At 68.9% G+C, this 228,485-nt stretch carries 215 protein-coding genes and 1 pseudogene (1 of these 216 running past the window's edge); 92 read left to right on the top strand and 124 right to left on the bottom strand.

Going from position 1 to position 228,485, the window contains the following annotated elements:
* Nucleotides 1-300: 300 nt before the first annotated feature.
* Nucleotides 301-1,062, top strand: coding sequence for a FadR/GntR family transcriptional regulator (locus ACIBL3_RS18140; protein ID WP_396354549.1), 762 nt, complete (start codon nt 301-303; stop codon nt 1,060-1,062).
* On the opposite strand, the gene ACIBL3_RS18145 is transcribed toward ACIBL3_RS18140, so the two are convergent.
* Nucleotides 985-1,419, bottom strand: coding sequence for a DUF6069 family protein (locus ACIBL3_RS18145; protein WP_396354550.1), 435 nt, complete (start codon nt 1,417-1,419; stop codon nt 985-987). The genes ACIBL3_RS18140 and ACIBL3_RS18145 overlap by 78 nt on opposite strands.
* 155 nt (nt 1,420-1,574) lie before the next feature.
* Between ACIBL3_RS18145 and ACIBL3_RS18150 the strand changes: the two genes are divergently transcribed.
* Nucleotides 1,575-2,717 carry a sensor histidine kinase gene (locus ACIBL3_RS18150; RefSeq protein WP_396354551.1) on the top strand — a complete coding sequence of 381 codons (1,143 nt, stop codon included), beginning with the start codon at nt 1,575-1,577 and terminating at the stop codon, nt 2,715-2,717.
* Nucleotides 2,718-2,751: 34 nt separating this feature from the next.
* Here ACIBL3_RS18150 and ACIBL3_RS18155 read toward each other — a convergent pair whose 3' ends face one another.
* On the bottom strand, nt 2,752-3,957 hold the full coding sequence (locus ACIBL3_RS18155) for an RNA-guided endonuclease InsQ/TnpB family protein (protein WP_396354552.1): 1,206 nt from the start codon (nt 3,955-3,957) through the stop codon (nt 2,752-2,754).
* 95 nt (nt 3,958-4,052) lie between these two features.
* Between ACIBL3_RS18155 and ACIBL3_RS18160 the strand changes: the two genes are divergently transcribed.
* A complete protein-coding gene (locus ACIBL3_RS18160) occupies nt 4,053-4,712 on the top strand; it encodes a response regulator (protein ID WP_396354553.1) in 660 nt (219 codons plus the stop codon).
* A gap of 175 nt (nt 4,713-4,887) precedes the next feature.
* Here ACIBL3_RS18160 and ACIBL3_RS18165 read toward each other — a convergent pair whose 3' ends face one another.
* Nucleotides 4,888-5,904, bottom strand: a complete 1,017-nt coding sequence (locus tag ACIBL3_RS18165; RefSeq protein WP_396354554.1) for a LacI family DNA-binding transcriptional regulator — start codon at nt 5,902-5,904, stop codon at nt 4,888-4,890.
* Between the two features lie 173 nt (nt 5,905-6,077).
* Between ACIBL3_RS18165 and ACIBL3_RS18170 the strand changes: the two genes are divergently transcribed.
* The 9 genes from ACIBL3_RS18170 (at nt 6,078) to ACIBL3_RS18210 (ending at nt 15,660) form a co-directional block, all read left to right on the top strand.
* On the top strand, nt 6,078-7,643 hold the full coding sequence (locus tag ACIBL3_RS18170; protein WP_396354555.1) for a hypothetical protein: 1,566 nt from the start codon (nt 6,078-6,080) through the stop codon (nt 7,641-7,643).
* Nucleotides 7,644-7,681: 38 nt separating this feature from the next.
* The gene (locus ACIBL3_RS18175; RefSeq protein WP_396354556.1) at nt 7,682-9,052 is read left to right on the top strand and encodes an ABC transporter substrate-binding protein; all 1,371 of its coding nucleotides are present in this window, start codon (nt 7,682-7,684) and stop codon (nt 9,050-9,052) included.
* An 83-nt stretch (nt 9,053-9,135) separates the two neighbouring features.
* Nucleotides 9,136-10,017: a carbohydrate ABC transporter permease gene (locus ACIBL3_RS18180; protein WP_396354557.1), complete on the top strand. Its 882-nt coding sequence runs from the start codon at nt 9,136-9,138 to the stop codon at nt 10,015-10,017.
* Complete coding sequence (locus ACIBL3_RS18185; protein ID WP_396354558.1) at nt 10,014-10,904, top strand: carbohydrate ABC transporter permease; 891 nt, start codon at nt 10,014-10,016, stop codon at nt 10,902-10,904. The genes ACIBL3_RS18180 and ACIBL3_RS18185 overlap by 4 nt, the downstream gene beginning before the upstream one ends.
* 45 nt (nt 10,905-10,949) lie before the next feature.
* Complete coding sequence (locus tag ACIBL3_RS18190; RefSeq protein ID WP_396354559.1) at nt 10,950-12,683, top strand: hypothetical protein; 1,734 nt, start codon at nt 10,950-10,952, stop codon at nt 12,681-12,683.
* Nucleotides 12,684-12,721: 38 nt separating this feature from the next.
* The gene (locus tag ACIBL3_RS18195; protein WP_396354560.1) at nt 12,722-13,387 is read left to right on the top strand and encodes a response regulator; all 666 of its coding nucleotides are present in this window, start codon (nt 12,722-12,724) and stop codon (nt 13,385-13,387) included.
* Nucleotides 13,388-13,420: 33 nt separating this feature from the next.
* On the top strand, nt 13,421-13,852 hold the full coding sequence (locus tag ACIBL3_RS18200) for a hypothetical protein (RefSeq protein ID WP_396354561.1): 432 nt from the start codon (nt 13,421-13,423) through the stop codon (nt 13,850-13,852).
* Nucleotides 13,853-13,928: 76 nt separating this feature from the next.
* Nucleotides 13,929-14,825, top strand: coding sequence for an ABC transporter ATP-binding protein (locus ACIBL3_RS18205; protein ID WP_396354562.1), 897 nt, complete (start codon nt 13,929-13,931; stop codon nt 14,823-14,825).
* The gene (locus ACIBL3_RS18210) at nt 14,815-15,660 is read left to right on the top strand and encodes an ABC transporter permease subunit (RefSeq protein WP_396354563.1); all 846 of its coding nucleotides are present in this window, start codon (nt 14,815-14,817) and stop codon (nt 15,658-15,660) included. The genes ACIBL3_RS18205 and ACIBL3_RS18210 overlap by 11 nt, the downstream gene beginning before the upstream one ends.
* On the opposite strand, the gene ACIBL3_RS18215 is transcribed toward ACIBL3_RS18210, so the two are convergent.
* From ACIBL3_RS18215 to ACIBL3_RS18230, 4 genes are read right to left on the bottom strand one after another with little or no spacing between them, the layout of a single operon-like run.
* Nucleotides 15,653-16,921, bottom strand: coding sequence for a glycoside hydrolase family 125 protein (locus tag ACIBL3_RS18215; protein ID WP_396354564.1), 1,269 nt, complete (start codon nt 16,919-16,921; stop codon nt 15,653-15,655). The genes ACIBL3_RS18210 and ACIBL3_RS18215 overlap by 8 nt on opposite strands.
* A gap of 9 nt (nt 16,922-16,930) precedes the next feature.
* Nucleotides 16,931-18,187, bottom strand: a complete 1,257-nt coding sequence (locus ACIBL3_RS18220) for an ROK family protein (RefSeq protein ID WP_396354565.1) — start codon at nt 18,185-18,187, stop codon at nt 16,931-16,933.
* Entirely contained in the window at nt 18,184-19,716 is a 1,533-nt protein-coding gene (locus ACIBL3_RS18225) for a hypothetical protein (protein WP_396354566.1), read from the bottom strand. Before ACIBL3_RS18225 ends, ACIBL3_RS18220 begins: the two co-directional genes overlap by 4 nt.
* Before the next feature lie 39 nt (nt 19,717-19,755).
* On the bottom strand, nt 19,756-20,958 hold the full coding sequence (locus ACIBL3_RS18230) for a cysteine desulfurase-like protein (protein ID WP_396354567.1): 1,203 nt from the start codon (nt 20,956-20,958) through the stop codon (nt 19,756-19,758).
* Between the two features lie 120 nt (nt 20,959-21,078).
* Here ACIBL3_RS18230 and ACIBL3_RS18235 point away from each other — a divergent pair, with 120 nt between their 5' ends.
* Nucleotides 21,079-22,050: a DMT family transporter gene (locus ACIBL3_RS18235; protein ID WP_396354568.1), complete on the top strand. Its 972-nt coding sequence runs from the start codon at nt 21,079-21,081 to the stop codon at nt 22,048-22,050.
* Here ACIBL3_RS18235 and ACIBL3_RS18240 read toward each other — a convergent pair.
* Genes ACIBL3_RS18240 through def form a run of 4 tightly spaced genes read right to left on the bottom strand, consistent with a single transcriptional unit; the run spans nt 22,039 to nt 25,925 of the window.
* Complete coding sequence (locus tag ACIBL3_RS18240) at nt 22,039-23,028, bottom strand: DMT family transporter (RefSeq protein ID WP_396354569.1); 990 nt, start codon at nt 23,026-23,028, stop codon at nt 22,039-22,041. The two genes, ACIBL3_RS18235 and ACIBL3_RS18240, sit on opposite strands and share 12 nt — an antisense overlap.
* A gap of 46 nt (nt 23,029-23,074) precedes the next feature.
* Nucleotides 23,075-24,454, bottom strand: a complete 1,380-nt coding sequence (locus tag ACIBL3_RS18245; protein ID WP_396354570.1) for an RsmB/NOP family class I SAM-dependent RNA methyltransferase — start codon at nt 24,452-24,454, stop codon at nt 23,075-23,077.
* Nucleotides 24,451-25,380, bottom strand: coding sequence for a methionyl-tRNA formyltransferase (gene fmt, locus ACIBL3_RS18250; protein WP_396354571.1), 930 nt, complete (start codon nt 25,378-25,380; stop codon nt 24,451-24,453). The genes ACIBL3_RS18245 and fmt overlap by 4 nt, the downstream gene beginning before the upstream one ends.
* A complete protein-coding gene (gene def / locus ACIBL3_RS18255; protein WP_396354572.1) occupies nt 25,377-25,925 on the bottom strand; it encodes a peptide deformylase in 549 nt (182 codons plus the stop codon). The genes fmt and def overlap by 4 nt, the downstream gene beginning before the upstream one ends.
* A gap of 302 nt (nt 25,926-26,227) precedes the next feature.
* Here def and ACIBL3_RS18260 point away from each other — a divergent pair, with 302 nt between their 5' ends.
* Together ACIBL3_RS18260 and ACIBL3_RS18265 are read left to right on the top strand one after the other, a co-directional pair.
* Nucleotides 26,228-27,190 (top strand): C39 family peptidase, encoded by a 963-nt coding sequence (locus tag ACIBL3_RS18260; protein WP_396354573.1) that lies wholly within the window; start codon nt 26,228-26,230, stop codon nt 27,188-27,190.
* Nucleotides 27,191-27,194: 4 nt separating this feature from the next.
* Complete coding sequence (locus tag ACIBL3_RS18265; protein WP_396354574.1) at nt 27,195-28,307, top strand: hypothetical protein; 1,113 nt, start codon at nt 27,195-27,197, stop codon at nt 28,305-28,307.
* Here the strand turns inward: ACIBL3_RS18265 and ACIBL3_RS18270 are convergent.
* Nucleotides 28,300-28,920, bottom strand: a complete 621-nt coding sequence (locus ACIBL3_RS18270; RefSeq protein WP_396354575.1) for an HAD family hydrolase — start codon at nt 28,918-28,920, stop codon at nt 28,300-28,302. The two genes, ACIBL3_RS18265 and ACIBL3_RS18270, sit on opposite strands and share 8 nt — an antisense overlap.
* 36 nt (nt 28,921-28,956) lie before the next feature.
* Nucleotides 28,957-30,168 (bottom strand): MDR family MFS transporter, encoded by a 1,212-nt coding sequence (locus ACIBL3_RS18275; protein ID WP_396354576.1) that lies wholly within the window; start codon nt 30,166-30,168, stop codon nt 28,957-28,959.
* A 72-nt stretch (nt 30,169-30,240) separates the two neighbouring features.
* Here ACIBL3_RS18275 and ACIBL3_RS18280 point away from each other — a divergent pair, with 72 nt between their 5' ends.
* Nucleotides 30,241-31,230, top strand: coding sequence for a helix-turn-helix domain-containing protein (locus ACIBL3_RS18280; protein WP_396354577.1), 990 nt, complete (start codon nt 30,241-30,243; stop codon nt 31,228-31,230).
* Nucleotides 31,231-31,255: 25 nt separating this feature from the next.
* Here the strand turns inward: ACIBL3_RS18280 and ACIBL3_RS18285 are convergent, their stop codons facing one another.
* From ACIBL3_RS18285 to ACIBL3_RS18335, 11 genes are all read right to left on the bottom strand, one after another.
* Complete coding sequence (locus ACIBL3_RS18285) at nt 31,256-33,280, bottom strand: primosomal protein N' (protein WP_396354578.1); 2,025 nt, start codon at nt 33,278-33,280, stop codon at nt 31,256-31,258.
* 94 nt (nt 33,281-33,374) lie between these two features.
* Nucleotides 33,375-34,568: a methionine adenosyltransferase gene (metK, locus tag ACIBL3_RS18290; RefSeq protein WP_360530479.1), complete on the bottom strand. Its 1,194-nt coding sequence runs from the start codon at nt 34,566-34,568 to the stop codon at nt 33,375-33,377.
* 198 nt (nt 34,569-34,766) lie between these two features.
* Nucleotides 34,767-35,882, bottom strand: coding sequence for a winged helix DNA-binding domain-containing protein (locus ACIBL3_RS18295; protein ID WP_396354579.1), 1,116 nt, complete (start codon nt 35,880-35,882; stop codon nt 34,767-34,769).
* Nucleotides 35,883-36,075: 193 nt separating this feature from the next.
* On the bottom strand, nt 36,076-37,023 hold the full coding sequence (locus ACIBL3_RS18300) for a type IV toxin-antitoxin system AbiEi family antitoxin domain-containing protein (RefSeq protein WP_396354580.1): 948 nt from the start codon (nt 37,021-37,023) through the stop codon (nt 36,076-36,078).
* A 196-nt stretch (nt 37,024-37,219) separates the two neighbouring features.
* Entirely contained in the window at nt 37,220-38,437 is a 1,218-nt protein-coding gene (gene coaBC, locus ACIBL3_RS18305; protein WP_396354865.1) for a bifunctional phosphopantothenoylcysteine decarboxylase/phosphopantothenate--cysteine ligase CoaBC, read from the bottom strand.
* A 120-nt stretch (nt 38,438-38,557) separates the two neighbouring features.
* Nucleotides 38,558-38,860: a DNA-directed RNA polymerase subunit omega gene (gene rpoZ, locus ACIBL3_RS18310; RefSeq protein WP_360530471.1), complete on the bottom strand. Its 303-nt coding sequence runs from the start codon at nt 38,858-38,860 to the stop codon at nt 38,558-38,560.
* Between the two features lie 3 nt (nt 38,861-38,863).
* Nucleotides 38,864-39,475: a guanylate kinase gene (gmk, locus tag ACIBL3_RS18315; RefSeq protein WP_396354866.1), complete on the bottom strand. Its 612-nt coding sequence runs from the start codon at nt 39,473-39,475 to the stop codon at nt 38,864-38,866.
* A gap of 71 nt (nt 39,476-39,546) precedes the next feature.
* The gene (gene mihF, locus ACIBL3_RS18320; RefSeq protein ID WP_132320042.1) at nt 39,547-39,861 is read right to left on the bottom strand and encodes an integration host factor, actinobacterial type; all 315 of its coding nucleotides are present in this window, start codon (nt 39,859-39,861) and stop codon (nt 39,547-39,549) included.
* Nucleotides 39,862-39,988: 127 nt separating this feature from the next.
* Nucleotides 39,989-40,363 (bottom strand): hypothetical protein, encoded by a 375-nt coding sequence (locus tag ACIBL3_RS18325; RefSeq protein WP_396354581.1) that lies wholly within the window; start codon nt 40,361-40,363, stop codon nt 39,989-39,991.
* 170 nt (nt 40,364-40,533) lie between these two features.
* Nucleotides 40,534-40,902 (bottom strand): hypothetical protein, encoded by a 369-nt coding sequence (locus tag ACIBL3_RS18330; protein ID WP_396354582.1) that lies wholly within the window; start codon nt 40,900-40,902, stop codon nt 40,534-40,536.
* 8 nt (nt 40,903-40,910) lie between these two features.
* Nucleotides 40,911-41,873: an EamA family transporter gene (locus tag ACIBL3_RS18335; RefSeq protein ID WP_396354583.1), complete on the bottom strand. Its 963-nt coding sequence runs from the start codon at nt 41,871-41,873 to the stop codon at nt 40,911-40,913.
* Between the two features lie 68 nt (nt 41,874-41,941).
* Here ACIBL3_RS18335 and ACIBL3_RS18340 point away from each other — a divergent pair, with 68 nt between their 5' ends.
* A complete protein-coding gene (locus tag ACIBL3_RS18340) occupies nt 41,942-42,796 on the top strand; it encodes a LysR family transcriptional regulator (RefSeq protein WP_396354584.1) in 855 nt (284 codons plus the stop codon).
* Here the strand turns inward: ACIBL3_RS18340 and ACIBL3_RS18345 are convergent.
* From ACIBL3_RS18345 to pyrR, 9 genes are read right to left on the bottom strand one after another with little or no spacing between them, the layout of a single operon-like run.
* On the bottom strand, nt 42,793-43,803 hold the full coding sequence (locus ACIBL3_RS18345) for a DUF4037 domain-containing protein (protein WP_396354585.1): 1,011 nt from the start codon (nt 43,801-43,803) through the stop codon (nt 42,793-42,795). The genes ACIBL3_RS18340 and ACIBL3_RS18345 overlap by 4 nt on opposite strands.
* 19 nt (nt 43,804-43,822) lie before the next feature.
* Nucleotides 43,823-44,659: an orotidine-5'-phosphate decarboxylase gene (pyrF, locus tag ACIBL3_RS18350; protein WP_396354586.1), complete on the bottom strand. Its 837-nt coding sequence runs from the start codon at nt 44,657-44,659 to the stop codon at nt 43,823-43,825.
* Complete coding sequence (locus tag ACIBL3_RS18355) at nt 44,656-45,672, bottom strand: quinone-dependent dihydroorotate dehydrogenase (protein ID WP_396354587.1); 1,017 nt, start codon at nt 45,670-45,672, stop codon at nt 44,656-44,658. Before ACIBL3_RS18355 ends, pyrF begins: the two co-directional genes overlap by 4 nt.
* Nucleotides 45,665-48,970, bottom strand: coding sequence for a carbamoyl-phosphate synthase large subunit (gene carB, locus ACIBL3_RS18360; protein ID WP_396354588.1), 3,306 nt, complete (start codon nt 48,968-48,970; stop codon nt 45,665-45,667). The genes ACIBL3_RS18355 and carB overlap by 8 nt, the downstream gene beginning before the upstream one ends.
* Nucleotides 48,970-50,103, bottom strand: a complete 1,134-nt coding sequence (gene carA / locus ACIBL3_RS18365; protein WP_396354589.1) for a glutamine-hydrolyzing carbamoyl-phosphate synthase small subunit — start codon at nt 50,101-50,103, stop codon at nt 48,970-48,972. Before carA ends, carB begins: the two co-directional genes overlap by 1 nt.
* Entirely contained in the window at nt 50,100-50,594 is a 495-nt protein-coding gene (locus ACIBL3_RS18370) for a hypothetical protein (protein WP_396354590.1), read from the bottom strand. Before ACIBL3_RS18370 ends, carA begins: the two co-directional genes overlap by 4 nt.
* Nucleotides 50,591-51,883 (bottom strand): dihydroorotase, encoded by a 1,293-nt coding sequence (locus tag ACIBL3_RS18375; RefSeq protein WP_396354591.1) that lies wholly within the window; start codon nt 51,881-51,883, stop codon nt 50,591-50,593. The genes ACIBL3_RS18370 and ACIBL3_RS18375 overlap by 4 nt, the downstream gene beginning before the upstream one ends.
* On the bottom strand, nt 51,880-52,815 hold the full coding sequence (locus tag ACIBL3_RS18380) for an aspartate carbamoyltransferase catalytic subunit (protein ID WP_396354592.1): 936 nt from the start codon (nt 52,813-52,815) through the stop codon (nt 51,880-51,882). Before ACIBL3_RS18380 ends, ACIBL3_RS18375 begins: the two co-directional genes overlap by 4 nt.
* Nucleotides 52,815-53,405: a bifunctional pyr operon transcriptional regulator/uracil phosphoribosyltransferase PyrR gene (gene pyrR, locus ACIBL3_RS18385; protein ID WP_360530432.1), complete on the bottom strand. Its 591-nt coding sequence runs from the start codon at nt 53,403-53,405 to the stop codon at nt 52,815-52,817. Before pyrR ends, ACIBL3_RS18380 begins: the two co-directional genes overlap by 1 nt.
* Before the next feature lie 205 nt (nt 53,406-53,610).
* Between pyrR and ACIBL3_RS18390 the strand changes: the two genes are divergently transcribed.
* Nucleotides 53,611-54,123 carry a transcriptional regulator gene (locus ACIBL3_RS18390; protein ID WP_396354593.1) on the top strand — a complete coding sequence of 171 codons (513 nt, stop codon included), beginning with the start codon at nt 53,611-53,613 and terminating at the stop codon, nt 54,121-54,123.
* Nucleotides 54,124-54,418: 295 nt separating this feature from the next.
* Here the strand turns inward: ACIBL3_RS18390 and nusB are convergent, their stop codons facing one another.
* Both nusB and efp read right to left on the bottom strand, forming a co-directional pair.
* Nucleotides 54,419-54,829 (bottom strand): transcription antitermination factor NusB, encoded by a 411-nt coding sequence (gene nusB, locus ACIBL3_RS18395; protein ID WP_360530426.1) that lies wholly within the window; start codon nt 54,827-54,829, stop codon nt 54,419-54,421.
* A gap of 26 nt (nt 54,830-54,855) precedes the next feature.
* Nucleotides 54,856-55,419 carry an elongation factor P gene (gene efp, locus ACIBL3_RS18400; protein ID WP_396354594.1) on the bottom strand — a complete coding sequence of 188 codons (564 nt, stop codon included), beginning with the start codon at nt 55,417-55,419 and terminating at the stop codon, nt 54,856-54,858.
* Between the two features lie 154 nt (nt 55,420-55,573).
* Between efp and ACIBL3_RS18405 the strand changes: the two genes are divergently transcribed.
* Nucleotides 55,574-56,260 (top strand): hypothetical protein, encoded by a 687-nt coding sequence (locus ACIBL3_RS18405; protein ID WP_396354595.1) that lies wholly within the window; start codon nt 55,574-55,576, stop codon nt 56,258-56,260.
* On the opposite strand, the gene ACIBL3_RS18410 is transcribed toward ACIBL3_RS18405, so the two are convergent.
* The gene (locus tag ACIBL3_RS18410; protein WP_396354596.1) at nt 56,244-57,131 is read right to left on the bottom strand and encodes a LysR family transcriptional regulator; all 888 of its coding nucleotides are present in this window, start codon (nt 57,129-57,131) and stop codon (nt 56,244-56,246) included. The two genes, ACIBL3_RS18405 and ACIBL3_RS18410, sit on opposite strands and share 17 nt — an antisense overlap.
* Nucleotides 57,132-57,219: 88 nt before the next feature.
* Here ACIBL3_RS18410 and ACIBL3_RS18415 point away from each other — a divergent pair, with 88 nt between their 5' ends.
* A complete protein-coding gene (locus tag ACIBL3_RS18415; protein ID WP_396354597.1) occupies nt 57,220-57,924 on the top strand; it encodes an alpha/beta hydrolase in 705 nt (234 codons plus the stop codon).
* Between the two features lie 42 nt (nt 57,925-57,966).
* Nucleotides 57,967-58,287, top strand: coding sequence for an alpha/beta fold hydrolase (locus ACIBL3_RS18420; RefSeq protein WP_396354598.1), 321 nt, complete (start codon nt 57,967-57,969; stop codon nt 58,285-58,287).
* Here the strand turns inward: ACIBL3_RS18420 and fxlM are convergent, their stop codons facing one another.
* The gene (gene fxlM / locus ACIBL3_RS18425) at nt 58,288-59,487 is read right to left on the bottom strand and encodes a methyltransferase, FxLD system (RefSeq protein WP_396354599.1); all 1,200 of its coding nucleotides are present in this window, start codon (nt 59,485-59,487) and stop codon (nt 58,288-58,290) included.
* A gap of 4 nt (nt 59,488-59,491) precedes the next feature.
* Nucleotides 59,492-59,989 carry a MarR family winged helix-turn-helix transcriptional regulator gene (locus ACIBL3_RS18430; protein ID WP_396354600.1) on the bottom strand — a complete coding sequence of 166 codons (498 nt, stop codon included), beginning with the start codon at nt 59,987-59,989 and terminating at the stop codon, nt 59,492-59,494.
* 73 nt (nt 59,990-60,062) lie between these two features.
* On the opposite strand from ACIBL3_RS18430, the gene ACIBL3_RS18435 reads away from it, so the two are divergent.
* Together ACIBL3_RS18435 and ACIBL3_RS18440 are read left to right on the top strand one after the other, a co-directional pair.
* Nucleotides 60,063-61,001 (top strand): EamA family transporter, encoded by a 939-nt coding sequence (locus tag ACIBL3_RS18435; RefSeq protein WP_396354601.1) that lies wholly within the window; start codon nt 60,063-60,065, stop codon nt 60,999-61,001.
* The gene (locus tag ACIBL3_RS18440; protein WP_396354602.1) at nt 60,920-61,534 is read left to right on the top strand and encodes an NAD(P)-dependent oxidoreductase; all 615 of its coding nucleotides are present in this window, start codon (nt 60,920-60,922) and stop codon (nt 61,532-61,534) included. Before ACIBL3_RS18435 ends, ACIBL3_RS18440 begins: the two co-directional genes overlap by 82 nt.
* Nucleotides 61,535-61,538: 4 nt before the next feature.
* Here ACIBL3_RS18440 and ACIBL3_RS18445 read toward each other — a convergent pair whose 3' ends face one another.
* The 10 genes from ACIBL3_RS18445 to ACIBL3_RS18490 form a co-directional block, all read right to left on the bottom strand.
* Entirely contained in the window at nt 61,539-62,207 is a 669-nt protein-coding gene (locus ACIBL3_RS18445; protein ID WP_396354603.1) for a LuxR C-terminal-related transcriptional regulator, read from the bottom strand.
* Between the two features lie 173 nt (nt 62,208-62,380).
* Complete coding sequence (gene aroQ / locus ACIBL3_RS18450; RefSeq protein WP_396354604.1) at nt 62,381-62,824, bottom strand: type II 3-dehydroquinate dehydratase; 444 nt, start codon at nt 62,822-62,824, stop codon at nt 62,381-62,383.
* 154 nt (nt 62,825-62,978) lie between these two features.
* Complete coding sequence (locus ACIBL3_RS18455) at nt 62,979-64,064, bottom strand: Gfo/Idh/MocA family protein (protein WP_396354605.1); 1,086 nt, start codon at nt 64,062-64,064, stop codon at nt 62,979-62,981.
* Nucleotides 64,065-64,093: 29 nt separating this feature from the next.
* Nucleotides 64,094-66,865 (bottom strand): carboxypeptidase regulatory-like domain-containing protein, encoded by a 2,772-nt coding sequence (locus ACIBL3_RS18460; RefSeq protein WP_396354606.1) that lies wholly within the window; start codon nt 66,863-66,865, stop codon nt 64,094-64,096.
* Between the two features lie 88 nt (nt 66,866-66,953).
* Nucleotides 66,954-68,042, bottom strand: coding sequence for a 3-dehydroquinate synthase (aroB, locus tag ACIBL3_RS18465; protein WP_396354607.1), 1,089 nt, complete (start codon nt 68,040-68,042; stop codon nt 66,954-66,956).
* Nucleotides 68,039-68,536, bottom strand: a complete 498-nt coding sequence (locus ACIBL3_RS18470; RefSeq protein ID WP_396354608.1) for a shikimate kinase — start codon at nt 68,534-68,536, stop codon at nt 68,039-68,041. Before ACIBL3_RS18470 ends, aroB begins: the two co-directional genes overlap by 4 nt.
* The gene (aroC, locus tag ACIBL3_RS18475) at nt 68,533-69,738 is read right to left on the bottom strand and encodes a chorismate synthase (protein ID WP_396354609.1); all 1,206 of its coding nucleotides are present in this window, start codon (nt 69,736-69,738) and stop codon (nt 68,533-68,535) included. Before aroC ends, ACIBL3_RS18470 begins: the two co-directional genes overlap by 4 nt.
* A 43-nt stretch (nt 69,739-69,781) precedes the next feature.
* Complete coding sequence (locus ACIBL3_RS18480) at nt 69,782-70,201, bottom strand: type II toxin-antitoxin system VapC family toxin (RefSeq protein ID WP_396354610.1); 420 nt, start codon at nt 70,199-70,201, stop codon at nt 69,782-69,784.
* Nucleotides 70,198-70,464 (bottom strand): type II toxin-antitoxin system Phd/YefM family antitoxin, encoded by a 267-nt coding sequence (locus ACIBL3_RS18485; protein ID WP_396354611.1) that lies wholly within the window; start codon nt 70,462-70,464, stop codon nt 70,198-70,200. The genes ACIBL3_RS18480 and ACIBL3_RS18485 overlap by 4 nt, the downstream gene beginning before the upstream one ends.
* Nucleotides 70,465-70,521: 57 nt before the next feature.
* Complete coding sequence (locus tag ACIBL3_RS18490) at nt 70,522-70,734, bottom strand: hypothetical protein (RefSeq protein ID WP_396354612.1); 213 nt, start codon at nt 70,732-70,734, stop codon at nt 70,522-70,524.
* A gap of 112 nt (nt 70,735-70,846) precedes the next feature.
* On the opposite strand from ACIBL3_RS18490, the gene ACIBL3_RS18495 reads away from it, so the two are divergent.
* Entirely contained in the window at nt 70,847-71,968 is a 1,122-nt protein-coding gene (locus ACIBL3_RS18495; RefSeq protein ID WP_396354613.1) for an ADP-ribosylglycohydrolase family protein, read from the top strand.
* A 93-nt stretch (nt 71,969-72,061) separates the two neighbouring features.
* Here ACIBL3_RS18495 and ACIBL3_RS18500 read toward each other — a convergent pair whose 3' ends face one another.
* The 14 genes from ACIBL3_RS18500 to ACIBL3_RS18565 all read right to left on the bottom strand — a co-directional run bounded on the left by ACIBL3_RS18500 (nt 72,062) and on the right by ACIBL3_RS18565 (nt 86,975).
* Nucleotides 72,062-72,769, bottom strand: a complete 708-nt coding sequence (locus ACIBL3_RS18500) for a prepilin peptidase (RefSeq protein WP_396354614.1) — start codon at nt 72,767-72,769, stop codon at nt 72,062-72,064.
* A 32-nt stretch (nt 72,770-72,801) separates the two neighbouring features.
* Nucleotides 72,802-73,845 carry a DUF2330 domain-containing protein gene (locus tag ACIBL3_RS18505; RefSeq protein WP_396354615.1) on the bottom strand — a complete coding sequence of 348 codons (1,044 nt, stop codon included), beginning with the start codon at nt 73,843-73,845 and terminating at the stop codon, nt 72,802-72,804.
* Nucleotides 73,846-73,858: 13 nt separating this feature from the next.
* Nucleotides 73,859-74,548 (bottom strand): BBE domain-containing protein, encoded by a 690-nt coding sequence (locus tag ACIBL3_RS18510; protein WP_396354616.1) that lies wholly within the window; start codon nt 74,546-74,548, stop codon nt 73,859-73,861.
* 288 nt (nt 74,549-74,836) lie between these two features.
* Nucleotides 74,837-75,661: a shikimate dehydrogenase gene (locus ACIBL3_RS18515; protein WP_396354617.1), complete on the bottom strand. Its 825-nt coding sequence runs from the start codon at nt 75,659-75,661 to the stop codon at nt 74,837-74,839.
* Complete coding sequence (mltG, locus tag ACIBL3_RS18520) at nt 75,661-76,857, bottom strand: endolytic transglycosylase MltG (RefSeq protein WP_396354618.1); 1,197 nt, start codon at nt 76,855-76,857, stop codon at nt 75,661-75,663. Before mltG ends, ACIBL3_RS18515 begins: the two co-directional genes overlap by 1 nt.
* A complete protein-coding gene (gene ruvX / locus ACIBL3_RS18525; RefSeq protein ID WP_396354619.1) occupies nt 76,854-77,312 on the bottom strand; it encodes a Holliday junction resolvase RuvX in 459 nt (152 codons plus the stop codon). Before ruvX ends, mltG begins: the two co-directional genes overlap by 4 nt.
* A 10-nt stretch (nt 77,313-77,322) precedes the next feature.
* On the bottom strand, nt 77,323-79,992 hold the full coding sequence (gene alaS, locus ACIBL3_RS18530; RefSeq protein WP_396354620.1) for an alanine--tRNA ligase: 2,670 nt from the start codon (nt 79,990-79,992) through the stop codon (nt 77,323-77,325).
* Nucleotides 79,993-79,997: 5 nt separating this feature from the next.
* Nucleotides 79,998-80,270 carry a DUF6167 family protein gene (locus ACIBL3_RS18535; RefSeq protein WP_396354621.1) on the bottom strand — a complete coding sequence of 91 codons (273 nt, stop codon included), beginning with the start codon at nt 80,268-80,270 and terminating at the stop codon, nt 79,998-80,000.
* Complete coding sequence (locus ACIBL3_RS18540; protein ID WP_396354622.1) at nt 80,267-80,689, bottom strand: DUF948 domain-containing protein; 423 nt, start codon at nt 80,687-80,689, stop codon at nt 80,267-80,269. Before ACIBL3_RS18540 ends, ACIBL3_RS18535 begins: the two co-directional genes overlap by 4 nt.
* Before the next feature lie 248 nt (nt 80,690-80,937).
* Nucleotides 80,938-81,702, bottom strand: a complete 765-nt coding sequence (locus tag ACIBL3_RS18545; RefSeq protein WP_396354623.1) for a hypothetical protein — start codon at nt 81,700-81,702, stop codon at nt 80,938-80,940.
* Nucleotides 81,703-81,914: 212 nt separating this feature from the next.
* Nucleotides 81,915-82,214, bottom strand: coding sequence for a YybH family protein (locus ACIBL3_RS18550; RefSeq protein ID WP_396354624.1), 300 nt, complete (start codon nt 82,212-82,214; stop codon nt 81,915-81,917).
* Nucleotides 82,211-83,578: a replication-associated recombination protein A gene (locus tag ACIBL3_RS18555; RefSeq protein ID WP_396354625.1), complete on the bottom strand. Its 1,368-nt coding sequence runs from the start codon at nt 83,576-83,578 to the stop codon at nt 82,211-82,213. The genes ACIBL3_RS18550 and ACIBL3_RS18555 overlap by 4 nt, the downstream gene beginning before the upstream one ends.
* 30 nt (nt 83,579-83,608) lie before the next feature.
* Nucleotides 83,609-86,125 carry an accessory Sec system translocase SecA2 gene (gene secA2 / locus ACIBL3_RS18560; protein ID WP_396354626.1) on the bottom strand — a complete coding sequence of 839 codons (2,517 nt, stop codon included), beginning with the start codon at nt 86,123-86,125 and terminating at the stop codon, nt 83,609-83,611.
* A 52-nt stretch (nt 86,126-86,177) separates the two neighbouring features.
* Complete coding sequence (locus ACIBL3_RS18565; protein ID WP_396354627.1) at nt 86,178-86,975, bottom strand: GNAT family N-acetyltransferase; 798 nt, start codon at nt 86,973-86,975, stop codon at nt 86,178-86,180.
* 63 nt (nt 86,976-87,038) lie between these two features.
* Between ACIBL3_RS18565 and ACIBL3_RS18570 the strand changes: the two genes are divergently transcribed.
* Both ACIBL3_RS18570 and ACIBL3_RS18575 read left to right on the top strand, forming a co-directional pair.
* Nucleotides 87,039-87,632: a hypothetical protein gene (locus ACIBL3_RS18570; RefSeq protein WP_396354628.1), complete on the top strand. Its 594-nt coding sequence runs from the start codon at nt 87,039-87,041 to the stop codon at nt 87,630-87,632.
* 114 nt (nt 87,633-87,746) lie between these two features.
* Nucleotides 87,747-88,967: a vanadium-dependent haloperoxidase gene (locus ACIBL3_RS18575; protein WP_396354629.1), complete on the top strand. Its 1,221-nt coding sequence runs from the start codon at nt 87,747-87,749 to the stop codon at nt 88,965-88,967.
* A gap of 49 nt (nt 88,968-89,016) precedes the next feature.
* Here ACIBL3_RS18575 and ACIBL3_RS18580 read toward each other — a convergent pair whose 3' ends face one another.
* The 4 genes from ACIBL3_RS18580 to ACIBL3_RS18595 form a co-directional block, all read right to left on the bottom strand.
* On the bottom strand, nt 89,017-91,041 hold the full coding sequence (locus ACIBL3_RS18580) for a GxGYxYP domain-containing protein (protein WP_396354630.1): 2,025 nt from the start codon (nt 91,039-91,041) through the stop codon (nt 89,017-89,019).
* 962 nt (nt 91,042-92,003) lie between these two features.
* Entirely contained in the window at nt 92,004-92,357 is a 354-nt protein-coding gene (locus ACIBL3_RS18585; protein WP_396354631.1) for a GntR family transcriptional regulator, read from the bottom strand.
* 54 nt (nt 92,358-92,411) lie between these two features.
* Nucleotides 92,412-92,837, bottom strand: coding sequence for a VOC family protein (locus ACIBL3_RS18590; RefSeq protein WP_396354632.1), 426 nt, complete (start codon nt 92,835-92,837; stop codon nt 92,412-92,414).
* Nucleotides 92,834-93,298, bottom strand: a complete 465-nt coding sequence (locus ACIBL3_RS18595; protein WP_396354633.1) for a helix-turn-helix transcriptional regulator — start codon at nt 93,296-93,298, stop codon at nt 92,834-92,836. Before ACIBL3_RS18595 ends, ACIBL3_RS18590 begins: the two co-directional genes overlap by 4 nt.
* Nucleotides 93,299-93,367: 69 nt before the next feature.
* On the opposite strand from ACIBL3_RS18595, the gene ACIBL3_RS18600 reads away from it, so the two are divergent.
* The gene (locus ACIBL3_RS18600; RefSeq protein WP_396354634.1) at nt 93,368-94,690 is read left to right on the top strand and encodes a DUF2254 domain-containing protein; all 1,323 of its coding nucleotides are present in this window, start codon (nt 93,368-93,370) and stop codon (nt 94,688-94,690) included.
* Between the two features lie 169 nt (nt 94,691-94,859).
* On the opposite strand, the gene aspS is transcribed toward ACIBL3_RS18600, so the two are convergent.
* From aspS to ACIBL3_RS18615, 3 genes are read right to left on the bottom strand one after another with little or no spacing between them, the layout of a single operon-like run.
* Entirely contained in the window at nt 94,860-96,644 is a 1,785-nt protein-coding gene (aspS, locus tag ACIBL3_RS18605) for an aspartate--tRNA ligase (RefSeq protein ID WP_396354635.1), read from the bottom strand.
* Nucleotides 96,641-97,972 carry a histidine--tRNA ligase gene (hisS, locus tag ACIBL3_RS18610; protein ID WP_396354636.1) on the bottom strand — a complete coding sequence of 444 codons (1,332 nt, stop codon included), beginning with the start codon at nt 97,970-97,972 and terminating at the stop codon, nt 96,641-96,643. The genes aspS and hisS overlap by 4 nt, the downstream gene beginning before the upstream one ends.
* 19 nt (nt 97,973-97,991) lie before the next feature.
* Nucleotides 97,992-98,675, bottom strand: a complete 684-nt coding sequence (locus ACIBL3_RS18615) for an MBL fold metallo-hydrolase (protein WP_396354637.1) — start codon at nt 98,673-98,675, stop codon at nt 97,992-97,994.
* 235 nt (nt 98,676-98,910) lie between these two features.
* Between ACIBL3_RS18615 and ACIBL3_RS18620 the strand changes: the two genes are divergently transcribed.
* The 3 genes from ACIBL3_RS18620 to ACIBL3_RS18630 all read left to right on the top strand — a co-directional run bounded on the left by ACIBL3_RS18620 (nt 98,911) and on the right by ACIBL3_RS18630 (nt 101,617).
* Complete coding sequence (locus tag ACIBL3_RS18620) at nt 98,911-100,137, top strand: DUF349 domain-containing protein (RefSeq protein WP_396354638.1); 1,227 nt, start codon at nt 98,911-98,913, stop codon at nt 100,135-100,137.
* Between the two features lie 89 nt (nt 100,138-100,226).
* On the top strand, nt 100,227-101,090 hold the full coding sequence (locus ACIBL3_RS18625) for a hypothetical protein (protein WP_396354639.1): 864 nt from the start codon (nt 100,227-100,229) through the stop codon (nt 101,088-101,090).
* 14 nt (nt 101,091-101,104) lie between these two features.
* Nucleotides 101,105-101,617, top strand: coding sequence for a hypothetical protein (locus ACIBL3_RS18630; protein ID WP_396354640.1), 513 nt, complete (start codon nt 101,105-101,107; stop codon nt 101,615-101,617).
* A gap of 52 nt (nt 101,618-101,669) precedes the next feature.
* Here ACIBL3_RS18630 and ACIBL3_RS18635 read toward each other — a convergent pair whose 3' ends face one another.
* The 11 genes from ACIBL3_RS18635 to ACIBL3_RS18685 form a co-directional block, all read right to left on the bottom strand.
* The gene (locus tag ACIBL3_RS18635; RefSeq protein ID WP_396354641.1) at nt 101,670-104,033 is read right to left on the bottom strand and encodes a RelA/SpoT family protein; all 2,364 of its coding nucleotides are present in this window, start codon (nt 104,031-104,033) and stop codon (nt 101,670-101,672) included.
* Nucleotides 104,034-104,200: 167 nt separating this feature from the next.
* A complete protein-coding gene (locus ACIBL3_RS18640) occupies nt 104,201-104,740 on the bottom strand; it encodes an adenine phosphoribosyltransferase (protein WP_396354642.1) in 540 nt (179 codons plus the stop codon).
* On the bottom strand, nt 104,740-105,933 hold the full coding sequence (secF, locus tag ACIBL3_RS18645; protein WP_396354643.1) for a protein translocase subunit SecF: 1,194 nt from the start codon (nt 105,931-105,933) through the stop codon (nt 104,740-104,742). The genes ACIBL3_RS18640 and secF overlap by 1 nt, the downstream gene beginning before the upstream one ends.
* Nucleotides 105,933-107,681: a protein translocase subunit SecD gene (gene secD / locus ACIBL3_RS18650; RefSeq protein ID WP_396354644.1), complete on the bottom strand. Its 1,749-nt coding sequence runs from the start codon at nt 107,679-107,681 to the stop codon at nt 105,933-105,935. The genes secF and secD overlap by 1 nt, the downstream gene beginning before the upstream one ends.
* 88 nt (nt 107,682-107,769) lie before the next feature.
* The gene (gene yajC, locus ACIBL3_RS18655) at nt 107,770-108,276 is read right to left on the bottom strand and encodes a preprotein translocase subunit YajC (protein WP_396354645.1); all 507 of its coding nucleotides are present in this window, start codon (nt 108,274-108,276) and stop codon (nt 107,770-107,772) included.
* A gap of 232 nt (nt 108,277-108,508) precedes the next feature.
* Complete coding sequence (ruvB, locus tag ACIBL3_RS18660) at nt 108,509-109,561, bottom strand: Holliday junction branch migration DNA helicase RuvB (protein WP_396354646.1); 1,053 nt, start codon at nt 109,559-109,561, stop codon at nt 108,509-108,511.
* Nucleotides 109,562-109,563: 2 nt separating this feature from the next.
* Nucleotides 109,564-110,166, bottom strand: coding sequence for a Holliday junction branch migration protein RuvA (gene ruvA / locus ACIBL3_RS18665; protein ID WP_396354647.1), 603 nt, complete (start codon nt 110,164-110,166; stop codon nt 109,564-109,566).
* Between the two features lie 25 nt (nt 110,167-110,191).
* Nucleotides 110,192-110,788 carry a crossover junction endodeoxyribonuclease RuvC gene (gene ruvC / locus ACIBL3_RS18670; protein ID WP_396354648.1) on the bottom strand — a complete coding sequence of 199 codons (597 nt, stop codon included), beginning with the start codon at nt 110,786-110,788 and terminating at the stop codon, nt 110,192-110,194.
* A 45-nt stretch (nt 110,789-110,833) separates the two neighbouring features.
* Nucleotides 110,834-111,994, bottom strand: a complete 1,161-nt coding sequence (gene eis / locus ACIBL3_RS18675) for an enhanced intracellular survival protein Eis (protein ID WP_396354649.1) — start codon at nt 111,992-111,994, stop codon at nt 110,834-110,836.
* Nucleotides 111,995-112,116: 122 nt separating this feature from the next.
* Complete coding sequence (locus ACIBL3_RS18680; protein WP_396354650.1) at nt 112,117-112,575, bottom strand: hotdog fold domain-containing protein; 459 nt, start codon at nt 112,573-112,575, stop codon at nt 112,117-112,119.
* Between the two features lie 273 nt (nt 112,576-112,848).
* Nucleotides 112,849-113,487 carry a hypothetical protein gene (locus ACIBL3_RS18685; RefSeq protein WP_396354651.1) on the bottom strand — a complete coding sequence of 213 codons (639 nt, stop codon included), beginning with the start codon at nt 113,485-113,487 and terminating at the stop codon, nt 112,849-112,851.
* 511 nt (nt 113,488-113,998) lie between these two features.
* Between ACIBL3_RS18685 and ACIBL3_RS18690 the strand changes: the two genes are divergently transcribed.
* From ACIBL3_RS18690 to ACIBL3_RS18725, 8 genes are all read left to right on the top strand, one after another.
* A complete protein-coding gene (locus ACIBL3_RS18690) occupies nt 113,999-115,012 on the top strand; it encodes a LacI family DNA-binding transcriptional regulator (protein ID WP_396354652.1) in 1,014 nt (337 codons plus the stop codon).
* Nucleotides 114,993-115,643, top strand: a complete 651-nt coding sequence (locus tag ACIBL3_RS18695; protein ID WP_396354653.1) for a DUF1961 family protein — start codon at nt 114,993-114,995, stop codon at nt 115,641-115,643. The genes ACIBL3_RS18690 and ACIBL3_RS18695 overlap by 20 nt, the downstream gene beginning before the upstream one ends.
* A 189-nt stretch (nt 115,644-115,832) precedes the next feature.
* Entirely contained in the window at nt 115,833-116,462 is a 630-nt protein-coding gene (locus ACIBL3_RS18700; protein WP_396354654.1) for a YesL family protein, read from the top strand.
* Nucleotides 116,459-118,006: an extracellular solute-binding protein gene (locus ACIBL3_RS18705; RefSeq protein ID WP_396354655.1), complete on the top strand. Its 1,548-nt coding sequence runs from the start codon at nt 116,459-116,461 to the stop codon at nt 118,004-118,006. The genes ACIBL3_RS18700 and ACIBL3_RS18705 overlap by 4 nt, the downstream gene beginning before the upstream one ends.
* A gap of 3 nt (nt 118,007-118,009) precedes the next feature.
* Nucleotides 118,010-119,008 (top strand): ABC transporter permease, encoded by a 999-nt coding sequence (locus tag ACIBL3_RS18710; protein ID WP_396354656.1) that lies wholly within the window; start codon nt 118,010-118,012, stop codon nt 119,006-119,008.
* A 12-nt stretch (nt 119,009-119,020) separates the two neighbouring features.
* Nucleotides 119,021-119,932 (top strand): carbohydrate ABC transporter permease, encoded by a 912-nt coding sequence (locus ACIBL3_RS18715; RefSeq protein WP_396354657.1) that lies wholly within the window; start codon nt 119,021-119,023, stop codon nt 119,930-119,932.
* Complete coding sequence (locus ACIBL3_RS18720) at nt 119,929-122,511, top strand: Tat pathway signal sequence domain protein (protein WP_396354658.1); 2,583 nt, start codon at nt 119,929-119,931, stop codon at nt 122,509-122,511. Before ACIBL3_RS18715 ends, ACIBL3_RS18720 begins: the two co-directional genes overlap by 4 nt.
* Complete coding sequence (locus ACIBL3_RS18725; RefSeq protein ID WP_396354659.1) at nt 122,484-125,183, top strand: Tat pathway signal sequence domain protein; 2,700 nt, start codon at nt 122,484-122,486, stop codon at nt 125,181-125,183. Before ACIBL3_RS18720 ends, ACIBL3_RS18725 begins: the two co-directional genes overlap by 28 nt.
* A gap of 38 nt (nt 125,184-125,221) precedes the next feature.
* On the opposite strand, the gene ACIBL3_RS18730 is transcribed toward ACIBL3_RS18725, so the two are convergent.
* Nucleotides 125,222-125,674 (bottom strand): cupin domain-containing protein, encoded by a 453-nt coding sequence (locus ACIBL3_RS18730; RefSeq protein ID WP_396354660.1) that lies wholly within the window; start codon nt 125,672-125,674, stop codon nt 125,222-125,224.
* Nucleotides 125,675-125,803: 129 nt separating this feature from the next.
* Here ACIBL3_RS18730 and ACIBL3_RS18735 point away from each other — a divergent pair, with 129 nt between their 5' ends.
* From ACIBL3_RS18735 to ACIBL3_RS18745, 3 genes are all read left to right on the top strand, one after another.
* Nucleotides 125,804-126,463 carry a winged helix-turn-helix transcriptional regulator gene (locus ACIBL3_RS18735; RefSeq protein WP_396354661.1) on the top strand — a complete coding sequence of 220 codons (660 nt, stop codon included), beginning with the start codon at nt 125,804-125,806 and terminating at the stop codon, nt 126,461-126,463.
* A gap of 101 nt (nt 126,464-126,564) precedes the next feature.
* Complete coding sequence (locus tag ACIBL3_RS18740; RefSeq protein WP_360530222.1) at nt 126,565-126,702, top strand: hypothetical protein; 138 nt, start codon at nt 126,565-126,567, stop codon at nt 126,700-126,702.
* Nucleotides 126,699-127,493: a hypothetical protein gene (locus tag ACIBL3_RS18745; RefSeq protein WP_396354662.1), complete on the top strand. Its 795-nt coding sequence runs from the start codon at nt 126,699-126,701 to the stop codon at nt 127,491-127,493. Before ACIBL3_RS18740 ends, ACIBL3_RS18745 begins: the two co-directional genes overlap by 4 nt.
* Nucleotides 127,494-127,550: 57 nt before the next feature.
* Here ACIBL3_RS18745 and ACIBL3_RS18750 read toward each other — a convergent pair whose 3' ends face one another.
* Nucleotides 127,551-128,390, bottom strand: coding sequence for an alpha/beta fold hydrolase (locus ACIBL3_RS18750; RefSeq protein ID WP_396354663.1), 840 nt, complete (start codon nt 128,388-128,390; stop codon nt 127,551-127,553).
* Between the two features lie 127 nt (nt 128,391-128,517).
* Here ACIBL3_RS18750 and ACIBL3_RS18755 point away from each other — a divergent pair, with 127 nt between their 5' ends.
* The 8 genes from ACIBL3_RS18755 (at nt 128,518) to ACIBL3_RS18790 (ending at nt 140,880) form a co-directional block, all read left to right on the top strand.
* Nucleotides 128,518-131,247 carry an AAA family ATPase gene (locus tag ACIBL3_RS18755; protein WP_396354664.1) on the top strand — a complete coding sequence of 910 codons (2,730 nt, stop codon included), beginning with the start codon at nt 128,518-128,520 and terminating at the stop codon, nt 131,245-131,247.
* Between the two features lie 91 nt (nt 131,248-131,338).
* Nucleotides 131,339-132,163 (top strand): alpha/beta fold hydrolase, encoded by an 825-nt coding sequence (locus tag ACIBL3_RS18760; RefSeq protein ID WP_396354665.1) that lies wholly within the window; start codon nt 131,339-131,341, stop codon nt 132,161-132,163.
* Nucleotides 132,164-132,179: 16 nt separating this feature from the next.
* Nucleotides 132,180-133,013, top strand: a complete 834-nt coding sequence (locus ACIBL3_RS18765) for an alpha/beta hydrolase (RefSeq protein ID WP_396354666.1) — start codon at nt 132,180-132,182, stop codon at nt 133,011-133,013.
* Between the two features lie 33 nt (nt 133,014-133,046).
* Nucleotides 133,047-133,826 carry an MBL fold metallo-hydrolase gene (locus ACIBL3_RS18770; protein ID WP_396354667.1) on the top strand — a complete coding sequence of 260 codons (780 nt, stop codon included), beginning with the start codon at nt 133,047-133,049 and terminating at the stop codon, nt 133,824-133,826.
* A gap of 86 nt (nt 133,827-133,912) precedes the next feature.
* Complete coding sequence (locus tag ACIBL3_RS18775; RefSeq protein ID WP_396354668.1) at nt 133,913-135,490, top strand: amino acid adenylation domain-containing protein; 1,578 nt, start codon at nt 133,913-133,915, stop codon at nt 135,488-135,490.
* On the top strand, nt 135,483-138,902 hold the full coding sequence (locus tag ACIBL3_RS18780; RefSeq protein WP_396354669.1) for an amino acid adenylation domain-containing protein: 3,420 nt from the start codon (nt 135,483-135,485) through the stop codon (nt 138,900-138,902). Before ACIBL3_RS18775 ends, ACIBL3_RS18780 begins: the two co-directional genes overlap by 8 nt.
* Nucleotides 138,899-140,137 (top strand): cytochrome P450, encoded by a 1,239-nt coding sequence (locus ACIBL3_RS18785; protein ID WP_396354670.1) that lies wholly within the window; start codon nt 138,899-138,901, stop codon nt 140,135-140,137. Before ACIBL3_RS18780 ends, ACIBL3_RS18785 begins: the two co-directional genes overlap by 4 nt.
* Entirely contained in the window at nt 140,134-140,880 is a 747-nt protein-coding gene (locus tag ACIBL3_RS18790) for a thioesterase II family protein (protein WP_396354671.1), read from the top strand. Before ACIBL3_RS18785 ends, ACIBL3_RS18790 begins: the two co-directional genes overlap by 4 nt.
* Here ACIBL3_RS18790 and ACIBL3_RS18795 read toward each other — a convergent pair.
* Nucleotides 140,858-141,646 carry a BTAD domain-containing putative transcriptional regulator gene (locus ACIBL3_RS18795; RefSeq protein WP_396354672.1) on the bottom strand — a complete coding sequence of 263 codons (789 nt, stop codon included), beginning with the start codon at nt 141,644-141,646 and terminating at the stop codon, nt 140,858-140,860. The genes ACIBL3_RS18790 and ACIBL3_RS18795 overlap by 23 nt on opposite strands.
* A 197-nt stretch (nt 141,647-141,843) precedes the next feature.
* Nucleotides 141,844-142,053 carry a hypothetical protein gene (locus ACIBL3_RS18800; protein ID WP_396354673.1) on the bottom strand — a complete coding sequence of 70 codons (210 nt, stop codon included), beginning with the start codon at nt 142,051-142,053 and terminating at the stop codon, nt 141,844-141,846.
* A 224-nt stretch (nt 142,054-142,277) separates the two neighbouring features.
* Here ACIBL3_RS18800 and ACIBL3_RS18805 point away from each other — a divergent pair, with 224 nt between their 5' ends.
* The 5 genes from ACIBL3_RS18805 to ACIBL3_RS18825 all read left to right on the top strand — a co-directional run bounded on the left by ACIBL3_RS18805 (nt 142,278) and on the right by ACIBL3_RS18825 (nt 146,209).
* Entirely contained in the window at nt 142,278-142,469 is a 192-nt protein-coding gene (locus ACIBL3_RS18805) for a hypothetical protein (RefSeq protein WP_396354674.1), read from the top strand.
* Between the two features lie 67 nt (nt 142,470-142,536).
* Nucleotides 142,537-142,731, top strand: coding sequence for a hypothetical protein (locus tag ACIBL3_RS18810; RefSeq protein WP_396354675.1), 195 nt, complete (start codon nt 142,537-142,539; stop codon nt 142,729-142,731).
* A 58-nt stretch (nt 142,732-142,789) separates the two neighbouring features.
* Entirely contained in the window at nt 142,790-145,081 is a 2,292-nt protein-coding gene (locus ACIBL3_RS18815) for an AAA family ATPase (RefSeq protein WP_396354676.1), read from the top strand.
* A gap of 15 nt (nt 145,082-145,096) precedes the next feature.
* Nucleotides 145,097-145,789: a hypothetical protein gene (locus ACIBL3_RS18820; protein WP_396354677.1), complete on the top strand. Its 693-nt coding sequence runs from the start codon at nt 145,097-145,099 to the stop codon at nt 145,787-145,789.
* 12 nt (nt 145,790-145,801) lie between these two features.
* Nucleotides 145,802-146,209, top strand: a complete 408-nt coding sequence (locus ACIBL3_RS18825; protein ID WP_396354678.1) for a hypothetical protein — start codon at nt 145,802-145,804, stop codon at nt 146,207-146,209.
* Here the strand turns inward: ACIBL3_RS18825 and ACIBL3_RS18830 are convergent, their stop codons facing one another.
* From ACIBL3_RS18830 to ACIBL3_RS18855, 6 genes are all read right to left on the bottom strand, one after another.
* Nucleotides 146,210-146,926, bottom strand: a complete 717-nt coding sequence (locus ACIBL3_RS18830) for an alpha/beta fold hydrolase (protein WP_396354679.1) — start codon at nt 146,924-146,926, stop codon at nt 146,210-146,212.
* 188 nt (nt 146,927-147,114) lie between these two features.
* The gene (locus tag ACIBL3_RS18835) at nt 147,115-147,876 is read right to left on the bottom strand and encodes a YebC/PmpR family DNA-binding transcriptional regulator (RefSeq protein WP_396354680.1); all 762 of its coding nucleotides are present in this window, start codon (nt 147,874-147,876) and stop codon (nt 147,115-147,117) included.
* A gap of 34 nt (nt 147,877-147,910) precedes the next feature.
* Nucleotides 147,911-148,537, bottom strand: a complete 627-nt coding sequence (gene pdxT, locus ACIBL3_RS18840) for a pyridoxal 5'-phosphate synthase glutaminase subunit PdxT (protein WP_396354681.1) — start codon at nt 148,535-148,537, stop codon at nt 147,911-147,913.
* Nucleotides 148,534-149,079, bottom strand: a complete 546-nt coding sequence (locus tag ACIBL3_RS18845) for a DUF6891 domain-containing protein (RefSeq protein WP_396354682.1) — start codon at nt 149,077-149,079, stop codon at nt 148,534-148,536. Before ACIBL3_RS18845 ends, pdxT begins: the two co-directional genes overlap by 4 nt.
* A 17-nt stretch (nt 149,080-149,096) precedes the next feature.
* The gene (gene pdxS, locus ACIBL3_RS18850) at nt 149,097-149,996 is read right to left on the bottom strand and encodes a pyridoxal 5'-phosphate synthase lyase subunit PdxS (protein WP_396354683.1); all 900 of its coding nucleotides are present in this window, start codon (nt 149,994-149,996) and stop codon (nt 149,097-149,099) included.
* 72 nt (nt 149,997-150,068) lie between these two features.
* The gene (locus tag ACIBL3_RS18855) at nt 150,069-151,421 is read right to left on the bottom strand and encodes a PLP-dependent aminotransferase family protein (protein WP_396354684.1); all 1,353 of its coding nucleotides are present in this window, start codon (nt 151,419-151,421) and stop codon (nt 150,069-150,071) included.
* A gap of 218 nt (nt 151,422-151,639) precedes the next feature.
* Between ACIBL3_RS18855 and ACIBL3_RS18860 the strand changes: the two genes are divergently transcribed.
* On the top strand, nt 151,640-153,295 hold the full coding sequence (locus ACIBL3_RS18860; protein ID WP_396354685.1) for a bifunctional 3'-5' exonuclease/DNA polymerase: 1,656 nt from the start codon (nt 151,640-151,642) through the stop codon (nt 153,293-153,295).
* A 7-nt stretch (nt 153,296-153,302) separates the two neighbouring features.
* Here the strand turns inward: ACIBL3_RS18860 and ACIBL3_RS18865 are convergent, their stop codons facing one another.
* Nucleotides 153,303-154,247, bottom strand: a complete 945-nt coding sequence (locus ACIBL3_RS18865; RefSeq protein ID WP_396354686.1) for an RNA polymerase subunit sigma-70 — start codon at nt 154,245-154,247, stop codon at nt 153,303-153,305.
* Nucleotides 154,244-154,747: a hypothetical protein gene (locus ACIBL3_RS18870; protein ID WP_396354687.1), complete on the bottom strand. Its 504-nt coding sequence runs from the start codon at nt 154,745-154,747 to the stop codon at nt 154,244-154,246. Before ACIBL3_RS18870 ends, ACIBL3_RS18865 begins: the two co-directional genes overlap by 4 nt.
* 78 nt (nt 154,748-154,825) lie before the next feature.
* Here ACIBL3_RS18870 and ACIBL3_RS18875 point away from each other — a divergent pair, with 78 nt between their 5' ends.
* Complete coding sequence (locus tag ACIBL3_RS18875) at nt 154,826-155,599, top strand: S-methyl-5'-thioadenosine phosphorylase (protein ID WP_396354688.1); 774 nt, start codon at nt 154,826-154,828, stop codon at nt 155,597-155,599.
* A complete protein-coding gene (locus tag ACIBL3_RS18880) occupies nt 155,596-156,621 on the top strand; it encodes an NAD-dependent epimerase/dehydratase family protein (protein WP_396354689.1) in 1,026 nt (341 codons plus the stop codon). The genes ACIBL3_RS18875 and ACIBL3_RS18880 overlap by 4 nt, the downstream gene beginning before the upstream one ends.
* On the opposite strand, the gene ACIBL3_RS18885 is transcribed toward ACIBL3_RS18880, so the two are convergent.
* Together ACIBL3_RS18885 and ACIBL3_RS18890 are read right to left on the bottom strand one after the other, a co-directional pair.
* A complete protein-coding gene (locus ACIBL3_RS18885) occupies nt 156,611-157,732 on the bottom strand; it encodes a sensor histidine kinase (RefSeq protein WP_396354690.1) in 1,122 nt (373 codons plus the stop codon). The genes ACIBL3_RS18880 and ACIBL3_RS18885 overlap by 11 nt on opposite strands.
* Nucleotides 157,733-157,740: 8 nt before the next feature.
* Complete coding sequence (locus tag ACIBL3_RS18890) at nt 157,741-158,439, bottom strand: response regulator transcription factor (protein WP_396354691.1); 699 nt, start codon at nt 158,437-158,439, stop codon at nt 157,741-157,743.
* A 122-nt stretch (nt 158,440-158,561) separates the two neighbouring features.
* Between ACIBL3_RS18890 and ACIBL3_RS18895 the strand changes: the two genes are divergently transcribed.
* From ACIBL3_RS18895 to ACIBL3_RS18915, 5 genes are all read left to right on the top strand, one after another.
* Nucleotides 158,562-159,212 carry a glycosyltransferase family 2 protein gene (locus ACIBL3_RS18895; protein ID WP_396354692.1) on the top strand — a complete coding sequence of 217 codons (651 nt, stop codon included), beginning with the start codon at nt 158,562-158,564 and terminating at the stop codon, nt 159,210-159,212.
* Complete coding sequence (locus ACIBL3_RS18900) at nt 159,209-160,462, top strand: DUF2064 domain-containing protein (RefSeq protein WP_396354693.1); 1,254 nt, start codon at nt 159,209-159,211, stop codon at nt 160,460-160,462. Before ACIBL3_RS18895 ends, ACIBL3_RS18900 begins: the two co-directional genes overlap by 4 nt.
* Nucleotides 160,463-160,626: 164 nt before the next feature.
* The gene (locus tag ACIBL3_RS18905; protein ID WP_396354694.1) at nt 160,627-161,847 is read left to right on the top strand and encodes a glycosyltransferase 87 family protein; all 1,221 of its coding nucleotides are present in this window, start codon (nt 160,627-160,629) and stop codon (nt 161,845-161,847) included.
* 5 nt (nt 161,848-161,852) lie between these two features.
* A complete protein-coding gene (locus tag ACIBL3_RS18910; RefSeq protein WP_396354695.1) occupies nt 161,853-162,698 on the top strand; it encodes a RimK family alpha-L-glutamate ligase in 846 nt (281 codons plus the stop codon).
* An 89-nt stretch (nt 162,699-162,787) separates the two neighbouring features.
* Nucleotides 162,788-163,717, top strand: coding sequence for a threonine/serine dehydratase (locus ACIBL3_RS18915; RefSeq protein WP_396354696.1), 930 nt, complete (start codon nt 162,788-162,790; stop codon nt 163,715-163,717).
* Here the strand turns inward: ACIBL3_RS18915 and ACIBL3_RS18920 are convergent.
* The 3 genes from ACIBL3_RS18920 to ACIBL3_RS18930 all read right to left on the bottom strand — a co-directional run bounded on the left by ACIBL3_RS18920 (nt 163,707) and on the right by ACIBL3_RS18930 (nt 166,892).
* Entirely contained in the window at nt 163,707-165,158 is a 1,452-nt protein-coding gene (locus tag ACIBL3_RS18920) for a glycosyltransferase family 87 protein (protein ID WP_396354867.1), read from the bottom strand. The genes ACIBL3_RS18915 and ACIBL3_RS18920 overlap by 11 nt on opposite strands.
* Nucleotides 165,159-165,322: 164 nt before the next feature.
* The gene (locus ACIBL3_RS18925) at nt 165,323-166,339 is read right to left on the bottom strand and encodes a LacI family DNA-binding transcriptional regulator (protein ID WP_396354697.1); all 1,017 of its coding nucleotides are present in this window, start codon (nt 166,337-166,339) and stop codon (nt 165,323-165,325) included.
* A 31-nt stretch (nt 166,340-166,370) separates the two neighbouring features.
* Complete coding sequence (locus ACIBL3_RS18930) at nt 166,371-166,892, bottom strand: MarR family winged helix-turn-helix transcriptional regulator (RefSeq protein WP_396354698.1); 522 nt, start codon at nt 166,890-166,892, stop codon at nt 166,371-166,373.
* Between the two features lie 40 nt (nt 166,893-166,932).
* Between ACIBL3_RS18930 and ACIBL3_RS18935 the strand changes: the two genes are divergently transcribed.
* The 5 genes from ACIBL3_RS18935 to ACIBL3_RS18955 all read left to right on the top strand — a co-directional run bounded on the left by ACIBL3_RS18935 (nt 166,933) and on the right by ACIBL3_RS18955 (nt 171,646).
* A complete protein-coding gene (locus ACIBL3_RS18935) occupies nt 166,933-167,826 on the top strand; it encodes an EamA family transporter (protein ID WP_396354699.1) in 894 nt (297 codons plus the stop codon).
* Nucleotides 167,823-169,832 (top strand): glycoside hydrolase family 36 protein, encoded by a 2,010-nt coding sequence (locus ACIBL3_RS18940; protein WP_396354700.1) that lies wholly within the window; start codon nt 167,823-167,825, stop codon nt 169,830-169,832. The genes ACIBL3_RS18935 and ACIBL3_RS18940 overlap by 4 nt, the downstream gene beginning before the upstream one ends.
* A 79-nt stretch (nt 169,833-169,911) precedes the next feature.
* Entirely contained in the window at nt 169,912-170,091 is a 180-nt protein-coding gene (locus ACIBL3_RS18945; RefSeq protein ID WP_396354701.1) for a hypothetical protein, read from the top strand.
* The gene (locus tag ACIBL3_RS18950; RefSeq protein ID WP_396354702.1) at nt 170,088-170,510 is read left to right on the top strand and encodes a PIN domain-containing protein; all 423 of its coding nucleotides are present in this window, start codon (nt 170,088-170,090) and stop codon (nt 170,508-170,510) included. The genes ACIBL3_RS18945 and ACIBL3_RS18950 overlap by 4 nt, the downstream gene beginning before the upstream one ends.
* Before the next feature lie 110 nt (nt 170,511-170,620).
* Entirely contained in the window at nt 170,621-171,646 is a 1,026-nt protein-coding gene (locus ACIBL3_RS18955; RefSeq protein WP_396354703.1) for a LacI family DNA-binding transcriptional regulator, read from the top strand.
* On the opposite strand, the gene ACIBL3_RS18960 is transcribed toward ACIBL3_RS18955, so the two are convergent.
* From ACIBL3_RS18960 to ACIBL3_RS18975, 4 genes are all read right to left on the bottom strand, one after another.
* Nucleotides 171,622-173,544: a beta-galactosidase gene (locus ACIBL3_RS18960; protein ID WP_396354704.1), complete on the bottom strand. Its 1,923-nt coding sequence runs from the start codon at nt 173,542-173,544 to the stop codon at nt 171,622-171,624. The genes ACIBL3_RS18955 and ACIBL3_RS18960 overlap by 25 nt on opposite strands.
* 4 nt (nt 173,545-173,548) lie before the next feature.
* On the bottom strand, nt 173,549-174,454 hold the full coding sequence (locus ACIBL3_RS18965) for a carbohydrate ABC transporter permease (protein ID WP_396354705.1): 906 nt from the start codon (nt 174,452-174,454) through the stop codon (nt 173,549-173,551).
* Nucleotides 174,451-175,302 (bottom strand): ABC transporter permease, encoded by an 852-nt coding sequence (locus ACIBL3_RS18970; RefSeq protein ID WP_396354706.1) that lies wholly within the window; start codon nt 175,300-175,302, stop codon nt 174,451-174,453. The genes ACIBL3_RS18965 and ACIBL3_RS18970 overlap by 4 nt, the downstream gene beginning before the upstream one ends.
* Nucleotides 175,303-175,426: 124 nt before the next feature.
* Complete coding sequence (locus ACIBL3_RS18975; protein WP_396354707.1) at nt 175,427-177,091, bottom strand: ABC transporter substrate-binding protein; 1,665 nt, start codon at nt 177,089-177,091, stop codon at nt 175,427-175,429.
* A gap of 122 nt (nt 177,092-177,213) precedes the next feature.
* Here ACIBL3_RS18975 and ACIBL3_RS18980 point away from each other — a divergent pair, with 122 nt between their 5' ends.
* Nucleotides 177,214-178,410, top strand: coding sequence for an ROK family protein (locus ACIBL3_RS18980; protein ID WP_396354708.1), 1,197 nt, complete (start codon nt 177,214-177,216; stop codon nt 178,408-178,410).
* 191 nt (nt 178,411-178,601) lie between these two features.
* A complete protein-coding gene (locus ACIBL3_RS18985) occupies nt 178,602-181,400 on the top strand; it encodes a glycoside hydrolase family 3 C-terminal domain-containing protein (protein ID WP_396354709.1) in 2,799 nt (932 codons plus the stop codon).
* On the opposite strand, the gene ACIBL3_RS18990 is transcribed toward ACIBL3_RS18985, so the two are convergent.
* The gene (locus ACIBL3_RS18990) at nt 181,343-182,098 is read right to left on the bottom strand and encodes a MerR family DNA-binding transcriptional regulator (protein WP_396354710.1); all 756 of its coding nucleotides are present in this window, start codon (nt 182,096-182,098) and stop codon (nt 181,343-181,345) included. The genes ACIBL3_RS18985 and ACIBL3_RS18990 overlap by 58 nt on opposite strands.
* A gap of 106 nt (nt 182,099-182,204) precedes the next feature.
* Here ACIBL3_RS18990 and ACIBL3_RS18995 point away from each other — a divergent pair, with 106 nt between their 5' ends.
* From ACIBL3_RS18995 to ACIBL3_RS19005, 3 genes are read left to right on the top strand one after another with little or no spacing between them, the layout of a single operon-like run.
* The gene (locus ACIBL3_RS18995) at nt 182,205-183,200 is read left to right on the top strand and encodes an ATP-binding cassette domain-containing protein (protein ID WP_396354711.1); all 996 of its coding nucleotides are present in this window, start codon (nt 182,205-182,207) and stop codon (nt 183,198-183,200) included.
* Nucleotides 183,197-183,967, top strand: a complete 771-nt coding sequence (locus ACIBL3_RS19000) for an ABC-2 family transporter protein (protein WP_396354712.1) — start codon at nt 183,197-183,199, stop codon at nt 183,965-183,967. Before ACIBL3_RS18995 ends, ACIBL3_RS19000 begins: the two co-directional genes overlap by 4 nt.
* A complete protein-coding gene (locus ACIBL3_RS19005; protein WP_396354713.1) occupies nt 183,967-184,749 on the top strand; it encodes an ABC transporter permease in 783 nt (260 codons plus the stop codon). The genes ACIBL3_RS19000 and ACIBL3_RS19005 overlap by 1 nt, the downstream gene beginning before the upstream one ends.
* Nucleotides 184,750-184,752: 3 nt before the next feature.
* Here the strand turns inward: ACIBL3_RS19005 and yicI are convergent, their stop codons facing one another.
* Together yicI and ACIBL3_RS19015 are read right to left on the bottom strand one after the other, a co-directional pair.
* On the bottom strand, nt 184,753-186,933 hold the full coding sequence (yicI, locus tag ACIBL3_RS19010) for an alpha-xylosidase (protein ID WP_396354714.1): 2,181 nt from the start codon (nt 186,931-186,933) through the stop codon (nt 184,753-184,755).
* A 76-nt stretch (nt 186,934-187,009) separates the two neighbouring features.
* The gene (locus tag ACIBL3_RS19015) at nt 187,010-187,486 is read right to left on the bottom strand and encodes an SRPBCC family protein (RefSeq protein WP_396354715.1); all 477 of its coding nucleotides are present in this window, start codon (nt 187,484-187,486) and stop codon (nt 187,010-187,012) included.
* Between the two features lie 75 nt (nt 187,487-187,561).
* Between ACIBL3_RS19015 and ACIBL3_RS19020 the strand changes: the two genes are divergently transcribed.
* Nucleotides 187,562-188,206: a LysE family translocator gene (locus tag ACIBL3_RS19020; RefSeq protein ID WP_396354716.1), complete on the top strand. Its 645-nt coding sequence runs from the start codon at nt 187,562-187,564 to the stop codon at nt 188,204-188,206.
* A gap of 65 nt (nt 188,207-188,271) precedes the next feature.
* Nucleotides 188,272-188,460 carry a DUF1918 domain-containing protein gene (locus tag ACIBL3_RS19025; protein ID WP_396354717.1) on the top strand — a complete coding sequence of 63 codons (189 nt, stop codon included), beginning with the start codon at nt 188,272-188,274 and terminating at the stop codon, nt 188,458-188,460.
* Here ACIBL3_RS19025 and ACIBL3_RS19030 read toward each other — a convergent pair.
* The 4 genes and pseudogenes from ACIBL3_RS19030 to ACIBL3_RS19045 form a co-directional block, all read right to left on the bottom strand.
* A complete protein-coding gene (locus ACIBL3_RS19030) occupies nt 188,444-189,223 on the bottom strand; it encodes a polyphosphate polymerase domain-containing protein (RefSeq protein ID WP_396354718.1) in 780 nt (259 codons plus the stop codon). The genes ACIBL3_RS19025 and ACIBL3_RS19030 overlap by 17 nt on opposite strands.
* Nucleotides 189,220-189,723 carry a DUF4956 domain-containing protein gene (locus ACIBL3_RS19035; protein ID WP_396354719.1) on the bottom strand — a complete coding sequence of 168 codons (504 nt, stop codon included), beginning with the start codon at nt 189,721-189,723 and terminating at the stop codon, nt 189,220-189,222. Before ACIBL3_RS19035 ends, ACIBL3_RS19030 begins: the two co-directional genes overlap by 4 nt.
* A gap of 144 nt (nt 189,724-189,867) precedes the next feature.
* Nucleotides 189,868-190,065: pseudogene (locus ACIBL3_RS19040) on the bottom strand (winged helix-turn-helix domain-containing protein); the annotation flags it as partial.
* 106 nt (nt 190,066-190,171) lie between these two features.
* Nucleotides 190,172-191,452 (bottom strand): ROK family transcriptional regulator, encoded by a 1,281-nt coding sequence (locus ACIBL3_RS19045; RefSeq protein ID WP_396354720.1) that lies wholly within the window; start codon nt 191,450-191,452, stop codon nt 190,172-190,174.
* 83 nt (nt 191,453-191,535) lie between these two features.
* On the opposite strand from ACIBL3_RS19045, the gene ACIBL3_RS19050 reads away from it, so the two are divergent.
* From ACIBL3_RS19050 to ACIBL3_RS19075, 6 genes are read left to right on the top strand one after another with little or no spacing between them, the layout of a single operon-like run.
* Complete coding sequence (locus ACIBL3_RS19050; RefSeq protein WP_396354721.1) at nt 191,536-192,822, top strand: extracellular solute-binding protein; 1,287 nt, start codon at nt 191,536-191,538, stop codon at nt 192,820-192,822.
* 1 nt (nt 192,823) lies between these two features.
* Nucleotides 192,824-193,780, top strand: coding sequence for a carbohydrate ABC transporter permease (locus ACIBL3_RS19055; RefSeq protein ID WP_396354722.1), 957 nt, complete (start codon nt 192,824-192,826; stop codon nt 193,778-193,780).
* The gene (locus tag ACIBL3_RS19060; protein WP_396354723.1) at nt 193,777-194,616 is read left to right on the top strand and encodes a carbohydrate ABC transporter permease; all 840 of its coding nucleotides are present in this window, start codon (nt 193,777-193,779) and stop codon (nt 194,614-194,616) included. Before ACIBL3_RS19055 ends, ACIBL3_RS19060 begins: the two co-directional genes overlap by 4 nt.
* 13 nt (nt 194,617-194,629) lie before the next feature.
* The gene (locus tag ACIBL3_RS19065; protein WP_396354724.1) at nt 194,630-195,655 is read left to right on the top strand and encodes a Gfo/Idh/MocA family protein; all 1,026 of its coding nucleotides are present in this window, start codon (nt 194,630-194,632) and stop codon (nt 195,653-195,655) included.
* Entirely contained in the window at nt 195,652-197,235 is a 1,584-nt protein-coding gene (locus ACIBL3_RS19070) for a glycoside hydrolase family 66 protein (RefSeq protein ID WP_396354725.1), read from the top strand. The genes ACIBL3_RS19065 and ACIBL3_RS19070 overlap by 4 nt, the downstream gene beginning before the upstream one ends.
* Nucleotides 197,232-198,944 (top strand): alpha-glucosidase, encoded by a 1,713-nt coding sequence (locus tag ACIBL3_RS19075; RefSeq protein WP_396354726.1) that lies wholly within the window; start codon nt 197,232-197,234, stop codon nt 198,942-198,944. The genes ACIBL3_RS19070 and ACIBL3_RS19075 overlap by 4 nt, the downstream gene beginning before the upstream one ends.
* Here ACIBL3_RS19075 and ACIBL3_RS19080 read toward each other — a convergent pair.
* Nucleotides 198,929-199,837 (bottom strand): LysR family transcriptional regulator, encoded by a 909-nt coding sequence (locus tag ACIBL3_RS19080; protein WP_396354727.1) that lies wholly within the window; start codon nt 199,835-199,837, stop codon nt 198,929-198,931. The two genes, ACIBL3_RS19075 and ACIBL3_RS19080, sit on opposite strands and share 16 nt — an antisense overlap.
* A gap of 80 nt (nt 199,838-199,917) precedes the next feature.
* Between ACIBL3_RS19080 and ACIBL3_RS19085 the strand changes: the two genes are divergently transcribed.
* A complete protein-coding gene (locus ACIBL3_RS19085; protein ID WP_396354728.1) occupies nt 199,918-200,862 on the top strand; it encodes a DMT family transporter in 945 nt (314 codons plus the stop codon).
* A gap of 230 nt (nt 200,863-201,092) precedes the next feature.
* On the opposite strand, the gene ACIBL3_RS19090 is transcribed toward ACIBL3_RS19085, so the two are convergent.
* The 8 genes from ACIBL3_RS19090 to ACIBL3_RS19125 all read right to left on the bottom strand — a co-directional run bounded on the left by ACIBL3_RS19090 (nt 201,093) and on the right by ACIBL3_RS19125 (nt 208,206).
* Nucleotides 201,093-202,541, bottom strand: coding sequence for a ricin-type beta-trefoil lectin domain protein (locus tag ACIBL3_RS19090; protein ID WP_396354729.1), 1,449 nt, complete (start codon nt 202,539-202,541; stop codon nt 201,093-201,095).
* Between the two features lie 152 nt (nt 202,542-202,693).
* Complete coding sequence (locus ACIBL3_RS19095; protein ID WP_396354730.1) at nt 202,694-203,563, bottom strand: hypothetical protein; 870 nt, start codon at nt 203,561-203,563, stop codon at nt 202,694-202,696.
* Nucleotides 203,564-203,597: 34 nt separating this feature from the next.
* Nucleotides 203,598-204,701, bottom strand: coding sequence for a DNA glycosylase AlkZ-like family protein (locus ACIBL3_RS19100; RefSeq protein WP_396354731.1), 1,104 nt, complete (start codon nt 204,699-204,701; stop codon nt 203,598-203,600).
* Between the two features lie 28 nt (nt 204,702-204,729).
* Entirely contained in the window at nt 204,730-205,311 is a 582-nt protein-coding gene (locus ACIBL3_RS19105; RefSeq protein WP_396354732.1) for a vitamin K epoxide reductase family protein, read from the bottom strand.
* Nucleotides 205,295-205,951, bottom strand: coding sequence for a DsbA family protein (locus ACIBL3_RS19110; RefSeq protein ID WP_396354733.1), 657 nt, complete (start codon nt 205,949-205,951; stop codon nt 205,295-205,297). Before ACIBL3_RS19110 ends, ACIBL3_RS19105 begins: the two co-directional genes overlap by 17 nt.
* Nucleotides 205,952-205,969: 18 nt before the next feature.
* Complete coding sequence (locus ACIBL3_RS19115) at nt 205,970-207,280, bottom strand: hypothetical protein (RefSeq protein ID WP_396354734.1); 1,311 nt, start codon at nt 207,278-207,280, stop codon at nt 205,970-205,972.
* Nucleotides 207,277-207,720 carry a hypothetical protein gene (locus ACIBL3_RS19120; protein ID WP_396354735.1) on the bottom strand — a complete coding sequence of 148 codons (444 nt, stop codon included), beginning with the start codon at nt 207,718-207,720 and terminating at the stop codon, nt 207,277-207,279. The genes ACIBL3_RS19115 and ACIBL3_RS19120 overlap by 4 nt, the downstream gene beginning before the upstream one ends.
* A 72-nt stretch (nt 207,721-207,792) precedes the next feature.
* Nucleotides 207,793-208,206, bottom strand: a complete 414-nt coding sequence (locus ACIBL3_RS19125; RefSeq protein ID WP_396354736.1) for a hypothetical protein — start codon at nt 208,204-208,206, stop codon at nt 207,793-207,795.
* 54 nt (nt 208,207-208,260) lie between these two features.
* On the opposite strand from ACIBL3_RS19125, the gene ACIBL3_RS19130 reads away from it, so the two are divergent.
* Together ACIBL3_RS19130 and ACIBL3_RS19135 are read left to right on the top strand one after the other, a co-directional pair.
* On the top strand, nt 208,261-209,562 hold the full coding sequence (locus tag ACIBL3_RS19130; RefSeq protein ID WP_396354737.1) for an NTP transferase domain-containing protein: 1,302 nt from the start codon (nt 208,261-208,263) through the stop codon (nt 209,560-209,562).
* 67 nt (nt 209,563-209,629) lie between these two features.
* Nucleotides 209,630-210,463: a hypothetical protein gene (locus ACIBL3_RS19135; RefSeq protein ID WP_396354738.1), complete on the top strand. Its 834-nt coding sequence runs from the start codon at nt 209,630-209,632 to the stop codon at nt 210,461-210,463.
* Between the two features lie 9 nt (nt 210,464-210,472).
* Here ACIBL3_RS19135 and ACIBL3_RS19140 read toward each other — a convergent pair whose 3' ends face one another.
* The 5 genes from ACIBL3_RS19140 to ACIBL3_RS19160 form a co-directional block, all read right to left on the bottom strand.
* The gene (locus ACIBL3_RS19140; protein ID WP_396354739.1) at nt 210,473-212,845 is read right to left on the bottom strand and encodes a glycoside hydrolase family 65 protein; all 2,373 of its coding nucleotides are present in this window, start codon (nt 212,843-212,845) and stop codon (nt 210,473-210,475) included.
* Nucleotides 212,842-213,585 (bottom strand): beta-phosphoglucomutase family hydrolase, encoded by a 744-nt coding sequence (locus tag ACIBL3_RS19145; RefSeq protein ID WP_396354740.1) that lies wholly within the window; start codon nt 213,583-213,585, stop codon nt 212,842-212,844. The genes ACIBL3_RS19140 and ACIBL3_RS19145 overlap by 4 nt, the downstream gene beginning before the upstream one ends.
* Before the next feature lie 9 nt (nt 213,586-213,594).
* Nucleotides 213,595-214,563, bottom strand: coding sequence for an RNA polymerase subunit sigma-70 (locus ACIBL3_RS19150; protein WP_396354741.1), 969 nt, complete (start codon nt 214,561-214,563; stop codon nt 213,595-213,597).
* Entirely contained in the window at nt 214,560-214,985 is a 426-nt protein-coding gene (locus ACIBL3_RS19155) for a VOC family protein (protein WP_396354742.1), read from the bottom strand. Before ACIBL3_RS19155 ends, ACIBL3_RS19150 begins: the two co-directional genes overlap by 4 nt.
* 76 nt (nt 214,986-215,061) lie before the next feature.
* A complete protein-coding gene (locus tag ACIBL3_RS19160) occupies nt 215,062-216,087 on the bottom strand; it encodes an acetylxylan esterase (protein ID WP_396354743.1) in 1,026 nt (341 codons plus the stop codon).
* 149 nt (nt 216,088-216,236) lie between these two features.
* Here ACIBL3_RS19160 and ACIBL3_RS19165 point away from each other — a divergent pair, with 149 nt between their 5' ends.
* The 9 genes from ACIBL3_RS19165 (at nt 216,237) to ACIBL3_RS19205 (ending at nt 227,104) form a co-directional block, all read left to right on the top strand.
* Complete coding sequence (locus tag ACIBL3_RS19165) at nt 216,237-216,824, top strand: PadR family transcriptional regulator (RefSeq protein ID WP_396354744.1); 588 nt, start codon at nt 216,237-216,239, stop codon at nt 216,822-216,824.
* Between the two features lie 39 nt (nt 216,825-216,863).
* A complete protein-coding gene (locus ACIBL3_RS19170) occupies nt 216,864-218,438 on the top strand; it encodes a sulfatase (protein WP_396354745.1) in 1,575 nt (524 codons plus the stop codon).
* A 10-nt stretch (nt 218,439-218,448) separates the two neighbouring features.
* Nucleotides 218,449-219,966, top strand: a complete 1,518-nt coding sequence (locus ACIBL3_RS19175; protein WP_396354746.1) for an ABC transporter substrate-binding protein — start codon at nt 218,449-218,451, stop codon at nt 219,964-219,966.
* Nucleotides 219,967-219,970: 4 nt separating this feature from the next.
* Nucleotides 219,971-220,912 (top strand): ABC transporter permease, encoded by a 942-nt coding sequence (locus ACIBL3_RS19180; RefSeq protein WP_396354747.1) that lies wholly within the window; start codon nt 219,971-219,973, stop codon nt 220,910-220,912.
* On the top strand, nt 220,909-222,606 hold the full coding sequence (locus tag ACIBL3_RS19185) for an ATP-binding cassette domain-containing protein (protein WP_396354748.1): 1,698 nt from the start codon (nt 220,909-220,911) through the stop codon (nt 222,604-222,606). Before ACIBL3_RS19180 ends, ACIBL3_RS19185 begins: the two co-directional genes overlap by 4 nt.
* Complete coding sequence (locus ACIBL3_RS19190) at nt 222,599-223,429, top strand: ATP-binding cassette domain-containing protein (protein ID WP_396354749.1); 831 nt, start codon at nt 222,599-222,601, stop codon at nt 223,427-223,429. The genes ACIBL3_RS19185 and ACIBL3_RS19190 overlap by 8 nt, the downstream gene beginning before the upstream one ends.
* On the top strand, nt 223,426-225,186 hold the full coding sequence (locus ACIBL3_RS19195; RefSeq protein WP_396354750.1) for a sulfatase: 1,761 nt from the start codon (nt 223,426-223,428) through the stop codon (nt 225,184-225,186). Before ACIBL3_RS19190 ends, ACIBL3_RS19195 begins: the two co-directional genes overlap by 4 nt.
* 4 nt (nt 225,187-225,190) lie before the next feature.
* A complete protein-coding gene (locus tag ACIBL3_RS19200) occupies nt 225,191-226,699 on the top strand; it encodes a sulfatase (protein WP_396354751.1) in 1,509 nt (502 codons plus the stop codon).
* Nucleotides 226,700-226,867: 168 nt separating this feature from the next.
* Nucleotides 226,868-227,104, top strand: a complete 237-nt coding sequence (locus tag ACIBL3_RS19205) for a hypothetical protein (RefSeq protein ID WP_396354752.1) — start codon at nt 226,868-226,870, stop codon at nt 227,102-227,104.
* Here the strand turns inward: ACIBL3_RS19205 and ACIBL3_RS19210 are convergent.
* Both ACIBL3_RS19210 and ACIBL3_RS19215 read right to left on the bottom strand, forming a co-directional pair.
* Complete coding sequence (locus ACIBL3_RS19210; RefSeq protein ID WP_396354753.1) at nt 227,061-227,915, bottom strand: NAD-dependent epimerase/dehydratase family protein; 855 nt, start codon at nt 227,913-227,915, stop codon at nt 227,061-227,063. The two genes, ACIBL3_RS19205 and ACIBL3_RS19210, sit on opposite strands and share 44 nt — an antisense overlap.
* On the bottom strand, nt 227,912-228,485 hold the 3' end of the coding sequence (locus ACIBL3_RS19215; RefSeq protein WP_396354754.1) for a hypothetical protein. 1,739 nt of this gene lie beyond the right edge of the window; the window shows 574 of its 2,313 coding nt (coding positions 1,740-2,313); the start codon falls outside the window, past its right edge; the stop codon is at nt 227,912-227,914. The genes ACIBL3_RS19210 and ACIBL3_RS19215 overlap by 4 nt, the downstream gene beginning before the upstream one ends.

Raw genomic sequence — 228,485 nt, forward strand, 5'->3', positions numbered from 1 at the left:
CGGCCCCCGCGGGCGCGCCCACCGGCCCGGCCGGCGGCCACCCCGCGGGGGGGGGGGGGCCCCCGCCCCCCCCCCCCCCCCCCCCCCCCCCGCCCCCCCCCCCCCCCCCCCCCCCCCCCCCCCCCCCCCCCCCCACACAGGTAGAGTCGTCCACATGCCCCACCCCCACCCCGCCACCCTCCCCGCCGCCGGCGCTCTTGGGGAGCGCAGCAGACCGAAAACGGCGGGTGAAACTCCCCAGCTCGGGCCGGAAGGGGTGCTGGGAAGGGGGCTGGTGGGTGGGATGGAGGGGAGCCGCGGGTGAAGAACTACGAGCTGGTGCTGCATCGGGTCGAGGCCGAGCTGGCGGCTGGGCGGTTGCGGATCGGCGAGCGGCTGCCCGGTGAGCGGGTGCTGGCGGAGCAGTTGGGGATCAGCCGACCGTCGGTCCGTGAGGCGGTCCGGGTACTGGAGGCGATGGGGGTCGTCCGGACAGCGACCGGGTCCGGGCCGGAGGCCGGTGCGGTGATCGTGGCGGAGCCGGTGTCGCCGCTGACCGCCGTACTGCGGTTGCACCTGGCAACCAATCACCTACCGATGGCCGACGTGGTCCAGACGCGCATCCTGCTGGAGTCGTGGGCCGCGCGGGAGGCCGCCGGGCGGCAGGCCGCGGCCGGAGAGCTCAAGCTGGCGGAGGACCTGCTAGACCAGATGGACACCGAGGGCTTGTCGCCTGAGGAGTTCCATCTCCTCGACGCCGAGTTCCACGTGGCGTTGTCCGGGCTCGCAGGGAACGTGCTGATCGCGGCGGTGATGGCCTCGCTGCGGTCGGCGATCCACGGGTATGTGCTGGCCGCCGTACCCAATCTGCCGGACTGGGAGGCGACAGCGGTCGGGCTGCGGGCCGAGCACCGGGCGATCCTCAAGGCGATCCGCGCCGGCGAGCAAGGCGCCGCCGCCGACCTGGTCACGGCTCACATCCAGAACTTCTACGAGGCAGCCGCGTTAGCACCGTTCGGACGCGGACAGGGCCGTACGGCGGAGGCCGACGATGACCGCGGCGCCGACGACGAGGTGCAGTGAGGCGAGCCCGAGCTTCGCGCCGACGCCGATGCCGCTGGAGAGCGGGCTGCCGAGCGAGGTGAGGCACGCGATCACCGCGACGACGGTCCAGGCCTTGCGGGCGTTGAGCGTACGGCGTTCCATGACCGCCAGCAGACCCCAGCCCGCGAAGGCCATCGCGGCCGAGGCGAAGAATACCGAGCCGACGCCGACCTGGATCCGCGAGCCCTGCTGAGCATCGAGGTGGATCCCGGCGATCGGCGCCAGCAGCGCCCACACAGCGAGCGCGGCGACGACGGTGACGCCGACGACGGCCAGCCGGCTGCGGCCTTCGACCCGGATGGGGCGGATCGGGGTGAGTGTCGAGGTGATCGACATGGTGGTTACCTCCCAGGTTGTTGTAGGCACCAAGGTCGCCGAGCAGCGCATACGCCGGCATCGGTTGCGAGGCTGGAGCGTCTCCACCTGAAGTGATCGAGGCATCGACTTTGGTCGGTGGTTGCGGAAAGCGACCGCCGCCTACTCTCGGCGGCATGGAGGAAACCTGTGCGCCACCTCGGCGCAGCGTCTGGGCAGATGTCAGTGCGCTGACCGCCATCGGGATCCTGGTGGGGATGACGATCGTCGGGCGGATGTCCGACCCGGCCGAGCGCAAGTGGCTCGTGCTCGACGTCGCCGTCGGGATCGTCGCCACCGGGCTGATCCTCACCTTGAAACGCCACCCGGTCGGGGGTGCGTACGTGCTGGCCGCGCTCGCCGCCCTCTCCCCCGCGGCGACCCCACCGTCGACCGTCGGGACGCTGACCGTGGCCCAGCGGCGTCCGCTGCGCACCGCGGTCCTGGTCGCCGTCGCAGGCATCGTGGGCCACCTGATTCAAGGACTCTGGCGGCCGATCGGGAACCTCCCGTTCGGCTGGTTCGCGGTCCTCGACGTCGCCGTACACGCCGCGCTGCTCGGCTGGGGGCAATGGAATCAGGCCCGGCACCAGGTGCTCGAGTCGCTCCGGGAGCGGGCCCGGAAGGCCGAGGCCGAGCAGGGCCGCCGGGTCGCCGAGGCGCGCACCCTCGAACGGACCAGGATGGCTCGCGAGATGCACGACGTACTCGCGCATCGGCTCTCACTGCTCGCGACGTACGCCGGCGCACTCGAATACCGACCGGATTCGTCACCGGAGAAGCTCGCGAAGGCGGCTGGGGTGATCCGGACCGGGGTGCACCAGGCGCTCGACGAGTTGCGCGAGGTGATCAACGTGCTCCGGGACGAGGACGTGTACGAAGGCCGGCCGCAGCCGACGTTCCAGGACCTCACGGCACTCGTTGCGGAGTCTCGTGAGGCCGGTACGACGATCGCGTACGACGAGCACGTTGCAGACGCCACGACGTTGCCACCGGCAACTGGACGGACGGCGTACCGGATCGTGCAGGAAGGGCTCACGAATGCCCGCAAGCACGCCGCCGGGCACCCGGTGACGCTGACTGTGACCGGAGAACCGGGTGACGGATTGTGGATCGCGCTGACCAATCCGGGATCGAACGGCGCCTCGCTCACGCCTGGTAGTGGTACCGGATTGGTCGGCCTGACCGAGCGGGTCCAGCTCGCCGGCGGCACGCTCGACCACGGCCGGCTCCCCGATGGCGGCTTCCGGCTGGAGGCCTCGCTACCGTGGCCGTCTTGACGTCCTCCCCGCTGGAAGGCTGGGATTCCAACTACTACGCGGAGGTAGCGAGTTGAGGTTCACGCCTCCGCGAGACCCGGACTGGCGTCTCTCCGCGTGCACTGACGGCCCGTCCGGCCGCGATGTTGATTGCCGCGTTCACGTCCGCATGCACTTGATGCCCACAGGCCGTGCACAGGAAACTCGCTTGGCTCTCGCGATTCTCCGGTGCGCAATGCCCGCAGACGCTGCAGGTCTGCGACGTGTACGCGGGATTCACCCTCTCGACCCGCCCCGCGGCTTTGTGTTCCAGACGCAGGACGAGCAATCCCCAGCCATTGGCCAGGATGCCGCGGTTCAGACCGGCTTTCGCGCGGCGACGGTTCGGCAGGAAGGTCCCAGGTCGTTCGGGGTCAGATTTGGGCTTGGGACATCTTGTCATCTTCGCGATCCGCAGGTCCTCGACCCGTACAACATCGAAGCGTCGAGCGAGATCGGTGCTGATCTTCTCCACCCAGTCCTTGTGGCGGTCGCCAGCCCTCGCAAGGATTTTGGCGATCGCAGTCTTCACTCGCTGGCGGCGGTTGGAGCCGCGGCTGCAGCGGGCAAGGCGCCGCTGCAGGAGCTTCAGCCGAGCCTGTTCGGTCTCGGACAGCGAGGGGCAGCTCAGGAGTTGCCCGGAGGACAAGGCCGCCGAGATGGTGACCCCGCGGTCCACGCCGACGACCTGGCCCGTGCCGGGTGCCGGAATCGGCTCCGGAACGACAGCGAACGCGATGTGCCAGCGACCTGCCCTGTCGCGGGTGATGCGGTAGGACTTCGCATAGGGAACTGCGCGCGACAGCCGGAGTCGAACCCAGCCGACCTTAGGCACGTTCACCTTGGCCCACTTGCGGTTCAACTTCACGATCCGGCTTGCCTGGAGCCCGACGATGCGGAAACCCACGTGCCGCCCGGCCTTGCGCCAGTTTGGCCGCCGGTGGGTCCCTGCGTGGAAGTTCTTGACGGCTTGGTGGAAGTCACGGAGCGCCTGCTGCTGCACGGTTTGCGACCCGGTCCGCAGCCAGCCGAACGCGGCCCGCGCCTCGGTCAGTTGCCGCGCCTGCTCGAGGTACCCAGGGGGAGCGGCTCCGCCACGGCGGCACATCGACCACTGTTCAAGCGCGAGGTTCCACACGTACCGGGCATGCCGAGCTTGCTCGAGCAGCGCAATCTGCTGCGAGGGCATCGGGTACATCCGGAACCGGGACATGTCGCTCATACAATCAGCCGGGACCGACAGTCTTCGACCCCCGGAGGGAGGCAGTCGCGGTTTCTCCCCAGCCTGCTCGACCGGGAGTCCGCGGGACCGATCCTATGAATGAGGACAAGGCGATCCGGGTGCTGGTCGTCGACGACGACGCGCTGGTGCGGGCGAGCCTGGAGATGATGCTCGACGGGGCGAACGGGATCGCGGTCGTCGCCCAGGCAGCGGACGGTGACGAGGTCCCGGCGGCGGTGGACGCGCACTTCCCGGACGTCGTACTGATGGATCTGCGGATGCCGCGGGTCGACGGGATCGTCGCGACCCGGCGGGTGCGGGCGCGGACGAATCCGCCCGAGGTCGTCGTGCTGACCACATTCGACACCGACGAGAACGTGCTGCACGCGCTGCGCGCCGGGGCGAGCGGGTTCCTGCTGAAGGACACGCCACCGGCACAGATCGTCGACGCCGTACGCCGGGTGGCCGCCGGGGACCCGATCTTGTCGCCCGGGATCACCCGTCGGCTGATGGACCGGGCCGCCACCCAGGCCGACGCGCACACGATCGCGCAGGAGGCGCTCACCCGCCTGTCACCGCGCGAGTACGACGTCGTGCTCGCGGTGGCCCAAGGCAAGTCGAACGCCCAGATCGGGTCCGAACTCTTCATGAGCGTCGCGACGGTCAAGGCGCACATCTCGCACATCCTCACCAAGCTCGAACTCGGCAATCGCACTCAGATTGCCTTGCTCGCCCACGACGTCGGTCTCGCATAGGCTCCAGCGCATCATTCGGGTGTTGCTGGCGGATGACCCTGGCGTTGACGCTCTTGAATCGTTCCTCCAGCGAGTTACCACCGATACGGCGAACTGAGCCCTACCGCCACTCTGGTAAGCAGGTGTTCCGGCGAGGTCCCGTCGATGCCGGGCCCCGAGCGGAAGGCAAGATCGCTCAGCCGTGCAAGGGGCCCGTGCTAGCTCGCTGGACGAGGGTCCAGGTGCCGAAGTGGGTACTCGAGACGGGCTCGCCCTCGATCGCGTCACGCAGTACGCGTACGGCCGCCGCCCCCAGACCATCGATGTCGAGGCGCATCGCGGTGAGGGGCGGATGCGGAAGCTCGCAGAGGGGTGAGTCGTCCCAAGCAATGATCGACAGATCTTCTGGGATCCGGATGCCGAGGTCATGAGCCACGCCGATGGCACTGACGGCCATGACGTCGTTGTCGAAGATGATCGCGCTCGGTGGTGCGGGTGAATCGAGGAGCGCTCGAGTCGCCTTGGCGCCCTGCTCGCCGCTGTAGTCCGCATCGAAGGTCACGGCGCCTTCCATCCCGAACTCTTTCGCCGCGGCCCGGTAGGAGACATCACGTTCACGTGTGTGGATGAACGTGCGCATACCACGAACCCTGGCGATCCGGCGATGCCCGAGGTCGGCCAGATGCCCGACAGCCGCGCGCATGGCCGCAGCATTGTCGACCCACACCGAGGGTAGGGCCGACCCGGGCAGCCGGCCGAGCAGCACTGCCGGGAGGCCGAGGTCCGCGATGACTTCAGCCCGGCGATCGTTCACCCGCAGATCCAGGAGCACCACGCCGTCGACCTGGCGCTGGCTCCACCAGTGGCGGTATATCTCCAGTTCGCGCTGCGGCTCGTCGCCCACCATCTTGAGCAGGAGACCGGTCTGATCGGTGCCCAGTTCGGACTCCATGCCGGCGATCAGCCGGACGAAGTACGGCTCGGCCGCGAGCAGCGAAGGCTTCCGTGCGAGCACGAGCCCGACGACTCCTGCGCGCGCGCCTGACAGGGCGCGTGCGGCACTGCTCGGCCGCCAGCCCATCGCCTCCGCCGTCGCCAGGATGCGTGCCCGCGTCTCCGGCGAGACGCCCGGCTTGCCGTTCAGCGCGAACGACACCGCCGTTTTCGACACACCTGCGCGCCGGGCGATGTCGTAGATGTTGCGACGTTGCACGATCGCCTCCTGCAAGGTAAACCGCTTTCGTCACATCCTAGCGCGCCGTCCCAGATGCTGCAGATAGCGAGCCACTCGTCGAAAATCGAGCCGCAATGAACCGTTGACACTAAACCGCTACATCCGTAATGTTCCCGGCACATTGCGAGCGACGAGAAGGAGCCGGATCTCCCATGATCTCGCGACGAAACGTTCTTCTTGGCGCGTCATCCCTCGCGGCCGCAGCTGTGGCCGCGCCGAAGGCTTTCGCCCAGCCGGGTATGGCGTCGCAGACAGACACACCGCAGGTGGATCGGTACGGGCAGTACCTGTTCGAGGAGTGGCCGGGCAAAGTCACGTCCGACGAGCAACTGCGGCGCGAATACTTGGACGAAGCGGCACGGCTAGCCGGCGTACGGCGCGACAACGCCACCTACGACAGGTTCGGTGGCCGGAGATGCCTGGGCAGGCGTGCGGCCACCGGGTACTTCCGGCTGGAAAAGGTCGACGGCCGCTGGTGGTTCGTGACACCGGACGGCCACCTGTTCTTCCTCAAGGCTGTCGATGCCTTCTCCTACCAGGAATGGGGGTACGGCACTGTCTACAAGAACTCCGACGGCGGCATGCGCCAGGTCTTCGAAGAGCTGCCCGACCCGGCGGAGTTCGGACCGGCGTACGCCGTCGTCGAGAACGGCCTGCACACGGTCAGCTTCGTCACCGCCAACATCATGCGGAAGTACGGCAACGACTACGCGGCCAAGTGGCGCGACATCAGCCGTCGACGGATGATCGACTGGGGATTCAACGCGCAGGGCAAGTGGCATCGCGACCCCGCAGTCGTCATGCCCTACATCGAGCGCGCACCGACGCCGTCCGACGTCATCCGGGTGCTGTGGGGCATCGATGCGTTCGACCGCGAGTTCTCGGCCAAGCTCGACCGTGCGTTCAGGTCGTTCGGTCTTCGGGACTTCCGTCACGATCCCTGGCTGATCGGCTACTTCTTCGAGAACGAACGCGGCTGGAACCGCGACGTGGTCGGTGCCGTGCTCAAGTCGCCGTCCAGCCTCCCCGCGAAGCGGGCGTTCATTCGCTATCTGGCCGACACGTACGACGACGACCTGGCGCGCGTCAACGCCATGCTCGGCACGGACGCGCGCTCGTTCCGCGACCTGGAGGACGTCGTCATCGACGTCAACCGGGTGCCGGGCAACGACGTGAAGGCGTTCATCACACTGGCCGCCAAGACGTACTTCCGGAAGGTCCGCAACGCCATCCGGCGGCACGATCCGAACCACTTGTTCCTCGGTTCGTCGCTGGTGCCCACGTGGCGAACGAGCTTCGAGTGGAACGTCGGCGGCGTCGAGTACCTGGATGCGATCTCGTTCGACTGGTACTCGTCGGATGCCGGCTACTTGCGCCAGTACGAGAGCTACGACAAGCCGGTCATCAACATCGAGTTCTCCTTCTGCTATCCGGGTCGCGGCCTCACGTCACACAATCCGGGGATCACCGCGACGAGCATCGCGGAGCGGGGCGAGATGTTCCGCGCTTTCGTGGAGGCGCAGGCGAAGAGCCCGGTATTCGCGGGATATGCGTGGTTCGTCTATTACGACCAAGCGGTGACCAGGAAACCCGGGGCGACCGAGGCATTCAACATGGGCCTGGTCAATCAACAGGACCAGCCCTATTACGAAATGACCGACATCATGCGCGAGACGAATCAGGATCTGGAATTCGTCCACCTGCAGGTCGACGGCTGACCCCCAGGGTCAGGGAACGGAGATACATTCCGATGGCAATGAAGTCCACCAAGGCCGCGGCGGTCGTGCTGGCGAGTGTGGTGGTCGCCGCGCTCGGAGCCTGCTCGTCCGGCAGCACCACCGACGGCGGCTCGGACGGAACCGTGCAGATCACGGTCGCCAACATGCCGCCCAGTACCGAACAGGCGGCTCGGAAGCAGTTCCTCGACAAGGTCGCGGCCTTCGAGCAGGAGAACCCGACGATCAAGCTGACGCCGACAGAGGCGAAATGGGAGGCGAACACCTTCGCGGCCCGGCTCGCGTCCGGCCAACTGGAGACCGTGTTCCGCGTGCCGCTGACCGAGCCACAGGCACTGATCGCCCGCCGACAGGTCGCCGACATCACCGACGAGGCCGGCAAGCTGCCACTCTTCGACAGCGTCGACGACCGGGCGCTGGCGCCGGTTCGCGACGCGTCCGGTCGGTTGTTCGGTATCCCCACCGACGAGTACGCGATGGGGCTGCTCTACAACCGCAAACTGTTCACCGAGGCAGGCCTAAACCCGGACGACCCACCGGAAACCTGGGACGAGGTACGCGCGGCCGCGCGGCAGATCACCCAGAAGACGGGCGTCCCGGGATTCGGCTTCCCGAGCACGAACAACACCGGCGGGTGGGTGTTCACGTCGATGGCGTACACGTTCGGCGGCCGCGTGCAGACCGAGGACGGCGAGCAGGCGACGTCCAACCTCACCGGCGAACCGGTCGTCCGGGCGCTCGAGCTGCTGAAGGAGATGCGCTGGGAGGACAAGGCGATGGGGACCCAGCACCTGCGCGACTTGCTCGAGTTGGTCAAGGCGTTCGCCGCGGGCCAGGTCGGGATGGTGATCGGGTTGCCTAGCAACTACAAGGACCACGTCGTGCAGTACGGCGGCCAACCCGAGGTCTTCGGCGTGACCGCGTTGCCGATGGCAACTGAGCGGAGCACGCTGCTCAGTGGCGCTGTCATGGTCGTCAGCCCGAAGGCCACCGCAGAGCAGATTGCCGCCGCGGTGAAATGGATCGACTTCAACTACCTGCGCAGCAAGTACGACGCCAAGATCGCCGGGGAACGGGCCGCCGCCCAGGCCGCCGACGACCTCCCCGTCGGCATCCCCCGGGTGCCGTTCTACCGCGAAGACGCCGTCGCCGACGCGTTGGCTGCCGAACGCAAGCACGTGAACGTGCCGCTGAAGAACTTCGAGCCCTACCAGACCAGGCTGGCAGGCCAGAAGTTCGTGCCGGAACCGCGCGTTGCCGCCCAGGAGGTATACGGCGCGCTCGACGCGGCCCTGCAGGCGGTGCTCACGAAGTCCGGCTCCGATCCTGCGGCTGAGCTGGCGAAGGCGGACGACAAGGCGAAGGCTGCGATCCAGCGAGCGCAGCGGTGACCATCGTCACGACAGACCGTTCCCGCCGGCCGGGCGGTGCTCCCGGTCGGCCGGCGGGTCCGCCCCGGACAAGCCGCACGGAGGTGATCCCACGCCGGCTGCGGTCGCGGCACGGCCTGGCCGCCCTGGCCTTCCTACTGCCCACGCTGATCGTCTTCTCCTACTTCGGCTGGTGGCCGATCCTTCGCGGCGTCGTACTCAGCGTGCAGGAAACGAACCTCGTCGGCGATCCCACCTGGGTCGGTCTGGACAACTTCCGCACCTTGTTCGCCGACCCACTGCTGTGGACGGCAGTCCGCAACAGCGCGTGGTTCGCCGTGCTGGCGTTCTTGTTCGGGTTCCCGGTACCGGTCGTCCTGGCCGTGGTCATGTCGGAACTGCGCCGGCTCGGCGGCCTGTTCCGCGTAGTCGTCTACCTGCCCGTAGTGGTGCCACCGGTGGTCGCCGTACTGCTGTGGAAGTGGTTCTACGACCCGGACTTCGGACTGTTCAACCAGGCACTGGGTGTCGTCGGTCTGGGGCCGTTCCCGTGGCTGCAGTCCACGGCGTCGGCCATGCCCAGCCTGGTACTCGAAGCGACCTGGGCACACGCCGGCGGCACTGTGCTGATCTATCTCGCTGCGCTGACCGGCGTGTCGTCGGAACTCTACGAGGCGGCTGAGACCGATGGAGCCTCTGTGATGCGTCGCGTCTGGCACGTCACACTGCCACAACTTCGCGGTGTGCTGCTGATCATGCTGCTGCTGCAGATCATCGGAACGCTACAGGTGTTCACCGAGCCGTTCGTGCTCACCGACGGCGGCCCGGCAGATTCGACCGTCACGATCCTGCTGCTCGTCTACCGCTACGCCTTCATCTATGGGGACTACGGCCTGGCCACCGCGCTCAGCGTGCTCCTGGCGATCTCCCTCGGCCTGCTCTCGGCTCTCTACCTCCGCCTGACCCGTTCCTGGAGCACGACATGACAGCCTCCGACACCAACCGGAACCTGCTCTCGGGCCACGACTGGCGGACGCGCCGCATCCGGTGGATCTTCGCTCCGGTCCAGATCGCGCTGCTGACAGCCGTCGCCCTCGCCGGAGTGATCCCGCTGCTGTGGATCACCAAAGGCGCGATCTCGACCACCCAAGAACTGCTGCGCGAGCCGCTCAGGCTGTGGCCGGCGGATCCGCAATGGTCCGTGCTGGCCGACGCGTGGGTCAGGCTGCGAATCGGGCATTACCTCCAGAACACCGTGGTGCTGGTGGCTGGTTCGTGGTTCGTGCAGTTGGTCGTCGGGGCCACCGGAGCGTTCGCGCTCTCCGTGTTGCGACCGGTTTACGGTCGATACATCTACGCCGCGGTCCTGGCCACCCTCTTCGTGCCGGGCACCGTCTCGCTCATCTCGCTGTACCTCATCATCCTCGACCTGCCGATCACCGGTGGATCGATCGCGAACACGCCACTGGCCGTGTGGCTGCCGGCCGGCGCCAACGCGTTCACCTTCCTGATCATGAAGAAGTTCTTCGATGCCATCCCGCGTGAGCTGTTCGAAGCCGCCGAGGTGGATGGCGCCGGGCCGTGGCGGCTGTTCGTGCAGATCATGCTGCCGATGTCCCGGCCGATCGTCGCCGTCGTCTCGTTGCTGGCCGTGATGGGCGCGTGGAAGGAGTTCCTGTGGCCCCTGGTCGCCATCCCGGACACCGAGAAACAGCCGCTGGCAGTCGCGCTTCCTCGCCTCGCCGAGACATCTGAGCTGAACCAGCTGATCGCCGGCATGCTCATCGCAACCGTGCCACCGCTACTGCTGTTCCTGGTTTTCCAGCGCCACATCATCCGCGGCGTCGGCGGCTTCGCCGGCGTCAAGGGCTGACATCGATTCCCAGCTACCCACGGAGTTCTTGTGTCGCAACGAGTGATGGAGCTAGCAGAAGCCCTGCGGTCGCAAGACGAGTGGTACGACCCCGAGTGGCAGGCGCTTCGGGTGCGGCTGTCGTCCCAGGCCTACCACACCAGACTGCGCGGTGACATCTTCGTTCATCCCACCAAGGCTTCCGCGGAGTACACGCTGGCGTTGCTCGACAGCGGTGAGCAGTGGCGGGCCGAACGAGCGGTGCCGATGCTGCGCCGCCTTGTCGACAGTCAGGACACGGATCCGAGTCATGCGACCTACGGCATCTGGCCGTGGTTCTACGACGAACCGCTGGCGGAGATGGCCGCGCCTGACTGGAACTGGGCAGACTTCATCGGAGTTCAGCTTGTCGAGGTCCTGACCCGGCACGCGAAGACTCTGACGGAGCTCGACATCGACCTCGCAGAGGCACTGCACGCGTCGCTGGAGCACGCATGCCAGGCGATCATCCGCCGGGACGTCACGCCTGCGTACACCAACATCGCCATCATGGGCACGTATGTCACGATTGCCGGTGGACGCCTGCTCGATGACGCCGGGATCCTCGGCTACGGCCGTGACCGATTGCGGCGGTTGGTCCGCTTCACCGAGAAGTGGGAAGGCTTCGCGGAGTACAACAGCCCGGCCTACACAGCTATCGCGATCGTCGAGCTGACCCGCATGCTGCGGGATTTCGACGGTGAAGACCTCCGGTTGGCCCAGGGCCTGCACGATCGGGCCTGGCGCGATATCGCCGTACACTGGCATCGGCCGTCCGGACAATGGGCAGGCCCGCACAGCCGCTCGTACTCGACATTCCTGGGTGATGGACACACCGAGCACGTCGACGTTCTCGAACGCGGCGTCGGGGAGTTCATTCACATCCACCGGCAGCCGTCCGCCCCGACGTCGACGCACCACGCCCTGCCGCTGCGTTGCCCCGGCGAGTTGCTCGGCTTCTTCACCGATGAGGCGCCGATGCACGACGTTGTCGCGGAGCTTCCGCACGCCACGGTGCCGACGACTGCGCTGACCAGGATACGTCCCGGTTATGCCCTCGGAGTCGCGAGCCATGGGATTTTCTGGGAACAGGCACGTCCACTCATCGCCTATGCGCCAGGCGAGTCGGGAGCAGTCGCTTTTCGCGTCCGCTGGCTCTACGACGGGCGCGATCTGGCGTCGGGTCGCTTGTTCTCCCGGATGTCCGGGGACACCGTTCTCGCCGGTGCATGCTGCGCGAGTGACGTCGGGGCGGCGCATGCCGATCTCGACCGCGAGTCCGTCGGCCGGCTGCGCGCGAGCGATGTGCGGCTGCGGTTCGAGTACGCCGGCGCCCCTCGTGGCGGCCTACCACCTGAGGCCGGTCTCGGCGAGTGCGTCAACATCCCCTTCGGCACCTCGGCCCACATCTCTCTGCGCGTCGTCGACGCCGCATTCGGTGCCTATGTCCCGCTTGTCGTCAGCAGCACGACGGAGAGCCGGTCGGCGCTCGACGTCGTCCTCTATGCAGGCGCCGAGCGGACATTCGACCTGACCGACGCGTTCCCCGCTTACGCGCTGTTCGCCCTTGCGCTGGCAGAACACCCGAGCGGCCAGGCGGATCTCTCAACTGTTACTCACGACCGCCACACCGGTTTCGCGGAGATCGCGCTGGCGAGGGTGGCGCTGCGGGTCCCGACGACCGCTCGACCCGCGGCCCTGCTGTCCGAGCTCGCACCCGGGCCGGACGAATTCGTGACCCGCGCCCTGGATCGTCCATGAGGGCACCGCGCGACCTGGGGATGGCTTAGCGTTGGGGCATGATTCGGGTGTTGCTGGCGGATGACCAGGCGTTGGTGCGGGCCGGGTTCCGGTCGCTGCTGAACGCCGAGGACGACATCACCGTGATCGGCGAGGTGTCGGACGGGGCCGAGGCGGTCGCGGTCGCGCGGGCGGAGAAGCCGGATGTGGTGCTGATGGACATCCGGATGCCCGGCACCGACGGTCTCGAGGCGACCCGGCAGATCGGCGCCGACGAGTCGCTGGCCGACGTCCATGTGGTGATCCTGACGACGTTCGACCTGGACGAGTACGTGTTCGAGGCGCTGCGCGTCGGGGCGAGCGGGTTCCTGGTCAAGGACACCGAGCCGGTCGAGTTGCTGCAGGCGGTGCGGGTCGTCGCGCGCGGTGATGCGCTGCTCTCCCCCGGCGTGACCCGGCGGCTGGTCGCGGAGTTCGCGAGCCGGAGCCGGCAGCCGCACGCCAGCAAGGAGCTCGACGTCCTGACCGACCGGGAGAAGGAGATCGTCGCCCTGGTCGGCGAGGGTCTCTCGAACGACGAGATCGCCGAACGCCTCGTCCTCAGCCCGGCCACGGCCAAGACCCACGTCAGCCGCGCGATGATCAAACTCGGCGTCCGCGACCGCGCCCAACTCGTCGTCGTCGCCTACCAAACCGGCCTGGTCCGCCCCGGCTGGCTCGGTTGACCTTCAACCCACCTGAACCCCGACGCTCTGGGCATGAAGCACCTGGAGCAGATCACCGCAGCCGTCGAGGCCGGACGTGCCGGCGACCGCGAAAGCGCCCGCAACCAGCTGGCCCGGCTGTGGGACACCGCCGACGACCGCCGAACCCGCTGCGCGATCGCGCACTACCTGGCCGACGTGCAGGACGACACCGAGGACGAGCTCGTCTGGGACCTCCGCGCGTTGGAGGAGGTCGACCCAGCCGACGCGGGCATGCTGCCGTCGCTCTACCTGAATCTGGCGGACGACTACCGGCGGCTGGGCGACGCAGCCAGAGCTGAAGAGCACTTGAGTGCATCCCGGGCGAGGCTGGATCTCCTCGCGGACGATGCATACGGCGACGTCATCCGCGGCGGGGTGGACCACGTCGCGGCAGCGCTCGCCGCGGGAAGCACACGCCGGTTGGAGACCAATCCGAGCACCTGAGTACTCCACCGGGGGTAGCTGCGGTCACTCCCGTCAGCCGACGCGGTCAACCACCTCGGACCGGCACTCTCGGGGTATGGATGCACTAGTTGAGGTCAGCGGGCTGACGAAACGGTACGGCGACACGCTCGCGGTCGATGGTGTCGATCTGACCGTCCTTCCTGGCGAGGTCTACGGGTTCCTCGGGCCGAACGGCGCCGGGAAGACGACTACGCTGCGGATCCTCACCGGGCTGATCTCGCCGACGAGTGGCGACGTCCGTGTGCTCGGCGGTGCACCCGGCCAACCCGACGTACTCGGGCGGACCGGGTCGATGATCGAGTCGCCCGCGTTCTACCCGTATCTGTCCGGCCTCGACAACCTACGGCTGCTGGCCGAGTACGCCGCGGTGCCGCGCCGGAAGATCGACGAGGTGCTGGAGCTGGTCGACCTGACCGACCGGGCCCGGGACCGCTTCTCGACGTACTCCCTGGGGATGAAGCAACGGCTCGGGGTCGCCGCGGCGCTGCTGAAGGATCCCGAGCTGGTGATCCTGGACGAGCCGACCAACGGGCTCGACCCGGCCGGGATGCGCGACATGCGCCGGCTGATCCGCGAGCTCGGGTCGGGCGGCCGGACGGTGCTGCTGTCCAGCCACCTGCTCGGCGAGGTGCAGCAGATCTGCGACCGGGTCGGGATCATCAACTCCGGCCGGATGGTTGCCGAGCACAACGTGGAGGAACTGCGCGGCGAGCAGGAGCTGGTCATCCGCGCCACCCCACGCGACCAGGCGCAGGCGGTCCTGGCCGGCTTCGGGACGGTGCACCAGTACGACGACACGCTCCGGCTGCAGGTGGACCCGCAGCGCGCGGCCGAGGTGAACCGGGTCCTCGTCGAGGCCGGCATCGAGGTGTCCGAGCTGCGCAGCACCGAACGCGCTCTCGAGGACGTGTTCTTCGAGCTCACGACAGAGGAGAAGGCCGATGTTCGGTAGCTACCGGGCGGAGATGCTGAAGCTCCGCAAGCGTTCGGCGGTCTGGGTGCTGTTCGGCGCCGGACTCGTGCTGAGCCTGATCTTCGGCTACCTGCTCCCCTACCTGGGCTACGTCACCGGTGACGAGAACCCGCAGACCGACGGTGTCCCGCGCAGCGAGATCCTGCGCGGGATGCTGCCGGAACGGATCATGGACAACACGATCGGCGGTTACCCGATCTTCGCCGGCGCGCTCGCGCTGGTACTCGGCGCGATCGTGGTCGGCGGCGAGTACGCGTGGGGCACGCTGAAGACGATCCTCACCCAGCGCCCGGGCCGCGGCGCCGTACTGGTCTCGCAGTTCCTCGCACTGGCGACCATGATCGCGATCTGGGTGCTCGGCATCTTCGCCGCCTGCGCACTGTCCAGCATCGGCATCGCAGCCGCCGAGAACGGGTCGACGGACTGGCCCGGGGTGACCGCGATCCTCGAAGGACTCGCCGGCGGCTGGCTGGTGCTGATGATGTGGTGCCTGGCGGGCGCCGTCCTGGCCGTTGCCTTCCGCAACGTTGCGTTGCCGATCGGGCTCGGCGTGGTGTGGATCCTCGGGATCGAGACGTTGCTGGCCGGTGTCGTGAGCAGCCTGCTGCCGAGCCTGGACTGGCTCGCCAACGCACTGCCCGGCAGCAACGCCGGATCGCTGGTGTTCAGCGTGACGGGGATGGCTGCCGCCGACGCACCGCCTGGTGTACGCGATGCGGTCGGCGGCGGACGTGCCCTGCTGACGTTGCTGGCCTATTGCGCGATCTTCGCCGTACTGGCCGCCTGGACGACTCGCCGCCGCGATGTCACCTGATCCCGGCGTGGACCATCGCTAGCTCGCAGAACATCGCGTTCGCCCAGGAGAACCACTCGCGGGTGTACTGCGACGGGTCGTCGACGTCGAACCCCTCGTGCATCTGACCGGTGCCGCCGGTCGTGTCCCGGAGGAGCTCCAGCAGCCGCTGGCGCTCCTCCACCGACGTGCTGGAGATTCCCTGCACGGCAAGGGCGATGTGCCAGACGTAGTTCGGCGGGGTGTGCGGGCTGCCGATGCCGGCCGCGTGCGTACCGCTGTAGTAGTACGGGTTCTCCGGGCTGAGCAGGAGTTTGCGAGTGGCGAGGTACGTCGGGTCGTCGGCGGCGGCGTACCCGGTCAGTGGGATCGAGAGCAGGCTCGGCATGTTGGCGTCGTCCATCAGCAGCGAATCGCCCAGCCCGTCCACCTCGTAGGCGTAGACGCGTCCATGCTCCGGGTGGTCGACCGTACCGTGCTGCGCGATCCCGTCGTCGATGTCGGCCTTCAGCGCCTTGGCCCGATCGGCCAGCGCGTCGTCGCGCAGCACCTCGGTCGCGATCTCTTCCAGGTAGCCGAGCACCACCGACGCGAACATGTTGCCGGGCACGTTGAACCCGAGCTCGGTCGCGTCGTCACTCGGCCGGAACGCGCTCCACGACATCCCGGTCGGCCGGGTCAGCCGGCCGCGACCCTCCCGGACCAGCGTGTCCGACGGCCGGTCGTCGAGCCGCTGGAACCGGTACGGCGACCTGTTCTCGTGGTCCTGCTCAACCGTCCACAGTTCGAGGATCGCGGTCGCCGCGGCGGTGAACCGCTGGTCGATCACGTCGGCCCGTCCGGTCACCCGCCAGAGCCGGTAGGCCAGCTCGAGCGGGAAGCAGAGCGAGTCGATCTCGTACTTGCGTTCCCACACCCACGGCGACATCTCGGTCTCGTCGGAGGTGTGCCCGGCGCCGTTCGCCTCCTTGTTGAAGGCGTTCGCGTACGGGTCCAGGACGACGTACTCGAGCTGCCGGTGCAGGACGCCGATCAGCACGTCCTGCAGCCCCGGGTCGTCCTTGCACAGCAGCAGGTACGGCCGGAGCTGGGCGGCCGAGTCCCGCAACCACATCGCCGGGATGTCACCGGTCAGCACGAACGTCGTCCCGTCCGGCAGCCGCTCCGCCACCGCCGGCAGGTTCTCCGCCATCGACCGCCGGAACATCTCCGCGATCACCGCATCCCCACTCACCCGCCGAACCTCAGCGGTGGCGCGCTCCAGCACCTCGGCATCGATCATCAACACATTTCACCTTTCCGCGACGAGTTCGCCGGGTTGGAGGGAGGGGTTCGGGGAGAAGGTTTGGTCGAGGACGAGGCTGGCTGCGCCGATGGCGCCGACGTCGGCGCCGAGGGCTGTGCCGGCGACCTCGAAGGGGTGCACGGAGCGGACCAGGAAGCGTTCCTTCAGGGCGTCCTGGACGGCGTCGCCGAAGAACGGAGCGAGCTGCTCCCAGTGCGGGCCCCCGAAGACGACCCGGTCCAGGTCGAGCAGGTTCGCAATGTCCTCGACCACTTTCGCGACCCGGTCGGCGAGTGCGGCAACGATCTCACGAGCCACGCCGGGGCTCGCCTCGGCCGCCGCGCAGAGCCGGGCGAACGCGGCGTCGACCGCCTGCCGGTCGTCGAGATCGATGCCTTGGGCAAGTACACCGGCCTGGACCGCCTGCTGCACCAGGTACCGCGGCTGGCTGGTCTCGCCGACGCAGCCGCGCCGACCGCAGTAGCACAGCGGTCCGTCCGGATCGACGATCACGTGGCCGATCTCCCCCACGTTGCTGGACGAGCCGCGGACCACCTCGTCGCCGATCACCAGCCCGGCGCCGATCCCGGTGCCGAGGTAGAAGAACACGAAGCTGCCGGAGCCGCCGGCCCACTTCTCCGCCGATGCCGCGGCCGTCACGTCCTTGTCCAGCAGCACCGGCAGACCGGTCCGCTCGCGCAGCTCGTCCCGCAACGGCACCAGATGCCACGCGGCCAGATTCGGCGGCTCGACGACCACCCCACGCTCGACGTCGATCGGACCAGGTGCCGCGATCCCGACACCGACCACGCGATCCCGCGGCGCCCCGGCGGAATCGATCACGTCCTCGATCGTCGCCGCGATCCGGTCGATCAGTACGGCGGGATCGTCGGCGTACGGCGTTCCGGCACTGCGTCGCGCGATCACGTCACCGGTCAGGTCGAGCACGACGACGGTCACGACGGCCGGATCCAGGTGCACGCCGACGGCGTACTGACCGGACGGCTCGAGCTCGAGCAGCGTCCGCGGTTTGCCGAGCCCCGCGCTCTTCTGCCGACCCGCCTCACGGACCAGACCGGCGTCCAGCAACCGGCGGATGATGTTGGAGATCGCTTGCCCGGACAGACCGGTGACCTCGGCCAGCTCGACCCGGCTGAGCTGCTCGGTACGGCGGATCGCGTCCAGCACCACGGCGTCGTTGAACCCGCCGACCCGATCCAGATTGGTCCCCCGGCGTACGGCCACCAAACCCCCAGATGTCACGGTGAAACCGGATCCGCGCCCCACGGACGAACCCAGTCGTAGTGGATCGTCTCCGCGCCACTTCGCCACGAACCCGGCGTCGTGCTCACCAGCCAGTCGGCCGGCTCGATCCCGGACGCGTCACCACCACTGAGCGCCAACCGTATACCTTCGCTCAGCGCCCGGTCCGACTGCTCCGTCCGCGCGGCCGGATCGACCGAGACGAACAGCGCCGTACCCGATCGGGCGACCAGGTCGAGGAACCGCTGGATCAGCTCCCACGGAGTCTGCGGCGTGCACGGCACACAGTCGGCGTCGACGGTGAAGAACCGGTTGTGCTGCGGCAGCCGGAACGCGAGCGTGTTCACGCCCATCTTCCGCGTCCGCTCCCAGTCGCGTCCGGACGTGTCGTCCCCGGTCCGCTGTACGTCGACCAGCCCGGCGGCGAGGTGTCCGACGGTGTTGCACCCGATCAGTACGACGTCGTCCGCGGCCGACCGGATCTCGCGGTAGAACGCCAGCACGATCTCGGCCGACGTCCGTGTGGTGTCGTGGAACGGACGGCTGTCGGTGAGTCCAGCGGTCATCGACGGACCCCAGCGACCGAAGATGTCGAACGTGCTGAAGTCGTGCTTCACCAGTTCGAAGCCCCAGCCCTTGAACCGCTGCAGATCCGTGCGGACGAGGTCGAGCACTGCGGGGTCGGACGGGTCCAGTGCGCGCGAGGGCTCGCGGACCCGTAGCGGACGGAACCACAGGCCGGGCCGGGCCCCGATCGCCTTGATGGCCGCCGCGGTGCCGGCCATGTCGTCGAAGACTCCGGGAGTGCCGGCATCCCACGGTCCGCCAGAGGCGATCCCACCTGGGTACCAGCCGTCGTCGACGACGCTGAAGGGCTTGACCGGGTGACCGTCTGCGAGCTCGACGATCGTGCTGGCGTCTTGCAGGACCGCCTTCTCGTCGAAGTTCTCGCCGTACGCGTAGTACCAGTTGTTCGCCCCGACCACCGGCGCGGGCTCAGGTCGCGCCGGTAGTCGGGAGCTCATGGTGGCGACCGCTGCATGCAGGGTCAGCCAAGGGGTGCCGGCGTCCTCGAACCGACGGACGGTCGCGGCTGTGAGAGTCCGGCCGTTGAGGTCGGTCGGGCCACTGCCGTTGCGGAGGTCGAGCCAGAGCGTGAAGCCTGCGGCGTCGACGGTCCACGAGCAGAACGCGTTCGGCTGCACGTCCACACCGGCGCCGGTCGTTCGGCCGGTGGCCGGGTCGTGGCTCAGGAAGTACCAAGGCAGTTGGCGCTCTGGTTGCTGGTGCCGCCATTGCAGGTCACCGTACGAGCGTTCCCACGCGTCGCCGAGGATCAGGGCGTTGGCGGGCAACGCTTCGGACCAGCGGATCGCGACGCGCGCGATTGTTTGCGCGCTGACCTCGACGGCGCCGTCGGACCAGGTCACCTCGACGCCTGCGACCGACCACGTGGCGCCGTGGCGCACGGCTGTGGTCAGGGTGTCCGAGGGGCCGACCTGGACGTAGACCGCACTCGGTTCGTTCACCTGACTCCCTTGCGGACGGAATTTCCCCACGGACTTTAGTTAGTGCTCAGAAGAACCGTCAAGACTCTCCACGGCAGCGACGAGACGGTCCACATCGGACTGGTCCGTGTACGGCGCGAGGCCGGCGCGGACGGCTCCGGCGGCACCGAGACCGAGGTGGCGGGCGGGCTCGTAGGCGTAGAACGAGCCGGCCGGCGCGTTCACCTTCGCCGCCGCCAGACGCTCGGCCACGGCCGCGGGTGTCCAGCCGTCCACGGTAAACAGCAGGGTCGGCGTACGGCGAGCCGCATGGCCGTACAGCCTCACGCCAGGGATCGCCGCCAGCCGGGCTTCCAGGTCGTCGCGAAGGTTGTCTTCGTACTCCTCGACGAGCTCGAGCGAGCTCTGCAGACGCTCCCGCCGGGTCGCACCGGTGCCGCCGAGCCCGGCCAGGAAGTCGATGGCCGCGGTGGTCCCGGCGAGCAGCTCGTACGGCAGCGTGCCGAGCTCGAAGCGTTCCGGTACGACGTCCGTCGACGGCGCCAGCTTGTCCGGCCGAAGCGTCTCGAGCAGCTCCGGCGACGCGGTCAGCGCACCGAGATGCGGCCCGAAGAACTTGTACGGCGAGCAGACGTAGAAGTCGGCGTACGACGCGTCGATCGGAACGTGCGCGGTCAGGTGGACGCCGTCGACGTACAGCAGCGCCCCGGCTTCGTGGACGAGGTCGGCGATCCGGACGGTGTCGGGGCGGGTGCCGAGCAGGTTGGACGCGCCGGTGACCGCGACCAGCCGGGTGCGGTCGTTGAGCAGCGGGGTGAGGTCGTCGAGCTCGGAGGTCTCGGTGTCGAAGCCGAGCCACCGGACCGTCGCGCCGACCGCCTCCGCCGCCTGCACCCACGGGCGGACGTTCGCGTCGTGGTCGAGCTTCGTGACGACGACCTCGTCACCGGGCTGCCAGGTCTTGGCGAGCGTCCGGGAGAAGTCGTAGGTCAGCTGGGTCATGCTTCGGCCGAACACGATGCCGCGCGGATCGGTGCCGAGCAGGTCAGCGACTGCCACCCGCGCGCCGACGACGATCTCGTCGGACCGGCGCTCGGCGGCGGTCAGCGTGCCTCGGTTGGCGACCGCCGACGTCATCGTGCTTGCGACGGCGTCCGCGACCACCTGCGGGGTCTGCGAGCCGCCGGGACCGTCGAAGTGCGCGGCCCCTTCGTCGAGGGCGGGGAACTGCTTCCGGACAGCAACGACATCGAAGACACCCATGACGGTCATCCTCTCCCCCGCGCCACCGCGACGGCCAGCGGTTGTCCATTTCCGACAACGCTTGCCCGCCAGCGGGCAAATGTGTACGAGTTGTCCCCTCAGTAGTGCAGGATGTCAGGAGTGAGCACCGTTTCGACTACTGACCGGGCCGATTCCGGAGTCCCCCTGCAGGCCTGGCTCCCGACGATGTTGGCCCTGGCGGCCATCTGGGGTTGCAGCTTCCTGTTCATCTCCGTCGGCGTCCGGGAACTGCATCCGCTCTACCTGGCACTCGGGCGGGTCATCGCCGGGTCGCTGGTGCTGCTGACCATCCTGGCCGTCAAGCGCGAGTCGCTGCCGCGTGAGCCGCGGCTGTGGCTGCACTCGTTCGTGGTCGGCGCGATCGGGTCGGCGATCCCGTGGACCCTGTTCGGGTACGGCGAGCAGCGGATTCCGTCCCTCCTGGCGGGGATCTGGAACGGCATCACCCCGCTGGTCGTGCTGCCGATCGCCGTCCTGGTCTTCCGGACCGAGAGGTTCTCGCTGCAGCGGGTGCTCGGGCTGATCATCGGGTTCGGCGGCATGCTCGTCGTACTGGGCGCCTGGAACGTCCAGGGTGGCGCGGACCTGACCGGCCAGGCGCTGTGCATGCTCGCGGCGGTCTTCTACGGGATCGCCGTGCCCTACCAGAAGCGCTTCATCGCCGGCACCACGCTGTCCGGTACGGCGCTGTCCGCCAGCCTGCTGATCTGCGCAACAGTCCAGCTCGCGATCGTCGCGCCGATCGTGACCGGGGAGGCGCCGCCGATGCCGTGGTCGCTGTCGTTCGAGGTGGTGGCGAGTGTGATCGCGCTCGGTGCACTCGGCAGCGGGCTCGCGTTCGTGCTCAGCCTGCGCAACATCCGGCTGATCGGCGCGAGCCGGTCGTCGATGGTGACCTACCTGATGCCGGTGTTCTCGATCCTGGTCGGCGTGATCGTGCTGAAGGAGCACATCACCTGGTACCAGCCCGTCGGCGCGCTGATCGTGTTGCTCGGCGTCGCGGTCTCGCAGGGCTTGCTGCGTAACCTCCGCCGGAAACCGAGGCTCGCCGCGGAGGCGTCAGCGGCGTAGGTTCGGGACCGCCGCGACAATGACGGCGACGAGGGCGAGCATCGTCCCGGCGACGACCGGGAACGTGACCGCTTTGTCGGCAGCCGGGACGAACAGGTCGATGAACAGGCTGGCGATCAGCTGACCCGCGATCGTCCCCAGTCCGAGCACGAACACGCCCACCACGCGCACCACGGCCGCGGCGGCGCTGATGAAGATCACGCCGCACGCGCCGCCGAGGTACAGCCACGGCTCGCTCGGCAGGTGGTGCGGTGCGCCGCGCAGCGCGAGGTCGGCGAGGAAGACTGCCAGCAGCGCGACGAAGCCGACCAGGAAGTTGACCACGCCGGCTGCGACTGCGCCGTACGCATTCGGTGCGGCCGTGCGTGCGACTCGACCGTTGATCGCTTGCTGGACCGCCGTACCGACGCCGCCGAGGGCGGGCAATACGGCGAGCAGCAGGCCGTCGGGGTGACTCAGCTGGGAGGACACCGCGAGTACGACGGCGCCCAGCGCGAGGACCGCGCCGACGACGCGGAGCGTGGTGTAGGGCTGCGGACCGGCTGGGCCGAAGCCGAGGCGGTCGACGACCAGGCTGCTGACCGCTTGGCCGGCGACGACCGCGACCGTGAAGACGGCGACGCCGATCACCGAGACGGTGATGGACTGCGTCGCGACCAGGTAGGCACCGGCCAGTCCGCCGAGGCATTGCCACCAGCGCAGGCCGCCGTACCCGCGCATGGGTGTGCGGATCTGGCGCCAGACGGTGCCGAGGGCACGGCGGATCGGCGGGACGAGTGCTGTACCGATCAACAGGATCAGCAGGCCGGAGCCGAACGAGATCAGCGCGGCCGCGACACCGTCGGCGAGCACGTGGCCGAGCTCGCCGTTGAGGCGGGACTGGACCGCGACCAGCATCCCGATGCCGAACGCCGCGCTCAGACCGACGAACTGGTGCTGCTTGGTCGAGCGGGCAGGACGGGTGGCGGTCGTTGTCACCCCTCTATCATGACCGTTCGACGTCTTGCTACTGACATCGGGTCCGTCAGGTGGTCCGCCTGATCAGTGCGAGATACATCGCATCCGTCCCGTGCAGGTGCGGCCACAGCTGCACGTCCGGCCCGTCGCCGAGGTCGGGCACGCCGGGGAACAGGTCACGAGCGTCCTCGAGGGTGGCGTCGTCGCGTCGCTTGAGTACGGCGTCGACGACGGCGCGGGTCTCGTCGGGGTGCGGTGAACAGGTGACGTAGGCCACCACGCCGCCCGGGCGGACCGAGGTGATCGCCGAGTCCAGGAGGTCCTCCTGGAGTGGCCGGAGCTCGATGACGTCTTCCGGCGTACGGCGCCAGCGGGCTTCCGGGCGACGGCGGAGCGCACCGAGACCGCTGCACGGCACGTCGGCCAGCACCCGGTCGTACGACGCCGCCGGCCAGGTCGGCTTGGTCCCGTCGCCGACCAGAACCTTGTGCTCACCGGGGATCGCCCGGAGGTTGGCGCGCACCAGCTCAGCCCGATGCTTGAGCGGCTCAACCGCCGTCAGCCGACCGTCCCGCTGATTGACCAGCGCCGCAAGCAACGCCGACTTCCCGCCAGGACCAGCGCAGAGGTCGAGCCATTTGCTGTCCGAGCCGTCGACCGCCGCCGTCGCCAACGCGGTCGCCACCAGCTGCGACCCCTCATCCTGAACACCGGCCCGCCCGGTAGCCACAGCCTCAATCCGCCCCGGATCCCCGCCGCTGTGCAGCACAGCCGCATACGGCGACCACCGAGCCCGGCCGGCCCCCGCCTCAACCAACTCATCCACCTCAGCAACCCCCGGCCGAGCCACCAGCGTCACCCGAGGCGGCTCGTTATCAGCGTCGAGAAGCGCTTCCAGATCCCGGTCCAGCACCTCGGCGAACGCCTCGATCACCCAGCGCGGGTGGGCCTTGGCGATTGCCAGATGGCCGAAGCGGTCTTCTTCTGCGGGTGGGGCTACGGCGTCCACCCATTGGTTCAGGGTGCGTTGGCTGATTTTGCGGAGGACGGCGTTGACCAGGCCGCTGCGTTTTTGGCCGATTTCGGTGCGGGTGAGGGTGACCATCTCGCTGACGGCGGCGTAGGAGTCGACGCGCATCCGGAGCAGCTGGTGGGTGCCCAGGCGGAGGAGGTCGAGGAGTTCGGGGTCGAGGTCGGCGAGGGGGCGCGACACGCTGCGGGCGAGGAAGGCGTCGTACGTGCCTTGCCAGCGGAGGGTGCCGTGCACGAGCTCGGTGCAGAACGCCGCGTCGCGACCGCCGAGGCGTTGTTCCCGGAGCGCCTTGTTGAGCGCGAGATTCGCGTAGCCGCCCTCGGCGGTGACCTGCCGGATCACCTGGTACGCGACCCGGCGTACCCGATCCGGACGTCGCTGCGGTGCCCGATTACGAGGTGACCGATCACTCACGCGGACGGTCCCAACCGGTCCTCGTCGGTGAGGCGGACACCCCGGGCCCAGTCGGCCGCGGCCATCGGCTTCTTGCCCTGCGGCTGAACCGTCACCAGCTCGACCGCCTTGCTCCCGGTACCGGCCTTCACGCTCGACTTGGTCGCCTGCAGCTCACCGGGCTTCAGCTCCTCGTCGGTCAGCCGTACGGCGAGCACCTTCAGCCGCTCGCCTCGGAACGTCGTCCACGCCCCCGGCGCCGGGTTGCAGCCGCGCACCAGCCGATCGACCCGCTGCGCCGGCGCGCTCAGATCCAGCGCGGCATCGTCGACCGTGATCTTCGGCGCCAGCGTGACACCATCCACCGGCTGCGCCCGAGCCTCGAGTACGCCGGCCTCGATCCCGTCCAGCGTGTCGACCAGCAGCTTCGCCCCGGACACCGCCAGCCGGGTGAGCAGATCGCCGGACGTGTCCTCGGGACCGATCGGCTCGGTCAGTACGCCGTACACCGGGCCAGCGTCCAGCGCCTTCACGATCCGGAACGTGCTGGCCCCGGTCACGTCGTCCCCGGAGATGATCGAGTGCTGCACCGGCGCGGCACCCCGCCAGGCCGGCAGCACCGAGAAGTGCAGGTTGATCCAGCCGTGCTCGGGGATGTCCAGGGCCGCCTGCGGCAACAGGCCGCCGTACGCGACGACCGGGCAGCAGTCCGGGGCGATCTCGGTCAGGCGGGCCAGGAACTCCGGGGCGCTCGGCTTGACCGGCTTGAGCACCTCGATGCCGAGCTCCTCGGCGAGCTGGGCGACCGGCGAGGCAACCAACTTCCGGCCGCGGCCGGCGGGCGCGTCCGGACGGGTGACGACGGCAACCACTTCGTGGCGGCTGGCAACGATCGCCCGCAGCGCGGTGACGGCGGGCTCCGGGGTCCCGGCGAAGACGACTCTCACAGGCCGAACCCCGTTGCTCCGTGCGGTGAGACCTTGACCGTCGGCATCCCGCCGAGGCCGGACCAGTCCGCTTCGCGGATCGCCTTCATCGCCTGCTTGCGGGTGTCGGTGTCGAGCCGGTCGATGAACAGCACGCCGTCCAGGTGGTCGGTCTCGTGCTGGATGCAGCGGGCGAGCAGCTCCGACCCCTCGATCACCACCGGGTCGCCGTACATGTTGAAGCCCTTGGCGATCACCGACAGCGCGCGGCGGCAGTCGAAGGTGAGGCCGGGGATGGACAGGCAGCCCTCCGGGCCGAACTGCTCCTCCTCGGACAGTGTCAGCTGCGGGTTGACCAGGTGCCCGAGCTCACCGTCGATGTTCCAGGTGAACACGCGCAGCCCGACACCGAGCTGCGGGGCAGCCAGACCCGAGCCGGGGGCTGCCACCATCGTGTCGGTCAGGTCCTGGACCAGACGGCGCAGCTCGGCGTCGAAGTCGACCACCGGCTCCGCCTTGGTGGTCAGGACAGGGTCGCCGAACAGGCGGATGGGTGTGACCGACAACAGACTCTCCACAGCGTTCCACGGACCGGGACCCGGCAATTCTAGTGCGCTCGGCCGGTGGGTCTGGACGGGAGGCCCTCTCCCCATTGTTGCCACAAGCACGTACTGTGGTCTCAGGCGTACCTACAGTCACAATCGTCACACGCCCAACGGGAGACCCAATGCCCACAGCAGCACGGGGGGCAACTCTGATCATCCTGGGTGCACTGCTGACCCAGGCACCCCTCACAGCCTTCGCCTCTGCGCCGAGTGAACCTTCCACGCCGGCGTCAAACCCCGCCGCGCGCTCCTGGAGCGACCTGGTGGAGCAGGTCACCGAGACCTCGCCCGACGACCTCGAGCTGCGGTCCGCCGACAGCTCGGCGCAGGCGTCGTCGATCCTGCGGTGCTTCAAGCTCGAGGAGGAGAACTACTGCCTGGGGCTCGGCTTCGTGGACCAGGTGCCGAGCGGGGCTCAGGTGCAGGAGATGCTGGCGCCGCCAAGCGTTCGCGCCGACGGGGAGGTCGGGGTCGAGGAGGACATCCCCACGGGTGATCTCACGCCCCAGGCGTTCGTGGCCGATCGGGCGGCGATGACGAAGAGCGTCCGGGTGAACGCCGAGCTCGACGAGATGCGGGCCGCCTGGGACGGACGCGACAAGGCTCGCGCCTTGCGGCTGCTCGACGCGACAGGTGCGACCGCTGACACCAGGACCCGCGCGGAGGCGGTGAAGCTGCCGGGTTCGTCGTACGTCATGAAGGGCTTCCAGACCTCGCAGGAGAAGGGGTACTGGTGCGGTCCGGCGACGTTCCAGTCGATCGACTGGGCCGACGACCAGCAGCGCGACACCCAGGCGTCCTGGGCCAAAGACCTCGGCACCACGTCCTCCGGTACGGCGATCACCGCGATGGTCAAGCAGACCAACCTGAAGACGAACTGGGACCTCGCGGCCGGCACCTACATCGTGCAGAGCGTCGGCCACTGGAACGCGCAGAAGTTCTTCACCGTGCACCAGAACCACCTCGGCGACGGGCAGCCGGCGCCGATCATCGAGCACACCCAACTGCTGAAGCGCTACTTCCCGTACCTGGCGTTCAACCACAGCGGCCACTACCAAGTGGGCCGCGGCTACGACAAGGCGAAGGGCACGATCGCGATCTTCGAGGTGTTCAACGAGCGCCGGTTCAACAGCCGGGGCAACGTGACCGACGGCCCGAAGAACATCCCGGCGACCGCGCTGTTCAACGCGACCCTGGCCAACTCCTTCCAGAACATCGGCCTCTGACTCGATGCGCCGTACGCCACTGGTACTCCTCGCCGTCGTCCTGCTCGCCGCGGGCTGCTCGTCCAAGCCGGAGAGCACGAGCAGCCCATCGAGCACGCCGGCCAGTCCCAGCGAGACCCCAACTCGGTCGATGGACAACAGTCCGCCGAAGTGGACGAAGGTGCTGCGCCAACCGGTGAACGGGCTGCACCTGGTCACCCAGCAGCGCAAGTACGTCGTCACCCGCGGAAGCGACGAGGCCGGCATCACGACCGTGACAGACCGGACCACCAAGAAGGTCGTCGTCCGGCACGTCCCGGCGTCCGGGTTCGTCGCCCAGTCGCCGGTCGTGATCGACGACCGCTGGGCGCTGATCGAGGACATCCGCTCGGACGGCCCGAACCCCGAGATCAAGATCTTCCGCTACGACCTGACCACCGGACGCCCGGCCGGCCTCGGCCGCCTCCCCCAGGTCTCCGAACCGGAGATCGGCGCGTACGGCGGCACCTTCGCCTACAGCTCGACCGACGCAAAGAACCGGTCCTGCCTGATCGTCGCCGACCTCGCGACCCTGGAGTCACGCATCGTCGGCTGCGTTGCGGCTCCCGGGTACGTCGCGGATCCGGTGGTCTCGGCCGACACGGTGACGTTCAGCGAGGTCGCCGCGCCGGAGACCAGTCGCCGCTGCAAGCGCATCCTGGTCGCGTCGCTGTCCGGCGGCGCCGCCCGTCCGGTGCCTGCGGCAACCAACTGCCTGCAGTGGAGCGGCGCCTCGTTGAGTGGTGCGACGGTCTGGTCCGAGGTGGCGGCCTCCGACCCGGATCAGTACCAGAGCAAGGCGTACGTCCGTGAGTCCGCCGACTCCCCCGCTCGGGCGCTCGGCGTGATCGTCACCGACACGATCATCGCCTGCGGCCACTGGATCTTCTGGGAGACCAGAACCGTAGCCGACGGCAACGAGGCCTACCAGATCAACCGCTGGCGCCCCGGACTCCCGCAACCACAGCGCAGCTACACCGGCAAACCCGGCACCGCGCTGACTCCGCTGACCTGCCAGGACGACACCGTGTACGTCGAGGCCGCCCAACTGGCGACGACCCCGTCGTACACCGAAACCTTCTCCGCGCCGGCTACCTGAGCGGCAGCCCCCGCGCGAACAACTGCTCCCGAAGCGTTGCGGCGCCGGTGAACAGTTCGGCGTCGAGGCCGACTGCGCGGGCGCCGTCCACGTTGTATTGCACGTCGTCGGTGTAGAAGGTGCGCGTGGCGTCCAGGCCGAACCGCTCCAGCAGGATCCGGTAGATCTTCTCGTCCGGCTTCACGGTCTGCTCGACGCCGGACACCACCTCGCCGTCGAAGCCGGTCAGGACCGGGAACGTCTCCTTGGCGATCTCCCACTTCTCGGCGGAGAAGTTGGTCAGCGCGTAGTTCGGGATGCCCAGCTCGCGGAGTTCGGTGACGAGCTCGACGGTGTCCTCGAACAGACCCTTGACCATCTGCAGCCAGCCGGTGTCGTACGCCTCGATCCACTCGGTGTGCTGGGGGTGCAGCGCGGTCAGCTCGGCGACCGCCTCCTCCCACGGCCGGCCGGCGTCCTGCTTCTGGTTCCACTCCCGCGTCGTCACCTCGGTCAAGAACCAGTTCCGCTGCTGCTCGTCCGGGATCAGGTCGGCGTACAGGTAGTCCGGGTTCCAGTCCAGCAGCACCCCACCGATGTCGAACACCACCACGTCGATCGTCCGCTCCGTCATACCCGCAACCCTATGCGAACGCCGCGGCCGGTCACCTTACGCGGAGGCTGCGTTCGCGGCGGCTCGGGTGTGCAGGGCCGGGGCCAGGGTGAACTGACCGATGAAGATCAGCACGCCCAGCAGCGCACAGCCGAGCCAGGTGGCGGTTGGGCCGAAGGATTCCAGTGCGTTGGCGCCGGCCAGGGGCCCGACCACCGCGCCGACACCGAACGCCATCCCGGACATGCCCATATACCCACCGCGCAGGTCGACCGGAGCGAGGTCGGCGAACACCGCGCCGATCACCGCGGCGAACCCGATCTCGCCAATCGTCCACACCACGACCGACAGCCCGTAGCCCCACCAGTCGTGCACGACCGCGCCGAGCCCGAAGCCGAGACCGACGACCAGCATCGACGCGGCGAGCAGCTTGGGCCGATCGAACTTCGCGAGCCACTTGCCGAGGAATGGCTGCACCAGCACGATCACCACGCCGTTGAGCGCGATCACCAGCCCGTACGTCGAGGACGGCAGACCGTCGTCCGCCATCGCCAGCGGCAGGGTCGAGTACCCCTGGAAGTAGATGGTGGCGTAGCCGATCTGGAGCAGCACCATCAGCAGGAACACGGTGTCCCGGAGTGCCACCGGCAGCAGCGGGCGGCGGGACGTGCCCTCATCCAGGGCTGGGCGCGTCTCCGGGACCATCATCCAGATCACGAGGCCGGCGATCACCGACGTACCGGCGTTCAGCCAGAAGAGCAGGCCGTAGCCGATCGAAGCCAGCACGCCCGCGCTCACCGTCGAGACGGAGAAGCCGAGGTTGATCGCCCAGAACAGCAGCCCGTACGCGCGAACCCGCTCGCCCGGCTGGAGCAGGTCGGCCACCGTCGCCTGGACGGCCGGGCGGAACAGGTCACCGAGCAGGCCGACCACGAACGCGGCCGCCCAGATCATCGCCATCGACCGGGCCGACCCCAGCAGGATGAGCGCGGCCGCAGTCCCGAAGAAGCACGCCAGCATGGTGACCCGGCGGCCGACCCGGTCGGCCAGCCAGCCGCCGACGAGCTGCGACAACACCGAGCCGGCGCCGACCGCGGCTGCCACGGCGCCCGCCGTACCGGCCGAGAGATGACGGTCCTGGGTCAGGTAGAGGACGAGGAACGGTTGGACGAAGCTGCCGAGCCGGTTGACCAACTGGCAGACCCAGAGCGCCCAGAACGCCCGCGGCAGCGCGCGAGCAGGCGTGTCGACAGCGGCGATTGCACTCATGACGACAACTCTGAAGGCTGTCCGGTGAACTGTCGACGATTAGTCCCAGGACTAATCGGCTAGGCTGGTGAGGTGATCACGATCAGGTTGAACGCCGAGGACGTGGGTCGGATCCGGTTCGCGCTGTCGCCGGTCTGGGAGGCCGTCACCAGCGTGCGGGCGCTGAGCAACCATCCGGCGCGCAGCGTGCACGGCCCGTGGATGCAGAAGGTCTGCCCGATCATCGAGGGACCGGACCTGACGTTGCTGAAGGCCCTCATTCCACCGGTCGGCTACATCCCGGACTTCATCACGCCGGCGCCGCCGCGCCGAACCACCAGCCTGGAGTCCGGCCTGGCCGCGATCGCCGCCACCCCGCACCACCTGGTCACCGACGAGATCGCCAAGCTGCACCATGAGACTCCGCACCCGCTGCTGCCCGACCTGATCGCCCACCCGGCCAAGGCCATCGACCTGATCACGTCGTCGCTGGAGAGCTACTGGCGGCGGGCGATCGAGCCGGACTGGCGGCGGATGCGGTCGCTGCTGCAGGAGGACCTGGCGTTCCGGCTGGACGAGTTGGCGGCCGGCGGGATCGAGCGGCTGTTCCGCAACCTGCATCCGTCGATCTGTTTCCGTGTCAGCCGGATCGAGATCGACCGGCCGTTCGCCTGTGACGGCGAGCCGATGGCCGGGCAGGGCGTGCTGCTGGTGCCGAGCGTGTTCAGCTGGCCGGCCGGCCTGTCGGTGACCGCGGCGCCGTACGTGCCGACGATCACCTACCCGCCTCGCGGCCTCGGACGGCTCTGGGAGGACCGGCAGGACACCACCGACTCACCGCTCGCGGACCTGGTCGGCCGGACGCGCGCGGCGATCGTCAGCCACCTCGACCTGCCGATGTCGACCACGCACCTGGCCCACCAACTCGGGGTGTCGGCCCCGACGCTCAGCGTGCACCTGAGCATCCTGCGCAGCGCCGGCCTGGTCGACTCCCGCCGCGACGGCCGCACCGTCCTCTACCACCGCACCTCACTCGGCACTCAACTGCTGACCGCAGCCACGCCTCTGGCGTCTACCGCTTAGTCCCTCAGCCGGGGCTCGACCCGACCTAGCCGAAGCTTGGTGGATCGACCTGGACCCGCACCGAACCCGGGTTCTTCTTCGTCGTGCGCGCAGACTGAGCTTCCTTCAAGGCACGAGCGAGCGCCGACCCCGCCGCCCGCGGCGTGCGAACAACCGCCCGGACCGTCTCGTCGTCAACATCCACCGGCCCGAGCACCTCGAGACCAGCAGTTGCCGGAAGCAACTCTCGAAGCCGCCCGATGAGATCGTTCACCGCCTCGGACGGGCCGGTGAGCTCCGCCAGCTTCGCCGCCGGCGCCAGCCGGGCAGCCCGCCGCTCCTCCACTTCCCGAGCCGCAAACCCCTCCGGACTCCACCGCACCACCGCCTGCAACGGCAACGCAGACGGCTCACCCACCAAGATGACCGTCCCGCTGTGCCGCACCAACGCCGCCGCGTTGAACCACCGCCGCACGGCCTCCTCCGGCGCCCGCAGATCCGGTCGAGCCAGCATCAGCCAGGTGTCCAGCAGCAACGCCGCGCTGTACCCGCCTTCCGCGACTGGCTCGGCTCCCGGTGTGCTCACGATCAAGGCCGGCTTGTCCGGTACGACATCGAGCACGTTGTCGCCACCCGACGTACGCACGACCAATCCGGGAAACGCCCGGCCCAACTCCTCCGCCGTACGACGAGCGCCGACAACAGCAGCGCGCATCCGGGTGTCACCGCACTCCGGGCACCGGTGATCGGTCGCCGGCCGGCCGCACACGCTGCAACTCGCCGGACCCGATCCGCCAGTACGGCGCAAGGTCCCGCCACACGTCGTACACCGCGAAGGAGCCCGGCAGGTCTGGCACACCAGGCTCGGCAGATACCCCGCCCGCGGCACCTGGACCAGCACCGGCCCGGACCGCAGCCCCTCCCGCGCGATCTCGAACGCCCGGTGCGGCAACCGCGCCGCGCGAGCCCCCGGATCACGGGCGAGATCGGTGTCGGACTCCCCCGCGATGTGCACCGCGGGAGCGGCAGCCCGGATCGTCTGCCGGTCAGCGATCAGCTCCGCCGCGAACCCGGACTCCAGCAGCGCCGCCGCCTCGGCCGACCGCGCGAACCCACCGAGCAACGCGGCACACTGCTGCCGATAAGCCCGCAGCAGCAGCACTTCCCGGGCATGCGGGTACGGCGCGCGCGGCTCGGCGTACGAGTCGTCGCCGTCGTCCCACAGCGCGACCAGCCCGAGATTCGCCACCGGCGCGAACGCGGCCGCCCGTGTCCCGATCACCACCCGCGCGCATCCCCGCAAAGTCGCGAGGAACGCCCGGTACCGAGCCGTCGGCCCGAGATCCGCCGACAAAGTGACGAATCCGGTCTCGCCGAGCACCGCCGTACAGGCCGTGGCCAACCGCTCAAGATCCCGCGCATCCGGCACCAGCAGCAACGCACCCCGCCCCGACGCCGCACACACTGCCGCCGCCTGCGCAAACGCGAGCGCCCAGTCAGCCCCCGGTACGGCGGTCCAGATCGCCCGCGGCGCCTCCGACCGGGCCACCGCATCAAGAAAACCAGGGGGGTACGGCGACCACTCGGAGCGCGACGTGGACACCGGCGGCCGTGCGGGCTGGTTGCAGCGCAGCGGCTCGCCCTCGACCTTCGCATGCCGCGGCGGGACGGCCAGGCGGGTCACATCCGCGAAGACCCCGGCGTACCGATCCGCGACGGCGCGGCAGAGGTCGGCGATCTCCGGCGTCAGCACCTGCTCCGGCGAGACCACCTTGCGGATCCGGGCCAGCTTGCCGTCGTGGTCGGAGGACTCGAGCCGCTCCAGCACGAACCCGTCCAGGTCCTTGCCGGCGAAGCGAACCTTCACCCGGGCCCCCGGCTGCGCGGCCTCGGCCAGGTCGTCGGGCACGAGGTAGTCGAACGGCCGGTCCAGGTGCGGCAGCGAGACGTCGACCGCGATCCGGGCCACCGGCAACGACGAGGTGATCTCGGCCGGCTCCTTGGTCCGGGACTTGCGAACGGTGTCCCGCAGCAGCGTCAGCTGCTCCGGGGAGTCTCCGTTCGATGTCACCGGAAAACTCTAGACGGCCGGAGCGACAGTCCGTGCGAATGCCGCGACCCGGCTGTGGACAACCGCCACAACCGGGTCGCCGGACAGACGTGCGCTACTTGTTGATCGCGGCCTTGAGCTCCTCGACCCGGTCGGTGCGCTCCCAGGTGAAGTCCTCGCCGGTGCGGCCGAAGTGGCCGTTGCGCGCGGTCTGGGCGTAGATCGGCCGGAGCAGGTCCAGATCCCGGATGATCGCGGCCGGCCGCAGGTCGAACACCTCGCGGACCGCGTCGCTGATCTGGGCCACCGGCACCTTCTCGGTGCCGAAGGTGTCGACGTAGAAACCGACCGGAGCGGCCTTGCCGATCGCGTACGCGACCTGGCACTCGACCCGGTCCGCCAGCCCGGCGGCGACGATGTTCTTCGCCACCCAGCGCATCGCGTACGCCGCCGACCGGTCCACCTTGGACGGGTCCTTGCCGGAGAACGCGCCACCACCGTGCCGGGCCATCCCGCCGTAGGTGTCGATGATGATCTTCCGGCCGGTCAGACCCGCGTCGCCCATCGGGCCGCCGATCTCGAACCGCCCGGTCGGGTTCACCAGCAGCTTGTAGCCGGTCGAGTCGATGTCGAACTGCTCGAGCACCGGGTCGACCACGTGCTTCTTGATGTCCGGGGTCAGCATCGAGTCCAGGCTGATGTCGGCCGCGTGCTGGCTGGACACCACGACGGTGTCGATCCGGACCGCCTTGTCACCGTCGTACTCCACCGTGACCTGGGTCTTGCCGTCCGGGCGCAGGTAGGCCATGGTGCCGTCCTTGCGGACCTCGGACAGCCGCGCCGACAGCCGGTGCGCGATCGTGATCGGCAGCGGCATCAGCTCCGGCGTCTCGTTCGACGCGTAGCCGAACATCAGGCCCTGGTCCCCCGCCCCCTGCAGGTCCAGAGCGTCCTGGGACGCGTCCGCGCGCGTCTCGTACGCCGTGTCGACTCCCTGCGCGATGTCCGCGGACTGACTGCCGATCGCCACGGTGACACCACAGGACGCGCCGTCGAACCCCTTGAGCGAGGAGTCGTAGCCGATCTCGAGGATGCGCGCCCGCACGATCCCCGGGATGTCGACGTACGCCGACGTGGTGACCTCACCGGCGACCACGACCAGACCCGTGGTGACCAGGGTCTCGACCGCGACGCGGCTCTTCGGGTCCTCGGCCAGCAGCGCGTCGAGGATGGAGTCGCTGATCTGGTCAGCGATCTTGTCCGGGTGACCCTCGGTCACCGACTCGGACGTGAACAGGCGGCTCGCCACAATTCTCCCTCGGATTCCTCTTGTGCCGCGCGACTGTGACCACGAACCGCAGCTACAACCGCACGATCCCCCCATGCACCGGCGGATGGCGATGCATCTTGGGAAGTATGCCAGCAGTTTCCTCCGGAGTCCCGGTGACGCTCCGAATCCATCCAGGATTCGAGATTGCTGATCATATTTTGGACACGAGGCACGGTTTCAGGCGTGCGGGCCGACCGTCACGTCGCCCAGGGTGAGTGCAGGTGTGCACTCCAGCATCGCAGCCAGCCGGTCCACCTCGGTGTCGAGCAGCCGGCGCCGGGTGCGGCTGAGGGAGATCAGCGACTCGACCGTGACGTGCACCTTCCGGCCGGACTTCTTGTGGTGCCAGACACCGGCGACGATGCCGTCGACCAGGAGCAGCGGGTAGTTGCCGGCCTGACCACGGGCGAGTGCGCGGGTGAACGCCGTACCCGGGAAGAGCAGCTCTCGCGGGAAGCTGCCGACGCCGTACGCGTCGAAGTACGGCAGCAGCCGGACACCGCGCACTGGGTCGTCCGTGAAGTCGCCGTCGCCCGGCGCGTGCCAGGCGGGTTCGCCGGCGAGCTCCACCTGCGGCAGGTCGGCGAAGTACGGCTTCACGAACGCCGGGCTGGTGTTGAGCCAGCGGGCGAACTGCTGCGGCGTCGCGGGACCGTAGGAGTACAGGTACCGATGCAGCAGCTCGGTGAACGCCTTGTCACCGGGCAGCGGCTCGAACGGCTTGAAGCGATGCGGGTTCGAGTACGTCGTCAGCCGCCCACGATTCGGTCCGTAGCAGAGGGCACCGGCGTTGGCGGCGTCCGGGATCACCTGACGCCAGCGCGGCCAGTAGGTCTGGAACGCGGGCATCACGAGATCACCGGCCCAGGCTCCGGTCCGCCGTACGACTTCCACTGTCAGCTCGTCGACGGTCAGGTCGTCGTCGGCCAGCGCGTCTCCGATCGCGACGATGATCTCCGCGCGCTGCTCGGGAGTCAGCCGCATGTACTCCGGCACCGGCGTCCCAGGCGGCAGCGCGGACAGTGCACCCGTCCACAACCGCAGATCGTCCAGCGGCAGCAAGTGCACGGTCCCCCGCGGCCCGAACGTCTTCACCAGCCCGTCCGCCTGCTGCACCGTCTCCCGGGTCGCCCCGTCGAGCCGGACCGCCACCGACAACTCCCCAGCCGACAGCACCTGCGCATGCGCCCCACACATAGCCCGTACGGCGTCCGCCGCCGAGCCGGCCGGATCACCGGCCAGATGATGCCGCCGCACCCGCCGAGCAACCACCGACCGCCAGCTGATCTCCATCCCCCGAAGCTAACCCCCATACCGGCCACCCCCTGACCGCCTCCCTCCCGAACCATTTCAGGGGAGATCCCCTCACTTTGCCCGTTCTCCCTCAGAATTCCGGCAGAGAACGGGCCATTTGCGGGGAGAACCGCGCAAATGCCGGGTGGGGGGCGAGGTGACCGGCCGGGGTGATGCGGTGGACGGCGGGGAGCTACGCGGCGCGCTGCGCGCGGTCGAACGCTTGCCTGATCCCGGCCACGAGGCGATGGGGTCGGTCGAAGTCAGACCAGACGGATCGGACGACTTGGAGCCCGAGTGCGCGTAGCCGGTCCTCGCGAATCTTCTCCTGCACAAGCACCTCGGGGGACCCTCCGCCGTACTTGATCCGGCCGTCGAACTCGACCACGGTTCGGTACTGCGGGAAGTAGAAGTCGACTCGGCCTATCAAGCCGTCGGAGTCGCGGAACTCGACCTGCAGGACGGGCACCGGTAGTCCGTGGTTGTGCATGAGGACGCGCAGGCGCGATTCCCCGACGGACTCCGACCGGGCGTCGCCGAAGCTCACCGCGGCGCGAGCAGTGGCACTGCCCGGCCAGAACTCGATCAGGCCAAGCAAACGGCGTACGTCGTTCTCGTCCATCGCGTGATCACGCAGCGCCGCGTCGACGCTGACGACAGTCGCCTCGAAGGACGCCGTACAGGCCGATTCGACGATGGCGCGAGCGACCGTGGTCGTCATCAGGCCGTCGACCTCGGTGAGATCGATCTCCGCCAGCCTGCCGACATGGTGGCGAACGCCAGCCAGCAGACCTCCGGCCAGCTCGTCCAGTCGTGTGACATGGACCTGCCCGAGCTCGCGCCCCCAGAGCGGCGCACCGTGCAACGCAAGCGCGGACTGATGGCTCACGGCGATCGCTCCGGACCGCCAGGAGTTCATCACGGCATGGACGAGGCGGCGGTGAACGTGCGTTTGCTGCTCCCACGGCGGAAGGGCGCTGAGGTCAAGGCTCTCGCAGTACTGCCCATGCCGAATCCGCACCCACCGACCGTCGGCGAGTCGACGGCGGATCTGCCCCGGCGTGTAACCGCTGGAGATGGCCTGGCGGCGCGCGAACACTCCACCTTGCCGCTCGGCGACAACCTTCAGCTGTGGGTTCACCCGTCGAGCATCGCTGCTAGGCGCCGCCCGCAACGCCGACTTCCGCAATCTGTGGACAACCCGCTTGAGGGGATCTCCCCCGAAGTTGCTCCTTCTCCTGTGAGCTTTCGTGGGGCGAAGGGGCAACTTGCGAGGTTCTCCCCTCAAATGGTCGTGGGCGGGGCGGGCACGGGTGGTGGGGCGCGGGTGGGTGGGGTTAGGGCCAGTGGGTGGCTACGAGGTTCCAGATGACGCCGGCCAGGGCGTCCTTCGAGCCTGAGGGGACGGGCAGGGCGTTGCCGTCGGTGTCGAGGATGACTGCCTCGTTGACGTCGCTGCCGAAGACCTTGCCGCCGGAGACGTCGTTCACCACCAGCAGGTCGCAGCCCTTGCGCTCCAGCTTGGCCCGGCCCAGCTCGAGCACGCCGTGCTCGGCGTCGCCGGTCTCGGCCGCGAACCCGACGATCACCTGGCCGGTGCGGCGGCGGTCGTGCGAGATGGTCTGCAGGATGTCCGGGTTCTGCACCAGGCTGACCGCCGGGACCGCGCCGTCGGCGGTCTTCTTGATCTTGTGCTCGGCGACGTCGGCCGGCCGGAAGTCCGCGGGGGCTGCCGCCATCACGATCGCGTCCGCGTCACCCGCGCGGCCGGTGATCTCGTCGTACAGGTCCCGGGCGCTCGTCACCGGGACGACCTGGACGCCGGCCGGGTCGGGCAGCTCGGAGTTGGCCGCGACCAGGGTCACCTTCGCGCCGCGGGCGGCCGCGATCCGGGCCAGCGCGTAGCCCTGCTTGCCGGACGAGGAGTTGCCGAGGTAGCGGACCGGGTCGAGGTACTCGCGGGTGCCGCCGGCGCTGATCAGGACGTGCTTGCCGGTCAGGTCGGCGACCGCCTGCCCGGCGGCCCGGGCAGCCTCGTCCGCGAGCATCAGCTGGCTGATCGCGAAGATCTCGGACGGCTCCGGCAGCCGGCCGCGACCGGTGTCGGCGCCGGTCAGGCGGCCGACCGCGGGCTCGAGCACAGTGATGCCGCGGGCCCGCAGGGTGGCGACGTTCGCCTGGGTGGCCGGGTGCTCCCACATCTCGGTGTGCATCGCGGCCGCGAACAGGATCGGGCAGCGAGCCGTCAGCAGCGTGTTCGTGAGCAGGTCGTCAGCCAGGCCGTGCGCGGCCTTGGCGATCAGGTTGGCCGTGGCCGGGGCGACCACGACGAGTTCGGCGGCCTTGCCGATCCGGACGTGCGGAACCTCCTGCGCGTCGTCGAACGGGTCCGCGGTCACCGGCTGGCCGGACAGCGCCGCCCAGGTCGCCGCGCCGACGAACTCCAGTGCGGCAGCGGTCGGCACCACCCGCACGCTGTGCCCGGACTCGGTCAGCCGCCGGAGCAGATCACAGACCTTGTACGCCGCGATGCCGCCACCGACCCCGAGCACCACGTTCGGCCGGTGCTTCACGGGAACGACAGAGTCCCCTGGGGCCGCGGGGGTCCCAGGGGTCTGATCTTCACCGGTTCCGGACATCAGCAGACCCCGTTCCCGGTCGTCATCGGGTGTCGGTTACGCGGACTTCTCCGCGGCGGCGGCTTCCGCCTCGGCCTCGGGGTCGATGTCGGTGCAGGTCAGCACGCCCTCGTTGATCTCGCGCATCGCGATCGACAGCGGCTTCTCCTGGACGTGGGTCTCGACCAGCGGACCGACGTACTCCAGCAGGCCCTCGCCGAGCTGGGAGTAGTAGGCGTTGATCTGCCGCGCCCGCTTGGCCGAATACAGCACCAGCTTGTACTTGGAGTCGGTGCGGGTGAGCAGGTCGTCGATCGGCGGGGAGGTGATGCCGATCGCGACGGGCTGGTTGCCAGACAAAGTTCAGCTCTTTCCAGGAACGGAGGGTGATCGGATCAACTTTACCAACTGATCGGCCGCCTCCCGAACCGAGGCGTTCACGATCGTCACGTCGAACTCCTTCTCGGCGGCCAGTTCCAGGGTCGCGGTCTCCAGCCGGCGCTCCCGCTCCTCGGCCGTCTCGGTGCCGCGGCCGACCAGCCGCCGGACCAGTTCGTCCCAGCTCGGCGGCGCCAGGAAGACGAACTGCGCCTCCGGCATCGTCTCGCGGACCTGGCGGGCCCCCTGCAGGTCGATCTCGAGCAGCGCCGGGCGGCCTTCGGCGAGCTTGTCCAGCACCGGCTGCTTCGGCGTCCCGTACCGGGCCGCCTTGTGCACCACGGCCCACTCCAGCAGCTCACCGTCGGCGATCATCCGGTCGAACTCGGCGTCGGAGACGAACAGGTAGTGCACCCCGTGCACCTCGGCCGGCCGCGGCTTGCGGGTCGTCGCCGACACCGAGATCCAGATGTCGGGGAACCGCTCCCGGATGTCCGCGGCCACCGTGCCCTTGCCGACCGCGGTCGGACCCGCCAGCACGGTCAGCCGGGCGCTCCCGCCGCCGGCGCTGCGGGGCGGGTCCTGCCGCGGAGCCATCGTCTCGTCCGTCCTGTGCGTGGTCATGTTCACACCAGTGTCCAACGAGCTAGCTAGCGTTTCGGTCTGGCTCACTCGGCGAATTCGCGTTCGAGGGCGGCGATCTGGTTGGAGCCGAGGCCGCGCACCCGCCGCGTCTCCGAGATCCCCGCGCGTTCCATGATCTGCTGGGCGCGGACCTTGCCCACGCCGGGGATGCACTGCAGCAGCGCACTGACCCGCATCTTGCCGATCACGTCGTTGGTCTGTCCCTCGTGGAGCACCTCCGTCGGAGACGCTCCCGAATGCCGGATCCGGTTCTTGATCTCGGCTCGTTCACGCCGCGCCGCCGCGGCCTTGTCCAGAGCCGCCGCTCGCTGCTCCGGGGTCAAAGAAGGAAGTGGCACCGTTTCACCTGTCCCGTTGTGTGGCTTCGCAAGGGAACCTAACACGGGTTCGGGCAGGTCACGGCGCAGGAGCGGCCGTCAGCCGGGCCACTCGGGCGAATCGATCGTTCCACTCACAGAGCGCGGCTCAGCTCAGCTGCGGCAGGTCCACCTTGCAGGAGTCCTTGGCGTGCGTGCTGATCGTCTTGTACGCCGTCATCACCGAGCTGGTCTGCTGACTCAGCCGAGCCAGCTCGACACGGTCCGTGCCCGCGGCCTTGGCCTTCTCGGCGAACGCCACCACGACGCCCCAGTCGTCCTTCACGTCGGCCGGCGCTGAGGCCTGCACCTTCTTGGCGTCCTCGAGGATCTTGGTGTAGTCGGCCGGGTTCTGCGGGTCCACGTTCACCGCGTTCGCGGCGTACCCGGCGAGGTCGACGCAGTAGGCCTGCTCCTCGGTGCACGCGGTCAGGGTGGCGGTGCCGGCGATCAGCGTCGCGGCGACGGCGAGTGTGCGCTTCACAGCTCTCATCATCCTCGGGGGTCGGGAGGTCGGTCCTCGGGGGTGCTGGCCCCGACGCTACAACTGGTGATCAAACCATCCGAAACGGATACTTTCCGCACTCATCCGGTCCCTGAACGTGCGGCGGGCCGGGTGCCGCCTGCGCACCCGGCCCGTCATGACGCCGTCGATCAGGAGTCGATGGTGACCTTGCAGGTGTCCTTGGCCTGCTTGCTGATCGCCTCGAACGCCGGGGCGATCTTCTCGCCGTCGCTCTTGGCCAGCTCGGTGAGCTTGCCGGTGTCGCCGTCCGCGTCCTTCGCCTTCTCGGCGTAGTCGATGACGATCTTCCAGTCGTCCTTCAGGTCGTCCGGCGCCGACTTCGAGACCTTCTTGGCCTCAGAGAGCATCTTGTCGACCGCATCGGCGTTCTTGATGTCGAGATCCTTCGTCGACTCGGCGAAGGTCTTCAACTCGCCGCAGTAGTCGCCGCCCGAGCACGCCGTCAACGTCCCGACGCTCAATGTCACTACCGCCGCGAGGGCCGCAACCTTACGCATTCCGTTCCTTACTGTTCCGCGGGGAGAACGGCTCTCCCTCTCGCTCCGCAACCCTCCCGAACGCCAGGGTCACCGGCGCGCAGGGCACGCCGTGAAGAACGTCGCACCCGTGGACTGGAACCGCGCTGTGATGTCCCGCGTCGTCCGGCCGACAACGCCACCGCGTTGGCGCCCACGATCACGCCGATGGCCAGCCAGTCGAGCGAGCCGAGGCGCTGGTCGAGCACCACCAGGCCGACCAGCGCGGCGAGCACCGGGTTCACGCTCATGAAGACCCCGAAGAACTGCGCCGGCACCCGCCGCAGCGTGAGCAGATCGACGAGGAAGGGTACGGCGGACGACAGCACGCCGGCGGCGACGGCGTACGCGAGCGTGGTCGGCGTCGGTCGGTGGTGCCAGAGCGCCCAGATGCCGACCGGCACGTACGCCAGCCCGGACACCGCAGCGGCAGCCCCAACGCCCTCTACGCCGGTGAACTCCCGGCCCATGCGGCGGTTCAGCAGGATGTACGACGCCCAGCAGACAGCCGCCAGCAGTCCGAACCCGATGCCCAGGTAGTCCGTGGTCGCCTGCGGACGGGTCAGCAGTACGACGGCAGGCGCAACAGCCAATGCACACAGCAAGTCGAGCACCCGCCGGGAGCCGAGCAACGCGACCGCCAACGGACCCAGGAACTCCAGCGTCACCGCCAGCCCGAGCCCGACCCGGTCGATCGCGGTGTACAGCGACAGGTTCATCACCGCGAACACCAAGGCCAACCCGATCACCAGCCGCCACTGCCGGGCCGAGATCGCGCGCAGCTGCGGCCGCCCGACCGCGAGCAGCACGACAGCGGCGATCCACTGCCGGACCGCCACCACCCCGACCGGCCCGATCACCGGGAACGCCAACGCACCCACGGACGCACCCACCTGCGTCGACAGCCCGCTGCCGAGCATCATCACCACACCGCTCATCCGATCCTTGCGCATGCTTCGAGAGTCGGTCCGCCGGCCGTCGCGGCAAAATGCACCAGCGGCCGCATCTATACGCTGGAGTCATGGATGTGGAGCTCCGGCAGTTGCGCTGCCTGGTCGCGATCGTGGACGCGGGGACGTTCACGGATGCGGCGATCGAGTTGAAGGTGTCGCAGGCCGCGGTCTCGCGGAACCTGCTCGGCCTCGAGCAGGCACTCGGCGTGCGGCTGCTGCATCGGACCAGCCGGACGATCACCCCGACGACTGCCGGTGTCCAGGTGCTCGCCCGGGCCCGGCAGGTGCTGGCCGAGGTGGACGAGTTGGTGCGGGAGGCAACGACGGGGCACACCCGGTTGCGGGTCGGTCATGCCTGGTCGGCGGTCGGGCGGCACACGGCCGAGTTCCAGAAGCGCTGGGCGAGCGAGCACCCCGACGTCGAGCTGCAGCTCGTCCGGACCAACACGGCGACCGGCGGACTGGCCGAAGGGCTGTGCGATCTGGCCATCGTCCGGTCCCACGTCGACCTAAGGCGCTTCGCTCACACGACAGTCGCGACTGAACCGAGGTACTGCGCTCTGGCCACCGACGACCCGTTGGCGAAGAAGCGCACCCTCACCCTGGACCAACTCCGCGATCGGCGGCTGGCGATCGACCGCCGTACCGGAAGCACGACCGCGGACCTGTGGCCGGAAGGCGCCCGGCCGGAGTTCGAGTACACCAACGACGTCGACGACTGGCTCGCCGCGATCGCCGCCGGACGGTACGTCGGCCTGACCCCGCAGGCGACCGTCACGCAGTACCGCCGCGACGGGGTTGTCTACCGCCCGGTCCGCGACGCGCCGCCGGTCGACGTCCACCTCATCTGGCACCGCGAGGACCCACACCCGGCGACCCCTGCCGCAGTCGACCTGATCACGAGCCTGTACCGGAACCGCTAGTCGAACAGCGCCACCACGCGGCGGCGGTCCCGGGCCGCCCACAGGACGTTCCGGACCTGGTCGATCCCGCCGACCGGCCAGCGTTCCGCGATCCGCCGTACCTCTGGGTCCTTGATCTCGGCCAGCAGCGCCCCCGGGAAGTCTCCCCAGACCACCTTGAACGGCCGGTTCCACAGCTGCTCGGTCCCGGTCGTCACGGGCGCGGTGATCTCCCGCCGGTTGTGCAGCTCGGCCACACCCGAGTACGCCGCCATCAACGCTTCCTCACGCTGCTGCCACGACTCGGTCCGCAGCACCTTGCCGAACAGCGGCGCCAGCTCGTCCGCGCACGGTAGGCGGGCGAACGCCGTACCGAACCACTTCGAGTACGGCGCGTACTGCCGCTCGATCAGGAAGCACAGCCGCATCAGGTCCTGCACGAGCTGCGCGCCGATCAGCGCCGACCCGAGCTCGTCCCCGACGGACCCGGTTCGGCCAGCCAGGTTGGTCTCCGGATGGACCCGCCACCAGGCCGCGATCTGGAGGTAGAGCCAGACGTCGCGCGGGTAGTACGCGAACCGGTCGCGGACCGCCTGCAGGCCCACCTGGTCGTGGAAGACCGCGCCGGCGGTAAGCATCCGCAGGTGCTGCTCCGGGAAAGTGAACCAATCCCGCGGTGCGATCTCGCTCTCCACGTCGAAGTCCAACTGCTCCAGGAAGTAGCCCCGGACGGTGTGCACCGCGAACTGCGTCGCGCGGTCCGCGAACTCGGCGGGGACGTCCCGGCGCAGCACCTCGTCGAGCGCGGCGCCGTGCCGGGTCCGGTCCTCCTTGCGCAGGAACAGCTCGACCCGTGGCTCCCAGTTGTGGTCGCCCGACATCTCGTCGTCGAACCCCAGCACCTCCGAGCCCCGGCCCAGTACGGCGGCGGCGTACGGCAGACCGGAGCACGACGCCGCGATCGCGGGCGCGACCGCCTCGGTATAGAACCGCCGGCTCAGCTCAAGGCCGGGCACGAAAGCACTCATACCGAGAACGGTACGGCGCTCAGTAGCCCAGGACCGCCCGGTAGGCGTCGACGGCCCGATCGGCCGCGTCCCGCAGGGCAGCCGCCGACGGGCCGGCGCCGAGAATCTCCCGCGAGCTGGCCGGTACGACGTTCCGCACCGCCGACCCGAAGACCGCGACCAGCCCCTCGGCCGTGCCGCCCTGGGCGCCCAGCCCAGGTGCCAGGAGCGGACCGTTGATGTCGAGGTTCTCGTCGGTCGAGTCGATGGTCGCTCCGACCACGGCGCCGAACGAGCCCAAGCCAGTGCTGTCGGCATTGAGCGAGCGCAGGCCGTCGAGTACGGCGCCCGCCACGGTCGGACCCGCGACGGTCCGCGCGGACTGGAACTGCGGGCCCTCCGGGTTCGACGTCAGCGCGAGCACGAACAGCCCCGCACCGGCGGCCCGCGCCTCGTCGATGGCCGGCTGCAACGACCCGAACCCGAGGTACGGGCTGACCGTCAGCGCGTCACACGCCAGCGGCCCCTTCTCCGCCAGGTACGCCGACGCGTACCCGGCCATCGTCGACCCGATGTCACCGCGCTTCGCGTCGATGATCACCAGCGCCCCCGCGTCCCGCAGCCGGCTCGTCGCCTGCTCCAGGACCGCGATCCCCGCGGACCCGAACCGCTCGAAGAACGCCGACTGCGGCTTGAACACCGCGACCCGGTCGGCCAGCGCGTCCACCACGCCGTACGTGAACGAGGCCAGGCCTTCCGGGGTGTCCGGCAGGTCCCAGGCGTCCAGCAGGTGCGCGTGCGGGTCGATCCCGACGCACAGCGGCCCGCGCGTGTCCATCGCGGACCGCAGCCGGGCACCGAAAGGTTGATTGCTCATGGCAAGCTCCTGTTGATGCGGCGGACCAGCCCGGGCCCGCGGTAGATGAGACCGGTGTAGAGCTGGACCAGGCTGGCGCCGGCGTCGATCAGCCGCACCGCGTCGGTCGGCTCGAGGATGCCGCCGACCCCGATGATCGGCAGCGCTCCCCCGGTCTCCGCGTGGATGTGCGCGACGGTCTTGGCCGCGATCTCGGTCAGCGGCCGCCCGGACAGCCCGCCCGTCTCGCCCGCCAGCGGATGGTCCGAGACGCCAGGCCGGCCGATGGTCGTGTTGGTGGCGATGATCCCGGCGATCCCGACCTCGGTGCAGACGCCGAGCAGCTCGTCGATCGCCGACGCGGTCAGGTCCGGCGCGATCTTCACCAGAATCGGCTTGCCGGCCATGCCGCCGACACTCAGCGCGGCAGCTTCGTCATGAAGCGCGGTCAGCAGCTCCCGGAGGTGGCCGGCGTCCTGGAGCGACCGCAGCCCGGGCGTGTTCGGCGACGACACGTTGACTGCGAAGTAGTCGCCGTACCGGTAGAGCCGGCGCAGCGAGGTCACGTAGTCCTCGACCGCGTCCTCGATCGGCGTGATCTTCGACTTGCCGATCGAGATTCCCAGCGGGTACCCGAGCGGTCCGTACGCCGCGAGCCGGGCGGCCAGCGCCTCCGAGCCGAGGTTGTTGAACCCCATCCGGTTGATGACCGCCTCGTGCTCGACCAACCGGAAGAGCCGGGGCTTCTCGTTCCCGGGTTGCGCGTGGGCGGTGACCGTGCCCACTTCCACGAACCCGAAGCCGAGTGCTCGCCAGGACCGCAGCGCGATCCCGTTCTTGTCCATGCCCGCGGCAAGTCCGACCGGCGACGGGAAGCGGACGCCGAAGACCGTCCGCTCCGGGCCCAGCGGCAACCGGGACAGCCCGGGGGCGCGGCTGAGCAGTCGCAGACCCTGCAAGGTCCGCTCGTGCGCTACCTCCGCGTCCCCTCGCCCCAGCCGGAAGAGCACCGGCCGGACGACCCGCCTATACACCCCGGATCCTCGACACCCAGTCCTGCAGCGACCGGACGCCGATGTCCCCGGCCTGCTGAGCCTCGATACCCTGTACGGCGGCCGCCAGCCCCTGCACCGTGGTGATGCACGGGATGTTGCGCGCGACCGCCGCAGTCCGGATCTCGTACCCGTCCAGTCGCGGCGAACCGCCCTGGGTGATGCCGATCGGGGTGTTGACGATCAGTTGGAGCTCACCGTCCTGGACCATCTGCACGATCGTCGGCTCGCCGTTCGGGCCTGGTCCCTGGCTGCTCTTGCGGACCGTGACCGCCTCGACACCGTTGCGCCGCAGCACGTCCGCCGTACCTTCGGTCGCGTAGATCTGGAAGCCCAGGTCGGCCAGCCGCTTCACCGGGAAGATCATGTGCCGCTTGTCCCGGTTCGCCACCGACACGAACACCTTGCCGGAGCCGGGCAGCGGCTGTGAGGCCGCCGCCTGCGACTTGGCGAACGCCGTGCCGAAGGTGTCGTCGCAGCCCATCACCTCGCCGGTCGAGCGCATCTCCGGTCCGAGCACGGTGTCCACCGACCGGCCGTCGACGGTCCGGAACCGGTTGAACGGCATCACGGCTTCCTTCACCGCGATCGGCGTCGAGGTCGGCAGCGTGCCACCGTCGCCCTCGGCCGGAAGCATGCCCTCGGCCCGCAGTTCGGCGACCGTCGACCCGAGCATCACCCGGGCCGCCGCCTTCGCCAGCGGGGTCGCGGTCGCCTTGGACACGAACGGCACGGTCCGGGACGCCCGCGGGTTCGCCTCCAGTACGTAGAGCACGTCACCGGCGAGCGCGTACTGCACGTTCAGCAGACCGCGTACGCCGACACCGCGAGCGATCGCCTCGGTCGACTGGCGGATCTTCTCGATGTCCGCATTCCCGAGCGTGATCGGCGGCAGCGCGCAGGACGAGTCACCGGAGTGCACACCGGCTTCCTCGATGTGCTCCATCACGCCGCCGAGGAAGAGCTCCTCGCCGTCGAACAGCCCGTCCACGTCGATCTCGACCGCGTCGTCCAGGAACCGGTCGATCAGCACCGGGTGCTCCCAGGACCCGAACCCGCCGCTCAGCCGCTCCAGCGCAGCGGTGAGCTCGGCCGAGCTGTACACGATCTCCATGCCCCGTCCGCCGAGCACGTACGACGGCCGCACCAGCACCGGGAAGCCGATCTCCAGGGCCACCCCGTGCGCCTCGTCGGCCGACATCGCCGTACCGTGCTTCGGCGCCGGCAGCGACGCGTCCGCGAGCACCTTCCCGAACGCGCCCCGCTCCTCGGCCAGGTGGATCGCCTCGGGCGACGTGCCGACGATCGGCACACCGGCGTCCGCGAGCCGCTGTGCCAGGCCCAGCGGCGTCTGGCCGCCGAGTTGCACGATCACTCCGGCGACCGGGCCGGCCTGCAGCTCGGCGTACACGATCTCGAGCACGTCCTCACAGGTGAGCGGCTCGAAGTACAGCCGGTCGGAGGTGTCGTAGTCGGTCGAGACCGTCTCCGGGTTGCAGTTCACCATCACCGTGCAGTAGCCGGCCTCGCGCAGCGCCATCGACGCGTGCACGCAGGAGTAGTCGAACTCGATCCCCTGCCCGATCCGGTTCGGCCCGGACCCGAGGATCAGCACGGCCGGAGTCTCCCGCGGTGCGACCTCGGTCTCCTCGTCGTACGACGAGTAGTGGTACGGCGTCTCGGCCTTGAACTCGGCCGCACACGTGTCGACCGTCTTGTAGACCGGCCGGATCCCGAGCGCCTGCCGGACACCCCGGACGACGTCCTCGGTCAGCCCGCGGATCTCGGCCAGCTGCAGGTCGGAGAAGCCGTGCCGCTTGGCCAGCCTCAGCACCTCCGGAGTGAGCCGGGGCGCGGCCGCGACCTGCAGCGCGGTCTCGTGGATCAGGTAGAGCTGGTCCACGAACCAGGGGTCGATCTTGGTGTTGTCGAAGATCTGCTCCGGCGTCGCACCCGCCCGGATCGCGTCCATGATCGTCCGCAGCCGGCCGTCGTGCGGCGTCTTGATCTGCTCGAGCAACGGCTCCAGCTCGGTCGCGGGCGAGCCGGCCCAGGAGAACCGGGCCTCCGGCTTCTCCAGCGAGCGCAGCGCCTTCTGCAGCGCCTCGGTGTAGTTCCGGCCGATCGCCATCGCCTCGCCGACGCTCTTCATGTGCGTGGTCAGGGTGGCGTCCGCGGCCGGGAACTTCTCGAACGCGAACCGCGGCACCTTCACCACCACGTAGTCCAGCGTCGGCTCGAAGCTGGCCGGCGTCTGCCGGGTGATGTCGTTCGGGATCTCGTCCAGGGTGTAGCCGATCGCGACCTTGGCGGCGATCTTGGCGATCGGGAAGCCGGTCGCCTTCGACGCCAGCGCCGACGACCGGGACACCCGCGGGTTCATCTCGATCACGATCAGCCGGCCGTCGGCCGGGTTCACCGCGAACTGGATGTTGCAGCCGCCGGTGTCGACGCCGACCTCGCGGATGATGCCGATGGCCAGGTCCCGCATCACCTGGTACTCGCGGTCGGTCAGGGTCATCGCCGGGGCGACCGTGACCGAGTCGCCGGTGTGCACGCCCATCGGGTCGACGTTCTCGATCGAGCAGATGATCACGACGTTGTCGGCCTTGTCGCGCATCACCTCCAGCTCGTACTCCTTCCAGCCGAGGATCGACTCCTCGATCAGCACCTCGGTGGTCGGGCTGGCGTGCAGGCCGGCGCCGGCGATCCGGCGCAGATCCGCCTCGTCGTACGCCATCCCGGAACCGACGCCGCCCATCGTGAACGACGGCCGCACCACCAGCGGGTAGCCGAGCTCGGCAGCCGCGCCGAGCACGTCGTCGATGGTGTGGCAGATCCGCGACCGGGCCACGTCGGCCCCGAGCTTCTCGACGATCTGCTTGAACGACTCCCGGTTCTCACCGCGCTGGATCGCGTCGACCGACGCGCCGATCAGCTCCACGCCGTACTTCTCCAGTACGCCGTTGTCGTGCAGGGCGATCGCCGCGTTCAGCGCGGTCTGGCCGCCGAGGGTGGCCAGCAGCGCGTTCGGCCGCTCCTTCTCGATCACCTTCTCGACGTACTCCGGGGTGATCGGCTCGACGTAGGTGGCGTCGGCGAACTCCGGGTCGGTCATGATCGTGGCCGGGTTGGAGTTCACCAGGACGACCCGGAACCCCTCCTCCTTGAGCACCCGGCAGGCCTGGGTCCCGGAGTAGTCGAACTCGCAGGCCTGGCCGATCACGATCGGGCCGGACCCGATCACCAGCACGGACTCGATGTCATTGCGACGTGGCATCAGGCCCGTCCTTCCATCAGTTCGACGAACCGGTCGAACAGGTACGCGGAGTCGTGCGGACCCGCGGCTGCCTCCGGGTGGTACTGGACCGAGAAGGCCAGCACGCGGCCGTCCTTGCCGGTCAGGCGGAGTCCCTCGACCACGTTGTCGTTCAGGGAGACGTGGCTGACCTCGGCCACGCCGTACGGGGTCTCGACCGTCTCCTCGAGCGGAGCGTCCACCGCGAACCCGTGGTTCTGCGCGGTGATCTCGACCTTGCCGGTGGCCCGGTCGAGCACCGGCTGGTTGATGCCGCGGTGCCCGTACTTGAGCTTGAAGGTGCCGAGCCCGAGGGCCCGGCCGAACACCTGGTTGCCGAAGCAGATCCCGAAGTACGGCTTGTTGCGCTCCAGCAGCCGCTTGAGCAGCTCGGTCGGGTGCTCGGTGGTCTCCGGGTCGCCGGGACCGTTGCTCATGAAGACGCCGTCGGGGTTGCGGGCGAGGATCTCGTCCAGCGTGGCGGTGGCCGGCAGCACGTGCACCTCGATACCGCGCTCGGCCATCCGCTTCGGCGTCATCGACTTGATCCCCAGGTCGAGCGCGACGACGGTGAACCGCTTCGTGCCTTCGGCGGGGACGACGTACGGCTCGAAGGTGGTCACCTCGGTGGCGAGGTCGGCGCCGACCATCGGCGGCTGCTGCAGCACCTTGGCCAGCAGGGCCTCCGGGTCGAGGATCTCGGTGGAGATCCCGGCCCGCATCGCGCCGCGCTCGCGCAGGTGCCGGGTGAGCGCCCGGGTGTCGATGCCGGAGATCCCGACGATGCCCTGGGACTTCAGCTGGTCGTCCAGCGAGCGCGTGGCCCGCCAGTTCGACGGCACCCGGGCCGGGTCGCGGACGACGTACCCCGCGACCCAGATCTTCTGCGACTCGTCGTCCTCGTCGTTGATGCCGGTGTTGCCGATGTGCGGCGCGGTCTGGGTGACGATCTGCCGGTGGTACGACGGGTCGGTCAGCGTCTCCTGGTAGCCGGTCATCCCGGTGGAGAACACCGCCTCGCCGAACGTCTCGCCGGTCGCCCCGTACGACGTCCCCGCGAAGCTGCGGCCGTCCTCCAGGACCAGCAAAGCTGGATGATGGGCAGGCTGGCTCATGTCTGCTCGGCTCCGATCAGGGTCGAGATGGAATCGGTCAAGGGGGCGGTGTCCGCCTTCCGGCGGGGCCGGAACCCGGTGTCGAGCTCGCGGCCGTCGTGGTTCCAGGTGACCACCACCAGGCCGGACTTCTCCGCGGTCACCTTGCCGGCGATCCCGCGGTCGGTCCGGACACCGGTCAAGTGGTCAGCGGGGATGAAGACATCCGCCGCGCCCTGCCGATGGAAGATCAGGCCGGCCTCACTGACGGCCAGGTCCGCAGTGCTGCGGACGCCCAGTTCGTGCACGGCGATCCGGTCCATCCAGTCGCCGGCCGAGGTGGTGGCGACGTAGATGCCCTCCACGCCTCTGGTCTTGTCGTCGACCGGCACCGCTGGGAGCGGTGCGAGGTCGACCTGACGGGCCTGGCGGTTCCGCCAGCCCCGGTACATCGCAAAGTAGCCCGCCGCGATCACCAGCAGCGTGCCGAGAATGCCCAGGAAGGCCTTCACCGGGCGAGCTTCCCGTCCAGCACAGTCGGTGTGCCGCGCAGGAAGGTCGCCACCACCTGGCCCGGCAGCGTCATCCCGTCGAACGGCGTGTTCCGCGACAGCGACGCGGACTCGCCCGGTACGACGGTCCGCTCGGCCGACGGGTCGACCAGGACCAGGTTGGCGGCAGCGCCGGCTTCCAGTGGGCCGCCGTGATCGGTCACCTGGCCGATCTCGGCCGGGCGGTGGCTCATCCGGTCGGCCACGTCGGACCAGGTCATCAGGTTGGTGTCGATCATCGCGTGCTGAACCACGCTCAGCGCCGTCTCCAGGCCGAGCATGCCGAACGCCGCGGCGCTCCACTCGCAGTCCTTGTCCTCGACCGGGTGCGGCGCGTGGTCGGTGGCGACGATGTCGATGGTGCCGTCGGCGAGGCCCTCGCGGACCGCCTCGACGTCCTCCTTGGTCCGCAGCGGCGGGTTCACCTTGAAGACCGGGTTGTAGGAGGCGGCCAGGTCCTCGGTCAGCAGCAGGTGGTGCGGGGTGACCTCGGCGGTCACCTCGAACCCGCGCTTCTTCGCCGCCCGGACGATCTCCACCGAGCCCTTGGTGGACAGGTGGCAGATGTGCAGCTTCGAGCCGACGTGCGCGTTCAGCAGGATGTCGCGGGCGATGATCGCCTCCTCGGCGACACTCGGCCAGCCGGTCAGACCGAGGACGCCGGACAGCGCGCCCTCGTTCATCTGCGCGCCCTGGGTGAGCCGCGGCTCCTGCGCGTGCTGCGCGATCACGCCGCCGAAGGCCTTCACGTACTCCAGCGCCCGGCGCATCAGCGCGGCGTCCCAGACACAGTCGCCGTCGTCGGAGAACACCCGGACCCGGGCCGCCGAGTCCGCCATCGCGCCGAGCTCGGCGAGCTGCGTGCCCTTCCGGCCGACCGTGACCGCGCCGATCGGGAAGACGTCGGCGTACCCGGCGTCGCGACCGAGGCGCCAGACCTGCTCGACGACACCGGCGGTGTCGGCGACCGGATCGGTGTTGGCCATCGCGAAGACGGCGGTGAACCCGCCCAAAGCGGCGGCCCGGGTGCCGGTGAGCACGGTCTCGGCGTCCTCACGACCGGGCTCGCGCAGGTGCGTGTGCAGGTCGACCAGACCCGGCAGCGCGATCAGGCCCTTGGCGTCGATCGTCTCGGCGTCGGCCGGCGCTTCGAGATTGGCGCCGACAGCAACGATCTCGCCGTTGTCGATCAGCAGATCCGCCGCCTCACCGCCCAGGACCTTGGCTCCGGTGATCAGGAAGGCGGTCATGCGTTCGACTCCTCGTCGTTGGTTCCGGACAGCAAGAGGTAGAGGACCGCCATCCGGATGGCGACCCCGTTGGTGACCTGCTCGACGATGACCGAGCGGGTCGAGTCGGCGACCTCGGCGCTGATCTCCATGCCGCGGTTCATCGGGCCGGGGTGCAGCACGATCGCCTCGTCCGGCAGCTGCGCCATCCGGTGCACGTCGAGGCCGTAGCGGCGGGTGTACTCGCGGGCGCTCGGGAAGTACGCGTCGTTCATCCGCTCCCGCTGGACCCGCAGCATCATCACCGCGTCGCTCTTCGCCAGGTTCGCGTCCAGGTCGTACGACGTGACGCACGGCCAGTTGCGCATGTCGACCGGGAGCAGCGTCGGCGGCGCGACCACGGTCACCTCGGCGCCCAGCGTGGACAGCAGCAGTACGTTCGACCGGGCCACCCGGGAGTGCAGGACGTCGCCGACGATCGTGATCCGGCGGCCTTCGAGCGAGCCGAGGTGGCGGCGCATCGTGAACGCGTCCAGCAGCGCCTGGGTCGGGTGCTCGTGGGTGCCGTCACCGGCGTTGACCACCGAGCCGGTCATCCAGCCCGACGTGGCCAGCAGGTGCGGCGCGCCGGACGAGCCGTGCCGGCAGACGACGCCGTCGGCACCCATCGCCTGCAGGGTGAGCGCGGTGTCCTTCAGGCTCTCACCCTTGCTGACGCTCGAGCCCTTGGCGGAGAAGTTGATCACGTCGGCCGACAGCCGCTTGGCGGCCGCCTCGAACGAGATCCGGGTCCGGGTGGAGTCCTCGAAGAACAGGTTCACCACGGTCCGGCCGCGCAGCGCCGGCAGCTTCTTGATCGGCCGGTCGGCCAGCGACCGCATCTCCTCGGCCGTGTCGAGGATCAGGTTGGCCTCGTCCCGGCTCAGGTCGCCCGCACTGAGTAGATGCCTCATCACGCCCCCACCTTCGTCTTGTCGGCCGTCTTGTCCGCGATCAGCACCGCGTCCTGGTCGTCGTACTCGGTCAGGTGCACGGTGACCCGCTCGACCAGCGAGGTGGGCAGGTTCTTGCCCACGTAGTCGGCGCGGATCGGCAGCTCGCGGTGGCCGCGGTCGACCAGGACCGCGAGCTGGACGGCGCGCGGGCGGCCGATGTCGCCGATCGCGTCCAGCGCGGCCCGGATGGTGCGGCCGGAGAACAGCACGTCGTCGACCAGGACGACGACCTTGCCGTCGATCCCGTCCGCCGGGATGTCGGTGTGTTCCAGGCCCCGGGGTGGCTTGAGACCGATGTCGTCGCGGTACATCGTCACGTCGAGTGACCCTGTCGGCACGCTCTGCCCCTCGACCGCCGCGATCCGGGCCGAGATGCGGGCGGCGAGCGGGACGCCGCGGGTGGGGATGCCGAGCAGGACCACTGGGTCGGCACCACGGTTGCGCTCGAGGATCTCGTGCGCGATCCGGGTCAGTGCCCGGGAAATGTCGGAAGCGTCCAGGACCGTGCGGCTGCCGCGTTTGGGCGCGCCGTCGTGGGCATGGCTCATCGCTACCGTTCCTCCTTTCCCGCCTCTCTGGACGGGTCTTTAAAGGACGTTCGGACCGCTTGACATCGTATCGGAAGTGACACGCCGTCTTGACGCTGGCCTCGCGCCCGGAATATTGTTACTCTGTGTAACCGAGGGGGGTTTCACCTACCGGACCGTTCCGGCGGGCCGGACATGACGAAACTAGTCGGAGGGAAGAACCAGCGTGCCTAGCGAATACGCGAAGACACTGGGTGGCAAGTTGCGCGCCATCCGCCAGCAGCAAGGGCTGTCGCTGCACGGCGTGGAAGAGAAGTCCAAGGGTCGCTGGAAAGCGGTCGTCGTCGGCTCGTACGAGCGTGGCGATCGAGCCGTCACGGTCCAGAAGCTCGCGGAGCTCGCCGATTTCTACGGTGTGCCCATCCGTGAGCTCCTGCCCGGATCCGCCAGCGCGGCTGCCGCGGCTGCCGCTCCGCCCCGGTTGATCCTCGACCTGGAGGCCCTGCAACACCTCGACGCGAGCGAGGCCGGTCCGCTGACGCGGTACGCGGCCACGATCCAGGCTCAGCGCGGGGACTACAACGGCAAGGTGTTGTCGATCCGGCAGGACGACATGCGGACCCTCGCCGTGATCTACGACGAGTCGCCGACGACTCTGACCGAGCGCTTCATCTCCTGGGGTGTGCTGAACCCGGAGGCGAAGGGCGAGGTCGAGGAGTCCGAGGCAGCCGGCGCCTGATCGGAGGCAGCAGAGACGGTCGGGGCTCGTAGCAGCTGGCCCGCGGCCGCCCGCCTCCTCCATAACCGAACAGAGCAGGACCCAAGCACGACCCACGCAGTACGACGCAACACCGCGGCGGGAACCACCTCACCCGCTGCACGAGGCCGGGGTCGCTTCCCCGCGCCGACCACCACCCGGGACGCCGAGCTGGCCCGGACCGTACCGAGACGGTACCGGGCCACGATGACTCGAAGGACTTCCTGGCCGAAACACCCCGAGAGGGCGCGGCCCGCCAGGCGCCGGCTCTACTTCCTCAGACGCCCAGCGTGGGCTTGAGCTGCAGCAGTCTCGCCAGCAGCCCGTTCACGAACGCCGGCGACTCGTCGGTGGACAGGTCCCGCGCCAGCGCGACCGCCTCGCTCACCGCGACCACGTCCGGAACCTGGTCGTCGAACAGCAGCTCGTAGCTTCCGATCCGCAGGATGTTGCGGTCCACGGCCGGCATCCGGTCCAGCGACCAGCCGACCGAGTGAGTCTCCAGCAGGTCGTCGATCACGTCGATGTGCTTCGCGACACCCTCGACCAGCGCCACGGTGAACTCGTTCACCGGCGGGTCGTTGTCGGCCACCCGGTCGGCCAGGGTGCCGCCGACCGGCAGGCCCCTGACCTCCGACTCGAACAGCACGTCCAGTGCGCGCTTGCGGGCCTTGCTACGGGCAGACATGTTCTGTTGTCAGCTCTCTCGAGGCCTCAGGAGGTGACGCGGCCGAGGTAGTCCCCGGTGCGGGTGTCGACCTTGACCTTCTCGCCCGTGGTCAGGAACAGCGGGACCTGGATGGTGTAGCCGGTCTCCAGCTTGGCCGGCTTGGTGCCACCGGTGGACCGGTCGCCCTGCAGTCCGGGCTCGGTGTACTCCACGACGAGCTCGACCGAGGCCGGGAGCTCGACGTACAGCGGCAGGTCGTCGTGCACCGCGACGATGGCGTCCTGGTTCTCCAGCAGGAAGTGCGCGGCGTCGCCGACCGTGTCGGGCTGGATCTGCAGCTGGTCGTAGGTGGACTTGTCCATGAACACGTACGCCGAGCCGTCGTTGTACAGGTAGGTCATGTCGCGCTTGTCGACGGTCGCGACCTCGACCTTGACGTCCGCGTTGAAGGTCTTGTCGACCACCTTGCCGGACAGCACGTTCTTCAGCTTGGTCCGGACGACGGCGCCGCCCTTGCCGGGCTTGTGGTGCTGGAACCAGACGACGGACCACAGCTGCCCGTCCAGGTCGAGCACCATGCCGTTCTTGAGGTCGTTCGTCGTTGCCACGCGGATATGCCCTTCGAAATCGATCAGCGGTAACACCGGATTGTAGCGGTCACCTGCCCTTTCCTCCGATTCCGCGACCGCGGGCGACAACCGGCGGCCCCTGCGGGCCTTAGGCTGGCAACCCGAGGGACGGCCGGACCGACGGAGGCAGCCGATGCTGGAGTTCGCGATCTTCGTCATCGTCATGATCGTGGTCAGCGTGGTGGGGAAGATCAAGAAGGACGCGTCCGGCGGCGCCAAGAACCCGAACGCCCGCGTCCAGAAGCTGATCGAGCAGGTCCAGAGCCAGTACGGCGGCCAGCCGACGCAGGTCCACGGCCAGTACGGGGCCAACCAGTACGGGGCCAACCAGTCCGCGACTCCCCCGCCGTACCAGCCTCAACAGCAGTTGTCGTCGCAGTGGCTGCCGTCGTACGGACCGCCGCAGGGGCACCGCCCGCCGCAGCACAACCTGCCGTCGCCCCGGCAGGACACCGACAACCGGGTGCGGGAGCTGATGAACGCGGGCAACGAGGTGGCCGCCATCCGACTGCTGTGCGACGAGCAGGACATGGGCATCCTCGAGGCGCAAGAGCACGCCCGCGCCCTGGTCGCCCCCGCCCAGTCGTCGCAGTCCAAGCCGACCGTCACCCCTACGCCCCCGCCCGCACCCGAGGAAGAGGAGACCAGGTACGCTGGCTCAGCCGCCTTCGCCGAGTCGATCTTCGACCTGGACCGCGACGAAGACACCTGGGCCAGCGGCTGGGTCGACACCCCCGACCCCGAAGACCGCACCGACATCGAAGAACTCTGGCAAACAGTCACCAACCCACCCCGCCCCGGGACTACGCCGAACGGCTGACCGCGGCAACGAAGTTGCGCACTACCGGGCTGGTCGCGCCGGCCCGGTGTGCGATCGCGAGATGGACCACTCGCGTCGCCGGGCTCAGCGAGCGGAACACCGCACCAGGCCGTGGGCTGTGCTTCATCGACGCCGGCACGAGCGACACCCCCAGCCCAGCGGCGACGAGCGCGACGATCGTCTGCATCTGCACCGCCTCCTGCGCGATCACCGGCGTGAAGCCCGCATCGGCGCAGTACCTCAGGATCTGGTCGTGCAGCCCGGGCCCTAGTGCACGCGGGAACAACACGAACGGCTCCTCCGCGAGATCCCGCACCGCGACAACTCTCTGCCGCGCCCTTGGATGATCGTCGGGTACGACGGCAACCAGACGCTCGGCGCCGATCGGTTCCACCACGAGCCCTGCGGCCTCCGCCTCAGGCAGCGGCGGGCGCAGCAGTCCGATGTCGAGTCCGCCGTCGCGCAACGCGTGCACTTGCTGCATTGTCGTCAGCTCACGTAACCGCAACCTGACTTCGGGGTACCGCTGCCGGAAGTCGCGCAGTGCTCGCGGCAGCAACTGGTTCGTGGCCGAGCCGACGAAGCCGAGCGCCAACTGGCCCGACTCACCGCGCCCCGCCTGCCGGGTCACCTGCTCGGCGGCCCGAGCCGCGCCGAGCAGGTCCCGTGCCGCCGGATACAAGGCCTCGCCGGCTGCGGTGAGCCGCACTTTCCGGCTGTCGCGATCGAAGAGTACGACGCCGAGGTCGCCTTCCAGCGCCTTGATCTGCTGGCTCAGCGGCGGCTGCCGGATCCCGAGCCGTACGGCGGCCCGCCCGAAGTGCAACTCCTCGGCGACCGCGACGAAGTAGCGCAGATGTCTCAGCTCCACGAGCTCAACGATAGGGCTTGCCTATTGATTGGGTCGGTTCGCGCTATCACGCATATCGATCTCGCAACCGCGGCAGCAGAATCGCGGCATGCGTCGCCTGCTCACCGCCTTGTTCACCGTCCTCACAGCTGTCGCCGGCTCCGTGACCGTGCCCGATCGGGTGCGGGACGTCGTCCGGACGGATTTCCATGTCACCAGCGATCCCGGCGTACGGATCGCCGTCCGTGAGTTGCGTCCCGGGAGGCCGACGGAGAGACCTCCGGTGCTGCTCCTGCATGGCGCACGGGTTCCAGGGATCGCCAGCTTCGATCTGCCGGTCGCGGGTGGATCACTGGCCGCCGACCTCGCCGCCGCCGGGCACCGGGTCTACATCATGGACGCGCGGGGATACGGGGCCTCCACGCGTCCGTCGGCGCTGTCGCAGCCGCCCGAACAGAACGCGCCGGCGGTCCGCTCGTCGGACGTCGTACGTGACATCGCGGGCGTCGTCGAGAACATCACCAAGCGCACGCGACAGCGCCAGGTCGCCCTGCTCGGCTGGGCGACCGGCGGCCATTGGCTCGGCCAGTACGCCGCCGCGAATCCCAGCCGGGTCAGTCACCTCGTGCTCTACAACTCGCTGTACGGCCCGCTCGATGGGCATCCGACGCTGGGCAGGGGCAGCGACAACGAGGACCCGCGCCACCCCGGCCGATTCAACTCCGCCCGGTACGGCGCCTACCGCCTGAGTACCGCGGCCAGCTTGCTCCCGTCGTGGGACAACAGCATCCCGGTCGAGGACAAGACCGCGTAGCGCGATCCCGAGGTCGTCGCGTCGTACCTGAAGACTGCGATGGTGTCGGACCCGACGAGCAGTACGCGCACCCCCGCCAGCTTCCGTGCGCCGTCCGGTGCGATGGAGGACAGTTTCTACCTCGCCACCGGTCGCCAACTCTGGGACGCGAGCCTCATCACCGCGCGCACGCTGATCCTCCGCAGTGAGTACGACTTCTGGAGCCGGCCAGGCGACGTCGCACTTCTCACGGACCACCTCGTCCATGCGAAGACTGTGCGCTCAGTGCGCTTGGCCGAGGCAACCCACTACGCCCACCTCGATCGCGCCGAGCGCGGCCGAGCTCAGTTCCTCACTGAAGTGCGCAGCTTCCTCGCGACCTGACTATTCAGGCCAGGTGACCAGGAAGCAGCCGTGGCGGCGGGTGATCTGGAAGCCGTCTGGTACGGCGGTGCCGGTCGAGTGCACCTGGAAGGCCGGGCCTGGGCCGTGTCGGTGGTGGGCGGCCCAGAGGCGGACCTGGTCGGACATGTGTTCCATCAAGGCCCGTGCGTCCGGGCCATGTCCGTTGACCCCGAGTTCCACGAAGGTTGCCGGACGGCGCCGGGCAGGGCATGAGGTCAGGTAGGCGACGCTGTCGTGGGTCGTCATGGCGGCCGCGCCCCAGCGCGGGACCGGGGCGACCGTCTGCACGGATCGGTCCGCGAACAGGATGCAGTACCCGGGCAAGGTCGCCGCGAGCCACAGGTTGAGGTCGGACAGCGGCTCCTCGCGCTTCATCACGACACCCGACCAGACCTGTCCACGCGGCTCGTCGAGCACACCGACGTACGGGTGCGCCTCGCTCTCCTGGTCCTCGTCGAAGCCGACGTAGACCTCGTCACCCGCGATCTGCACGACCCGCTCGTAGTTCGCCCCGGCGCCCTGCATGCACACGAAGCCGCACAGCGTCGTCGACCGGCTCTCCAGGTGGTCACCCACCCGGTCGAACGCGATCGACCGCGTCTGCCCCCGAAGCCGCAGTGGTACGACGAGGCGCCCGCCGGGCCGGAGCTGGTTCATCCACGCCGACGCGACGTCCCACGCCGTCACGGTCACCACGATCCGGTCGTACGGCGCGTCCTCCGGTACCCCGAACTCGCCGTCCGCGCGGACCACCCGGACATCGTCGTACCCGGCCTCCGCCAGCAGCGCGCGGGCCCGGTCGGTGACCTCGGAATCGATGTCGACCGTGGTCACCGAGCCCGTCGGCCCGGTCAGCTCGCGCATCAGGGCCGCGTTGTAGCCGCCGGATCCGATCTCGAGGACGCGGTCACCGGGCTGGATCGCGGCCTGGCCGAGCATCAGCGCGACGATGCTCGGCTGCGACACCGAGCTGATCGTCACGCCGGCGTCGTTCTGCTTCATCAGCACGACGTCGTCGGCGTACGCCCGATTCAGTGGCGCGTGCGGCACGAACAGGTGCCGCGGCACGGTCCGGAACGCGGCTGCGACCCGCTCATCCCGAATGGACCCTTCGGCGACCAGATGCCGGGTCAGGGCTGCACGCAGCGACTCCGCCCGGAGCGCGTCGCGAGCACCCATGACCTCAGTCCCTCTTGTCCCCGAGGGACTCGAGCAGTGTCCGCAGGAGCTCCGCGAACCGCTCCCGCTCGGCCTCGGACAGCCCGGCCAGCAACTGGTTCTCGGTGTCGATGTGGGCCGGCAGCACCCGGTCGATCAGCTGCAGGCCTTCGTCGGTCAGCGTCACCCGGACACCGCGGCCGTCGGTCTCGCTGGGCTTCCGCGTGACCAGGCCGCGGGACTCCAGCCGGTCCAGGCGCTGGCTGATCGCGCCGGACGTCACCATCGACGAGCGCATCAGGCCGGCCGGGGTCAGGCTGTGCTCGGCGTTGCTCCGCCGCAAGGTCGCCAGGACGTCGAACGACGCACGGTCGAGGTCGTAGCGCGCGAAGTTGCGCCGCAGCTCGGTGTCGAAGAGCTGGCCGAGCCGGCTCACCCGGCCGACGATGCCCATCGGCGAGGCGTCCAGGTCCGGCCGCTGCTCGGCCCACTGCTCGAGCACCAGGTCGACGTGATCAGCCATAGTCCCAGCCTAGTCCCGGATTACTTAGCGATGAGGGATTGAAAGTAGCTTAGCGCTGAGATACTTTATCTTAGTGCTAAGCAATCGAGTCTCTCTTCTTCTGGTCACGGCGATCACGCCGCTGCTCTGGGGCACCACCTACTTGGTCACCACCGAGCTGCTGCCGCCGGGCCGTCCGTTGCTGGCCGCGGTGATCCGCGCACTGCCGGCTGGGCTGCTGCTCGTGGCGATCACCCGGACGCTCCCCCGCGGCAGCTGGTGGTGGCGCTCGCTGGTGCTCGGCACGCTCAACATCGGGGCGTTCTTCGCACTGCTGTTCGTCGGCGCCTACCGGCTGCCCGGTGGCGTTGCTGCGACAGTCGGAGCGATCCAGCCGCTGTTGGTCGCCGTACTGTCGACTGGTCTGCTGCGTGAGCGCCTGTCGACCCGGACCGTGCTCACGGCGATCGCTGGTGTGTTTGGCGTCGGTTTGCTGGTACTGCGAGCTGACGCGCGCCTCGACACCTTGGGTGTGGTCGCAGCGCTCGGCGGGGCGGTGGTGATGGCCTTTGGCGTCGTACTGAGCAAGCGGTGGACGTCTCCGGCTCCGCTGCTGGCGACCACCGGCTGGCAGCTCGTGGCAGGCGGTCTGGTCCTGCTGCCGGTCGCCTTCCTGGTCGAGGGCGCGCCGCCGGCGATGACCGCACACAACCTGCTCGGATATGGCTACTTGACGCTCATCGGGTCAGCCTTGGCCTATGCGCTGTGGTTCCGTGGGCTGCGCGCCCTGTCCCCCACGGACGTCACATTCCTCGGGCTGCTCAGCCCGGTGATGGCCACCCTGCTCGGCTGGCTCGCCCTCGACCAGCGCCTGACCACCGCTCAGCTCATCGGCGGCCTGATCGTCGTCGCCTCCCTCGTCACCGCCCAGATCAAACGAAAGGTCAACACGTGCGCATCCTCGTCTTCGGAGCCTCCGGTGCGGTCGGCAGCCGGGTCGCCCAAGAGGCCGTTGCCCGCGGCCACCAGGTGACCGGCGTCAGCCGTACGCCGACCGCCGTACACCTCCGGCGTGGTGACGCCACCGACCCATCCGATGTCGCGGCATTGAGCCAGGGCCACGACGTGGTCATCAGCGCAACGCGACCAGGCCCCGGCCAGGAGGACGAGCTCGTCCAGGCGGCCAAAGGGCTCCTGATCGGGCTGCGGCACAGCGGCGTACGGCTGATCCTGGTCGGTGGGGCGGCCGGTCTGGTCGATGGTCGCACCGGGCTGACCGTCATGGAGTCGCCGGACTTCCCGCCCGACTGGCGCCCGATCGCTGAGGCCTGCAACGAGCAACTCGAGTTGGTCCGTGCTGCGAGTGACGTGGACTGGACCTACGTGAGTCCGCCCGCCCTGCTCGAGCCAGGTACCCGCACCGGGAGCTACCGGCTCGGCACGGACCACCTCGTCACCGACGCCGCCGGCCGGTCGTCCATCTCGATGGAGGACTTCGCGATCGCCCTGGTCGACGAGGCCGAGCATCCGCGCCACGTGGGTGCTCGGTTCACCGTCGGCTACTAGGTACCTAGATCAGGCCTTCGCGTAGGGCGTAGGCGACGGCGTGGGAGCGGTTCTTCAGTTGCAGGCGGCTGGTCACGTCGTGCAGCACGTTCTTGACCGTGCGCTCCGAGTAGGACAGCTCACGGGCGATCTCCTGCGTGTCCTTGCCGTCGGCCACCAGCCGCAGTACCTGCGTCTCGCGGTCGGACAGCCCGGTGTGGGACAGCCCGCGGGGCGCCAGGACGTGCCGCTCCACCCGCGACACCTGACCGAGCAACCGGCCGAGCAGATCCGGCGGCAGACTGCCGTCACCCGCGGCGGCGGACTGCAAGAGGTGCACGATGCGGTCGGCCGTTGCCTCGGTACGCCGAAGCACACCAGAGACCCGCAGCTCGACCGCGGTCATCAACGCGTCGTCGTCGATCAGGCTGCCGATCAGCACGGTCCGGCGGCACCCCCGTTGCGTGGCCGACCGGAGCACGTGCATCGCCGCCGCGTCCAGCGAGTCGACGGCGATCAACGCGACCACTGGCGGGGCAGTGCGCTGATCAGTCGACTTGGCCTGGACCGACGCCAGGTCGGCGTCGGTGAGCAGAGCGATCTCCGGCCGCTGCCTCAGCGCGTGCAGCAACCCGAACTGCGACAGCGGGTCGAGGGCTTTCACCCAGACCGGAATACGTTGCTGCGTCGTCATACTCGTCACTCCCCCAGAGCGTTGATGAACGGAACGGACCGAATCCGTGGTCACACGAACCCCCAAAACCGTCGATTCCGATCGTGCGCCCGAACCTTCAGCCAGCCTTAAGACCGCTGACGGCCGGACCCCGGGCTGCCTACACCAACTAGATGCCCGAAAGGGCAGATTGGTTACGAGTCGGCGAGGGCGCTGATGGCGCGCAGGGCGAGCCGGTAGGAGTCGACGCCGAAGCCGGCGATCGTGCCGGTGGCGACGCCGGAGACGACGCTGTTGTGCCGGAACTCCTCGCGGGTGGCGGGGTTGGTGAGGTGGATCTCGATCAACGGCGCGGTGCGCTGGGCACAGGCGTCGCGCAGCGAGTACGAGTAGTGCGTGAACGCGGCCGGGTTGAGCACCACCGGCAGCTTCCCGTCGGCGGCCTCGTGCAGCCAGCCGACCAGCTCGGCCTCGTCGTCGGTCTGCCGCACCTCGACCTGCAGGCCGAGCTCGGCGCCGGTCTTCTCGCACTCCGCGACCAGGTCGGCGAAGGTCGTCGTACCGTACTTCTCCGGCTCCCGCGACCCCAGCCGCCCCAGGTTCGGCCCGTTCAGCACCAGCACGCGTCGTCCGCTCACAGAACCACCCTAGTGGAACCCTCGCGCAGCACGCCGCCGAACGGGACCTCACCAGCCCCCTCGGGTGCGGGGGGTGTAGGCGGTAGGCGCAGGTCGGCTTGGAGGAGGCATCGGGCCGGGTCAGCGGCTCGGTGACATCCGCTTCAACAGATAGTCAGGACCAGGGAGCTCCGGGGCCGCCCATCCGCCGGGCGTACTCGGAACCCTGGGCCAACTCGCCCCGCCGGACCGGCTTGTCCGTGAAGGCCGAGGCGTAGATCGCGGCCGCGAGCTCGATCGTGTTCCGGGCCTCGGCCAGCGGCACGGGCGCCGCCTTGCCTGCGGTCAGCGCGTCCAGGACGGCGTTGAGCTGAGCAGTGTGCCCACTCGGCACCTCGGGAAGTCCGTTGGCCCACGCCTCGCCGACCAAGTCCTGGTCGGGTGCGGGCGTGACCGTCCAGTTCTCGTTCTTGTAGCCGTACAGGTGCTCCAGCTCGACCGTCGCGTTCTCGTAGTCGAAGCGGAGCTCGGAGGTCTGCCGCGGCGAGACCAGCGAGTTCACGACCGACGCCACCGCGCCGTTCTCGAAGGTGACCAGCGCCATCGAGACGTCCTCGGTCTTGGTCGGCCGGGCCTGCCGGGCCGCGATCGCGGTGACCTTCTCCCACGGGCCGAGGATCGACAGCAGCAGGTCGAACTGGTGGATCCCGTGACCCATCGTCGGACCTCCGCCCTCGACCTCGAAGGTCCCGCGCCACGGCATCGCGAAGTACTCGTCGTCCCGGTACCAGACCGTGTTGCACAGGGCAACCAACGGCCGCCCGAGCACTCCGTCGGCGGCGAGCTCACGCAGCCGCACCGCACCCGACCCCAAACGGTGCTGGAAGATGCAGACGACCTGCGCGGACGACGCCCGCTCGGCCTCCAGCAGTTCGTCGAGCTCGTCCAGCGACAACGTCGGCGGCTTCTCCGTCAGTACGTCGACATTCGCCGCGAGGCACTCGGCGGCCAACGGCACGTGCGAGCTCGGCGGCGTACACAGGTGCACCAGGTCGACCTCGCCGGCCGCGAGCAGCTCGGTCAGGCTCGAGTACACCGCGGGGATGTCCCACTTGGTCGCGAACGCCTGCGCCCGGTCGAGGTCGACGTCGACCGCACCGACGAGCTGGGCACGGTCCGCACAGGCCACCACCGCTCCGGCGTGGGCGTTGGCGATCCCGCCGGTGCCGACGATCGCGATCCGGTACTTGCTGTCAGACATGAAGGCCCTTTCAGGAGGCGGTGTCGATGTCAGATGCCGTAGGAGATGCGTACGTCGTCGACGTACGCGCTGCCGTAGTTGGAGCTGTTGGCGTAGAAGGCGATCCCGGCCAGCGCGGGCATCGCAGTCCGGAACGGCTGATCGTCGCTGATCTGCGTTCCGTCGATGAACAGGTCGAACCGCTGGTTGACCGTGTCGACGACGAGCCGGACGTCGTACCAGCGGCCGAGCTCGTAGGTGCCGACTGTGCGTGCGGTCGAGCCTTCGTACGCGATGATGTTGCCCTTGTCGAAGGCGACGCTGACCGCCGCCGTGCCGCTCTCGTTGTAGAGGTACGGCAGGCCGAACCAGTTGCTCCCGGACACGTACGGCTGGTCGCGCATCACGCGCGCCTCGACGGTCACCAGCCCACGCAGCGGGGTGGCGAACACCTGGGAGATCCCGGTCCCCGCCGTACCTCCGGTGTTGGCCGAGCGGGCGAGCCGAACGCTCCGGTCCGCCGCCGACGGGACCTCGGCGACGTCGACCGCGTTGCCGGTCGCACTCACCGTCCAGCCACTGGTTCCGTTCGGCAGCGCACCAGACGGCAGAGCGTCGAAGTCATGCGCCTGCTGCTCGTCGCGCACCGGGTCCGCCAGCAGGAACGCACCGGCGTCGGCAGCGGCCGCAGGCAGCACCGCCACCCCGGACCGCTCGACGGTCTGGTGTCCGCTGAGCTCCGCCACCACGGTGTAACCACTGCCCATCGGCACATCCGGCACGGCAAAGCCACCGTCCGCACCTGACTGAGCCGTGCCGACGAGCTCGCCGCCGGACCGCACAGTGATCGAGGCCCCCGGCAAAGCCTGAGCTCGTTGGTCGAGCACCCGGCCGGTGATCGACCCATCGGTGTCCTGCAGGCCGATGGTCAGGTCCTGCCTGCTCGTGTCACCCCGGCGTACGGCGACAGTCGCGCTGCCCGCGTCGTAGCCGTCCTTGCTAGCGGTGACCGTGGCAACCGTGCCGAACGGCAGCCCCTCGAGCCGATAGAAGCCGCCTGTCTCGGTCGTCGCACGATGGGACCCGGCAGCGACGGTCGCCCCCTCGACCGGATGACCGAACTGGTCGCGGACGAACCCGTTGACCGACTCCCACGTCTGCTGCTGCGGTGTCCGGTACTCGAAGGCGCCCAGGTCGGGCAGTCCCTGGTAGAGCGCCGTACCGGCGTAGTCCCGTCCACCGTTGTCCGCGATCGCCGCCGCCGTACCGACTGCGATCGATCCCGACGTCGGCACCAGCGCCAACGCCCGGTCCAGCCGCGGGCCGCTCTCCTCGGTGCCGTACGGACCGGTCAGCGACGCCTTGAACAGCGGATCGCCTTGCAGAGCCCGACGATCGGACGACGGTACGGCGAGGGTCGCGCCGGCGTACAGGTTGTTGTCGTAGCTGATCGTCGGGCTCGTGGTCAGCGAGGCGCCTGCCCGAGTCGAGTACAGGATGTTGTTGCGGATCTCGTACGTCGCGGCCAGCGAACTGCCGTAGCCGTAGATCAGATGCTCGCTGCGATCGCTGTAGATCGTGTTGTTGTAGACCTTCGCGGTCGCGGCCCGGTCGGAGTGCAGGTAGATCTGGTAGCGCGAGTTGCCGGCGATGGTGTTGTACCGGATCACCGTGTCGCCGAACGAGAACTGGCAGATCAGGATCCCGTCGCCGTTGTGGTGGACGAAGTTGTACTGCACCACGATCCGGGTGGTCGCCTTGTCCGGGTCGATCGCGTTGGAGTCGGCGCCGCCGGCCTTCTGCTGGGTCTCGTAGACCTCGTTGTGCTGGATCACCACGTCGTCGGCGTAGTACGCCTCGATGCCGGACGTGCCGGCCCGGTAGACCACGTTGCCCTCGACCAGCCCGCCGCGGACGTCGGTCAGGTACATCCCGTTGCAGGCGTAGTCGTTGCCGTCCTGCTGGATGAAGTTGTTGCGGATGACGACGTTCGTGTGCGGGGTGAACCGGGGGTCGGTGGCGTTCGCCCGCTCACCCCAGCCGGTCTGCACTGCGCCCTCGGACGAGCCGGTGTGCTGCTTGACGATGATCCCGGCGAACGACGTGCGCTTGACCGACGAGTTCTGCACCAGGATGTCGTTGAGGACGGTCGCCGTACCGGGGTTCGCAAGATCGGCGACGGTGCCGCGGAAGACGATGCCGCCGGTGTTCTTGGAGCGGTCCCAGCCGGTCTGGAAGGTGACGCCGGGCTTGTTGCCGGCCGGGTCGCCGCCGATCCAGTTCACCTCGCCGGTGACGTCGTGGACGTCCACGCCGTCGACGACGAAGTGGTTGAGGGTGCCGCCCGCGTCGCCGGCCACCTCGATGCCGCGGAGATCGCGCAGGTTGGTCCCGGGCTCGCCGGTCAGCGGTTTGGCGTTGGTGACCTCGAGGTTGCGGATCTCCCAGTCGTGCTGGTTGAACAACCGAACCGTCTCGGCGACCTCACCGGCGCCGTGGATCGCGGGCTTCGCACCTGGACCGTACTTGTCGATCACGATCGGCCGGCCGGTCGCGCCGGAACCCTTCGGCCAGAGTTGGCCGCCCCAGCTCTGACCGGCGCGGAGCAGGATCCGGTCCCCCGGCTCGAAGGTCGTGTCGTTGACCTTCTGCAGGCTGCGCCAGGCGCGATCGGGCGCGGTGCCCTTCGCGTCGTCGGAGCCGTGGACGGCGTCGACGTAGTACTTGGTGCCGCCGCTCTCCAGCGCGGCCGCGCTGGGCGGCAGCAGTCCTACCCCGAGCAACACCACGCCCAGCAGGGCGCGCCCCAGCCTCTTGCCCATCGGAAAGCCCTTTCCACGATGTCTCCCGACATCTTGGAGGGGTTTCCACCGGTGAACAAGAGCCGGTCCAGCAGGTGACCGGATCCGGTCAGCTGACTTCGGCGTACGCCGCGACCAGCAGGCCGGGGTCGGGGGCCTCGAAGATCGCGGGCTTGGCGAGGCCGTCGAGGACGACGAAGCGGAGGCGGTCGGCGCGGGTCTTCTTGTCCAGCTTCATCGCGTCCTGCAGGTGCGGCCAGGCGTCGGCGCGGTACTTCACCGGCAGCCCCAGCGTCTCCAGTACGGCGCGGTGCCGGTCGGCGGTCGCGTCGTCGAGACGACCGGCCGCGCGGGCCAGCTCGGCGACGAACACCATGCCGATGCTGATCGCGGCGCCGTGCCGCCATTTGTACCGCTCGACCCGCTCGATCGCGTGGCCGAGGGTGTGGCCGTAGTTCAGCGCCTCCCGGCCGATCCGGCCACCGGCTGCTGTGGTCCGCTCCCGCAGGTCCGCGCCGACGGTGTCCGCCTTGACCTGGATCGCGCGCGCGATCAGCTCCTCGGTGGCGTCGTACTCCGGGCTCGAGGCGCCGGCCGGGTCCTTCTCGACCAAGTCGAGGATCACCGGGTCCGCGATGAAACCGCACTTCACCACTTCGGCCAGACCGCTGACGTAGTCGTTGCGCGGCAGCGTCTCCAGCGCGGCCAGGTCGCACAGCACGCCGGCCGGCTCCCAGAACGCGCCGACCAGGTTCTTGCCCTCGGCGGTGTTGATGCCCGTCTTGCCGCCGACCGCCGCGTCGACCATGCCGAGCAGCGTGGTCGGGATGTGCACGACCTTCACCCCGCGCAGCCAGGTCGCGGCGACGAACCCGGCCAGGTCCGTCGTCGTCCCGCCGCCGACGCTCACGATCGCGTCCGACCGGGTGAACCCGGCCTGCCCGAGCACGGACCAGCAGTACGCCAGCACCTCCGCGGTCTTGGCCTCCTCGGCGTCCGGGATCTCGATCGCGTGCGCGGTGTACCCGCCGGCGGTGAGGTCGTCGCGGATCGCGTCCCCGCTGGTCCGCAGCGCCCGCGGGTGGATCACGGCGACCCGCTGAACACCCTCACCGAGCAACCCGGGCAGCTCCCCGAGCAGATTGTTGCCGATCACAACGTCGTACGGCGCCGCCGCGGCCACGCGAATCCGGTTCATCCGAGGTGCTCCAGGATCTCGTCGGCGATCTCGTCCGGGGTGCGGTTGTCGGTCTGCACGGTCAGCTTGGCGACCTCGGCGTACAGCGGCCGGCGCGCCTCCATCAGGTTGCGCAGCTGGGTGCGGACGTTGCCGAGCAGCAGCGGGCGCGCGACACCGAGCCCGACGCGCTTGGCCGCCTCGCCGAGGCTGACGTCCAGGAAGACCACGTTGTGCCCGGCCAGGTCGGCGCGGGTGTCCGGGTCGAGGATCGCGCCGCCGCCGAGCGACAGCACGTCGTCGTCCTGCAGCGCGGCGACGATGGCAGCCCGCTCGAGAGCCCGGAAGTGCGGCTCACCGTGGTCGACGAAGATGTCCGAGATCGGCTTGCCGGCCTCCGCCTCGATGTCGGTGTCGGTGTCGCGGTGCCGCACGCCGAGCCGCTCGGCCAGCAGTGCCGCGATCGTCGACTTCCCCGACCCTGGCGGACCGACCAGGACGACAACCGGGCTCACAGCTCCGCCCACTCCCGCGGCGTGATGGTCGACGGCAGGTTCGCCAGGTACGCCTTGTGGTTGCGGGACGACTCCGCGACCGAGTCGCCACCGAACTTCTCCAGCGCGACCTCGGCCAGCACCAGCGCCACCATCGCCTCGGCGACGATGCCCGCAGCCGGTACGGCGCACACGTCGGAGCGCTGGTGGTGCGCGGCCGCAGCCTCGCCGGTGGTGGTGTCGATCGTGCGGAGCGCCCGCGGCACGGTCGCGATCGGCTTCATCGCCGCCCGCACCCGCAGCGTCTCACCGGTGCTCATGCCGCCCTCGGTGCCGCCGGAGCGCGCGCTGGCCCGCCGGACCACGCCGTCCTCGGCGACGATCTCGTCGTGCGCCTTCGACCCCGGCGTCCGGGCCAGCTCGAACCCGTCGCCGAGCTCGACGCCCTTGATCGCCTGAATGCCCATCAGCGCGCCGGCCAGCTTCGAGTCCAGCCGCCGGTCCCAGTGCACGTAGCTGCCGAGGCCGGGCGGAAGCCCGTCCACGACCACCTCGACGACGCCGCCGAGCGTGTCACCGGCCTTCTGCGCGGTGTCGATCTCGGCCACCATCGCCTTGCTCGCGTCCGCGTCCAGGCAGCGCACCGGGTCCGCGTCCAGCTTCGCGACGTCGCCGTACGCCGGGATCACGCCGTACGGCGCCTTGACCGTGCCGAGCTCGACCACGTGGCTGACGACGGTCACGCCGTACGCCTGGTTGAGGAAGCGGGCCGCGATCTCGCCGAGCGCGACCCGTGCCGCGGTCTCGCGGGCACTGGCCCGCTCGAGCACCGGGCGCGCCTCGTCGAAGCCGTACTTCTGCATGCCGGCCAGGTCGGCGTGACCGGGGCGCGGGCGGGTCAGCGGCGCGTTCCGGGCCAGGTCGGCCAGCGTCTCCGGGTCGACCGGGTCGGGCGCCATCACCTGCTCCCACTTCGGCCACTCGGTGTTGCCGACCTGGATCGCGATCGGGCTGCCCAGCGACAGCCCGTGCCGGAACCCGCCGACGAACGTCACCTCGTCCCGCTCGAACTTCATCCGGGCGCCGCGGCCGTACCCCAGCCGACGACGAGCCAGGGCGTCGGCCACGTCGTCCGTGGTGACCTTGACGCCTGCGGGAAGACCTTCGAGTACGGCGACGAGCGCTTGTCCGTGCGACTCGCCGGCGGTAAGCCAGCGCAGCATGCCCCGATTCTTCCACGCACGTCCCACCGCCCGGACCCCGGTCTCACTGGGCAGCGAGCTCGAACGGGTTGAGCAGCCGCACACCGGTCCGCGCCACATCTGCGACGTTGCCGGTGACGAGCGTCCAGTCGTACGCCAAGGCGGTCGCGGCCAGTAGCCCGTCCACCAGGGGCAGCGGTGAGCGAGCGTTGAGCCGGCCCCACGTCTCGGCGACCTCCACGGTCACCGGGATGATGCGATCGCCGTATCCCTTGACCAGCCGCTGGGTCCACTCGTCGATCCCCCTGGCTTGCGCCTGATCGCGCGTCGCGAGTCGCTCGATCCCCTGCCGGAGCTCGCCGACCACCAGCACACTCAGATAAAGGTCACTCGACCGCACCGAGCTGATCCAGCCCGAGGCTCCGGCGTGCGGAGCCTTCTTCCGGAACTCAGACACCACGTTGGTGTCGAGCAGGTAGTTCACTCGAAATCGACCTGCCGCACCGGAGTGTCCGAGCGCTCGATCTCGAGCACGGTCAGGTCGGGCGCCGAGGCCAGGAAGTCCTTGAAATCAACCACCAGTTCCGCTCCCGTCATTCGCCGATAGTCCACGATGTCCAGCACGACGGCGACCTCACGGCCGTGCTTCGTCACGAACTGCGGACCGTCGGCATGCACGGCCCGGATCAGCTCGCTGAAATGTTGTTTCGCCTCTTGCAGCTGCCATTGCCCCGCGATCGCCATCATCCATCACCTCGCGGAACAGTCTAGACAGACTGGACAGAATTCTCCAGCGCGGAGGAATTACCGGCGGCGCAGGCAGGCGTGGGAGGTGTCGGAGGAGAGGGCGTCGCGGAACGAGAGGACGACGTCGAAGGTCTTGCCGAGGGTGGATTCCGTGCAGCCCGTCGATGCGTGGGCGGCCTGGGCGCCGGCGATGGCGGCGCCGGTGAGGGCCGCGGTGGCGAGCCCGGCGGCGGCGATGCGCCCGGCGGTACGGCGGAATGCGGTGGTCATCATGTGCTCCTTTCGCTCTCCCAACGACCGTAGGAGCGATCGGCTGCGCGCGAACTGGCGCTGGAACCCGTCTTCGGGGTAGCGCTGACACCACCGTCGATAGGGTCGTGGCATGAACCGGGCTGCGGAGGAGACGTGGCGGGCGCGGATTCGCGGCTGCCTGCTGGGTGGGGCGATCGGCGACGCGCTGGGGGCTCCGGTCGAGTTCGACAGCGGGCGGTCGATCGTTGCCGCGCACCCCGATCGGCTACGGACCTTCGTGTCCGGCTCGGCCGGCTGGCCGCCCGGGACGATCACCGATGACACCCAGATGACGCTGTTCACGATCGAAGGACTCATCCGGGCCGGTGTGCGGACCGACCGCGGGATCGGCTTCACGGTGGCCGTCGTCCACCACGCCTACGACCGTTGGCTGGACACGCAGACACTGCCGGGTCCGAGCGGTGAACGCGACGGCTGGTTGCAGGGCGAGCAATGGCTGTACGCGCGCCGCGCGCCCGGCAACACCTGCCTCAGCGCGCTGACAACGGCTCGCAAGGGCGAACCCAAGATCGAGCAGTTCGGGGCGCCGGCCGAGAACGACTCGAAGGGCTGCGGCGGGGTGATGCGGGTGGCGCCGTTCGGGCTGCTCCCGTCGACGTGGTTCGAACGCGACTGGGTGTTCGACGCGGCCGCCGACGCCGCCGGCTACACACACGGCCACCCGACCGGCAAGCTCGCCTCCGGTGCGCTGGCCGTCATCGTCCGCGAGATCTGTGAAGGCGCCGACCTGAACACCGCCCTGGACGCGGCCGCCGCCGTGCTCACCCAGCGACCCCGCCACGAGGAGACCAGTGCGGCGCTCGCAGCCGCCCGCAAACTCGCGGCGACAGCACCCGGCCACGGACCGGTGACTGTCGAGCAACTGGGCGGCGGCTGGGTCGCCGAGGAGGCGCTCGCCATCGGCGTCTACGCGGCCCTGGCCTACCCAGAGCCCGAGCAGTTCCTGGATGCGCTGGCGCTGTCCGTCACCCACACCGGCGACAGCGACTCCACCGGCGCGATCTGCGGGAACATCCTGGGCGCCCTCCACGGCGAGACGGCGCTGCCGCCAGAGCTCGTCTTCGCCATCGAGGGCCGGCCAGTGATCCTCGAGCTGGCCGACGACTTCGCCCTGGAGTTCACCAAACCCAGCCGGCTGCACGGCGACTACAACCCCGACCGCAGGTGGCGGACCCGCTACCCCGGCTGGTGACCCTCGATCGACAGCTTGTGCCGGAAGGTGTTGCGCGCTGGACAGCAGCGCGGCCGGTGCCTTGGGCAACAACTCCGACGGTTGTCGCCCGCGCTATCCGACGTACAACTCCGCGAGTGGTCCACCGAGGACGACGCCGCCCAGCGCGCCGATCAGCATGAACGGACCGAACGGGACCATCTGCTTGCGGGTCATCACCTTGGTCACGATCAACGCGATCCCGACGACCGCGCCGAGGAAGAAGCCGCCGTACAGGCCGGTGATGAACTCGCCCCAGCCCAGCCAGCCGAGCGCGAGCCCGAGCAAGCCGGACAGCCGCACGTCACCGAAGCCGACGCCGCGCGGGAACACGAACCACAGCACGTAGAACACGACGAACCCGATCGCGCCCGCGATCACCGCGCGCCGCAACGAGCCCCACTCCCCCGACACCATGGCCGCGCCTAGCAGCGCGAGCCCAACGAGAACGTACGACGGCCAGATGATCGCCGACGGCAAGTACCGCGTCCGCGCGTCGATGTACCCGAGCACGGCGCCCGACACAGCGAGCAGCAGCCAGGCGACCAGCACCGGGGTCGTCCCGAGCATCCAGCCGAGAAGCCCCCCGGACACGGCCGCCAGGAGACCACACCAGTACGCCGCCCGCCGCCCGGCCAGGTCCGCGTACGGGATCTTGGTCTCGCCCTCGTCCAGCGACGGCTCGGGGATCCGCCGCATCAGCCACGGGCCGAGCAGGTACGCCGCGGGACCGCAGAGGGCCACACCGGCCCCTGCGGCGAGCAACGCGTTCTCAGCCGGCACGATCCAGGAGCCTAGACGATTTCCGCGGACTGCTACGCGCGGCCTGTGGACGACCGCCGTACCAGGATCCTGGCGATGACCGCCGCGGCGACGCCGAGCAGCAGCGGGCCGCCCAGCAGGATGCCGACCGTGCTCCACAGGCCGTCGTTGACCGTGACGTACCTGACGCGTTGGAACTCCTCGTCCGTCGCGGCCCGCTGGAAGACGAAGTCGTCGGTGATCCGGCCCGGCTCGTCGTACTCGGCCGTGTAGGCGGTCAGGTAGTTGGCCGGCGCCGGCAACGCCTCGTCCTCGACGCGACCGGCGTACAGGAGCTCCGGCTTCACGGCCGCGTCCGGCAGTTGGGTCGCGTCGACGCGATGCTCGGCAGCGACGTACACAGTGACCGTCTGGTCGGACGTCGCGCCTTTGCTGAGCCGCATCGGGTAGACGATCCGCTCCGAAGCGAAGGTCAGCTTCAGCGGCGGGGTCGCCCCGCTCATGCTCTCGCCCGGCTGCTTCGGCGCGAGCTTCACCGCGACGATCTCCCACTTCTCGGCCAGGTACGGCGTGAGGTTCGCGGCCAGCGTGGGCGGTACGACGTACGCGTTCGAGCGCAGCCAGTCGATCACCGCGGCGCCACTGGTGCCGGTCAGGCGAACGACCTCGAACGGCCCGAGCACCATCTGCTCCCGCACGTTCACCCCGCTGCTGGGAGCCGCGGCGCCGGCGCCGTCACGGCCGCTCCCCATGATGCCGAGGTCCCGGAACGGCCAGTACGTCTTGCGCCTCTCGACCCGCTCCCGGGTCATCCACTGCAGCCGGTTGAACAGCGCCTGCTCGCCGAGCTCGACCTTGGCCTCGGACGGCACCGGCATGATCCAGGCCGCCTTCTTCGACGACCCGTTGATCGCCATCGACAGCGTGATCTCCTCGGTGCCGCCCACGTGGCGGACCAGCGCGTTCTCGCCGTACGCCCGAGCTCGCGACTCCTGGTCGGGCAGGTAGCCGCCGCACGCGCAGGCCCACGCAGGCGTCACCCCAGCCGCAACGAACCCGAGAGCCAGCACACCCGCGACGCCCCGCCAAAACCTCATGGGCGGAGACTAGCTAGACAAGGGTGTACAGCGTGCGGAAGAAGTTGGCCGGGTCGTACTTCTTCTTGACTGTGCGCAGGCGGGCCAGGCTGGCGCCGTAGTAGGTGCTGACCGAGCGGCCGTTCTCGACGTAGTTCACGTAGCCGCCGGCGGAGTACTTCCTGACCGCGCGATGGCCGTTGGTGATGAAGGTCTGCGCGGTTCGGCCCTGGGCGGACGAGTACCACTGGATCACGCCGAGCGCCGACCGCCAGGCCCAGGACGATCCGCCGCTCGGCTGCTTGGCCGCCTGCCCGCCGAGCGGGTCGATGATCGCCGACGCCGGCGTCTTGGCCCGCGCCGCCGCCTTCACTGCCCCGAGCAGCGCGGTGATCGTCGCCGCGTCCATCGGGCCCTTCAGTACGTCGGAACCCGCCTGGAATCCGGTCCGCGGGCTGGTCGTCCCGCCACCGAGGTACCGGACCGCCTCCATATGGGTCTTGACCGTGATCGACCGCGTCGACGCCTTGGCCCCGACGAACGACTCCAACTGCGCGGCCGCGGCCGCCGCGTTGCCGGTGGTGGAGATGCCAAGCACGTGGATCGACAGCGTTCCGTTGCTGCGGGCATCGATGTGCAGATTGCCCCAGGAGGTGATCGGCGCCGACTGGGCGAACTTCTGCCAGCCGCGCACGACCGCCGCCGCCCGGGTGTGGATGCCCATCCCGCCGCCCAGCGAGAGCCCGGCGACCCCGACGGTCGGGCAGGTGCCGGTCGGCAGCGGGTGGCGTTCGCGGCCTTCACCACACCGGCCGGCTGGACCGAGTCCCAGCGCGGGTTGAACAGCTGGTGCGAGGCGGCGTAGCCGGAGCTCGACGGCAGGTACAGCCGGCCCTTGAGCGAGCGGGAGAAGCTGTTCCAGTTCGGCGCCGCGGCCGCGGGCTTGGTGTCGGAGCAGCTCGTCAGCGCTCCGGCAGTGACGACAACTCCTGCCCTCAGCAGTGTGCGGCGGTCAAACTGGCCCACGATCGTCGAGCTCCTCACGGGCGGCGGTCCTCATGGCCGCCAGGGGCGCCGGCGACCTACCGGTCATCATCTCCACCTGGAGGGTCGCCTGATGCACGAGGAGATCAAGACCGTTCAACAGCTCTGTACCGATTCGGTGCGCCGCGATCGCGAGCCCGGTCGGCCACGGGTGGTACGCGACGTCGAACACCACCGGCGCGACGCCGGCGAAGTGCTCGGCCCACGGGTCGACGGCGCCGCCGGGCAGCGTCGAGATGCACAGGTCGAACCCGCCGATCTGCTCGACCTGCGAGAAGTCCGCGACCGACGTCTTCAGGCCCAGCTCGGCGGCCAAATCCAGCAGCCGCTCGGCCCTGGAGATGTCCCGGACGACGACCGTCACCTCGCTGACCTTCAAGCCACGCAAGGCCGCCAGCGTGGACGCGGCGGTCGCCCCGCCGCCCAGCACGACGGCGGAGTCGGCGGCGGTGATCCCGCGCTCGGCGAAGGCGTTCACCAGCCCGGGTACGTCGGTGTTGTGCGCCGACCGGGATCCGTCCGGCTCGAACAGCATCGTGTTCGCGGCGCCGATCAACTCCGCGACCGGATCGACCGTGTCCACCAGATCCAGCGCGACCCGCTTCAGCGGCATCGTCAGCGACAGACCACGGACGTCGTCCCCGAGCGACGCGACGAACCCGCGCAACTCGTCCTCGCCGACCTCGAAAGCGTCGTACTGCCAATCCAGCCCGAGCGCGGCATACGCCGCCCGATGCATCGCCGGCGACAACGAATGCGCAATCGGCGACCCCAGAACCAAACAACGGGTCATCAGCAGCGGCCCTTGTGGGACTGGCACCAGGCCTTCAGTTTGTCCACGTTGGCGTCGTGCTCGGCCTTGGTGCTGGCGAAGGCGGTCTCACCGGTGTCCAGGTTGATCAGGGTGAAGTACAGCCACGTGCCCTGGGCGGGGTTGAGCGCCGCGCGCAACGTGTCCTTGGTGGGCGAGTTGATCGGCGTCGGCGGCAGGCCCTTCACCTTGTACGTGTTGTACGGCGAGTCCATGTCGCGCTGCTCCGGCGTGGTGAACACACCGCCGTCCCGCCCGACCACGTAGTGGATGGTCGAGTCCATCTGCAGCCGCATGCCGGCCCGCATCCGGTTGTAGATCACCCGCGACACCTTGGCGTAGTCCTGCGGGCGGTTCGTCTCCGCGCCGATGATGCTGGCCACGATCACCGCCTGGTACGGGTCCAGCTTCTTGCGCTTGGCCGTCCCCGCCAGGTCCAGTTCGGCCGCGGTCGCCGCGTACTTCGCCGTCATCATCTTGATGATCGTGTACGCCGTCGCGCCCTTCGACACGTCGTACGTGCCCGGGTACAGGAAGCCCTCGGCGTTGTTGTGCGAGTACGCCGGCAGACCCAGCGAAGCCGGCTTCGACAACGCGGTCGCGGCCGCGCCGGCGGGCAGCTTCAGCTTCGGCGACTTCTGCAGCGTCTCGCTGACCTCGGCCTTGGTCAGGCCGGCCCGGAACCCGATCCGGGTGACCAGGATCGACTTGCCGGTGTCCAGCATCAGCTCGAGCGCGGCCTTGGCCGACATCTCCTTGCGCAGCGTGTAGGTGCCGGCCTGCAGCTGGCGCGAACGCGGGTCGTCCCGGGCCGCCCGCTCGAACGCCTTGGCGCTCTTCACCACGCCCTTCTTCTCCAGCGTGTCCGCGATCGCCTGCGCGCTCTGGCCCTGGGTGATCTCGACCACGACCGACCCTTTGCCGGCGCCCTGGAAGTCGGGGGCGGCGAACATCTGCTCCAGCGCGTCCCGGCCCTTGCCGAAGCCGATCACGGCTCCGGCCACCAGCGCGCCGACGACGACCAGCGAGATCAGGCCGGCGAAGCAGCCGAACCCGCGGCGGGCCCGGGCCTTGCGGCGGCTCGCGCGGCGATCGACCCGGCTCTCCGGCCGCAGCCCGAGGCCGGTGCTCAGATCGTCACCATCCGTCACGTCGTCGTCCACCGGTGTTCTGTTCACAGAGGCCTCCCGGGTGGGTTCCCAGTCTCGCGCTCCACGTCGAGAGCGTGTTGCAGAATCACGACCGCCGCGGCCTGGTCGACCACGGCCCGCCGCTTGGAGCCCTTCTTTCCCCGTTCCCGCAGCATTCGTTCGGCCGTGACCGTGGTGAACCGCTCGTCCACCAGGCGCACCGCCGTCCCCGAGTTGCCCTCCTGCACCTTAGCCCGCACCAGCTCCGCCGTTTCCCGGATCTTCACCGCGGCCGGTCCTTCGCCCCCGGACAGCGAGCGCGGCAGGCCGACCACGATCTCGACCGCCTCCAGTTCGGCGGCGAGTGCGGCGATCCTATCCAGATCTCCGGGCCCCCGGCGGATCGTCTCCACCGGGGTGGCCAGGATTCCGTGCGGATCGCTGCTGGCGACGCCGATCCGGACGTCGCCGATGTCGAGCGCAATCCGCACACCAGATCTCATCAGGAACGCATCAACCCGTCACGAGCTGGCCGATGGTGTGCTCGACCGCGGACAGCGCGTCGTCGGCGCCCGCCGGGTCGGTGCCGCCGCCTTGCGCGACGTCGTCCTTGCCGCCACCGCGGCCGCCCAGCTTCTCGGCCGCGACCCGGACCAGGTCACCGGCCTTCAGCCGCCACTCGCGCGCGGTGTCGTTGAGCGCGATCACCACACCGGGCTTGCCGTCGTTCACGCTCAGTACGGCGACCACGGCCGGTTTGTCGGCCGCCATGCGGCCGCGGACGTCGAGGGCCAGCTTGCGCAGGTCCCCGCCGTTCACACCGTCCGGTGCGCGATGACCGACGTACTGGACCCCGAAGACGTCCTTCGGGTTCGCGGACAGCTCGGCGGCGGCCGCCAGCACCTGGCCGGCGCGCACCCGCTCGAGCTCCTTCTCCGCGACCCGCAGCCGCTCGGCCAGGTCGGCCACCTTCGCGGGCAGCTCCTCGGGCCGGGCCTTCAGGTTCTCGCTCAGCAGCCGGACGAGCGCGCGCTCCTTGCCGAGGTAGCGCAGCGCCTCCATGCCGACGAACGCCTCGAGCCGGCGAACACCGGCGCCGACCGACGACTCACCGGTCACGGTCAGCGCACCGACCTGGGACGAGTGCTTCACGTGCGTGCCACCGCAGAGCTCACGCGACCACGGGCCACCGATCTCCACGACCCGGACCTGCTCGTCGTACGTCTCGCCGAACAGCGCCAGCGCGCCCCAGTCCCGGGCCTCCGGCAACGTCATGTACTGCGCCGAGACCGGCAGGTCCTGGCGGACGGCCAGGTTCGCGACCTCTTCGATCTCGGACCGGGTCGCCTGGTCCAGCGCCGACGACCAAGCGAAGTCGAGCCGCAGGTACCCGGGCTTGTTGTACGAACCGCTCTGCAACGCGTTCGGGCCGAGCACCTGCCGCAGCGCCGCGTGCACGACGTGCGTGCCGGAGTGCGCCTGGCACGCGGACACCCGCCACTCGTGGTCGACCTCGGCGTGCACGTCCAGGCCTGGCGTCAGGACACCCTCGACGACCTCGACCTTGTGCACGATCAGGCCCTTGACCGGCTTCTGTACGTCGAGCACCTTGAGCTTCACGCCGTCGGCGACGATCAGGCCCTCGTCGGCGATCTGGCCGCCGGACTCCGCGTAGAACGGGGTCTTCTCCAGCACCACCTCGACGGTCTCGCCCTGCTCGGCGGCCGGCGCGACCACGCCCTCGCGCAGCACACCGCGGACCTGCGAGTCGGTCGCCAGCTCCTGGTAACCGGTGAACTCGGTGACGCCCTTCTCGCGCAGCTCCCGGTAGCCCGAGGTGTCCGCGTGACCGGCCTTCTTCGCCCGCGCGTCCGCCTTGGCCCGCTCGCGCTGTTCCTTCATCAGCGCCTTGAAGCCCTCGGTGTCCACGTTCAGGCCCTGCTCGGCGGCCATCTCGATGGTCAGGTCGATCGGGAAGCCGTAGGTGTCGTGCAGCTGGAACGCCTTCGCGCCCTCCAGCTGGTGCGCGCCGCCGGCCTTGGTGTCGCGGACCGCGATGTCGAAGATGCTGGTGCCGGCCGTGAGGGTCCGGCGGAAGGCCTCTTCCTCGGCGTAGGCGACCTGGCTGATCCGGCCGAAGTCGGACTCCAGCTCCGGGTAGGACTTCGTCATCTGCTCCAGGCTGACCGGCAGCAGCTCGACCAGGCTCGGGTCCTCGTAGCCGAGCAGGCGCATCGAGCGGATCGCGCGGCGGAGCAGCCGGCGCAGCACGTAGCCGCCCTGCTCGTTGCCCGGGTTCACGCCGTCGCCGATCAGCATCAGCGCGCTGCGGACGTGGTCGGCCACCACCCGGAACCGCACGTCGTCGGTGTGATCGGCGCCGTACTTGCGGCCGCTCAGCTCGGACGCCTTCTCGATCACCGGGTAGATCTCGTCGATCTCGTACATGTTGTCGACGCCCTGCAGCAGGTAGGCCACCCGCTCCAGGCCGAGACCGGTGTCGATGTTCTTCTTCGGCAGCTCGCCGAGGATCGGGTAGCCCTCCTTGCCGCCACCCTCACCGCGGATGTTCTGCATGAAGACCAGGTTCCAGAACTCCAGGTAGCGGTCGCCCGCCTCCCAGTCCCGGTCGGCGCCGAACTCCGGGCCGCGGTCGATCAGGATCTCCGAGCACGGGCCGCACGGGCCCGGGATGCCCATCGACCAGAAGTTGTCCTTCATGCCGAGCCGGACGATCCGGTCGTCGGGCAGGCCGGCGACCCGCTTCCACAGGTCGATCGCCTCGTCGTCCTCGTAGTACACCGAGGCGTACAGCACCGACTCGTCGAAGCCGTAGCCGCCGTCGTTCTGGGACCGGGTGACCAGGTCCCAGGCGTACTCGATCGCCTTCTCCTTGAAGTAGTCGCCGAAGGAGAAGTTGCCGTTCATCTGGAAGAACGTGCCGTGCCGGGTGGTCTTGCCGACCTCGTCGATGTCGAGGGTCCGGACGCACTTCTGCACACTGGTCGCCCGCGAGTACGGCGGCGTCTGCTGGCCGACGAAGTACGGCACGAACTGGGCCATGCCGGCCACGTTGAACAGCAGGTTCGGGTCCGGCGACGGCAGCGGCGCACTCGGCACCACGGTGTGGCCGCGGTCCTCGAAGTACTGCAGGAACCGCCGCCTGATCTCACTGGTTTCCATGGGTGTTACCGGTAGTCCTCACGCGTGTCTGCAGGGTGGTTTGGGGTGGGGCCGGAGGCAGGGCGCTGCGTGTCGATGCCGAGCGCGTCGCGCAGCTCGGTCTCCCGTTCGGCCATGCCTTCGCGCACCTCGTCGCCGAAGTGCCGGATCGCGGCGGCCACCTTGGCCGCGGACTCCTGCAGGCTCTCCGGGGCGAGCACCTGGGCGCGCTTCTTCAGCCGGGTCACGGCGTACACACCGACCACGATGCCGATGGTCAGCCAGAAGATCCGCTTCATCGGACGTCACCCCGCTTGCGTGCCTTGCGCTCCGCCTTCATCTCTTCCTTCACTCGCCGGGTGACGTCCTTGCGCTGGCTGTCGCCGAGCGCCTTGCGGACGCCGTACGAGAACGCGGCCGCCTTCACCAGCGGGCCGCCGGCGGTCGCCGAGAACAGCGACATCAGGGCCGCCGCGTTCGTGGTCACCGTGGTCGCGTTGTCGGTGATGGTGTCGACCTTGGCCAACTGGGCGTTGGTCGTGGTCACGGTGGTGGTCACCTCGCCGAGCAGTGGGATGCTCGAGTCGGAGACGCCCTTGACCATGATCCGGGTCTCGTCGAACACCTTGCCCAGCTTCAGGATCGGATAGGCCAGCAGACCCACCAGGATGAGCAGCGCGCAGGCGGCTATCAGCCCCGCGACTTCACCGACGCTCATGGGAAACGATCCACCTTCCGTTGCGGCCTCGCGGACCGCCCGACCTTATCGCGCGGCCATACCTCAGTCCGCTCCAGGACACCATCCCTCAGATCACAGTCGCTCACCAAACCAACAGACCGGGTGGATCGACGGTCTCACCCGGGCCCGGCCGGGCAACTCCCTGGTGTCACCCAGCCGGGCTCGGCTACGTCGCGGGCGTCACCATGCACGCAGGGCTGTGCAGGTGGCGCCGCGACGTGGCACTGTCACCCGGTCGGGCTCAGCTCGATGAGCCCCGTTGGAAGCGGGATCGGGAGCAGGCTCGGGCTCGTGGTGGTCTTGGTGGGTTTGCCCGGTTTGGTGGGTTTGCCCGGCGTCGGCTTGGTCGCTGTCGGGCTCGGAGTCGGCGCCGGCGCGGTGGTTTGCGTCGGGGTCGGCGCCGGCGCGGTGGACTGCGTCGGGCTCGGCGACGGCTGCGACGTACTGGACGCGGTCGGGCTCGGTGCCGTCGTGGAGGGACTGCTCGGTGCCGTCGTCGTTGACTGTGTGGGCGACGTCGGAGCCGTCCACGGCGGTGCCGGCGCGGCCGGTGTCGTGGACCCCTGAGTCGCCGGGAACCACTCGGTGACCGGGTCAGACGTCCGCGAGCCCGACCGGGACGGCTCTTGCGTCCGCGCGCCCTCGGTCGGAGTGGTCGTCGCCTCGTCGGGCGAGCTGCCGAAGGGCTTCCCGACCGGCGGTCTCGTCGTCGTACCGTCGTTCGAGATCGTGTTCTGGGACTCCGTCGGGGCCGGCGGCGGGGAGGTGGTGGTCGCCGTCTCGCGGCCGCCGAACGGGACGACGAAGAGCAGGCCGACCAGCGCCAGCGCGCTCGCGACGAGGGCGCTGAGCTTGCCGACGGGCGGGCCGCCGTACCGGCCGATCGGTCCGCGGACCGGTTGGCCGTCCTGGTCGACCCAGAAGGCCCAGCCGGCCGGTGGACTCGGCCAGGAGCGATCGGGTGTGAAGTTCTTCGGCGGGCGCCACCGCACATTTGGCGGTTCCGGCCAACCGGGGGGCGGGTTGAACTGCCTCAAAACCAAACCTTTCACCCCCAGGCCGATAGGCAGCCTACCCACCTGACCGTTTGAATCAACCTGCACCCCCAACTCTGGAGGGTTCTGCGGGCGACCCTGGAGGGATTTACCCCCGCAGGTCTCGAAAACCCTCCGACATCGTGGCCGATGTGCCGGATGGCGGGGCGCTAGTCGAAGGTGACGGTGAGTGTCTGAACTGTTCCGTCCGGTGCCCAGGTGAGGTGCAGGGTGCCGGTGCCCCCGCCCGCCCAGCGGAAACGGTGCTCGCCGTCGATCAGAGTCATGGTTTCGGTCGGTGGGTTCGCACGGTATGCCTGCGCGATCGCCGGACGGCCCTCGAACGGACCCGCTGGGACGTTGACGAAGGTCATGGTCGCGTCGGGGGCGAAGCGTTCGGCGAAGGTGTCCCAGTCGCCGGTGGTGACGGCGTGGTTGAACGCGTCGATGTGGTCGGTCGCGCGGCTCACTTGCGGTCCCGGAGGATCTTGCGGATGTTCGCGACCCGGTCCGCGTACGCCGCCTCGCCACCGCGGCGGGTGGGGTTGTAGTAGTCGGTGCCGTCGATCACGTCCGGAGCGTACTGCTGCGGGACGATGCCGCGCGGGTCGTTGTGGGAGTACTGGTACGACGAGCCGTGGCCGATCTTCTTCGCGCCGGCGTAATGCGCGTCGCGCAGATGGGGCGGCACCGGCCCGACCTTCCCGGCCTTCACGTCCGCGATGGCCGCGTCGACCGCCATGATCACCGCGTTGGACTTCGGGGCCAGCGCGAGAGCCACGACCGCCTGGGCCAGGTTGATCCGGGCCTCCGGCATGCCGATCAGCTGCACCGCCTCGGCCGCGGCGACCGCGACCCCGAGCGCCGTCGGGTCGCCCATGCCGATGTCCTCACTCGCCGAGATCACCAGCCGCCGGGCGATGAACCGCGGATCCTCGCCGGCCTCGATCATCCGGGCCAGGTAGTGCATCGCGGCGTCCACGTCGGAACCCCGGATCGACTTGATCAACGCCGACGCCACGTCGTAGTGCTGGTCGCCGGCCCGGTCGTACCGCACCGCGGCCCGGTCGACCGCCGTCTCGAGCGTCTTCAGGTCGATGACCGCGGCGTCCTTCGCCCGCGCCCCACCGGCCGCGGCCTCCAGGTAGGTCAGCGCCCGCCGGGCGTCTCCCCCGGCCATCCGGAGCAGGTGGTCACGCGCATCCTGCGCGAGCTCGAACTCGCCGTTCAGCCCGCGCTCGTCGGTCAGCGCCCGGTCCAGCAGTACGGCGATGTCGTCGTCGGTCAGCGATTCGAGGGTGAGCAGGAGTGATCGCGAGAGGAGTGGTGAGATCACCGAGAAGAACGGGTTCTCGGTGGTCGCGGCGACCAGGGTCACCCAGCGGTTCTCCACGCCGGGCAGCAACGCGTCCTGCTGAGCCTTCGTGAACCGGTGCACCTCGTCGATGAACAGCACCGTCTCGACCGCTCCGGTGGCTCGCGCGAGATCCCGCCGCGCCGCGTCGATCACCTGCCGAACGTCCTTCACGCCCGCGGTGACGGCCGACAACTCCACGAACTTCCGGTTCGTCTGGTGCGAAACCACCGCTGCGATGGTCGTCTTGCCGGTCCCCGGCGGACCCCACAGCAGCAACGACATCGGCTGATCGCCCTCGACCAGCCGCCGCAGCGGTGACCCAGGCGCCAGCAGATGCTGCTGCCCCACCAACTCGTCCAGGCTCCGAGGCCGCATCCGCACGGCCAGTGGAGCAGCCGTGTGATCCATGTCGGCGAGACTCCCGCCGCCCCGGGCAGGCGCGGGAGCACCCGGAATCTCGAACAAGCCCTCACTCACGGATGAGAGCCTACCTACCCCTACGGACAGTTATTTCTTGCTGTCCTTCGGGTCCTCCTCGTCGTCCAGCTCGTCGTCGGCCGCGCGGAGTTCTTCGGGGAGGTCCTCGTCGTCGGCCGCGCGGAGTTCCTCGGGGAGGTCCTCGTCGTCGAGGTCGCGGAGCTCTTCCGGCAGATCGTCCTCGTCGAAGGTCTCCGGGAGGATCTCCTCGGACTCGGCCGCGGACTCCGGCTTGATGGCGTTGCGGAGGCGGCCGAGGATCCGGTCCGCCTCGGTGCCGAACGGGTTGTCGTTGACGAGATAGGTCCAGGTGGCGGTCGGGCGTGGGACACCGCTCGCCTCCTCGTCCAGGCCGTCCGCGGTGATCTCAGCGGTCTTGAAACTCTCGGTTGCGTCGGCCCAGGCGTCGGCGACCAGGGTGTCGAAGGACGCGATCGCGGACTTGTTGAACTCGTCGATCGGCTTCAGGTGCACGATGCCGCCGGCCAGCGACCGCAGGTGGATGCCCTCCCGCAGGTCGGCCAGGTACGCCAGGTGGTCGGTCCACCGGCGATCCAGGTGGTGCAGAGCGATCCGCCGTACGGCGTCCTTCACCACGTCCTCACCGAGTTCCTCGACGAGTTCGTCGTACCGCTCCTTCGCCTTCTCGGCCAGCTCGGTCGCGGCGAGGTCCTCGGTGAGCACCTTCTCGCGGGTGTCGAGCAGGATCGCCCGCTGCTGACCGGTCAGCCGGTGGTACTGCCACGTCGTCCGGTGCAGCTCCGCGTTCGCGCCGTCCGCGACCCGCTGGGCGTGCTCGAGCACACCGATCGACTTGCGATCCGTGAGCCGCCCGGCGTCGTCCGGATGCGGCCGCAGACCCGACGAAACGGAGTACCGGGTCACCAGTTCGTCGGCCAGGCTCGCGAAGAACAGCGATCCACCCGGGTCACCCTGCCGCCCGGCCCGCCCACGCAGCTGGTCGTCCAGCCGCCGCGACGCGTGCAGACCGGTCCCGATCACGTAGAGACCGCCCAGCTCGAGCGCCTTCTCCTTGTCGTGCGACTCGTCGCGCCCGCCGAGCCGGATGTCGGTACCGCGGCCGGCCATCTGCGTCGACACCGTCACCGTCCCGGGCACACCTGCCTCGGCGATGATGCCGGCCTCCTCGGCGTCGTTCTTCGCGTTCAGCACGACGTGCGGGATCTCGGCCGCCTCGAGCCGGTCGCTGAGCTGCTCCGACTCCTCCACGCTGTGCGTCCCGATCAGGATCGGCCGCCCGGTCTCGTGCACCTCGGCGATGTGCTCGACCAGCGCCGCGTTCTTCTGCTCGACGGTCAGGTACAGCCGGTCCTGGTCGTCCTTGCGGACGTTCGGCTTGTTCGGCGGTACGACGGCCACCTCGACGTCGTAGAACTCCTGCAGGGACTCCCCGACGACGACCGCCGTACCGGTCATGCCGCAGAGCGTCTTGTAGCCCTTGACCAGCGCCTGCACGGTGATGCTGTCCAGCACCTCACCGGAGTCGCTGACCGGCACGGCTTCCTTGGCCTCGACCGCCGCCTGCAGGCCGTCGGGCCACCGCTGCAGCTTGGCGATCCGGCCGCGGTTGTTGTTGATCAGGCTGACCTTGCCGTCGCGGACCAGGTAGTCGACGTCCTTGCGCAGCAGCACCTCGGCGTGCAGCGCGACGTTGATCTGGGTCAGCCGGTCGAGGTTGTCGTCCTCGTACAGGTTGATCCCCCCGAGCGTCTCCTCGACCTTGTCCGTGCCCTTGTCGGTCAGCGCGACTGTCCGGCCGTCGCCGTCGATCTCGAAGTCCACGCCCGCACGCAGCGTCCGGACCAGCTGTACGACGTCCTCGTCGAGCGCCTCGGTCCGGGTCGCACCCGCGAGCACCAGCGGCACCCGGGCCTCGTCGATCAGCACCGAGTCGGCCTCGTCCACCAGCGCCACGTCCGGCTCGACCGTGACCCGGTCGGCGACGTCGGCCACCAGCCGGTCCCGCAGTACGTCGAACCCGACCTCGCTGACCGGGACGTAGCAGACCTCCGCCTGGTACGCCTCCCGGCGCTCCTCCGGCGTGGACGCCTGGCCGACGTGCGACACACTCACGCCGAGCAGCTCGTACACCGGGCCCATCCACTCCGCGTCGCGGCGGGCCAGGTAGTCGTTGACGGCGAGCACCTGGACCTTGCGGCCGCCGATCGCGTACCCGGCGGCGGCGATCGCACCGGCCAGCGTCTTGCCCTCACCGGTCGCCATCTCCACGACCCGGCCCTGCAGCATCGCCAGCGCGCCGACGACCTGGCCGTCGAAGGCCCGCTCACCGATCGCGCGGTGGCCGGCCTCCCGGCCCAGTGCGAGGAACTCGATCTGCTCGTCCTCGTGCAGCCCGCCGGTGGTGCGCAGCTCGCCCACCGCCTCGGTGAGCTCTTCGTCGGTCAGGGACTGCACCGACTCCTCCGCCTCGCCGACCAGCTGGGTGAGCCGCTCGTACGGACCGAGGTTGATCGAGCCGGGGCGCTGCAGCAGCCGGCGGAAGCGAGAAGCGATCTTCAGAGCCATGATTCGGCAACGTACAGCCTCGGCGTGTCGTTCCGTACGGCAGGTAGGCGTGTCAGGGGGTCCAGTTGTACGGCGTGGTCGTGGTGACGCCGTGGAGACCCAGTTTCTGGAGGATCGGGCGGGAGTCCTCGGAGGCGTCCACGCGGAGGAACTCGTACCCGCGTTCCTTCGCCAAGCGGGCCCGGTGGGCGAGCAGAGCGCCGTACAGGCCCTGCCGCCGCCACTCCGGCAGCGTGCCGCCGCCCCACAGGCTCGCGAACCCGGTCCCGGGGTGGAATCGGATCCACGCCGCAGACACCGCCGGCCCGTCCGGCCCCTTCAGCGCGTCCTCGACCAGGTAGACCGACAACCGGTCCGGGAACATCCGGGCTTCGCCCGCCAGCCGCTCCTCGATCCGCTCCAGGCCGTTGTGCCACAGCGTGTCCATCAGTACGGCGATCCGGTGGTAGTCGGCCGGGCCGTCGGCCTCCCGCAACCGCACCTTCGACGGTAGGGCGGACGGCCGCTCGAGGATCCGGTCGACCTCGCCGAGGATCAGAGTCTCCGGATCGTCGGCGGTGAACCCCGCCCTCGCCAGGCGGTCGCCGAGGTCGACGGGTTCGTCGTACGCGTACGTCTTCCACTCGAACGGCAACCCACGGTCCCGGAAGAACGCGATCTCGGCCGCGATCACCGCGTCCGGGTCGTCGCCGAGGCCGCGCGGCGTCTCGAGAAACCCGGCGCCGTCGGGCCCTTCGACGTACGAGCGATGCACCAAGCCGACATGCTCGGTCTTCCAGCCGGGGATCGCGTCGGCGTCCGGCAACCGGATCCGCCGGTGGAACACCTCGAGCAGCTCGTCTGGCGTCATGTTCGCAGTCAACCAACTGCTGAAGACCGGCGTCTAACCGTTTGTCCTGGAAGGGGGGACATCATGAACATCCACCACATCTCGCGCAAGACGATCATCGTCGCCCTCGCCATCATGGCGATCCCGGCCGCAGCGATCGCCGCACCGGCCGTCTCCGGCTCGACCTCCGCCCCCCGCACCGTCGCGACCAGCTCCGCCTCATGCCCCAAGGGTTGGGGCTCACTGCCCGAGACCAACAGCCGGATGACCGCTGCGCCGATCACCAACGTGCGCACCGGTCGGCACGCCTGCTTCGACCGGCTGGTCGTCGACGTCCGCGGCCGCAGCGCCGGATACGACGTCCGTTACGTCACCAACGTCACCCAGGACGGATCCGGGTTCGTCGTCCCGCTCCGCGGTGGCGCGAAACTCCAGATCGTGGTCCGCGCGCCCGCCCACACGTTGGCCGGACAGCCGACGTACCGCCCCGCGAACAAGCGCGAGCTGACCAACGTCGCCGGCTTCAGCACCTTCCGCCAGGTCGCGTACGGCGGCAGCTTCGAAGGCCAGACCACCATCGGCCTCGGCGTCCGCGCCCGCCTCCCGTTCCGCGTCTTCACGCTCGCCGGGCCCGGCAGCAACACCCGCCTCGTGGTGGACGTCGCCCACCACTGGTAAAGACCCCCACCCCAGCGGCCGCCCGGCTTCCCCCGCCGGGCGGCCGCGCAATGTCTAGTATCCAAATAGTAATATAGGGATTAAACACGGGTCGTGCCCTGTCACCATCGCTGCGTGACAACCCTACGGAAACACCTCACCCTGGCAGCAGCTCCCGCTCTTGCCTTCTCCACCTTGCTGGCTGTTCCAGCGGCCTCCGCCACGACGGTGGATGTCGCACTCGAGTGGTACGACGTCACCGCTGACACCATCACCGCGGCCGGTGCGCCGACCCAGGTGACCAACAACCGCACCTGGGCGATCGGCTGGCTTGCCGCCAGTCGCGCCGTACTGCGGTCACCGGGCGGATCCACGCCGTACCAGGAAGCCGCCTTCGCCAGCGCGGTCCACGAGACCCTGGTGACCCTCGTCCCGGCCCGCAAGACCGAGCTGGACCAGTCGCTAGTCACAACGCTCGCCCGCATCCCCGACGGCTCCGCAGAGACTGCAGGAGTTGCGGCAGGACGCAAGCAGGCAAAGGAAGTCCTGGCAGCACGCGCCGGCGACGGACTGGACCCGGCCTCGGTCAACGCGCCTTTCACTCCGCCGTCCCCAACTCCAGGCGTCTGGCAGCCCACACCGCCGTCGTACAGCCCTGCAACGCAGTACGGGAACCGGCTGGCCAAGCCGTTCCTGCTGAAGAGCGCCGACCAGTTCCGCCCGGGACCGCCGCCCGCACTGGGCTCGCCCCGCTACAACCGTGACCTCGCTGAGGTCCGCGCCGACGGTGCGCTCAACAGCACCACCCGCACACAGGCCCAGACCGATACGGCCACGTTCTGGCTCGGGTCGTCGTACGTCCTCTACACCGCTCCCCTGCGGGTGGCCGTTGCCGAGGCGGCCGCACGTCCGCTCGTCGAGCGCGCCAAGCTGGTCGCACTGTTCCATGTGGCCTCGGTCGACACGCAGATCGCGACGTCTGACACGAAGTACGCCTACCAGGCCTGGCGTCCGGTCACCGCGATCCGTGCGACCACTGACGCCGCATGGACGCCCCTGCACAACACGCCCGCGCACCCGGACTACCCGAGCGGGCACAACACCTACTCCGGGGCGGCGGAGCAGGTGCTCAACACACTGGTCGGCGCACGTACGGCGACGCCGTACACGATTGGCAGTCCGTCGGCACCCGGCGTGACGCGCACGTACGACAACTGGCACCAGCTCACCGTCGAGAACGTCGACGCGCGGGTCTGGTCCGGCATCCACACGCGTACGGCGGACACCGTCGGGGTGACCCTCGGCAAGCAGGTGGCCGCCAACGCCCTGCGGAACGCGCACAAGCTGTTCCGGTGAACCCACGCTCCGGCGGGCGCTGGCGGACCGCCCGCCGGAGCGTGTCTCCCTACAGAACCTTGTTGAGCAGGTCGAAGAACGTGTTGCCGAGCACCAGTTCGTACGGGTCCGTCAGCAGCGGAGCCAGATCGGCGATGTCGGACGGAGTCCAGCCCCACGCGTTGATACCGCACGCGATGAACCGCGGGCTCGCGCCGTCCCAGTCGGCGATCTTCGCGTCCAGGGCGGCCTTGTACTCAGCGGCCTTCCCGGGTGCGCCGAAGTTCCCGATGATCGGCAGACCGCCGCGCTTGACCAGGAGGTCGCCGCCTTCCCAGGACTGGATGATGCCCTGCAGCGGGGTGTAGTCGTTGTAGCCCTGGGCAATCTCCTCCGGGAACGCGACCCAGCCGTTCGCATCCCGGTGGTTGTAGGCGTACACGAGGTCCATGCCGGTCCGGCGCATGAACGACCCGGACAGCTTGAGGTACGCGGCCAACTGGTCGGCGGGCCACGACCCCGGGTAGCTGTACCCGGCGCCGGACGGTCCGCAGATCAGCAGGTCGTTGGCGGTCGCGGTCCGCTGGTAGTAGCTGAACAGCCCCGGGCCGATCTCGGCGAGCAGCGGGCTGATCGTCCAGTTGACCATCGCCTCGCCGCGGCGCGGGTCGTCCCACATGTCGCGCATCCGCCGCTGGCAGTACTGCACGTTGTCGCCCTCGCCGAAGGTGAGCGTGACGTACACCTTGTTCTGCGGCTGCAACCGCCGTACCGGCCGGACCTTGTCCGAGATCGGCGCGACGAAACCGGAGTGCACGGTGCCGTTCATGTAGAAGTCCGCCGGGATCACCGGCGAGCCGCCCTGCGACGCCAGGTCGACACCGCTCCACTCCCCCGCGACGTCGTTCGAGAACCAGCCCGCGTACGGCGCGGTCGGGCCGACCTTGTCGAAGTGCTCGGTCAGCAGGTCGCCGGTCGGGCCGTTCGGCGGCAGCCAGCTCACCAGGGCCTTGCTGGCCACCACGTAGTCGCGGAAGAACGGGAACGGCTCGATCCGGGTCGGCGCGGTGTCGGTCGCGGACACGACGTACTGGTTCCACATCTCCACCGATACGACCAGGCTCGTCGTCCCGGCCGGCGGCGCGAAGCGGTAGATCCAGTAGTTGCCGCCGTCGGCGAAGCGGTTGCCCTCGCCACCGATCGACGAGTTCGCGGCCTCGAACAGGTACGGCGCCTCCTCCGGGGTGTTCGGCAGGAACCGGGCGATCTCGGTGCCGTTCGCCTTCACCGAGACCTGGAGCACCGAGGCACCCCAACCGTCGTCGCCGAACGAGTCCCCGAACCGGACGTACACCCCGTCGTCGCCGAGCTTGGCCGAGACGTCCAGGTCGTAGGTCCCGCGGTTCGACGAGTCGCGGATCTGCCGGGTCTCGCGCGCGATCTCCTGCCACTCCACGTTCTCCGCCTGCACCACCATCGTCGGCGGCAGGCCGGTGAGCAGCTTCTGGTTGCACCGCGGGAACAGGTTCTCCAACTGCCAGCGGTACGTCTTCACCCGGTCGCCGTCGAAGTCGCCGCGCAGGTCCTTCACGATCCGCAGCCCGTGCGCCTTCGCCTGGTCCGCGCTCGCCACGACCGCGTTCTCCAGACCGGCCAGCGTGGTGGCGACGTTGAGCGAGTCCGGTACGGCGGGATCGTGAACGATCGCGCCCCGGATCCGGTTCCGGTACTTCGCCACCAGTTCGAGCGGATCGTCGTACCGGGTGGTCGGCAGCCGCATGTCCGCGAGCCACTTGGCATCGGGACCGTCCGGACCGCCGGGGTTGAACAGGAAGTACAGCTCGGGCTTCGTACGGTTGACGATGCCCTGCAAGGTGGTCAGCAGGGTCTGATCACCCCCACTGAGCTTGCTGACGTCGCCGTAGTGCAACCGCTCCGGCCGGCCGAAGGCAGGCAGCAGGCGGGACCCCGCCTGAGCGCCGGCCAGAGCACTGGCAGCGTTGTCGGCAGCGGCCGCGGACAGGGGCTGGAAGACCCCGAACCCACCCACCGTCACCGCACCACTGCCCGCCAGGAACGTTCGTCTCGAGACCATCGTGACCACTCTCCTGTCACTGACATCGATGTCAAATCAGCCGGAGATTAGCAACGCCAAGACAGCCTGTACATAGCTCGTTACAACGTTGACCCATCCAATCTGGAATCGTTTCCGATCCAGGAGTCGATCCCCGCGCTACCGCCCGCGCTCTGGGCGCTGTCGCGCGGCGGTTGACCGCAGGTCGGCGTTCCTCCGGTTGGGACTCGAGGCCGGCCACGCCTTCTGGTTCGTGTGAACAGGAAATAACGGCTCTTGTGTTGGATGTGGGTCGCAGAAGTCCTGCTGTCCCCGTGCAGGTTGGTGCGCTCACCGCAGCAGTCCTGCCTGCCCCCGCGCGGGGTTCGTGGACCTACCCCAGCAGTCCTGGGGCCGCTGACTGGCGGGTTGTTTCACCGCTGCCTTGCTGCAACCCGCCAGCGGCCACCCAACCCGCCAGCCGCAACTGGAGCCGCGAGCCGCAGCCGCCGGCCGCGATCGGCTCGCAGGTCAGCCGAGGGGGTGTGAGCTGGATTCGCACCGCGTGAATCCTGGCCGGGCGGCCGGTTGGTCCGGATGCTGGCCGGTCCGGGGAGAAGGTGGGGGGAAGGCGGGGGCTTGGACACCGTCTGGTGGGTGGGGACAGGAGATAGCAGGTCCCCGCCCACGGCTTCCTGTCCAAGCCCCCGGCAGCTGCCCAACTCCCGCCAACTGCCCAACCCTCCGGCGACTGTCCCAGCCCCTCGTGCGCCTGTCGCACCACTGGGGCCGGCATCGGGCAAGGGGGCGGTTGGACAGGTGGTGTCCCGGGGATGGGTAGTGCACCTGAGCGTGGGTGTCGGCGGGGTGTACGGCGTGACGCGGTGCACTACCTGTCGAGCTGCACGCTGACCCGACGCGCCCGCATCACCCACACATCCAACACAAGAGCCGAAAACAGGTGGTACCTCACGGGTTCCTGTTCAAGCTCACCCGGCGGTGAACTACCAGGCCTGATGCAGGATCTCGGTGGTTTCGGCGAGGCTGAGGCCGGCTTGGCGGGCGGCGACGGCCAGGGCGACCGCGGCTCGGTGGGTGGCCGCGTCGTCTACCTGGCTGCGCTCGGCGAGGACGAACGTTCCGTTCCGTCCGCGGGTCTCGACCAAGCGGTCCGCCTCGAGCTCCTTGTACGCGCGCGCCACCGTGTTCACCGCCAGCCCGAGATCCAGCGACAGCTGCCGCACCGTGGGCAGCCGAGTCCCCTTGGCCAGCTCGCCAGCCCGGATCAGCCCTTCGATCTGCGACCGCACCTGCTCGTACGGCGGGGTGATCCCGACCGGATCGACCGTGATGTCCATCGGGTCACCATGCCGGAACACAGGGCCCGCGAACAACCGGGGCCGGCTCAGGGGTCAGGCGAAATCCTCAGCGCTGTAGGGCTTCGCCTCGACCAGGACGAGCCAGTTGCCGGAGTTGTCGCGCAGGACGGCCTCGACGCCGTACGGGCGTTCGCTCGGTTCCTGGATGTACTCGACGCCCTTGGCGACCAGCTCCTGGAAGGTCTTGCGGCAGTCGTCGGTCGCGATGCCGAACCCGTGCATGGTGCCCTTCGCCATCATCCGCCGGATCGCCGCGGTGGCCTCGTCGTCGAGCGGCGGGCCGGGCAGCGCGAGCTGGAGCTCGAGCTCCGGGTGGTCGGGATGGTGCACGGTGCACCAGCGGAACTCCGACAGCGCGATGTCCGTCTTCAGCACGAACCCGAGCTTGTCGGTGTAGAAGGCCTTCGCCTCGTCGATGTCGGTCACGAAGACACTCATCAGGCTGATGTTCGTGATCATGGTTCCTCCTCGTCGTTGCTCTCGGTACGACGGTAGGGCCCGGCACCCGCCTCCGGCTTCTCCGGAATTGCGGACTTCAGCCCGAGCATGAACACGAAGCACCCGGGGATCCGGGCCCCGGACTGGGTCCGCTGGTACTCCGACGGGCTCATCCCGACGAGTTCGGTGAACCGCTGCGAGAACGACCCGATGCTGCTGTACCCGACCAGGCCGCACACCTCGGTGACGGTCAGGTTGGTAGCCCGGAGCAGGTCGCTGGCCCGCTCGATCCGCCGCCGGGTCACGTACTGCATCGGCGTCTCGCCGTACTCGGCCGCGAAACAGCGCAGGAAGTGGTACTTCGACACCCCGGCCGCGGCGGCCAGCTCGGCCAGGTCCAGCGGCTCCGCATAGTTGCGGTCAGCAACATCCCGCGCACGCCGCAGATGCGCCAGCAACTCCACCGGTACGCCGCCCACCACGCTCCGAGCCTAAACCGTTGACCGGGATGGGAGTCAGCGCGACCCTGACGACAGGGAGGGGGTGGCGGCGTGCGGCGGGAGGCGGCGACCGAGTACCTGCGCGGGGCCCTCTGGGCGATGCCGTCGCTGGCCGTGGTGATCGCCCTGATCGCCGGGTCGACGCTGTCGTTCATCGAGATCGAGCCGGGATCGTGGCGAGACCGCCTCCTCTTCCAGGGGACCGCCGACGACGCCCGGACCCTGCTGATCGCGATCGCCAGCACGATGGCCACCGTGATCGCCCTGGTCCTCGGCCTGACCGTGGTGGCGCTGCAACTCGCCTCCACCCAGTTCTCCCCCAGGCTGCTGCGCAACTTCCTCCGCGACCGGGTGAACCAGGTCGTGCTGAGCATCTTCGTGGCGACCTTCACCTACGCAAGCGCCGGCCTCTACACGGTCGGCGTGAAGGCCGGCGAACGGACCGACCAGTATCCGCGGCTCGCGGTCACGGTCGCGTTGGTGCTGCTGTTCGTCAGCCTGCTGATGCTGGTGTTCTTCGTGCACCACCTGACGCACTCGATCCAGATCGACGAGGTCATGCGCAAGGTCGAGCGCACCACGCTCCAGGTCATCGACCGCGACCTGCCGACCGAAGGTGTCTCGGCCGAGCCGCCCCCGCCGCCACCGGAGTGGGCGGTCGGCATCCCCGCACACGGCTCCGGCTATCTGCAGACCATCCATCCCGAGGCTCTGCTGGCCGCCGCGACCGCGGCCGGCGTGACGGCGTCGGTGACACGCATGGTCGGCGAGCATGTCGTCGCCGGGTCAGCGCTCACAAAGGTGTGGACGGATCAGCCGGGCCCGCCGCCGGCCGTGGACCGACTCGCGTCTGCCGCGCGGGAGTCCATTCGCATCGGCTTCGAACGGACCGCCGAGCAGGACGTCGCGTTCGGGGTAAGGCAGCTCGCCGACATCGCGGTCAAGGCGCTGTCGCCCGCGATCAACGACCCCTACACCTCGATCCAGGCGATCGAGCACCTGTCCGTCGTCCTGGCCGCGCTGGCGAAGCGTGATCTCGGCAGCCAGCTCCTGCGCGACCAGGCCGGCGTGCTGCGGGTCGTCGTACCCGGGCGGGATCTCGCGTACTACCTCGACCTGGCGTGTGGTCAGGTACGGCGGTATGGCAAGGCCGAACCGCGAGTCGTCCGGGCACAGCTCCGGGTCCTGCACAGCACCGGCCAGTTCTGTACCGACGACACCAGCCGGCGCCTCGTCATCGATCTCGTGAACCTCCTGCTGGCCGACGCCGAGGCCGCCATCGCCCAGCCGGCCGACTTCGTCGCCGTCCGCGAGCACGCCGACCGTGTCCTCCAGGACCTGTCTGCTCGCACCTCGCCGGACCTTTCGGTGTGAACACAAAGCTTCGTGCTGAGCGCGCGATCGGCGCACTCCACTGCAACGAGTCACCGGACTTCTGGTGCAGTAGGAGAACCGGCGATGCCGTGACAACCTGTCGTCAGGTCGTCACGGCATCGTCACTTTCCCACCGTCAGGCCCGTTGCTCAAGGGGACAACGGCTTGGCTACTGCGCGACGTCGCCCTTCTTCTCCGGCTTGGCGTCGACGCCCGCCTCCTTGCGCTGCGCCGCGGTGATCGGCGCCGGCGCGGCCGTCAACGGGTCGAACCCGCCACCGGACTTCGGGAACGCGATCACGTCGCGGATCGACTCCGTTCCGGCCAGCAGCGCGGTGATCCGGTCCCAGCCGAACGCGATCCCGCCGTGCGGCGGCGCGCCGAACTTGAACGCGTCGAGCAGGAAGCCGAACTTCTCGGTCGCCTCCTCGTCGGTCAGGCCCATCACCGCGAACACCCGCTTCTGCACGTCCTCGCGGTGGATACGGATCGACCCACCGCCGATCTCGTTGCCGTTGCAGACGATGTCGTAGGCGTAGGCCAGCGCCGACCCCGGGTCGGTGTCGAACGTGTCCAGCGAGTCCGGCTTCGGCGACGTGAAGGCGTGGTGTACGGCGGTCCACGCGCCGGAGCCCACCGCGACGTCACCCGCGGCGGTCGCCTCGTCGGCCGGCTCGAATAGCGGCGCGTCGACGACCCACACGAACGACCAAGCCGACTCGTCGATCAGCCCGCCGCGGCGGCCGATCTCCAGCCGGGCCGCACCGAGCAGCGCCCGCGACGACTTGACCGGTCCGGCGGCGAAGAAGATGCAGTCCCCCGGCTTCGCGCCGACGTGGTCGGCGATCCCGGCGCGCTCCTGCTCGGACAGGTTCTTCGCGACCGGTCCACCGAGCTCACCGTCCTGGCCGACCAGCACGTACGCGAGCCCGCGCGCACCACGCTGCTTCGCCCAGTCCTGCCACGCATCCAGCTGCTTGCGCGGCTGGTCGGCGCCACCGGGCATCACGACGGCTCCGACGTACGGCGCCTGGAACACCCGGAACGGGGTGTCCTTGAAGTACTCGGTGCACTCGACCAGCTCGAGGCCCATCCGCAGGTCCGGCTTGTCGCTGCCGAACCGAGCCATCGCCTCGGCGTAGGTCATCCGCGGGATCGGCGTCTGGACGTCGTACCCGACAAGCTTCCAGAGCGCGGCCAGGACCTCTTCGGACAGCGCGATCACGTCGTCCTGGTCGACGAAGCTCATCTCGATGTCGAGCTGGGTGAACTCCGGCTGCCGGTCGGCGCGGAAGTCCTCGTCGCGGTAGCAGCGGGCGATCTGGTAGTACCGCTCCATCCCCGCCACCATCAGCAACTGCTTGAACAGCTGCGGCGACTGCGGCAGCGCGTACCACGAGCCCGGCTGCAGACGGGCCGGGACCAGGAAGTCCCGCGCGCCTTCCGGCGTCGACTTGGTCAGCGTCGGCGTCTCGATCTCGACGAAGTCGTGCTGCGCCAGTACGTCGCGAGCCGCCTTGTTCACCTGGCTGCGCAGCCGCAGCGCCGAACCCGGCCCTTGCCGGCGCAGGTCGAGGTAGCGGTACTTCAGCCGGACCTCCTCGTTCACCGGGGTCGCGTGGTGCTCCTCGACCGGGAACGGCAGCGGGTCGGCCGAGTTCAGCACCTCGACCTCGGACGCGATCACCTCGATCTCGCCGGTCGGCAGGTTCGGGTTCGCGTTGCCCTCGGGGCGCGCGTTCACCGCACCGGTGATCTTCAGGCAGAACTCGGCCCGCAACGGGTGCGCGACCTCCTCGTCCCGGATGACCACCTGGACGGTGCCGCTCGAGTCGCGCAGGTCGATGAACGCCACGCCGCCGTGATCACGCCGCCGCGCCACCCAGCCGGCCAGGGTGACGGTCTGCCCGGTGTGCTCGGCGCGCAACGAGCCTGCGGAATGGGTACGGATCACTGGTTCTCCTGAGATGTCTCGATACGGGGTAGCAGGTCTGTGGCGGGCGGCGTCCAGGAGGCGGGATCGGCGGCGACCTGCTCGCCGCTGCGGATGTCCTTCACCTCGGGGCCGTTCTCGGTGCTGAACCACACGAACGGGATGCCGCGCCGGTCCGCGAACCGGATCTGCTTCCCGAACTTCGCCGCCGCCGGCGCCACCTCCACCGGGATCCCCCGGCTCCGCAGCTGCGCCGCCGTACGCATGGCCTCGGCCCGATCCTCCTCGGCGTTCAACGCCACAAGCACAGCGGTCGGCGTACGACGGGAGCCCGCGAGCAGCCCCTGGCTGATCAGCCGGTGCACGAGCCGCGAGACGCCGATGGAGATGCCCACACCGGGGTACGTCGTCTTGCCGTCGGACGCGAGCGAGTCGTACCGACCACCGCCACCGACCGAGCCGAACGACTCCTGGCCGACCAGGTAGATCTCGTAGACCGCGCCGGTGTAGTAGTCCAGGCCGCGGGCGATCCGCAGATCAGCCATCAGCAGGCCGGGAGCGTGCTCACCAGCCGCGGCCATCACCTGGCTGAGCTGCTCGAGCCCCTCGTCGAGGATCTCGTGCTCCACGCCGAGCGCCCGGACCTTCTCCACGAACGACGTGTCCGTGCTGGAGATGTCCGCCAACTGCACCGCCAGCCGGGCCTGCTTGTCGGTTGCGCCCGCCTCGACCAGCCGCTCGACCACCTTCTCGGGGCCGATCTTGTCGATCTTGTCGACGATCCGCAGCACCGTGGTGACGTCGTCCAGGCCGAGCCCGCGGTAGAACCCCTCCGGGATCTTGCGGTTGTTCACCTTGATCACGAACTCCGGCACCGGCAGCTTGCGCAGCGCGTCCGCGATCACCAGCGGCAGCTCGACCTCGTAGTGCATCGGCAGCTCCGCGGCGTCGACGATGTCGATGTCGGCCTGGGTGAACTCGCGGTAGCGGCCCTCCTGCGGGCGCTCGCCCCGCCACACCCTCTGGATCTGGTAGCGGCGGAACGGGAACACCAGCTTGCCGCTGTGCTCCAGCACGTAGCGGGCGAACGGCACGGTCAGGTCGAAGTGCAGGCCGAGTGCCGCGTCCTCGTCTGAGTCGGCGGCCAGACGCCGTACGCCGTAGATCTCCTTGTCGGCGTCCTCGCCCTGGTTGGACAGCCGCTCGACCGGCTCGACCGCGCGGGTCTCGATCGACGCGAACCCGTGCAGCTCGAACGTCTCCCGGATCACGTCGAGGAACTTCTGCTCGACGATCCGGTCCTGCGGTAGGAATTCGGGGAACCCGCTGAGAGGGCTGAGTTTGCTCACGATTTGGCCTTGCTCATGGTTAGGGAATCTCCAGGTCCTGCAAGTAGGGGTTGGTCGCCTTCTCCCGGCCGATCGTGGTCTGGCCACCATGACCCGGCAGGACGACGATCTCGTCGCGCATCGGCAGGATCTTGGTGGCCAACGTATGCAGCATCGTCGGATGGTCGCCCCCAGGCAGATCCGTCCGGCCGATCGACCCGGCGAACAACACGTCACCGGAGAACAGCACCGCGGGCACGTCTTCCGGCCCGTCGTACGGCGTGGTGAACGTGACCGAACCCCGGGTGTGCCCCGGGGTGTGGTCGACGGTGAAGGTGAGGCCGGCCAGCTCCAGGCTCAGGCCGTCCTTGAGCTCGGCGACGTCGTCCGGCTCGGCGAACTCGTGCTTGCCGCCGAGCAGCATCCGCGCCGACTCGGGGCTGATCCCGGCCAGCGGGTCGCTCAGCAGGTGCCGATCGTCCGGGTGGATCCAGGCGGTTGCGTCGTACGTCCCGCACACCGGGAATACGGAAAACATGTGGTCGACGTGACCGTGCGTGAGCAGCACGGCGACCGGCTTCAGCTTGTTCTCCCGGACCACCTGCTCGACTCCGGCGGTCGCGTCCTGACCCGGGTCGATAACGAGACATTCCGCGCCCTGGCCGGTGGCGACGACGTAGCAGTTCGTACCCCACGACCCCGCGGGGAACCCGGCGATGAGCACGACTGACCTTCCTGGAACGGTTCGGGACCACCCAAGGCTACCGGTGCCGCCCCGCGCAGAACGAACCGGATTGTGACTCAACACCGTTGCGTCACAGCGTGGAGTTTGTGATTGTTCAGGGATAAGCGTCGAGACGCGGCTCGACGCGCCCACGCGGGGCCCTGTTCGCGCGGTTGGACCAGGGACTGACCAGAATGGGCACGAGCGCAGTGCATACCGCCGGAAGGGGCGAGTTGTGGCCGGAGAGAGCTGGGGCCGGGTAGCCGAGGACGGAACGGTCTTCGTACGGACCAAGGACGGTGAACGGGCGGTCGGCCAGTGGCCGGACGCGAACCCGGAGGAGGCCCTCGCCTTCTACACCCGCCGGTACGACGCACTGGCCTTCGAGGTGGACCTGCTGGAGAAGCGCGTCCAGGCGGGCACCGTGTCCCCCGACGACGCCCGCGCCGCGGTGAAGAAGGTGGCCGGCACGATCGAGGACGCCCAGGCGGTCGGCGATCTCGACGGCCTGAAGGCCCGGCTCGAGGCGCTCTCGCCGCTGGTCGCCCAGCAGCGGGAGAAGCGCAAGGCCGAGCGCGCCGCCAAGGTCGAGGAAGCCCGCTCCGCCAAGACCAAGATCGCCACCGAGGCCGAGACCATCGCCGCCGGCACCGACTGGCGACACGGCGTCACCCGGCTGCGGGAGCTGCTGGAGGAGTGGAAGGCCCTGCCGCGGCTGGACAAGTCCAGCGACGACGAGCTGTGGCACCGGTTCTCCTCGGCGCGGACGACGTACACCCGGCACCGTAAGCAGCACTTCGCCGAGCTGTCCTCCAAGCGTGAGGAAGCCGCGGTGGTGAAGGAGCGGCTGGCCGCCGAGGCGGAGACGCTCGCGTCGTCCACCGACTGGGGCCCGACGTCCGGGCGCTTCCGCGACCTGATGCGGCAGTGGAAGGCCGCCGGCCCGGCGCCGCGCGAGGTCGACGACAAGCTGTGGGCGCGCTTCCGGGCCGCCCAGGACACGTTCTTCGGCGCGCGGGACGCCGTACAGGCCGAGGAGAACGCCGAGCAGGTGGAGAACCTGCAGGCCAAGGAAGCCCTGCTGGTCGAGATCGAGGCGATCCTGCCGGTCGAGGACGCCAAGGCGTCCCGCGAGCAGCTCCGCGAACTGCTCGACCGCTGGGACCAGATCGGCAAGGTCCCGCGCGACTCGATGCGCGCGATCGACTCCCGGCTGCGCGCCGTCGAGCAGGCCGTCAAGTCCGCCGAGGACGAGGTCTGGAACCGCAGCAACCCCGAAGCCCGCGCCCGCGCCGAAGCCACCGTCAAGCAACTCCAGTCCCTCATCGCCGACCTGGAGAAGCAGGCAGCCAAGGCCGAGTCCCAAGGCAACACCCGCAAAGCCACCGAAGCCCGCGAGGCCATCGCCGCCCGCCGAGAATGGCTAACCCAAGCCCAAAACGCCCTAACCGACTTCAGCTGACCGTCCCACGCGGCACACGACCGCCCCGTGGTCCCGCAGCCTGTGGATAACGGTGAGCACGGATCGTGGGATTCGGTCATTCTGCTGGGATGTTTCAGTACGACCTGCCGTATTACTTCGCCGGCCTGCCGTTCACCAGCCGTCAAGTGCCGCGGAAACTCGCCTGGCTGCTGGCTCGCGGCGAGATCCGGCAAGTGATGAGGGGCGTGTACGTCGACGTCCGCGTGCCCGACTCCCCCGAGTTGCGGGCCGACGCGCTGCGCCTCGTCGTACCGCAAGACGCCGTCGTCTGCGGTCAGGCGGCCGCGTGGTTGCACGGCATTGAGACGACGGCGTTGAGCCCTGAACCCACGATCAAGCCGCAGTGGACCTTCCAACCGCGCCCAACGGTCGAGGCGCTGGGCCTGAAGGTGCTGACCCCGGCCGCAACAGCCATTGAGCTCGCCAGGCACCTGCACCGTCCCTTCGCGCTGTCCGCGGTCGACGCGCTCCTGCACACCGGAAAGGCCACCCTCGATGAACTCACGACCGCCTCAGCCGCGTACTTCGCCGAAGACAGCACCTCTCAAGCAGCCGACATCCTGCGGTACGCCGATCGGCGGGCGGCTTCGCCTGGGGAGTCGTCGTTGCGGCTTCGGTTGATTGATGCTGGGTTTGGCGTGCCGGAGGTTCAGATTCCGGTCAGCGGGCCGAACGGGACGTACCGGATGGATGTCGGCTATCCGAAGCGGGCGGTTGATGGGCGCCGGCTCGGGCTCGAGTACGACAGCGATCTGTGGCACAGCGGGCGTCGAGCTGAAGGGCGCGATGAGAAGCGTCGTGGGGAGCTTGAATTGCTTGGGTGGCACGTGATTTCTGTTCGGCGGACTGATGTGTGGGGGTCGTATCCGGCGCTGGAGCTCGCCGTGGGAGGTTTCCTGTGCCAGCATCCGCGGTTGCCGCGGCGGTGGTGAATAGGCTGGATGCCGTGCGCTACGCCAGTCACTCGCCTGACTTCCCGTACGACCTGTCGACCATGTGCTACCTGGAGGTCGCCGCGGACGGCACGGTGCAGTCGCCGCCTCCGGACGGGGTCGCGGGACGCGTGCGGTCGGGCGACAGCCGCCTGTACGCCGTGTGGCCGGGCAAGTACCGCAGCGATCTGTTCCTCATCGACGACGTCGACGACTACGAGAAGGCTCTGGGCATTCAGCACGACCCGGTGCGCACGGGGTTGGAGGATCACGAGCACCGGATCAGCTGGCAGCTCAGTGCGGACGAGCGGAACCCGGGGGCGACGTACGTGTTCGTGGACACGACGTTGGACTGTGGGTGCGAGATCAAGGACCTGAAGGCCTTTGCCCGGCAGGCGCGTGAGCAGCAGCTCGGGTGGGACGTCGCGACCACCGGCGGCGTGAGTACGTCGATCCGCTTCGGAGCCGATGGCACGCGACAAGGCCTGACCTACACACTCCGAGTACGACGCAAGAGCCTCGACTAGACCCTCACTCACACAGCCAGCGGGGAGGCGGCGAACCAGTTGCCTATGGCTCCTACTGGGTGACGCGGTAGACGTCGAAGACGCCTTCGACCGAGCGGACTGCCTTCAGGACGTGGCCGAGGTGGGTCGGGTCGCCCATCTCGAAGGTGAAGCGGGACTTGGCGATCCGGTCGCGGGTTGTGGTCAGGGCCGCGGACAGGATGTTCACGTGGTAGTCGGACAGCACCCGGGTGATGTCGGACAGCAGCCGCGCCCGGTCCAATGCCTCGACCTGGATCGCGACCAGGAACACCGACTGCGCGGTCGGGGCCCACTCGACCTCGACGATGCGCTCGGGCTGGGTCTGCAGGTTCTCCACGTTCGCGCAGTCAGCGCGGTGCACCGACACCCCGGCTCCACGCGTGATCCAGCCGATGATCTCGTCCCCCGGCACCGGCGTGCAGCACCGGGCCAGCTTCGACAGCACGTCCGTCGCGCCCTTGACGATGACACCGGCGTCGCCGCGAGCCGCCCGCTTCCGCCGCTCCTTCGAGACCGGCAGCCGCACGCCCTCGGACAGGTCCTCGGCTGCGCCTTCCTCACCGCCGTACGTCTCGATCAGGCGCCGTACGACGGCCTGCGCGCTCACGTGACTCTCGCCGACGGCGGCGTACAGACCGGTCACGTCCGGGTAGCGCAGCGAGTTCGCGACTGCGGTCAGGGTTTCGTGCGACAGCAGGCGCTGCAGCGGCAGGCCCTCCTTGCGGAGCTGCTTGGCGATCGCGTCCTTGCCGTGCTCGATCGCCTCGTCGCGGCGCTCCTTGGAGAACCAGTGCTTGATCTTGTTCCGCGCCCGCGGGCTCTTCACGAACGAGAGCCAGTCGCGCGACGGTCCCGCGCCCTGCGCCTTCGAGGTGAAGACCTCGACGACGTCACCGTTCTCGAGCGTGCTCTCCAGCGGCACCAGCCGGCCGTTCACCCGGGCGCCGATACAGCGGTGCCCGACCTCGGTGTGGATCGCGTACGCGAAGTCGACCGGGGACGACCCGGCCGGCAGCGACATCACGTCACCGCGCGGGGTGAAGACGTACACCTCGGAGTTGTTGATCTCGAACCGCAGCGAGTCGAGGAACTCCGACGGGTCGGAGGTCTCGCGCTGCCAGTCGACCAGCTGCCGGACCCAGGGCATCTCGTTCGGCCCGCCGATCTCGGTGCTGGGCGGCCCGGCCACCTCGGGCGCCGCCGAGGTCGGGTCCTCCTTGTACTTCCAGTGCGCGGCGATGCCGTACTCGGCCCGGCGGTGCATCGCGAACGACCGGATCTGCAGCTCCACCGGCTTGCCCTGCGGGCCGATCACGGTGGTGTGCAGCGACTGGTACATGTTGAACTTCGGCATCGCGATGTAGTCCTTGAACCGGCCGGGGACCGGGTTCCACCGCGCGTGCAGGATGCCGAGGGCCGCGTAGCAGTCGCGGACCGACTCGACCAGGACCCGGATGCCGACCAGGTCGTAGATGTCGCCGAACTCGCGGCCGCGGACGATCATCTTCTGGTAGATCGAGTAGTAGTGCTTCGGCCGGCCGGTGACGGTCGCCTTCACCTTGGCCGCGCGCAGGTCCTCGTGGACCTGGTCGATCACCGAGGCGAGGTATTCGTCGCGCGACGGCGCCCGCTCGGCGACCAGCCGGACGATCTCGTCGTACACCTTCGGGTGCAGGGTCGAGAACGACAGGTCCTCGAGCTCCCACTTGATCGTGTTCATACCGAGCCGGTGCGCCAGCGGGGCGTAGATCTCCAGCGTCTCGCGGGCGATCCGCTCCTGCTTCTCCTGCCGCAGGAAGCCCAGCGTGCGCATGTTGTGCAGCCGGTCGGAGAGCTTGATCACCAGCACCCGGATGTCCTTGGCCATCGCGACGACCATCTTGCGGATCGTCTCGGCCTGCGCGGACTCGCCGTACTTGACCTTGTCCAGCTTGGTGACGCCGTCGACCAGCATGGCGATCTCTTCGCCGAAGTCGCGGGTCAGCTCCTCGACCGTGTACGGCGTGTCCTCGACGGTGTCGTGGAGCAGGGCGGCGCACAGGGTCGGCGCGGTCATACCGAGCTCGGCCAGGATCGTGGCGACCGCGAGCGGGTGCGTGATGTAGGCGTCACCGCTCTTGCGGAGTTGGCCGGTGTGGTACTTCTCCGCCGTCCGGTAGGCGCGCTCGATCATGCCGAGGTCGGCCTTCGGGTGGGTGGCCCGCACGACCCGGAACAGCGGCTCGAGCATCGGCGCCCGGTTCGGGTGCCGGGTGCCGCCCAGGCGGGCCAGCCGGGCGCGGACCCGGGCTGGAGCGATCCGGGGCGGCTGGGCGACAGGCGGCGGTGACGGAGCCGGCCGCACGGGGGCGCGCGGGGGCTCCTGCGGTACTACGTTCGGTACCGCTGACGTCATCGCCGGGTCTTCGCCCACGTTTGTGTCCCTCCGCCGACAGACCACCAGTCTAGGGGGAACGCCCCAGCCTCGTTGAAACGCCCTGTGGACAACACGCCGGGTGAGCGTGTCGTGGCGGAGGGTTTGCCCGAATTCGGGTCAGCCGTGCCGAGGGTCAGGCGATGCTGTCAGACCGTGAGGAGCGAGGTGAGCTGCTCGCCGGCCAGCCGGTCGCGTCCGGGCAGGAAGGAGAGCTCCAGCAGGACCGTCGTACCGGTGACCTCGGCCTCGCAGCGGCGGATCAGCCGCAGGCAGGCCTCCACCGTCCCACCCGTGGCCAGCACGTCGTCGATGACGAGCACCCGGTCACCGGGGGCGAAGGCGTCCTGGTGGACCTCGATGGTCGCCTCGCCGTACTCCAGGGCGTACGACTCCTCGTACGTCGCCGCCGGCAGCTTCCCCTTCTTGCGCACCGGCACGAACCCGGCGCCGAGGGCGAGCGCGACCGGGGCGGCGAGGATGAACCCGCGCGCCTCGATCCCGACCACCTTGTCGACGATCGGGTTGCCGTCGTCGTCCTTGCCGGACGCGGCCAGCGCCTCCACCACCTGGGCGAACCCGCTGTGGTCGGCCAGCAGCGGGGTGATGTCCTTGAACACCACCCCCGGCTGCGGATAGTCCAGGATGTCCCGGATCCCGTCCTTCAGCACCTGCTCGAGCGACCGCATCACTTACCGCGCTTCGATCGCGGCTTGCGCGACGGCTGCGGCCGGTTGCCCCCGGACGCCTTCATCGGCCGGGCCGAGGGCACCGGCGCCGTACCCGACGGCTTGTCCTGCTTCCGCGGCGCCTTGGCAGTCCCACCACCGCCGGCACTACCGGCACCCACCGCCACGGCCGCGCCAGCGGCGGCCGGAGCCGGCGTCGCCGCCGCGGCGGACGAGGCGCGCTTGGCCATGACCCGGCGGTGCAGCGCCTGCATGCCCGGCTCCCGCTCCTTGAACGTCGCGAGCAGCGCCGGCGCGATGAAGATCGACGAGTACGCCCCGACGGCGATACCGACGAACAGCGCCAGCGACAGGTCCTTCAGCGGGCCCGTCCCCAGTACGACGGTGCCGACCGCGAGGATCGACCCGACCGGCAGCAACGCGATCACTGTGGTGTTGATCGACCGTACGATCGTCTGGTTGACGGCCAGGTTGGTCGCGTCGGAGTAGGTGTACCGGTTGGACCCGGTGATCCCGCGGGTGTTCTCCCGCACCTTGTCGAACACCACGACGGTGTCGTAGAGCGAGTACCCGAGGATGGTCAGGACGCCGATCACCGTGGCCGGCGTGACGTCGAAGCCGATCAGCGCGTACACGCCGACCGTGATCAGCACGTCGTGCAGCAGCGCGATGATCGCTGCCAGCGAGGCCTTGGGTTCTCGGAAGTAGGCCCAGATCACCAGGAACACCAGGCCGATGAACACGATCAGCGCGGTGATCGCCTTGTTCGCGATCTGCTGGCCCCAGGAGGCGCCGATCTGCTGCGACGTCACCTGGTCGACCGCGACCCCGGCCTCCGTGGCGATCGCGGTCCGGACCTTGGTGACGTCGTCCTGCGCCAGCGGCTTCGTCTGCACCCGTACCTTGTCGGTGCCGACCGTGGTGACGACCGGATCGCCGAGGTCGTTGGCGTTGGTCGCCTTCACCGCGTCGGTGAAGTCCTGCACGGTGTTGTCGGTGACCTTGACGTTGGTCTGGTACTCGACGCCGCCCTTGAACTCGATACCGAGTGCGAGGCCGCGGGAGAACAGGCCGATCAGCGAGATCGCGATCAGCACCAGGGAGACACCGAACCAGAGCTTGCGCTTGCCGATGAAGTCGTAGGAGACCTCACCGCGGTACAGCTTGGCACCGAGCTGTCCGAACTTCGACATCAGACCTCCCCTCCCAGCGGCTTCGGCGTGGACGGCCGCTTGGCCGGTCGCGCCGACGGCTTCATCTGACCGGGCAACCGCTCCACACCGAGATGCTCCGGATCCAGGCCGGACAGCTTGTGGCCGTGACCGAAGAAGTCGGTCCGGGCCAGCAGCGTGACGAGCGGCTTGGTGAAGATGAACACCACGAGCAGGTCGATCAGCGTGGTCAGGCCGAGCGTGAACGCGAAGCCGCGGACGCTGCCGATCGCCAGGATGTACAGCACCACCGCGGCGAGCAGGGAGATCGAGTCGGCCGCGATGATCGTGTGCTTGGCCCGGGCCCAGCCGGTCTCGACCGACGAGCGCAGGCTGCGGCCCTCGCGGACTTCGTCGCGTAGTCGTTCGAAGTAGATGACGAACGAGTCCGCGGTGATACCGATGGCCACGATCAGACCGGCGATACCGGCCAGGGTCAGCGTGAACCCGATCGCCTCGCCGAGCAGGACGACGGACGCGTAGGTCAGTACGGCGGCCACGCCCAGCGAAGCCACCACGACGATTCCCAGGCCCCGGTAGTACAGGAACGAGAACAACACGACCAGGCCCAGACCGGCGATGCCGGCCCAGATGCCCGCGGACAGCTGGTCGCCACCGAGCTGTGGCGACACCGTCTCGACCGAGGAGATGTCGAACGAGACCGGCAGCGCGCCGTACTTCAGCACGTTCGCCAGGTCACGCGCCTCGGCCTCGGTGAAGGTACCGGTGATCTGCGCCTGGCCACCCGGGATCGGGTTCTCGACGCTCGGCGTGGAGATGACCTCGCTGTCCAGCACGATCGCGAACAGGTTCTGGCCCTGGCCGCGGGCGGAGATGTTCTGCGTCGCCTTGAGGAACTTGTCGCCGCCCTCGCCGGTGAACTTCAGGTTCACCTGCCACTGGAAGCCGCCCTGCGGGATGCCCGCGCTGGCGTCGGACAGGTCCGTGCCCTTCAGGATCGCCGGGCCGAGCAGGTACTTGTACGTGCCCTCCCGGTCGCAGGCGAACAGCGGCTTGTTCGGGTCGTCGGTCTGCCCTTCGTCACCGCACTTGTACGCCGCGAAAGCGGTCTGCGTGGCCGCGTCCGGGACGTACTGCAGCGGGTCGGTCGAGGCGGCCGGGGCGCCCGGCGTCGCAGCCGGCGTGCTCGCGGCGGGGGTGCTGGGCTTCGGCGTCGGCGTGGGCGTCGGGTCCGCCTGACCCAGGACGCTGCTCCAGGCCCGGCCGTTCGGCGTGGCGCTCGGCTTGACCGTCGTACTGGGCTTCACCGTGGTGCTCGGCTTCGGCGTCGTACTGGGCTTGGTCGTCGGCGTCCCGGTCGGCGTCGGCGACGGGGTCGCGACCGGAGCCGCGGCCTGGGCGTCGTACACGATCCGGAAGTACAGCAACGCGGTCTGACCGACCTGCTTCACCAGGCTGTCCTGGTTCGCGCCGGGCACGGCGACGTTGATGTGGTCCCGCCCGGAGGTGGTGATGTCGGCTTCCGCGACACCCGCACCGTTGACCCGCTGGGAGATGATGTTCTTCGCCTCGTTCAGCTGGTCGGCGGTCACCGAACCACCGCCGGCCAGGGACTTCGCGGTCAGCGTGATGGTGGTGCCACCGCGCAGGTCCAGGCCGAGCTTGGGCTTCCAGGTCTTGGTCAGCCCCATGATCCCGAACAGCAGGACCACGATCACCCCCAAGACGATCAGCAGCCGCCCCGGGCGGGATGTCGTCGTCGTTGCCACGTCAGATTCAACCTTTGTGCTTCTGGGCGCGCCGAATCGTCTGGTGGACGCCGGTCGGCGCGCCGCAGGCCGTTAGAACAGGGGTGCGTCAGTTCTCGGTGTGCGTCGGCGGCAGCTTCGGCGCGTCCTGCACCTTGCCGTCGGCCTTGTCGCCGGCCTTGTCACGGCCTGCGTCCGGGACGTCGACCGGGTCCTTCGCGGGCTCCTCGACCTCGTCGGCGGCGTCGTCCGCGGCGTCGGCCTTGTCGTCAGCCTTGTCATCGGCAGGAACCGCAGCCGGGGCCTCGGCGTGGTGGTCCTCGTCCGGGATGACCCGGCCGATCGACGGCTTGACTACCTGGACCAGGACGCCTTCGGAGATCTCCAGCGTCACGTAGTCCTCGTCGACCTCCTCGACGATGCCGACCAGGCCGCTGGTGGTGATCACCTTGGTGCCCGGGGTGAGGGCGGCGACGGTGTCGGCCTGCCGCTGGCGCTGCTTGCGCTGCGTGCGGCTCATGAACCAGATCATCCCGACGATCAGGATCAGCGGCAGCAGCAGCGTGAAGCCGGAGCCGCCCCCGGAAGAGGCCATCGGTACGGCGATCAGTTGCATCGGGACTCAGAATCCTTCGTCATCGGGAGTACGGGGCGTCCGGCACGCTCTGCTCACAAGCGTGCAGGTCGCAGCGGATCGACCTGAGGACAGGCCATCGGGGAGTCTAACGCTGAGCACCAAGAACTACGTCATGACACGTGGTCACGTTTGTGTTACTCAGCACCAGGACTCCGTTCCAGTCTCCCCCGCATCCCGCCGATGTCAAAAGGCGGACCCGGAGCGTGCCGGGTCAGTCCTCGTCGGTGTCGAAAAGGGTGTCGGCGAAGGTGGCGCCCTTGGGGACTTTGAGGCCGATGTGGCGCCAGGCCGCGGGTGTGGCGACGCGACCACGCGGCGTACGGGCGAGGTAGCCGGAGCGCACCAGGAACGGTTCGGCAACCTCTTCCACGGTCTCGCGTTCCTCACCGACTGCGACCGCGAGCGTCGACAGGCCCACCGGACCGCCACCGAACCGCCGGCACAGGGCATCCAGGACGGACCGGTCCAGCCGGTCCAGGCCCATCTTGTCCACCTCGTACAGCTCCAGCGCCGCCTTGGCCAGCGCGAGCGTGATGATCCCGTCGGCTCGCACCTCGGCGTAGTCGCGCACCCGGCGAAGCAGCCGGTTCGCGATCCGCGGCGTACCGCGAGAGCGGGACGCGATCTCGGCCGCGCCTTCCGGCGTGATGTCGACCTCGAGCAGCGCGGCCGACCGGTTCACGATCTTCTCCAGCTCGGCGGCCTCGTAGAACTCCAGGTGCCCGGTGAACCCGAACCTGTCCCGCAGCGGTCCCGGCAGCAACCCGGCGCGAGTGGTCGCGCCGACCAGCGTGAACGGCGGAATCTCCAACGGGATCGCGGTCGCCCCCGGCCCTTTGCCGACGATCACGTCGACCCGGAAGTCCTCCATCGCCATATAGAGCAGTTCCTCGGCCGGCCGCGACATCCGGTGGATCTCGTCGAGGAACAGCACCTCGCCCTCACTGAGCCCGGACAGGATCGCGGCCAGGTCGCCGGCATGCTGGATCGCCGGGCCACTCGTTACACGCAGCGGCGCCGGCAGTTCACTGGCGATGATCATGGCCAGTGTGGTCTTGCCCAGGCCGGGCGGACCGGACAGCAGCACGTGGTCCGGAGTTCGGTTGCGGCCGCGGGCGGCGTGCAGCACGAGTTCGAGCTGCTCGCTGACCCTGCGCTGGCCGCCGAACTCGGCCAAGGTGCGCGGCCGCAGCGCGGACTCGATCTTGCGTTCTTCGAGGTCCACCGCGTCCGCGGAGACGAGCGGCCGGACGTTGTCTTCCATACCTATGCCTTGGAGAGCACGCGTAGCGCGGCGCGCAGAAGGTCGGGGACGGACGGGTTCGGGCTGTCGGCGGCGAGCGGCGAGACCGCGGTGACGGCATCCTCAGCGTCGCGCGCGGACCAGCCAAGGCCGACGAGGCCCGCATGCACCTGCTCACGCCACGCTTCCGTGGTCTGCAGCGGCCGCCCGGTCACCGTCCTGCTCGGCGCACCGATCTTGTCCTTCAACTCGAGCACGATCCGCTGAGCACCCTTCTTCCCGATGCCCGGCACCTTCACCAGCATGTTCAGGTCCTCGGTCGCGACAGCCTGCCGCAACTGATCAGGACTCAGTACGGCGAGTGCCGCCTGCGCCAGCTTCGGTCCGACACCGGACGCGGTCTGCAACAGCTCGAACAGACTCTTCTCATCGTCGTCCGCGAACCCGTACAGCGTCAGTGAGTCCTCGCGCACCACCATCGAGGTGGACACCCGCGCCTCCTGCCCAGGCCGCAGCCCCGCCAGCGTGCCCGGATGGCAGAACACCTGCAGTCCCACTCCCCCGACCTCGATGACGGCACTGTCCACGCCGATTGCCGCCACCGGCCCCCGCACGAACGCGATCATGTCCAGCCTCCCGGCACCGCTGTACTCATCTCTTATTCTCCTGGGCTGCCACCGCTGCACGCAGCCGAGCGACCTGCAGGCGGGATTGTGCCTGGGCCAGCGCCTCGAGGTTCGACCGGCTCCCGGCCGCCTCCTGCAGCCGGGCCGCCGTACCACCGCGCCAGACCTGGCAGATCGCGAGCGCCAACGCGTCCGCCGCGTCGGCAGGGGTCGGCCGCTCGGCCAGCTTGAGGATCCGGGTCACCATCGTGGTGACCTGCTCCTTGCCCGCCCGCCCGGAGCCCGTGACCGCCGCCTTCACCTCACTCGGCGTGTGCAACGCGACCGGGAGACCCCGTCGTGCCGCCACGACCATGGCGACGCCGGACGCCTGCGCCGTACCCATCACCGTCCGCACGTTGTGCTGCGCGAACACCCGCTCGACCGCGACCGCGTCCGGCCGGTGCTCGGTGATCCACTCCTCCAGCTCGGCCTCGATCCGGACCAGCCGCTTCGCCACGTCCAGATCGGCCGGTGTCCGGATCACCCCGACGGCGACCAGCGCCGGCGGCTTACCAGGTGAGCCCTCGACGATGCCGAGGCCGCACCGAGTCAACCCCGGGTCGACGCCGAGCACCCGCATGGATCACCTCCGAACGTTTGTTCGACAACCCTAACCGCACCGCGATCAGAAGTAGTCGAGCATGTACGGCGTGGCGCTTGCGAAGACTGTGTCGAGCTCCGCTGCCGGTCGACCGGAGACGAGACCTGCTCCCTGCAGCGTGGCAACCGGCGTACCGGCGTACAGAGCAGCCAGCCCGCGCGGACCGAGTTGCAGCACATCGCCGGACGCCTCCGTCGGCGTCAACCGCCCAACACCGTCAGCCACGGACAGGTGCCAATCACCGGTGTTGGCCGGTACGTCCGGGTCGTCGATACGCAGGTCGGCCTCGACGGCGACATCTGGCGCGAAACCACGCGCTGCGATCGCAGCGGGGGCGTCCAGCAGCCGCAGCATCCACCGCTGGTGCTGCACGTCCTTGTACGCCTCGTGCTCGACCAGTAGGTGTAGCGGGTCGTCCGGAGAGATGTAGGCCTGCACGGTGCTCGCGATCGACGAGCCGGAGCCGACTGTGGCCCACAATGCCCGCGCGGTCGCGTCGGACCCGGCCACGAGCTCGTCCACGCACAGGTCCGAGCCGGACCAGTTGTAGACCACGAACCCGTCCTCAGCGAGGTACGCGAAGTTCTCCTCGTCCGCGAGCCACTCCTTGACCTCCTTGATCGGCCACACGAGCGGACCGCTCGTACGACGCCGGGTATGCGACTGCCCGGCCAACTCCAGGAAGCGCTCCGCGTCGTCCGGACCAGCACGCCGTACCGCCACCTCCTTACCGCCCAGCGACCGCAGATCGGCCGCAGGGAAGGAGAACCGGTAGCGACCCCCGCCGAACTCGTACCCGAGGTGCCGGTAGATCACAGTCGTCGCCGGGTAGAGCCCAGTCAGCGGGAAGCCCTTGTCCACAGCACGCTGCAGCACACCGCGCATCAGCTTGCTACCCACGCCACGACCCCGGTACTCGGGTGCGACGACCACTCCAGCCACACCAGCCATCCGCACCGGCCGGCCGCTCCACCACTGCTCGAAGTCCCAGAACCGGGCCGCCGCGACGACCTCGTCGCCGTCGGCCACACCGACGTACCGGCCGTCCTGGATGAACACCCGCGCGTCCTTGAGCCACTGCTCCCGGTCACCGGCCGCCATTACCCCGAACGACCGCGCCCGCACCCGCATCACCGCGTCCAGCTGATCCTCGGTGATGTCCACAAACCGCAACGCGTCACTCACGCCGCCGACCCTATGTCCTACCGCCCACCCGAGCGACAGCAATACCCGTACGGCGCCGCGCGTCCGCCGTACTGCTTCCTGCGCTCTCCCAGCGTGCTACTTCCCGCGCTCTCCCAGCCGTGCTATTTCCGGTCGGTCACCCAGAGGTGGATCGTCCCCTCGACCACGACCGTGCCGTCGTCCCGCGTCGCCTTGACCCGGACCGGCACATCCGGCCCAGCCGTCCAGTCCTGCGGATCGGTCTCCGCCGAGCAGGTCAAGCTGGTCGTGGACTTCGCCAGGTAGGCAACCTCCATCCCCTTCGGCAACCACCGCTTCCCCCTCGGAACAGTTGCCTCGGCCAACGCCCCCATCGCCGCCTCCAACCCGTTGCACACGGCAATCGCATGCACGGTCCCGATGTGGTTCTGCACCGCCCGCCGCTTGGGTAACCGCAACGCCGCGTAGTTAGGACTCACCTGCACAAACCGAGGCCGAATCGACCGAAAGTACGGCGCCTTCCAGGTGAACCCCACCGAGAACACCCGATCCCCACCAGGCACCCCCCGCAACCGCTCCCACAACCCCAACACCTGACTCATCCCCCAATGTTACCCACCAGTCACATCCCCGTCGACCCCCACCTGAGCCAGCAAAAGGACACCGCCATGCGGCGGCTGTCGCCCTGGCCGCCTCCGGCGACAACCGCGAACCGGCCTCGCCAGGCCAGGCACTCGGCGAAGCAACTGGACCGCCAACCGACCGTGCGGCGGGGGAAGGCGCCGGGACCGCGACAACCCTGCGGGGTCCGTCGACAGGCAATTTCACGTTCACGGCCACGGCACCGTGCGCCAGTCCCCGAGGCCGGGTGACTGTCAGGCGTCCGGTATCGGGAAGACGAAGCGGAACTTGCCGTGGCCGGGGCCCTCGAAGCCGGCGTTCTGCCAGAGCAGCCTCGTCGCGCAATCGGCTGAGTCCTTGCGCTCGGCGGTCACTTTCACGTCGACGGGCAGTTGGTCCAACTGCACCGGCACGTCCTCCATCTCGCGTTCGTCACCTTCACGAAGCGTGCCCGATGCCAGGACGTCGTCGCCGGCCTGGATCCGCCAATCGACTCGCGCATCCGGGCAGCCGTACTCCAACCACATCTTGCCGGCCAGTGACTCGATATCAGCCGCATCGCCGGCCACGAACGTCGTACCGATACTCGCCCCCGAGCCCAACTCCCACGTCTCGTACAGACTGCTGCCACTCGTCTTGCTGACCGGACGATCGCCATCCCGATACGTCAACGGGTAGTCCGCCAGCGAGTGCCACGCGAGCATGATGAAGATGGCCGACACCAAGGCAACCAGCAAACCCGTGCCGACGAACCAATAGCCATCCGTGTAGGCGACGAACAAGAACGCAAACACGACGACGATCACCGCAAAAGCCACGCCTTCGCCGTACACGATCTCCGACGCAATCAACTTCGGGGCAAGGCTCGTACCGGCCGATCCCAGTCCTCCCACCACCTTCGCCCCACGCGCACTGGTCGACGACGCTGGCCTGCAACCGGCTGACCAACTGGCCTACCCGCCGGCGATGAGCCGATCGTACGGCGCACGCCGGGTCATACTGGCCCGCAGTCCGCAGCCACCAGCGCCCGGACCTCGCACAACGGACGGCGGCACGACCAGACCCCAAGTGCCTGGCTGGCGAAGGAAACCCGGGGCCTCGGACACCCTCATGTGGCCGTGAACAGGCCATTACTTGTTCAAGGCCACCGCCGCGCGGGCTCCCCCCGGCTTGTCCCCCCGAAGCCGCCACACGAGGCGGCCGAAGATAGGCCTACGCCGATAGCTCGCCGCCTCGGCGGACGGTTCGTCCGCCAATCGCCTTCCACACAGCAGCAGTCCGCGCACCGCCGAAGGCGGTCGAGAGAACAGCCGCCGCGGAGCGGTGTCCATGCTGATTTAGACGATTCAATTCGGGCTGGATAGACTGGGGGTTCTGACGGAGTGCGACCGGTTTCGAGGGACGATGGCGACGCCCAGCATCAAAGAGGTCGCGCACCGCGCGGGGGTTTCGGTGGGCACGGTGAGCAATGTGCTCAATCGGCCGTGGATCGTGGCGCCGGCGACGCGGCAGCGGGTGCAGGACAGTATTCGTGCGCTCGGGTTCGTGCGGAACGAGGCGGCCAGGCATCTGCGGGCCGGGCGGAGCCGGACGGTTGGCCTGGTTGTGCTCGACGTGGCGAACCCGTTCTTCACCGATCTCGCCGAAGGCGCCGAGGCGCTGGCGTACGAGCACGACACCGTGGTGATGTTGTGCAACAGCAAGACCGACCCGGTGCGCGAGGGGCATCACCTCGACCAGCTCGAGCAGCAGCGCGTGCTCGGCGTACTCATCACCCCGTTCGACAGCAACGACCCGCGGCTGACGGCGCTGGTCGATCGCGGTACGCCGGTCGTGCTCGTCGACCGTACGGCGGACCGCGGCCTGTGCTCGGTGTCGGTCGACGACCAGCTCGGCGGACGGCTGGCGGGTAGTCACCTGATCGAGTCCGGGCATCGCCGGATCGCCTTCATCGGTGGGCCGTTCAGCATGCAGCAGGTTGCGGACCGGATGGCCGGAATCACCACGGTGGTCGAGCAAGCCGACGGCGTCGACCTGCAACCGTTCGAGGTCGACGTGATGGGTGTCGTCGAGGGTCGCGCGATCGGAGAGCGGATCGCCGCGCTGCCGCCGCGGTCCCGGCCGACCGCGGCGTTCCTCGCGAACGACCTGCTGGCGCTGGGATTCCTGCAGGCGATGGCCGTTGCGGGACTGCGAGTCCCGCGTGACATGGCGATCGTCGGGTACGACGACATCGACTTCGCCCGCGCTGCCGCCGTACCGCTGTCGTCGGTGCGGCAGCCGGCCGAGTTGCTCGGGCGGTCGGCGATGGAGTTGCTGCAGGAGGAGGTCGAGGCGGCCGACCGGCATCGCCATCGGCAGGTGATCTTTCAACCGGATCTCATCATCAGGGAGTCCAGTGACTTCAAACGGCGCTGACACGCTGTACGAGAACCCGCTGGCCGCACCAGAAGACATCAAGGGCTTCCGTCTCGAGGGAGACGGCGCGGTGTCGTTCCCGCTCGGCCGGCTGCGGCTGGAGAGCGTGCGACCGCCGGAGGACGGGCAGGACGCCAACGTGGTGTTGTGGTGCCCGGAGGACTTCCCGCCGGACATCGCCGTGGAGTGGGACTTCTGGCCGATCCGCGAACCCGGTCTGTGCATCCTGTTCTTCCACGCGAAGGGCCGCGCGGGCGAGGACCTCTTCGACCTGGCGCCGCGCAGCGGTCCGTACGAGCAGTACCACCACGGCGACCTGGACACCTACCACGTCTCGTACTTCCGCCGACGGTGGCCGGCCGAGCGCGCGTTCCACACCTGCAACCTGCGCAAGAGCTACGGCTTCCACCTCGTGGCGCAGGGACCGGACCCGCTCCCGTCGGTCCTGGACGCCCAAGGTCCTTACAAACTGAAGCTCACCGTCGACCAGGGCCGCATCTCCTTCGCGGTCAACGAGGTCACGAGCTTCGAGTGGTACGACGACCAGCCGCTGGCCGGCGGGAAGCTCGGCTTCCGCCAGATGGCCCCGCTGATCGGCGAGTACGCGAACCTGCGAATTTCACAGCTCTAGACGCTACTTCGGGCAGCCCGCAGACACCCGGGCAGCACTTCGTGACCAGTCTCTGACAAACGCTTTCCGAAGCCTTGACATTGAGACGATTCAACCATACGGTCACATCACTTTTCGCCCGAAACAAGGCGGGACACCCGTGAAACACTGCCGCCACATCCCCGACCGCCGGCCGACTGAAGGCTCCCGATGAGCAGCCCAGGTTGGTCGATCAAGCTGTACGACGCCGCCGACGAGGTCGTGTGGGCGATCAAGCTCAACGCGCTGTGGATCGTCTTCACGCTTCTCGGCGGGGTTGCGCTGGGTATCGGCCCGGCCACGCTCGCAGCGTATTCGCTGGCCAGACGCAGGTCTTCCGGTGAATCGTTTCATGCTCTGCCTGCCTTCCGGGGCGCGTTCCGGCGCGAATTCCGCCGTGGCCAGCTGGTCGTCCTGCCGCTGGTGCTGGCCGCGGTGGTTCTGGTCGGCAACTACCTGTTCTTCGCGTCGCTCGGCGCGAGTGCGTCGGTCCCCCGGCTCGCCAGCCTGCTCGCGCTGGTCGCGCTCGGAGTGATCGCCGCCTACCTGCTCCCGATGGCCGTGCACTACGACCTCCGGGTCCGCGAGTTGTTGCCCAAGGCATCGTTGGTCGCGCTGGCGCGGCCGGCGTCGTCCCTTGTCCTGCTCTTCGTCGCGGTGTCCATCGCCTATCTGTCCGGCAAGTTCCCGGTGCTCGGGATCGTGCTGGCCGGCGGCGGCTGGATTCAGATCGACACCTGGCTCTGCCTGCGCTTCTTCGCCGAGAACGAGGCGCGCCTGCACCTGAAAGGGAACTCATGACCATCTTCTCCCGACGGCGTATCGCCGTCGCCGTCGCAGCGTCGACGGCACTGCTCGCCTCCGCGTGTTCCGGCGGCGGCGACAGCGACGAAGGCCAGGCGGCCAGTACCGAGCTGACGGTGATGGCACCGCTGTTCGGCACCGCGCCGGACCCGAGCGGTGAACTGCAACAGGCCGTCGAGAAGCTCATCGGCAAGAAGCTCAAGATCACCTGGGTACCGAACGCCGAGTACGGCGACAAGTCCAACGTCACGCTTGCCTCGGACAACATCCCCGACGTGATGGTGGTGAACGAGAAGGGCCCGTCGTTCGTCAAGGCGGCCGAGGCCGGCGCGTTCTGGGACCTGACCGGCAAGCTGGACAAGTACCCGAACCTGAAGCCGGCCAACGAGCAGACCGCCAAGAACACGATGACCAACGGCAAGACCTACGGCATCTACCGGGTCCGCCCGCTGCTGCGCTCCGGCATCGTGATCCGCAAGGACTGGCTGGCCAAGCTCGGCCTGCAGGAGCCGAAGACCACCGACGACCTGTACGCGATCGCCAAGGCGTTCACCGAGCGGGACCCGGACGGCAACGGCAAGAAGGACACCTACGGCCTGATCATCCCGAAGTGGCCGGGCAACTACGCCAGCGCCAGCCCCTACGACGTGGTCGAGACCTGGTTCGGCGCCCCGAACGGCTGGGGTGAGCGCGACGGCAAGCTGGTGCCGGGCTTCGACACGCCGCAGTTCCTGGAGGCCAACCGCTGGCTGCGCAAGTGGGTCACCGAGGGCCTGATCAACCCCGACTTCGCCACCTTGGACAGCGGCAACTGGAACGACCCGTTCGTCCAGGGCAAGGGCGGCATGATCATCGACGTGAACGTGCGGGCCACCCAGCTGCTCGACCTGTTCAAGGAGAAGAACCCGAAGGACTTCGACAAGGTCACGCTGGTCGGCAACCTGACCGGTCCGGACGGCCAGAAGCACTCCTACCCCTTCACTGGCTACAACATGGTGATGGCGATCTCCAAGCAGCACATCCGCACCGAGGAGCAGCTCGACCAGGTGCTGCAGACGCTGGACAAGCTGGAGTCCAAGGAGGGCTCGATCCTGCTGACCAACGGCATCGAGGGCCGCAACTTCAAGGCCGACGGGAAGTACGCCGTACCGATCAACCAGGACGACGCGAAGGTGAAGGCGATCCAGAACGACGTCGACAAGGCCTTCATCCAGCTCGGCACCCGGGCCAGCGTAGGCCTCGGCGCCTATGCGCTGCGGCCGAACGACGCCGCCAGCCGGGCGATGCGGGAGAAGTTCGACGTGCTGATGAACGAGGACCTGAAGACCGCGGTGTTCAACCCGGCCCTCGGCGTGATCGCCCCGACCGCGGTGTCGAAGGGCCAGACGCTCGACACGATCATCCCCGACGCCCGGATCAAGTATCTGTCCGGCGCGATCACCGAGGACCAGCTGCAGGCGCAGATCAAGCGCTGGCACGACGGCGGCGGCACGCAGATCGCCCAGGAGGTCAACGACCTGGTCGCCAAGGTCGGCGGCTGACCCGTGGCCACTGATCTGGTGCCGGGGGTGGCCCAGCCTGCCGCGGAGGTTTCGCGGCAGGCCCCACCTCCGAAACGCAAGCGCAGCGCCCGGCGGGTGCCGCTGTGGCGCGACCTGCTGCGCTACCGCTGGCTGTACCTGTTGCTGCTGCCCGGTCTGGCGTACTTCATCGTTTTCAAGTACCTGCCGATGTACGGCCTGACCATCGCGTTCAAGGACTACGTGCCGTTCCTCGGCTACTCGGGCAGCGAGTGGGTCGGTCTCAAGCACTTCCAGGAGCTGTTCGCCGGCCCGGACTTCGGCCGGCTGATGTTCAACACGCTGCTGCTCGCGCTGCTCACGATCGTGTTCGTCTTCCCGGCGCCGATCGTGGTGGCGCTGATGCTGAACGAGCTGCGGGTCAACGTGCTGAAGCGGTCGGTGCAGTCGCTGATCTACATCCCGCACTTCCTGTCCTGGACCATCGTCGCGTCGCTGACCTACCTGCTGTTCTCGGTCGACTTCGGCGTGATCGCGAACTGGATCCACGGCCTGGTCGGCGGGCAGAAGACCGACTACGTCGCGCAGGCGGACTGGTTCCGGCCGCTGATCGTGCTGCAGCTGCTGTGGAAGCAGACCGGCTGGGGCACGATCATCTACCTGGCCGCGCTGGCCGGGGTCGACTCGCAGCTGTACGAGGCGGCCCGGGTGGACGGCGCCGGGCGGTGGCGGCAGTTCTGGCACATCACGCTGCCGGCGATCCGGCCGACCATCGTGGTGATGGCGATCCTGACGTCGGGCAACCTGATGGACTCCGGGTTCGAGCAGATCTGGCTGATGACCACCTCGCTGAACCGCGACGTCGCGGACGTGTTCGACACATTCGTCTACTACATCGGCATCACGCAGGGCGCGTTCAGCTACGCGACCGCCGTCGGCCTGTTCAAGGGCCTGGTCGGTGTCCTGCTGATCTTCGGCTCGAACTGGCTGGCCAAGCGCCTCGGCCAGCGCGGCCTGTTCTGAGAGGGATCGACCATGGCGATGACACTAACGAAACCTCGCAAGCCGTCGGTCCGGTACTACGACTCGACCGGCAGCAAGGTGTTCGACGTACTGAACGTGGTGCTGCTGACCGGGCTGGCCCTGGTCACCGTGCTGCCGCTGCTCTACGTGCTGGCCGGGTCGTTCGCGACCGAGTCGGAGATCAGCTCGCGGCCGTTCTTCCTGTGGCCGGAGAAGTTCGTCACCGACACGTACCAGTACATCTTCTCCACCGACACGTTCGTCCGCGCGTTGCTGACCACGATCTGCGTGACCGCGGTCGGCACCGTCGTCCAGCTGGTGCTCACGCTGACGATGGCCTACCCGCTGGCGAAGCGGTTCCTGCCGGGGCGGGCGCTGGTGCTGAACCTGGTGGTGTTCACGCTCGTGTTCAGCGGAGGCATGATCCCGACCTACCTGGTGGTGCGCGACCTCGGGCTGCTGGACAGCTACTGGGCGCTGATCCTGCCGCTGGCGATCAACCCGTTCTACCTGATCGTGGTGAAGAGCTTCTTCCAGGAGCTGCCGGAGGCGCTCGAGGAGGCGGCCCGGATCGACGGCTGCAACGAGCTGAACGTGTTCCTGCGGATCGTGCTGCCGTTGTCGAAACCGATCATCGCGACGTTCTCGCTGTTCTACGCGGTCGGGATCTGGAACGACTACATGTCGCCTTTGCTCTACATCGACGACAGCAAGAAGTGGACGCTGCAGATGATCGTCCGCCAGCTGACCGCGGCGAACGCCGACTCGGCGAACGTGCTGCAGCAGCTGGAGACGGTGACGTTCCCCGAGCAGGGCCTGAAGTTCGCGGTCGTGGTGGTGGCGACGCTGCCGATCCTGTTCTTCTACCCGTTCCTGCAGAAGCACTTCGCCAAGGGCGTCCTGATCGGATCGGTGAAGGAATGACGACCTTGCAGTGGCTCGAAACCCCTTGTCGGCAAGGAACGACGTGGGGTGTCCCCTGGCCTCGCGGGACGGTTGCCGAAGGCACCAGCTTCGCGCTGGCCGACGGTACGGCGGTGCAGAGCTGGACGACCGCGACCTGGCCGGACGGCTCGATCAAGTGGTCCGCCCACGCGATCGCGCCGGCGGCCCAGCCGGAGTCGTCGTACGAGTTGGTCACGGGTGAGCCGTCCGCGCCGGCAGAACCGGTGCGAGTCGAGCTTGCGCGCGACGAGGTCCGGGTCACGTCAGGCGAGGTCACTTGGTTGCTGAAGGCACCACACCTGATCGCAAAAATCCAGCACAGCGACCAGACCGTCGTAAGGGATGTCCGGCTGATCAGTGTGCGGCAGGACGCCCCGGACGAGGACCTGAGCCGTACTCGGGAGCAGACGACGGCGATTGTCGACAATCTCATTGTCGAACAGGACGGTCCGGTGCGGGCCGTAGTGCGGCTCGACGGCAAGCACGGCGACTGGCTGCCGTTCAGCGTCCGGCTCTACTTCTACGCCGGCGCGACCGACGTACGGATCGTGCACAGCTTCGTCTGGGACGGCGATCCGGACCGGGACTTCCTGGCCGGGCTCGGCTTGAGTGCCGACGTGGTGATGCGCGACGAACCGCACAACCGGCATGTCCGGCTGGCCGGTCCGTCCGGCTTCCTCACTGAGGCGGTCCGGGGGCTGACCGGGCTTCGCCGCGATCCAGGTGACGAGGCAAGAGCAGCGCAGGTGGCCGGTCGCGCCGTCGAGGAGATCCCCAACCCCGAGGTGTCGAACCGGCTGCACCTGATCCCGCAGTGGAACGACTACACCCTCGACCAGACCAGCGCGGACGGCTTCACACTGCGCAAACGCACCGGCGCCGGTCACGCCTGGGTGACCATCCCGTCCGGCACCCGGTCGCCCGGGTACGGGTACGTCGGTGGTGCCAGCGGCGGACTCGGGTTCGGCCTCCGCGACTTCTGGAAGCTGCACCCGACCCGCCTCGACATCCGCAACGCAGCCAGCGACGTGGCCACTGCCACGGTCTGGATGTGGTCGCCGAGTGCACCGGCCATGGACGTGCGCTACTGGCACGACGGCATGGACCAGGACGGCTACGCCGAACAGCTCGAAGGCCTCGAGATCACCTACGAGGACTACGAACCAGGCTTCGGCAACGCACACGGCATCGCCCGCACCCACGAGCTCACACTGCGAGTCCACGACACCACACCGTCGGCGGACGAACTGGCGGAGCACGCAGCCCTCCTCAACTCCCCCGGTCTGCTCGCCGTCTCCCCAGCACGCCTGCTGGAGGCGTGTGTGTTCGGCAGCTGGACTCTGCCCACTGCTGACGACCAGGACATCGAGGCGCGGCTGAACTTCCTGTTCCAGTACTACGTCAACCAGCGAGAGCAGCGTCGGTGGTACGGGTTCTGGGACTACGGCGACGTCATGCACACCTACGACCGTGACCGCCACACCTGGCGGTACGACGTAGGCGGGTTCGCCTGGGACAACTCCGAGCTCTCGCCGGACCTGTGGCTCTGGTACCAGTACCTGCGGACCGGCCGAGCCGATGTGTTCCGGTTCGCCGAGGCGATGACACGGCACACCAGCGAGGTCGACGTACATCACCTAGGACGGTTCAAGGGACTCGGGTCGCGGCACAACGTGCAGCACTGGGGTTGCAGCTGCAAGCAGGTACGCATCTCCAACGCGATCTACCGGCGCTTCTACTACTACCTGACCGCCGACGAGCGCATCGGCGACCTGATGGACGAGGTGGCGAACGTCGAGGAGATGTTCCTGGCCGTCGATCCGCAGCGCAAGGTGCGGCCCGACGTCTACTCGCCCGACCCGCACGCGCTGTCGATCGAGCTGGGCGTGGACTGGGGTGCGCTCGCGGCCGCCTGGCTCACCCGGTGGGAACGACACGGGGACGACCGGGCGCGGGCCCGGTTGGTCGGGACGATGTCCGACATCGCCGCCCTGCACTACGGCTTCCTCACCGGCAACGCGCGAATGGACCTGTCCACCGGCCGCTTCGACACCAGCAGGCGGGGCATCGCAGTATCGCACCTGTCCTCGCTGTTCGGGCTGCCCGAGATCTGCTCCGAGCTCATCGACCTGGATCTCGACGTACCCGGGTTCGAGAAGGCCTGGCTCGACTACTGCCGGCTGTACCTGCTGCCACCCGAGCAGCAGGCGGCAGAGGTCGGCCAACCCCTGCAAGGCATCTCACTCGTCCAGGCCCACAGCCGACTCGCCGCGTACGCCGCCGCACGGACCGGCGACGCGGAGCTGGCGCGGCTGGCCTGGCGCAAGTTCTTCCTCGACGAGGGCGACCAGCTCAACCGCAACGCCATGCAGCGCGAGGCGGAGTGGAAGACGACCACGATCGACGGCTGTCTGATGCCGGTCGACGAGGCAGCCTTCGTCAGCACCAACGGCGCGGCCCAGTACGCGCTGGCAGCGATCCAGAACCTGTCCCTGATCCCCGAACACCGAAACGACAGAGGTGGAACGGCATGGAGGTCACCCGACGGACAGTCCTAGCAGGTATGGCCGCAGTCCCCGCGGTCTCATTGCTGGACAATCCGGTCGCAGCATTCGCAGAGCAGACCGAAGTACAAGATGTGAAACTCACCTGGCTGGAAGGCAAGCCCACCACAGCAGCCGTCACGACCTGGGGCACGCCGTGGCCGAAGGGCGCCGTGCCGGCGAACCAGTCCTTTGCGCTGAAGGCTGCTGACGGCAGCGACGTACCACTCCAGAGTTGGCCGACGGCCTACTGGCCGGACGGCTCGCTCAAATGGAGTGCACACGCCATAGCGGTGGACTCGCCGGCCGAGTCGTACACCCTCGGCCCGGGTACGGCGGCCGCCCCGGCGCAGGCCGTCACGGTCAAGGAGGAGACGACCTATGTAGACGTCAGCACCGGCGTGATCAAGGCGCGGATCCGGAAGAGCGGGTCCGAGCTGATCAGCCAGATCTGGCGTGGTGACGTGGTGATCGCCCGGAAGGGCCAACTCGTCAACCTCAAGCAGGACAGGATCGCCGAGGACGAGGAAGCCGGCAGCGTCCGGGAGCGGTACGACAGCGACATCCAGAAGGTCACCGTCGAGCAAGCCGGTCCGGTCCGGGCAGTAGTGCGCATCGAAGGCCGGCACAAGTCGCGCAAGGGCAAGACGTGGCTGCCATTCTCGGTCCGGCTGTACTTCACCGCGGGCGCGGAGAACGTGCGGATGGTGCATACGTTCGTCTACGACCGCGACGGGCAGCAGGACTACATCGCCGGGCTCGGTGTGCGGTTCCGGGTGCCGTTGCGCGATGCGGCGTACGACCGTCATGTCCGATTCGTCGGCGAAGGTCACGGCATGATGGCCGAGGCGGTGAAGGGGATCACCGGACTCAGGCGTGACCCGGGCGCCGTCGTACGGGCTGCTCAGGTGGCCGGGACCAAGCTGCCGGATCCGTCGACGTGGGACCAGCGGGTGACGACGCGGCTGCAGTACATCCCCGAGTGGGGTGACTACACGCTGAGCCAGTTGAACGCCGACGGCTTCACCGTGAAGAAGCGGACCGAGAAGGGGTACGGCTGGATCCCGGTCGACCAGGGCAAGCGCGCGTCGGGTCTCGGGTACGTCGGTGGCGTGACGGGCGGTTTCGCCTTTGGATTAAGGGACTTCTGGCAGCGGCACCCCACCCAGTTGGACATCCGGGGCGCGGCGACCGAGGAGGCCGAGGTCACGGTGTGGCTGTGGTCGCCGGAGGCCGGTCCGATGGACACGCGGTTCTACCACGACGGCATGGGCCAGGACACGTATCCGGAACAGCTCGAGGGTCTCAACATCACCTACGAGGACTACGAGCCGGCCTTCGGGACGCCGTACGGGATCGCGCGGACCAGTGAGCTGACCTTCTGGGCACTGGCCGCGACACCGTCTGCCGATCGGCTGGGCGACATGGCCGACCAGGTGCGAACTCCCCCGCAGCTGATCAACCCGGTGGACCAGTTGATCAGCACCCGGGTGTTCGGTGGGCTCGTGTCACCGGTCGACCGGTCGGTGCCGGCGAGGAAGGCGATCGAGGACCACCTGGACTTCCTCTTCGACTTCTACCGCGGTCAGGTCGAGTCGCGGCACTGGTACGGGTTCTGGGACTACGGCGACATCATGCACACGTTCGACGAGGACCGGCTGGTGTGGCGGTACGACGTGGGCGGGTACGCCTGGGACAACTCGGAGCTCTCGCCGGACCTGTGGCTCTGGTACGCGTTCCTGCGGTCCGGTCGGGCCGACATCTTCCGGTTCGCGGAGGCGATGACCCGGCACACCGGTGAGGTCGACGTCTACCACCTCGGCCAGTGGGCCGGTCTGGGTACGCGACACGGCGTACAGCACTGGGCGGACAGTGCGAAGCAGCAGCGGATCAGTACGGCGATCTACCGCCGCTTCTACTACTACCTGACCGCTGACGAGCGCACTGGCGATCTGCTGTCCGAGCTGGTCGACTCCGACCGCACATTTCTCGTGCTGGACCCGCTGCGCAAGATCAGGACCGAGCCGTACGAGCCGGACCCGCATGCACTCGCCATCGGGCTCGGCACGGACTGGAGTGGTCTGGCGGCTGCCTGGCTCACCGAGTGGGAGCGGCAAGGGCCCAAGGCCGAGACAGCGAAGGCGAAGCTGCTCGGCACGATGGAGACGATCGCGGCGATGCCGAACGGCTTCGTCACCGGCGGCGGGCTCTACGACCTCGACACCGGGCGGTTCGCGCCGGTCGCCGGGAAGACCGTGAGTGTGTCGCACCTGAGCGCGATGTTCGGCCAGGTGGAGATCTGCGCCGAGATCATCGACCTGGTCGACATGCCGGCGTTCGAGACCGCGTGGCTGCAGTACTGCCGCCTCTACAACGCCAGCCGGGCGGAGCAGACGGCAGAGTGCGGTGCGTACTTCGGCAACCTGATCCTCCGGCAGGGTCACGCCCGCCTGACCGCGTACGCCGCCGTACGCCTGGATCGTGACGACCTGGCAGCCCGGGCGTGGAAGGAGTTCTACACCGGCGACGGCTACGGCCCGAACCTCCCGTGGTCGGCGGAGGACGTGAAGTCGACCCTCAACCCGACACAGGCCGCCAAGTGGGTCTCCACCAACACGACCGCGCTGTACGGCCTGGCCGCGATCCAGACCCTCGCCCTGGTCGGCGACCAGATCGTCAACCCCTGACCCTCACGTGACCGTGGACGTCAGCGTGACGTCCACGGTCACGCGGGCGAGGTCGTCGGAATCGAGTCGTAGCGCGCCGAGACCGCCTTGCGGGCGACCGGGTCCGTGATCGCGTTGGGCGGAAGCTCACCGAGTTCGATGAACATCTCCTCGAGACCCCCGGGCACCATCAGGGTCAGGAACCGGCCGCCACCGGGCCCCGCGGTGATCGTGTGCGCGGTATCCCTCCCGACCAGGACGTAGGTCCCCGGCCCCGCGACGACGGCCTCGCCGCCGACGGTGAAGGTGAACTCGCCGTCCAGCACGAAGAACGACTCCTCGAAACCGCGATGCAGGTGCGGCACCGTCCAGGCACCCTCGGTCGTGCCTGCGAACTCCGTCAACGAGAACGCCGCACTGACCGTGCTGTCGGCCAGCACCCTCATCCGCGCCACCCCGAGGTCGACCGAACGCCCCTGGGCCGGCTGGACCACATGCGCACGACCTGTCATCGTCCCCACCACCCTTCGGCCGGACCGGCAAGACGCCGGCCCACTCCTTCACGGTCGGCTCATCGGGGCGCACTCGCAATATCAGATTCTGAAGTTGCCATCGGCCCTGGCGAGGACGACGCTGAAGGGGTGCGCGCGTACGGTCAGTTCTGCCCGATCGCCAGGAGTTCCGAACTACTGGCCGAGCGCTGGACGCCGATCATCGTGCGCAATCTGCTCAACGGCTGCCGGACGTTCAACGAGATCCGGCAGGGCGCGCCCGGAATCTCCACCGCCTTGCTGACCCAGCGCCTCGACCTGCTGGAGCGGCACGGCGTACTTCGTCGTACCGTCGAAGGGCGCGGGGTGACGTACGAGCTGACCGAGATGGGCCAGGCCCTCCGGGCGGTGCTCGACGCGATGGGTCAGTGGGGCGCCCACTGGCTGGAGATCGAGCCGCACCACCTGGACCCGGCGTACGTGCTCTGGGCCACCATGAAGCTGGTCGATCTGGACCGGATCCCGGAAGGTACGACAACGGTGCGGTTCGACCTGCGCGACCGGCCCGCGGACACCCACTGGATGATCCTGCGCCGGCCGCAGCCCGAGCTCTGCACGCGGCCCAGTGGGTACGACGAGGATCTGGTGTGCCGGAGTGATTCGGCGGCTCTGGTCGATCTGCATCTCAAGCGGCTGAGCTATCCCGCCGCGATCCGGACCGGCCGGGTCGAACTGATCGGGCCGCCCGGCCTGACCCGGCAGTTCCGGACCTGGTTCCGCACCAGCCCGTTCGCCGACTTCGCCCGGTAGTTCCTTAAGGACGGTTTAAGTCTGTCTGAAGGCCCCGGCGGATGCTGCCGGTGAGGCACCGGTCCGCGTGGGCCGGGCCTGGAACCGAGGGGGAGAGCACGATGGACGACGAGACGCCGGTCGAGACGGGCAACTACCCGCTGCCGGAGGACGGAGCGCAGGACCAGGTCGAGCAGACCCGGCTCCCGCAGTACGACGAGGACCTGGTGGACGGGGCGACGCTGGAGTCGGAGTCATGAGCGGCACGGTGCGGGACCTGCTCACCTGGGCGGCGGCGCAGGTGCGGACGATGGAGCAGCCGCTCGGATCGAACAAGAACCCGTACGCCGCCAAGGCCGGGCACGCGAACGGGCAGGCCTGGTGCGCGACGTTCCTGGTCGCGGGGTGGAAGGTCAACAAGGTGCCGCTGGTGCCGGGGACGAACAGCGCGTTCACCCCGACGATGCAGAACGGCTTCAAGAACGCGGGCCGGTTGTTCAACAGTCCGCGGGCCGGCGACGTCGGCTTCCTGTTCGACCGGGACCTGGGCCGGATCGCGCACGTCTTCTTCGTCGAGCGGGTCGAGGGCGACTTCGTGAAGACGATCGAGGGCAACACCAACCTGGACGGCAGCAGGACCGGTGTCGGGGTGTTCCGGCACAGCCGGCGCTGGGCCGGCGGCACCACGATGATCCGCGGCTTCGGCCGGCCGAACTACAAGGCCGTGGCAGCACGTGGCGGTGCCGGTAGTGCGGGACAGCCGACGGTGTCGGCGGCCGCGGTCGCGAGCGCTGCCCGCAAGGACGCGCCGGGTCCGCAAGGCGCGACCTCGCATCCGGCCGCGGTCCGGATCGTCGAGGCGGCGCTGGTGGCCGAGGGACTGCTGTCTCCGGCGTTCGCCAAGGACGGATCGTTCGGCACGGTGACCATCAAGGCCTACGCGCAGTGGCAGCGCAAGCTCGGCTTCACCGGCGCCGACGCCGACGGCATCCCCGGCAAGGAGTCACTGACCAAACTCGGCCTCCGCCACGGCTTCAAAGTCGTGGCCTGAGCACCACGAGGAGATCCCCGCGCAAGCTGGTCGGCCCGGCCTGCGCGGGGTTGGTGGCTATCCTCTGGCGGCGTCGCGAATGAGCTTCACCACCGCGTCGGGGTGGCTCATCATCGCGACGTGTGAGCTGTCGATCTGGACGACGGTCGATCCGGCCCGGGCCGCCATCGCCCGCTCCGCCTCGGGCGGGATGATGCGGTCCTGCTTGGCGACGAGGTACCAGCTCGGGATGGTCTTCCAGGCGGCCGGCCCCGAGGCCGTCACGAGCGCAGCCAGGGCGCCGGGACGCTGGGTTGCGGCCATGAATCGGGTCGTTGCCTCGGGCAGGTCCTGGGCGAAGAGTTCGTGGAAGTAGGCCGGGTCGATGTAGGCGTCGGCGTCGCCATTGGCCGCTCCAGGGAAGGGCCGGAGCACCAGGTGGTTGGTGACCTCGGTGTGCCCACCGCCCAAGGCGTTGGCAGCCGCGACGCTCTCGCCCTCGTCCGGGGCGTAGGCAGCGACGTACACGAGTGATTTGACGTTGGGGTTGCCGGTGGCGGCGTTCGTGATGACGGCGCCTCCGTAGGAGTGGCCGACCAGGACTGTGGGTCCGTCGATGGTCGCCAGGAAGTCGCGCAGGTAGGCGCCGTCGGCGACGGGTCCGCGCAGTGGGTTCGAGAACGCCAGCACCGGATAGCCGGCGTCGAGCAGGCGGCCGGTGACCGCGTTCCAGCCGCTGGAGTCGGCGAAGGCGCCGTGCACGAGAACGATGGTCGGCTTGGGCGTGCGCGCCTCCTGCTGGGCGGCGTACTGCTCCGAGCCTGTTGAGGCAGTGGCGTTCAGTAGGGATCCACTCAGCAGGGCCAGGCCTACGCCCAGCGCTGTGGCCAGCACGTGCAGACGGCGTGGTGCTTTCACGATGCTCTCCTTGGGTTCGGTGCCGGTCAACGCATCGTGGATCGGGCGGTTGCCGTTTCGGACCACGTAAGCCGCGTAGTGGTTATCTCTGGCGGGCTGTGGGGTGGCCCGTTTAGGGTCGGCAGCTATGGGAGTGGAGGGGGCGCTGCTCGGGCGGGATGCTGAACAGCGACAGGTTCGCAGTCTGCTTGCGCATGCCCGGAATGGGCGCGGTGGAGCGTTGTTCGTGTCTGGCGAGCCAGGCATCGGGAAGACGTCGCTGCTGGAGTCGGCCTTGGCGGGTGCCGGCGGTATGCGGCATTTGAAGGTTGACGGGTACGAGGCGGAGTCGACGATCCCGTTCGCCGCCGTACAGCGCCTGATGATTCCGCTGCGTGCCTACGTGCCCTCGCTTCCGGAACGGCACCAGCACGCGCTGCAGGTGGCTTCGGGGGGAGCGGATGGCCCGCCACCGGATCGGTTTCTGGTCGGGTTGGGCGTGCTCGGGATGCTCGCCGCCGCAGGCGAGGTCGAGCCGGTCGCGTGCGCGGTCGACGACGCGCACCTGCTGGATGCGGAGTCGTTGGACGTCCTGGCGTTCGTGGCCAGGCGACTGGAAGCGGAGTCGGCCGCGATCATCTTCGCCGGCCGGCACGATGCCAATCTCGCGGCGCAACTGGCGGGGGTGCCCGAGCTCGCTCTCGCCGGGCTCGCGCCCGAATCGGCGATCAGGCTGCTGAGGTCGTCGCTGCCCGAAGTCCTCGATCCGGCAGCGGCGGCGCAGATCGTCGCGGCCACGGGTGGCAATCCGCTCGCGCTGATCGACCTGGCCAGCGAGCTCAGCATCAAACAGTTGACCGAATCCAGCCTCGCCGCCGAACCGATCCCGGTCGGGCACCATCTGGAAGCGTTCTACCTGCGCCGCATCCGCCATCTGTCCGCTGATCTGCAGCACTGGTTGCTGATCGCGGCAGCCGACTCCACCGGCAATGTCGACCTCATCCGCGCCGCCGGACGAGAGCTCGACCTGCCCGACAGCGCGGCTGACGCGGCCGAGGCCGCCGGTCTGGTGGTCCTGTCGCCGTCAGCCCGGTTCCGGCATCCGCTGGTGCGATCGGCGGCGTACAACGCTGCCCAGGGAGGACAACGGCGGCGCGTCCACCGCGCACTCTCGACCGCGGCCGGTCAGCTGGGCCTGGTCGAACTCGAAGCCTGGCACGCCGCCAAGGCCACGCTCGGCACCGACCCCGCTGTGGCGGACCGACTGGAACGCGTCGCCGATCTGGCGGGACGACGCGGTGGTTTCTCGTCTCGCGCCCGGGTGCTGGCGCAGGCCTCCGCGCTGACGCCACAGGGAGGTCGCAAGTACGCCAGGCTGGTGGCTGCGGCCGAGGCTGCCTTGGCGGCCGGCGCCGGACAGCTGGCCAAGAGCTTGCTCGACGACGTCGACGAGGACGCCTTGGACCCGGTCTCGCGCGGCCGACTGATCTCAGCCCGCGCCAGCATTGCGATCTTCACGGCGGACCCGGCGCTGATGAACGGCGGGGCGAACATGCTGGCCGCTGCCGAGTTGTTCCGTGGTCACGACGCAGTACTGGAGCAGAACGCGCTGATCAAGGCGTTCGAGTACACGTTGCCGGCCGAACGCCTCGCGCGAGGCGCGACCCTCACCGAGCTCGGCGCCCGGATGCGCAAGGGCGCCGAGCTGGGCGACGGGATCGCCGCGACCATCCTGCGCGCCCTCAGCGCCCACATCCTGCTGCCTTACGCCGAGGCGGTCCCGGTCATGCGGGCTGCCGTGGACGCGATCGCCCAACTGGACCCGGAAGCGCTGTTGCAGTACGGGACCATCAGCGTCGCCCTCACCACCGCGCTGTGGGACACCACCGCGCGACGTGACTGCCTCGAGGCCACCGCCGAGGCTGCCCGCGACGCAGGCTCACTGCAACTGCTCGACAGCGTGCTCTGGATCATGTCCCTGGCCGAGCTGAAGGGCGGAACTCCACAACGGGCGAGCCAGTACATCGAGCAGGTGCGTGAGCTGCGCCGCGCCATCGGGTACGACGCCGAGCATGTGGTCAACGTGGCACTCCTGGCCTGGACCGGAGCACCCCGGCCCCAGATCGAGATGATCGCCGACGGCGCGAGCGCAATGGGCTTCGGCGGCGTACACGCCTCCGGCGTCGCAGCGCTCGCCGTCCGGGACCTTTCCGAAGGCCGGTACGGCGACGCGTACGCCCGACTGAAACCGCTCGCGGACGACCCGTTCCTGCAGGTCACGCCGCTGGAGATTCCCGATCTGGTCGAGGCTGCGGTCCGCAGCGGACACCTCGACGAGGCCACCGGGATGGTGCAGCACCTGGAGGAGCTGGCGCGGGTCAACGGGTCGCCCTGGACCGCCGGTCTTGCGCAGCGGTCGCGGGCACTCGTCGACGACATCGGGGCCGAGCCGCACTACCAAGCGGCCATCGCGACGCTCGCCCCGACCGACATCGAAGTCGACCTCGGACGAACCCATCTCCTGTACGGCGAATGGCTACGCCGGGCACGCCGTCGCCGCGACGCACGGGAACAACTGCGTCGGGCCGTCGAGATCTTCGAGCGTGCGGAGGCACCGGGATTCGCGCAACGCGCCCGAAACGAACTGGAAGCCATCGGAGAACACGCGCCCGCAGCCGGAGAACCCGGCCCGTTCGACCTCACCGCCCAGCAGCTGACCGTCGCGCGGCTGGCCGCAGCCGGCCACACCAACGCCGAGATCGGCGCCACCATGTTCCTCAGCGCCAACACCGTCGACTACCACCTGCGCAAGGTCTTCCAGAAGCTCGGAGTCTCCTCTCGCCGGCAGCTCGCCGACCGGATCAGCCCACCGTCCTGACGGCCCCGCAGTCAGGACTACGCGCTGCACGTGGTCCGCGCGCTTCCGAACCGGGACAGGCTCGGGGGAAACCGCACGCGAGGAGGAGCCGATGCCCTTCATCACCGCCGACGACGGCGCCGAGATCTTCTACAAGGACTGGGGCTCCGGCGGCTCGCCGGTCATCCTCAGCCACGGCTGGCCGCTGAACTCCGACGCCTGGGAAGCCGGTGCCCGCTTCCTCGCCGAGCACGGGCACCGCGCCATCGCCCACGACCGCCGCGGCCACGGGCGCTCGAGCCAGACCTGGAACGGCAACGAGATGGACACCTACGCCGACGACCTGGCCACCCTCATCGACGCCCTCGACCTCAACGACATCACTTTGGTCGGCCACTCCACCGGCGGCGGCGAGATCGTCCACTACATCGGCCGACACGGCAGCAGCCGGGTATCCCGGCTCGTCCTGGTGTCCGCCGTACCGCCGCTCATGCTGCGGACCGATGACAACCCCGAAGGACTCCCGATCGAGGTGTTCGACGAGATCCGCGCCGGGGAGGCCGCCGACCGGTCACAGCTGTACCGCGACCTCGCCGACGGCCCGTTCTTCGGGCACAACCGCAAGCAGGATGTCGACCGGGGGTTCCGGGACGCGTTCTGGCTGCAGAGCATGGCCTGCGGCCACCGCGGCGCCTACGAGTGCATCGCCGCCTTCTCGGCCACCGACTTTCGCCCGGACCTGGAGAAGGTCGACGTACCGACCCTGGTCATCCACGGTGACGACGACCAGATCGTGCCGTTCGAGGTCGGCGGCAAGCGGTCCGCCGAGCTGATCAAGGGCGCCGTACTGAAGGTCTACGAAGGCAGCGGCCACGCCCTGCCCGACACCGACCGCGACCGGCTGCACGCCGACCTGCTCGCGTTCATCGACGCCTGATCCGAAGGGGAACCTCATGACCGACACCCGCCGTCCCGACACCGTCGTCCTCGTGCACGGCCTGTGGATGACACCGCGCAGCTGGGAGAACTGGGTCCAGCACTACCAGGCGAAGGGCTTCACCGTCCTGACCCCCGGATACCCCGGGTTCGAGATCGAGGTCGAGGCCTTGCGGGAGAACCCGGACATCATCGCGAACCTGACCGTGCCCGAGACCCTCGACCACCTCGCCGACGTGATCGAGAAGGTCGAGACACCGCCGATCATCATGGGGCACTCCTTCGGCGGCACCCTCACCCAACTGCTGCTGGCCCGGGGCCTCGGCTCGGCCGGGGTTGTCGTCGACTCGGCCCCGACCGAGGGCGTGCGGGTGAACCCGATCTCCCAGGCCAAGTCGCTGTTCCCCGCGCTGAAGAACCCGGCCAACCGGCACCGGGCCGTGGGCTTCACCGCGAAGGAGTTCCACTACGCCTTCACCAACACCCTCAGCGAAGAGGAGTCCGCGGCGGTCTGGGAGCGGTACCACATTCCCGCGCCGGGCAACTGGGTGTGGGAGTTCGGCCTGTTCGCCAACTTCAAGCCCGGCCACCAGGACACCTGGCTCGACTACTCCGCCGACCGCGCTCCCCTGCTGTTCATCGCGGGCGAGAAGGACCACATCATGCCGCCGTCGGTGAACAGGTCGAACGCCGACCACTACAAGAAGTCCCCCGCTCTGACCGAGTACCACGAGTTCGCGGGCCGCGACCATTGGACCTGCGCCGCGCCCGGCTGGGAGGCTGTGGCCGACTACGCGCTCGACTGGGCACTCGACCACGCACAAGCGCCGTACCGCACCACCGACTCCTGACCGGCAAGCGGCACAAAGACGGGCGGTCCGTCCATGATTCGGATGACGCACCTGGGCGGACCCACCGTCCTCCTCGAGCTGGGCGGGTGGCGGATCCTCACCGACCCCACCTTCGACCCACCAGGACGCAAGTACCACTTCGGCTGGGGCACCTCCTCGGTCAAAACCGCAGGCCCCGCACTCCAGCCGGATGAGATCGGACCGGTCGACGTCGTGCTGCTGAGCCACGACCACCATGCCGACAACCTCGACGACCGCGGCCGCGGCCTGCTCCCCGCTGCCGGCACCGTCCTGACCACCCCTGCGGGTGCCCGGCGGCTCGCCGCGCCCAACGTCCGTGGTCTGTCCGCCGGCGAGACCACGTCGCTGGAAGCGCCCGGGAAAGAACGCCTCTCGATCCGGGGCACGCCCTGCCGCCACGGCCCACCTCTGAGCAGACCCGTGGCGGGACCAGTCATCGGATTCGCCCTGACGCTGGGACACGCCGCCGCCGTGTCGGTGTGGATGACCGGCGACACAGTCCTGCATCGACCAGTACGCCGACTCGCCCGGGAACTCGACGTGGACGTGCTGCTCATGCACTTGGGCAACGTCAGATTTCCCGTCACCGGTCCCCTGCGGTACTCGATGAACAGCCGCGACGCGATCTCGCTGATGCGACTCGTTCGGCCGAGGTTGGCGGTGCCGGTTCACTACGACGGTTGGTCACACTTCAGCGAACCGACGGACCACCTTCGCACCACACTCGACCGCGCTGCGGGCGTCCCGGACATCGTCAGATGGCTCGAGCCCGGCCGCCCAACCGACCTGTAATCTGGCCGGTGGCGGGTTTTCGTCACGCCGGATCGTGCCAGGGCTGAGGTGGGGCTCTGGGCGTTGCCGAGGGTCACTATCGGGCCATGGAGTTCGTGACTTGCTCGGCTGAGGCGTTGGCCATCCATCGGAAGATCAACCGGACGACGACGCCCTATCCGCGCTACAGCAGCATGCAGGAGCGCTTCGAGCACTGGGCGGCCCGGCGGCCCGACGCACCCGCCGTCGTCCAGGGTGATCGTGAAGTCAGCTACCAGGAGTTGAATCGGCTGGCCAACGGGCTCGTCGGCGTCCTGCGTGCCGAGGGTGTCGGGCCGGGGGCGTGCGTCGGGGTGTGCGTGCCTCGTTCGCCCGAGATGCTGGTGGCGCTGCTGGGCATCCTGAAGTGCGGGGCGACGTTCGTACCGCTGGACCGCGACTGGCCGGACGAACGTTTTCGCCACGTCGTCGCCGATGCCGGGTGCAGGTGGGTGCTCAGCGACCAGCCTGAGCAACTCGCCGGCCGGCTCGACGGTGCCGGGTCCCGCCTGCTGCCGCTCGACGGACGGACGCTGACGGCCTGCGACGCCAATCCGCCGTGCGCCTCGACCGCCGAGAGCATCGCGTGCGTCTACTACACCTCAGGTACGACGGGCCTCCCCAAGGGCGTGCCGATCCTGCATCGAGGGATCAACCGGACGGTGTACTTCACCGCCTTCGGGCCGGTGGACAAACGCAGCCGCATCCTCCAGTTGGGGGCCCTCACGTTCGACATGGCGACCTCCGAGATCTGGGGCGCGCTGCTCAGTGGTGGGACCTCGGTGCTGTATCCCCAGGAGCCTGTCCGCCTGTCCCGATTGGGCGAGGTCATCCGGACGGGGCGCGTCAACCTCGTAGCCCTCCCGACGTCCTTGTTCAACCTGATCGTCGACGAGGCGCCCGACGTACTCGATCCCGTCGCGACGATGACCGTTGGTGGCGAGGCGCAATCGCATCGGCATATGGCCAAAGCGCTGCGCGCGTACGGGCCGGGACGTGTGTTCAACCTGTACGGGCCCACCGAGTCCACGTGCGTGGCGACGTGTTATCCGGTCGACAGCCTGCCTAGCGACGACATGCCGTTTCCGATCGGCCGTCCATTGCAGAACACTCGCCTCTACGTGCTGTCCGACGGTACACGGAGGCTGTGCGAGCCGGGCGAGACCGGAGAGCTGTGCTTGGCCGGAGACGGTCTGGCTGCCGGGTATCTGGGGCTGCCGGAGCTCACGAGGGAGCAGTTCATCCATCGCGACATCGCCGGCGTACGCGAGCGCCTCTACCGCACCGGCGACCGCGGCTACCTGTTGTCCAGTGGCGATGTGGTTTTCACCGGACGGTACGACGAGCAGGTCAAGGTCAACGGGTTCCGGGTCGAGCTCGGGGAGGTCAGGCACCACCTCGGCGGCCATCCGGCGGTGAAGCGGTGCTTCGTGACGGTGAGCGAGGGTGACGGTCCCCGATCGCTGGTGGCCTTCGTGATTCCGCACACCGTGGACATCACCGAGGACGACCTTCGCGAGCACCTGGTGACGACGCTGCCCCGCTACATGGTCCCGGCGCGGATCCATGTCCGCGATGACCTCCCGCTGACGTCCCACGGCAAGGTCGACCGACAGGCCCTGCAAGGAGTGCTTCCCCATGCGTGATGTGACCGACCTGACCGCCACCGAGGCAGCCCTCGCCGAGATGTGGCAGGACCTGCTCGACCATTCCGGTGTCCTCGCCTCCGACGACTTCTTCAAGCTCGGTGGTACTTCGCTCACCGCCATCAGACTGCTGCACCGCCTGGAGCTGGCATTCGGTTCGCCGATCCTTTCCCTCGAGATGCTCAACAGCAACCCCGAACTGGCAGCCATGGCGAAGGCGGTCGACGAGGCCGTGCAGAGGCCGGCCGACACGCCCGTTTCTGTGCAAGAGGTCGACGTTCACGCCCCCTTCGCGCTGACGCCGACTCAGCAGGCGTACTGGGTCGGCAGGGCGGACGATCAGCCGCTGGGCGGAGTCGGCTCTCACGTCTACTTCGAATTCGATGCCCACGGCATCGATCCGGACCGGCTGGAAGCGGCCGTACGCACTGTGCTGAGCAGGCACGGCATGCTTCGGGCGCGGTTTCTGCCGGATGGTCGGCAGCAGATCATGCCCGAATCCCCGTGGTCGAAGCTGGCGGTGCACGACCTGCGAGGTCACGACGCGGCGAAGGTCGAGTCCGGCCTGGCCGAGATCCGTGAGACGTTGTCGCACCGCCGCCTGGACGTCGAGCGCGGTGAGGTCTTCGACCTCCAACTCACGCTCGCCGACGGCGGATTCTCCAGGATCCACTGCGAGTTCGACCTCCTGGTCGCGGACGGGCGGAGCGTCCAGGTGATCCTGGACGACGTCAGTCACCTCTACAGCGACCCTGAGCAAACTCTTCCACCGGTCGGCTACGAGTTCCCGCAGTACCTCGCGGACCGGCGCGTCCGGATGGCCGCCGAGCGGCGGGTCGACGAGGAGTACTGGCGCAATCTGCTGCCTGACTTGCCCGGACCGCCTGACATCCCACTGGCCAAGGCACCCGAGCACATCCACCGCCCTCGGTTCAGCCGGCGGTCCCACGCGATGTCACCGGCGGACTGGCAGCGTTTCGTGGCTCGCGCCCGATCGCACGGCGTGACGCCGGCCGTGGCTCTGGCCACGGCCTACGCCGAGGTGCTCGGCCGGTGGAGCAACGAGCCGCGGTTCCTGCTCAACCTGCCCCACTTCGGCCGGCGCATCACCCACCCGGCGGTGCCGAACATGGTCGGCGACTTCTCCAACATCGTGCTGCTTCCCATCGACCTGTCCGCCGAGTCGACGTTCGCCGACCGGGCGCTCGGGGTTCAGCGCAGCCTGCGGGCCAATGAAGCGCATGAGGAGTACTACGGGGTCGAGGTGCTGCGCGACCTCGCCCACCGCAACTCCGTCTACGGGAACCCGGCGCCGATCATCTTCTCCTACAACGTGTTCGACGCGTTCGGCAGCGACATGGTGACCGACCACTTCCGCACGTACTTCGGCGATCTCGGCTACATGATCACCCAGACACCACAGGTGTGGCTGGATCACCAGGTCTTCTCCCACGAGGATCGCGTCGACCTGGTGTGGGACGCGGTCGACGGTCTGTTCGAGGCCGGCATCGTCGACGACGCGTTCGCCGCCTACACCCGGCTGGTGAGCGACCTGGCGGCCGACGAGGCGGCATGGTCCCGAGCGGTGGACATCCCACTGCCGGAACATCAGCGGGTACGGCGGGAAGCGGTCAACGCCAACGCCGTACCCCGGACCGAGACCCTGCTCCACGAACGGTTCTTCGACCGTGCCACCGAGCATCCCGAACGGACCGCGCTGTACCGGCACGGTGGGGAGAACGTGTCGTACGGGCAGCTTGCGGATTCCGCGTTGCGGATCGCCGCGTCGCTGTCCCGGCTCGGTGTCGGCTCATCGGAGGTCGTCGCGGTCGTGATGCCCAAGGGTGGGGATGACATCGCGACCGTCCTGGGCATCCTGGCTGCGGGGGCGGCGTACGTCTCGGTAGGGGCCGACTCCCCGCCGGAGCGGCAACGGCAGATCCTGGAACGTGCGGGCGTCCGCTTCGCGGTTGCCGCCGACGAAGAGATACCAGACTGGCAGGGCAAGGTTCGGGTGCTTGGCTTCGCCGAAGCCGTGAGTGCCGACCCGTTGCGCCAGCCGGTTCGCCGTACCCCGGACGGTCTTGCGTACCTGATCTTCACGTCCGGCTCGACTGGCCGCCCGAAAGGGGTCGAGGTCTCGCATCGAGCCGCGGTCAACACGATCGACTGGGTCAACGAGCGCTACGGCGTCGGCGAGGGCGACCGGGCGCTGGCGCTGACCGCGCTGGACTTCGACCTCTCCGTCTACGACACCTTCGGTCCGCTCTCCGTGGGCGGCGCCCTGGTGCTCGTGAACGACGAGCAGCGCCGGACCGTCGACGCCTGGTGGGAGCTGATCCACGACTACCAGGTCACCATCTGGAACTCCGTGCCCTCGTCGATGAATGCACTCCTGTCACCGTCACGCGACCTGCCCACGAGTCTGCGACTGGCCCTGCTGTCCGGCGACTGGATTCCCGTAGACCTGGCCGCACGGCTCGCAGCGTCGAGGTGCCGGCTGATCGCCTTGGGAGGCCCGACCGAGACGGCCATCTGGTCGAACGCGTTCGAGGTCGACACCGTAGAGGCGGACTGGACCTCGATCCCGTACGGGTACCCGTTGAGCAACCAGCGTCACCGAGTGGTGGACGCTCGCGGCAGGGACTGTCCCGACTGGCTGGCCGGTGAACTCTGGGTCGGTGGCGTCTGCGTGGCCGACGGCTACCGCGGTGATCCGGACCTGACCGCCGAACGGTTCGTCTGGTACGACGGGCAGCGCTGGTACAAGACCGGCGACCTCGTGCGCTACCGGCCGGGCGGCGTACTGGAAATCCTCGGTCGCACCGACTTCCAGGTGAAGATCAACGGCTTCCGGATCGAGCTGGGCGAGATCGACGCCGCGCTGCACGACCACCCGGCGATCGACCGGAGTACGACGGTGGCGACCGGAGCACGGGGTGGGAAACGACTCGTCTGCTTCGTGATCCCGGCGTACGAGACCGTCGATCTCGACGCGTTGCGGTCGTACCTCGGGGACCGGCTGCCGATCTACGCGATCCCGAGTCAGTTCTTCGTCATCGACGAGCTGCCGCTCACCGGCAACGGCAAGGTCGACCGCCTGACCTTGGCGGGCTGGGCGTCAGAACCAGCCGCGACGAGTCCGATCTCCGACGAGCCCCCGAGAGCCGGTCTGGAGGAGACCATCGCCCGGCAGTGGGAGCTCGTGCTGGGCACACCGGTTGATCGGCGGTCCGACAACTTCTTCACGCTCGGCGGCAACAGCCTGCTCGCAGCAAAGGCGACCCAGTCGCTGCTCGACAACCTGCACGTCCGCGTCAGCCTGCGCACGCTGTACTCGGCACCGACACTGGGCGCCTTGGCCGCGTTGGTCGCCGACGAGCGCCACGGTGGAAGGGATGTGTCGCCATGACGTCCGACTGCCATGACGCGCTGAAACTCCTCGGCACGGAGCAAGGTCGTCGCGATCCGTACCCGCTCTACGACCGCCTCCGCGCGCACCCACCGGTGTACGACGACCGGCACCAGGCAACCGTCGTCGTCCGGTACGCCGACTGCGCCCAGGCGTTGTCCGGCCGCGGGTTCGGCCGCCCGGACGCAGCGTGGGTGAAACGCCGCATCCCCACCTGGGAGCACCATCCCGCGGTCCGATGCCTGATGCGGACGATGCAGTTCGGCGACGTGGAGTCCCACCCGCGACGCCGTGGAGTGGTCAACAGGTTCTTCACGAAACGACGGATCGCGTCGCACATCGCCGCGGAGTCGGCGACCGTGGACGCCCTGATCGACGATCTGGTGGCGCGGATCGCGACACGTGGCGAGGCAGATGTGCAAGAGGTGCTGTCGTACCGGCTGCCCAGCATCAGCATCGCCCGGGTGCTGGGGCTTCCCGAGCACGAGATCGCCGGCTTCCGGTCGCATTCGCTCACCCTCGCCAACCTGCTGGAGCCGCAACTGTCCGAACAGGACCTCTACGCGGCAGATCTGAGCTTCCACGACTTGCTGGAGTACTTCGAGCACGTCATCGAGGCGTGCCGCCGCCGTCCTGGCGAGAATCTCGCCTCGCACCTGGTGCGGGTCCACGACACCACTCCGGAGATCCTCTCCAGGGACGAACTCACCTCGATGTTCACCTCCATCTTCGTCGCGGGGACGATGAACACCAGCAACTTCATCGGCAACGGAGTCGCCGCGCTGCTGGACTCTCCCGGCACCGTCGCCCGGCTGCGCGCGGATCCCGGCCTCGTCCGGACCGCGATGACCGAGATCCTCCGGTACGACGCCCCGATGCAGGTCACCCGGCGGATCACCGTGGACACCGTGGAGCTGGGCGGTACAACGCTCCCCGCGGGCGCGGAACTCGCCGTCGTCCTCGGTTCTGCCAACCGCGATCCGAGCGTGTACGCCGCCCCGGACACCTTCCTGGTCGGAAGATCCGGTCCACCGCCCCTCAGCTTCGGGGGTGGGCCTTTCTACTGCATCGGCGCGGCCATGGCCCAGGAGGAGGGCGCCCTCATCTTCACCAAGCTCGTGTCCCGGCTACCCGAGCTCCGCGCCGCCGGGTCCGCGGAGCACAACCTTCGTTCAGTGCTGCGGGGCTTCCTGCACCTCCCCGTCACTGCGACGGTCGATTTGGAGTCATCATGACCACCGCACCCCCCTGGCGGCAGAACCTGCGGCTGCTGGCCACGCATCCGGACGTCCACGCAAGAATCGTCTGCATCCCGCCCGCCGGCGGGGGCGCGAGCTTCTTCCATCCGTGGGCGGCCGACCTCCCGCCGGGATTCGAGCTGTGGGCGGTCCAGCTCCCCGGGCGGGAGGACCGGCTGGGAGATCCCCCGCTCAGCGACCTTCTCCTGGCCGCCCGTCGGGTGGCAGCAGCTCTGCAGTGGCTCGTCGACCGCCCGTACGTGCTCTTCGGACACAGCATGGGTGCTCTTGTCGGCTACGAAGCGGCCCGGATCCTGGCAACCCAGCGCGTCCCCGGGCCCAGGCACCTGTTCGCCTCCGGGTGCACACCCCCCGATCGTCACGTCCCGAACGACGAGCCACTCAGCAGTCCTCAGCAAGTGATCGACGAGCTGCGCCGGATCGGCTTCTCCTCGGATGCGCTCGACGACCCCGAGACCCGGGCCGTCGTCATCCCCGCGATCCAGCACGACCTACGCATGTTCTACTCGTACGCTCACCGGCCCGGACAGCAACTCACCTGCCCGATCACCGTCCTGGTGGGCGGCGAAGACCCCCACGTACCGGCCGCGGACTCACCTGGCTGGAGCCGGCACACCACCGCGCCCGTGCGAACCGGCGTCCTGCCGGGCGATCACTACTACCTCCTCGACAGCCACCCGGAAATCATCGCCCGCATCAGCTCATCGCTGACCGGGTGACCTGGTCGAGGGTCCTGCCGCCGGCCCGATACGGCTCGATCAGGGCTTTGAAGAGGTCGCTGGGTGGGAGGCCGAGCTCCTGGTCGAGCATGCCCCGGAAGTAGTCGTACTGGCGGACGGCTTCGACGATGTCACCGTCGTCGAGGTGCGTCTGCACGATCACGCGATGGGCACTCTCGTGGAGTGGTTCGATGGCGGTCGCGGCGCGGGCGGCCTGCAGGGCCTCGTGGCTGCGGCGTTGGCGTCGGCGGTGGTTGGCGAGTGCGTCGAGCGCGCCGAGGCGGAGGTACTGCAGCTTTTCGCGGGCCGCGAGCACCCAGTCGTCGTACCAGCCGGGCAGCAGTTCAGCAGAGTGCAGTACGGCGTTCGCGGCCGCTTCGACCGCTTCTTCGGTGTTGTCCAGAGCGTGGATCAGGACTTCGGCGCCGACTTGGAGGTCGTGCACGTCGACTGCGACCTCTGGCGACAGTGCAAGAGAGGAGTCGTCCACCTCAAGCAGGGGCGGGGCGCCGGCGTGCCGGTGGCGCAGCCTCCACAGAACCGCGCGCAGCCGTGCGGCCGCGACCTCGTCGGTGCAGTCGGGCCACAGGATGGCGGCGGCATGGGTGCGGGCGCATCGGTGCTGCAGGGCCAGCAGGGCGATGAGATGTTGGGGACCGGACGGCAGCTTCACGACCTCGACCGCATCCGGCCGCCCATCCACAGCTGTCAGGAACCAGTCGCCCAGGAGCTGCAACTGCACGGCTGATTCAACGAACGTCCGCACCGCCCGACCTCCCCTCGTCGAGGTGGCTGCGGTGCTCGCCTCCTTCGGCGTTGGAATCTCCCGCTGTGCGTGACAGCTACGACACCAAGTGCCACCGCCCCCTCTAGCACCATTGGGCAGCGAGCGCCGGATGTCAACACGGCATGCCGATCGGCGTCTCCGCGCTGACCGCGGGCCGACGTACCGGCGTTCCGTCGTCAGCCTCGGCGGGACTGCTCGATAAAACGTTCGAGCCAGGCCCGCACCTCCTGGTAGACGTCATCGGGCGAGGCCACGACGACGCTCGTCTGCTCATCTCGGGCCAGATCGGCCTGGCGGGTGATCCGGGCTCGGATCCCGCTGTCCGCCAGGTCGCGCCAGACCCTGATCACCAACGCCGCCGCCTCGGGCGGTACCTGATCGGTCATCATCCACTCCCCCGTGAGCCGGCCGAACCGTTGCCCCGGGCCCGCGGTCGCGGGCAACTGGCAAACCCACTTGAGGCAACGATCCACGATGACAGCCCCGTCCGTCGACCTCGGGAATTCTGGCAACGCTGTGACAACGCCTGGACAACACTGTGACAACACCGTGAGGGCGAGCGCCGGGATGCACTGATCGTGAGCACCCGATACGGCGGAGGAGGTGACTCATGAACGACAAGCTGACGAGTGTGGAGCTCGACCTGGAGGAGGTCCAGGTTCTTCCGGAGCGCGAGGCACTGGGTTCGTACAACTGGGCGAACATCTACGCCTCCAACACAGCGGTGGCGCTGAACGCGGCATCGCACTTCTCCGTGGCCAAGGCCGCGGCGCTGCAGTCGATCTACGTCAACCAGGGCTGACGGGTTGGCAGGGCGTGGGCGGTGGCTGCACCCGCCGCTCACGCCTCCTGGAGAAAGGGGACTCTAGATGACACGAGGCACGATCTCCTACAGCGAGCTGGCCGATCAGTCGGTCGACCTGCTGCCCGCTCGGGAGGCCCTCGCGTTGGTGAACTTCACCAACATCACCGCCGTCAACGTCGCCATCGCGGTGAACGCGGCGACGATCGGCTCGACCGCTGCCGCGTCCGCACTCCAAGGCGTGGCCGTGTTCCAGCGCTGACCGAGACCACGCACGGAGGCGTGAGCGGCAACGCGGGCACGCCGCGAAGGCGGGATTTGTGACGACGAACGAAGTGGTCGATCGCGCGGCCACCGGCCTGGCGGGAGCCGGGATCCGGCCCGGTCGCGCGGTCGGCCTTCGGCTGCTCGGGCCGTACGAGGGATCGGGATTCCGGGACGACCGCTACCTGGTCGAGCGCTCCGACCGTCAGATGGTGATGCTCACCAAGCTGCTCTACCTGATCGTCGAGTACGCCGACGGCCACGCGTCCACCGATCTCCTCGCCACCCGGGTGAGCCGCGCCTACGGCCGGCACCTGGACCCCGCCGACCTGGTCGAACTCGTTCGGGTCAAGCTGGCACCGGCCGGCCTGGTGACGCTGTCGAAGGCCGAGCCGATCGGACAGCGGCGCGCCGATCCCCTGCTTGCGTTGAGTCTCCGCGGCGTCCTGCTCCCGTCGGCAGTCGTCCGGAGCATCGGCCGCGTCTTCGCACCCCTCTTCCACCGTCCTGTCATCCTCGCGATCCTTGCGGCAGTCGTCGCGTTCGACGTCTGGATGCTGACGACCCTCAGCGCGGCCGACGTCTTCAGCGCACTCATCGACCCAGCCGGAGTGCTGACGGTCCTGCTGCTCCTGCTGGTCGCGACGATGTTCCACGAGTTCGGCCACGCCGCCGGATGCACGTACGGCGGTGCGCGGCCCGGACAGATCGGTGTCGGGCTCTACCTGTGGATCCCGGCGTTCTACACCAACGTCACCAGCGCCTACCGGCTGAATCGCGCCGGCCGGCTCCGCACCGATCTCGGCGGCGTGTACTTCAACGTCGTCTTCATGGCGGCCGCCGCCGCGGCCTACCTGTGGACCGAGTGGCCGCCCTTGCTCGCGATCATCGCGCTGTCCCACCTCGAGATCGCCCAGCAGTTGCTGCCGATCGTGCGTTTCGACGGCTACTACATCCTCGGGGACCTGGCCGGCGTACCCAACCTGTTCGGCCACGTCCGGCCGATCATGCGCAGCCTGCTCCCGGGTCGCCGCCACGACCATGGCGCAGCTCAACTCCGGCTGCGGACCAGAATCATCGTCACCGCCTGGGTGCTGGTCACCGTCCCCACGTTGCTGATCGGTCTGGGAGCACTGCTGTGGAACACCCCTGGCTACCTGTCCGCCTTTCTGACTCGATCGAGCGGCATCTGGAATACCACGCGGGACTTGTTCAGCGCCGGCCAACTCGGGGCGGCAGCCCTGTCTGCCCTGTCGCTGCTGGCCATCACGCTGCCCATCGTCGGCATCGGACTCGTCCTCGGCAGATCGCTGCACCACCTCGTCAGAGCACTGCTCGCCCGCCGTACACCCCCAGTGGAGGGACCGATGACGATCACGAAGGCCTCCACCGAACTGGCTGCCGTCAACGACGCCGCCAAACCACCCGGCGCAGACGCTTTCACCGAAGAACAGATGCTGCGGCGCCGGACGCCGCCCGCCCACCACGGCTGGCGACACGGCCTCTACGTCGCGACGAGCGGCCGGGTGAACGTGGGGCCGAGTCCGGCCGAACAGCGCGAACTCGAGCAGATCGCCCGCGTCCGGACTCCCCTGCGTGCTCCCCGCCGCGTCGTCACCCTGAGCCGCAAAGGCGGCGCCGGCAAGACCACCACTACGCTGATGCTCGGCCACACCCTCGCCATGCATCGCGGTGACCGCGTCGTCGCGCTCGACGCCAACCCCGACGCGGGTTCGCTGATCTACCGGGTCCAGCGCGAGTCGCCGGCGACCGTGACCAACCTGCTGGGCGAGCGCACCACGATCACCAAGTACGCCGACCTGCGCGCCTACACCTCGCAGACGTCGAGCCGTCTCGAGGTGATCGCGTCTGACGACGATCCCACCATCAGCCAGGCGCTCGGCGAACGGGACTACCGCGCCGCTCTGGACCTCCTGACCGTGCACTACAACCTGATCCTCGTCGACACCGGGACCGGCATCCTCGACAGCGCAGTTCAAGGCATCCTGCGGGAGGCCGACCAGATCGTCGTCGTGATGCCACCGGCTCTGGACGGAGCACGGGTCGCCGCGGGCACGCTGGACTGGCTCGACCAGCACGGTCACGGCGACCTGGTCGAGTCGGCCGTGGCCGTCATCAACACCACCCGGTCCCGGTCGCGCCGGATCCAGCTCGACGCGATCGAGAGCCATTTCGCCGCCCGGTGCGCGGGCACCGTCCGCATCCCCTGGGACCCCGCACTCGACATCGGCGCCGCGACCGAACTGGACGAACTGCGTCCCGCGACCCGGGACGCGTACCTGGAACTGGCCGAAAAGGTAGCCACGGGATTCACCCACGACAGGTGACGGAAGGGCGACGAGATGAACCTCCACCGACGACTCGAAGCGACAGTGCTGGCCGTATCCCTGCTCCTGGCCACGACCGCAAGCTCCGGCATGCTGCTCCAGCGCAAGGGCCAGGACTTCGACCTGGTCGCCTCCGCCAATCCGGCGACTCCCCACAGTTCCGACACCGACCGCACCGCGATGTTCGACCGCGGACGGGGCAAGCGCACCCAGGCAGACGCAGTCGCCAGCTCCTCAGCCACGTGCAACGGGTGCTCGGGTACGGCGACCGCCGTACAAGTCATCTCCTTCGGCAAAGCGCGGAAGGGGACAGCGGACAACCTGGCGAACGCCTGGTCGACCTGCAACAACTGCCGTGCGACGAGCGTCTCGATTCAGGTCATCCTGATCCGGCCGGGCGCCACCGTCACGGCACGCAACCGGGCGCTGGCAGCCAACGTCGGGTGCAGCGGCTGCTCGACCACTGCCGTCGCAGTGCAGCTCGTGGTCGTCACAAGCAAGCGCGACTCACTGTCACGGCAGGCGCGCAAGGATCTCGAGGCGTTGGCCGCTCAGCTGGAATCCGAGCTGCAAGGAGCGACCCGTACGAAGGCAGCGCGCACCGCCGCGGCCAAGAACAAGCCCGGCCTCGCACGCATCCAGACACTGGTCCGCCAGGAGCTGAAGCCGTCGGAGATCCGCCCGAACTTCACCCTCAAGACCGGATGACAGGAGACCGCAATGCCTGTCCGCGGACTGATCACTGTCGCAGTCGCGCTCTCCGCCACGCTCGTACCCCTGCAGTGCGAAACCGTCGACACCCCCTCCCGCAGCACGACCAGCAGCAGAAGCCCCGCGCGGGAGCCGTCGGCGAGAGCGCCGTCGGCGGCGACCTCGCGGGCCGTCGTCAAGATCACGGCATCGGACAGCGTCTGCTGGTCCGGCCAGCTGGGAACCCGTTCCCGACGCGGCTGTGGGAGTGCGACCATCCAGATCAAGGACTCCAACGGCACCTACACGGTCTACCTCGTGAAGTCCAAAGGCGCCGGCACCCTGAACCTCACCCTCGCCGTCAACGGCAGGACCGTCCAACGCGGCTCGATGTCCGGGTCCACCAGCGTCGTCTCGATCAGCTACGCCAGCAGCTAGTCAGCTTTTGAGGAGGGATTCGGCGAGTTCGGCGGGGCGGGTGAAGCAGGCTTCGTGGCTGCCGGGAGTCGGTACGGGCGCGACGCCGAGCCGCTCGGCGAAGCGGTCCCAGCCGTACTCACCGGGCGGTAGTGCCACGTCGTCCTCGCCGAGTAGGTAGGCGACCGGCACGCCGAGGGTGTCCAGGTCGAGCGGCGCGACCGGCTCGGTGAAGTACTGCATCGGTTGCGGGAGCAGGAGGCTGTGCACCATTCGCTGCACGTCCTCGGGTGCGTCCGGCATGAACGCGGCTTGCCACACCGCGAAGGGCATCGCGACCGAGTTGTTGCCGGAGGCAGCGGCCTGTCCGTCGAACAAGGCTTGGTAGTGGGGCGGCACCTCGTCGTACAGGCTCCGGCCCCCGGCCGGCACGAAGGCGCTCCAGAACACGAGCTTGCGCAGCCGGGACGCGAGCCGCGGCGCCGCACCGGCGATCACGTACCCACCCCAACTGTGCCCGACCAGCGTGACGTCGCGCAGGTCCTCCCGTTCGACCAGCTCGACGACCGCGTCGACGACGTCGGTCAGCGTGTACGACGTGGGGTCGTCGCCGTCGGCCAGTCCGGGCAGGGTCGGCGTCAGCACCCGTTGCCCTGCGGCCAGCAGGTGTTCGGCGACCGGGCGCCAGGCCCACCCGCCATGCCAGGCACCGGTGATGAGGACGAACGTTCCAGCCATGGCGCACTCCTTAGGGTTGCTGGAATCGTGGCACTCGCTCTGACGCTCGTCAACAATCTGACACATATCAGCTCGAGCAAATGGGCTGGGGAAACCAGCCCCTTGTGGATGCTCAGCCGACCTCGGCCATGATCTCGTCGGAGACGTCGGCCCTCGTCGGAGACGAGAAATCAAGTACTGCGCGTCTTTCAGCTCACTGACGCCATGATCTCGTCGGAGACGTCGAAATTCGCGTAGACGTTCTGGACGTCGTCGCTGTCCTCGAGGGCGTCGATCAGGCGGAAGATCTTGCCGGCGCCGTCGGCGTCCAGCTCGACCGTCATCGACGGGACGAACTGCACCTCGGCCGACTCGTAGTCGATGCCGGCGTCCTGCAGCGCGGTCCGGGCCGCGACCACGTCGGTCGCCTCGGTGACGACCTCCCAGGACTCGCCGAGGTCGTTCACCTCCTCGGCGCCGGCTTCCAGCACGGCCTCCATCACGTCGTCCTCGGACAAGGACTTGCCGTCCTGGTCCTTGGTCAGGACGATCACGCCCTTGCGGTTGAACAGGTAGGCGACCGAGTTCGGGTCGGCCAGCGAGCCGCCGTTGCGCGACATCGCCGTCCGGACGTCCGCGGCCGCGCGGTTGCGGTTGTCGGTCAGGCACTCGACCAGCATCGCGACACCGTTCGGGCCGTAGCCCTCGTACATGATCGTCTGGTACTCCGCGCCACCGGCCTCGGCGCCGGAGCCACGCTTGACCGCGCGGTCGATGTTGTCGTTCGGGACCGACGACTTCTTCGCCTTCTGGATGGCGTCGTACAGGGTCGGGTTCCCGCCAGGGTCGCCACCGCCCATCCGGGCGGCCACCTCGATGTTCTTGATCAGCTTCGCGAAGAGCTTGCCGCGCTTCGCGTCGATGACGGCCTTCTTGTGCTTCGTGGTGGCCCACTTGGAGTGGCCTGACATGGCGAACCCAACCCTTCGTGCTCCTGCGACTGACTCAGCGGCTGCGGACCAGCTCGGCGAAGTAGCCGTGCAGCCTGGCGTCCCCGGTCATCTCCGGATGGAACGACGTGGCCAGCAGCCGATCGTGACGAACCGCGACGATCCTACTGTGTTCTGCCTCCGGCCCCACCGTGTCCCACCCGGCGTCCGGGCCCGACCTCACCGTCGAGAGTACCTCCACGTCCCGTCCGACCCGTTCCACCCACGGTGCCCGGATGAACACGGCGTGGTACGGCGAGTCGAACGCGGCGAACTCCAGGTCCGCCTCGAACGAATCCACCTGCCGCCCGAACGCGTTCCGCCGTACCGTCACGTCCAGCCCGCCGAGCGTCTCCTGGCCCTCGATCCCGCCGGTGATCTCGTTCGCCAGCATGATCATCCCGGCGCAGGTGCCGAACACCGGCATCCCGTCCGCGATCCGCTTCTGCAACGGCTCGAACAGCTCGAACGCGCGGGCCAGCTTGTCCATCGTGGTCGACTCACCACCCGGCAGCACCAGCCCGTCCACCTGCTCGAGCTCCGATGGCCGCCGGACCGGGAGCGCCTCGACGCCGACCTGCTTCAGCATGGCCACGTGCTCCCGCACGTTGCCCTGGAGCGCGAACACGCCGATCACGGTCATAAAGTCACCTTTCGTTGCCAGGTGAGCGTGACCTCGATCCGGCCTTCGTCGAAGACGGCCGGGAGATCGTTCTCGTTGAGGAGCGTGAGGACGCCCTCCAGGAGCGGCTCCCCCGGCGCGACGTTGGCCGTGTCGGGGTGCCAGAGCTTGAGCTCGAGCATGCCGAAGTCGACGGCGTGCCAGACGTCGGTGTCGGTGAAGAACACCAACCCCTTCGGATCGGTGGCCGCCTCCAGCGCCTGCCTGGCGGCGTGGTGGTCCGACGTGTAGCGGACCACCACCAGGCCCACCTTTTCCAGCTCCGCGAGTACGGCGTCCAGCCGGTCCGGATCCGTGATCGCGGGCCAGCCTGCCGCGTCGGCGTTCAGGTCGACCACCGCTTCACCGATCAGCAGCGGCACGAGCGCGGCCGGATCCATCGACGGTGCGTCCTCCTGGACAGCCTCCGTCAGTGCGGCCGTGATCGCCGGGTGGTCGGCGTACCCGGACCGCACCAGGACGCGGGCCAGCCCGCGCAGCTCGCGGGCTGTCCGCTCGTCCACGGACTGCAGGCTGTTGGTCACCAGCCGCGCTCGGCCAGGCGGTGCGGCTGCGGGATGTCGTCGACGTTGATACCGACCATCGCCTCACCCAGACCGCGGGACACCTTGGCGATCACGTCCGGGTCGTCGTGGAAGGTGGTCGCCTTCACGATCGCCTCGGCGCGCTGGGCCGGGTTGCCGGACTTGAAGATGCCGGAGCCGACGAACACGCCCTCGGCGCCGAGCTGCATCATCATCGCCGCGTCAGCCGGGGTGGCGATGCCGCCGGCGGTGAACAGCACGACCGGAAGCTTGCCGGCCTGCGCGACCTCCTTGACCAGCTCGTACGGCGCCTGCAGCTCCTTGGCGGCGACGTACAGCTCGTCCTCCGGCAGGTTCTGCAGCCGGCGGAGCTCCTGGCGGATCTGGCGCATGTGGGTGGTCGCGTTGGACACGTCACCGGTGCCGGCCTCGCCCTTGGAGCGGATCATCGCCGCGCCCTCGGTGATCCGGCGCAGCGCCTCGCCCAGGTTGGTCGCGCCGCACACGAACGGAACCGTGAAGGCCCACTTGTCGATGTGGTTGGCGTAGTCGGCCGGGGTCAGCACCTCGGACTCGTCGATGTAGTCGACCCCGAGGCTCTGCAGCACCTGGGCCTCGACGAAGTGACCGATCCGGGCCTTGGCCATCACCGGGATCGAGACGGCGTTGATGATGCTGTCGATCATGTCCGGGTCGCTCATCCGGGAGACGCCGCCCTGTGCGCGGATGTCGGCCGGGACCCGCTCCAGCGCCATCACCGCGACCGCGCCGGCGTCCTCGGCGATCTTGGCCTGCTCGGCGGTGACCACGTCCATGATCACGCCGCCCTTGAGCATCTCCGCCATCCCGCGCTTGACCTTGGCGGTACCGGTCTGGGGGGTCTGGTTCTCCGTCACTACATCCTCCTGGTCGTGGGGCACACGTCCAGACTAGGGCGGCCGCGGCACCTGTCCTCAGTCCACCTCGGATCAAGTGGACTGAAGAGCCTCGCCAAGCCTCGCGACGACGAGCCGGAGCGTGGCGGGCGGCGCAGTGAACGGGATCCGGATGTGCCGGCGATCCGTCCCGTCCGGCGTGAACAGATCGCCCGCGCCGAGCAGCAGCCCCTGCTCCCGAGCCTTCTCGAGCACTCGTCGCGCTCTGGTCTCGGTCAGCTCCAGCCACAACGTCATGCCACCGGTCGGCGTGGGCCACGCCACACCGTCGAGGGTCCTCAGTCCACTCTCCAGCGCTTGGAGATTGGCCCGGAGGCGGGTGCGGCGCCGACTGATCACTCTGTCGAGGCGGCCGACGATCGCCTGGGCCAGGAGGTCGTCCAGCGCGCTGGGCGACGCCACACTGAGCTGTGCGGCGGTGTTGATGCGTCTGCGGAGTTGCTTGCCCGTGCGAACCCAGCCAACGCGCAGTCCGCCCCAGACCGTTTTGCTCAGCGATCCGACGCTGACTGTGCGTGGGTAGCGACTCAGTGGCTCAGCCTGCTCGCCGCTGGCCAACCACAGTGGTCTCATGGTCTCGTCGCTGATCAGTGCTGCGCCGTACCGTCTGGCGATTTCGACTACCGCCGTACGACGGTCTGGCGGAAGGCTGAGCCCGGTCGGGTTGTGGTTGTCGGCCTGCAGGTAGATCACCTTGGGGCGGTGTCGTCGACACAGGTGGGTGAGCTGGTCGGTGTCCCACACGCCGGCGGGCCAGCCGGCGACGTCCAGGCGGTGCTTGCGGAGCAGGTCGAAGGCAGCCGGGTACGTCGGTGTCTCGGTGATCGCCACGCCTGGTCCGAGGTCCAGTCCGGCCAGGGCTGCGTTGAGTCCGGCTGCGGCTCCTACGGTCAGGGTGAGCTGGTCGGGCTCAGTGGGTACGCCCTCGATGGTGAGGCGTTCGGCTAACGCAGTACGGAGCTCTAGTGAGCCGCCTGGTGGGGGTCCGTCGCCGCCCATGGCGTGCGGGAGGCCGTTCTCGACGATCTGGGCCGCAACCTCGGCCACGTCGTGCGGTGCGGCAGTGGTCGCGAACCGCAGGTCCAGCACGGGCTGGTCCCCGGCTGTCACGGTCGACGCCGGCGCGATCGGGTCCAGCAGGCGGTCCAGCGGCCGCACCACGGTCCCGGAGCCGCGCCTGGTCTCCAGTACGCCGTCTTGGCGCAGCTGATCCAACGCACGTACGACGGTCACGCGGCTGAGTCCCAGCCGGTCCGCCAGGACCCGCTCCGACGGCAACCGGGAGCCGATCGACAGGTCGCCACGCTCGATCCGTCGCAGCACCAGGGCCTCGACCTGCTCGGTCTTGGTCCCGTCCGCCGGGTCGAGATCACCCTCCCGCCACATAAGTCCAGTGTCACACAACTGGCCTGATGAGCCGACTCTCACCTCGCGCTCACCCGGCGCCTGCCGCGGGACGCTCGTCCGCGGCACCAAAGCGCCGGCTCTGACCCCCTTCAACCGACTTTGTGCACCGTTCGTGCACTCTCGGCGTCCGGGAATGCTCGAGCGGTGCACAAAGTGGGGTGGCCGGAAGTGTCGGCGGTGGGTGTGATGATTCGGGGGTGGACGAGCGGTGGGCGATTGCCCCGGAAGAGGGTGGCGGAGCAGTCCTCGTCCCCCTGCGCCCGGACGGCCACCCCGCGGGCCCGGTCCTGCGCGAGCCCGACCTCGTGACCGCCGTCGCCTCCCGTCCACAGGCCTCGCGGTGGGTCTGGCGGGCGACCTCCGGGATCTATCCACGCCTGCTCGAGTCCGGCGTACGCGTGGAGCGCTGCTACGACATCGAGAACAGCGAAGGCCTCCTCCTCGGCCACGAAGGCCGCCTGGGCGAACCCCGATCAGCCGCCGCGGCCTGGGCACGCCTGACCGGCCGCCCGGTCCCGCCCGATCCACCGCTGCGTCCCGTCGTACCGGGTGAGCAGTCGTCACTGTTCGAGATCCAGGAGGAGCCGGTCCCCTTCGAGGGCCTCCTCCAGGTGTACGCCGACCAACTGCGACGGCACGGGGATGCCGAGCACCCGGACCGGATGCGGTTGCTCACGGCATCGGAGTCGTCGGGGATGCTGGTCGCGGCGGAGATGGACCGCGCCGGCTTGCCGTGGAGCGCCGACGCGCACCGCGCCTTGCTGACCGAGCTGCTCGGCGACCGGTTCGGCGGGACCGGGGAGCCGCGGCGGTTGACCGAGTTGGCGGACGAGGTGTCGGCTGCCTTCGGCCGACGAGTGCGGCCCGACTTGCCGGCCGACGTACTGAAGGCTTTCAAGTCGGCCGGGTACCAGTTGAAGTCGACGCGGCGGTGGGAGCTGGAGACGATCGACCATCCGGCGGTCGCGCCGCTGATCGAGTACAAGAAGCTCTACCGGATCTACACCGCGAACGGCTGGACGTGGCTGCAGGACTGGGTGCACGACGGGCGGTTCCGGCCCGGCTTCCTTCCTGGCGGGACGGTGTCCGGTCGCTGGGTCACCAACGGCGGTGGCGGTCTGCAGATCCCAAAGGTCATCCGCGGCGCGGTGGTCGCCGACCCCGACTGGCGTCTGGTCGTCGCCGACGCGTCCCAACTCGAGCCGCGCATCCTCGCCGCGATCTCCCGCGACCCGGCCCTGATGGAGGTCGCGAGCTCCCCCGGCGACCTCTACAAGTCCGTGTCGGACGCCGCGTTCTCCGGCGACCGCGCGAAGGCGAAGCTCGCCGTACTGGGCGCCATCTACGGCCAGACGTCCGGCGACGGCCTCAAGAACCTCGCCATGCTCCGCAAGCGATTCCCACAAGCAGTCGCGTACGTCGACGACGCCGCTCGCGCCGGCGAAGAAGGCCGCCTGGTCCGCACCTGGCTCGGCCGCACCTGCCCACCCGCCGGCACCCCACTCGACGCAGCCCTCCTCGAAGGCCCCGGCGTGGACGAACAGCCAACCGACGCCCGCCACGCGCGAGCCCGCGGCCGCTTCACCCGCAACTTCGTAGTCCAAGGCTCCGCCGCCGACTGGGCCCTCCTGCTACTCGCCGCCCTCCGCCAATCCCTGGCAGGCATGAAGTCCGAATTGGTCTTCTTCCAACACGACGAGGTAATAATCCACACCCCCACCGAAGAAGCCGACCAGATAACCACCGCAATCCAATCCGCCAGCAACCTGGCCGGCACCCTGACCTTCGGCCCCACCCCCACAAACTTCGCCTTCACCACCGCCACCGTAAAGACCTACGCCGAAGCGAAGTAGCAGCCGGCTACAGGTGGGGTGGGAGGCCGAAGCGTTCGAAGGAGGTGAACTCGAAGGCGGTTATCTCGGCTATGAGGTCGGCTTCTATGCGGAAGACATCGAAGGCGAAGGGGTGGAAGGCGGATTCGCCTGGGGGTTGGAGGTAGGCGGCCAAGGTGGGTTGGTGGTTGAGGGTCGTGGGGAGGAAGCGCCAGGTGCCGCGGTAGGCGGTGCCGGTGGGGGTGAGGTTGGCGGTCAGGGAGTGGATGGCAGCGGCGCCTTCGAACCAGAAGGGGTACGGCGGCATGGTGATGCGGATGTCTTCGTGCATCAACGCGGCCAGAGCGTCGGGGTCGGCGGCGTCCCAGGCGGCCATGTACTTGCGGAGGAGGTCCTGCTCGACCGCGGTCGACGAAGACGCGGACCAGGAGGAGCGGTGGGATGGGAGGTGGGTGCGGAGTACGGGTCGGGCTCGTTGGAGGGCGGAGTTGACGGCGGGGACGGTCAGGGAGACAGCCTCAGCCGTTTCGCGGGCGGACCAGCCGAGGACGTCGCGGAAGATCAGGACGGCTCGTTGTCGTGGCGGCAGGTGCTGGATCGCCACGAGGAAGGCGAGCTCGATCGTCTCCCGCCGGATGGCAACCGCCTCCGGTTCGGCAGCACGGTCCAAGACCACGTCCGGGAAGGGCTGCAACCACGGCACGTCTTCACGGGCGGGCAAAGCGGTGGCGGGGAAGGACGCGGGCTCGAGTTGGTACGGGAGGACTCGTTGGGGACGGCGTGCGTCGTCGATGCAGAGGTTGGTCGCGATGCGGTAGAGCCATGCGCGTACGGAGGAGCGGCCTTCGAAGGTGTCGCGGGCACGCCAGGCGCGGAGGAAGGTTTCTTGGACCATCTCTTCGGCGTCGGCGTACGAACCGAGGAGGCGGTAGCAGTGCACCAGCAGCTCAGGGCGGTACTGCTCCAGGTTCAACTCCCGTCCTCCAATTCGATCGTCGACGGCATCGGGGCGTGGCCTGCCAGGTGCAGCCAGCTGACCAGTCGGCGCCGGCGGAGGTCGCGCGTCGAGACCACGATGTCGTTGTGGAAGCGGCGCGCCAACTGGACCCGCCGCATCGCCAAGCCCAGCTCCCCCGCCCACGGTTCCACATCCGTGCCGGTGGCGTTGATGGCGCGGGTCAGGGCGGACTCCCGCTGCTCACGCTCCTCCAAAGAGTCCGGCGCGGCGGTCCGGGCCCGATGAGCCGCATCGAGCAGCAACAGCGACGACGCCGGATCGAGGATCCCGGCGCCGGCCAACTCACCGACCAGCGCGGCCCGGCGCGAGAGCTCGGTCTCCAGAACCGCTCGCGAACTCTCCACCCGATGATGCAGCCGATCGAGCCGGCCCGCGGTCCAGCTCGCATACGCGCCGAGCAGCAACAGTACCGCGGCAACCACGACCAGCACCCAGGACAGTTCCACGCCCCCCATTCGATCACCCCTTACGGAGCGCTGACGGTCCGGCCGAATCCGGTAGCCGCGGCAACCCGCGGCACTAGCGTCGGGACCATGCCTGATATCGGAGTGATCGGTGGTTCCGGCTTCTACGAGTTCCTGTCCGAGGCGCACAGCGTCGCGGTCGACACCCCCTTCGGCCCGCCGAGTGAGCCGCCCGTGGTCGGCGACCTGAACGGGCGCGAGGTCGCGTTCATCCCGCGCCACGGCCGCGACCACCGGTTCCCGCCGCACCGGGTCAACTACCGCGCCAACCTCTGGGCGCTGCACCACCTCGGCGTCCGCCAGGTGCTCGGCCCGTGCGCCGTCGGCTCGCTTCGACCCGAGCTCGTCCCGGGCACGTTCGTCGTACCCGATCAGTACGTCGACCGCACCTGGGGCCGGCCGCATACCGTGTACGACGAGGCGCCCGTCGTGCACACGTCCGCCGCCGATCCCTACTGCCCCACCGGCCGGGCCACGGTGATTGCCAACGGCAACGTCGTGCCGACGGGCACGATGGTGGTGATCAACGGCCCGCGGTTCTCGACCCGCGCGGAGTCGCAATGGCATGCGGCGCAGGGCTGGTCGGTCGTCGGGATGACCGGTGCACCGGAGGCGTCGATCGCCCGCGAGCTGGCCGTCTGCTACACCTCGATCGCCGTCGTCACCGATCACGACGCCGGCGTGGCGACCGGTGAGGGGGTGACCCAGGCAGAGGTCTTCGCCCAGTTCACCCGCAGCATCGAGCGCCTCCGGCAGCTCATCACCGACGTGATCGCCCAGCTCCCGAAACCCGACACCGATTGCCTTTGCCACCACGCGCTCGACGGGACGGCGGTCGAATGAGAGTCCTGCTGACCGGCGGCGCCGGCTTCATCGGTCGCCACGTCCACCACCAGCTCGTTGCCGAGGGCCACGAGGTGACCGTCCTCGACTCGTTCCGCCCCGACGTGCACCGTCGTACCCCCGCCCCGGCACCCGGCCTGATCGTCGGCGACGTCCGCGACGCGACCACCGTCGCCGCAGCGCTGGACGGCATCGACACCGTCGTCCACCTGGCCGCGAAGGTCGGGCTCGGCGTCGACCTCGACGACCTGGACGACTACGTCTCCAGCAACAGCCTCGGTACGGCGGTCCTGCTCCGGCAACTCGCCCATGCAGGAATCCGCAACCTCGTCTACGCCAGCTCAATGGTCGTGTACGGCGAGGGCCGCTACGACTGTGATCGCCACGGACGGGTCGCCCCCGGACCACGCCGGACCGAGGACCTCGACGCCGGCCACTTCGAGCCACCATGCCCGATCTGCGGAGCCCAACTGAAACCTGGGCTGGTCGAGGAGGACGCCGTACCCGATCCTCGCAACGCCTACGCGGCCAGCAAGCTGAACGGCGAGCACCTGGCCGCCTCGTGGGCCCGCGAGACCGGCAGCCGAGTCACGTCACTGCGCTTCCACAACGTCTACGGCCCCGGCATGCCCCGCAACACGCCGTACGCCGGTGTCGCCGCCATCTTCCGCTCAGCGCTGGAACGCGGCGAACCCCCGACGGTCTACGAAGACGGCAACCAGCGCCGCGACTTCGTCCACGTCCACGACATCGCGACCGCAGTCACCACCGCCGCGACCGCACTCCCCCACCAGCCACCGGTCACCGCATACAACGTCGGCAGCGGCACGGTCCACACCATCGGCGACCTGGCCGCGGAACTCTCCCGCGCCTACCAAGGCCCAGATCCCGTCACCACCGGCCAATACCGCCTCGGCGACGTCCGCCACATCACTGCGTCCTCGGACCGCCTCCGCAACGACCTCGGCTGGAAGCCGACGCACACCCTCGCGACCGGCCTGGCCGACCTGCTCATGGATTAGCCGGCAACTCGATCTGAAACGCGCAGCCGCCTTCGACGTTGTTCACGGCGATCGTGCCCTCGTGCGACTCCACGACGCCGCGGGCGATTGCGAGACCGAGCCCGCCGCCGCCGTCGGCTGGGGTGCGCTGGGCGTCACCGCGCCAGCCGACGTCGAAGACCCGGTCCAGGTCGTCGGCCGGGATGCCGCCGCAGCCGTCGGTGACGGCGAGGCGGACCCGGCCGTCGGCCTCGCGATCGACGGTCAGGGTGACGGCTTCGTCGGGCTTGGTGTGGCGGATCGCGTTGTCCACCAGGTTGGTCACCGCGCGGGTCAGCTCGTCCGGATCCCCTTCGACAGCAAGCCGGTCGTCGTCTGCAGGCGTCGACACCACCAGCCGGACACCTGAGACCCGAGCCCGCTCGCCACTCTCACCGGCGACGTCCTCCGCCAGCTCCCGCAACGAGACGGCCGAACGCCGCCGGGGCGAAGGCGCGGTCGACAACCGGGAAAGCTCGAACAGGTCGTCCACCAACCCGGTCATCCGGTCGACCGTCGACCGCATCTGCCGCAGGGCCCCGGGTACGTCGTCGATCACGCCGTCCTCGAGTCCTTCGGACACCGCCCGCAGACCGGCCAGCGGCGTACGCAGGTCGTGGGACATGAACGCGACCAACTCCCGGCGACTCGCCTCCAGCGCACGTTCACGCTCATGCGAGGTGGCGAGCTTGCGACGCGTCATCTCCAGCTCGTCCGTCAACTCCGCCAGCTCCGCCGGCACCGAGCTTCTCGAGGCGGCAGCCGCCGGCTCGTACGACGTACCGAGATGCCGGAGCCGCCTACCAACATCACGCGAGCCGGTGCTGACCCAGTGGCCGAGCAGGACCGACATCGCCAACCCGAGCAGGGCCGCGAAGGCGAGCGTCCACAGCACCACCCACGAGTCGTGCTCGGAGATGAACATCGCCCGTACGCTCTGCACGACCGCGGCCAGCGCGGCCGCCATCGGCGCCAGCGCCGCGACGATCATGGTCGTCCGCAGCGAGCGGCTCCGGAACTGCCACAGGATCGCCGCACCGACCGCCGCGACCACCAGCGTCCACAGCGTGGTGAGCGCCAGGATCGTGAGCATGTCCCGGTTCATTGGGTCGCTCCGGCGAAGCGGTACCCCGTCCGCGGCACCGTCAGCACCAGCTTCGGGTCGGACGGGTCGGCCTCGAGCTTCTCCCGCAGCCTCCGGACGTGGACCGTCACGGTCGACGAGTCGCCGAAGTCCCAGCCCCAGACCCGGCGGAGCAACTCGGCCTTGGTGTACGCCTTGCCCGGATGCGAGACCAGGTACGTCAGCAGGTCGAACTCCCGGTGTGTCAACGGCAACTCGGCGCCGTCCAGGTACGCGATCCGGGCTGCGGTGTCGATGGTCACCGGCCCGGCCGAGATCTTCGTCGGCGTCAGGTCGAGCCCTGCCAGCCGCTCCTCCCGGCGCAGCATCGCCTGCACCCGCAGGGTCAGCTCGCGCGGGCTGAACGGCTTGACCACGTAGTCGTCGGCCCCGACCTCCAGCCCGACCAGCCGGTCCTCCTCCTCGCCACGGGCGGACAGCATGATCACCGCGGCGCCGTCGTCGGCCGCGCGCATCCGGCGCAGCACCTCCAGCCCGGACAGCCCGGGCAGCATCACGTCCAGTACGACGACCGACGGCTTCCACTGCTGCCACGCCTCGACCGCCGCGACGCCGTCCGCCACCACGCGGGCGTCGTACCCGGCCTTGGTCAGGTACGCCGAGACGACGTTGGACACGGTCGGGTCGTCGTCCACCACGAGCACACGAGTAGCCACGGTAAGAGCGTAGATCTTCACCCCCGGACAACTCGCGGCCCGCACCGCACCGCGTCGCACCGTAAGCGATCCGTAGCCGCGTACGGCGCTCCGCGGACACCGATCGTCCCTACGGTCGAAGAGTGCCGATCGATCTGATCCTGCCCTGCCTGAACGAGGCCGGCGCCTTGCCCTGGGTGCTCGGCCGGCTGCCTGCCGGAGTCCGCGCCGTTGTCGTCGACAACGGATCCACCGACGACTCACGCGAGATCGCCAGCCGGTACGGCGCCACCGTCGTGACCTGCGAGGTCCGCGGGTACGGCGCCGCCTGCCACGCCGGACTGGAAGCCGCAGAGTCCGACGTCGTCGCGTTCATGGATGCCGACGCGTCACTGGATCCACAGCAGCTCGTGCGAGTGACGGCGCCCGTGCAGACCGGCCAGGCAGACCTCATGCTCGGCCGTCGCCGTCCGGTGTCACGCGGCGCGTGGCCGTGGCATCTCCGATTGGCGAACGCCGAGTTGTCCCGCCGGATCAGACGCCGTACCGGAGTCCGGCTGAGCGACCTCGGCCCGATGCGCGCGGCGCGCCGTCTCGACCTGCTCGCGCTCGATCTGAACGATCGCCGGTCGGGATACCCGCTGGAGACCGTCGTCCGCGCGGCCGACGCGGGCTGGCGGATCGCCGAGACCGACGTCGACTACCTGCCAAGATCCGGACGCTCCAAGGTCACGGGTACACCGGTCGGCGCCGCCCGTGCTGTCCTGGACATGTCGAAGGTGTTGTCCGGATGATCGCCGGGACCCTCATCGTGATCGCCAAGGAGCCGGTGCCGGGGCGGGTGAAAACGCGGCTGCAGACCGAGTTCACCCCGAACGAAGCGGCCGCCCTCGCCCGCGCCTCGCTCGCCGACACGCTCAACGCGGTCCGCTCCGCCCCAGCCTCCCGTCGCGTCCTCGCACTCGACGGCGAACCGGGGCCGTGGCTTCCGGACGGGTTCGACGTCGTCGCGCAACGCGGCGACGGCCTGGACGAGCGGCTCGCCGCCGCTTTCGAGGACGCATTCGACGGCACGCCGATGCTCCTCGTCGGCATGGACACGCCCCAGCTCACCAGCGACCACCTGAGCTTCGACTGGCGCGGGTACGACGCCGTCCTCGGACCGACCGACGACGGCGGGTACTGGTGCCTGGGCCTGCGACTCCCGGATCGCCGGGCGCTGATCGGCGTACCGATGTCGACCGAGCACACCGGGCGGGACCAGCTGCGCCGGCTGCGCGCACTCGGCCTGCGTGTTCTGCTGCTGCCGACACTGCGCGACCTGGACACTCCACGGGACGCGGCCCTGATCGCGGTTGCCCACCCGTCGTTGCGCGTGTCCCGCCTGTACCGGCGACTGCATCACGCAGCCCATCCGGGATCGCTGTTCGACCAGGCCCTCGGCGGTACGGCGAATGTCGTTGCCATCAGCACCGACGGGCGGACCGTGCCGTCGCTGTCCGAGGTGGAGCGCTGGAGCTCACCGGCAGACGAGGTGGACCAACTCGCTCTCAGCCGCTGCGAAGGCCCCGTGCTCGACATCGGCTGCGGCCCGGGCCGGATCGTCACCGCACTGGCCGAACGCGGCATCCCGGCGCTGGGCGTGGACATCTCGCCGCGGGCGGTGTCGCTCACCACGTCGCGCGGCGCGCCCGCGCTCCGCCGGCCGGTGCACGAGCGGCTGCCCGGTGAGGGTCGCTGGGGCAGCGTTCTGCTGATGGACGGCAACATCGGCATCGGCGGTGACCCCGCCGCCCTGCTCCGCCGGTGCGCCGAACTGGTCCGGCCCGGCGGTCTGATCCTGGTCGAGGTCGACCCGGACGACGATCTCGACGACACCGCGCCGATCGTGCTGCACAGCTCGACCGGTCGCCGGTCCACCCCATTGCCCTGGGCAAGAGTCGGCAGCCGCGCCCTGCTCCGCCACGCCCTCGCGGCCGACCTCTACCCCACCGAAGACTGGCGAACCCCAACCCGAGCCTTCCTGACCCTCCGAGCCTCCTGATGCGACTCCCACTCCCCACTGGCGGGTTCTTTGACCGATGGCGGGTTGCAGCACGCCAGCGGTCAAACAGGCCGTCAGTGGTCGGCGGAGCTGTGGCTGTGGCCGCGTGTGGCGGGGTGATTGCGGCGAGTGCGCGGGGGTGGTGGCCGAATCTGGTGCTCGTCGTGGCGAGTCTGATCGTGATGCTCGTGGTGTGGAGGTTCGCGAAGGGCGTGGGTGTGCTCGGGGTGGTGGCAGTCGCGGGGCTCTGCCAGTTGCCGGGGCTGACGCAGCCGCCGATCACCAGTACGGATGCCTACCGCTATGTCTGGGACGGGCGGGTGCAGCTGTCCGGAAGTTCGCCGTACTCACACGTCCCGCTGGACGACTCGTTGGCGCGGTTGCGCGATCCCGTGCTGTTCCCGGGACTGTCACCCGAGCAGAGATCAGGCGTCACCGGTCCGCCGCGCATCTCGAAGGACCTGGCGGCGATCTCCGCCGACGACCCCAGGACGCGGATCAACCGCCCACAGGTCCCGACCATCTATCCGCCCGTCGCCCAGGCCTACTTCACTGTCGTCGCGGCCGTCACGCCGTGGTCAGCAGGAACCCTGGGTCTCCAGATCGCCGCCGCACTGCTCGCCGTCGCACTCACCTGGCTACTCGCAGTGCAGGGCCGCGATCCGCGCTGGGCTGCGTTGTGGGGTTGGTCACCGATCGTCGCCCTCGAAGCCGGCAACGCCGCCCACGTCGACGTACTGGCCGCGCTCCTGATCGTCGCCGCCGTGGTAGCCACCGCCCGCCGCCCGATGCTGGCCGGAATCCTGCTCGGCGCCGCCGCCGGCGTGAAACTCCTGCCACTGCTCTTGCTGCCCGCGTTCACCAAACGACAGTCGATCGTTGCCGCTGGCACCTTCATCGGGTCCTACCTCCCGCACGTGGTCGTCGCGGGCACCCTGGTGCTGGGGTTCCTGCCCGGCTACCTGACTCAGGAGGGCTTCTCCGACGGCAGTTCGAGATCGGCGATTCTCGCGCTCCTGTTGCCTCCTGGGCCTCGTCAGCTCGTCGCCGTGCTGCTCGCGGTGACCCTCGCCGTACTGGCGCTCCGGCGGCAGCCGATCGCCCTCACCTGCTGCTGGCTGTACGGCGCCGCGCTGCTGATCGCGACCCCCACCTACCCGTGGTACGGCCTCCCCCTGATCGCGCTCGCCGCACTCGCGAAGCGGCCTGAGTGGCTCGCCGTACCGCTCGCGTCGTACCTGGCGTATGCGAGCTTCGGGCACGAGACTCGTCAGGGGCTGAGCTACCTCGGCGCGGGTGTCATCGTTGTCACCGTGCTCACGATCCGTCACCGGATGACTGCGAGAAAGCGGTTTGACTCGTTGGCCGGGGCCTGCCAACACTGAGCGGCGTGACGAAACGCATCGCCCTCGCGACCTCGGCCGAACACCCGGGGTTGCACGAGCACGACCTCCCCCTCGTCGACGCACTCGAGAAGGCCGGGCTCGACCCGGTCGCCGAGGTGTGGAGCGACCCGTCGGTGGACTGGTCGTCCTATGACGCCGTCCTGCTCCGCTCGGTGTGGGACTACCACCTCAGGTACGACGAGTTCACCGAGTGGCTCGCCGTCGTCGACAAGGCCGGCGTACCGATGCTGAACGACACCGGTCTGGTCCGGTGGAGCGGCGACAAGCGCTACCTGCTCGAACTGCGGGAACGCGGGGTCGCGATCGTGCCGTCCCAGATCGCCGCCGGCGAGTGCCTGCGCGAGGTGGTCACCGGGCTCGCGGGCCAGGGGATCGTCGTCAAGCCGACCGTCGGAGCCGGCGCCGCGCACACGATCCGCGGCATCGCCGGGTCCGCCGAGTTGGACCAGGCGATCGCGGAGCTTCCGGACACCGTCTACCTGGTCCAGCCGTTCCAGCAGCAGGTTCAGACCGACGGCGAGTGGTCGCTCGTCTTCATCGACGGCGAGTTCAGCCACGCCGTCGTCCAGCGTCCGGTGGCTGGTGACTACCGGGTGCAGCTGATGCACGGCGGGACCGCGACCGTCACCGAGCCCTCGGCCGCCGTACTCGAGAGCGCCCAAGCGATCCTGGCCGCAGCAGGCCGGCCGCTCTACGCCCGCGTCGACGGACTGGTCGTCAACGGCCGGTTCCTGCTGATGGAGCTCGAGCTGATCGAGCCGTACCTGTTCTTCCCCCAGGCCCCGGAGGCAGTCGAGAAGCTGGCCGCCGCGGCCGCGCAGCGGGTCTAGACCGTCAGACACGCCGCTCCCAGCGCGTCGCCGTCTCGCGGCATATGAGAGTACCTCGACTGACTTGATAGACAAATAGAGTCGATGGCATGCCGACGTTCGAGGACATCCAGCAGGCCGCCGACCAGCTCGAGGGCCGGATCCACCGCACCCCGATCCTCACCTCGAGCGCGCTGAACGAGCGCTTCGGCGGGACGCTGCTGCTGAAGGCCGAGCTGTTCCAGAAGACCGGCAGCTTCAAGGTGCGCGGGCTGCTCACCAAGCTGCTCCGGCTCAGTGCCGAGGAGCGCGAGCGCGGGGTCGTCACGGTCTCGGCCGGGAACGCGGCGGGCGCGCTCGCCTGGGCCGCCCGGGCCGCCGGCGTCCCGGCCACGGTGGTGATGGCGACGACCGCCGTACCGGCGAAGATCGACGCCGCTCGCGGGTACGGCGCCACCGTCGAGCTGGTCGAGGGCGACCTGATCGCGCAGTACGAACGGATCCGCGACGAGCGGAAGCTGACCGGTGTGCACCCGTTCGACGACGAGGACGTGATCACCGGTCACGGCAGCCTCGGTCTCGAACTGCTGGCCGACCGTCCCGACCTCGACACCGTCCTGGTCCCGGTCGGCGGCGGCGGACTCATCTCCGGTGTCGCCCTCGCGGTCAAGCTGGTCAAGCCGGAGATCCGGGTGATCGGCATCGAGCCCGAGCAAGCCGACGTGGTCAGCCGCAGCCTCGCGGCGGGCGCACCGCAGAAGCTGCCGACCGCCCGTTCGATCGCCGACGGGCTGGCCGCGCCGGTCTGCGGCACGCGTAACTTCCCGATCATCCAGCAGCACGTCGACCGCGTCGTCCGCGTGAGCGAGGAAGCGCTCCTGGAAGCGACTCAGCTGGTGATGTCGCGCACGAAGCTCGCGCTGGAGCCGGCCGCCGCCGCGCCGTTCGCCGCCCTGCTGGAGGGCAGCATTCAGCTCGACGGAACCACGGCATCGATCGTCAGCGGCGGCAACCTGGACGTGTCAAAGCTCAAGCTCTAGCCGGCACCAAGACATCGGACTTCACGCCGTCGCTCGGGTCGTCGATCACGTCACCCTGGCGGACCGGATCCTTCTCCGGCAGCAGGATGTCGCGCGACACCACCAGCATCAGCCAGAGCGTGCCGGCCATCCGCAGGACCACCGCGAGCCAGTAGATCCGGTCGGGCTGCTCCGGATTCCCGGGTGCGAGGAACTGGGCCAGATGCATCCAGACCAGCATCCAGTAGAAGCATTCGCAGACCTGCCAGATCAGCCAGTCCCGCAGCCGTGGCCGGGCCAGCGCCACCAGCGGCAGCAGCCACAGCACGTACTGCGGTGAGTAGACCTTGTTGATCAGCAGGAACGCCGCCACCACCAGGAACGCGAGCTGGGCGAACCGCGGTGGCCGCGGCGCCATCAGCCCGAGGATCGCGATCGACAGGCAGAGTCCGGCGAAGATCACGATGTTCAGCTGGTTGACGTCGGCGACCTCGTGCTTGGCCAGTTTCAGCACGTACCAGATCGAGCCGTAGTCGCTCTCCCGCTCGTCGTTGAAGGTCCAGAACGACATCCACTCGTTCTTCGCCAGCAGGTAGATCGGCGCGTTCACCAGACCCCAGGCGAAGATCGCGGCCAGGGTCGCCTGGAACCACGGCCAGAGCTTGCGGCCTCGGATGCAGACGATCAGCAGGGGCCCGAGCAGCAGGAACGGGTAGAACTTGGCCGCTGTCCCCAGGCCGAGCAGGATCCCGAACCAGATCGGCCGGCCCCGCGACCACGCGAACATCGCGCCGGCCGTCAGCGCCACCGCGAACAGGTCCCAGTTGATCGTCGAGGTCAACGCGAGCACCGGCGCGGCGGCGACGTACAGGGCGTCCAGTGGCTGCCCGCGAGCCGCGCCCGGGCGTGTCTCGACCCCACGTGCCGTGGCGACGGTCAGGCCGACGATGAGCAGGGCGCACAGGAACAGCAGGACGACGTTGACCACGAAGAAGACGCCGGCCGTGTCGCGCTTCTCCTCGACGGTCAGGTCCTTCCTCGGGTCGCCGGTGATCACCCAGGTGATCCGCGCCGCGGCCTCCATGAACCCGCCGGTCAGCACCGGGTACTCCAGCACCGGGTAGTTGCCGGTGTCCAGGAACGGCCGGTTGCCCTCGGCGAACCCGCGCTCCTGGTACAGGAAGCCGATATCGGAGTAGCAGAGCGCCTTGAACGGACGCCAGCTCTGCCGGTCCCAGCCCGCTTCCATGCACGGCGCCTTCTGCAGCACACCGAGCGCGAACGTGACCGTGCACACCGCGAGCGCGATCCGTAGCGGCGTCCACCAGGACGAGCTCAGCCGGGCGAACCGGCCCATCGGCCCACCGATGCCCACCGTCAGGCCCGCAACGGACGCGTCGGCCTCCGAGGGGCTCAGCCGGTCCTTGGGGTCCTGGCTACGTGGTCCGGTCACGGGGGGCATCATCTCCTATCCGCTCGACCGACGACCAGGGAAGGTTACCCACCCCTCCCCAGCGCCGCCAGCAGCGCCGCGGCACGCTCCGGATCCTCCCACCAGGTACGACGACCTCGCGCAAGCGGGCCGCGGCATCGTCGGCCTGCGCCGCCTGCCACTGCGTCTCAGTTTCACCTGCAAGGTGGTGGGGCGGAACTTGCGCGGGCCTGGAGTTTGGGGGTCGAGTACAGGTGTGGGGCCGGATCGGCTCCTTCGAGGAGGGCGAACAGGCGGGTTGCGACCTCCGCGCCGTAGCCGACGACGTCGTGGCTCATCGCGGTCAGGGTCGGGTGCGTGATCCGGCAGAGCGCGGAGTCGTCCCAGGCGATCAGCGTCACCTCGTCCGGGCAGCGCACGCCGAGGGTGCCGAGCATCGACAGGCCGGCGACCGCCATCAGGTCGTTGTCGTAGACGATCGCGGTCGGCGGCGTCGCCGACGACATCAGCTGCCGGGTCGCGACCGCGCCCTGGTCGCCGGAGAAGTCCGTGTGCACGACCTCCGCGGACAACCCGGTACGGCGGGTCGCGTCGGCGAAGGCCTGGTCCCGGATCCAGACATTCCCGTGGTCGGATGGACCGGCGACCCTGGCGATGCGGCGATGCCCCAGCTCGGCGACATGGTCGACGGCTGCCGCCATGGCCGTCGTACTGTCCGTCCAGACGCAGGTCAGGCCGTCGGCCAACGAGGGATCGCCGACCAGGACGGTCGGCAGCTCGAGCTGCTTCAGCAAAGGAATACGTGGGTCGTCGGCCTTGACGTCGACCACGACGACGCCGTCCACGCGCTTCTCCCGGGACCATTTCCGGTAGGCCGCGAGCTCCTCCTCCGTGCCCGGCACGGTCCGCAGCGCCAACGCGTACGAGCGTTCGCTGAGAACACCTTCCAGCCCGCCCACAAAGGCCATATAGAACGGCTCTTCGCTCAGCGTCTGAGCCGGCCGCGCGAGGATCAGACCGAACGTCTCGCTGCGCGCGACGGACAGCTGGCGGGCGACCGGATTCGGCACCCACTCCAGCTCCTCGGCGACCTTGAGCACCCGCGCTCGGGTCTCCTCGGACACGCCAGGCTGACCATTCAGCGCGTACGAGACCGCCCCCTTCGACACCCCTGCCCGGCGGGCGATCTCCCGGATCGTCACCCGTGCCATCAGCACCTCCCTCGGGTCCCCGCCGGAGAATCTACCGGAAATGCTTTTCCCCGCTGTCGTTCGGCGGCTCCAGAGCGGCGAGCCAGGTGGTGAGCAGTTGCTCCAACTGCTTGGCGTCGTCCGGGTCGAGTGCGTCCAGCAGCCGCCGCTCGTTGGCCATGTGGGCCGTGAACGCCCGGTCGAACAGCCGCCGCCCGGCCGGGGTCAGGCGGACGACCCGACCTCGCCCGTCGTCATCGCTGCGGCGTCGCTGCACCAGGCCTGCCTGTTCGAGCCGGTCCACTCGCTTGGTGACCGCGCCGGTCGTCACCATCGTGTGCAGCGCGATCTCGCCAGGCGCCCGCTCGTACGGCGAACCCGCACGACGCAACGCCGCGAGCACGTCGAACTCCCCCTCGGACAGCCCGTACTTCGCGTACAGCAGGGTCAGCTCGCCGGTCAGGTGGTTGGCGATCCGGTGCAGCCGGCCGATCACCCCCTGCGGGCCGGTGTCGACGTCCGGCCGCTCGATCGCCCACTCCGCCTGGATCCGCGCCACATGATCGTCGGTCACGAGTCGCAGTATATCTTCCCGGGAAGATATAATAGTTTCCATGGAAGATACCCTCCGCTGGGTGCTCGTCACCGCGATCGCCCCGATCGCCTGGGGCACGAACTACTTCGTCACCCACGAGTACCTGCCGGCCGGTTATCCCCTGTACGGCGGCGTCGTCCGCGCACTGCCCGCCGGCCTGCTCCTGCTGTGCATCGCCCGTCGTCTCCCCCGCGGTGCATGGTGGTGGCGTTCGCTCCTGCTCGGCGTCTGCAACATGGGCGCGTTCTTCGCACTCATCTATCTCGCGGCCCAACTGCTGCCGGTCAGCCTCGCCTCGACCATCATGTCCGCGTCGCCGCTCGCGATGGCCGGCTTCGCATGGGCGTTGCTGGCCGAGCGCCCGACCGCTCCGGTGCTCGTTGGCGCGGCGGCTGGGATCGCCGGCGTCTACCTGATGCTCGGCGCCGGCGCCTCAGGGGTGGATCTCCGCGGCGTCGCGGCCTCGCTCGCCGCGATGACGATGTCGTCCTGCGGCTACGTGCTCGCCAAGAAGTGGGGCGGCACCGACAGCCCCTTGGCCACCACCTCCTGGCAACTCATCGCCGGTGGCCTGGTGCTGATCCCGTTCGCCGTCTTGATCGAAGGTCCACCACCAGCTCTCGACGGACCGGCGTACGGCGCTTTCGCCTACGTCAGCCTGATCGCCACCGCGCTGGCCTTCTCCGCCTGGTTCGCCGGTCTGCGCCACCTCACCACCGCCACGGTCGGACTCATCGGACTGCTCAACCCGCTCACCGGCGCGCTGCTCGGCCTGACGCTGTCCGGCGACCTGCTCACCCTGCCGCAATGGCTCGGGATGGCACTGGTGCTGCTCGGCATCACGCTCGCCCGCCCGCGACGCGAGACGACCGTTGCGCGGCCGGTGGCCGAGCCTCCTAAGGTTTATCGATGAACCTGCGCTGGAGCACCCCATCAGGCCTGACGCTGTCCTTCACCCTCGACGACGACGGTCCGGTGCGGCTGAGCGTCGTACCCGTAGAGCCGACGAGTCAGCCGTTGGTGGAGGTGTCGGCCATCGGGTACGGGCGTTCGCCCGGCACGAACCGGCATGTGGACACGATCCTCGGCAAGCGGCTGCGGTACGTGACCCACGAGGACAGCGGGTCGACGTTCCGCATCGTCCAGGAGGACGCCGAGACGGGTCTGCGGGTGACGAGTGTGTTCGAGGCGCGGGACGGCGTACGGGCGTGGTCCGAGGCGGTCATGACCGGCCCGGTGTCGCTCGAGTTGGACTTCCTGTCGTCACTGGTGGTCGGGCTCGAGTCGGTGGATGCGGACCTGTACTCGGCGGCCAACGACTGGATGGCCGAGAACCGGTGGTCGGTGCAGTCGTTGCGATCGGGCGGAGCGCCGGAGATCGTTCGCGATCCGCACTACCCGATCGCGAAGAGCCGGCACGCGGTCACCAGTACCGGTTCCTGGTCGAGCGGTGAGCGGCTGCCGGTCGGCGTCCTGGTCGACCGTGATGCGCCGTACGCGCTGGGCTGGCAGATCGAGCACAACGGGCCGTGGCACTACGAGCTCGGCGAGGACCGGCGTGGTGGCTACCTGCTGCTGAGCGGGCCAACCGACCAGGAGCACCAGTGGACGGTGCGGCTCACTGCGGACGAGCCGTTCACGACCGTGCCCGTCTCTCTGGTCGCGGGGACCGATCGGGACAGTGCGTTCGGCGCGCTCACGCGGCAGCGCCGTACGCTCCGGATGCGGCGACCGGTCGACGACCGGATGCCAATCGTGTTCAACGACTACATGAACACGCTGATGGGCGACTCGACGACCGAGAAGTTACTGCCGCTGATCGACGCCGCCGCGGACGTCGGGGCCGACTACTTCTGCATCGACGCCGGCTGGTACGCCGAAGGCGACTGGTGGAACACGGTCGGCGGCTGGCAACCCTCGACCACGCGGTTCCCGAACGGCCTCGGCGAGGTGATCGACCGGATCCACAAGCGTGGAATGGTCCCCGGGCTGTGGCTGGAGCCTGAGGTGATCGGCGTGAACGCACCGATCGCGTCGGTGCTTCCCGACGACGCGTTCCTGACCCGGCGCGGGATCCGGGTCGCCGAGCACGGCCGCTACCTGCTCGACCTGCGCAGCCCGCTCGCCCGGCAGCACCTCGACGACACCGTCGACCGGCTGGTGAACGACTTCGGCGTCGGCTTCTTCAAGTTCGACAACAACACCATGACCGGTCCGGGCACCGACAAGGGCGGTACGTCGCTCGGCCAGGGACTGCTCGAACACAACCGGGCGTTGCTCAGCTGGCTGGACGCGTTGCAGGAGCGGCATCCGTCGTTGCTGATCGAGAACTGCGCGTCCGGCGCGATGCGGATGGACTACGCGATGCTGTCCCGCCTGCACCTGCAGTCCACGTCCGACCAGCAGCACCCGTTGCTCTACGCCCCGATCACAGCTGCCGCGCCGGCCGCCGTACTCCCCGAACAAGCCGGCCACTGGGCCTACCCCATCACCGGAACCACCCGCGAGGAGTTCACCCTCGCCCTGGTCAACGGCATCCCCGGGCGCCTCTACCTCTCCGGCCACCTCAACCACATGACCGCCGCCGAGCTCGACCTCGTCCGCTCCGCCCTCACCGCCCACCGCACCCTGCTCACCGACCTCGAAATCCTGGTCCCCACCTGGCCCCTGGGCCTCCCCACCTGGACCTCCGACTGGGTCGCCCTGGCCCTCACCGGTCCCTCGGTCACCTACCTCACCATCTGGCACCGCACCCCGGACCCCGCCGAACTCACCCTCCCCCTCGGCAACTTCACCGTCGACCCCTTCTTCCCGTCAGACCCCACCGGCTGGACCCACACCACGACCGCCAACGACCTGACCTTGACCAAGACCCTCTCCGAACCATCCGCCCGCATCTTCCGCCTGTCGAACACGTAGGCCATGACTTTGCCTGTGGAGACCGGAGCGACAGCGATCACGGCTCCGGTAGTCTTGTGGTGAATGGGAGGTGATCGCCATGTCGGAGCCGACATCAGCGCCTGACGCGATTGAGCACGCCGATGCGTCGTACTGGCATGCGCAGAGCCTCGAGCAGATCGGAGGCGGCACCGAGCCCCTCAGCGAAGACGAGTCGTTCGAGATCCCAGACCTGACCGACGATGAGTGGGACCGGTTCGTGCGAGCGATTCACGAGTGACCATCGGGACGGTCCTGCTCGACACCAACGTGTTCACAGCCTGGCTGAAACCACGCTCGACCTTGGTGCCGCTGTACGGCAAACATGTCTTCGGCCGACGGATCGCCGTCGCTCCGCAGACGGTTGCGGAGGCCCGGTACGGCGCCATCGTTGCGAACTGGGGTGAGAAGCGACTGGACAACCTCGAGCGGTTGATCCACCGGAGCGTGATTCTCCCCGGAGACGACGAGACGACCTGGGCGCATGCCCGGTTGCGCGCCGAGTGTCGCCAGGTCGGCCACCCGCTGCACCAGAAGCAGCATGTCGGCGATCTCTGGATCGCCGCCACCGCTCGGCGCTGGCATCTGCCGTTGGTCGCACACGATGCCGTGTACGTCGACTGCCCCCGCCTCGAACTGGTCACGGAACTCCAGCGCTAGCCCGAAGGCAGGACTTGACAGACGGCTTGGGCGACTCGACGCTAATGCTTCGGGTCGAAGCGCTTCGACTGGGTAAGACTGGACCACCACCAGGAGAAGGAGCTTTGACGATGGTCACGATCGCGGACGTCGCGCGGCATGCCGGGGTCGCGGCCAGCACGGTGTCCTACGTGCTCAGCGGGAAGCGGTCGATCTCGTCCGACACCCGCGAACGCGTCCAGCGCAGCGTCCGCGCGCTCGGCTACCGGCCGAACGCGAGTGCCCGCGCGCTCGCCAGCCAGCGGTCCAACGTGCTCGCGCTGGTGATCCCGTTGCGCACCGGCATGCATGTCCCGGTGATGATGCAGTTCGCCACCGCCGTGGTGACCGCGGCCCGCCGGTTCGACCACGACGTACTGCTGCTGACCGCCGACGAAGGGCCTGAGGGGCTCGAGCGAGTGGCGCAGAGCTCGCTCGTGGACGCGCTGGTCGTGATGGACGTCGAGCTGCACGACGAGCGGGTGCCGGTGCTGCGGGAGCTGCCGATGCCGTCGGTGCTGATCGGGTACCCGGCCGACGCCGATGGACTGACCTGCATCGACCTGGACTTCGTTGCCGCGGGCGCCCATTGCGTGGACCACCTGGCCGACCTCGGGCACCGCTCGCTCGCCCTGCTCGGTACGCCGTCCGCCGTCTACGAACGCCAGACCGGCTTCGCGCAACGCACGCTGACCGGCTTCGTGGAAGCGGCCGACCGGCGCGGAATCCTCGGGGTCGAGACGCCCTGTGAGCACACGTTCGACGCGATCCTCGGCACGGTCGAGCAGCTGCTCGACGAGCATCCGGACATCACCGGGCTGGTCGTGCAGAACGAACCGATCATCGGCCCGCTGCTCGACGTACTGCGCCGCCTCGGCCGCCGCGTCCCCGAGGACATGTCGCTGATGGCGATCTGCGCGGACGACGTCGCCGAACGGCAGGTGCCGCAACTGTCCTCGGTCACCATCCCGGCCGAGCGGATCGGCGAGCAGGCGGTCGAGTCGCTGATCGCGAAGCTCGAGGGCGGCGCCGTACCCGAGCTGACCCTGCTCCCGCCGAAGGTCACCGCCCGGGCCAGCACCTGCGAAGCGCCTCAGGGCGACCGAACCACGGCGTAGCCACCGCCCGGCACCAACAACGAGCCGTCTACGCGAGCGCCGGAGATCAGCTCGACTCCATCAGTGGGTACGTCGACTTGCGCGTCACCGTGGTTGAAGTAGAAGGTCCACGTGGTGTCGCCCGCGCGACGCCGTACGGTCTCCACTGGGGAGGGTGAGAGATCGTAGATGCCGGCGGCCGTTTCGAAGTCGATCGCGGTCGAGACGTACCAAGCGGTTCCTTCGCCGACCTGACGGCGGGTGATCGCCGGCTTCCCGTCGAGCACTCCCCCGACGTACCGGTCGACCACCTCGGCCGACACCGCCTCCACGTCCTCACTCCACAACCGCCCGCGCCCACCGGACGACAACTCCACCTCGCCGTCAGCCGGCAGCGGGTGGAACTCCTCGACCCGCACCCCGAGCAACTCCCGGAAGGCACCCGGATAGCCGCCGAGCCGGACCTGTACGTCGGGATCGACGATGCCGCTGAAGTACCCGACCACCAACTGCCCGCCACCCTCGACATAGGCCGCCAATGAGGCCGCCGCCTCGTCGCTGACCAAGTACAGCGACGGCACCACGACCGTCTGGTACGACGACAAGTCCGCCGAAGGTCCCGCGAAGTCGACAGTCACTCCCGCCCGCCAGAAGTGCCGATGCGCATCCTGCACCGCCGCCAAGTAGTCCAGCGACGACGACGGCAGATGCGTCCCCTGCATCGCCCACCAGCACTCGACATCCCACAGGATCGCCACGTCGGCGACGACCGCGGCATCCGCCACCTCGGCCAGCGAAGGCAGTGCCGCTCCCAACGCGACGACCTCACGGAAGATCCGCGACGAAGGACCTGCATGCGGGACCAGAGCCGAGTGATACATCTCCGCCCCGCCCCGCGATGCCCGCCACTGGAAGAACAGCGAACCGGTGGACCCGCGGGCGATGTGCGACAGACTGTTCCGCGCCATCCGCCCGGGTTCCTTCGGGTGCAGTCGCTGCCCGTCGTTCAACGCTCCCGCGGCCTGCTCCATCAGCAGCCAGGGATTCCCACCGGCCCACGACCGCGCGAGATCTGCGCCGAAGGCGGTCTGCTCCTCGGCGCCGAGGTCGGTCCGGCCGGGATAGTGGTCAATGGCAACGACATCGACCTCGGCCGCCCACTGCGCGTGGTTGACCGGCACCCAGCCACCGAACACGTAGTTCGTGGTGATCGGCAACGACGACAGCGCCCGGAGCTCGGCCTTCTGCTCGCGATACGCCGCCAGCAACTCGTCCGACCAGAACCGCCGGTAGTCCAGGTACTGCGTCGGATTCACCAGGTACTGCGTACGACGTGGCGGCTGCACGTCCTGCCAATCGGAGTACCCCTGGCTCCAGAAGGCCGTGGTCCACGCAGCATTCAACCGCTCGAGCGACCCGTACCGCTCCAGCAGCCAGGACCGGAACCGCTCGGCGGCCAGCGAGCAGTAGCACGTCGTCCCGTACTCGTTGTGGACGTGCCACATCGCCAGCGCAGGATGATCGTGATATCGCTCGGCCAACGCACGCGCGATCCCGACGGCTGCCGAACGATAGCCCGGCGCACACGCGCAATACGTGTCCCGGCTGCCGTGCGTCAGCCGTACGCCGTCAGCCGTCACCGGCAACGCCTCCGGGTGCAACCGGCTGAACCACGGCGGCGGTGACGCGGTCGGCGTGGCCAGGTCGACGCTCACGCCGGCGTCGTACAACCGGTCGAGCACCCGGTCCAGCCAACCGAACTCGTAGACGCCGGGCGACGGCTCGAGACTCGACCAGGAGAAGACGCCGACGGTGACGAGGTTGACGCCGGCCTGGCGCATCAGGTCGGCGTCCTCCTTCCACACCGACTCGTCCCACTGGTCCGGGTTGTAGTCGCCGCCGTACCAAAGTCGCGTCATACCCCTAGCCTTTCACCGCGCCGATGATGACGCCCTTGGTGAAGTGGCGCTGGATGAACGGGTAGACCAGCAGCACCGGGACGATCGCGATCACCACGATCGCCATCTTGATCGCCAGGCTCGGCGCCGGCGCCATCCCCAGCCCGGTGCCGTTCGCGATCCCGCCGGCCCCGGTCGGCAGCACCTGCGCCTGCACGATGTAGGTCCGCAGCACCATCTGCAACGGCCACTTGTTGTTGTCGTTGATGTAGAGCAGCGCGTTGAAGAACGCGTTCCAGTACCCGACCGCGTAGAACAGCCCGACCACCGCGACCACCGCCTTCGACAGCGGCAGCACGATCCGGCGCAGGATCGCGAACTCCCCGGCGCCGTCGATCCGGGCGGAGTCGATCAGCTCACCCGGGATGCCCATGAAGAACGACCGCATCACGATCAGGTTGAACGCCGACACCGCGGTCGGCAGGATCAGCGACGCGTAGCTGTCGATCAGCCCGAGCGCGTTCACCACCAGGTAGCTCGGGATGATGCCCGGCCCGAACAGGAACGTCAGCAGCACCACGAACAGCAACGGCCGGTGGAACAACGACCCCGGCCGCGACAACCCGTACGCCGCCAAGACGGTGATCCCCAGGCTGAACGCCGTACCGATCAGCGTGATGAAGACACTGATCACCAACGCCCGCGTGACAACTCCCCCGGACAGCAGTTGCGCGTACGCCGCCAGCGTCAACTCCCGCGGTACGACGACCAGCCCGCCGGCTCGTGTCACGGCCTCGGTCGTGGACAGGCTCGTGATCACCACGACGTACAGCGGAAAGGTCACGGCGAGCGCAACCAACGCCAGCACCACCGGCCGCGACAGCCTCGCGATCCTGGTCGGTTCCTCTTCCCAGACAGCTCTTGTCGTCATGAGCGGGAATACACCCCCTGCTCGCCCACCATGTGGGCGAATCGGTTGGCCACCAGGACGAGGACGAGGCCGACGACACCCTTGAAGAGGCCGGCGGCGGCGCCGTACCCGAAGTCGCCGACGAGCAGGCCCTGGTAGTAGACGTACGTGTCGAGTACTTCGGCCGCGCTGCCGCCGACCGCGCTACGTTGCAGGATGAACTGCTCGAAGCCGACCGTCAGCGCGTCGCCGAGCCGGAGGATGAGCAGCAGCACGATCACCGGGCGCAGGCCCGGCAGGGTGATGTGCCAGAGCCGGCGGCGCCGGTTCGCGCCGTCGGCTGCGGCCGCCTCGTAGAGCGCCGGGTTGATGGTCGACAGCGCGGCGAGGAAGACGATCATCCCCCAGCCGGCGTCCTTCCAGATCGACTGCGCGGTGACCAGCAGGATGAAGGTGTCCGGCTTGGTCATCAGGTCGACCGCCTCGTAGCCGTTCGCCCGCAGCGACTGGGCCAGCAGACCGGCGCCGCCGATCATCTGCTGGAACAGCGACACGACCAGCACCCAGGAGAAGAAGTGCGGCAGGTAGACGACGCCCTGGATCAGCGTCCGCAGCCGGACCGACAGCACGCTGTTCAGCAGCAGCGCGAGCCCGATCGGGACCGGGAAGAAGAACACCAGCTGGACGGCGGTGATGCTCAGGGTGTTCGCGACCGCTTTCCAGAACGCCGACTCGGAGAACAGCCGGCTGAAGTTGGCGAACCCGACGAAGTCGCTGCCCCGGATCCCGACGTACGGCGAGTAGTCCTGGAACGCGATCACGTTGCCCAGCGTCGGGAAGTAGTGAAACACCCCCAGCAACACCACCACCGGCAACACCATCACCAACAACGGCCAATCCCGCCGCAACCGATGCCGAAACCCCGCTCCACCACGGGGCCGTCGTGGCGCCGACGAAGGCTTCACCCTGGTCGGCGCCGTACTCACCTGATCCTTAACGACCGTTGTCACTGAGCACCTTCGCGTAGAAGTCCCGGCCCTCGTTGCCGCCGTTGGTCTGCCACTGCTTGACCGCGGTCTTCAGCTCACTGACCGGCCGCCGCCCGCGGAAGATGTCCTGCAGCGCGTCGTCGAACGGCTGGTTCAGCGCGGCCATCTTGGCCGGCTGCTCGACCCGGATCCCGTCGAACAGACTCTTCTGCTGCACCTTGGCGGCCGCGTTCTGCCACGCGCTCATCGACTCGACATAGCCCGGGTACTCGCTCTGCGTGATGGCCGCCGGCCGGCCACCCAGGAAGATGTAGGTCTGCGAAACCTCCTTCTGGCCAAGCGGAGTCAGCTTCGGGGCACCGGACGGCTGCTTGGTGTAGTGCTTGCCCTCCTCCCCGTACATGTAGAGCTGGTTCTCCTCGGTGCCGAACGGCGCGGCGGTGTAATTCAGGACGCCGAGCAGCTCCTTGATCCGAGCTTCGCCGAGTCCCTTCTTCATGAACGTGAAGATGCCGGCCGGATCACCGCCCCAGGTGATCGGGTCGCCGCCGTCGTGCGCGAACGGCATCACCGGCTGCGGGTTGTACTTCGGGTTGATGCTCATTTGGCGCTGCAACGACTCCTGCCAGCCGCCCAGTCCGTTCTGGCGGATCACCAGCTTTCCGCCCTCGAACAGCGCGTTCTGGTCCGCGCCCGCGTTGCCGACCACCTCTGGGTGCACGTAGCCGGCTTGGAACAGCTTCCGGACGAACGCCACCGCCTCCTCGAACTCGGGCGTCTCGATCTTGTTCACCAGCTTGCCGCCGGAGTCCTTGCGCCAGTCCGACGGCGCCCCGAACGCCCGGATCACCTCGTCGGAGACCGACCCGAAAGCCCACCGGTTCGCCTTCGCGTCAGTCAGTTGCTTGCCCAGCGCCAGCAGATCGTCGGCGTTCTTCGGCGGCTGCGCACCGAACTGGTCGAAGATGTCCTTGCGGTACATCAGCATCCAGGGAAAGCCGTCCGAGGGGAACGGTACGGCCTTGAGCTGGTTGTTCCAGACGCCGTACGCCCAGGCCCGGGTGGGCAGGTTGGCCAGCATCGGGTACGCCGATGCCTTGTCACCGGCCAGGTACGGCGTCAGGTCCTCGAACAGCTTCTCGGCGGCCTGGCCGAACCGGGTCAGGCTGGCGATGTTCCAGCCCGGGACGCAGAGCAGCTCGGGCACGTTGCCGGCGGCAAGGATCGGGCCGAGCTTGTCGCCGTAGTCGTTGCCGTTCAGGATGTTGAACCGGACCGGCGCGCCGATCCGCTCGTTGTTCACGTCGTAGTAGGTGTTGTTTCCGAGGCCGGGTGGCGCCGGACTCCACAGCGGCGTCATCGCGGACACTTCCTTGCCGCTGGTCACCGCCTTGTCCGGCACCGCCCGCTTGAGCTCGGACGGGTACTTGGTGAAGCCGGGTGCGGCGCCGTTCTCCCCCGGCAGGTCGGGCGCGACCGACTCGTAGGCGATGTACTTCGGCAGCAGGCCCGAGAGCTTGTCCTCGGTCTCGGCGCGTCCCGCGGTCGACCCGGAACTGCCGTCCGAGCAACCGGTCAGCGTGACGCCGCCGGCGGCCGCCGCGGCACCCGCGCCGAGCAGGGAGATGAACGTCCGGCGGCTGGTGTTGCCGCCCACTGGTCCGGTCACTGGTGATCCCCTAGAATTAGTTGGGCTGATAGCCAAACAAATTAACCCAGACACGAGGGCACGACAAGGTGTAGAACTGAGCCAGACCCGGGCCACCCCCGGACGAGCCGAACGGGACGACCTTGACCACACAGACCGCGGACCACACCGACATCCGCGCCACCAACCTGGCCGCAGTGCTGGGCTACCTGCGCCGCCAGGCGCCCTGCTCACGGGCCGCGATCGCGACCGGGACCGGGCTGAACAAGGCGACCGTGACCAGCATCATCGGCGATCTGCTCGACCGCCGCCTGGTCCGCGAGACCCAGCAGACGCAGAACCACGTCGGCCGGCCCGCGACCCTGCTCGTCCTGGACGGATCGGCGTACGCCGCGATCGGGCTGGAGGTGAGCGCGCGCGGCCTGACCGCCCTGGCCTGCGACACCGCCGGCGAGCAGGTACTGCGCTGGCACCGAGCCGGACCCGGCATCGACGCAGGGCCCGCGAAGACGGTCGCCGCGATCGCAGCGCTCGCCCGACGCGCGATCACGACCGTGCAGTCGTCGGGTCGGCGGGTGCTCGGGATCACGGTCGGCGTACCCGGCCTGGTCGACCGGGACGGGTCCGTCGTACTGGCTGCCGGTCTGGGCTGGCGGGATGTGCCGTTGCAGGCGGATCTCACCGCCGCGCTCGGGCGTCCGGACATTCCGGTGACCGTCGACAACGACGCGTCCCTCGCCGTACTGGCCGAGCACCTCTACGGGCCGTTGGCCGGTGCGGAGAACCTCATCCAGCTCAGCGGTGACACCGGAGTCGGCGCCGGGATCATCGTCGACGGTCGCCCGCTCCGAGGACACCGCGGGTACGTCGGCGAGATCGGTCACCTCCGCCTGGTTCCGGACGGGCCACAGTGCGGCTGTGGGCGCCGGGGCTGCCTGGAGGCGCTCGCGAGCCTGCCGGCGATCCTGTCCCGGATCGACGGACCGGCCGACCCCGATCCGCAGCTCCAACTCGAGCACCTCATCCGCCGCGCCGACGCGGGCGAGGCGGCGGTCACCAAGGTGCTCGCCGAGGCCGGAACGCATCTCGGGCATGGCATCGCCGCGCTGGTCAACATCCTGAACCCGGGACACGTCGTGCTCGGCGGCGCTTACGCGCTACTGGCTCCGCACCTCTCCCCCGCGATCACCAAGGCGCTGTACGAGTCCGCCATCGCGCCCGACGCGGGCGGCTGCACGATCGTCGCCTCGACGTTCCCCCTCACCGCCACTCCCCTGGGCGCCACCGCCCAGGCCCTGGCGTCACTGACCACCGGGCACCTTCCCAGCAACACTTTGTGAACGCTGGAAACCGTCTGCCAGGTCTTGACCAGTCCCGCCGGGGGATGCCACCCTCTGATCACTCCGTCGTAGCAAGGCCGTCACGGGCCGAGACGGATTTTTTCGCCCAGACCGTCGAAGCGCTTCGATCGATCAGCACCGGGGAGCGCTCGAAGCGCTTCGACGCACAGCCGCAGTGGAGTCGATGGCCGATGAGCACTCCCGCCCTGAATCCACCGTTCCGTGATCCCGCCCGGCCGGTGCGGGACCGGCTCGACGACCTGCTCGGCCGGTTGACCACCGGCGAGAAGCTCGCCCTGCTGCACCAGCACCAGGCTCCCGTCCACCGCCTCGGGCTGGACTCCTTCCGGACCGGGACCGAGGCCCTGCACGGCGTCGCCTGGCTCGGCCCGGCGACCGTCTTCCCGCAGGCCGTCGGCCTCGCCACCACCTGGAACCCGGACCTGGTCCGGGACATCGGCTCCGCAGTCGGCGACGAGGTCCGCGTCTTCCACCAGAAGGACCCGGCCGCGGTCGGCCTGAACGTGTGGGCGCCGGTCGTCAACCCGCTCCGCGATCCACGCTGGGGTCGCAACGAGGAGGGGTACGCCGAGGATCCGTGGCTGACCGGGGTGATCGCGACCGCGTACGGCCACGGTCTGGCCGGCGACCATCCGACGTACCTCAAAACCGCCCCGACGCTCAAGCATTTCCTTGCCTACAACAACGAGACCGACCGCTGCACGACCTCGAGCAACCTGCCGCCGCGGGTGCTGCACGACTACGAGCTGCCCGCGTTCCGCGCGCCGATCGAAGCGGGTGCGGCCGTTGCGGTGATGCCGTCGTACAACCTGGTGAACGGCCGGCCCGCACACCTCAGCCCCTTGATCAACGACGTGCTCCGCGAGTGGACCGACGACGATCTGCTCGTGGTGAGCGACGCCTACGCACCCGCCAACCTCTTCGGGCTGCAGCAGTACCACCCCGACGGCCCGACCGCGTACGCCGCCGCGCTCAAAGCCGGCGTGGACAGCTTCACCCAGGACGACACGAACGCCGGGCCGTCGATCGAGCGGCTGACCGAAGCGCTCGACCGTGGCCTGATCGCCATGGCGGACGTCGACACCGCAGTCCGGCACGCGCTCGCGATCCGGTTCCGGCTCGGCGAGTTCGACCCGGCCGAGCTCGATCCGTACCGCTCGCTCGAGCCCGACCTGGTCAACTGCCCGGCCCACCGCGGGCTGGCGCACGAGGCAGCCCGGCAGTCGATCGTGCTGCTCAAGCACGAGTGCCAAGTGCTGCCGCTCAACGCCTCCGCAATCAAGCGCCTCGCCGTCATCGGACCGCTGGCCAACACCGTGTCAGCCGACTGGTACGCCGGAACCCTGCCCTACCAGGTAACGGCGCTCGACGGCCTTGTCGAGCGACTCGGTTCCGACCGGGTCGAGTACTGCGAAGGCGTGGACCGGATCGCGCTCCGCGTGGCGGGCTCGGCGTCGTACCTGACCATCGGGGCGGACGGCGTACTGCGGGTCGGCGATGACGAGCACAAATGGTTCGACCTGTTCGACTGGGGTGGGAACGCGTGTGCGTTGCGGTCCGTGCGGAACGGGCAGCACCTGACCGTGGCCGACGACGGCTCGCTGCTCGCGGATCAGCCGGGCCCGAACGGGTGGGAGGTGAAGCAGACCTTCCGGCTGGTCGTGAGCGGCGACACCGTCCGGGTTCTGCATCTGAACAGCGGCCGCTATGTCCGCGTCGACGACGCCGTCGGTCTCGGTGACTTTGGGACTGACTTCGAGCTCGAGGTGCTCGTGGACGGCGCGGCGGAGGCGGCCGAGGTCGCCGCCCGCGCCGATGTCGCGATCGTTGTGGTCGGCAATCACCCGATGGTGAACGGGCGGGAGACCGAGGACCGCGCCGACCTCGAGCTGCCCACGGCTCAGGACCGCCTGATCCGGTCGGTCCATGCGGTGAACTCGCGGACCGTGCTGGTGATGACGAGCAGCTACCCGTTCGCGGTCGGGTGGGCGCAGCAGCACCTGCCGGCCGTGCTGTGGTCGGCGCACGGCGGACAGGAGTACGGCCGGGCGTTGGCCGACGTACTGTTCGGTGACGCGGACCCGGCCGGCCGGTTGACGCAGACCTGGTACCACTCGGCCGCCGATCTGCCGGATCTGCTCGACTACGACATCATCGCGACGGACGCGACGTACCTCTACTACCGCGGGATGCCGCTGTACCCGTTCGGCCACGGCCTCAGCTACACGACCTTCGCGTACGGCGACCTGCGGCTGAGCTCGGCGTCGATCCCGTTGGACGGCGAGGTCCGCGTCTCCTTCACGGTCACGAACACCGGGGACCGGGCCGGCAGCGAGATCGCACAGCTCTACACGCACCAGCAGCGGTCGCGCGTGAAGCAGCCGCTGCGGCAACTGCGCGGCTTCCGGCGACTGACGCTGCTTCCTGGTGAGAGCACCGAGGTCGAGTTGACGATCGCCGCCGCCGACCTCGGCTTCTGGGACGCGACCCGGGACCGACGCTGTGTCGAGACGGCCCGGCACAGCATCATGGTCGGGCGTTCCAGCACCGACACCCGGCTCGCGGCGACCCTCGACGTACAAGGTGAACGCATCCCGGCGCGCACCCTCGAGCACCTCGCCGCCACCAGCTTCGACGAGTACTCCGCCATCACTCTGACCACCGCGACACCCGAACGCGGCGATGCGGTCGTCTCACTCGAACCCGGTGCTTGGGTCTCGTACGACGACGTTCAGTTGAGCCCCACGCCGTACCGGGCCTCCGTCGCCAACCGAGGGGTCACGCAGGCAACGATCGAGCTGCGGCTGGACGATCCGCTGCACGGCGAGCTGCTCGACACGGTCCAGGTTGCGCCTGGACGTGAACTCACGTGGGGATCCGGTCGGCTGACGGCGACCGGCCTGCACACGCTCTACGTCGTCTTCTCGGCGCCGGAGGTTGTCTTCGAGGAGCTCTGCCAGTCCAAGTAGGAGACCAGGGCGGCGTCGGCGCGGAGGCGGGCCAGGCTGCGTTCGTGCAGTTCGGCCTTGCGGCGGTTCAGCTCGGCGCCGACGCGTTCGGGGCGGCCGTCCGGCGAGGAGTGCATCTCGTCGAGGGCGGCGTGGATGATCGTCATCGAGAAGTTGCCCTCGCGCAGGAGACGGACGAGGTGGGCGTCCCGGGCGGCGCCGACGTCGTACCTGCGGTATCCGGTGGTTCGCTCGCGGACCGGGCTGACGAGTCCGGAGCGTTCCCAGAACCGGAGTGCCGAGGTGCGAACACCGAGCAGATCCGCGAGCTGGCCGATCCGCAGGGGCGCGTCCTGCCGAGTGATCTGGTCGAGCGCAGCCGCCATCCGTGGATCGGCGTCGAGGGGGTGTGTGACGACGACTTCGAACGCTCGCAGTGCCTGCTGGATCCGCTCGCGCTCACGGTCCAGCTGGGCATGTGCGTGATCGACGCAGGCCACAGCCGTCTGCAGGTCACCACGGTGTACGGCGGCCATGATCGTCACCGCGATGTCCCACCCGTACGCGCGGACCAGCACGCGGGCCGCGGTCAACGCCCGCCGGTGCGACTCGTCGAACTCCCGGTAGCCGGCCGCCGTCCGCGTAGCCGTCGGCAACAAGCCGGCCTGCTCGTAGTTGCGCACCTGCTGAACCGAGATCCCGGCCTCCCGAGCCAGCACGACCCCGCGCACAGACCTTGACGCGCCAATTGAGGGTTGTCGCACGCTGGCTCCTGAGTCGCTCGCGGAAAACAGTCAACCCGTACTTCAACGATAAACTTTAAGCATGGATGCCGTGGTGGTGGACGGGCTGTCGATGACCTACCGCGTCCCGGTGCGCGACGGCGGGCTGCGGGCCGCGGCGCGCGCACTGGTACGACGGGAGTACCGCGACGTCCACGCGGTCCACGATCTCAGCTTCCGGATCCCGGCCGGGCAGGTCGTCGGCTTTCTCGGCCGCAACGGCGCCGGGAAGACCACCACGATGAAGATCCTCGCCGGCATCCTGCACCCGACCAGCGGGCAGGCCCAAGTGCTGGGCGAGTTCCCGTGGCGGCGGCACAACCACTATCTCCGCGAGATCGCGCTGATCCGCGGCAGCCAGCCGATCGGGGACGCACCGGAGCTCACGGTGCTGGACTCCTTCCGCTACCAGCAGGTCCTCTACGAGATCGCCGACGCACAGTTCAGGCGCAACCTGGCTGAACTCAGCGAGCTCCTCGACCTGGACGGGATCCTGCAGCGGCAGGTCCGCGCGCTGAGCCTCGGCGAACGGATGCGTGCCGGTCTCGCCCTCGCGCTGGTCTATCGCCCGAAGGTCCTGTTCCTCGACGAGCCGACCATCGGTCTGGATGTCTCCGCGGCGAAGACCATCCGGACCTTCATCGCCGAGTACTCGGCCCGCACCGGCGCCACTGTGCTGCTGACCAGCCACGCGATGGCCGACGTCGAATCGCTGTGTCCGCGGTTGATCCTGATCGACGACGGCGTACTCGCGTTCGACGGACGGCGTGACGAGCTCAGCTCGGCGTTCGCCCCGGCCAAGCTGATCCGGGTGGTGGTGACCGATGACGATCCGGACCTGACGCCGTACGGCGATGTCCTGGAGCGCGACGGGAACCAGTGGCTGCTGCGGGTCGGCCGGGATGCGGTGCCGGCCACGACGGCGCGGCTGCTGTCCAGGTTCGCGGTGGCTGACTTGTCGGTCGAGGAGCCGTCGCTGGAGAACGTGATGGATCAGGCCTTCCAGCGGCTGCGCCGTACCAGGGACATCGCCTCGTGAGCCGGATCCTCCGGCTGCTGCGGCTCGAGATCTGGCGTCAGGTACTCGGTTGGTCGGGAGCCTGGTGGTTTCTCGTCACGTTGATCCTGGGGCAGGCCGTGGCGCCGCTGCTGGGGCTTTTCGTCTGGCGGCAGGTCCCCGGAGCCGGCGCCGACATCGGCAGCTACTACCTGGCTGTCATCTGCGTCGCGTTGCTCACGGCTTCGTTCGAGAACCACACGTTCGCGCAGGCGATTTACAGCGGCGATGTTGCGGCGGCGCTGCTACGGCCGCAGCCGGTCGTGGTCGGTCCGCTCGGCGAGAACCTGGCGATCCGGCTCTGGATGTTCGCGCTCGGGATCCCGCTGCTCGTCTTGGTCGGGTTCACGGTGGGCGTGAGCTTCGCACCGCTCGCGCTGCTGGCCGCACTGCCCGCCCTCGTCCTCGCGGCGGCCTTGCACTTCTTGTTCGTGTGGACACTGGCCATGGCCGCGTTCTGGACCGAGCGAGTGCACGCGGTGGTTGCCTTCGGCTCCGTTCTGATCTTTCTGCTCGGTGGGACCGCCGCACCCAACGCGCTGCTCCCCGAGCCATTGCGGACCATCGCCCAACTCCTGCCCTTCCGGTCGATGCTCGGCTTCCCGGCTGAGCTGGCAACCGGCACGTTGACACCCACCGACGCGGCCGCGGGGTATGCGATCGCGGTGGTCTGGACAGTCGTGCTCGGAGGCTGCGCCGTCGGCGCCTGGCGTCTCGGCATCCGCCGCTACACGACGGTGGGGGCCTGATGAGAGTCGCGCGCTTGTTCGGTACGGCGTTCTCACTGTCACTGCGACGTGCGCTGGCCTACCGGACCAACCTCTTCTTCGACGCACTCCTGGCTCTCGTCGAGCTGACCGCGTCGATCGCCACCATCGGCATCGTCTTCACCCAGACCGGCCTGCTCGCCGGCTGGTCCGCTGGTCAGATGCTGGCCCTGACCGGCACGTACGCACTCATCACCGGCCTCCGCGCGACATTCCTCGATCCAAGCCTGGCGGACTTCGCCCAACAGATCCGGGACGGCCGGCTCGACACGTATCTGCTCCGTCCGGCGACGAGCGTCGTACTCGCGACTTGCACGCGGCACGCCCCGCTCGCGCTCGTGCAGAGCTTGCTCGGGATCGGCGTCATCGTCATCGGACTCCGCGAGCTCGGCAGTGTCCCGTCACCTCTCGCGGTGGCGGGGTGGGCCTTGCTCACGCTGATCGGGCTGCTCATCGGATGGGCCACATTGGTCGGCCTCGCAGCGCTGGCCTTCTGGGCGCCTCGGCTCAGCCTCGGCGTGCTGCACGGCGCCGCCTGGCAGACGGGCCGCTATCCGGTCGACATCTACGGTCGGTGGCTCCGGCGGCTGCTGACGTTCGCCTTCCCCGTCGCCGCCATCACCACCTGGCCCGCGCAAACCCTCACCCGAGGCCCTGACGCCGGGACCTTGATCCTGGCCCTCGTCCTCGGGTGCGGCTTCGCGCTGGCGACCATGCTGCTGTGGCGGCTGGGAGTACGGCGCTACACCGGAGCCACCTCGTAGGGCTCAGCGGAGCTTGACGGTGTAGCCCGATGACTCGACCTGCCCGTCCCGCAGCCTGAGCTCGACCGTTGCATCGGGCAACTTCGCGACGGCCGTCCGGCCTTCGGCAGGCGCGAACCAGTGGAGCTCGACGTCGCTGGACCAGTCGTACTCGGGCCGGTCGTCCACCGTGCCGACCGGGAGGACCGCGCCCTCGCGGACCAGGACCGGCAGCGTGTCGAAGCCGTGCGTCTGGTGAACCCAGCGCGGACCGGTGAGCTTGTCCCCCGTGAGCAGGTCCGTCCAGGTGCCCTCGGGCAGGTAGAACGACACGGCACCGGTCGAACTCAGCACCGGCGCGACCAGGATCGACGGCCCGAGCATGTACTGGCGGTCCAGATAGGCGACGGCCGGGTCGTCGGGGAACTCGAGGATCATCGGCCGCATCATCGGCACGCCGTCCCGGTGCGCCTCCTCCGCGGTCGTCACCAGGTACGGCATCAGCGACAGCTTGAGCTTGGTGAACTTCCGCAGTACGTCCACCGCCTCGTCGTCGAACGCCCATGGCACCCGGTACGACGACGAGCCGTGCAGCCGGGAATGCGACGACAGCAGGCCGAACGGCACCCAGCGCTTGAAGATCGCCGGATCCGGCGTGCCCTCGAACCCGCCGATGTCGTGACTCCAGTAACCGAACCCGGAGGTCGCCAAGGACAGCCCGCCGCGCAACGACTCCGCCATCGCCTCGAACGTCGACTCGCAGTCCCCACCCCAGTGCACCGGGAACTGCTGCCCACCCGCCGTCGCCGAGCGGGCGAACAGGACTGCCTCCCCCGCACCGCGGTTCTCCTCCAGCAGTCCGAAGACCGCCTCGTTGTACAGGTGCGGGTAGTAGTTGTGCATGCGGTCCGGGTCGGAGCCGTCGTACCAGGCAACGTCGGTCGGGATGCGCTCGCCGAAGTCGGTCTTGAAGCAGTCGACACCCAGGTCGATGAGAGCCTGCAGCTTCGAGCGGAACCAGGCTGTCGCGTCCGGGTTGGTGAAATCGACGATCGCCATGCCTGCTTGCCACATGTCCCACTGCCAGACCGAGCCGTCCGGGCGCTTGAGCAGGTAGTCGAGGCGACGGCCTTCCTCGAAGAGGACGGAGCGTTGGGCGATGTACGGGTTGATCCAGAGGCTGACGCGCAGACCGCGCCCCTTCAGCCGGCGCAGCATCCCGGCGGGATCCGGAAACGCGACCGGGTCCCAGATGAAGTCGCACCAGTGGAACTGCCGCATCCAGAAGCAGTCGAAGTGGAAGACGCTCAGCGGCAGGTCCCGCTCGGCCATCCCGTCGACGAACGCGCTGGTCGTCTCCTCGCTGTAGTCGGTGGTGAACGACGTCGACAGCCACAGGCCCATCGACCACGCCGGGACGCGAGCCGGCCGTCCGGTGAGGGCGGTGTAACGGCGGAGCACGTCCTTCGGGGTCGGTCCGGCGAAGACGTAGTACGACAACTCCTGGCCCTCGACGCTGAACTGGTTGCGCGACGTGACCTCGGAACCGAGCTCGAACGAGACGTTGGCCGGATTGTCGACGAGAACGCCGTACCCCTGGCTGCTCAGGTAGAAGGGGACGTTCTTGTACGCCTGCTCACTGGACGTGCCACCGTCGGCGTTCCAGGTGTCGACGACCTGGCCGTTCTTCACCAGCGGGCCGAAGCGCTCGCCGAGACCGTAGACCATCTCGCCGACCCCGAGGGCGAGTTGCTCGTGCAGGTAGGTCCGGCCGTCGGCGTCGGTGATCAGGCCGATGCTGCGCGGGCCCGAGTTCGTCAGCGGCCGCCCGTCCTGCTCGAACCGGACGTCCCACGGCCCGTCCAGGCCGACGACCACGCTCAGCTCGCCCGAGGTCAGCCGTGCCTCGGTGGGCCCGGCCTCGACCTTCACCGGATGCTCGCCGTCCGTGTTCAACCGGTACGACGGCCGCGCCGGCAGCCCACCGAGATGGTGGGCGATCCGGACGCCGATGACGCCGCGCGCCGGAGCGGTGAAGGTGACGGTGAAGACCGGCTGGTTGAGCGTGTCCCCGCGCCGCTCGATCCGCTTGGCCGGCGCGAACACGGTGAGCTCCCGCTCCCCCGCCTGCACACTCTCGACCTCGGCCGGCCGCAGCCGCGTCAGTCCCGCCCGCAGCTGCCAGAACCCGTCACTGAACTTCACGGCGATTGCCTCTCACTCGTCGTCGAAGCGCTTCGACGAAGCGTACCCGAGCAGCGCCGGGAGCAGTCCGGCGATCTCAGGCCTCGGGCTCGCCACTCTCCGCGAGGTGTCTGCCCTCAGTGGTCGCCTTGATCGTCGCGAGGGACTCCTCGAGCATGCGCTCGACGTCCGGCCCACCGGCGTGGTCGGTGTGCAGCCGGACCGTCACCCGCGAGGTGCCGTCCGCGATGAAGTCCACCGCCAGTTCCCCGCGGTAGTGGTGAGCCCCCGGAACGCCCCATTGCAGCTTGTGCCCGTGCTGGACGACCTTGATCCACGCCTGCTCGTTGACCGCGGCCGCGCCTTCCGGATGGACGTCGACGTCGACCTGCTCGACTCCGGTCTCCCCGGGTTCCGGATACTGGTACGGCTCGCTCGGGGGTGGGCCGATGTGCAGCAGGTGCGCCTGGTCGATCTGCGGGAGGTACTCCGGCAACCGCTTGACGTCGCTCAGGTAGTCGAACAGGACGTTCCAGGCGACGTCCACCGTTCTCGACGCCTCGTAGTCAGCCATACGACCTTGGTACCGCGCTGTTCAGCAGATGGAAACCCCGTGGAGGCGGTGGGTGGCGCGGGTGAGGATGGGCGGATGGAACTCTCGATCGTGGTTGGGTTCGTGGTCGCGGCGCTGGTGGTGAGTGTGGTGCCGGGGCCGGACATGCTGTTCATCGCCGCCAACGCCGCGGCGGGCGGGCGACGAGCCGGGGTGGTCGCGGCGACCGGGGTGTCGACCGGGCTGGTCGTGCACACGGTGGCGGCTGCCCTGGGGCTCGGGGCCTTGATCCAGGCGGCGCCTCAGGTGCTGAACGGCGTGCGGATCGCAGGCGCGGCCTTCCTGCTCTATCTCGCCTACCTGACCTGGCGGGCGAGCCGTCGGCCCCTCGGCGAGGCGGACGAGGCGCTGGAGCTGCCGAAGCGGACGCTGCGCCGCACCTACCTGATGGCCACGCTGACGAACGTCGCCAACCCGAAGGTGATCCTGTTCTACCTGGCCTTCGTCCCGCAGTTCATCACCACCGGTCCCGCGAGCTGGCCCGCCACGCTCCAGATCCTCGTCCTCGGCGCGATGCTCATCGTCGTCGGCTTCTGTGTCGACGCCTCCGTCGGCCTGCTCGCCGGCAGCCTCACCAACACCCTGCTGCGGGCCGGCGGCACCGTCCGCCGCCGCCTGGAGCGGATCTGCGCCGGCATCTTCGCCGCCCTCGCCGCCCGCCTGGCCACCGACATCCACTGACGTCTGGTGCTGGTGGGGGGTGTGGGGTCAAGCTGGGAGGGAGCATCGACTGAGGAGGCGGTTCGATGAAGGCGACGGCTGGTGACACAGTGATCGTCGAGGGTACGCACGTCATGGCCCACCGGCGGCAAGGCGAGATCGTCGAGGTCCACGACCCGAACGGGGCGCCGCCGTACCTGGTGCACTGGACCGACACCGACACCGAGTCACTCTTCTTCCCCGGTCCGGACGCGCACATCATCCACTCCGAGTGAGCTGCCGTAACGTCCGGTGCCACGGGTTGGCGCGCAGCTGCGGATTGAGCAGCGCGGCCGCGACGCAGTACTTGCTGACCTGGATCGGCCGCACCTGAAGGTCACGTAGCACCAGATCGGCCGCCCCCGCGCGCCCCGACGTTTTGCTCTCCACGAGCACGGTGTTCGGCAGCACGTCGACCGCCGCGTCCCGGTCGAAGAACCGCAGGTCGATGTCGCACGTCATCCGGGCGTGCTCGACCCGGTCGACCAAGGTGCTCCGCCGGTACGTCGTCGTCAGCGCGGGCTGCAGTCGGTCGATGACCCCGACGCCGTACGCCGTACGCAACTGCTCGGCCAGGAACTCCCGCGCCGGGCCGGTCAGCCGGGCCCGGTCCTCGAGCGGATACGGCATCCGCGACTTGACCGTCTCGGAGCGGTTGCCCTTGAGCTTCACCTCGAAACTGCACTCTCCGCTGTCCAGGTAGGACCTGGTCCGCACCTTGTACCGGTAGCGCCGCCGCTGCACGTGCTGGCGGTACAGCCCGTGCGACGGCGTGTCGAAGTACACCGACTCGTACCGGAACGTCCGCTGCCCGTCGATCTCCAGTACGGCGAACCGGTGCCGCAACCGGGTCACCAGTTCGACGAACGTCGCGATCGGGACCAGGTACTTACGGTCCACCCGGGTCTGCAGCGACGCCTCCGCAAGCACCTCCTCCAGCGTGATCGGCGCCAACTGGGCCAGCGCCCCGGTCATTGCCGCGTGCGTCCGCCGCGTCACGACGCGAACCGCTCGAACCGCCGTACGGCGTCGACCGTGTGCGGAGCGGTGGCGCGAACCCGGTAGCGGACGTCGACGACCGTGGTGTCGGTGACCAGGTCCAGGTCGAGGACGACGAAGTGCCGGATGTCGGCGCGCAGCAGCCGCTCCAGCGCCGGGCCGACGTCGCGGACGTCCGGGTAGGCCTGGTCGAGGACTACTTTCTGCCGGCGCGAGCGCAGCGTGAGGCGCGGGTGGTCGACGACGTACATCAGGCCGACGAGCAGGAAGCTCAGCGCGGGCGCGAGCCAGAACGGACCGGGGTGCAGGCCGTTGATCAGGCCCATCGCGAGCGAGATGAAGTAGTAGGCGACCTCTTCCTGAGTGATCGAGTCCGACCGGAGCCGGATGATCGACAGGATCCCGAACAGCCCGAGGCCGAGCCCCATCCCGGCCCCGCTGCCGGCCAGCATCGCGGTGACCGCGAGGACCCCCTGAACCCCAAATGAGAGAGCTCTCACGAACCCACCCACCCCGATCGCCCCTCTCCGCCCCCGCGAACCATTTCATGGGGTACCCCGTGAAATGGCTCGTCCTCCCATGAAATTCGGTCGGATGAGGGGCCAATTGATGGGGTACCCCATCAAATGGCCCGACGGGGGAGGTCAGGGGTGGAGACGGTAGCCCATGCCTCGGATGGTTTGGATGCGGTGGGGGCCTAGTTTGCGGCGGAGGTAGAGGATGTAGACGTCGACGACGTTGGAGCCGGGGTCGAAGTCGAAGCCCCAGACCTGGGACAGCAGTTGCTCGCGGGACAGCACCTGGTCGGGGTGCCGGCAGAAGACCTCGGCGAGCAGGAACTCGCCCGTGGAGACCGCATCCTCAAACTCTGCGGTCCCACCCCGAGACCCACATGAGCCGAAGATTACAGATCTCTCATGTTCGGCTCCCCATCACCACGACGCAGGGCTAGGAGGCGGTCTGGCGGGCCGTGGGAGCCGGGTCGGTGAAGAGGGCGCGTTCGGCGTGGTCGAGGGCGCGGCGGACGGCGCCGATCACGACGGCGCGGGCGCCCAGGGTCGAGGCGAGGAGCCGGGGTGGTGCGTCGACGAGAGAGTGCAGGTGGATCTCGAGGCCGGGGACGAGCAGGTCGCCGGCGTCGGCGACGGCGCCACCGACCACGATCAGCTCGGGGTTGAGCATCGTATGCAGGAGGGCGAGCACGCGGGCGATCCGGGTGACGACCCGGTCGACGACTTCCAGCGCCACGGCGTCGCCGGTCCGCGCCGCCTCGAACACCAGTTGGGCCGTCACTGCGGTCGGGTCGCCGCCGGCTGCGGCGTACAGTGCCGAGCGACCGACCTTGGACCGTGGACCGCGGGCGGAGGCGACGACCTCGGCGCCGAACTCACGCGCCAGGAACCCGATGCCGTCGGTGTTGCCGACGCCCTCGACCATGCTGAGCGCCTTGAGCTCACCCGCGCCGCCGGCAGTCCCGCGGATCAGGTTGCCGCCCAGGTAGAGACCGGCGCCGAGACGTTCGCCGGCGAGCAACTCGATCACGTCGTCGACCCCGGCGGCGGCACCGTGCCAGCGTTCGCCGAGGACGGCCAGGTTGGCGTCGTTCTCCACCAGCACCGGGCAGTGGAACCCGGCTCCGACCGCCTGGTCGAGGTCGACCTCGCCCAAGCCGGGCAGGTACTCGGTGTCCGCACTCGCGATGATGTGACCGTCCGGACCGACCGGGCCTGGCACCGCCAGAGCCATCGCGAGCACACCGGCGGCGGTCACCTCGGCCGCGTCGAGTGCTGACGCCATCGCCTGGCGCGCCTCCCGGATCCGGTCGTCCGCGCCGAGGTCGAGCGCGAACCCACGGGTGTCCTCGGCAACGATGTCGCCGCGCAGATCCGTGACCACCGCGGTCGCCTTGTTCTGCCCCATGTCGATCCCGACCACGAAGCCGGCCCGGGCATTGAACAAGTACTGCCGCGCCCGCCGTCCGGGGCTGGACGGATCGCCGCTGCGCCGCGACTCGATCTCGTCGATCCAGCCCATCTCGATCAGGTGGTCGCAGACGGTGTGCACGGTCGGCCGCGACAGGCCGGTGACCTCCATCAACTCGGTCCCGGTCGCCGGACCGCCGGTGCGCAGCACGTCGAGCACCGCGGCGGCGTTCATCCGCCGCAGCAGTGGTGAGGTCGCGGTCTTCTCCAGCTTGTTCACGCTGCCCCCTTGACGGCCTTCGGTCACCGCGCAAGACTAGCGCAAGATCAATAATAAAACCCTCTAATCAATCCCCTCGATGCTCGTCTTCTCCCGAAAGGAGCAGGCCGATGAAACGTGCCCTGGCCGCGTCAGCGCTCACCGTCCTGGCCGTCACCCTCGCCGCCTGTGGCACCGGTGGAGGCGGCGCGTCCGCCACTACGGCGGACCAACTGCCGCCCGGACAGCAGGTCTCCGGCGAGATCACCTTCTGGCACTCCTACAGCGCCGGCGGAACCGAGGTGAAGCAGCTCGAGAAGACGGTGATCCCCGCCTTCGAGAAGGCGCATCCCGGCGTCAAGGTGAAGGCGGTGACGGTGCAGTACGACCAGATGCACCAGAAGCTCGTCACCGCGGCCGCCGGCAGCAGCCTGCCGGACGTGATCCGCTCCGACATCATCTGGGTGCCGGAACTGGCGAAACTCGGCGTCCTGGTGCCGCTGAGTGACGCGATGCCGGACTTCAAGGAGCTGGCCGACAAGACGTTCGACGGCCCGCTGGCCACGAACCTCTACAAGGGCAAGTACTACGGCCTGCCGCTCGACACCAACACCAAGGTCATGCTCTACAACCAGCGTGCGTTACAGGGCGCCGGCGTCACGGTGCCGAAGACGTTCGACGACCTGAAGGCGGACGCGCCCAAGCTGGCCGCCCAAGGCAAGTACTTGCTGGCCGAGGGCGACACCGGCGGCTGGAACGTGTTGCCCTACATCTGGTCCAACGGCGGCGAGATGACGGACAAGGACGTGACCAAGGCGACCGGATACCTGAACGGCCCGAAGTCGGTCGAGGCGATCCAGATGCTTGCGGACCTCTACCAGCAGAAGGCGATCCCGAAGCTCATCCTCGGTGGTGGTGGTGGTACGCCGACGGCCGAAGGTCTCGCGAAGGGGACCTACGCGACCATCGTCGACGGGCCGTGGACCTACCCGCCGATCCAGAAGCAGTTCCCGAACTTCAAGCTGCAGGCCGCTCCCCTGCCGTCCGGCAGCGCGGGCAGCATCAACGTGGTCGGCGGCGAGGACATCGTGATCACGAGCGCGTCGAAGAACAAGGCGCTCGCCGCGGAGTTCACCCGGTTCATGCTGGGCGAGGAAGCGCAGACCATCATGGCCCAGACCGGCCAACTGTCGGTGCTGAAGTCGCTGTCGTCGAAGATGGTCGAGATCGAGCCGTACTACGCGCCGTTCCTGACCGCTCTGGAGACCGCGCGGCCGCGGCCGCCGACACCGGCGTGGGCCAAGATCGACGACATCCTGCGCAAGCAGGTGCAGCTCGCGATCAGGGGCGACGTACCGGTGCAGAAGGCGCTGGACGACGCGGTGCAGCAGATCGATCCGCTGCTGGCCCGGGGCTGACATGACAGCGACGCTGACCACGGCGCCGCCGGACCGCAGCGCAGCCGCGCCGGAGAAGTCTTCCGGCCGGCTGCGGCGGTCGCCGGTCTGGGTGCCCTACCTGTTCCTACTGCCCGGGTTCGCGTTGTTCTGCCTGGTCGTCGTCTACCCGCTGGGCCGGTCGCTGCAGATCAGCTTCTACGACTGGTCGGTGGTTCCGACCCAGGCGAGCCAGTTCATCGGCCTCGACAACTACCTGCGCGGCCTCAAGGACTCGCAGTTCTGGCTGAGTGTGGCGAACGTCGGCGTGTACCTGGCGATCACTGTCCCGGCGCAGGTGGTGCTCGGGCTGCTGGCCGCCGTACTGCTCGATGCCAAGTTGCCGGCGCGCACGCTGTTCCGAGTGCTGTTCTACCTGCCGGTGGTGACGAGCTGGGTCGTGGTCGCGTTGCTGTTCAAGTACCTGTTCACCACCGACGGCGGCGCGATCAACTGGCTGCTGAACGATGCGCTGCATCTGGTCGACCACAACGTCGCCTGGTTGCAGGACCGCTGGACCGGCCTGCTCGCGGCAGCCATCCTCGGCACCTGGAAGGGCGTCGGCTGGGCGATGCTGATCTTCCTGGCCGCCCTCACCGGGGTGAGCAAGGACCTCAAGGAGGCGGCCGCGCTCGACGGTGCGGGGGCCTGGGACCGGTTCCTGCACGTGTCGTTGCCCGCGATCCGCAAGACGTTGCTGTTCGTCGTCGTACTGCTGGTCATCGGCGGCTTCAACGTGTTCATCTCGATCCTGCTGATGACCGGTGGTGGACCGGCCGGCAGCACCGAGGTGCCGCTGACCTACATGTACAAGCAGGCGTTCGGGTTCCTGGACTTCGGGTACGCCTCGGCGCTGTCGTTCCTGCTGGCGATCGCGATCACGCTGGTGTCGTTCGTGCAGTTCCGGCTGTTCCGCGAGAAGGACGGAGGCCGCCGATGAACGCGCGTGCGCGTCGCCGGTTCGGCACCGGCCTGCGGTTGCTGGTGCTGAGCGTCGGGGCGATCGTCATGGTGGTCCCGTTCCTCTACATGTTCGGTACGTCGTTCAAGCCGAACGCGTTCCTGTTCGAGTTCCCGCCGAAGCTCTGGCCGGATCACCCGACCACGGCGAACTACACCGAGGCGTGGAACAGCAACAGCTTCGGCCGGTACTTCCTGAACTCGACGTACGTGGCGCTCGCGACGACCTTCGTCGTACTCGCGCTGTCGTCGACGATGGCCTACGCGTTCGCCCGGTTCGAGTTCTTCGGCAAGAACGTGCTGTTCGGGGTGCTGCTGTCCGGGCTGATGATCCCGGGCATCATCGTGATCGTCCCGCAGTTCGTGCTGGCTGACGGGCTGCACCTGCTGAACAAGCTCAACGGGCTGGTGATCTTCTACGCCGGCGGCGCGGTCGCGTTCACCACCTTCCTGCTGCGTGGGTTCTTCGAACGGGTGCCGGACGACCTCGACGAGGCGATGACGATCGACGGCGCGGGCGCGCTGCGCAAGTTCGTCCAGCTCTACCTGCCGCTGGCCCGCCCGGCGCTGGCGACGGCCGGCATCCTGTCGTTCCTCGGCGCATGGGACGAGTTCGTCTGGGCACTGACGATCATCGACGACCCGGCCAAGCGCACGCTGCCGATCGCGATCGCGGCGTTCCAGGGCCAGCACGGGACGGCGTGGGGTCTGGTCTTCGCGGCATCGACCATCGCGATCGTCCCGGTGCTCGCGGTCTATGTTCTCGGACAACGTCACTTCGTCTCCGGCCTCACCGCCGGCGCAGTCAAGGATTAGGAGAGATCAGAGGATGCGACTTCTGCAGATCGGCATGGGCGGCTGGGGCCGGGACTGGGCGGCGACCGTCGTAGCGGAGGTGCCGGACGTCAAGCCCGTCGGGTACGTCGACATGCTGCCCGCGTCGCTCACGGCCGTCGTCGACGCGGGGATCGCTCGTGGCGACCTGTGCTTCTCGGAGATCGACGAGGCGATCCGGGCGACGAGTCCGGACGCGGTGCTGATCACCGCCAACCTGCCCGGCCACGTCCCGGCGGCTCGTGCTGCGTTGGCGGCCGGGCTCCCGGTGCTGGTGGAGAAGCCGTTCGCGCCGTCGCTCGCGGAGGCAACGGCGCTGGTCGAGTACGCCGAGGAACGCGACCTCACCGTGATGGTCAGTCAGAACTACCGCTTCCAGCCGGCCGTGCACGCCGTACGGGAGATCGTCCGCGCGGGGACGCTCGGCGAGCTCGTCTCGATCGCGGTCGACTTCCGGCGAACCGGCGTACGGCGGACCGCTCCGAGCGGGCGCCCTGTGCTCACGGACCCGCTGCTCGGCGACATGTCGATCCATCACTTCGACCTGATGCGCGCGGTCACCGGGCGCGAACCCGAGCAGGTCTACTGCCGCACCTGGCATCCGGACGGCTACGGGTACGGCGGTCCGCCCGCGGGCGCCGCGGTGATCACCTTCCGGGACGGACCGATCGTCAGCTATCGCGGCAGCTGGGTCAGCTCCGGCCCGGTCACCGCGTGGGGTGGCGAGTGGCGGATGGAGTTCGAGCACGGCGAGGTCTGGTGGACCAGCCGGCCGGACGGGTCTGAGGGCGGCGTCGGCGAGGCAGCCCGGATTCGGGCCGACGGCAAGGAACGCGCCGTGGCGTTGCCGGAGCTGACCGCCACCGACCGGGCCGGCAGCCTCACCGAGTTCGCGGCGTCGCTGCGCGCGGACCGGGCGCCGGAGACGACCGGACGGGACAACCTCGGCAGTCTCGCGATCACCTACGCGGCGATCGAGTCCGCCCTGACCGGTGCACCGATCGACGTGGCGGTGAGATGACCGCCGAGCTACTGCCGAGCCGGGTCCGCTTCGCACCGGACGAACGGGTCGTCGTCGAGGCCCGCATCAGCGGACCGTCGACCGCCACGGTCTGGCACCTCGGTGAGCGAGTCCGGGAGGTGACCGGCACCGGGCACCTCGATCTCGGGACGCTGCCACCCGGTGGCTACGGCGTCGAGGTCGTGACGGCGGCCGGCGTACTGCGGACCGCGGTCGAGGTGGGTGACGCGGGCAGCCTGCGGTACGGGTTCGTCGCGTCCTACTCCCCCGGCCGCGACGTCGGTGCGGTCGCCGACAACGTCCGGCGGTTGCACCTGACCGGCGTCCAGTTCTACGACTGGGCGTACCGGCACGCCGACCTGCTCGGTGGTGGCGAGGAGTACGACGATGCGCTCGGCCAACCGGTTGCCCTAGGCACCGTTCGCGAACTGGTCGAGTCCTGCCACGAGGTGGGCGCTCAAAGCTACGGCTACGCCGCCGTGTACGCGGTCGGCACCGCGGAGTGGCCGAGCTGGCAGCAACTGGCGCTGCTCGATCCGCAGGGTAGGCCGTACGCGTTGGGCGACTTCCTGTTCCTGCTGGACCCGGCGGAGCCCGCTTGGCTCGCCCACTTCACCAAGGACCTGCGGCAGGCGGTCGACGAGGTCGGCTTCGACGGGTTCCACCTGGATCAGTACGGCTACCCCAAGCGCGCGGTTCGGCCGGACGGAGCCGTCGTCGACGTCGCGGAGTCGTTCGTCACGATGATCGAGCAGGTCCGCCACGCGTTGCCTGAGGCTCAGCTGGTCTTCAACAACGTCAACGATTTCCCGACCTGGCGGACGAAGCACGCTCCACAGGACGCCGTCTACATCGAGGTCTGGGCACCGCACGTCACCCTCAACCACCTCGCAGCAGTGGTACGGCGAGCTCGCGGTGACAAACCAGTCGTCATCGCGGCCTATCAGCACGTCTACGACAGCGCACCAGCCGACCAGTCCGACCTGGCGACCGCGTTCACGATGGCCACGCTGTTCTCGCACGGCGCGACCCACCTGCTCGCCGGCGAGGCCGATCGGATCCTGGTCGACCCGTACTACGTGCGCAACCACCCGGCCGCCGAGTCGACCCTGGCGCTGCTGAAGCGCTGGTACGACTTCCTGGTCGAGCACGTCGAGCTGCTGATGCCGAACGAGCTGGCCGACGTGACCGGCTCGTACACGAGCACCTATAACGACGACTGCGACGTGACCTATCCGGACACCCCGGTGACCGACACGGCCACTCCGGGTGGTGTCTGGCGTCGGGTCGTCCAATCTGGGAACCGGGTGGTCGTGCACCTGATCAATCTGACCGGCCAGCGAGACACCGTGTGGGACGCCGCGCGCGAGACGCCTGGCGACACCGGGCCGGGCCAGCTGCGCGTCCGCCGTACCGGATCTGGACTGCCGCGGGTCCGGGTGGCCGATCCCGATCGGTCGGCGCGACTGGTCGACGTACCGGTGCGTATTGACGGCGATCACGCCGTCGCCGAGTTGCCTGCTCCGCACGTCTGGCAACTCGTCCTCGTTGACCACGTGCCTGCGAAGGAGACCATATGACGACCGGCACCGAGCTCACGCCACACCTGGAGACCGGGCAGGAGGCGTGGTGGAAGAGCGCCGTGGTGTACCAGATCTACCCGCGCAGCTTCGCCGACTCCGGCGGTGACGGGATCGGTGACCTGGCCGGCATCACCAGCCGGCTCGACTACCTCGCGCAGCTCGGCGTCGACGTCATCTGGCTGTCCCCGATCTACCTGTCACCGCAGGACGACAACGGCTACGACATCAGCGACTACACCGCGATCGACCCCGTGTTCGGCTCGTTGGCCGACTTCGACGCGTTGCTGGCCGGCGTGCACGAGCGCGGGATGAAGCTGGTGATGGACTTGGTCGTGAACCACACCTCCGACGAGCACGCCTGGTTCGTCGAGTCCCGGTCGTCGCTGGACAACCCCAAGCGGGATTGGTACATCTGGCGCCCCGCGAGGGACGGGATGCACACCGGCGATCCCGGTGCGGAGCCGAACAACTGGGGGTCCTGGTTCTCCGGTCCGGCCTGGGATCTCGACCCGGCGACGGGTGAGTACTACCTGCACCTGTTCTCCCCCAAGCAGCCCGACCTGAACTGGGACAACCCGGACGTCCGCGCGGCCGTCTACGCGATGATGCGCTGGTGGCTCGACCGCGGTGTGGACGGCTTCCGGATGGATGTGATCAACCTGATCTCGAAGGATTCGCGGCTGCCCGACGGTCACGTTCAACCCGGCGGGCTGTACGGCGGAACCGAGCACTACCTGTCCGGACCGCGGATCCACGAGTACCTGCAGGAGATGCACCGCGAGGTGTTCGCCGGGCGACCGGGGCAGTTGCTCACGGTCGGCGAGATGCCCGGGGTGACGGTGGACGAGGCCAAGCTGTTCACGGATCCGGACCGCGGCGAGCTCGACATGGTGTTCCAGTTCGAGCACGTGAACATCGACCACGGTACGAGCAAGTTCGACCCGGTGCCGTTCGACCTCGGCCTGCTCAAGGCGTCGCTGGGTCGCTGGCAGGCGGGGCTGGCCGAGCGTGGCTGGAACAGCCTCTACTGGGACAACCACGACCAGCCGCGGATCGTCTCCCGGTTCGGCGACGACCGGGAGTATCGGGCCCGCTCCGCGAAGATGCTCGCGACCGTGCTGCACCTGCACCGCGGTACGCCGTACGTCTACCAGGGTGAGGAACTCGGGATGACGAACGCGCCCTGGGCATCGATCGAGGAGTTCCGCGACATCGAGTCGCTGAACCACTACCAGGCCGCCGTCGCCGCCGGTGCGGACCCGGCGGCCGTGGTCGGGTCGATGCGCTCGCACAGCCGGGACAACGCCCGCACCCCGATGCAGTGGGACGGCAGCCCGCAGGGCGGGTTCACCGACGGTACGCCGTGGATCGCGGTCAACCCGAATCACCAGGAGATCAACGCGCTGGCCGAGCTGGCCGACCCGGACTCGGTGTTCCATCACTACCGGCGGCTGATCGACCTCCGGCACACCGAGCCGGTGGTTGCCCACGGCACCTTCACGATGCTGCTGCCGGACCACCCGGCGGTGTACGCGTTCAGCCGGCGGCTGGGTGACGTGGAGCTGGTCGTGCTCGGGAACTTCTCGAGCGATCCGGTCCATGTGGACCAGCTCGCCCTGACCGGCGACGTGGTCCTCAGCAACGTCCCCGACCCGACACCGTTGCTGCTCCAACCGTGGGAGGGGACGGTCTACCGCCGTACCTGAGGGTCGTCTTTCCGGATCTCCGTGGCGGCGTGCTGGAGGTTGGTGAGGGTTGTGCGCACTGCCTTGCGGGCGGTGCGTTCGGGGCGGTGCAGGGCGTCGATGTGGCGGCGGGCGTGGACGCCGCGCAGCGGGCGGAGGACGACAGCGGGGTGGCGGTGGGCGGTCCAGCGTGGCATCAGCGCGATGCCGGCGCCCGCGGCGACCACCTCGGCGACGACGGTGAACTCGTTGATCCGGTGGACCAAGTCGAGGCGTTGGTTCGCGGCGGCGCCGATCGCCTCGATGGTGGCCATCAGCGGGAAGCCGTCGTGGACGGTGATCCAGGGTTCGTGGGCCACGTCGCGCGGAGTCAGTTGACGCTTGGCAGCAAGCGGATGGTCAACGGGCAGGGCCACATCGAGCGGCTCGTGGAGCAGTGCGGTGACGGCGACTGTGCGTGGCCAGGCGGCGCCGTGGTCGAGGCGGTGCGCGAGGACGACGTCGTACTCGCGGGTGAGTAGCGGGAACTCGTCCTGCGGGACGTCCTCGTCGTGCAGGCTGAGCTGTGGCGCAGCGTCGGCACGCAGCAGCAACGGGAAGAACGTCGCGGCCGCGCTGTGGAAGGCTGCGACCGAGACGACTCCGCCGGGCTGCTCGATGAACTCGTCGACAGTGTGTCGTGCCCGGGCCAGCGCCCTCTCGACATCAGCGGCTGCGCCGGCGAGCGCGCGCCCGGCTGCGGTGAGGACCACGCGGCGGCCGTCGCGTTCGGTCAGCGGCACCGGGATCGACCGCTGGAGGAGCCTGAGTTGCTGGGAGATCGCCGACGGCGTCACCAGCAACGCCTCCGCCGCCGCGGTCACACTGCCCAGCTCGCCGACTTCCCGCAGCACCCGCAACTGTCGCTCGTCCATACCAATACTGTAGGGCTGCTACATGGTCGCTTAAGAAGTTGGTACTTGGCTTCAACGTCGTCGGGCCGCAGTGTGGATCCGTGCTCGCCTCCCGCCGTACCGACGCCGTCCTGTTGCTGGTCGCCATCGTGTGGGGCTCGAGCTACTTCGCCGCCAAGACAGCAACCGGATCGGTGCCCGTCCTGACCGTGCTGTTTCTGCGGTACGGCATCTCCGCGGTGGCGCTACTGCTCTTCGTCCGAGGTGTCAGCCGCCGCGAGCTCAAGGTCGGCGGGCTGCTCGGTCTGAGTCAGGCAGCGGTCCTGGTGCTCGAGACGTACGGCGTCACGCAGACGAGCGCGGCCAACGCCGGGTTGATCATCAGTCTGACGCTCGTCCTCACCCCGCTGATGGACCGGCGCCGACTGCCGCCGCGGTTCTTCCTCGCCGCCGGGCTCTGCATCGTCGCGGTCGGTCTGCTGATGTCCGGCAACGGCCTGCACTCCCCCGGCATCGGCGACCTGCTCATGCTCGCCGCCGCCGTCGTCCGCGCCGCCCACGTCGCGTTGGTCGGCCGGCTCGCCACCGACCTCCGGCCCGTGCAGGTCACGGCCGTCCAGACTGTCGTCGGTACGGCGCTCTTCGCCGGACCAGCCGTCGGTCACCTGCCGACCGGCGCCGGTGTCGGCACCTGGCTGCAACTGGTCTACCTCGCGCTCTTCTGCAGCGTCTTCGCGTTCCTCGCCCAGACCTGGGCCGTGCAACGCACCTCGGCCAGCCGGGCCAGCCTGCTGCTCGGCACCGAACCCGTCTGGGCGGTTGCCATCGGCATCCTCTTGGCCGGCGAGCGACTCACCCTGCCCGCGGCGATCGGCGCCGTGCTGATGCTCGCCGGAACCACCTGGGGGCAGTCCATTGAGCGGACACACCGCACACAGGGTGGACCTCTGGTACCCGATGATGGGGCCTCCTGGAGAGGTGGGGACGCGCTTCGAGGTACTCGGGCATTTCCTGGGACGGGCTCGGGCACTTCGGTTGCTGGGTGAGGCCGGTGGTGGGCTCGAGCACCTGCGGGAGGCGTTGGAGACGTTCGAGGTTTACAGGTCCCCGGAAGCGGTCGACCTACGGCGGCTGCTGACCACGTGATCACCTTCTGAGCCGGCGCTGTCTGGAAGCCCTCCACCGTCGTCTTCGAGTAGTCCGATCAGCCAGAGGCCGAAGCGGGCGTCGTCGCAGGGGCCTCCCGGGGTGGCCGGGAGGCGCCTGCGGGCGGTGCTTAGGAGCGTGTCCATTTCTGGTTGTCGGCGCCGTTGCAGTACCAGACGTCGACGGGTGTGCCGTTGCCTGTTCCGGCGCCGGCTGCGTCGAGGCAGAGGTCGGGGCTGGCGACGCTGGTGATGGTTCCGTCGGTGTTGACGTTCCATGCCTGGTTCGCCGCGCCGGTGCAGTTCTCGATGGTGACCAGGCTGCCTGCCGCGCCCGCGGTCATGCACTTGTCCGCGTAGACGGTGAGCTGCTTGTCGGCCGTGTAGTTCCACGACTGGTTGCCGCCGTTGTTGCAGTCCCACAGGTCGAGCGCCGTACCGGGTGTGGTCGAGAAGCCGGGTACGTCGACGCACCGGTTGCTGGCCACGCCGCGAATCGGCTCGCCCGGAGGCGCCGGCGGGAGGTCGTTGCTCGGCTCGTCCTTCAGCACCCCCCAGCCCCACCACAGCTGCGCAAGACCGCTCTGGCTGTTGACCTGCAGGTCCTTCGGGCCGACCTGGGTCGTCATCGAGTACGAGTCGCCGTTGCGCAGACCGGGCCAATAGACGATGCCCATGTTCTGCTCCCGCGCGACCTGGGTCAGGGCGCCGAGGTACGACGTGTAGACGTTGCCCTCGTGGTTGCCGTAGTTCAGCCCGATCGTCATCGGCGAACCGGCCTCGTCGATGATCGTCCGCCAGCCGTAGTCGCCGATCCGCGGCCGCAGGTTCGCCAGCCAGGCGGCCTCGTTCTCGTCCGAGGCCCAGAAGCCGTAGAAGTGCAGCGACAGCAGCGTCCCGTCGAGCTTGGGCTCCGCGCCGACGCCGGTGACGTTGTCGTTGTAGCCGGTGCCGGAGATGACGATCCGGCCGCGCGGCACGCTCGGGTGACCGGCGATCCAGCCGGTGGTGACCGACACCCACTCGTTCAGCGAGTAGCCGAACGGCTCGTTCATCGGCTCGAAGTAGACCCGCGGGTTCTTGCCGTACGCCTGGACCACGGTGTCCCACATGGCGGCGTACTTGACCGGGTCGTCCACCCGCCCGTCCTTGGCGTTGTCGGCCTCCCAGTAGCTCAGGATGACCTTGAAGCCGTTTGCCACCGACGCGTCGATCGCACCCTGGTAGGACTTCCACCAGGCAGTCCCGACACTCGACGGATTGATCGGCAGCCGGATCGTGTTGGCCTTGAGCTCCTTGCGGAACTCGCCGACGATCCCGGTGGCCTTCTGGTACGTCGTCGCGTACGAGTCGCCCGTACTCAGGCCGGACGGGACCACCTCGTCGTCGGCGTAGTTGTCCCGCGGGTCCGCCCAGTTCACTCCGCGGAACTCACTCGTCCCCTGGGGCCCGGTGGAACTGGCGGTGGCGGCGGTCCCGGCGTCGGTGGTCGTCGACGCCCCGGCTTGCACCGTCACGGCGGCGACCACCGCCGTCGCGGCCAGCGCCGCAGCGGCTATACGCCCAGCAGTTGATCTCACGCGACTCTCTCCGATCCTCACGAGCGGGCGGCGGCCCCGGACGCCGCGGATTTGCGTATCGCGGTGATGTTTACGTAAACACGGCCAGCCGTCAATGGCGGATGTTTGCGTCAACATGGATGTGACCGGCGTCACATCGAACCGAGGACGTCCTATCCCACCCGGACGCCGGTGATGGCGAACCGCTCGACGTCCTGCACGTGACCACCGGTCGAGGCCACGATCGTGACCGCGCCCTCGGCCGCTCCGCGGAAGCTCACCGGGATCGACCAGGGCTGTTTCTCGCCGCCGGCGGGGACGCAGCAGGACGCGCCGAGCGGCCGTTCGGAGCCGGACTGGCGGACGTCGACCCGGATCGACTCGTCGACACCGGTGATCCGGCCGCCGACGGTGATCGGTGAGCTCACGAGGGCGGCGTACCGGGGCCGGTCGAGGGTGAGGGTGCTGTCCCGGCTGCCGACCACCTCCCAGGGCGCGTCGTCGCCCGGGCCGATCCGGACGAGGTGGAGCACCGCCGCGACACTCCCCGGTCCTTCGCCGGAGTCGTAGCCGACCGAGATCCAGGCCTCGTCACCCTCGAGCGAGCGGTCGACCACCTGATCGATCTCGGTGAACCCGAGGAACCCGTTGGTGAAGGCGAGCGCGGTCTCGTCCGCGTCCAGATGCCACGGCTGCCTGCCGTCGTCGCGGTACTCCCGCTGCCACTCGGCCGCCTCGGCCACCGACGCGAACGGCCACAACGGCTGATACCGGAAGGGCTGTGACCCCGGCGGCACCTGCCTGGTCGGCGAGGGCTCCGCGGGCGAGGGCGTCGAGCTGGTTGTGTCCGTAGGCGACGGCCGGGCCGACGCACCCGGCAGCGGTACGGCGCCCTGACCGGTCGAACTGGGATCGCCGCCGAAGTACAGGACGGCCAGACCGGCGAACAGCGCGGAGAGCAGCGTGACCACAACGGCCGCCGTGATGACTGCTGCCGGCCGCATGCGCTGCCGCTGCTGATCCGATCCTGGTCCCGGCGCCATCTGACCAGCCTCCCCACCCACCTCCATTAGACCGCTACTTGGCCCGGATGAGGTCCAACTGCAACCAGTTCGCCAGGTCTTTCAGCTCGCGCTGGACCGCGGCGGTGAGGGTCTTGGTGAACGGCTGGTCCTCGTGGACCGCGTCGACGCGGAGCACGCCGGCCTTGCGGTCGGAGGTGGCGTCGACCTTGCCGACCAGGCGGTCGCCGTGCAGGATCGGCAGCGCGAAGTAGCCCCAGCGGCGCTGGGCAGCCGGCTTGTACATCTCCAGCTGGTAGTCGAACTCGAACAACTCGGCGAGCCGCTTCCGCTCGTAGACCAACCGGTCCAGCGGCGACAACAGCGCCGTACGCCCCGAGAACGGCTGGCCAAGCAGGGTCGGCTCGACCCGCCACTTGCCGCGGACACCCTCGACCACTGCCTCCTCCCCGGCCGGACCGACGTCGAGCGGTTCACCCGGGCAGGCCGGACCCTTGGCACGCGCGATGCCGAGCGACCGCAACCGCTGCTTGTCCCGGATCCGCTTCGCCTCCTCGACCGGTACGGCGGGCTCGTCCGGATAGACCCGCGACGCCAGGTCCCACAGGCGGTCCCGCCCGTCGCGACCGGCGACCGCCACCTCGCCGCGCTGCAGCATGAACTCGAGCAGCTGGGACACGTTGCGGTTGTTGGTCCAGCCGGACGACTTCCACGGCTTCACGCAGGTGTCCGGCAGGTCACGCATGATCAGCGGCCCGTCCTGCCGAAGCCGCTCGAGGATGTCGAGCCGGCACCCCTCGTTGGCCCGCACCCAGTCCCGGCGGTACTCCTGCCAGTCGAGCAGCGGCCCGCTCCCCGGCCACTCGTCCATCTCGGCCCGGAACAGCGCCAGGCTCTCGCTCGGCCGCACGAACCCGCGCAGCTCCACCAGGGCCTGCGTCTCCAATGCCTCGACCAGCTCACTCGGCGAGTACGACGACCCGAGCCGACTCCAGGCGACCAGATCAGCGTTCGGCGCGACCGCGGCCGTCTGGTCGTACTGCACAACCGTCAGGCGGCGGACCACGTCGAACAGGTCTTCAGGCCGCTCACTCGTGAGCACCTGCGCCCGTACGGCGATCCGCCGCGCATCCTGCCGGGAAAGCTCGTGCACCGTCACAGCCCGAGGCTAGAACACCGCACCGACATCACAGCAAGGTTCGCCAGTACGGCCAGAACTGCTCGGCGATCAGGCTCAGCACCAAGACCACCCACAACGTCAGTACGACGCCGTGGAAGCCGAACCGCCGTCGCAGGTTGTGCAGCGTGACGTACCAGAAGATCGGGATCGTCACCGCCCACACCACCATGCAGTACGGGCACAGCGCCCCGATCCGGTACAGGCTCTGGAAGATCAGCCAGTGCACGAAGCCGGCCCCAAAGGTCACCCCGACCTGCAACCCCAGCCAGAACCACCGGCGGAAGGACGCCCCGGCCAGCAGTGCCGCGCCGATCGTCGCGACCACGGCGAACCCGGCGATGCCGAGCAGCGGATTCGGGAAGCCGAACGCCTCCGCCTGCGGTTTGGTCATCACCGAGCCGCAGGACAGCACCGGGTTGATGCTGCACGACGGCACGTACGCCGGGTCGCGCAGGATCGCGATCTTCTCGACTGTCAGCACCGCCGACGCGGCCAGCCCGATCAGCCCGCCGAGCAGCAGCAACCACGGCAGCAGCCTAGGGAACGGCTCCTGCCGATCCCTCGGCACGCTGCTAGCCGAGCTCGGCATCGATGCTCTTGACGAGGTCGTCGTACGACTCCGGCTCGAGCTTCTTGCCGTTCAGGAAGAACGTCGGCGTGCCTCGCACCCCGAGCGCCTCACCGTCGGCGACGTCCTTCTTGATCCGCTCCAGCGTGGCCGGGTCGGCATAGGCCTGGTCGTACGCCGCCAGGTCGAGACCGAGGTCCTTGGCGAAACCCCGGAACCGGTCGTCGGCCGGGACCCGCTGCTCACCCCACTCGGCCTGCGTCTCGTACATCTTCTGGTACATCTGCTCGAACTTGCCCTGCTTCGAGGCCGCCTCGACCGCGCGGGCGGCCCGCTCGGCGTTGAAGTGCGACGGGATCGGGAAGTACCGGACCACGAACGTGACCCGGCCGGCGTAGTCCTTGCGCAACTGCTCGACCGCCGGGTACGCCGCGCGGCAGGACTCGCACTCGAAGTCGAGGAACTCGACGAACGTCACTTTGTTGTCGGCAGAAACGTTCAGCTTGTGGCTGTCCGGGCGGACCAGCCGTTCGTCGACGACAGCCGTGGTCGTGGCCGGGTTCTCGTCGTCGGAGCCGGCGGCGTTCGCCACCAGCAGGACGCCGATCACGAGCACGAACGCGGCTCCGACGGCGACCGAGATTCGGGTGTTGAGACTCATATCAGACCTCTTCGGACATCAAGCGGAGAACAGCAGAAGCACACCGCCGACGGTGTAGGCGACCATGACGACCAGCAGTGGAATCTGGCCCGCGAGCGCCTTGCCGCGGGCGAACAGCGCGACGGCGCGGTCGTGTGCGGACACGACGCCCAGCAGGTGACCGGCGACCACGGCGCCGACCTGGATGGTCGCGATCGCCGCGGGATAGTTGGTCAGGCCCGCGTTCACCCCGAGCAGGCCGGTGCCGAACACGTTCCAGCCGTTGCTGAGCGGGTCGCTGAGCAGGATCAGCGTGCGCTGACCTTCGAGCACCAGCAGCGTGAAGTAGTGCGCGACGACGTACCCGAGCACGATCGGCACCACCGAGTGCGCGAACATGCCCGGCAGCGCGGCCCGTGACGATATTCGCCCGGCCAGCACGGTTGCGGCCGAGTACGTCACCAGCACGAAGACGACGAAGCCGGCCAGGGCGAGCGTGCCAAGCAGTGTCTGCGAGTAGCCCGAGTTCTGTGCCCAGGCGATCCACAGAGTGCTGCGGGAGAAGCCGTCGTACGCCGTCGACCCGAGCAGGGCCGCGACCAGGCCGACGAGCCCAGGTCGGGGTGTCAGGCTGTCCAGGTTCTCGAGTGGGCGCCGTACGACGATCGCTCCGTCGGTACGGCGGCCCCACGGCGAGAGCTTGGCCATCAACGTCGCGTAGGCCTCGAACGGGTCCGCGGAGGCGAACCACCGGTCCCCGAACAGCACCGCGCCGAACAGGACGTACACGACGTACAGGGCAAGCCAGGTCTGCAGCACGAGGAGGGTCGCCCGGTCCGGCGCGACCAGCTCCAGCCAGGCGAAGGCGAAGATCCCGACCGCGGCGGGCCACAATCCGACGCGGGGCGACAACTCCAGCAGGCCCTGGCGAGGGTTGTGTCGTAGCAGGCGGCAGACCAGCAGGTGCAGGGTGCGCAGTGGGTTCAGCGTCCGCCACACCGGTCCCAGCAGCAGTGACACCGGGACCAGGCCGACCCAGACCAGGATGTAGACGAACCCGAAGATCGGGTTGGTCAGCCGGTCCGCCCCGGCCAGCAACGCCACCCCGGCGTAGAGGAACGCAGCCAGCCCGAACAGCCGGACCGCCCACCGCAACCACGGCGAGTCCAGGGCACCGGCCAGCGACGGCGGCAACGCCGTACCGGACCTGGCACCGCGGTAGCGCGGCGTGCGCCAGGCGACGGCCAGGATCACGAACGACAACGTGATCGCAACCGCCGCACCAGTCACGGCGAACCCCAACGGCACCGGCAGGTCCTGCCGACCCCCGATCCCGTGCAGAGCGATCATGAGACTTGCAGTTTGAAGACGAGTTTGCCGGTTTCGTGGGTCTCCACCTCGAAGATGCCCTTGGTGGAGGTGGCGAACTCGACCGACCCCGGCTTGCCCGGCTTCAGGTCCAGGGTCTTGTCGTATCCGTGCACGTGCAGTGAGTCGGCGACATCACTGACCGCGTTGATCCGGACCGTCTGCCCGGGCTTCGCCTTCACCACTGCCGACCCGGTCGAGACCTTGCCACCGGCGATCGACACGTCGACGGTGACGTCCGCCGTACTGGCCGGAGTCTTCGTCGGTACGGCGCTGGGCGTGGCAGTCGGCGTGGTTGGTGCAGAAGGTGTGGGGGTGGGCGTGGGGGTCGACGAGGCGGCCGGGGTCTCGGCGTTCCCGCAGCTGGTCAGGGCAAGAGCAAACAGGCAGGCGGCAGCGAAGCCGCGAAATGAGAGCCGCACGGCGGCGTCCTTTCGGGAGAAAGAGGGCATGCGTGAAGAGCTCACGCACGTGAGGACGGCGTCAGGCGGAGATCACGTTCGGAGGATGCAGAGCCTGGTCAGATCAGGCGCTGTCGAGGCCACGCGGCGGCGTGGTGGTGCCGGCGAGGCGGTGGCGAGGCGGGGCACCTCGGCGAAGCGTTCGCGGCGGAGGAACAGGCCGACGGCGAGCAGCAGCAGGAAGGATCCGGCCGCGAAGGTCAGGCACGGCAGCCCGTGCTTGTGGTTCACGGGGTCGACGGCCAGCGTGTCCGGCGCGTCCATGGCGACCTGTTCGAGCCGCTCCATCACGCCGTGCGGATCCAGCGGCAGGACGGTCGCCACCGAAGCCACCGCGACCTCGGCGGGCGGTTCCGGCGACAGGTCGCTCAGCCCGTGCAGCGCGAACACGCCAAGGAGCGCTCCCAGCAGCACCAGGGAGCGCAGCAACTGTCGCGCCATGTTCATCACCGGACAGGGTAGCGGCTGAGGCATCCTGGTGAGGGCGAGGGGAGGTTCGCTGTGGGCAGGGACAACGTGGTGCGGGTGGCCTTGGTGCTCGCGGCCGGTCGCGGTCTGCGGATGCGGTCGGACCAGCCGAAGGCGCTGCGCCGCGTCGGCGGCACCAGTCTGCTCGAGCGCTCGGTCCGGGTCCTGCGCCGGGCCGGCATCGAGCGCGTGGTGGTCGTCCTCGGCTACCGCGCCGACGACGTCATCGCCGCGATCAAGGTCCGTGATCTGCCGGTCGAGGTGGTGGTCAACCACGACTGGGAGAGCGGTACGGCGTCCTCGGTGCTGACCGGTCTCAGCGTGATCGGCGACCGGCGCTGCCTGGTCGTGCTGGGCGACCACGTGTTCGAGGCGGACGACGTACGGCGGCTGATCCAGACGCCGACCGGGAACGTCGTGGCGGTGGACAGATCAGGTCAGCCGGCCGTCGCCCGGAGCAGCACGCCCCCGAACCGGGTCCGGCTCCTGGAAGACGGGTCCGTCGCCGGCCTCGGCCCGGACCTCGACGAGTACGACGCGGTGGACGCGGGCATGGCCGTGGTCGACGTACAGGACCTGCTGCTGGTGAACTACCGGCGACGGGAGTCGTGGCTGGAGCTCCAGCAGCAACTGCTCGCGCACGGTTGCGAGCTGCAGTCGCGGGAGGTGCAGGGTCTGTGGGCCGACGTGGACACACCGGAATCAGTTCGAGCGCTTGAACGATCCATGTGGCGCCGCTACGGTCCCAAACCCACCGACGGGGTGGTCGCCCGAGTGCTCAACCGGCGGATCTCCGGACCGCTGACCCGGTTGCTGCTACGCACTCGACTCGCGCCCGATGTGGCGACCGCGGTCGCCTTTGCGGTCACGATCGCGGCCGCGGGCCTGGTGGCGACCGGTGACTCGTTGCTGATGATCATCGGTGGGCTGGGCATCGTCCTCGGGTCCGCACTCGACGGAGTGGACGGTGAGCTGGCGCGGATTGGCGCCAAGGCTTCCCGTCGTGGTGCGGCGTTGGACACGCTGCTGGACCGGTACGCCGACTTGGCCGTCGTACTAGCGCTTGTTTTGGCGACCGGTGCCACGTTGACCGCGTGGGTGTGGGGATTCGCTGCTGCTGTTGGGTGTCTGCTGATCTCATACGTGCATGCGGTCGGCCGCGACACCGACGTACGGCTGCTGTTCCGGCGGGAGTTCCGGCTGCTGATCTTCGCGGTGGCAGCGATCGCGGGCTTTCCGCTGTGGGGACTGATAGCGGTCGCGATCGCGGCGAACGCCGATGCGGTCCGCGGCGTCGTACTGCTGCTGCGTGCTTTGCGTAACACGTCGTTGTAGCCGACGATGGAGCAAAGGGGGAACCTGTGGGGCGTGGGTTCCGCATGGGCTGCCGGGGGCGGTGTCGATGGTTCGGGCATTGGGGTTCGTTGCTGCACTGATCATGGTCCTCGCTGTCGCCGGTTGCGGGCAGGAGGAAGAGCCGACTAGCGCGGAGCCACTGCCGATCGCGGTGCCGACGTTCAGCACGCTGAAGCCCGCGGTGGACTGTGCTGGGTCCGACCTCAAGCTTCCGGCGGTGGCGGGTGACGAGGGGGTGCTGCTGGAGGCCAGCACGGATGACAGCGGCACGTCGCTGCTGCTCAAGAACACCGGAAACCTGTCGGTGCTGGTGGTGCCGGACGCGGACTGGTCCACGCGGGTCACCTCCGCGCCGACGGCCAACCCGACCGACGCGGCCTCGAAGGCGGCGCTGATCGCGGTGACCCGGGCCGGCGGGCTGCAGTCGGTGCACGAACTGCCGGTGGGGATTCCGCTGAGCCAGGTCTTCATCGTGCCGCCGCAGTGGGCGGTCTGTGGGCTGACCGACGACGCCGGCAAGGTCGCGGGCCTGCGCTTCCTGCGCGAGAAGTCCACCAGTGCGGAGTACTTCCTGGTGAAGGCGCTCGCCGACCAGGCCTACGCCGGCTCCAAACCGTCAGCGCAGAAGCTCAACCGGACCCTGCTGACTTGTGCCCGCGGCACGCAGCAATTGCTGAAGGAACACCCCGACCTGCCCGACATCGAGCTCTACGCCCAGGTCCTGGACCGCGAGTCGGACTGCCGGACGAGCTTCAAGTCAGTGCTGTCGCTCAACGAACGCACCACCCAGCAAACCGTCACCCGCCTCCTCAACCTCCTCGAACGCTCCCCCCGACTTCTGGAGAACACCACCCTCCACCAAGCCTTCGCCCACGGCTGAGGGCGGGTTTCAGGTGCCCTGGTTGTTCTGGGCCAGGGCTGAGCGCGGTTCGCGGCCTGGTGGCTGCGTGGGGCGGGGTAGGAGTGGGGTTCGCTTGTTGAGGGGGCGGGTGGCCGGTTCGTCGGGCGTGACCGTGACCGATTTGCCCGCGTGCAGGAAGGTGACGGCGCAGTTGGCGCCGTCGTGGACCGTGTAGGTCACGTCGACGCCGTTGATGTCGACCTTCAGCCGCGCCCCGCGCCAGCGGATCGAGAACACCAGCTTCGACATGCCCTGGGGCAACGCCGGATCGAAGCACAGGCAGCCGTCGCGTTCGCGCAAGCCACCGAAACCGGCCACCAACGCCGTCCATGCCCCGGCCAATGACGCCATGTGCAGCCCGTCGCCGGTGTTGTGGTGCAGGTTCCGCATGTCGATCAGCGCAGCCTCGTACGCGTAGTCGTAGGCGAGGTCCAAGTGGCCCACCTCGGCCGCCATCACCGCCTGTACGCACGCCGACAACGACGAGTCGCGCACGGTCAGGCGTTCGTAGTAGTCGAAGTTGCGCGCCTTCTGCTCCGGGGTGAAGGAGTCACCACACCAGTACGTCGCGAGCATCAGATCCGCCTGCTTCACCACCTGCTTGCGGTACAGCTGGAAGTACGGCGCATGCATCATCAACGGGTACTTGTCCTGGTACGCCTCGAAGTCCCACTCGGCGTACCCGGTGAACCCGTCGGACTGCGGGTGCACGCCGAGCTCCTCGTCGTACGGGATGTGCACCGCGGCCGCCGCGTCCCGCCAGCTGGCTTCCTCCTCGCTGTCCACACCGAGCTCGCGTGCCTTGGCCGGATGCCGTACGGCGATCTCCGCGGCCGCCCGCAGGTTCCGGCAGGCCATCAGGTTGGTGAAGACGTTGTCGTCGGCAACAGCGCTGTACTCGTCCGGGCCGGTCACCCCGGGAAGGTGCCAGCGGCCGTGCCGGTCGTGGTGGCCGAGCGACATCCACAGCCGGGCGGTCTCCACCAGCAACTCGAGCCCGACCTCCTCGAGGAACTCCTCGTCCGCGGTCGCGTGGTGGTACCGCATCACCGCCTCGGCGATGTCCGCGTTGATGTGGAAGGCGGCCGTACCGGCCGGCCAGTAGCCCGAGCACTCCTGGCCCCGGATCGTCCGCCACGGGAAGGCAGCACCACGCAGTCCCAGAACGGCGGCCCGCTCGCGCGCCAGCTCGAGTGTCGAGTGCCGCCATCGGAGCGCGTCGGCGGCCGCATCGGGCATCGTGTAGTTCAGGACCGGTAGCACGAAGCCCTCGGTGTCCCAGAACGTGTGGCCGTCGTACCCCGCGCCGGTCAGGCCCTTCGACGGGATCGCCCGCCGCTCGGCCCGGGCACCGGCCTGCAGCACGTGGAACAGCGCGAACCGGACCGCCTGCTGGAGCTCGGGATGCCCGTGCACCTCGACGTCGGCGCCGTCCCAGAAGTCGTCCAGGAACTCGGCCTGCTGCGCCGTCAGCCCGTCCCAGCCGGAGAACCGCGCACTGGCCAGCGCGGCCGCGACCTGGTCCCGGATCGCCGTCTCGGTCCGCAGGCTCGACCAGCCGTAGGCCAGGTACTTGACCACGCGCAGGGTCTCGCCCGGTTGCAGTTGGCAGATGACCGTCGATCGCGCCCAGTTCTCCCGGACGTCGAGGTCCATCGCGTACCGCACCGAGGTGTCGACCTCGTGCGCCATCGCAGCGGCCATCAGCTGCCGGCTGCGGGTGGTCCGGTGGATCAGGACGACGCCGTTCTCGCCGCCGTCGTGGCTGACCGGCTTGAGCGGGTTGTCGAGCACCGCGGCGACGCGCGGGTCGTCGGACAGCTTCGGCTGCGTCTCGTTCGCGACCAGCTCGGACTGGATCACGAACCGGGCCGGCTGGTCGATCGGCTCGACGACGTACTCGATCGCGGCCACCGCTCGCTGGGTGAGCGAGACCATCCGGCGGCTGCGGACGTGGATCCGCTTGCCGCCCGGCGAGGTCCAGTCGACGTCGCGTTCCAGGATGCCGGTGCGGAAGTCGAGCGAGCGCTCGTGGTGGCTCAGGTAGCCGTAGCGCAGGTCGAACGGCGAGTCGTCCACCATCAGCCGGATCAGCTTGCCGTTGGTGACGTCGACCAGCGTCTGCCCGGACTCGGGGTAGCCGTAGCCGGCCTCGGCGTACGGCAGCGGGCGCTGCTCGTAGAAGGAGTTCAGGTAGGTGCCCGGGATCGCGTACGGCTCGCCCTCGTCGAGGTTGCCGCGCAGCCCGATGTGGCCGTTCGACAACGCGAACAGCGACTCGGACTGTGCCAGCTTGTCCAGCTGCAGCCGGGTCTCGCGCAACCGCCACGGCTCGATCGGGTGGTGCCCGCGGTCGATCATCGACCCTCCAGAAGTTCCGCCAGATCCCGGACCACGACGTCCGCGCCGTGTGCCTTGAGTTCTTCCGCCTGCCCTACCCGGTCGACGCCGACCACGAGCCCGAAGGTACCCGCCCGGCCCGCGGCCACACCGGCCAGGGCGTCCTCGAACACCGCTGCCTCGCTGGGCTCGAGCCCGAACAGGCGAGCCGCCCTCAGAAAGGTGTCGGGCGCCGGCTTCCCGCGCAGTCCTTCGGACCGGATCGTCACCCCGTCCACCACTTCCTCGACGTACGGCGCGAGCCCGGTGACGTCGAGCACTTCCCGGGTGTTTGCGCTCGAGGACACCACGGCCCGCCGCAGACCGGCCTTCTCGGCCTCCTGCAGGTACCGCCGGGAGCCCTCGAACACCTCGACGCCCTCGGTCCGGATCCGCCGCTGGACCGCCACGTTCTTCCGGTTGCCGAGGCCGTTGACCGTCAGCGCGTCCGGCGGGTCGTCCGGGGCGCCGACCGGCAACGTGATCCCGCGGGCGGTCAGGAAGTCCCGGACGCCGTCGACTCGTGGCTTGCCGTCGACGTGCTCGTCGTACTCGGCCCGGGCGTCGAACGGCCGGAACGGGGTGCCGTGCTGCGCGGAGTACGTCCGGAGGAACTCGTCGAACATCTCCTTCCAGGCGGCGGCGTGCACGGCGGCGGTATTCGTCAGCACACCATCCAGATCGAACAAGCAGGCCCTGATCCCCGTAGGCAGTCCCAACATGCATCCAGACTAGTCAGACAGCCGGTCCGGAAGCCCGAAGGCCGGGAACCGCGAGTAGCCGAAAGTCGTGATCTCCACGATCTCGCCGGCGCTGACCCGCAGTACGTCGAGCTTGAACGCGCGGAACATCGTGTCGCCCGGGCGGCGCAGGTAGGTCGCGGCGGCGGGCAGCCGGTTGGCCGACGTCGGCACCAGTCGCCACTCGCCGACCCGGTCCGGACCGAACGCCCGCTGCAGCAGCGGGCGCAGTCCGTCGAGCCCCGCGAACGAGAGCTGGTCCGGCGGCATGGAGATCCGGATGTCCTCGGCCGCGATCGCGATCGCCGCGGCTGCGTCGCACCGCTGGTGTGCGTCGATGAACCGCTCCAGCACCGCGCGCTCCTCGGCGGTCGGCTGCGGCGCACTCCAGTCGGTACGGCGGGCCGGCAACCGTTGCTGCATCGTCGTACGAGCACGCTGCAACGCACTGTTCGCCGCCGCCACGCTGGTCTCGAGCAACTCGGCTGTGTCGTTGGCGGACCAGCCGAGCACGTCTCGTGCGATCAGAGCGGCCCGCTGCCGCGCGGGCAACGACTGCAGCGCGACCAGGAACGCGAGCTCGATCGTCTCGCGATCCACGACCACCGCATCGGGCTGGTCGTCGGGCGGGGCGATCTCGTCCAGCAGTTGGTCCGGGTACGGCTGCAGCCACACCATCTCCCCCGGTGTCGCGGCCTGTCGCCGGGCGTGTCGGCGGGCCACGTCCAGGCAGACGTTGGTGGCGATCCGGTAGAGCCACGCGCGGAAGTACGTCCGGCCGTCGTACCCGTCCCGGCCGCGCCAGGCCCGCAGCAACGTCTCCTGTACGGCGTCCTCCGCATCGTCGAAGGACGCCAGCATCCTGTAGCAGTGCACATGCAGCTCACGCCGGTACAGCCCAGCCAACTCGGCGAACGCGGCCTCATCACCCCCGAACGCCGCCTCTTCGAGTGTTTTCACAGCCGGGCCGGGTTGGTGTGGCGGACCTCTTGGATGATCCAGCCGTTGCCGTCCGGGTCCTGGAAGGTCGCGAAGGTGTTGTAGTCCGTGCGGCCCGGGTCCAGCCCGGGCTGCTGGCCCTTGGGGCCGAAGTGGAACGGCTCGCTCACCTCCACACCCCGCTCGACCAGCTCGGCCCGGGCGGCCTCGATGTCGGTGACCACCAAGTGCAGCGCCTGGTAGGTCCCCGGCGTCGCTTTGGTCACGCCCGTGCCGATCGTGATCGAGCAGGCCGAGCCCGGAGGCGTCAGCTGCACCACCCGGAACGAGTCGCCGGCGCTGTGGTCGACGTCCTCGCCGAACCCGAGCTGCTCGGTGTAGAACTTCTTCGCCCGGTCCACGTCCGACACCGGCACGACGACGAGTTCGAGTTTCCAGTCCATTGCGACCTCCCGCGATCGGGTCGGTCACAGTCTGACCGACGCTGTTGTCAGGTGAAACGACAGCGCCGGCCAGAACTCATCGGTCCAGCGATGAGTTTTTCTGGAAGATGTTCGCGAACCAGTCGAGCTGGGCGTCCTGCTGGTAGGTCTGGCCGCCCTCGTGCTCGTTGTGGGAGTAGACCTTGATGTCCTTGGCCGGCTCGCCACCCGACGCGGTGCCGTAGGCGTTGTAGGCCGCGAACACCGTCGACGGCGGGCAGACCGCGTCCATCAGCGCCACCGAGAACAGCGTCGGCGCCGTGGCCAGCCGGCCGAGGTTGACGCCGTCGAAGTAGCTCAGCGTCCGGTAGGCCGTCTCCACCTGGTCCCGGAAGCCCTTCAGGTACCGGGTGATCTCGGCGTACGGGTCCTTGTCGGTGATCTGCAGCGCCCGCTCGAAGTGACACAGGAACGGTACGTCGGGCGCGCAGCCGAGCAACTCGATCCCGGCCAGCCCCGCCAGCCCGGCGGCCGCGATCGAGATCCCACCACCCTGGCTGCCGCCGGTGACGATGATCCGGTCCGGGTCGACGAACTCCGACGCCCGGGCCGCCTCCAGCGCGCGGACCGCGTCGACGAAGACCCGCCGGTAGTAGTAGGTCTCCGGGTCGGCGATGCCCGCGGTCATGAACCCCGGGGTGTGGTTGAGACCGGCGTACGCGCTGTCGTCGGGGGTGGCGCCCGGGTTCCCGCCGCTGTAGCCCTGGCCGCGGGTGTCCATCACGAAGTGCGCGTACCCGGCCTGCGCCCACAGGTTCGTGGTGTGCGGGAAGCCGCGGCCACCGGAGTAGCCGAAGTACTGCACGACGGTCGGCAGCGGCCCGGACGCGCCGGCGGGCACGTGCAGCCAGCCCTTGATCGCAGTGCCGCCGAAGCCGGCGAACGTCACGTCGTAGGTGTCGATGACGCTGAGCTTGTTGTCGACGGCGGTGAAGGTGGCGGACAGGTCGTCGGTGCGCGCCTTCTCGATGGATCGGCGCCAGAAGTCGGCAAGGCCGGCCGGCGCGGCCACCTCGGGCCGGTACGCACGGAGCTTGTCGAGGGAAAGGTCGAACATGGCCATGAGCAATCAATCTAAGCCAAGCCCGTGGGCACGGTCCCGGAGGTGTCCGAACTCGGACAGGGACGCGAACTCTTGACGGGGTATTCCACTTGTGGTGTCCTCAATGGGCATTCCACTTGTGTCATACCAACAGCAGGAGAGGCGCGGCCATGAAGCTCGAGCACATCCTTCTCGGCGTCCTGCTGACGCGCCCCAGCACCGGCTACGACCTGAAGCGCTACATGGACACCCATGGCCGCTTCCAGCGCCCGAACACCACGATGAGCCAGGTCTACCGCGTGCTGGCCGCGATGGAGGACCGCGGCTGGGTCTGGCACACCGTCGAACCCCGGCCGGGCGCGCAGGACGCGAAGACCTACCGGGTCACCGACGAGGGCGTCACGGTCTTCCTGGACTGGCTCACCACGCCGTACACGCCGACCACCGTGCTGTCCCGGGACCCCGGGTTCTTCGGCCGGCTGGCGTTCAGCGGATTCCTTCAGATCGAGCAGGTGATCGAGCTGCTCGACCGCGAGATCAGCGCCCGGGAGCTGCAGATTCGGCGGTTCCGCGAGCGCGACCGCTCGCTGCCGCAGGAGCCGGAGATCCCGTTCGACGCCGAGCTGCACGCGCTGATCGCGGAGGCCACGCACCAGCGCGGTGCCCAGTCGATGGACTACCACGTCGCCTGGTGCATCGAGCTTCGCGACGAGCTCCGGCGCCGGCTGCCCAAGCAGCGCCTGCACGCCGTCGACTGACCCGACGGCACCCTCACACGCCCCTCATGGAGCACAGCCATGCCCAATTCCAGGCCGAACGTGCTGTGGATCAGCACGCACGACATCAACCCCCACCTCGGCTGCTACACCGGTGTCTGGCCCGGCGCCGGGCAGGCGACCACGCCGAACCTCGACGCGCTCGCCGCTGACGGGATCCGGTTCGACCGCGCGTTCGCGGCAGCGCCGGTGTGCGGTCCGTCGCGCAGCGCCATCGTCACCGGGTGCTTCCCACCGGCGATCGGCACGATGCACATGCGAACCCGCGCCACTCCCCCGGCCGACGTCCGCCTGCTCCCGCAGTACTTCCGCGCAGCCGGGTACTGGACCGGGAACAGCGCGTTCACCGACTTCCAGCTGGACGTGCCGGACCCGGTGTACGACGCGCTCGGCGACCACGCGCACTGGCGACTCCGCGAGGACCCGGATCAGCCGTTCTTCATGGCGTTCCACGGGCTGATCACGCACGAGTCGCAGCTCTACCTGACCGACGAGGAGTTCGCCCGCCGGACGCCGGACGCGACCCGGGTCGAGCAGGTCGACGTACCGCCGTACCACCCGGACACCGAGGTCTTCCGTACGGCGTGGAAGCGGTATCTGGAGCTTGTCAGCCAGATGGACCACTGGGTCGGCACGATCCTGCGGCAGCTGGACGAGGACGGTCTCGCGGACAACACCATCGTGGTGTTCTGGAGCGATCACGGACTCGGCATGCCACGCGGCAAACGCTGGGCGAGCGAGCTCGGGCTCCGCGAGCCGCTCATCGTCCGCTGGCCGGGTCGGGTCGCACGGGGCTCGGTGTACGACGATCCCGTCGCCCTGCTCGACCTTGCGCCGACCATGCTCTCGATGTGTGGGCTCGACGCACCCGGCCACCTGCACGGTGACGTGCTGCTCGGTCCGGACGGCGTACCGCGGAAGCGTCGGGACGACTACGTGGTGAGTGCGCGGGACCGGATGGGCGAGCAGGAGGACACGTCGCGCACGATCCGCGACCGGCGCTTCCGCTACACCCGTCACCTGCATCCGGACCGGTCGCCGATGGGCCACTGCGAGTACCCGGACCACTTGGCCACGTGGGCCGAGATGCGCCGGTTGCACGCGCAGGAAGCCCACCAGCAGTTGGCCTTCGGGCAGCCGCCGTCCGTGCTGACCGAGCTGCAGCGATCGATCGTTGCCGCGAGCAAGCCTGCCGAGGAGCTCTTCGACGTCGAGGCCGACCCGCACGAGGAGCACAACCTGATCGGCCGGCCCGAGTACGACGACGTACGCGAGCGACTGTCCGACGCGCTGGACGCCTGGCTGGCCAAGGTGGGCGACCTCGGGCAGCTCCCCGAACGAGAGCTCCTCGCCACGTGGCATCCCCGGCCGCACTGCACAGAACCGGTGATCGAGACGGCCGACGGCCTGGTCACCATCACCTGTCCGACCGACGGCGCGATCGTCGGCTGGACTACCGATCCTCCCAGCGCTGACAGTCGCCGCTGGCGGCTCTACACGAAACCGTTCACCCCAGCCGAACCGATCTGGGTGAAGGGCTGGCGCATCGGCTTCGGCGCCAGTGCCGACGTACCGATCCCCACTTCCACCCGCTAAGGAGCTCACCATGCTCATCCGCCGCTGCAGCGCGGTCCTCGCCGCTGCCGCACTCGTCACCGGGGTCGGTGCATGCTCCGGCGCCGGTGCCGGCGGCTCGTCCGCCGCCAAGACGTTGACCATCGCCAACGCCCTCGACAACAACTCGTTCGACCCGACGCAGCTCAACATCGGCAACCAGATGCAGTACTGGTCGCCGGTCTTCGACACCCTGCTCAAGCGCGACAAGGACAACAAGCTGCAGCCGTCACTGGCGACCTCCTGGAAGTACGACGCGGGCCGGACCACGCTGAACCTGAAGCTGAAGAGCGGCGTGAAGTTCACCGACGGCACGTCGTTCGACGCCACCGCGGTCAAGGCGAACATGGCGAACCTCGCCGCCGGCACCGGGCAGAACTCGTACATGACCCGGTCGATCGGCTCGTACCAGATCGTCAGCCCGACCGAGCTCAACCTGAAGCTCAAGACACCGGATCCCGGTCTGATCGACTACCTGGCCAGCGTCGGTGGGGTGATGGCCAGCCCCAAGTCGCTGAAGGCGTCGGCGGTTGCGACCACCCCGGTCGGCAGCGGCCCGTACGTACTGGACAAGGCCGGGACCGTTGCCGGCAGCACCTACACCTACACGCGGAACCCGGACTACTGGAACGCGGGCGCCTTCCCGTACGACAAGGTCGTCATCAAGCCGATGAACGACCTCACCGCCCGCCTGAACGCCCTGAAGGCCGGTCAGGCCAACGCGACCATCACCGACACCAACTCGCTCGCCGACGCCAAGCGCAGCGGCCTGACCGTCAACACCACACCGGTCAACTGGGTCGGTCTGCTGCTGATGGACCGCGACGGCAAGCTGGTCCCGGCGCTGAAGGACCTGCGCGTCCGCCAGGCGATCAACCTCGCGTTCGACCGGGAGGCGATCCTGAAGAACGTCTCACACGGCGAGGGCTCGCTCACCACCCAGATCTTCAACGCCGCCGGCGACGGCTACGACAAGTCCCTCGACGGGCAGTACTCGTACGACGTGCCGAAGGCCAAGCAGCTCCTGGCCGACGCCGGCTACGCAGGAGGCTTCACCATCACCATGCCGGAGTCGGCGGGATTCGCGCAGTACAACGCGATCATCGGGCAGCAGCTCGCCGCCGTCGGCATCACGGTGAAGTGGGTCAAGACCCCGGCCAACGCGATCATCCCGGCCATTCTGTCCGGCAAGTACCCGGTTGCGTTCATGACGCTCGGCAGCCAGTCGGCCTGGCAGGACATCCAGAAGGCGGTCACCCGGAAGTCGCCGTGGAACCCGCTGAAGGCCGGCGATCCGGAGCTGGACAAGTTGCTGGCCTCCGCGCAGACCGCGTCCGAGGCCGAGCTCCCGGCGGCGATGAAGGCGGTCAGCAAGTGGCTGGTGGACAACGCCTGGTTCGCGCCCTGGTACCGGGAGAACAGCGTCTACCTGACCGACGCCCGGACTGCCGTCGATCTGCAGGCGTACAACGTGGCGCCGCCGGTCAGCGCCTTCGCGCCGAAGGAGTGACGCGATGATCTCCTTCGCCGGACGCCGGCTGGTCAGTTGCGCCGTACTCGTCGCCATGATCGCGACCATCACCTTCCTGCTCGCGTTCTCGGCCACCGGGAACGTCGCCCGGAACCTGCTCGGCGAGAACGCCACCGCCGAGCAACTCGCGGCCAAGAACGCCGAGCTCGGGCTGGACAAGCCGCTGCTGGCCCAGTTCGGCACCTGGGCCGAACACGCAGCGCGCGGGGATTTGGGCATCTCGTGGTTCACCAACGAGCCGGTGGCCCAGGCGATCGCCAACCGGCTGCCGGTGACGTTGTCCATGGTCGTTCTCGCTGTGGCGCTGACCGCGTTGATCAGCGTGGGCCTGGGCGTCGCGGCCGCAGTCCGGGGCGGCTGGTTGGACCGGGTCATCCAGGTGCTCAGCGTGCTTGGTTTCGCGCTGCCGAACTTCTGGGTCGCCCTGGTCCTGGTCGTATTCCTCTCGGTCACCCTCGGCGTCCTGCCTGCGACCGGGTACGTGCGGCTCTCGGAGTCACCCGGCGGCTGGGCCTCGGCCCTCGTGCTGCCGGTGGCGTCCCTGGTGATCGGGAGCACCGCGTCCGCCGCGCAACAGGTCCGTGGCGCGGTGATCGACGTACTGCGCCAGGACTTCATCCGCACGCTGCGGGCCCGGGGTATCAGCCCGCGGTCGGTGCTGTTCCGGCATGCGCTGCGCAACGCCGCGACACCGGCGCTGACCGTGCTGTCCCTGCAGTTCATCGCCCTGCTGGGTGGAGCAGTGGTGATCGAGAAGGTGTTCGCGATCCCCGGTCTCGGCACGCTCACGATCAACGCTGCGCTGCAAGGCGACGTACCGGTGCTGATGGGTGTGGTCGTGACGCTGGTCGTCCTGGTCGTCGTCGTCAACCTGGTCATCGACATCGTCAGCGGCTGGGTCAACCCCAAGGTGCGTGTCCAATGACAGCTCGCAAAGTGCTCCGCAACCCGCTGGCCATCGCGGCGCTCGTGATCCTGACCGCCATCGTGGTGGCCAGTCTGCTGGCCCCGCTGATCGCTCCGAACAGCCCGTCGTCATTGCGCCTGGACAAGATCAACGCGGGTCCGGGTGGCGGCTACCTGCTGGGCGGTGACGGAGCCGGTCGTGACATCTTCAGCCGCCTGCTGCACGCCGGCCAGAACACTCTGGCCGGTGCGCTCATCGCGCTGTCGGTCGCCCTGGTGCTCGGCGTGGTGTCGGGCCTGCTCAGCGGCTACTACGGCGGATTCCTCGACGGCATCCTCGGCTGGGGCGCCAACCTGCTGATGGCGCTCCCGACGATGATCGTCCTGCTGGCGCTGTTCCAGGCGCTGGGATCATCGATCTACCTGTCCATGGTCACGTTCGGCGTGATGCTGTCCCCCGGCTTCTACCGGTTGGTCCGCAGCCAGGTGATGGCGGTCAAGCACGAGTTGTACGTCGACGCCGCCCGCGTCTCGGGATTGAGTGACCCGCGGATCATCGGCCGGCACATCCTGCTCGTCGTCCGGGCGCCGGTCGTCATCCAGGCGTCGGTCGTGGCCGGGATCGCGATCGTGGTCCAGTCCGGGCTGGAGTTCCTCGGCCTCGGCGACCCCGGGACGCCGACCTGGGGCGGCATGCTGCAGGACGCGTTCACGAACATCTACAACTCGCCGATCGCGATCTGGTGGCCCGGGGCAACTATCGCGCTGACGGTGGCGTCGCTGGTGCTGCTGGGCAACGCGATCCGCGACGTCATCCAGCGCACCGACCGGCCGCCCAAGGCGCCCCGCCGCTCGCTCGTCCCGTTGCCTGATCCTGCCGACACCGCCGGCGAACCTCTGCTGCGGATCACCAACCTGTCGGTCGGCTACCCGGGTGCCGACGGCTACCGCGAGGTCGTGCACGGCGTCGAGCTCGACGTACGGCGTGGTGAGGTGATGGGACTCGTGGGCGAATCCGGCTCCGGCAAGACGCAGACGGCGTTCGCGGTCCTCGGCCTGCTGGCGCCCGGTGGAACGCTGCTCGGAAGCAGCAGCATCCGGTTCGACGGGACGGAACTGTCGCGGCTCCCGGATGCCGGGCGACGGGCGCTGCGCGGCCGGCGGATCGGGTACATCCCGCAGGAGCCGATGTCGAACCTCGACCCGTGCTTCCGCGTCGGCGAGCAGTTGATCGAGCCGCTGCGCAAGGTGTCCGGGCTGTCGAAGGCGGCCGCCACCGCGGAGGCGCTGAACCTGCTGGAGCGCGTCGGCATCCCCGAGCCACGCCGTACCTTCGCCGCCTACCCGCACGAGATCTCCGGTGGCATGGCGCAGCGAGTGCTGATCGCCGGGGCTGTGTCCGGCAAGCCGGACCTGCTGATCGCCGACGAGCCGACCACCGCGCTCGACGTCACCGTCCAGGCCGAGGTCCTCGACCTGCTGCGGGACCTGCAGACCGAGTTCGGGATGGCGATGCTGCTCGTGACGCACAACTTCGGAGTGGTCTCGGACATCTGCGACCGGGTGGCCGTGATGCAGGACGGGCGGATCGTCGAGGTCGACGACGTCCGGCCGCTGTTCGCGAACCCCCACCACTCGTACACCAGGACGCTGCTGGACTCGACGCTCGAGGACAGCACGCCGCGGGCCAGGATCGAGGTGCACCATGCTTGAGGCGAAGGACGTCGTCGTCGAGTACGCCGGGCACGGCTGGCGGAAGAAGGGTTTCCGCGCGCTGCACGAGGTCTCGTTCGAGATCCGGCCGCACGAGACGCTCGGGCTGGTCGGTGAGTCCGGTTCCGGCAAGACCACGATCGGCCGCGCGATCCTCGGCCTGGTCGGGGTCAGCTCCGGCTCGATCCGGTTCGACGGGCGGGAGCTGGTCGGGATGCCGCGACGGGAGCGCCGCCGGCTGAGCGACGACATCCAGGTCGTGTTCCAGGATCCGTACAGCTCGCTCAACCCGTCGATGACGGTGGAGGACATCCTGGTCGAGCCGCTGGTGGCCCGCCGGTCGAGCGATCGCGCGACGGCCTCGGCGCGGGTCCGCACCCTGCTCGACCAGGTCGGTCTTCCGCAGGACGCCGTACACCGGCTGCCGCGCGAGTTCTCCGGTGGCCAGCGGCAACGAATCGCGATCGCCCGGGCGCTCGCCCTCGCACCGAAACTCATCGTCTGCGACGAGCCGGTGTCCGCGCTGGACCTGTCCACGCAGGCACGCGTGCTCGACCTGTTCATCTCGATCCAGGAGGAGACCGGCGTGGCCTACCTCTTCATCTCCCACGACCTCGCGGTCGTCCGCCACATCAGCCATCGGGTCGCGGTCCTCTACCGCGGCGACATCGTCGAGTACGGCGACGCCGTCGATGTCACCGACCGGCCCGAACACCCGTACACCAAACGCCTGCTGATGGCGGCACCCATCCCCGATCCGGACCGGCAAGCGGCCCGCCGCCAGGAACGCCGCGACCTGCTCGCGAACGAGGCGGTCGCATGAGGCGTGCGGTGATGGTGATGTATGACTCGCTCAACCGGCGGATGCTGCCGCCGTACGGCGCCGAGAGCGTGCACGCACCGAACTTCAGCCGGCTCGCGGAGCGCAGTGTCACCTACGACAACTGCTATGCGGGCAGCATGCCGTGCATGCCCGCGCGGCGGGAGCTGCACACTGGCCGGTACAACTTCCTGCACCGCTCGTGGGGACCGCTGGAGCCGTACGACGACTCGACACCGGAGCTCCTGCGACAGCATGGCGTCTACACCCACCTGGCGACGGATCATCAGCACTACTGGGAGGACGGCGGTGCGACGTACCACAACCGGTTCTCGACGTACGAGTTCTTCCGCGGGCAAGAGGGTGACCGGTGGAAGGGGCACGTTCGCGACCCCGAGCCGCCACCGACGCTGAACGGCAGCACCTTCCTCAGCCGGCAGGACTGGATCAACCGGCAGTACCTGGCCGACGAGTCCCAGCACAGCCAGACGCTGACGTTCGACGCCGGGATCGAGTTCATCCGGACGAACCTCGCCGAGGACCGGTGGTTCGTGCAGATCGAGACGTTCGACCCGCACGAGCCGTTCTTCAGCTATGACGAGTACCGGCGGTTGCAGGGCCTCGACACCGAAGCACCGGTGTTCGACTGGCCGTCGTACCGGCGGGTGATCGAGACGCCGGCCGAGGTCGAGCGGGCTCGTGGTGAGTACCTCGCGCTGCTCGCGATGTGCGACCGGTCGCTCGGGCGGGTGCTGGACGTGTTCGACGAGCACGCGCTGTGGGACGACACGATGCTGATCGTGTGCACCGACCACGGCTTCCTGCTCGGCGAACGCGGGTGGTGGGGCAAGAGCGTGCAACCGTGGTTCGACGAGACGATTCATACGCCGTTGTTCGTGTGGGATCCGGACGCGGGGGCGGCAGGAGTACGGCGGGATGCGCTGGTGCAGACGGTCGACCTCGGGCCGACGCTTCTCGACTACTTCGACGTCGAAAGATCGCCCGATATGCAAGGGCTGAGTCTCCGCGGTGACGTGGTCCGCGAGGCCGCGCTGTTCGGTGCGCACGGCGGGCATGTCAACGTGACCGACGGGCGGTACGTGTACATGCGTGCCTGCGCCGACCCGACGAACACGCCGCTCTACGACTACACGTTGATGCCCACCCACATGCGGGCGCGGTTCTCCCCTCAGGAGCTGCACCACGCATCGCTGGTGCCGGGCTTCAGCTTCACGAAGGGAGCGCCGGTACTGCGGATGCCGTCCCAGGCACTCGGGAATCCCTGGTGGCACGGGTCGCTGTTGTTCGACCTGGACCACGACCCGCAGCAACGGACTCCACTCGCGGACGATGACCTCGAACTGCGGATGGCCGGTCTGCTCGTCGACCAGATGCGTCGCAACGACGCGCCAGTGGAGCAGTTCGTCCGACTCGGGCTGCCGTCTGAGGGTCCGGTGCTGGCGGAGCATCTTCTGGTGAAGCGGCAATGGCAGCAGGCGCAGCGTGCTTTGCAGCCCGCCGTACTGCGCGATCAGTTGCCGGCGGATGCGCCGATCAGGACGCTGACCGTGCAGGACGTCCTGACCAACCACGGGGATGCCTTGCCGGCCGACGTACTCGCTGGTCTGCGCGGGATGGGTCGCTTCAACCCGTCGGCCACGCTGCTCGAAGCACTGGCCGGACACCCCGGGATCAGCCCCGAGCTGATGCTGAAGATCGACGCCGACCTTGCATCTTCGGCCGGAAACGCGATGGGGTGAGGTAATGCCGTCACCCAACATCGTCTTCGTCATGTCCGACGACCATGCCGCGCACGCGATCTCGGCGTACGGGAGCAAGGTGAACCGGACGCCGCAGCTGGATCGGCTCGGCGCTGAGGGGGTGCGGATGGATGCGACGTACTGCACGAACTCGATCTGCTCGCCGTCGCGGGCGTCGATCCTGACCGGCACCTACAGCCACGTGAACGGGGTCGCCTCGATCTTCACCGAGATCGACTACCGGGTCCCGACCTTCGCCGAGGTGCTGCACGATGCCGGTTACCAGACCGCGCTGTTCGGCAAGTGGCACCTCGGCGAGCGCCCCGAGTCGGCGCCGCGGCACTTCGACTCCTGGAAGGTGTTTCCGGGCCAGGGCGACTACGTCGACCCGTTGATGATCGGGCCGGACGGCGCCGAGACCGTGTCCGGGTATGCGACCGACATCGTCACCGACCAGAGCATCGACTGGATCCGGGACCGCGACCCGGACCGGCCGTTTCTGCTGCTCGTGCACCACAAGGCGCCGCACCGGCCGTGGGTGCCGGACGAGAAGCACAAGGAGCTGTACCCGATCGGCTCGATCCCGGAGCCGAGCACGCTGTTCGACGACCACAGCAGCCGGAGCCGGGCCGTGCGCGGCGTCCGGATGTCCGTCGCCGACGACCTCGGCGCGGACGAGCTCGGCGAGGAGCTGCCGGCCGAGCTGCGGGGTCCGGAGAACCGGGTCGAGCGGATGCGGTGGAAGTACCAGCGCTACCTGCGCGACTACCTGCAGTGCGTGCAGTCGATCGACGACAACGTCGGGCGGTTGCTCGACACCTTGGAGGCCGAGGGGCTGGCCGAGGACACCGTCGTCGTCTACACGTCGGACCAGGGGTTCTTCCTCGGCGACCACGGGTGGTTCGACAAACGACTGATGTTCGACGAGTCGTTGCAGATGCCGATGCTGATCCGCTGGCCGTCCGCGATCCCCGCGGGCAGTACCTGCGACGCCATGATCACCAACGTCGACTTCGCCGCCACCTTCCTCGACATGGCCGGCCTGGACGCCGCCGACGTACTCCCGACCTCACAGGGCCGCAGCTTCCTGCCGCTGCTGCGCGGTGACACGGTCGACGACTGGCCGGACGCCGTCTACTACCGCTACTGGGAACACGACGACCCGATCCACCACGCACCGGCGCACTACGGCGTACGCACGAAGGACTTCAAACTCATCCATTACTACGGCGCCGGCCTCGGCGTACCCGGCTCGTCGGACCGCCTGTTCGCGCCCGAATGGGAGCTCTACGACCTCCGCACCGACCCCGAAGAACTCACCAACGTCGCCGACAACCCGTCGTACGCCACCATCCGAGCCACCCTCACCACAAAACTCGCCAAACTCCAACACCATTACGCAGACGAGCCCTACGAAGGCATCTCAACCGCACGCCCTAAATGGTCCTGGGCCGACGAGAAATCCCTCCAAGCAGTAGCCGCCTACACAAAAACCCTCACATCAGACGCCTGAACCAACATTCGCGACGGCGACCACGCCGGCGGCAATTTCTTGGTGGTGGGACTTTAGGCCCTGTTCGGTCTGGGTTGGGGATGGTTCAATCATGGGACTCGACATGTCGCAGGGGTGCGGGGTGGGGCTGGGGGCGGGGGGATCTGTCGTCGTGACGTGGAGTTGTGGATGCCTAGACATGTTGAGCCGGCCGTCGAAACCTACTACCGGGACGGAGCGTGGCACACGCGCCGGGCGGATTGCCCGGATCCGTTCGCTTCCGGACCGGCCCGTGAGCACCTGATCACGGTCGGATTCGAGGTGGCCCGGTGGAATGCGCTGCCGCACATCATCCGGGACACCGACGGCACCATCGCCGAGATCAACATGTACGACGCTCCAGCGTTAGCTCATATTCTGCGCTGAACCCCAGGATCCGTTCGGCCGCGGTCAGGTCGAGCGGAGTCGTCCGGCCGGGAAGCTCGGCGCGGAGCTGGGTCGTCGGGTGAAAGCGACGTACCAACTCCAGGGTTGGGTACGGCGCGAGCGTGCGCGGAGCCGCGACGTGGAAGACATGCGTCCCACTCGCTTGAAGCGCCAGCACGGCGGCCCGCGCAGCATCCCGCGTGTCCAGATAGGACCACAGATCCGCTGCCCCAGCAGCCGGATCCGCTGCGATCTGCTGCGCACGAGGCAGCAGCCGATCCTCGAGACCACCCACGAACGGATACCGCAGCGCGATCACGCTCATCCCGTGCCGCCGCGCCATCATCGCCGCGGTCAGTTCATCGGTTTGTTTGGACAACGCGTACGGATCCGCGGCCTGACTCGGCAGGTCCACGTCGACCGGCACGTAGTCCGGACTCCGCGGCTGTGTGGCGAACGGCAGCCCGTTCGCGGCGTAACTGCTCGCCAGCACAGCGTTCCGCACCCCGGCGACCCCCGCCTCCTCCAGCAACGTGAAGGTCGCCATCGTGTTCCCACCGAACACCTCGTACGGCGTCCCCCGGTTCGGCGCGGGCAAAGCAGCAAGGTGTACGACGCCATCCGCACCGGCCAGCGCCTCACGGCAACTGACCGGATCGGACGCATCACCTTCGACCAACCGCACTCCCTGCACCGGGGCCTCCGTACCCGGAAGCACCAGAGCCGTCACCTCGACCCCTCGGCCGAGCAGCTCCGTGACCACCGCACTCCCGATCCGGCCGGCCGCCCCGGTGACAAGCACTCGTTTCATCCGCAGCGCACCAGCTGCTCCGGGCGTGCCGACAGACCGTGGTAGATCCGGGGCGCGCCGTCGACCCGGAAGGTCACCTGGCCGAGCTTGCCGTCCAGCTCCCGGCGCCGGCCGATGCAGTCCGTCTCGGTGATCCGGTCGCGCGGTACGACGAGCGTCGTCTTGGTCGGCCAGTCGTCCTGCCAGACCTCCGGGTGCGGGTAGTACGGCTGGTTCGGCGCGTGGTCGGCGTTCAGCAGGTAACCGTCCTTGCGGCTCCACAGGATCGACACCGGGCCGTCCGGGGTCTCGAACAGCAGGCCCTTGAGGTTCCGGTCGACCCCGGAGAAGTCCAGCCAGCGTACGAACTCGGCTTCTTCGAGCAGCCGGGTGCCGGTGGCGAACGCGAGCAGCGACGGCTTGGCCGACAGGTCGCGGTTCATCAGGCCGAAGTGGTACTCGGTGTTGCTCGGCACGGCCTCCTGCGGGTGGTGGATCGTGCTGTCGTGCAGCTGGTACCAGTTCACGCCGTCGACGCCCTCGGCCTTGCTCAGCGCCATCGTCAGCAGCACATTCTCCGCGGCCTGGCGC

The organism is Kribbella sp. NPDC050124, assembly GCF_044460355.1.
Lineage (GTDB): Bacteria > Actinomycetota > Actinomycetes > Propionibacteriales > Kribbellaceae > Kribbella.

What these genes read in the sequence shown, in the direction of transcription:
- ACIBL3_RS18190 (WP_396354559.1), top strand. Translation starts at nt 10,950, where the DNA reads ATGGAGCTAGCAGAAGCCCTGCGGTCGCAAGACGAGTGGTACGACCCC.
- ACIBL3_RS18210 (WP_396354563.1), top strand. Translation starts at nt 14,815, where the DNA reads ATGTTCGGTAGCTACCGGGCGGAGATGCTGAAGCTCCGCAAGCGTTCG.
- ACIBL3_RS18590 (WP_396354632.1), bottom strand. Translation starts at nt 92,837, where the DNA reads ATGATCACGAACATCAGCCTGATGAGTGTCTTCGTGACCGACATCGAC.
- ACIBL3_RS19050 (WP_396354721.1), top strand. Translation starts at nt 191,536, where the DNA reads ATGAAACGTGCCCTGGCCGCGTCAGCGCTCACCGTCCTGGCCGTCACC.
- ACIBL3_RS19140 (WP_396354739.1), bottom strand. Translation starts at nt 212,845, where the DNA reads ATGATCGACCGCGGGCACCACCCGATCGAGCCGTGGCGGTTGCGCGAG.
- ACIBL3_RS18430 (WP_396354600.1), bottom strand. Translation starts at nt 59,989, where the DNA reads ATGGCTGATCACGTCGACCTGGTGCTCGAGCAGTGGGCCGAGCAGCGG.
- ACIBL3_RS18680 (WP_396354650.1), bottom strand. Translation starts at nt 112,575, where the DNA reads ATGAGTCAGGTGTTGGGGTTGTGGGAGCGGTTGCGGGGGGTGCCTGGT.
- ACIBL3_RS18740 (WP_360530222.1), top strand. Translation starts at nt 126,565, where the DNA reads ATGGACGACGAGACGCCGGTCGAGACGGGCAACTACCCGCTGCCGGAG.
- ACIBL3_RS19095 (WP_396354730.1), bottom strand. Translation starts at nt 203,563, where the DNA reads ATGGCGCCGGGACCAGGATCGGATCAGCAGCGGCAGCGCATGCGGCCG.
- ACIBL3_RS18445 (WP_396354603.1), bottom strand. Translation starts at nt 62,207, where the DNA reads ATGACGACGCAGCAACGTATTCCGGTCTGGGTGAAAGCCCTCGACCCG.
- ACIBL3_RS18805 (WP_396354674.1), top strand. Translation starts at nt 142,278, where the DNA reads ATGAACGACAAGCTGACGAGTGTGGAGCTCGACCTGGAGGAGGTCCAG.
- ACIBL3_RS18200 (WP_396354561.1), top strand. Translation starts at nt 13,421, where the DNA reads ATGAAGCACCTGGAGCAGATCACCGCAGCCGTCGAGGCCGGACGTGCC.
- ACIBL3_RS19195 (WP_396354750.1), top strand. Translation starts at nt 223,426, where the DNA reads ATGAGGCGTGCGGTGATGGTGATGTATGACTCGCTCAACCGGCGGATG.
- pyrR (WP_360530432.1), bottom strand. Translation starts at nt 53,405, where the DNA reads ATGAGCCATGCCCACGACGGCGCGCCCAAACGCGGCAGCCGCACGGTC.
- ACIBL3_RS18875 (WP_396354688.1), top strand. Translation starts at nt 154,826, where the DNA reads ATGCCTGATATCGGAGTGATCGGTGGTTCCGGCTTCTACGAGTTCCTG.
- ACIBL3_RS19180 (WP_396354747.1), top strand. Translation starts at nt 219,971, where the DNA reads ATGATCTCCTTCGCCGGACGCCGGCTGGTCAGTTGCGCCGTACTCGTC.
- ACIBL3_RS19160 (WP_396354743.1), bottom strand. Translation starts at nt 216,087, where the DNA reads ATGGCCATGTTCGACCTTTCCCTCGACAAGCTCCGTGCGTACCGGCCC.
- ACIBL3_RS18270 (WP_396354575.1), bottom strand. Translation starts at nt 28,920, where the DNA reads ATGACGGAGCGGACGATCGACGTGGTGGTGTTCGACATCGGTGGGGTG.
- ACIBL3_RS19080 (WP_396354727.1), bottom strand. Translation starts at nt 199,837, where the DNA reads ATGGACGAGCGACAGTTGCGGGTGCTGCGGGAAGTCGGCGAGCTGGGC.
- gmk (WP_396354866.1), bottom strand. Translation starts at nt 39,475, where the DNA reads ATGGCTCCGCGGCAGGACCCGCCCCGCAGCGCCGGCGGCGGGAGCGCC.
- ACIBL3_RS18205 (WP_396354562.1), top strand. Translation starts at nt 13,929, where the DNA reads ATGGATGCACTAGTTGAGGTCAGCGGGCTGACGAAACGGTACGGCGAC.
- ACIBL3_RS18885 (WP_396354690.1), bottom strand. Translation starts at nt 157,732, where the DNA reads ATGCTCACGATCCTGGCGCTCACCACGCTGTGGACGCTGGTGGTCGCG.
- ACIBL3_RS19145 (WP_396354740.1), bottom strand. Translation starts at nt 213,585, where the DNA reads ATGTTGGGACTGCCTACGGGGATCAGGGCCTGCTTGTTCGATCTGGAT.
- ACIBL3_RS18790 (WP_396354671.1), top strand. Translation starts at nt 140,134, where the DNA reads ATGACCACCGCACCCCCCTGGCGGCAGAACCTGCGGCTGCTGGCCACG.
- ACIBL3_RS18375 (WP_396354591.1), bottom strand. Translation starts at nt 51,883, where the DNA reads ATGACCGCCTTCCTGATCACCGGAGCCAAGGTCCTGGGCGGTGAGGCG.
- ACIBL3_RS19110 (WP_396354733.1), bottom strand. Translation starts at nt 205,951, where the DNA reads ATGAGTCTCAACACCCGAATCTCGGTCGCCGTCGGAGCCGCGTTCGTG.
- ruvX (WP_396354619.1), bottom strand. Translation starts at nt 77,312, where the DNA reads ATGAGATCTGGTGTGCGGATTGCGCTCGACATCGGCGACGTCCGGATC.
- ACIBL3_RS18800 (WP_396354673.1), bottom strand. Translation starts at nt 142,053, where the DNA reads ATGACCGATCAGGTACCGCCCGAGGCGGCGGCGTTGGTGATCAGGGTC.
- ACIBL3_RS18405 (WP_396354595.1), top strand. Translation starts at nt 55,574, where the DNA reads ATGCTGGAGTTCGCGATCTTCGTCATCGTCATGATCGTGGTCAGCGTG.
- ACIBL3_RS19210 (WP_396354753.1), bottom strand. Translation starts at nt 227,915, where the DNA reads ATGAAACGAGTGCTTGTCACCGGGGCGGCCGGCCGGATCGGGAGTGCG.
- ACIBL3_RS19200 (WP_396354751.1), top strand. Translation starts at nt 225,191, where the DNA reads ATGCCGTCACCCAACATCGTCTTCGTCATGTCCGACGACCATGCCGCG.
- ACIBL3_RS18870 (WP_396354687.1), bottom strand. Translation starts at nt 154,747, where the DNA reads ATGGGGGGCGTGGAACTGTCCTGGGTGCTGGTCGTGGTTGCCGCGGTA.
- ruvB (WP_396354646.1), bottom strand. Translation starts at nt 109,561, where the DNA reads ATGGAAGACAACGTCCGGCCGCTCGTCTCCGCGGACGCGGTGGACCTC.
- alaS (WP_396354620.1), bottom strand. Translation starts at nt 79,992, where the DNA reads ATGGAAACCAGTGAGATCAGGCGGCGGTTCCTGCAGTACTTCGAGGAC.
- ACIBL3_RS18625 (WP_396354639.1), top strand. Translation starts at nt 100,227, where the DNA reads ATGTTTCAGTACGACCTGCCGTATTACTTCGCCGGCCTGCCGTTCACC.
- ACIBL3_RS19205 (WP_396354752.1), top strand. Translation starts at nt 226,868, where the DNA reads ATGCCTAGACATGTTGAGCCGGCCGTCGAAACCTACTACCGGGACGGA.
- ACIBL3_RS19170 (WP_396354745.1), top strand. Translation starts at nt 216,864, where the DNA reads ATGCCCAATTCCAGGCCGAACGTGCTGTGGATCAGCACGCACGACATC.
- ACIBL3_RS18540 (WP_396354622.1), bottom strand. Translation starts at nt 80,689, where the DNA reads ATGAGCGTCGGTGAAGTCGCGGGGCTGATAGCCGCCTGCGCGCTGCTC.
- ACIBL3_RS18725 (WP_396354659.1), top strand. Translation starts at nt 122,484, where the DNA reads ATGGAGGTCACCCGACGGACAGTCCTAGCAGGTATGGCCGCAGTCCCC.
- aroB (WP_396354607.1), bottom strand. Translation starts at nt 68,042, where the DNA reads ATGAACCGGATTCGCGTGGCCGCGGCGGCGCCGTACGACGTTGTGATC.
- ACIBL3_RS18765 (WP_396354666.1), top strand. Translation starts at nt 132,180, where the DNA reads ATGACCGACACCCGCCGTCCCGACACCGTCGTCCTCGTGCACGGCCTG.
- ACIBL3_RS18720 (WP_396354658.1), top strand. Translation starts at nt 119,929, where the DNA reads ATGACGACCTTGCAGTGGCTCGAAACCCCTTGTCGGCAAGGAACGACG.
- ACIBL3_RS18535 (WP_396354621.1), bottom strand. Translation starts at nt 80,270, where the DNA reads ATGAAGCGGATCTTCTGGCTGACCATCGGCATCGTGGTCGGTGTGTAC.
- secA2 (WP_396354626.1), bottom strand. Translation starts at nt 86,125, where the DNA reads ATGGCTCTGAAGATCGCTTCTCGCTTCCGCCGGCTGCTGCAGCGCCCC.
- ACIBL3_RS18330 (WP_396354582.1), bottom strand. Translation starts at nt 40,902, where the DNA reads ATGCGTAAGGTTGCGGCCCTCGCGGCGGTAGTGACATTGAGCGTCGGG.
- ACIBL3_RS18505 (WP_396354615.1), bottom strand. Translation starts at nt 73,845, where the DNA reads ATGAGGTTTTGGCGGGGCGTCGCGGGTGTGCTGGCTCTCGGGTTCGTT.
- aroC (WP_396354609.1), bottom strand. Translation starts at nt 69,738, where the DNA reads ATGCTGCGCTGGCTTACCGCCGGCGAGTCGCACGGACAAGCGCTCGTC.
- ACIBL3_RS19055 (WP_396354722.1), top strand. Translation starts at nt 192,824, where the DNA reads ATGACAGCGACGCTGACCACGGCGCCGCCGGACCGCAGCGCAGCCGCG.
- ACIBL3_RS18920 (WP_396354867.1), bottom strand. Translation starts at nt 165,158, where the DNA reads ATGCCCCCCGTGACCGGACCACGTAGCCAGGACCCCAAGGACCGGCTG.
- ACIBL3_RS18460 (WP_396354606.1), bottom strand. Translation starts at nt 66,865, where the DNA reads ATGGGCAAGAGGCTGGGGCGCGCCCTGCTGGGCGTGGTGTTGCTCGGG.
- ACIBL3_RS19185 (WP_396354748.1), top strand. Translation starts at nt 220,909, where the DNA reads ATGACAGCTCGCAAAGTGCTCCGCAACCCGCTGGCCATCGCGGCGCTC.
- ACIBL3_RS18775 (WP_396354668.1), top strand. Translation starts at nt 133,913, where the DNA reads ATGGAGTTCGTGACTTGCTCGGCTGAGGCGTTGGCCATCCATCGGAAG.
- ACIBL3_RS18570 (WP_396354628.1), top strand. Translation starts at nt 87,039, where the DNA reads ATGAACATCCACCACATCTCGCGCAAGACGATCATCGTCGCCCTCGCC.
- ACIBL3_RS18635 (WP_396354641.1), bottom strand. Translation starts at nt 104,033, where the DNA reads ATGACGTCAGCGGTACCGAACGTAGTACCGCAGGAGCCCCCGCGCGCC.
- ACIBL3_RS18380 (WP_396354592.1), bottom strand. Translation starts at nt 52,815, where the DNA reads ATGAGGCATCTACTCAGTGCGGGCGACCTGAGCCGGGACGAGGCCAAC.
- ACIBL3_RS18785 (WP_396354670.1), top strand. Translation starts at nt 138,899, where the DNA reads ATGACGTCCGACTGCCATGACGCGCTGAAACTCCTCGGCACGGAGCAA.
- ACIBL3_RS18455 (WP_396354605.1), bottom strand. Translation starts at nt 64,064, where the DNA reads ATGTCTGACAGCAAGTACCGGATCGCGATCGTCGGCACCGGCGGGATC.
- ACIBL3_RS18155 (WP_396354552.1), bottom strand. Translation starts at nt 3,957, where the DNA reads ATGAGCGACATGTCCCGGTTCCGGATGTACCCGATGCCCTCGCAGCAG.
- ACIBL3_RS18940 (WP_396354700.1), top strand. Translation starts at nt 167,823, where the DNA reads ATGAACCTGCGCTGGAGCACCCCATCAGGCCTGACGCTGTCCTTCACC.
- pdxT (WP_396354681.1), bottom strand. Translation starts at nt 148,537, where the DNA reads ATGACCGTGATCGGCGTGTTCGCGCTCCAGGGCAACGTGCGGGAGCAC.
- ACIBL3_RS18170 (WP_396354555.1), top strand. Translation starts at nt 6,078, where the DNA reads ATGATCTCGCGACGAAACGTTCTTCTTGGCGCGTCATCCCTCGCGGCC.
- ACIBL3_RS18515 (WP_396354617.1), bottom strand. Translation starts at nt 75,661, where the DNA reads ATGACCCGTTGTTTGGTTCTGGGGTCGCCGATTGCGCATTCGTTGTCG.
- ACIBL3_RS18755 (WP_396354664.1), top strand. Translation starts at nt 128,518, where the DNA reads ATGGGAGTGGAGGGGGCGCTGCTCGGGCGGGATGCTGAACAGCGACAG.
- nusB (WP_360530426.1), bottom strand. Translation starts at nt 54,829, where the DNA reads ATGTCTGCCCGTAGCAAGGCCCGCAAGCGCGCACTGGACGTGCTGTTC.
- ACIBL3_RS19125 (WP_396354736.1), bottom strand. Translation starts at nt 208,206, where the DNA reads ATGAACATGGCGCGACAGTTGCTGCGCTCCCTGGTGCTGCTGGGAGCG.
- ACIBL3_RS18925 (WP_396354697.1), bottom strand. Translation starts at nt 166,339, where the DNA reads ATGGCACGGGTGACGATCCGGGAGATCGCCCGCCGGGCAGGGGTGTCG.
- ACIBL3_RS19015 (WP_396354715.1), bottom strand. Translation starts at nt 187,486, where the DNA reads ATGGCTGACTACGAGGCGTCGAGAACGGTGGACGTCGCCTGGAACGTC.
- ACIBL3_RS18770 (WP_396354667.1), top strand. Translation starts at nt 133,047, where the DNA reads ATGATTCGGATGACGCACCTGGGCGGACCCACCGTCCTCCTCGAGCTG.
- ACIBL3_RS18955 (WP_396354703.1), top strand. Translation starts at nt 170,621, where the DNA reads ATGGTCACGATCGCGGACGTCGCGCGGCATGCCGGGGTCGCGGCCAGC.
- fxlM (WP_396354599.1), bottom strand. Translation starts at nt 59,487, where the DNA reads ATGGGTGCTCGCGACGCGCTCCGGGCGGAGTCGCTGCGTGCAGCCCTG.
- ACIBL3_RS19175 (WP_396354746.1), top strand. Translation starts at nt 218,449, where the DNA reads ATGCTCATCCGCCGCTGCAGCGCGGTCCTCGCCGCTGCCGCACTCGTC.
- ACIBL3_RS18690 (WP_396354652.1), top strand. Translation starts at nt 113,999, where the DNA reads ATGGCGACGCCCAGCATCAAAGAGGTCGCGCACCGCGCGGGGGTTTCG.
- ACIBL3_RS19070 (WP_396354725.1), top strand. Translation starts at nt 195,652, where the DNA reads ATGACCGCCGAGCTACTGCCGAGCCGGGTCCGCTTCGCACCGGACGAA.
- carA (WP_396354589.1), bottom strand. Translation starts at nt 50,103, where the DNA reads ATGAGCCAGCCTGCCCATCATCCAGCTTTGCTGGTCCTGGAGGACGGC.
- ACIBL3_RS18580 (WP_396354630.1), bottom strand. Translation starts at nt 91,041, where the DNA reads ATGGTCTCGAGACGAACGTTCCTGGCGGGCAGTGGTGCGGTGACGGTG.
- ACIBL3_RS19165 (WP_396354744.1), top strand. Translation starts at nt 216,237, where the DNA reads ATGAAGCTCGAGCACATCCTTCTCGGCGTCCTGCTGACGCGCCCCAGC.
- ACIBL3_RS18195 (WP_396354560.1), top strand. Translation starts at nt 12,722, where the DNA reads ATGATTCGGGTGTTGCTGGCGGATGACCAGGCGTTGGTGCGGGCCGGG.
- ACIBL3_RS18565 (WP_396354627.1), bottom strand. Translation starts at nt 86,975, where the DNA reads ATGACGCCAGACGAGCTGCTCGAGGTGTTCCACCGGCGGATCCGGTTG.
- ACIBL3_RS18335 (WP_396354583.1), bottom strand. Translation starts at nt 41,873, where the DNA reads ATGCGCAAGGATCGGATGAGCGGTGTGGTGATGATGCTCGGCAGCGGG.
- ACIBL3_RS18835 (WP_396354680.1), bottom strand. Translation starts at nt 147,876, where the DNA reads ATGTCAGGCCACTCCAAGTGGGCCACCACGAAGCACAAGAAGGCCGTC.
- ACIBL3_RS18295 (WP_396354579.1), bottom strand. Translation starts at nt 35,882, where the DNA reads ATGGAGATCAGCTGGCGGTCGGTGGTTGCTCGGCGGGTGCGGCGGCAT.
- ACIBL3_RS18715 (WP_396354657.1), top strand. Translation starts at nt 119,021, where the DNA reads ATGGCGATGACACTAACGAAACCTCGCAAGCCGTCGGTCCGGTACTAC.
- ACIBL3_RS18900 (WP_396354693.1), top strand. Translation starts at nt 159,209, where the DNA reads ATGATCGCCGGGACCCTCATCGTGATCGCCAAGGAGCCGGTGCCGGGG.
- ACIBL3_RS18160 (WP_396354553.1), top strand. Translation starts at nt 4,053, where the DNA reads ATGAATGAGGACAAGGCGATCCGGGTGCTGGTCGTCGACGACGACGCG.
- ACIBL3_RS19155 (WP_396354742.1), bottom strand. Translation starts at nt 214,985, where the DNA reads ATGGACTGGAAACTCGAACTCGTCGTCGTGCCGGTGTCGGACGTGGAC.
- ACIBL3_RS18745 (WP_396354662.1), top strand. Translation starts at nt 126,699, where the DNA reads ATGAGCGGCACGGTGCGGGACCTGCTCACCTGGGCGGCGGCGCAGGTG.
- ACIBL3_RS18495 (WP_396354613.1), top strand. Translation starts at nt 70,847, where the DNA reads ATGAACCGGGCTGCGGAGGAGACGTGGCGGGCGCGGATTCGCGGCTGC.
- ACIBL3_RS18810 (WP_396354675.1), top strand. Translation starts at nt 142,537, where the DNA reads ATGACACGAGGCACGATCTCCTACAGCGAGCTGGCCGATCAGTCGGTC.
- ACIBL3_RS18960 (WP_396354704.1), bottom strand. Translation starts at nt 173,544, where the DNA reads ATGACGCGACTTTGGTACGGCGGCGACTACAACCCGGACCAGTGGGAC.
- ACIBL3_RS19105 (WP_396354732.1), bottom strand. Translation starts at nt 205,311, where the DNA reads ATGCCGAGCTCGGCTAGCAGCGTGCCGAGGGATCGGCAGGAGCCGTTC.
- ACIBL3_RS18700 (WP_396354654.1), top strand. Translation starts at nt 115,833, where the DNA reads ATGAGCAGCCCAGGTTGGTCGATCAAGCTGTACGACGCCGCCGACGAG.
- ACIBL3_RS18490 (WP_396354612.1), bottom strand. Translation starts at nt 70,734, where the DNA reads ATGACCACCGCATTCCGCCGTACCGCCGGGCGCATCGCCGCCGCCGGG.
- ACIBL3_RS18485 (WP_396354611.1), bottom strand. Translation starts at nt 70,464, where the DNA reads ATGATGGCGATCGCGGGGCAATGGCAGCTGCAAGAGGCGAAACAACAT.
- ACIBL3_RS18415 (WP_396354597.1), top strand. Translation starts at nt 57,220, where the DNA reads ATGCGTCGCCTGCTCACCGCCTTGTTCACCGTCCTCACAGCTGTCGCC.
- ACIBL3_RS18830 (WP_396354679.1), bottom strand. Translation starts at nt 146,926, where the DNA reads ATGGCTGGAACGTTCGTCCTCATCACCGGTGCCTGGCATGGCGGGTGG.
- ACIBL3_RS19005 (WP_396354713.1), top strand. Translation starts at nt 183,967, where the DNA reads ATGAGAGTCGCGCGCTTGTTCGGTACGGCGTTCTCACTGTCACTGCGA.
- ACIBL3_RS18340 (WP_396354584.1), top strand. Translation starts at nt 41,942, where the DNA reads ATGGATGTGGAGCTCCGGCAGTTGCGCTGCCTGGTCGCGATCGTGGAC.
- ACIBL3_RS19190 (WP_396354749.1), top strand. Translation starts at nt 222,599, where the DNA reads ATGCTTGAGGCGAAGGACGTCGTCGTCGAGTACGCCGGGCACGGCTGG.
- ACIBL3_RS18820 (WP_396354677.1), top strand. Translation starts at nt 145,097, where the DNA reads ATGAACCTCCACCGACGACTCGAAGCGACAGTGCTGGCCGTATCCCTG.
- ACIBL3_RS18175 (WP_396354556.1), top strand. Translation starts at nt 7,682, where the DNA reads ATGAAGTCCACCAAGGCCGCGGCGGTCGTGCTGGCGAGTGTGGTGGTC.
- ACIBL3_RS19115 (WP_396354734.1), bottom strand. Translation starts at nt 207,280, where the DNA reads ATGATCGCTCTGCACGGGATCGGGGGTCGGCAGGACCTGCCGGTGCCG.
- pyrF (WP_396354586.1), bottom strand. Translation starts at nt 44,659, where the DNA reads ATGAGCAATCAACCTTTCGGTGCCCGGCTGCGGTCCGCGATGGACACG.
- carB (WP_396354588.1), bottom strand. Translation starts at nt 48,970, where the DNA reads ATGCCACGTCGCAATGACATCGAGTCCGTGCTGGTGATCGGGTCCGGC.
- ACIBL3_RS18760 (WP_396354665.1), top strand. Translation starts at nt 131,339, where the DNA reads ATGCCCTTCATCACCGCCGACGACGGCGCCGAGATCTTCTACAAGGAC.
- ACIBL3_RS18275 (WP_396354576.1), bottom strand. Translation starts at nt 30,168, where the DNA reads ATGAGTGCAATCGCCGCTGTCGACACGCCTGCTCGCGCGCTGCCGCGG.
- ACIBL3_RS18935 (WP_396354699.1), top strand. Translation starts at nt 166,933, where the DNA reads ATGGAAGATACCCTCCGCTGGGTGCTCGTCACCGCGATCGCCCCGATC.
- ACIBL3_RS18730 (WP_396354660.1), bottom strand. Translation starts at nt 125,674, where the DNA reads ATGACAGGTCGTGCGCATGTGGTCCAGCCGGCCCAGGGGCGTTCGGTC.
- ACIBL3_RS19135 (WP_396354738.1), top strand. Translation starts at nt 209,630, where the DNA reads ATGGTTCGGGCATTGGGGTTCGTTGCTGCACTGATCATGGTCCTCGCT.
- ACIBL3_RS18855 (WP_396354684.1), bottom strand. Translation starts at nt 151,421, where the DNA reads ATGTGGCGGGAGGGTGATCTCGACCCGGCGGACGGGACCAAGACCGAG.
- ACIBL3_RS18880 (WP_396354689.1), top strand. Translation starts at nt 155,596, where the DNA reads ATGAGAGTCCTGCTGACCGGCGGCGCCGGCTTCATCGGTCGCCACGTC.
- ACIBL3_RS18705 (WP_396354655.1), top strand. Translation starts at nt 116,459, where the DNA reads ATGACCATCTTCTCCCGACGGCGTATCGCCGTCGCCGTCGCAGCGTCG.
- ACIBL3_RS18345 (WP_396354585.1), bottom strand. Translation starts at nt 43,803, where the DNA reads ATGAGTGCTTTCGTGCCCGGCCTTGAGCTGAGCCGGCGGTTCTATACC.
- ACIBL3_RS19060 (WP_396354723.1), top strand. Translation starts at nt 193,777, where the DNA reads ATGAACGCGCGTGCGCGTCGCCGGTTCGGCACCGGCCTGCGGTTGCTG.
- ACIBL3_RS18265 (WP_396354574.1), top strand. Translation starts at nt 27,195, where the DNA reads ATGCGCCGTACGCCACTGGTACTCCTCGCCGTCGTCCTGCTCGCCGCG.
- ACIBL3_RS18145 (WP_396354550.1), bottom strand. Translation starts at nt 1,419, where the DNA reads ATGTCGATCACCTCGACACTCACCCCGATCCGCCCCATCCGGGTCGAA.
- yajC (WP_396354645.1), bottom strand. Translation starts at nt 108,276, where the DNA reads ATGCAACTGATCGCCGTACCGATGGCCTCTTCCGGGGGCGGCTCCGGC.
- ACIBL3_RS18780 (WP_396354669.1), top strand. Translation starts at nt 135,483, where the DNA reads ATGCGTGATGTGACCGACCTGACCGCCACCGAGGCAGCCCTCGCCGAG.
- ACIBL3_RS18510 (WP_396354616.1), bottom strand. Translation starts at nt 74,548, where the DNA reads ATGGGCATCCACACCCGGGCGGCGGCGGTCGTGCGCGGCTGGCAGAAG.
- ACIBL3_RS18985 (WP_396354709.1), top strand. Translation starts at nt 178,602, where the DNA reads ATGAGCACTCCCGCCCTGAATCCACCGTTCCGTGATCCCGCCCGGCCG.
- ACIBL3_RS18150 (WP_396354551.1), top strand. Translation starts at nt 1,575, where the DNA reads ATGGAGGAAACCTGTGCGCCACCTCGGCGCAGCGTCTGGGCAGATGTC.
- ruvA (WP_396354647.1), bottom strand. Translation starts at nt 110,166, where the DNA reads ATGATCGCGTTCGTGCGGGGGCCGGTGGCGGCAATCGGCGTGGACAGT.
- ACIBL3_RS18965 (WP_396354705.1), bottom strand. Translation starts at nt 174,454, where the DNA reads ATGACGACAAGAGCTGTCTGGGAAGAGGAACCGACCAGGATCGCGAGG.
- ACIBL3_RS19065 (WP_396354724.1), top strand. Translation starts at nt 194,630, where the DNA reads ATGCGACTTCTGCAGATCGGCATGGGCGGCTGGGGCCGGGACTGGGCG.
- ACIBL3_RS19075 (WP_396354726.1), top strand. Translation starts at nt 197,232, where the DNA reads ATGACGACCGGCACCGAGCTCACGCCACACCTGGAGACCGGGCAGGAG.
- ACIBL3_RS18995 (WP_396354711.1), top strand. Translation starts at nt 182,205, where the DNA reads ATGGATGCCGTGGTGGTGGACGGGCTGTCGATGACCTACCGCGTCCCG.
- ACIBL3_RS18945 (WP_396354701.1), top strand. Translation starts at nt 169,912, where the DNA reads ATGTCGGAGCCGACATCAGCGCCTGACGCGATTGAGCACGCCGATGCG.
- ACIBL3_RS18915 (WP_396354696.1), top strand. Translation starts at nt 162,788, where the DNA reads ATGCCGACGTTCGAGGACATCCAGCAGGCCGCCGACCAGCTCGAGGGC.
- ACIBL3_RS18825 (WP_396354678.1), top strand. Translation starts at nt 145,802, where the DNA reads ATGCCTGTCCGCGGACTGATCACTGTCGCAGTCGCGCTCTCCGCCACG.
- ACIBL3_RS18215 (WP_396354564.1), bottom strand. Translation starts at nt 16,921, where the DNA reads ATGATCGATGCCGAGGTGCTGGAGCGCGCCACCGCTGAGGTTCGGCGG.
- ACIBL3_RS18640 (WP_396354642.1), bottom strand. Translation starts at nt 104,740, where the DNA reads ATGCGGTCGCTCGAGCAGGTGCTGAAGGACGGGATCCGGGACATCCTG.
- ACIBL3_RS18585 (WP_396354631.1), bottom strand. Translation starts at nt 92,357, where the DNA reads ATGGACATCACGGTCGATCCGGTCGGGATCACCCCGCCGTACGAGCAG.
- secF (WP_396354643.1), bottom strand. Translation starts at nt 105,933, where the DNA reads ATGTCGAAGTTCGGACAGCTCGGTGCCAAGCTGTACCGCGGTGAGGTC.
- ACIBL3_RS18185 (WP_396354558.1), top strand. Translation starts at nt 10,014, where the DNA reads ATGACAGCCTCCGACACCAACCGGAACCTGCTCTCGGGCCACGACTGG.
- ACIBL3_RS19025 (WP_396354717.1), top strand. Translation starts at nt 188,272, where the DNA reads ATGAAGGCGACGGCTGGTGACACAGTGATCGTCGAGGGTACGCACGTC.
- ruvC (WP_396354648.1), bottom strand. Translation starts at nt 110,788, where the DNA reads ATGCGGGTGCTCGGCGTCGACCCGGGGTTGACTCGGTGCGGCCTCGGC.
- ACIBL3_RS18230 (WP_396354567.1), bottom strand. Translation starts at nt 20,958, where the DNA reads ATGGGTGTCTTCGATGTCGTTGCTGTCCGGAAGCAGTTCCCCGCCCTC.
- ACIBL3_RS19020 (WP_396354716.1), top strand. Translation starts at nt 187,562, where the DNA reads ATGGAACTCTCGATCGTGGTTGGGTTCGTGGTCGCGGCGCTGGTGGTG.